The sequence below is a fragment of the Curtobacterium sp. MCBA15_001 genome (assembly GCF_001864835.1).
Taxonomy (GTDB): domain Bacteria; phylum Actinomycetota; class Actinomycetes; order Actinomycetales; family Microbacteriaceae; genus Curtobacterium.
The window spans coordinates 435,184-635,685 of the sequence record NZ_MJGI01000025.1 but is presented as its reverse complement, the minus strand read 5'-3'; the positions used below and the strand labels follow the sequence as shown (position 1 = coordinate 635,685).

The following is a 200,502-nucleotide window of genomic DNA, read 5'->3' as shown; positions in this document are numbered from 1 at the left end:
CACCGGGCCTCCAGGCGGTCCCGTCCCGCGCCCACGTCGGCCCCGCTCGCGAAGACGACAGATCCCGGCCGACGATCGGCGCCCATCTGTCGCTTTTGCGAAAGCGACAGATCCCTGCCGGAGGTCCGCGTGGAACTGTCGCTTGCGCGGTGATGACGGGGAGCACGCCGCGCGAACTGGCGCTCTGGCCCGCACGTCGGGTACGGAGAAGGGCCCCGCACCTGATGGTGCGGGGCCCTTCGTGTGCACAGCTTCGGTGTCAGACGCCGAAGTAGAGCTCGTACTCGAACGGGTGCGGACGCTGCGCCATCGGCAGGATCTCGTTCTCGCGCTTGTAGTCGATCCAGGTCTGGATCAGGTCCTCGGTGAAGACGTTGCCCTTGAGCAGGAACTCGTGGTCGGCCTCGAGTGCCTGCAGTGCGGCGTCGAGCGATGCCGGCACCTGCGGGATGTTCTTCGCTTCCTCCGGGGGGAGCTCGTACAGGTCCTTGTCGACGGGCTCGTGCGGCTCGATGCGGTTCTGGATGCCGTCGAGGCCCGCCATCAGCTGCACGGCGAACGCGAGGTACGGGTTGCCGGAGGCGTCGGGCGCGCGGAACTCGATGCGCTTGGCCTTCGGGTTCGTCCCCGTGATCGGGATGCGGATCGACGCCGAGCGGTTGCCGGCCGAGTAGACCAGGTTGACCGGAGCCTCGAAGCCCGGGATCAGGCGGTGGTACGAGTTGATCGTCGGGTTCGTGAACGCCAGGACGGCGGGGGCGTGCTTGAGCAGGCCACCGATGTACCAGCGGGCGAGGTCCGACAGACCGCCGTAGCCGTTCTCGTCGTAGAACAGCGGGGTCCCGTCGTTCCACAGCGACTGGTGCGTGTGCATGCCCGAGCCGTTGTCACCGAAGAGCGGCTTCGGCATGAAGGTCGCGACCTTGCCCCACTGCTCGGCGGTGTTCTTGACGATGTACTTGAACTTCAGGATGTCGTCCGCGGCGTGGACCATCGTGTCGAACTTGTAGTTGATCTCCTGCTGGCCGCCGGTGCCCACCTCGTGGTGCGCACGCTCGAGCTCGAGGCCCGAGTCGATCAGCTTGAGGGAGATGTCGTCGCGCAGGTCGGCCGTCTTGTCGACCGGCGACACCGGGAAGTAGCCGCCCTTGTACGGGGTCTTGTTGGCGAGGTTGCCGCCCTCTTCGGTGCGGCCGGTGTTCCAGGCGCCCTCTTCGGAGTCCACCGCGAAGAACGACTCGTTCTGCGTGACCGAGTAGCGGACGTCGTCGAAGATGTAGAACTCGGCCTCGGGGGCGAAGAACGCGGTGTCCGCGATGCCGGTCGAGGCGAGGTACTTCTCGGCCTTCTTGGCGACCTGGCGCGGGTCACGGCTGTAGATCTCGCCGTTGCGCGGGTTGTAGATGTCGAACACCATGATCAGCGTGCGCTCTGCCCGGAACGGGTCGACGTACGCCGTCGTCACGTCCGGGATGAGCTGCATGTCGGACTCGTGGATCGACGCGAACCCGCGGATCGATGAGCCGTCGAAGAGCTGCCCGACCGAGAAGAAGTCCTCGTCGACCGTGGACGCAGGGATGTTGAAGTGCTGCTGGACCCCGGGGAGGTCCGTGAACCGGATGTCGAGGAACTTGACGTCCGTGTCCTTGATGAAGGCGAGCACCTCGGAGGAATCACTGAACATGTGAGTCGTACTCCAATGGTTGGGTGATGTTCGAGGGAACCAGGAGGCACCCTCCGACGAGGGTATTGACACGGGGTTTCCCGGACGTGACTGGGTTGTTTCCGGCGTGTTACGCAGCGGTGCTCCGCATAAACTGTGGGCATGGCCCGCTCCACTCCGCCCTCCGCCGCTGCCGCCCCTGGTACGGGTGGTCCCGCGGACTCGTGGCCCGGCAAGGTCCTCGGGCTGCCCGAGTCCGGACCGCGGTCGATGAGCGGGATCGTCCGACGCATCGTGGCGTTGGTGATCGACTGGGCGTTGGCGTCGCTGATCTCGCTCGTGATCGGGACCTACGGCGCCGCGGGCAACTTCGCGACCCTCGGGATCTTCGCCGTGCTGCAGGTCGTGTTCATCGCGCTGTTGTCGGGGTCGTTCGGGCACGTGTGCGTGGGGCTGCGCGTCGTGCCGATCCGTGGGGGCTACGTCGGGGTCTGGCGCCCGGTGGTCCGGACGGTGCTGCTGTGCCTGGCGGTGCCGGCGCTCATCCACGCCAAGGACGGGCGGCCGCTCCACGATGCGGCCGTCGGCACGGTGCTCGTGCGGCGCTGACGCGCGCTGCGCCCGGCTGCGCGGCTGCGCGCGCCCGCGCCCGCGCCCGCACCCGCACCCGCACCCGCGCCGTGCGAGGTCGCCCCGCATGGTGCGAGGTTCCAGACATGGTGCAGCGCGAAAGACTCGCACGGTGTCCACAACCTCGTACGGCGTCGCCGCTGCGAACGCACCCGGCGCCCGCGCCCGGCGCCCGCGGGACCCGCACCGCCCACACGCACGAACACCCCCGACCGGCTGCGGTCGGGGGTGTTCGTCAGGTCAGCGGCGACTCAGCGCGGACGACCAGCACGCACACGCGTGGGGTCGATGCCCTTCGGGATCGCCGAGGCCGGGCTCTGCGTGAGGGAGTCCAGCCGGTTCGCCACCGCCAGGACTTCGTTCCGGTTGAGCGCCTTCTTGTACCTGTTCATCGCACGGGGCAGCTTGTGCAGCGTCACCGCATCTGAGCCGTCGCCGACGTGGACGACGTGCACCGGCACGTTCGGCACGATGCGCTGGACCTTGCGCCGCTCTTCGTCGACCTGCCGCGTGAGGTTGCTCAGCGAACCTTCGGTGATCAGGACGACACCGGGTGTGCCGACCGCGCGGTAGACCGCGGCCTGCGAGCGACCGTGCACAGCGACCGGCATCTCACTGGAACGCCACTGGCGCCGGAGCGAGTTCGTCAGCACGGCACCGACAGCGCCGGGCTGGCCTTCGATCTGTGAGTAGGCGGCGCGCTCGGCGAGACGACCGAGCACGATGAGGAAGAGCAGCACACCGAGCAGCACACCGGCGACGATCCACAGGACCACACCGAGCCAGTTCTGCCCGGGGAGCAGCAGGGCCAGCAACACACCGAGGACCACCGGGACGAGGAACGCGGCGGCGAACCACCAGATCGACGTCGGGTCGGCCCGACGGGTCATCTGGAAGACCTGGAACATCTGCTTGAGACGCCCCGGCTCCTTCGCCTTCGTGTCGGTAGTGCTCTTGCGTGCCATGTCGACAAGGATACGGCCTGGCTGCCTCCCCGTGGACCGTCGGTGAACAGGCTGTGGGCGAACGGCGTTCTCCACAGGTCACCCCGCACAGCCAGGAGGCACGGTCCGGCCCCGCCACGCTGGTCCCCATGGAGACGGTGACGGTGGAGCAGTGGTGGACCGGGCCGGACGACGGCCCGTTCGCCGCGTGGGTCGCGGACCGCGCGGCGGCGGACCCCACGCACTGCGTGCGTGTCGAGCGGGTCGGCCGTGACCCCACGGGGCGTCTCGTCGTCCGCGTCGAACCACTCCGCGGTGTCCCGCTGCCGACGGCACTCGACCGGATCGGCACGTTGACCGTGGGCGTCGCCGTGACGCTCACCGTGCCGCTCCTCGAGCTCGCCGCACAGGGACGCGCCGGATCGATGGTGCTCGGCTCGGCGCGCCCCGATGACGTCCTGGTCGACGACGCCGGGGTGACGGTGCTGGTCGACCATCCGCCGGGCACGGTCGACCCGGTCGCGCAGGACGCACCGTCCGCGGGCCCGGCCGTCGGTGCCCGGGCTGCGAGGCCGACGTCAGTGCGGTCGACGCGGGTGCCGGGCCCCACAGCGCTCCTGCTCGCGGCGCGCACGGTCTGGGAGCGCGTCGATGCCCGCGAAGCGTGCAGGCCAGCCCTCGACCACGCCCTCGCCACAGCCCTCGACGGCACGGCGCACGACGTCGTACTCGTGCTCGAGGCCGTCCGGGCGACCGGCCCACCACGACCGGTGCGGTGGGAGCTCCCGCCCGACGACTTCGCCTTCGCGCCGCCCACCCCACCGGCTCCCGCAGGCATCACCGCGGTGCTCCGACGGTGGATCGAGGACGGCGTCCCGCTCCCCGGCGGATCCCGCCTGCCCGCACGCCGTCTGCTGGTCGGGATCGTCGTCCTGACCGGTGTGGCCGCCGCAGGCGCGTTCGCCCTCGGCGGCACGTGACCCGACGGAGACGTCACCGCGGACCGCGACGCTGACGCACATCCAGAAGCAGCCGCCAACGCCGACGGCCCCGGCCCCCTCGAAGGGGACCGGGGCCGTCGGGCCGAACGGGACGCGCGGGTCAGTACCCCAGGTTCGGCGCGAAGTTGCCCTCTTCGAGGCGGTTCTTCACGGCGACCAGGTAGCGCGACGCATCCGCACCGTCGATGATCCGGTGGTCGTACGACAGCGCCAGATACACGAAGGAACGGATGGCGATCGCTTCCTGCCCGTCGACCTTCACGACCGCCGGACGCTTCGTGACGATGCCGGTGCCCAGGATCGCCGACTGCGGCAGGAACACCACGGGGGTGTCGAACAGCGCGCCACGCGACCCGGTGTTCGTCAGCGTGAAGGTGCCGCCGGCGAGCTCGTCGGGCTTCAGCTGGTTGTTGCGCGTGCGCTCGGCCAGGTCGGCGATCGACTTCGAGAACTGCGCCAGGTCGAGCGACGCTGCGTCCTTGATGACCGGCGTCAGCAGGCCACGCTCCGTGTCGACGGCGATCGAGACGTTCTCGGTCTCCGGGTACACGATCTCCTCGCCCTCGACGGTCGAGTTGATCTTCGGGTGCGCCTTGAGTGCCTCGGAGGCAGCCAGCGCGAAGAACGGCATGAAGGACAGCTTCGAGCCGGTCTTCTCGAGGAACTCGGCCTTGTGCGCGTCACGGAACTGCGCGACCTTCGTCACGTCGACCTCGACCACGCTGGTGAGCTGCGCGGTCGACGTCATCGACTGCACGGCACGCTCGGCGACGACCTTGCGCAGGCGCGTCATCTTCTCGCGGGTGCCACGCAGCGGCGAGACCTCGGCGACGAACGGACCGGACGCTGCCGGAGCCGCGCCACCCTTGTCCGAAGCGCCAGCGGCGGTGACCGCGGCCATGACGTCTTCCTTGCGGATGCGTCCACCGACACCGGTGCCCGTGACCTTCGACAGGTCCACACCCTGCTCGTTCGCGAGCTTGCGCACGAGCGGCGTGACGTAGCCGGACGCTGCGCCGGTCTGGGTCGGGTTGGGGACCTCGGCCGAAGCGGTCGGGGCGCTCGACACGGCGGCGGCCGGAGCGGGCACCGCTGCCGGGGGAGCCGGTGCTGCTGCGGGCGGCGGGACCGGAGCGGCCTGCGGCACGGGCGACGCCGCGGGCGGTGCCGACGGAGCCGCCGGTGCTGCGGGCTGCGTCTGGCCGGCCGGAGCGGGCTCCGGCTCGGTCGGCTGCGGGGCGCGGGTCTCGCTGTCCTGCTCGGTGCTCGGCACGGGCTCGGGGGCCTCGGCCTCGGCAGCGGCCTCGTTCGACGAGTCGGCCGACTCCGAACCGGTGTCCGACGCGCCGGAGTCCGAGTCCGACGAACCCGAGCCGGAGCCGTCCCCGATCTTCACCAGAGGCGTCCCGACCTCGACGGTCTCGTCCTCGCCGACGAGGATCTCCTCGACGACGCCGGCGACCGGCGACGGGATCTCGGTGTCGACCTTGTCGGTCGAGACCTCGAGCAGCGGCTCGTCGACCTCGACCCGGTCACCGACGTTCTTCAGCCATCGGGTCACCGTGCCCTCGGTGACGCTCTCGCCGAGCGCCGGGAGGTTGACGGATTCGCTCATCGGGTGGACTCCTCTTCGCAGGGGTGGTTCGTGGTGGTGGTCATGGTGCTGGTCGTGCTCACAGTGCGTGGAGCGGCTTGCCCGCGAGGTGCAGGAACGCCTCGCCGAGGGCCTCGTTCTGCGTCGGGTGTGCGTGCACCAGCGGCGCGACGTCCTCGGGGTGGGCTTCCCAGTTCACGGCGAGCTGTGCTTCACCGATGAGCTCGCCGACGCGGGCGCCGATCATGCTGACACCGACGACGGGGCCGTCGATCACGCGCACGACCTTGACGGCACCGGAGGTCCCGATGATGTGGCTCTTGCCGTTGCCGGCGAGGTTGTACTCGTACATGTCGATCTTGTCGGCGCCGTACTGCTCTTCGGCCTTGGCCTGCGAGAGACCGACCGAGGCGACCTCGGGGTCGGAGTACGTGACCTTCGGGATGTTCTTGTCCTCGATGATCACCGGGTTGAGGCCGGCGATCTCCTCGGCGACGAAGATGCCCTGCTGGAAGCCGCGGTGGGCGAGCTGCAGGCCGGGGACGATGTCGCCGACGGCGTACACGTTCGGCAGGTTCGTGGCGAGGCGCTCGTTGGTCGTGACGAAGCCACGGTCCATCGCGACGCCGACCTCGTCGTAGCCGACGTTCTGCGTGACGGGGCCGCGGCCGACCGCCACGAGCAGGACGTCACCGTCGAAGGTCTTGCCGTCCTCGAGCGTCACGACGACGCCGTTCTCGTGTTGCTCGACACCCTGGAAGCGCACGCCCAGCGAGAACTCGATCCCGCGCTTGCGGAACGCGCGCTCGAGCTGCTTGGACATGGACTCGTCCTCGGCCGGGATCAGGTGCGGGAGGGCCTCGACGATGGTCACCTCTGCGCCGAAGGACTTCCAGACGCTGGCGAACTCGACGCCGATGACGCCGCCGCCCAGGATGACGACCTTGTTCGGGACGTAGTCCATCTTCAGTGCGGTCTCGGAGCTGATCACGCGGCCGCCGAGGTCGAGCCCGGGCAGCGACTTCGAGTAGGACCCGGTGGCCAGCACGATGTTCTTGCCGGTCACGGTCTGGTCGCCGACCTGCACGGTGTTCTGCGAGGTCAGGCGGCCCCAGCCTTCGACGACGGTGATGCCGCGGGCCTTGATGAGCCCCTGCAGGCCCTTGTACTTGGAGGTGATGACGCCCTGCTGGTACTCGATGACCTTCGGGACCTCGACGCCGGCGAACTCCGCGATGACGCCGTACTTCTCGGCGTCACGGGTGGCGTCGGCGACCTCGGCCGCGTGCAGGAGTGCCTTGGTCGGGATGCAACCGCGGTGCAGGCAGGTCCCGCCGAGCTTGTCGCCCTCGATGAGCGCGACGCTCATCCCGAGCTCGGCCGCCCGCAGGGCTGCGGCGTACCCGCCGCTCCCGCCCCCGAGGACCACGACGTCGTAAGTCTGTTCCGTCACCTGGTGCAACTCCCTCGTGCATGTCGGGCCGGTTGGTTCTGGTGGACACCGGCCTCACATGGACACCGCGGCGGCGGTGCCCGACGGTCGGACCGCATGGTTCCGGTCCCGTCCCGTCCGTTCCGACGGGGGACGCGCAGAACACGCCCGCCCCGCCGGAACCCAACCTACTACTTGGACTGGAGCTCTTCTGCGAGCGAGATGAGTGTCCGGACCATGGCGCCCGTCGCGCCCTTGCCCAGCCAGCCGTAGCCGGCGCCCTTGTTCTCCGAAGGACCCGCGATGTCCAGGTGCGCCCACGGGACGTCACCCTCGACGAAGCGCTCGAGGAACTTGCCCGCGAGCAGCATGCCACCGGCCGGGTTGCCGACGGTCGCGTTGACCATGTCGGCGACCTCGCTGGCGAGTCGGGCGTCGAGTTCCTCGGGGAGCGGCATCGGCCAGATCGGCTCGGCGACCGAGGCGGCGATCGCCCGGACCTGCGCGACGAGGTCGTCGGAGCCCATCAGCCCGGTCGTGCGGTCGCCGAGGGCGACGACCTGCGCACCCGTCAGTGTGGCGACGTCGACGACGGCGTCGGGCTGCTCGAGCGTGGCGGCGACCAGGCCGTCGCCCAGGACCAGCCGGCCCTCGGCGTCGGTGTTGGTGACCTCGACGGTCTTGCCGTTCTTCAGCGTCAGGACGTCGCCGGGACGCGTGGCCGAGCCCGACGGCATGTTCTCGGCCAGGCACAGCCACGCGGTGACCTTGACGTCGAGCCCGAGTCGAGCGGCGGCGACGGTCGCAGCGAGCACCGTGGCGGCGCCGGTCATGTCCGTCTTCATGCCGAGCATCGACGCGGCCGGCTTGAGCGAGAGCCCGCCGGAGTCGAAGGTGATGCCCTTGCCCACGAGCGCGAGGTGCTTGGTCGCGGTGGACGGCGCGTACCGGACGACGACCAGGCGCGGCGGCCGGACCGACCCCGCGCCGACGCCGAGGATGCCGCCGAAGCCCTGTTCGGCCAGTGCGGTCTCGTCGAGGACCTCGACGGTCACGGGGAGGTCGTCCGCGAACGCCGAGGCGACGGCCGCGACGTCGGACGGACCGAGGTCGCCGGCTGCGGTGTTCACGAGGTCGCGGACCAGCGCCGCAGCATCGGCGACGATCGCCGGGCGGACGGTGGCGTCGGCCACGGCGGACGGTGCGAGCACGGTGACGGCCTGCGAACCGCGAGCGGGCGACGTGGTGCCCGCGCCCTTGTGCCGCGTGAAGGCGTACGCACCGAGCGCGGCGCCCTCGAGGGCGGCGTCGACGAGGGCGTCGGAATCGGTCGGCAGCGCAAGGGCGATCGAGCTGACCTGGGGGAGCTGGCGCACTGCGCTGCCCGCGGCCGAGCGCACGGCGGCGACGTCCGGAGCAGCAGCACCGGTCGAGCCAGCGCCACCGCCGGAACCGAGTCCGATGAGCGCGATGCTGGCAGCGGCGACCCCGGCTGCCGGGATGCGCACGAGCTGGTCCTTCGCGCCCGTGGCCCCGATCGCGGCGAGGTCGAGGCCGTCCAGCGCGTCGACGGGACCGGTCGCGGGCGTCGCGATGGTCGCGGCACCACCGTCGGTGCCGGGCCGGACGCCGACGACGAGCACGTCGGCCGAGATCGATGAGGGGGAGGAGCTGTCGGTGGAGAGCGTGGGTCGGACCATGCCTCCGACCCTACCCACGTCCTGTTCGCTGTCGGCATGGGTTGCGCAGCAGGTGTGGACGAACGCCCCGCCTAGCATGGGGACGGTGAACCACCCCGAGGAGCTCTACACCTTCGACGCGTCCGCCCCGTCGGTGCCGGCCGGCCTCCACCTCGTCGCCGGCCTGACCGGGTTCGCGGACGCCGGTTCCGCCGTCGCGCAGGTCACCACCGCCATCACCGAGCGCCTCGAGACGCGACTGATCGCCGAGTTCGACCCCGACGTGCTGCTCGACTGGCGCGCCCGCCGGCCCGTCATCACGTTCGACCACGACCACATCAGCGACGTCGAGCCGCCCCGCCTGGCGCTGCACCTGGTGCGCGACGAACTCGGACAGCCGTTCCTGTTCCTGTCCGGGTACGAACCCGACTTCCAGTGGAACCGCTTCGTCCGCGCGGTCACCGACCTGGCCGCACAGCTGCAGGTCGCCGACACCACCTGGGTGCAGTCGATCCCGATGCCCGTGCCGCACACCCGCGCGATCAACATGACGGTGTCCGGCACCCGAGCCGACCTGATCGAGTCGATGAGCGTGTGGAAGCCGCAGACCCAGGCACCGGCGAACGTGCTGCACCTCGTCGAGCACCGGCTGACCGAGCTCGAGCAGCAGGTCACCGGCCTCGTGCTCCTCGTGCCGCACTACCTCTCCGACACCGAGTACCCGGACGCCGCCGTCGCCGCGCTCTCGGGCATCTCCGCCTCGACCGGCCTGATCTTCCCGACGGACGCCCTGCGCGAAGAGGGCCGTGAGTTCCTGGCGCGGGTCGACGAGCAGGTGGCCGGCAACGGCGAACTGCAGCGCCTGGTCGCGGCACTCGAGGAACGGCACGACACCTACATGGAGGGCAACGCCGTGTCCTCGCCGCTGACGAACGTCGACGGCGAGGTCCCGACCGCCGACGCCATCGCGGCCGAGCTCGAACGGTTCCTGGCGGACCGCCGCGTGGACGGCGACGCCGGCGACGACTGAGACGGTCACCACCCACTGACGGGAGGCCCGGTGCCAGCTGGCACCGGGCCTCCCGTCCGGTTCTCCACAGGCTGCGCCGGGGGCGCCCCGGCATCCACAGGCCGGCGCAGCGGCGCCGACCGCGCCGCTAGCCTGGTCGGGTGAACTCCCGCCGAGCCTTCGTCGTCTGGGGCGTCGCGGTCCTCGCGTACGTCCTCGCGGTCGTGCAGCGGTCCTCGCTCGGCGTCTCCGGCGTCGACGCCCAGGACCGCTTCGCCGTCTCGGCCGCGGTGCTGTCCACGCTCGCCGTCGTGCAGATCGCCGTCTACGCGGGGCTGCAGATCCCCGTGGGGATCGCCCTCGACCGGATCGGCCCGCGTCGGCTCGTCCTGCTCGGCGCCCTGCTGCTGACGGTGGGTCAGGTGGTCGTGGCCGTGTCCCCGACGATCGGGCCGGCCATCGCGGGGCGTGTGCTCGTCGGAGCCGGCGACGCGATGACCTTCATCTCGGTGATCCGCCTGTTGCCGATGTGGTTCAGCGGGCGCATCCTGCCGCAGATCTCGCAGTGGACGGGCAACCTCGGGCAGCTCGGCCAGGTCGCCTCGGCGTTCCCCTTCGCCCTGCTGCTGCACACCGCGGGGTGGACCGTGGCGTTCTCCGTCGCGGCCGCCGCCAGCGCCGTCGGCCTGGTGCTCGCCGTCGTCTTCGTCCGGAACGGCCCGGTCCCCGTGCGCACCGACACGATCCCGCTGCCCTTGCCGCACACCTGGTCGGGTGCCTTCCGCACCTTCGGGCACGCGCTCCGCCGGCCCGGCACCCAGCTGGGGTTCTGGTCGCACTACGTCACACAGTCCTCGGGCACGGTGTTCAGCCTGCTCTGGGGTGTCCCGATGCTCCGTGGGCTCGGGTACTCCTCGACCGAGGCGGCCGGGTTCCTGACCGTCATCGTCGTCGTCGGGTTCGTGGCCGGACCACTGCTCGGCATCCTCTGCGCCCGGTTCCCGCTCCGCCGGTCGAACCTGGTGCTCGGCGTCGTCGGGCTGCTCGGCCTGGTGTGGACCGCCGTGTTGCTCTGGCCGGACCACCCGCCGACCTGGTTGCTCGTCCTGTTGGTCGTGGCGATGGGCATCGGCGGTCCGGGGTCGCTCATCGGGTTCGACTTCGCGCGCTCCTTCAACCCGATGGGCTCGCTCGGGTCCGCCAACGGCGTGGTGAACGTCGGCGGCTTCCTGGCGGCCTTCGTGATGATGTTCTGCATCGGCACGCTGCTCGACGCCGTGTCGCACGCGACCGGACAGACCGTGTTCGCGTGGGCGAACTTCCGGATCGCCCTCACCGTGCAGTACGTCGTGGTCGGGATCGGCGTCGTGATGCTGCTGCATGCGCGTCGTCGCACGCGCGCCCTCATGCACGCGCAGGACGGAATACGGGTGGCCCCGCTCTGGGTTGCACTCGTTGCACGCCTGCGGAAGCAGAGCGTGCAATAATGAGACACGGACCCGTTCGGGTTCCCCATGGCCGGCGGTCTTCCAGAGCGCCGGATCCACAGGGGGACTTGACATGGGTCCTAGTGCTGCCCTCGACGGCGCTGCCCGAACCGGCGGCGTCCAGCGGGCGGCAGAGCTGCCCGGAAGATGAGGACCAGTGACGCGGGGGAGACTGCGGCGCTGGCCCTGGGCAGCGAGGGAAGGCCACGACCCCGTCAACGTGGCACGACGAGAGAGGTGATCGCATGGCTGCCCGGAGCACGACGATCGATCCCACGAAGGACACCACGGACCAGGTGACCGAGGCTGCGGCCGAGGACACCGAGGGGACGGCCGCGCCGAAGAAGCGCGCCACCAAGACACCCGCTGCCAAGGCCCCGGCCAAGAAGGCAGCACCGAAGAAGGCCGCCGCCAAGAAGCCGGCGACCAAGAAGGCCTCGGACGAGGACGCCGAGGAAGAAGCGGTCGAGCCCGTCGACGTCGACGCGACCGACGACGCCGACGACGACACCGAGGACAAGCCCCGCACCGCCGCGGTCGAGGCAGCCAACGCCGTCGCTGCCGGCGCGCTGGTCATCTCGCAGTCCGACGACGACGAGGCACCGGTCTACTCGACGACCATCACCGGCGCCACCGCCGACCCGGTCAAGGACTACCTCAAGCAGATCGGCAAGGTCGCGCTGCTCAACGCCGAGCAAGAGGTCGAGCTCGCGATGCGCATCGAGGCCGGCCTGTTCGCCGAGGACAAGCTGCAGCACTCGACGGGCCTGTCGAAGCCCGAAGAGCGCGAACTCCGCTGGGTCGCACGTGACGGCCAGCGCGCCAAGTCGCACCTGCTCGGCGCGAACCTCCGTCTGGTCGTGTCGCTCGCCAAGCGCTACACCGGCCGCGGCATGCAGTTCCTCGACCTGATCCAGGAAGGCAACCTGGGCCTGATCCGTGCCGTCGAGAAGTTCGACTACACCAAGGGCTTCAAGTTCTCGACCTACGCCACCTGGTGGATCCGTCAGGCGATCACCCGCGCCATGGCGGACCAGGCCCGCACCATCCGCATCCCGGTGCACATGGTCGAGGTCATCAACAAGCTCGCCCGTGTCCAGCGGCAGATGCTGCAGGACCTGGGCCGCGAACCCACGCCGGAAGAGCTCGCCCGCGAGCTCGACATGACCCCGGAGAAGGTCGTCGAGGTACAGAAGTACGGTCGCGAGCCGATCTCGCTCCACACCCCGCTGGGTGAGGACGGCGACTCGGAGTTCGGCGACCTGATCGAGGACACCGAAGCCGTGGTGCCGGCCGACGCGGTGGGCTTCACGATGCTGCAGAAGCAGCTCGAGAGCCTGCTCGACTCCCTCTCCGAGCGCGAGGCCGGCGTGATCCGGATGCGCTTCGGCCTGGGCGACGGCCAGCCGAAGACCCTCGACCAGATCGGTGACACGTTCGGCGTGACGCGTGAGCGCATCCGTCAGATCGAGTCCAAGACGATGGCGAAGCTCCGCCACCCGTCGCGGTCGCAGTCGCTGCGCGACTACCTCGAGTAGGCCGCACGTGCGTTTCTTCATCCCGATCCTGATCGGGCGGATCCTCCGCGCCCTCGCTCGCGCGCGGGGCGGGGGATCCGCGTACCCGGGCTTCATCGTGCTGAAGCTCGTGCCGGACTTCCTGCAGCACGTCACGCGGCAGTTCCCCAACGGGGTCGTCTTCGTGCTCGGCTCGAACGGCAAGTCCACGACGACGCACATGATCTCCGAGATCGTCCGCGCGCACGGGCTCCGGGTCTTCACGAACCCGTCCGGCGCCAACCTGCCGCAGGGCATCGCATCGGCGCTGCTGTCCGAGGTCTCGTTGAGCGGCAAGCTCAAGGCGGACATCGGCATCCTCGAGGTCGACGAAGCGTTCGCGGTGGAGCTCGCCGGCATCCTGTCGCCGTCCACGGTGACGATGCTCAACGTGCAGGTCGACCAGCTGTACCGCTTCTTCGAGACCGAACGCGTCGCCACGATGATGCTCGACACGGCGGCCCTGTCGTCCGCGAACGTCATCACCAACCACGACGACCAGTTCCTCGACGCCTACGTCGGCACGACCGGCCAGCGGGTGCTCCGGTTCGGCGCGAGCTCGGAGATCGTCGCGGCCAGCCCGAACGGGCTGCAGAACGCGGACGACTTCGACCGCGCGGACGCCACCACGACCACGATCGACGCCGAGGTCACCGCGCACACCGGCGACGCCGCGACGATCGCGTTCGACGGCACCGAGATCCCGGTCCGGCTGCCGGCGCGCGGCCTCCACTACGCGGTCGACGCCGCCGCCGCGACCGCAACCGCCAGCGCAGCACTCGGGACCCAGTTCCGTGCCGCTGCCGTGACCACGGCGTTCTCCACGATGAAGCCGGCGTACGGCCGTGGCGAGCGACTGCCGATCGCGGGTGAGTCGGCCGAGTTCACGATGTTCAAGAACGCCGCGAGCCTGCAGCTGAACCTCGACGCCCTGCCGGCGCACCCGGAACAGGTGCTCATGGCGATCGACGAGGGCACGCCGGACATCTCCTGGATCTACGACATCGACTTCTCCAGGCTCGACCACGTCGACGTGGTCTCCGGCGACAAGGCCTGGCAGATCGCGATCGCCCTCGAGCACGCCGGTGTCCGGATCGGCACGGTGGAGCCCGACGTCGAAGCAGCGATCAAACTCATGCAGGGGCTCGGCCCGACCACCTCGGGCACGAAGAACTTCATCGTCAACTACGAGATCATGATGATCGCCCGCAAGGCCCTGGGCCACCCGGACCTGGAGAAGACCGCATGACGGCCGATCGCCTGACCATCCTGCACGTGTACCCGCGCCAGATGGGGGTCTCCGGCGACCGCGGCAACGTCGTCGCCCTGACCCGCCGGGCGGCAGCGGCCGACCTGGACACCCAGGTGCTCGAGTACGCGCCGGGCGACGCCCTGCCCACCGAGGCCGACGTCGTCGTCATCGGCAACGGCCCGCTCAGCGCGATGCGGTCCCTCGGTGCGGACGTGACCCGGGTGGCCGCCCCGCTGCGCGACCTCGCCGCCGCCGGCGTGCCGATCGTGGCCGTCGGTGGTGGCTTCGACCTCGCCACCCGTCAGGTCGTCCCCACGGACGGCGCACCCGTCGATGGCTTCGGCGTGTTCGATGCCCGGGCCGTCCGCGGCGCCGAGCGTCGGGTGAACTACTTCGTGCTCGAGACCCGCTACCCGCTGCTTGCTGGTGCGTCGAAGCGTCTCGCCGCGTTCGAGGACCACGCCACCAGGATCGAACTCGGCGCGGGGGTCACCCCCTTCGCAGACGTCGTGTCGGGCGGCGGCAACCAGGCCGGGCAGCCGGTGGAGGGAGCCGTCGTCGGCACCTCCTTCGGCACGCACGCGCAGGGTCCGCTCCTGCCGCTGAACCCGGCGCTCACCGATGCCGTGCTCGCCGCCGCGACCGCACGGCTCGGCCGCGCGTACGCCCCGGACCCCGCACGGACCGCGGACATCGACCGCTACGCACACGAGGCGCGTGCCACGGTCGACCGCTACGTCGACAAGGCCTTCAAGCGCATCGCCTGACAGCGGTGCGTCATCGAAGATGACGACGGAAGGCCGGGCCCGATCGGGCCCGGCCTTCCGTCGTTCCCGATGGCAACGGACGGCAACTCCTGTGCTGATGCGCCGGATGTGACATGTTGGAGGCCAACAAGGAGGTCTCATGCACCACACCAAGCACGTCATCGTCCTGTTCAGCGCACTCGTCATGTCGCTGACCACCGCGGGGGCAGTCATCCAGCCGGCACCTGCCGAAGCCTCGACGCCACGGATCGCCGGCGCTTGCAGCTCGGTCCCGACGACCACGACTGAGTTCGACGGCGTCCCGGGCACGATCTTCTACAAGCGCCTGCAGTGCCTCGGCAGCATGGCCGGCTACTACGGCTACAAGGGACCGATCGACGGCGTGATGGGGCCGAACTCGTGGACCGGCGTCTCGGAGCAGCTCGCGAAGGGCGGGTACTTCCGAGCCGGTGACCTCCACAACTGGGAGAGCGAGGAGGTCATCCGAGCGTTGCAGCGCTGGGCGGCTGCGCACGGCCAGTACAGCGGCCCGATCGACGGCGAATGGGGCCCGAACAGCTACCGTGGCGCTGCCTGGGCGCTGAACCGGGAATTCTGACCGGCCACGGAACGACGGGAGGCCCGGTACCAACTGGTACCGGGCCTCCCGTGTGCTGTGCGGTCGCGTCGGACGCGACTACTTCGACTCGTGGAGTCGGCTGCTCTCGTCGTGCCACTCGATGGCGGTCGCCGCGAGCTTGTCCTTGAACTCGGCGCCGTGGTGGGCGCAGAAGAACAGTTCGCCGCTGGCCATGGTGGCGCGGATGTAGGCCTGCGCTCCGCAGCTGTCGCAGCGGTCGGCAGCGGTGAGCTGGTGGTTGCCGAGTTCGTCGATGGAGAGGTCCTGCACGGTCTGGGTCATTGCTGTGCTCCTCACGGATCGCAGGGGTGCGGGTCGGGCAACTCGCACTGGTGCGGGCTGGTTGACCCATTTCAACACGTGATGGCTGGGAGCAGGGCATTGCGGCTCCCCGTTTCGCTGAGCGCGGATCGATCATCCCCAGAGCGGGTGTCATCGCGGGGGTGTCCGCCCGCTCGGTAGGCTCGATGGGTGAGCTCCGACTATTCCGCGCGCCATCTCTCCGTCCTCGAAGGACTCGAGGCTGTCCGGAAGCGTCCCGGCATGTACATCGGGTCGACCGACTCGCGCGGCCTGATGCACTGCCTGTGGGAGATCATCGACAACTCCGTCGACGAAGCCCTCGCCGGACACGGTGACGAGATCGGGGTGCGGTTGTTCCCGGACGGCTCCGTCGAGGTCACCGACACCGCGCGGGGCATCCCGGTCGACGTCGAACCCAAGACCGGCCTGACCGGCGTCGAGGTCGTCTTCACGAAGCTGCACGCGGGCGGCAAGTTCGGCTCAGGGTCGTACGCGGCCTCGGGCGGCCTGCACGGTGTCGGCGCGTCGGTCGTGAACGCGCTGTCCGAGCGCCTCGATGTCGAGGTCGACCGCGGCGGCAAGACCTACGCGATGTCGTTCCACCGCGGCGAGCCGGGCGTCTTCGACGACGCCGACGGCATCGGCCCGGATGCGCCCTTCGCGCCGTTCACCTCGGGCAGCGAGCTCCGCGTCGTCGGCAAGGTGCGCAAGGGCGTCACCGGGTCGCGCATCCGGTACTGGGCGGACCGGCAGATCTTCACGAAGGACGCCGCCTTCAGCATGTCCGACCTGGTCACCCGCGCCCGGCAGACGGCGTTCCTGGTGCCGGGGCTCGGCCTGACCATCACCGACGAGCGCCCGGCAGCGATCCAGGCAGCGGCGGAGCGCGCAGCGGCGACCGGCGTCCCGATCGAGAGCGGCCCCGTGGTGGAGCGCTTCCGGTACGAGGGCGGCATCAGCGAGTTCGTCGAGCACCTGGCGCCGGACTCCGCGATCACCGACGTGTGGCGTGTGCAGGGGACCGGGACCTTCACCGAGACCGTGCCGATGCTCGACGACAAGGGCCACATGGTCTCCACCGACGTCGAGCGCTCGTGCGAGGTCGACCTGGCGCTCCGGTGGGGCGGCGGCTACGAGACGGTGTTCCGCAGCTTCGTCAACATCATCGCCACGCCCAAGGGCGGCACGCACCAGACCGGCTTCGAGAGCGGCGTGATGAAGGCCGTGCGGACCCAGGTCGAGGCGAACGCCCGCAAGCTCAAGGTCGGGCAGGACAAGCTCGACAAGGACGACGTGCTCGCGGGCATGACCGCGGTGCTCACCGTCCGGCTGCCCGAGCCGCAGTTCGAGGGCCAGACGAAAGAGGTCCTCGGCACCCCGGCGGTCCGCAAGATCGTCGACCAGGTGGTCGCTACGCGGATGACCGAGATCCTCACCTCGACGCAGCGCACCGAGAAGGCGCAGGCCGCGATGCTGCTCGAGAAGGTCGTCTCCGAGATGAAGTCCCGCATCTCGGCCCGCGCACACAAGGAGACGCAGCGTCGGAAGAACGCGCTGGAGAACTCCTCGCTGCCGACGAAGCTCGCCGACTGCCGGTCGAACGACGTCGAGGGCACCGAGCTCTTCATCGTCGAGGGCGACTCCGCGCTCGGCACCGCCAAGCTCGCGCGGAACAGCGAGTACCAGGCGCTGCTGCCGATCCGCGGGAAGATCCTCAACGTGCAGAAGGCGTCCGTCTCGGACATGCTCTCCAACACCGAGTGCGCCTCGATCATCCAGGTCATCGGGGCCGGGTCGGGCCGCACGTTCGAGCTGGACCAGGCGCGCTACGGCAAGGTCATCATCATGTCGGACGCCGACGTCGACGGGGCGCACATCCGGACGCTGCTGCTGACGCTGTTCTTCCGGTACATGCGGCCGATGATCGAGCAGGGCCGGGTGTTCGCCGCGGTGCCGCCGCTGCACCGGGTCGTCGTGGTGAACCGCGGCAAGCCGAACGACACGATCTACACCTACTCCGAGCAGGAGCTCCAGACGCTGCTGAAGAAGCTCGCCAAGCAGGGCAAGAAGTACCAGGAGCCGATCCAGCGCTACAAGGGCCTGGGGGAGATGGACGCGGACCAGTTGGCGGAGACCACGATGGACCGGGCGCACCGCACCCTGCGTCGGGTGAACGTCAGCGACGCCGAGGGGGCCGCGAAGGTCTTCGAGCTGCTGATGGGCAACGACGTGGCCCCGCGCAAGGAGTTCATCCTGGCGGGCGAGGGCCTGGACCGCGACCGCATCGACGTGTAGCCGCGGCACGCGACGGACGGGAGGCCCGGTGCCAGCTGGCACCGGGCCTCCCGTCCGGTGGGTGGTCGCGCCCGTCACCCCCGCGAAAGCGACAGATCAGTGCCGACTGTCGGCGGAGACGTGTCGCTTGAGGCGCGCGCACGCCGAGATCGGGAGCCGCTGCCTCCGACGACGGCAGAGTTCAGTCCGCGTCAGTCGTGCTCGCCGAGGAGTGTGACTGGGCGCTGCCGCCGATCGACGCGACTTCGGCGTCGAGCGGACTGCCCGACCCGTCGCGCTTGGACATCCAGTCCGGCAGCGTTCGGGCGGCCCCGTCGGCACCGACCGCGTGCGGCGGCGCGATGCCGGCCCACGCCACGGTGAGGCCGTCCTCGCCCTTCAGGAACGCGTGGGCACGGACCCCCTGCGTCGCCCGGCCCTTCGCGGGGAACTCGGACAGCGCGGACACCTTGGCGCGCCCGGTCTCGGTGCCCGGCAGCGCGGACGACGAGGTCGACACGGTGGCGACGACGGCGTCCTCGGACGGGGTGACGGACCCGAACCAGATCACTGACGCTCCCGATGCCAGGGCGACACCGGCGACACCGCCCGCGGGCAGCCCCTGCGGCCGGACGGCCCCGGCGCCGAAGCGCAGCAGCTGGGCGTTCGAGGTGACGAACACCAGGTCGTCGGTCTCCGGGGCCTGGGCGGCACCGACCACCGCGTCGCCGGACTTCAGACCGATCGCGGGGAACTCGGGCTTGTCCGGCCAGGCGCCGGGGACCACACGCTTGACGACGCCCTGCGCGGTGCCGATCGCCAGCGAGTCGGCCGTGGCGGTGGTCAGGTCCACGATCGCGACGACCCGTTCGTTCCGGGGGATGCCGACGTAGTCGTTGATGCGAACCCCGGCGTCGAGCCGGACGGCTGCCGGCGGGACCGCGGGGACGTCCACGGGGGAGAACCGCACGACACGACCGGTGGCCGTGAGTGCTCCGACCTGGCCGCGCACGGTGCTGAGCACCGACGACAGGACGGCGTCGTGCTTGGAGCGCTTGGGGACCCGGACGACGTCGAGCTCGGACGGCGCCACGTCGACGCGGATGACCCGACCCGTCGTGGAGAGCAGCACCCGGCACGGGGCATCGGCGACCTGCAGGTCCTCGGGGTCGACGACGGCCTTGCGACCACCGCGGACGGGGGCGTCGGCCTCGGTCAGCAGGGTGCGACGCGGGGTGGCGAACTGGTCGGACACCTCCGTGAGCTCGAGGGCCACCTGGGCGCGGAGTCGGTCGTCCGACGCGAGCAGTTCTTCGAGGGCGGCGATCTCGGCGAGCAACTGGTCGCGCTCGCCCTCGAGCTCGAGCCGCGAGAACTTGGTGAGGCGCCGGAGCCGCAGTTCGAGGATGTACTCGGCCTGCACCTCGGACAGGTCGAACACGTCCTGCAGCCGGGTGCGCGCTGCCTCGGAGTCGTCCGACGAACGGATGACCTCGATGACCTCGTCGATGTCGAGGATCGCGACGAGCAACCCCTCGACCAGGTGCAGCCGCTCCCGGCGACGCGCGAGACGGTACTCGGAGCGCCGGGTGACGACCGCGATGCGGTGCTGGACGTACACGTCGAGCAGTTCGCGCAGCCCGAGCGTCCGGGGCGATCCGCCGACCAGCGCGACGTTGTTGATGCCGAAGCCCTCTTCGAGCGGCGTGTGCTTGTACAGCTGCTCGAGCACTGCGGACGCGTTGAAGCCGGACTTGATGCCGATGACGAGCCGCAGGCCGTGGTTGCGGTCGGTGAGGTCGTTGACGTCCGAGATGCCGACGAGCTTCTTGGACTGGACGCCGTCCTTGATCTTCTCGATCACCCGCTCCGGTCCGACCAGGTAGGGCAGCTCGGTGACGACCAGGCCGGTCTTGCGCGGGGTGAGTGACTCGACCGCGACCTTCGCCCGGGTGCGGAACGTGCCGCGACCGGTGGCGTAGGCGTCCCGCACGCCGGACAGCCCCACGATCGTGCCGCCGGATGGCAGATCGGGACCGGGGACGAACTCCATCAGCTCTTCGAGCGTGGCCTGCGGGTTCATCAGGAGGTGCTTGGCGGCCTCGACCACCTCGCCCAGGTTGTGCGGCGCCATGTTCGTCGCCATGCCGACCGCGATGCCCGACGCCCCGTTGACGAGCAGGTTCGGGAACGCGGCGGGCAGCACGCCGGGCTGCATGATCTGGTTGTCGTAGTTCGGGACGAAGTCGACGACGTCCTCGCCGAGGCCCGCGGTCATCGCCATGGACGGCTCGGCCAGGCGCGCCTCGGTGTACCGCGCGGCGGCGGGGCCGTCGTCGAGCGAGCCGAAGTTGCCGTGCCCGTCGACGAGCGGCACGCGCATCGTGAACGGCTGCGCCATGCGGACCAGGGCGTCGTAGATCGCGCCGTCACCGTGCGGGTGCAGCTTGCCCATCACCTCGCCGGTGACGCGGGCGCTCTTGACGTGGCCGCGGTCCGGCCGCAGCCCCATCTCGGACATCTGGTACAGGATGCGTCGCTGCACGGGCTTGAGGCCGTCGCGGGCGTCGGGGAGCGCGCGCGAGTAGATGACGGAGTACGCGTACTCGAGGAACGAGCCCTGCATCTCCTCGGAGACGTCGACGTCCTCGATGCGCTCACCGTCGGGCAGGCCGACTGCGTCCGTGCGTGCCATGACACCTCTCTGCGGTCCCACGAGGACCAGGCCCAGTGGGATCTGGGAGACTCGTGGGGATGGCAACCAGCGTACCGACGACACCCGACGACACCGCGAACCTCGCCGACGTGCTCCCGAGTTGTCTCGTCGCGCTCGGCGCTGCGGACGACGCATGGTTGCGCAGCACCGGCCTGGAGGCACGGATCGCCCTCCGTCCCGCCCGTTCCGCGGTCGTCGTGCTGGTCGACGGCCTGGGGGCCAACGCGCTGAGCGCGCGTGCCGGCCACGCCCGGTTCCTCGCCGCGACGAAGAAGCGGCTGCGCAGCGGCTTCCCCACGACGACCGCGGCGGCGCTCTCCACGCTGACGACCGGGCGCTCGCCCGGCACCCACGGCGTGGTCGGCTACAGCGGGTGGAACCCGGACACCGGCACGGTGATGAACCTGCTGAGCGGGTGGGACGACGAGGTCCCGGCCGGCTGGCTGCAGTCGCCGACGCTGTTCACAGCGGCCGCCGGACTCGGGGTCGACCCGGTCGTCGTCGGTCCCACGCGCTACCGCTCGTCCGGGATGACGGCGAACGTGCTCGGCGGCGCCCGGTACGTCGCGGCGGACTCGATCCCCGACCGGGTGGACGCCGCGATCGCCGCCACCGCGACGGGGCGGGCGCTGGTCTACCTCTACGTTCCGGAGCTCGACTCGATCGGCCACAAGCACGGGTGGCAGTCCGACCGGTGGACGGCGTCGCTCGAGCTGCTCGACGGCGAGCTCGCCCGGCTGGACGCCCGCGTCGCGCCGGACGTCGGCGTGCTCGTCACCGCCGACCACGGGGTGCTCGACGTACCGGCCGAGGCGAACATCGCTATGGACCCGGACCTGCTCGTCGACGTCGTCGGCGTGGCGGGGGACCCGCGGTGCCGGCAGCTCACGGTCGCACCGGGGACCGACGTGCCCGCGCTCGTCGACGCCTGGCGCGTGTCGGTGGGCAAGCGGGCGTACGTCGCCAGTCGTGACGAGGCGGTGGCGGCCGGGTGGTTCGGTGCCGTGGCAGAGGACGTCCTGCCGCGCATCGGCGACGTGCTCGTCGTGGCGCGAGGCTCGTGGGCGTTCAACGACGACCGGGAGCTCGACCCGCGCAAGGACCCGAAGCGGATGATCGGGCAGCACGGGGCGCTGACCGACGACGAGGTCGGCGTGCCTCTGCGCCTGGCAGGGGCCTTCGCGAACCAGACGTAGCGGTCGGGGTCGGACCGACCCGGACCAGGCCAGGTCGTCGCCTCCGGATCACGCGTCCGGGTGCCGAAGCGACGCTCAGGCCAGGTCGTCGTCCGGCCGCGTGCCGAAGACGATCTCGTCCCAGCTCGGCATCGAGCGACGGCTGCGCTTCTTGCGCTCCTGACGCCCCTCGGCCTCGGGCGCCGACGCCGGTCGGGCCTCCGGCTGCGGGCCGGTGTCGCTCGTGTCCTCGAAGCCCTGCAGCGGGATGTCGACGACGCTCACCGAGCCGCGCGACTCGTCCTGCGGCTGTTCGGCGAAGGCGACGGACTCGCGCTCGCCCCGACGGCGGCGGAGGGCCTCGAGCAGGTCGGCGGTCTCGTTGCCGGGAGCGCGCTCCTCGATCTGGGCCGTGCCGATGCGGGGGAGCGGCGGGCGCAGCGGGGCACGCTCGGCGACGTCGGGGTTCGTGACGTCCTCGTCCGGCTCGTCGACGCGGAAGGCGCCGGAGTCGAAGCGGGTGCCGTCGGTGTCCTGCTGGGTCGACTCCACGGCGCGCAGGCGCGGGGTGAGCCCGACGTCCTCGGTGTGGGACAGCCGGTGCGCGTCGCCGTTCTCGGGCGTGAGCGTCGACGTCTTCGGGTCGAAGCGCCACTGCGCGTCGTGCTCGACCTCGGTCGCGGTGTAGCGGACCTGCACGGTCCAGCCGTTCTCGACGTGCTTCCAGCTCGACCAGGTCACGGCCGAGGCCTCGCCGGCGTCGAGCCGGGCGGTGATCGCCTCGCCGAAGGTGTCCGGCGCGGCGTCCTCGGTCGGCGTGACCGGGACCCGTCGCGCGGCGTCGAGGACGAAGGCGCGCTCGGCCAGGACGGGACCCTCGAAGCGACGGACGTACTCGACGTCGACGTCGAGTGCCGAGGCGACGTCGGCTGCGTCAGCGCCACCGCGGATCCGCGCCTGGACGTCCTTCGGGGACACGCGCTTGTGCGGCGTCCCGTCGGGGTTCGCCTGCCGGACCTGCCCCGGCAGCGCCGAGGTGACGGGCAAGCGGAACTCGCTGCCGCCGTCGGTCGCGAGCAGGAGTGCCCCGGACTCCACTCCGATGACTCTCACGTCTTGCATGGTTCCGCCTTCCGAGCGTCACGAGGGTCGTGCGTCGTACCCGGGCAGTATGCAGCGCGAGCGGGCCGATCCGAGGGAGGCGCACGGGCGTGCCGCGGGGTCCGTGTCCCAGGTGGGTCGGCGCGGTTCCCGGACTGCGGGAATGGACCGCACCATCGCCGGGTTGCACGGCCAGACGAGCCACTCGGCGTTCAGTTTGCATCGGGGCGGCGCGTGTTGGATACTGTCGCCGCCGATCTCCGGCGACGACCTCTCGATACGAGAAATGGATGGGCATGGCCACCGATTACGACGCCCCCCGGAAGACCGACGACAACTCCGACTCGGAGTCGATCGAGGCCCTCAAGGAGCGCGTGCCCGACAAGATGTCGGGGGTCGTCGACGACGACTCCGACAACCCCGGCAGCTTCGAGCTCGCCGGGCAGGACCTCAGCGACGTCGACCTCGACGTCGTCGTGCTCCCCCCGCAGGTCGACGAGTTCACGTGCGTCGAGTGCTTCCTCGTGAAGCACCGTTCGCAGCTCGACCACGAGTCGAAGCTCGGACCGGTCTGCGCGGAGTGCGCCGCGCTCTAGGCACGCAACGAACGAACGGGAGGCCCGGTGCCAGCTGGCACCGGGCCTCCCGTCTGTCTGCGGAACGGCTTCAGGACTGCAGCGCCTGGACGACCTTGTCGGGTCGGCGCACGCTCACCAGCCAGTAGGGCGTCGGGTCGGCCGCGTCGCGGACCTCCACGCGGACGACGTCCCGGACGTAGCCGCGGAAGAGCGTCCACGCCCGGGCGTCGAGCTTCGGGCCGCGCTGGGTCGTCGCCTCGGCACCGCCGAACGCCGCGACGTCGCCGACCAGGTCGCGCGGCAGGTGCGCCCGGCCGGCGCGGAACTCGGTGTCGGTCACCTCGACCACGGGCGCGAGCACCCAGAGGAGCACCAGGACCGCCAGCTCCATCAGGACGGCCACGATGACGCCGGTCAGGATGTTGATCGGCAGGAACACGAGCAGGCTCGCGGGGATGACGAGCGCCGTCGCCAGGTACAGGCTCGGCGGCGCCCAGAGGCGTTCGCGGTACAGGGTCACGAGACCATTCGACCACGAGTCGGCTGAGGTCACGGAACGGTCACGGTCTGCACTACCCTCGACACGTGACCGAACCAGTCGACGTGCTCTGGACCGGGGAGAACCCTCCCGGCTACGCCCACCCCGGAGACGCCGGTGCCGACCTGGTGTCGGCCGAGGCCTTCGAGCTCGCTCCGGGCGAGCGCCGACTCGTCGGGACGGGCCTGTCGATCGCGCTGCCCGAGGGGCACGCGGCGTTCGTGGTCCCGCGCAGCGGCCTCGCGGCCAAGCACGGCATCACCATCGTGAACGCACCCGGCACCGTCGACGCCGGCTACCGGGGCGAGATCAAGGTGGCGCTGCTGAACACCGACGCCACCACGCCGTACGCGGTGCAGGTCGGCGACCGCATCGCGCAGATGATCGTGATGCCGGTGGCCCAGGCGGTCTTCACCCGCGTCGACGCCCTGCCGGAGAGCGTGCGGGGCCAGGGCGGCTTCGGCTCGTCGGGCTACGGTGTCACGAACGAGCAGGAAGGGACGCAGCGATGAGGATCGGGCGACGCAAGCGTGACGAGGTCGAGGTGGCCGGACAGGTCGCCGACGACGTCGAGGTGGCGGGGACCTCTCCGGAGGTCGACATCGCCGTCGAGGCCGACGCCGGCCTCGACGAGGTGGTGGCCGTCGCACCGACCGGCAAGTCCGCCCCCGAGGACCGTGAGGACCTCGGCCCGCTGGACGAGACCGAGGCGAACCCGGTCCGGCCCTACGTGGACCTGGGCGGCGTGAAGATCCTGCCGCGCGAGGGTCTGCACCTGCGGCTCGAGGTCGAGGAGGGCTCGCAGCGTGTCGTCGCGGTCGGGCTCGACTACGACGAGTCCACGCTGCAGGTCCAGCCCTTCGCCGCGCCCCGCTCGACCGGGCTGTGGCACGAGATCCGCGCGCAGATCGCCGAGCAGATCGAGCGCCAGGGTGGCTCCGTGACCGAGGTCGACGGCCCCTTCGGCCCTGAGCTCCGCGCCTCGGTCCCCGTCATGGTCGACGGTGACGGTGGCGTCGCGGGCGAACGACCGGCCCGGTTCATCGGCGTCGACGGCCCGCGCTGGTTCCTGCGCGGCGTGATCGCCGGCAAGGCCGCCGAGTCGCCGGACGATGCCGAGGAGATCGAGGACCTGTTCCGCAGCGTCGTGGTCGTCCGTGGTGGTACGCCGATGCCGCCGCGTGACCTCATCCCGCTGCACATGCCGAAGTCGACGCAGTCGGCGATCTGACGTCTGGAGGCCCGGTGTCCGACCGTCCCGACCCCGCTGACCACGACGGGGTCACGTCTGACCCCGCCGCGTCCGACCCGTTCGCGGACGAGCGCGAGGCGCCCGTGTCGTTGCAGGCGCAGCTACGCGACGCGGCCCGGAACGCCGGCATCGGGCAGGTCGCGCCGGGCGAGGCCCCCACGGGCCGTGCCCTGGTGACCGCGATCGGTGGCGTCCGTGGCGTCGCCGAGTCGGTGCTGCCCGGGTTCGCGTTCCTGGTCGTGTACGCGATCACGAAGGAACTCGTCCCCAGCGTGCTCATCCCCGTCGCGGTCGGACTGGTGTTCGTCGTGGCTCGTCTGGTGCAGCGCCAGTCGGTGGCGATGTCGTTCGCGGGCATCCTCGGCGTGGCGGTCTCGGCGGCGCTCGCCCTGTTCACGGGCAAGGCCGAGAGCAACTTCATCCCCGGCATCGTCATCAACGTCGTCTGCCTGGTCGTGCTCCTCGTGACGCTCGCGATCCGCCGGCCGCTCATCGGCGTCATCGTCGGGTTCCTGCTCCCGCCGAACGCCGACGGCACGGCCCACGACTGGCGCGCCGACCGGGCTCAGCGCCGCGTGCTCACCGTCGCGACGTGGATGTGGGTGGGGCTCTTCGCACTCCGCCTGGTCATCGAGGTCCCGCTTTACCTGACCGCGCAGGTCGAACTCCTCGCGGGCATCAAGCTCATCACCGGCGTCCCGCTCTACGCCGCGCTGCTCTGGGTCACGTGGCTGCTCGTGCGCACCGTGTTCCACCGCGACGAGGCCGACGACACCGCCCGCGCGGTGTAGAGTTCTCTCGACATCAAGACACTTTCCCCGGGCGGCTCACCGCACGCGGGATTAGGTTTGCCTTGCTGGTGGGACGCGCTGCGGCCCGCTTGGATGGGGGCACACCGACGAACTCAGGAGGCGGCACAGTGGCTGCAGTCAACAGCTTCGGCTCGAAGGACACGCTGACGGTCGGGGGTGTCGACTACGCGATCCACCGGATCGACGCCGTGCCCGGCCACGAGAAGCTCCCGTACAGCCTCAAGGTGCTGCTGGAGAACCTCCTGCGCACCGAGGACGGCAAGAACGTCACCGCGGACCAGATCCGCTCGCTCGGGTCCTGGCGTCCCGACGCCGAACCGGACACCGAGATCCAGTTCTCGCCGGCGCGCGTCGTCATGCAGGACTTCACCGGCGTGCCGTGCATCGTCGACCTCGCCACCATGCGCGAGGCCATGGCCGAGATCGGTGGCGACCCGAACAAGATCAACCCGCTGTCGCCGGCCGAGATGGTCATCGACCACTCCGTCATCGCCGACCTGTTCGGTCGCGAGGACGCACTGCAGCGCAACACGGACCTGGAGTACGAGCGGAACGGGGAGCGCTACCAGTTCCTCCGCTGGGGCCAGACCGCGTTCGAGGACTTCAAGGTCGTCCCGCCGGGGACCGGCATCGTGCACCAGGTCAACATCGAGTACCTGGCCAAGGTCACCTACACGCGCGACCTCGACGGCGAGACCTACGCCTACCCCGACACGCTCGTCGGCACCGACTCGCACACCACGATGGTGAACGGCCTCGGTGTGCTCGGCTGGGGCGTCGGTGGCATCGAGGCCGAAGCCGCCATGCTCGGCCAGCCGGTGTCGATGCTCATCCCCAAGGTCGTCGGCTTCAAGCTCTCGGGGGAGATCCCCGCCGGCGTGACCGCGACCGACGTGGTCCTCACGATCACGCAGGAGCTCCGCAAGCACGGCGTCGTCGGCAAGTTCGTCGAGTTCTACGGCGAGGGCGTCAGCGCCGTCCCGCTGGCGAACCGCGCGACGATCGGCAACATGAGCCCCGAGTTCGGTTCCACGGCGGCGATCTTCCCGGTCGACGGCGTCACGCTCGACTACCTGCGCCTGACCGGCCGCGACGAGGCCCAGATCGCCCTGGTCGAGGCCTACGCCAAGGCCCAGGGGCTGTGGCACGACGCCTCGGTCGAGCCGGCCTACTCCGAGTACATGGAGCTGGACCTGTCGACGGTCGTCCCGTCGATCTCCGGCCCGAAGCGCCCGCAGGACCGCATCGAGCTGTCGAAGGCGAAGGACCAGTTCGAGGTCGACCTGGCCAACTACGCCAGCATCGACCACTCGGAAGAGGACAAGGCCGTCGCGGACACCTTCCCGGCGTCCGACCCGGTCGCCGCCGCCCCGGGCGACGAGCACGCCGTCGACGACCTGCAGGACGCCCCGGCATCCGAGGTCCCCGCGCACGCCTCGAGCGCGCCGAGCTCCATGTCCAAGCCGACGTCGGTCGCGATCGCGGACGGCGACCCGTTCACGATCGACCACGGTGCCGTCGCGATCGCCGCGATCACGTCCTGCACCAACACGTCGAACCCGTCGGTCATGATGGCCGCCGGCATCCTGGCCCGGAACGCGGCCAAGAAGGGCCTCAAGGCCAAGCCGTGGGTCAAGACGACCCTGGCGCCCGGGTCGAAGGTCGTCACCGACTACTACGAGAAGGCCGGCCTGACCAGCTACCTCGAGGACCTCGGCTTCTACACGGTCGGCTACGGCTGCACGACCTGCATCGGCAACTCGGGCCCGCTGCCCGAGGAGATCTCCCAGGCCGTGCAGGACAACGACCTGGCCGTCACCGCGGTGCTCTCGGGCAACCGCAACTTCGAGGGCCGGATCAACCCCGACGTCAAGATGAACTACCTGGCGTCGCCGCCGCTGGTCATCGCGTACGCCCTCGCCGGGTCGATGCACTTCGACTTCGACAAGGACGCGCTCGGCACCGACACGGACGGCAACGACGTCTACCTGGCGGACATCTGGCCCGACGCGGCCGAGGTCCAGCAGGTCATCGACACCTCGATCGACACCGAGATGTTCACCCACGAGTACGGCTCCGTGTTCGAGGGCGACGACCGCTGGAAGAACCTGCCGACCCCGACCGGTGACACGTTCGAGTGGGACACCGAGTCGACCTACGTGCGGAAGCCCCCGTACTTCGAGGGCATGACGATGACGCCCGACGCGGTGTCGGACATCTCCGGTGCCCGCGTGCTGGCGAAGCTCGGCGACTCGGTCACGACCGACCACATCTCGCCGGCCGGCTCGATCAAGGCCGACAGCCCGGCGGGCCAGTACCTCGCCGAGCACGGCGTCGACCGCAAGGACTTCAACTCCTACGGCTCGCGTCGTGGCAACCACGAGGTCATGATCCGCGGCACGTTCGCCAACATCCGCCTGCGCAACCAGCTGCTCGACGGGGTCGAGGGCGGGTACACCCGTGACTTCACCACGCCCGACGGCGACCAGTCGTTCATCTACGACGCATCGCAGCACTACCAGGAGCAGGGCATCCCACTCGTCGTCTTCGGTGGCAAGGAGTACGGCTCCGGCTCGTCCCGTGACTGGGCGGCGAAGGGCACCAACCTGCTCGGCGTCAAGGCGGTCATCACCGAGAGCTTCGAGCGCATCCACCGCTCGAACCTCATCGGCATGGGCGTCGTCCCGCTGCAGTTCCCGGCCGGCGAGTCGGTCGAGTCGCTCGGGCTCGACGGCACCGAGACCGTCTCGATCTCGGGGCTGACCGCGCTCAACGAGGGCACCACGCCGAAGACGGTGCACGTCACCGCCGAGCCGAGTGCGCACTCGCCCGAGGGCAAGCAGACCGTGGAGTTCGACGCCGTGGTCCGCATCGACACCCCCGGTGAGGCCGACTACTACCGCAACGGCGGCATCCTGCAGTACGTGCTCCGTTCGCTCGTCTGAGCGCGGTGACCACGGACTGCTGACGCGGTCCGGACCGGACGGGAGGCCCGTGGCGAACCCGCCACGGGCCTCCTGTCCGTTGTCGGGTCCCGCGGATAGTGTGGGCCGACAGCACGACGAAAGGAGCGCCCGTGAGTCTGCTCACCAGCATCACGTCCCCGCGCGACCTGAAGCGTCTCAGCGACGCGCAGATGACCGAACTCGCCGCCGAGATCCGTCGCTTCCTGGTGGCCGAGGTCGCCAAGACCGGTGGGCACCTCGGGCCGAACCTGGGGGTCGTCGAGCTCACACTCGCGATGCACCGGGTGTTCGACTCGCCGCGGGACCCCTTCGTGTTCGACACCGGGCACCAGTCGTACGTGCACAAGCTCGTCACCGGCCGGCAGGACTTCTCGCACCTGCGTGAGCGGGGCGGCATCGCCGGCTACCCGCAGCGCAGCGAGTCCGAGCACGACATCGTCGAGTCCTCGCACGCGTCGTCGTCGTTGTCGTGGGCCGACGGCATCTCACGGGCGTTCACGCAGACCGGGCAGTCGGAGCGCACCGTCGTGGCCGTCGTCGGCGACGGCGCCCTCACCGGCGGGATGACGTGGGAGGCGCTCAACAACATCTCCGACGACAACGGCCGGCGGCTCGTGATCGTCGTCAACGACAACGGACGGTCCTACGCGCCGACCATCGGCGGCATGGCCCGGTACCTCAACTCCGTGCGGACGCGGCGGGAGTACCGCGCGTTGTACGAGAAGACCCGCGCGGCGGCCCACCGCTTCGGCGCACCGGGCCGTGCGGTCTACCGGGGGATGCGCGGTGGTCTGCACGGCTTCCTGTCGCGGCTGACGAACAACGAGGCCCTCTACTCGAACCTCGACATCAAGTACATCGGGCCGGTCAACGGCCACGACCAGCAGGCGATGGAGAGCGCGCTCCGGCAGGCCAAGGAGTACGGCGCGCCGGTCATCGTGCACGCCATCACCGAGAAGGGGCACGGCTTCGAACCGGCCCTGCGCGACCAGGCCGACCAGTTCCACGCCGTCGGGCACATCGACCCGGAGACGGGGGAGTCGCTCGAGACCGCCTCGGGCCCGTCGTGGACCTCGGTGTTCGCGTCCTCGCTGGCCGACGTCGGCGACGAGGACCCGCGGATCGTCGCGATCACGGCTGCGATGCTCCGCCCGACCGGGCTCCACCTGTTCCAGCAGCGGCACCCCGACCGGGTGATCGACGTCGGCATCGCCGAGCAGCATGCGGTCGCCTCGGCAGCCGGACTGGCGTTCGGCGGACTGCACCCCGTCGTGGCGCTGTACGCCACGTTCCTGAACCGTGCATTCGACCAGGTCCTGATGGACGTGGCGCTGCACCGCGCCGGCGTGACGTTCGTGCTCGACCGCGCGGGCGTCACCGGTCCTGACGGGCCGTCGCACCACGGCATGTGGGACCTGGCGCTGCTGCAGGTCGTCCCCGGCATCCGCATCGCGGCCCCGCGGGACGCTGCGACCCTGCGCGAGGAGTTCCGCGAGGCCGTCGCGATCGACGACGCCCCGACGGTGCTCCGGTGGTCGAAGGGTCCGGTGGGCCCGGACATCCCGGCGACGTCCCGGTTGTCCGACGGGGTCGACGTGCTGCACGCGTCCGACACCGCGGACGAGGACGTCCTCATCGTGGCCGTCGGCTCCATGGTGCCGATCGCGCTCGACGCCGCGGCGCTGCTCGAGGCGCAGGGCATCGGCGTGACCGTGGTGGACCCGCGATGGGTGGTGCCGATCCCGTCCTCGCTCATCGAGCTCTCCCGCACCCACCGGCTCGTCATCACGATCGAGGACGGTGTCCGCGTCGGCGGCGTCGGCACGCGGCTGCGGCAGGACCTGCGCGCGGCGGGGGTCGACACCGGGGTGAACGAGCTCGGGCTGCCGGACGCGTTCATCGACCACGCGACCCGCTCCCAGATCCTGGCCGACGTCGGGCTCACCGCCGAGGCCATCGCGCGGGACGTCTTCGACCAGGTCGTCGGCACGAAGCTGCCCCAGGCGAAGCCCGCCCGCTCGCGGGAGTCCGCCGAGCGGTAGGCGCGCCGGGCTGGTTCGCACGCACCGCCGCGCCGGTGCGCTCCGCGTTCGCACAACGAGAAGCACCCCGCGCCACGGCGATCCGTGGTGCGGGGTGCTTCTCGTTGTGCGGGAGCGATCCGCGCTGGACGATGCCTCGGCCTAGCGCGACTCGGGGCCGACGATCGCCGGGTCGTGGAACGCCCCGCCGAAGACCCGCTCGGACGCGCCACTGCGGTCGAGGTAGGGGCTGATGCCGCCCGCCTGGAACGGGTAGCCCGCACCGAGGATGAGCCCGAGGTCGATCTCCTCGACGTGCTGCACGACCTGGTCGTCGAGCATGCGGTGCACCTCGTCGGCCAGGGCGTCCTCGAACCGGCGCTGCATCTCGGCGGCGTCGACCGGCTTCGCGTCCTTCTTGGCCGGCGCGACGAGCTTGACCGCGGCCGGGTCGTACCCGGTGACCGAGCCCTTCTTGTCGCGGGTCAGGATCGTGCCGTGCTCCGCGATGCGCTTCAGCCCGTCGCCGGGGTAGAAGCGGTCGGGCCAAGCGGCGTGGTGCGAGTCGAGCACGTGGGCACCGACGGGCAGTCCGACGAGCTCGAGCAGTTCGAACGGCGACATCGGCAGCCCGAGCGGCTGGGCGCCCGCGGCGACGACGTCGAAGCCGGTGCCCTCCTCGACGCCGCGCATGGCCTCGCCCAGCACGCGGGCGAGCACCCGGTTGACCACGAAGCCCGGCTGGTCGGCCGTGACGATCGCGGTCTTCTTCAGGGTCTTCGCGACGGCCAGCGCGGTGGCGACGGCCTCGTCCGAGGTCTGCGACGCGCGGACGACCTCGACCAGGGGCATGACGGCCACCGGATTGAAGAAGTGGAACCCGACCAGGCGTTCCGGGTGCTGCAGGACGGACGCCATTTCGGCGACGGAGAGCGACGACGTGTTCGTGGCGAGGATCGCGTCCGGGGCGATCACCTGCTCGATCTTCCGGAACACCTCCTGCTTGACGCTCATCTCCTCGAACACGGCCTCGATCACCCAGTCGGCGTCGGCGAAGGCGTCGTACGACACCGAGCCGGTGACGAGCGCCGTGATGCGGTTGGCGTCGTCCTGCGACAGGCGGCCCTTGCCGAGCATCTCCTCGATCGACGCCCGGATCCGCGCGACACCGGCGTCGACGCGGGTCTGGTCGACGTCGGTGATGACGACGGGGACCCCGAGGCGGCGGGCGAACAGCAGCGCGAACTGCGAGGCCATGAGCCCGGCGCCGAGGACGCCGACCTTCGTGATCTTCTTCGGCTCGACGTCCGTGGGGGCTCCGACCGGGCGCTTGGCGCGCTTCTGCACCAGGTCGAACGCGTACATCGACGCGGCGAACTGGTCGCCGGAGAGCAGGTCGGCCAGGGCGTCGTCCTCGCCGGCGAAGCGCTCGTCGAGCGACCCGGACTTGGCGGCAGCGACCAGGTCGAGGGCACGGAACGGCGACTTCGGCACCGTGCCGATCTTCGACGCGACCTGCGAGCGGGCGACCTTGACGACGGTGCCCCACGCGGCCTTCTCGAGCATGCCGGGTTCGTTCTTCCGGACGACCTTCGTGGCGCCGGACACGACGCCGTCGGCCCACGCGACCGCGGACGGCAGGAAGGTCACCGACGGGATCAGTGCGTCACCGATGCCGAGGTCGACCGCGGCCTTCCCGTCCATCAGGCGGTTGTTCTTGAGCGGGTTCTCGACGATGACGCGGAGCGCCTTCTCCGGCCCGATCAGGCGGGGGAGCAGCGTCGCGCCGCCCCAGCCCGGGATGATGCCGAGGAATACCTCGGGCAGCCCGATGCCCTGGGCCGCGGACGAGAACACCCGGTAGGTGCAGTGCAGCCCGACCTCGAGGCCGCCGCCGAGCGCGATGCCGTTGATGAACGCGAACGACGGCACACCGAGGTCGCTGAGCTTGCGGAGCGTCGCGTGTCCGAGGGCCGCCAGGTCGTGCGCCACCGCCCGCGAGGGCACGGACGCCGCCTGGGACAGGTCAGCCCCGGCCGCGAAGCAGTACTCCTTGCCGGTGATCGCCACGGCCTGCACGGTGCCGTTCGCCGCCTCGGTCTGCAGCGTGTCGAGGACGCCGGAGAGCTCGATCAGGGTGCGCGGACCGAGCGTCGAGGGGCGCTTGAAGTCCTTGCCGTTGTCGAGCGTGATGAGCCCGAGCGTGCCGCCCGAGGGGAGCGCGACGTGCTTGAGGTACGAGTGCGTGACGACCTCGTCCTCGGAGAGCGCGAGCAGCTGGTCGTTGTCGACGAGGGTCATGGTCAGGCCGCCTTCCGAGCCGAGCGTTCCGCGGACTTGCTGTGGTGCGGGTTCTCCCAGATCACGGTGCCGCCCTGGCCGAGCCCGATGCACATCGTGGTGATGCCGTACTTGACGTCGGGGCGTTCGGCGAACTGTGCGGCGAGCTGGTTCATCAGACGAACGCCGCTCGATGCCAGCGGGTGGCCGACGGCGATCGCGCCGCCCCACGCGTTGACGTTCGGGGAGTCCTGCGCGATGCCGTAGTTGTCGAGGAACGCGAGCACCTGGACGGCGAACGCCTCGTTGATCTCGAACAGGCCGATGTCGTCGATCGACAGACCGGCCTTCGCCAGGGCCTTGTCGGTGGCGGGGACCGGGCCGACGCCCATCACCTCGGGCTCGACGCCGGCGAAGGCGAACGAGACCATCCGCATCTTCGGCGCGAGACCGAAGCGCTCCGCGCCGGCGTCCGAGGCGAGCAGGCTCATGGTCGCGCCGTCGTTGAGACCGGCCGCGTTGCCGGCGGTGACCCGTCCGTGGGGCCGGAACGGCGTCTTCAGGGCGGCCAGGGCCTCCAGGGTGGTGCCGGGACGCGGCGGCTCGTCGGTCGAGACGACGTCCCAGCCCTGCCCGGTGTTGACCTCGACCGGGACGACGTCGGGCTGCAGCTTGCCGGCGCCCCAGGCGGCGGCGTAGCGCTGCTGCGACTGCACCGCGTAGGCGTCCGCGCGGTCCTTCGTGATGGCGGGGAAGCGGTCGTGCAGACGCTCGGCCGTGCTGCCCATGACGAGCGCGTCGCTCGCGACCATGCGCTCCGCGACGAAGCGCGGGTTGACGTCGGCGCCGAAGCCCATCGGGTGGCGACCCATGTGCTCGACACCACCGGCGAGCGCGATGTCGGCTGCGCCGAACGCGATGGCGCCGGCGAGCGTCGTGACGCTCGTCATGGCTCCGGCGCACATGCGGTCGATGGCGTACCCGGGCACCGACTTCGGGAGGCCCGCCAACATCCCGACGGTCCGGCCGAGCGTCAACCCCTGGTCACCCTGCTGCGTGGTGGCCGCGACCGCGACGTCGTCCACGGCGGCGGGGTCGAGCGACGCGTTCCGGTCGAGCAGGCCGCGCATCGCGTGCACTGCCAGGTCATCGGCGCGGGTCCGCCAGAACACCCCCTTCTCCCCGGCGCGTCCGAACGGTGTCCGCACGCCGTCGACGAAGACGACGTCTGATGCCTTTGGCAAAGCTGGCCTCCACAGATCCACATCGATCGGGCCGCGGCGGATGGTCCGTCCCGGCCCTGTCACACGTCGTCCGGGCGCACCCCGACGACGTCCCCGACGCTATGCCCCACGGCTGAGGGCACGCATGTCGGTTGGTCGGTTCCTACGACCGAGCGGGACCGTGTGCCGCGTCGTCCTGTTCTCCTGCCACAACGTCCGGTGTGCTCGGAGAACGGTCGTTGTCCGTCGCGGCGGCCACCGGCGCAGCGGCAGCGGACGGGTCAGCGGTGGCGGCGGACGGTTCGGCAGCGGCGGCGGACGGGTCGGCAGCCGCTCCGAACGCGTCGGCGATGACCGCGGCGGTGGCCTCGACCTGCCACGGCCGCGCGTCGAGGGCCGCGAGGGCGGCACCGACCGAGGACACGTCGACGGTCGCGGGGGGCTCCCACGACACCATGCGGAGCGTGTCCGGCGTCAGGAGGTTCTCGAGCGGGACGTCGAGCTGCTCGGCCACGGCGGTGACGGCGGCCCGTGCGGCCTTGTAGCGGCGGTCGGCCGGCGGGTTGCGGTCGGCCCAGGCCCGGGGCGGCGGCAGCGTCGGCTCACCCGAGCCCCGGAGGCGCGGCAGGTCGTCGGTGGTGCGACCCTCGTCGACGGCTGCCCACCAGCGGTCGAGCTCGGACCGGCTGGCGCGCCCGGTGAAGGCCTTCACGGCAGCCAGGTCCTTGCGGGTCTCGGGTGCTGCGGCCGCCGCGGCGACGATCGCGGCGTCCGGGATGATCCGGCCGGGGGCGATGTCGGTCTCCTGCGCGAACGCGTCACGAGCGCTCCAGAGCGACCGGGCGATGGCGAGGGCGCGCGTGCCGCGGAGGGCGTGCATGCCGGAGAGTCGACGCCAGGGTTCGGCACGGGGCGGCTTCGGTGCACGGTGCAGGACGGCGTCGAACTCCTGCGTGGCGATCGTCGTCTTGCCGGCCTCGTCGAGCACCGCGGCCAGGGCATCGCGGAGGTCGGGCAGGAGCTCGACGTCGAGGGCGGCGTACACGAGCCACGACTGGGGGAGCGGGCGGGTGGACCAGTCCGCGGCGGAGTGTGCCTTCGCCAGCGTGATGCCGAGCAGCTGCTCCACGACGGCGCCGAGGCCCACGCGGGGGAAGCCGGCGATGCGCGCGCCGAGTTCGGTGTCGAAGATCCGGGTCGGCACGAGCCCGACCTCGCGCAGGCACGGCAGGTCCTGCGAGGCGGCGTGGAAGAGCCACTCCTCGTCGACGATCGCGTCCTGCAGCTCGGCGAACGACCCGATCGCGATGGGGTCGAACAGGAAGGCACCGGCACCGCGGCGGAACACCTGGATGAGGTACGCGCGCTGCGAGTAGCGGTAGCCGCTGGCACGTTCGGCGTCGACCGCGACCGGGCCGTGTCCGGCGGCGATGGCCTGGACCGCCGCCAGGTAGTCCGATCGGTCCTCGATCACCTTGACGGCGTCGTGGCCCTCCTCGAAGGTCGGCTCCGACGACGAGGTCGAGGTCGGCTCCGCCGACGAAGTCGACGTCGCGGTCGGCTCCGCCGATGGTGCCGAAGGAGCGGGGTCAGTCACGGGCGAGCCTCCTGGGGGCGAGCAGGCTCACACCGTCCGACGACGGCGGCAGTCCTGCGAGCATGGTGACGATCTCCTCCCAGGCCTCGACGTGCGCGACGAGACCCCCGGCGTCGAGGTCGCCGCGCGGGGTCCACGAGGCGCGCAGCTCGAGCTGCGCGCCGTCGCCCTGTGCCGCGAGCTCGCCGTAGCCGCGGGAGATGATCTTGGTGGCGGTGCCCGACGCCCGGTCGTACTCGGCCCCGTGCGCCGCCAGTGCGTCGACGAGCCAGCTCCACGTCACGTCCGCCACGAACTCGTCGACGCCGATCTCGGGTTCGAGGGGTGCCTGGGCGAAGGTGACGATGCGGAACGCGCCTGCCCAGCCCTCGGGCTCGGACGGATCGTGCAGCGCGATGAACCGGCCGGTGCCGAGGTCGGAGTCGACGCCGTGCTCGACGCCGGAGACGTCCGCGGCCAGGGCGATCGAGAACGGTGCCAGCCGCGAGGGCGACGGGATCTCGGTGACCGTCGTCTCGGAGCGGGTCCCGCCAGCGGCCACGTACGCGCGGAGCTGCGCGAAGGCGGCGGGCTCTGGGGTTTCGGACACGGATGCAGACTAGGCTCCGCAGCATGTCCCGTTCTGCGCGACCCGCCGAGGACGTGGTGCAGGACACCGCACGCTCCGCCGGCCTGGTCGCCCTCGGCGCCGGTCTCGCCGCGGTCGTGATCGGCACCGCCGTGGTCGGTGGCTTCGTCGCCGCGATCGCCCGCATGGTCGTCACCCCGGACCGGAAGCGCACCGAGCGGGTGCCGATCCTGGCCGTCGACCTGCAGCACGGGGCCGTCACGCTCGAGCGCACGCCGGACACCGAGCTGCAGGGGCGCTACAGCCTCTGGTTCGGTGGCGGCACCGGTCACATGCGCGTCGGCGAGGTCCTCGGGTCCACGACCGCGACCGTCACCCGGCGGATCATCGCCGTCGACGCCGGGGACCCCACGACGGCCCGCCGCGGTCGGTGGGGCGGCTGGTTCTACCTGACGCCCGGCGAACTCGACGTGCCGGTCGAGGACATCGACGTCCCCACCCCGAACGGCCCGGCGCCTGCCTGGGTGGTCCGTGCCGACGACCCGGGTGCGCCCTGGGCGGTCCTGGTGCACGGCCGCGGAGTCACCCGTGCCGAGACGATCCGTGCGCTGCCGGTGTTCCGTGCGGCCGGGTACTCGGTGTTGCTGGCCTCGTGGCGGAACGACGGGGTCGCCCCGAAGAGCGTCGACGGCCGCTACGGGCTGGGGTCCACCGAGTGGGAGGACGTCGACGCCGCCCTCCGCTGGGTCGAGGGGCAGGGCGCGACGAGCGTCGTGCTGATGGGCTGGTCGATGGGCGGTGCCGTGGTGCTGCAGACGCTGGTCCGGTCGCCGTTCGCCCAGCTGGTCGACGGCGTCGTGCTCGAGTCCGCCGTGGTCGACTGGCACGCGGTGCTGAAGTCGCAGAGCCGGGCGCTCCGACTGCCACGCGTGGTGCGCAAGGTCGCCCAGCGTGTGCTCCGCACCCCGGTCCTGCACCGACTGGCGGGCCTGGCGCAGCCCGTCGACCTGCGTGAGCTCGACATGGTCGCGCGGGCCGCCGAGCTCACCGTGCCGATCCTGTTGCTGCACAGCGACGACGACGGCTTCGTGCCCTCGTCGGCATCGCACGCGTTGGCCGAGGCCCGGCCGGACCTGGTCCGGCTCGAGGTCGCCCACGCGGCGCGGCACACCAAGCTCTGGAACCACGACGCGGACTGGTTCGACGCGCGCATCCTGGCGTGGCTGACCGAGGTGGTCCGGCCGCACGACGCGACGCGCGCCCCGTAGCCGGGACGTGACGGACGGGAGTCCCGGTGCCAGCTGGCACCGGGCCTCCAGACCGTCGTCGGTGTGGGTCTACTGCACCGCCACGAGCGCGCGGACCTGTCGCTGCACCCGGCCGAGCATGCCGACCATGCCGCGGATGCGCAGGGGGCTGACCGCCTCGTTCAGGCCGAGTGTCAGCGGGTAGTCAGACGGCACCGCGAGGACCTGGTCCGCGGTGAGGCCGGAGAGCCCCTGCGCCAGGATCGACGCGAAGCCGCGCGTCGTCGGTGCCTCACGCGGGGCGGTCGCGTGCATCCGGACCACGTCAGCGGCGTCGCCGTCCTGCCCGAGCGTCACCGTGATGAACACCGGTGACTGACACTCCTCGACGCGTTCGAGCTCGTCTTCGTGCCCCTGCAACCGCTCGGGCAGTGCCGGCAGCTCGTTCGAGAACTCGAGCAGCAGCTGCAGGCGGTCCGGCTGGGTCAGGGCGAGGAAGTCGTCGCGGAAGTCGGCGAGGGCCGCGGGGAGTGCGTCGGTCATCGGGCCGGCGCGGTGCCGGGCTCGGAGCCCTGCACGATCGGGACCCGGACCGCGCTGCCCCACTCGGTCCACGAGCCGTCGTAGTTGCGGACGTTCTGGTAGCCGAGCAGGTGCTGCAGGACGAACCAGGTGTGGCTCGACCGCTCGCCGATGCGGCAGTAGGCGATGACCTCATCGGCGTCCCCGATGCCGGCGCCGTCGCGGTAGACCGCCTCGAGCTCGCTGCGGGACTTGAAGGTGCCGTCCGGCGCGGCGGCGGTGGCCCAGGGGATGTTCACCGCAGTGGGGATGTGGCCGCCGCGCAGGGCGCCCTCTTCCGGGTAGTCGGGTGCCGTGGTGCGGTCGCCGCTGTACTCGGGAGCGCTGCGCACGTCGATGAGCGGCTTGCCGAGGTGGTCGAGGACGTCCTCCTTGAAGGCGCGCACGGGGGCGTCCTCACGCTCGACGACGGGGTACTCGACGGCGGTGACGTCCGAGCGGTCCGTCGTGACGGGGCGGTCTTCGGCGATCCACTTGGCGCGGCCGCCGTCGAGCAGGCGGACGTCCTGGTGGCCGAACAGTGTGAACACCCAGAGCGCGTAGGCCGCCCACCAGTTGTTCTTGTCGCCGTAGATGACGACCGTGGTGTCGCGGCCGATGCCCTTGCCGCCGACGAGCCGCGCGAAGGCGTCGCCGTCGATGTAGTCGCGCTGCACCGGGTCGTTGAGGTCGGTGTGCCAGTCGATCTTGACGGCGCCGGGGACGTGGCCGGTCTCGTAGAGCAGGACGTCCTCGTCCGACTCGACCACCACCAGGTCGGCCGGGCCCGCAGGACCGGGCTTGCCGACAGCGCCGGCGTCCAGCTGTTCCTGCAGCCACGCGGTCGAGACGAGCCGCTCGGGGTGGGCGAAGTCGCGGAAGGTGTCGGACGGGTCGACCGGTGCGGTCATCTCAGGGAGCCTCTCTGTGGGTCGTGGCGCCGGACTAGGATCAGTGGTCGGCGTCGGGAACAACGGTACGCGGACCCACTGTCTGCCCGGTGCACCATGACGCCGCACGACTCGTCCCACGTCGTCGCACGACTCGTCCCACGTCGTCCCCGGAAGGCCCTGCATGCCCCAGCACCTCGTCGACCGCGACCCGCAGGTGACCCCGCAGCAGATGGCAGCGGCACTCGTGCCGCCGCCGCAGTTCGCCACCGCGTCGTTCGAGTCGTACCGGCCGGACCCAGACCACCCCTCGCAGGCCGAGGTCCGCGACGCCGTCGCCGCGTTCGTGACTGCACGTCCCGAGCCGGCGAAGCGCGGGCTGTTCGGACGTCGTCGGGCGTCCGCACCCGATCAGATCGAGCGGTCGGGCGTGTACCTGGACGGCGGGTTCGGTGTCGGTAAGACGCACCTGCTCGCAGCCGCCTACCACGCGGCGTCCGGGCGCAAGACCTTCGGCACCTTCATCGAGTACACCGCGCTCGTCGGCGCGCTCGGGTTCCAGGGCACGATCGACCTGCTGCGCGGGACGGCGCTGGTCTGCATCGACGAGTTCGAGCTCGACGACCCGGGCGACACCATGATGATGACCCGGCTCATCAAGGAGCTCAGCGAGACCGGGACGCGGTTCGCGGCCACGTCGAACACCCCGCCGGGTGCCCTCGGCGAGGGACGTTTCGCGGCGCAGGACTTCCTGCGCGAGATCCAGACGATGTCGGACCGGTTCGAGACCATGCGCATCGACGGCCTCGACTACCGTCGCCGCGCCGTGGACGAGTCCGCGCGGGTCGTGCCGGACGTGGCCGCCGCGATGCCGGAGGGGGCGGTCACGATCGACGACTTCCGGTCCGTCGTCGCGCACCTGGCCTCGGTGCACCCGTCGAAGTACGTCGCGCTCGTCGAGGGCCTCGACGCCGTGGGGCTGACCGACGTGCAGCCCTTCACCGACCAGACCGACGCACTGCGGTGGGTGGCCCTGGTCGACCGGTTGTACGACGCCCAGGTGCAGATCGTCGCCTCGGGGTCGCCGCTCGACCGGGTCTACCCCGACGTGATGCTCGAGGGCGGGTACCGGAAGAAGTACCTGCGTGCCGCCAGCCGTGTCGTGGCGCTGAGCCGGGCCTCCTGAAACACACTGTTCACACGGCGAGCCTCCGTGTTACACCCGCGAAACACGTCGTGCTCCGTCGTGAAACACCACCTCGCCAGACTCTGATGCACCCGACGCGGCCCGAGCCGCTTCTGCAATCGAGAGGTGAACAATGCTTGATCAGGGCCAGACCGGCTTCATCTTGATCATGGCGGCACTCGTGCTGTTCATGACGCCAGGCCTCGCGTTCTTCTACGGCGGGCTCGTCAAGGCGAAGTCCGTCATCAGCATGATGATGATGTCCTTCGGGGCGATCGCCCTGGTGAGTGTCCTCTGGGTGCTCTACGGCTACGCGATCTCCTTCGCCAACACCGGCGACCACACCGCCGTGTCCGGCGTCGTCGGGTTCTTCAGCATCGACTGGAACCAGATCGGTCTCGGCCAGGCGTTCGAGCAGTCCCAGTCGACGAAGCTCGCCGCGACCTACCCGGACCTGGCCTTCGTCGGGTTCCAGGCGACGTTCGCGATCATCACGGTCGCGCTGATCTCCGGCGCGATCGCCGACCGCGCCAAGTTCGGCGCGTGGATGGTCTTCGCCGGCGTCTGGGTCACGGTCGTCTACTTCCCGGTCGCCTCGTGGGTGTTCAACCTCACCTCGGGCTGGGCCGCCACGTGGGGCGTCATCGACTTCGCCGGTGGCACCGCGGTCCACATCAACGCCGGTGCCGCCGGCCTGGCACTCGCGCTGGTCCTCGGCAAGCGCGTCGGCTTCGCCAAGGGTGCACACAAGCCGCACAACCCGCCCTTCGTCCTGCTCGGCGCCGCGATCCTGTGGTTCGGGTGGTTCGGCTTCAACGCCGGCTCGGCCGGCGCCGCGAACAGCACGGCTGCGCTCGCCTGGGTCAACACGCTGGCCGCCCCCGCCGCCGCGGTCCTGGGCTGGCTGCTCATCGAGAAGATCAAGGACGGCAAGGCGACGTCCATCGGTGCCGCGTCGGGTGCCGTCGCCGGTCTCGTCGCGATCACCCCGGCCTGCGCCAACCTCACGCCCGGATGGGGCATCCTGCTCGGGTTCCTCGCCGGTGTCATCTGCTGCTTCGCGATCGACCTGAAGTACAAGCTCGGCTTCGACGACTCGCTCGACGTGGTCGGCGTGCACCTGGTCGGCGGCATCTTCGGCACGCTGTACCTCGGCATCTTCGCCAACACGACCGGCCTGATCTACTCGGGCTCGTTCGTCCAGCTCGGCAAGCAGGCCGCTGCGGCCGGCGCCGTGGGTGCGTACTCGTTCGTCCTCGCCTTCGTCATCGGCTGGATCATCGAGAAGACGATGGGCTTCCGCATCAAGACCGAGGACGAGGTCGCCGGCATCGACACCGCCGTCCACGGTGAAGAGGGCTACGTCCTCTACGAGGAGGCCGACAAGACCCCGGTCGGCGTCCGCTGACACCTCCTGCTCGTCCCCGAAGGTCCCCGCGTCCGCGCGGGGGCCTTCGTCGTGCGGGGCCCCACGTGCACGGACACTGGCCGTGGCCGTGGCCGTGGCCGTGGCCGTGGCCGTGCACGCGTGGGCGTCGTGGCAAGGTGGACGCATGACGCCGTCGTCGACACTGACCAACCTGCGCGAGGTCGGAGGGCCCGGGTTCCAGGCCGACCACCGCCGCACCGTGTACCGGAGCAACACCGAGCCGGGCACGTCCGCGAGCGACTACCCGGCCGGTGTGGCGGTGGTGGACCTGCGGCGGGACGACGAGGTCCAGCGGGTGCCGCACCCCCTCGCGCACACCCCCGGGTACCGCGGCGTCCCGATGTTCGATCCCTCGTCGGGGCTCGAGTCGGCTGCGGAGGCGGTCGTGCTCGAGGACCAGTACATCGACTGGCTTGAACGGCACCGTGTCGGCATCGCCGATGCACTGCGTACCGTGGCCGCCGCACCCGGGGACGTGCTCGTGTGCTGTTCCGCGGGCAAGGACCGGACCGGCATCGTCAGCGCGTTGCTCGCCCGGCACTGGGGCGCGGACCTCGGTCGTGTCGGCGAGGACTACGCCGCGAGTGCCACCGGTCTCGCCGAGCGGTTCGCCGCCGAGCGGGCGGTGAGCACCGACCCCGTCGGGACGGCGCGGGCACAACGGTGCGTGCCCGAGATCATGACGACGGTGATCGCGCACGTCGAGCAGCGGTGGGGGAGCGTCGAGGCGTACCTGCGCTGGACCGGGCTGACGGACGACGAGGTCGACGCGCTCTGATCGTGACGGGAGGCCGAGTGCGCGTCCGACGCGCACCGGGCCTCCCGTCTGTGGCCAGGTCAGTGACCGGCGGTCACCAGGCGAAGTCCTCCGGCGAGGTCTTGTGCCCCGGGAAGAGTTCGTCCAGGCGCGCCAGCGCCTGCTCGTCGAGGTGGATGTCCGTCGCGCGGACGGCCGACTCCCACTGCTCCATCGTGCGCGGACCCGTGATCGGTGCCGTGACGCCCGGCTGGTGCAGCAGCCACGCCAGCGCCAGCTCGCCGGGAGTGTGGCCGAGTTCCTTGGCGAATGCCTCGTAGCCGCTGAGCTGGTCACGGTGCCCGTCGACGTACTCGGCGCTGCGGCCGGACAAGCGGCGCGAGCCCTGTTCGGTCTTCTCGATGATGCCGCCGAGCAGCCCGCCCTGCAGCGGCGACCAGGGGATCAGGCCGAGGCCGTAGTGCCGGGCCGCGGGCAGGACCTCACGCTCGACGTCACGGACGACGAGGTTGTAGATCGACTGCTCGCTGACGAGTCCGAGGAAGTTGCGACGCTTCGCCGCTTCCTGTGCCTGGGCGATGTGCCAGCCGGCGAAGTTCGACGAACCGACGTAGAGCACCTTGCCCTGCTGGACGGCGAGGTCCATCGCCTGCCAGATCTCGTCCCACGGGGTGTCCCGGTCGACGTGGTGCATCTGGTACAGGTCGATGTGGTCCGTCTGCAGGCGGCGCAGTGACGCGTCGAGCGACTGGCGGATGTTGAGCGCGGACAGCTTGCCGCCGTTCGGCCACTCGATCATCTCGCCGTAGACCTTGGTGGCCAGGACGGTCTTCTCGCGCCGTCCGCCGCCCCTGGCGAACCAGCGGCCGATGATCTCCTCGGTGGCACCCTTGCCCACCGAGCCGCCGTACCCGTTGGCGGTGTCGAAGAAGTTGACGCCGAGCTCGTGCGCCCGGTCCATGATGGCGTGCGAGTCGTCCTCGCTGGTCTCCGGTCCGAAGTTCATCGTGCCGAGCACTGCTCGTGACACCGACAACCCTGTCCGTCCGAGGTGTGTGTAGTCCATGTACCCGGTCTACCCCGTGCCCTCTGCGTCCTGCCAGGCCCTGCGAGTACCGGTGACGGGGACGGACGGGACGCAGCGACCGGCGCTCGGCCCCGCCTTCCCGTGGAAGGAGCGCATCATCATGCCCGCTGACGAGGACCTGCCCAGCACGCTCGAACGCTCGCCGCAGCACGCCCAGGAGGTCTTCTCCGAAGCGCGGAAGTCGGCCGAGGCGGAGTACGGCACGGGCGAACGCGCGTCGCGGACCGCGTGGGCAGCCGTGAAGCACGAGTACGAGAAGGTCGGCGACCACTGGGAGGCGAAGGAGTCCTCCGGGCCGTCGGACTCGGGCGCCGCCGGGACCCGCGGTTCGGGCCCGACCCAGGAGGGCGTCGACGCGAACGCCTCGAAGGCGCACCTGCTGGAGGTCGCCAAGCGTCTCGACGTCCGTGGTCGGTCGTCGATGACGAAGGACGAACTGGTCGAAGCGATCAAGCGGGCGAACCGCCGCGCGACCGCTGCGGCCCGCGACTGACGCCATCGATGTCGTTGTCGTTGTCGCTCTTGCAGCGGACCGGGTCCATTCCGCGTCACGCATACGGTGCCCGAGAGCGGGAGTAGCGTTCGTCGGATGAACATCCCTTCCCTCCGCGGCAGTCGGATCCTCGGGTTCGGACACCACCAGCCCGCACGAGTCCTGGACAACGCCGAGCTGTCGACGATGGTCGACACGAACGACGAGTGGATCGTCACGAGGACCGGCATCAAGACCCGGCACATCGCGGGCGAGGGCGACACGGTGACGTCCATGGCAACGGAGGCCGGGCGCAACGCCCTCGCCGACGCCGGGGTCGACCCGACGACCGTGGACCTGGTCGTCGTCGCGTCGACCACGCACCACGACCGGGCCCCGTACACCGCCGGTCGCGTCGCCGCGGCGCTGGGCATGGCGAACGGACCCGCACCCATCGACATCAACACGGCGTGCAGCGGGTTCGAGTACGCCATGGGCATCGCGGACCAGGCAATCCGGACCGGCTCTGCCGACACGGCGCTCGTGATCGGTTCGGAGAGACTGTCCGGCATCGTCGACTGGTCGGACCGGTCGACGTGCGTCCTGGTGGGCGACGGTGCGGGCGCGGCGCTGCTCGGCGTCGCGGAGACGCCGGAGATCGGGCCGGTCTCGTGGGGCAGCGTGCCGCACCTGGAGCGCGCCGTCGTGGTCGAGGGGGAACCGGAGCGGTTCTCGCAGGAGGGCCGGTCCATCTACCGCTGGGCGATCACCGAAGCCGCTGGGCATGCCCGGAAGGTGGTCGAGCAGGCCGGACTCACGATGGACGACATCGGCGTCTTCGCCTTCCACCAGGCCAACCTGCGGATCATCGAGCCACTCGTCGCCGCGCTCGGGGGTGAGGCGAAGTACGTCGTCCGCGACGTGGTCGACTCCGGCAACACGTCGGCTGCGAGCGTCCCGCTCGGCCTGTCGAAGGCCTGGTCGCGCGGCGAACTGCCCGAGGGCGTCCCCGCGCTGCTGTTCGGCTTCGGCGGCGGGTTCGCGCACGCCGGGCAGGTCGTCACCACCCCGGTGCGCGCGCGGTGACCGCACGCCACTGACGGACTGGAGGCTCGTGGCGGCGCCGCCACGGGCCTCCTGTCCGGTGGTCGCCTCGTCCGAGCGCGCGGACGATCCGACCGTCAGAGCGCGCGGTCGCTGCGCCCGCCGGACTGCTTCCGCTGCGCTGCCCGCAGCTGCTTGTCCGCCTTCTGCTGGAGCTTCCGGTCGCGGCGCGAGGGCTTCGTCGCCTGAGGGTCGTCCTGCAGCACGAACGGGAAGTGCGCCGGCGGCTGGCCGAACCCGGTCCGGGAAGCCTGGATGACCTTGCGCCCGAGGGCATGGTTGCCCAGACCGCCGACTGCGGCACCGATCCCGAAGGGCAGCGCACGCCCGAGGACCGAGGTGCCCTGTCGCGCGATGAACCGCTTGACGAAGGAGTCCCTGACCTGTTTGGCGATACCGGTCACGGCCTGCTGGGGGAGCGAGGACGCCACCATCTCGCCCCAGAACGCGGTGCGCGCCTGACCACCAGCCGCCTGACCGGCGAGCTGCTTGATGAGCTGCGTGCCCGGCGTGCCGAGGATCATCGCCATGACGAGCGTCCGAGCCCGCTCCGGGTCGTCGATCGTGATGCCGTGGACCTCGGTCACGGACTGTGCGAAGAGTGCCGTCGCCTCGAGGAAGCCGATGGTCTCCACACCACTCAGGCTGAAGCTGGCAGCGATGCCGATGCCCGGCACCACGGCGCTCGCGCCCACCGCAGCACCGCCGGTCGTGACCGCCGTCAGGTAGTGCCGCTCGAGGAACTCGATGACCTGCGCCGGCGTGGCGTCCGGCTTGCGGCGCCGGATGCCGTTCACGTGCGCGACCACGGCAGGGCGCTGCACGTCGAGGACCCGGTCGAGCATCTTCGCCCAGCCCTTCGACGTGGTCGGGATCTGGGGCGCGTGTGTGGACTGGTCGACCGGCGCGTGGGGCAGGGGGATGACCGCCTGGTCCCGCTGGTCCGACCGGTCGTTCTGCTTCGGGGCCATTCCGCCACGCTACGCCGAGCATGTGGGAGGCTCGCTGGATGCCTCCAGAAGACGCGTCCGACGCGATCCGCCGCGCTGCGGGGTTCCTGACCGTCGGCGAGGTCGCCGCGCTGGCCCCGGGGGTGTCGGTGCTGGACTCCGGGTCCACGCTGGTCGGTGCCGACGTGCTGATCGGCAGCGGCACCGTCGTGTACCCGGGAGTCGTCCTCGAGACGCGGGACGGCGGACGGATCACTGTCGGGCCCGGCGTGCGGCTCGGCCCTGGTGCGGTGACGGTGCTGGCCGTCGGGAGCGACGTGACGATCGGCGACGCGGCGGAGCTCGGCCCCGGATCGGTGACGGTGACCTCCGCGGTCGGAGCGCCGGTGCGGATCGGCGCTGCGGTGCGACTGCGTGGCGGTGCCGTCGTGGAGGGGCCGGCGTCGCTCGGCCGGGGCTCCCAGGTCCTGGGCAGTGTCGCAGTCCGCGACGTGGTGCTGGACGGCGGCGGGGGCCACACCGAGCCGGACCCGGACCTTCGTGGCGCTGTCGTGAAGGGCGCCGGACGCGTCCGCGGTGTGCGGCTGGCGGTCGGCGAGGTCGTCGCGGTCGGGGATCTCGCTGACATCGGGGACAGCACGCGCACGAGCCAGATCAGGATCGAACGGCAGCGGGCCCACCACCCGGATGCGCCGCGGCGACGGGCACTCGACTGAGCCTCAGCCACAGGGAACCCCTGCCGCGAGGAGCTTGACCCGGACCACCTCGGGGTCCATCAGGTCGGCCCAGGTCAACCGGACGAAGCCGCGCACCGTGGTGAAGGACCGGATGTGGTCCTCGCGTTGCTTCTCTCGCCAGTGGGCATCGGCGGTGGAACGACCGGCGAGCATCTCGGGGTCCTCGTACTTCGCGCGCCCGTCGACCTCGACGACGACGCCGTGGTCCGGGAACCAGAAGTCGACGACGGCTCGGTGCTGACCGGGGCGGGAGAACTCGAACTGCTGGATCGGTTCGGGGGTCCTGAGCTGCCGGAAGCGCACGCGGGCCAGTGACTCGGCCGGTGATGCCGAGAACGCCGATCCCATCGCGATGGCTGCCTGCGCTCGAGCATGGGCCTTCGGTGCCACCCGTCCGAGTTCTTCGGTGAGCATGTCCGGGAGGACCGTGCGGGCACGGAGCGCGGCGTCGATCATCGGCACCGCGACTGACTGTTCGGCGCAGGCTGCGACGTCGACGAGGGTGCGGACGACGCTGGTGACCGGGGTGCCGGCGAACACCGTCGGCGTGGTGGCGGGGAGTCCGTCGTAGCGACCGGGCGCACGCTGCGATCCGGCAGGTGCTCGGTCATGGTGGATCTGGAGGAAGCGGCTCGCATCCGGTCTCGACCGGCGTGGATCGGTGACCTGCACCTTGTCCGGCGGCGGCGCGGTGAACGGGAGGCCGAGGACAGCTGCTGCGGAAGCGTGCGAGAGTGCCCGCGGTGCGGCGATGAGCGGTGCGCTCGCTCGGACGAGCAGCACGTGTCGGTCCTCGGGCCGGAACGCCGCGACGTCATCTGGCCGTACGAGGACGCCCGGGCGGACGGCGATCAGCTCGCCCCGGCGGACCCTTCGTTGCAGGGCGCGTCGTTCGGCGCTGTCGTGGTGAGCAGTCCGGATGAGCGGGACGCTCGTGGCTGGTGCGTGCATGCCGCCACGATCGCTGAGTACGGGCGACCAGGCCGGGACTTGGGCCGATCTGTGGATGGCGAGCCGGGCCTCCCGGCTGTGGAGGAGGGACGGGCACCGCTGGCGCGACAGAACCGATGTCGTACGACAGCGGACTCGTCGCGACGGTGGCGGCGGACCACCCACCGGCAGCCGGCGCGACAGAACCGATGTCTTACGACAGCGGGAGTGTCGTCCCGAGTCGGTCATGTGTGCACCGCGGGGAGCCAGCGGCCGGCGCGACAGAACCGATGTCGTACGACAGCGGGAGTGTCGTTCCGAGTCAGTGATGCCCGCCAGCCCCGCCCCACAGCCCCGCACCCCCCCCCCTTACGCGCGCACGAGCTCCGCGCGCAGCGGCAGGTCCTGGTCCTCGAGGATGAACTGGGCGCCGACACCGGTCCGCGCGTTGACGACGACGGGCGCCAGCAGGTTCACCGTCGTGCCCGACGTCCCCGGGGTCGCGACGACGAGCAGCATCGCCTCCTCCGGCGCAGTCAGTCCGATCGATGCGGCCTGCGCGTCCGACAACGACGGCGCGTACGCGGGCAGGTGCACGGCGGCGTCGAGCAGGTACAGCCGGGGCGACACCACGCCGGACGCGGTGGTGCCGGTGCCGACCAGCGTGAAGAGCCCGTCGCTGTCGGGGAGCGGGGTCAGCGTGAAGTCGTCGAGCGGTTCGAGGCCGAACGGGGCGACGGAGAAGGCCAGGGAGATGCTCATCGGAGGTAGTCCATCAGGGTCGGCTGCAGGACCTTCGCGGTGACGGCGAGGGCTGCCTGGTAGGTGGTCTGCTGCACCTGCAGGTCGAGGACGGCCTTGGCCAGGTCCTTGTCCTCGACCGAGGAGCGTCGGGCCTCGAGGTCGACCGACGCCGACTTCAGGGACGACTGCGCGGTGATCGCGGCGGCGTGTCGGACACCGACGTCGGCCTGGGCACCGCGCACCGCGTCGATGCGGGCGTCGAGGTCGTTGAGCCTCGGGTTCACGTTCACCCCGTTCTGCAGGTCGGTGACGATCGAGGAGATCGTCGCGAAGACGGAGTCGGCGCCGGTCCCGAAGACGGACGCTCCGGCGGTGTCGACGCGGACGGTGGTGCCGTCCCCGATGCGTCGGTCGACCGGTGCGGTGGACGAGGCCCATCCGCTGGTCGGGTCGAACACGGTGGCAGCGGTCGACGCGCCGGCGAAGACCGAGCGGGTGCCGTACTTCGTGTTCGCACTCGACGCCAGGTCGGTGGCCAGGCCCTGGAACTCGGTGACCAGGGCGTCGCGGTCAGCGTCGCCCATCGTGGCGGAGTTCGCCGCCTGCACGGTCAGGTCCCGCACCTTCGACAGCACGGAGTACACGTCGCCGAGGGCGCTGTCCGTCGTCGCGAGCCAGCCGGCGGCGTCGTCGGCGTTCCGCGACCACTGCGCGTTCGCCGCCTGGTCCTTGCGCACCTGCATCGCGGTGGCGGTGCCGACGGGGTCGTCCGAGGGGCGACCGATCGCCTTGAGGGTGGTGGCCTGGTCGGTGAGCTGCGCGAGCTTCGCGGCACCGGCCTGCAGCCGCGACGTCGCCGCGGCCATGGACATCTGTGTGGTGACCCGGGTGATCACGGTCATCCCCTCCCGACGAGGCCGACGCGGTTGATGAGCGTGTCGAGCATCTCGTCGACGGCCGTCAGGACGCGCGCCGCGCCCTGGTAGGCGTGCTGGTAGCTCAACAGGTTGACGTTCTCCTCGTCGAGGTCGACACCGGCGCCGGACTGCTGCTGCGTCCGCGCGTTGGTCAGGGCGAGTCCGGAGAGCGTCGCCTCGGAGGTGGCCGACCGGGAGGCCGTGCCCACCCCCGACACGAACGTCGCCCAGGACGCATCGGGTGCGTCCACGGCCGCACCCAGCTGCCCGATGGCGTCGGCGACGCGTCCGTCGTGATCACCGGCCGCGTTCCGCGTCGCGAGGCCGCTGGCGTCGGTCGGGACCACGGTGAGGCCCTGGGCCGCGGGGACCCCGGCGGTGAACGTGAAGAAGTCGGCGCCGGTGGTGCCCGCGGGGGTGGTCCCGGTGCGGTGCACGGCGTTCACCTGCGCAGCGAGGGCGGTCGCGACGCGGTCGTACGCGGCACTCGCTTCTGCGAGCGCACCGCCGGTACCGGTCGGGGTCGCGGGGGCGAGCAGGGAGACGGCGCCCGCGATCGAGCCGCCGGAGAGGGCGACCGCCGAACCCGACCCGGAGGTCCAGGTGAGGGACACCCCGGTGCCGTCGCCGAGCCGGGTCCCGCCGCCGAGGGCGACTGCGCGGGCGTCGTTGCCCTGGACGAGCGGGTTGCCGCCGATGAGCACGTCGACGGTGCCGTCGGCGTTCGTCCGGATGGTGCCGCCGGCGAGCGAGGCGATCTGCTCGGTGAGCTGGTCGCGTTGGTCCATCAGCTCGTCGGCGTTGCCACCACCGGCGACGGCGGTCCGGATCCGGCCGTTCAGGTCGGCGACCTGCTTCGCGGCGTCGTTCAGCTGCGCGACCTGGCCCGTCAGGGTGGCGCGGACGCTGGTCCACTGCGCGTCGACGGCCTTCGAGCCGCTCGACAGGGTCGCGGCGACCGTGCCGGCAGCGCCGAGCAGTGCCGTGGCGGCGCCCGGGTCCTCGGTGTGCGAGGACAGGTCGCTCCAGGCGGACCACATCGCGTCGAGCTTGGTGGCGAGGCCGTCCTTGCCCGGTTCGTTCAGCCCGGACTCGAGCTGGTCGAGAGCGCCGGCGCGGGTCGTGGCGTACGACGAGGACCCGGCGGCCGAGCGGACCCCGGCGTCGAGGGTCATCGAACCGAGGCGGGCGATGCCGTCGATGGACACGCCCTGGCCCGCGAGTGCCGCGGTGCCGCGCATGAACCCGGTCTGCGCGGCGGGCACCGAGGACTGGGTGACGCGCTGGCGGGTGTAGCCGGTCGTACCGGCGTTGGCGATGTTCTGGCCCGTGACCTCGATGCCGGCGCGGGCGGCGCTGAGGCCGGAGTACGCGGTGGCGAGGGAGCCGAAGGTGCTGACCACGGGTCACAGGCTCCCGTCGAACAGTCGGGCTTCGCCCGAGGACCGGCCGGAGGTGCCCGTCGCGTCGTACGTCGCAGCGTCGCCGAGGGAACCGGCGAGGGTCTCCTCCGTCGCCTGGGCGGCGGTGCGGAGGAAGCGGTCGTTCTCGTCACGCAGGGTGCCGATGTGCGTCGTCAGTTCGAGCATCGCCTGCAGGTGCGACGCGAGGATCTCACCCCACGGCCCGGACGGTGCCGCGGCGACGACCTCGCGCAGGGGTGCTGCCGGGTCGACGCCCCACTCCTCGGCGACGGCGGCGCTCTGTGCGCTGCGTTCGAGGCCGGTGGTGCGGAGGCGTTCGAGCACCTGCTCGACCTCGCGGCTGGCGTGCGACACCCAGCGGGAGCGGCCGGCTGCCAACAGCAGCTGCTCCTCCTCGAGCTTGAAGGTGAGCAGTTCGAGCAGTTCTCGTTCGCGCCAGAGCACGGCGGACAGGTCGTTCACGCTCATCATCTCCTCCCGGTGTCGGTCATCCTGCGGACAAGGAGGACTATCGGCCGACGTCGACGACCCGTAAGGACCCCCGGGTGCCCGAGATCCGCCCCCGCACTGGGGACGTCCACCGGGGCGTCGCCCCCGCACTGGGGACGTTCACAGGGGTGTTCAGTGTTCCCCCAGCCGGTACGTTCGAGATGCACACCGGGGGAGACCCCGGGACGCGCCTTCGGGGGCGCGGCGTGCTCCACCCGGAGGGACCCGGGTGGCTTCGGCGTACACACCGGTCACCACGCGACCGGTGTCTGCCGCGCCCACGACCCGGGCGAGGAGCACGGACGGGTCGACCCCCAGGGACGGGGTCGGACCGATCGAGACGACCAGGGGAAGACCGCATGGACCGCACCGAACGCAACGCGATGATCACCGAGCACCTGCCGCTCGTGGGCTACATCGTGTCCGACGTCCGCGCACGCGCCACCCACCTCGACCGGGACGACCTGGCCGCCGTCGGGTCCCTCGCCCTGGTCGCCGCAGCGCAGGCCTTCGACCCCACCCTCGGCGTGCCGTTCGGTGCCTACGCCCGCACCCGCATCACCGGCGCGATCGCCGATGACATGCGCTCCGCCGACTGGGCGAGCCGTGGCACCCGCAAGCGCATCCGCGAGGCCCTCGCGACGCAGGAAGCACTGTCCTCCCGCCTCGGCCGCAGCGTCTCCGTGCAGGAGATCGCCGACGCGATGGGCGTCGACCGCCAGACCGCCGCCGACGCGATGAGCGACGCCGGCCGCACCGTGACGCCGATCGACGAGACCGTGCACGACACGGTGGCCGCCGAGCTGCCGCTCCCCGGCGACGACCTGGTCGAGGCCGAGCGCCGTCGGTACCTCCGCGCCGCCGTGCAGGCCCTCCCGGAGCGGATGCGGCACGTCGTCGAGGCCGTCTACTTCGACGACCGGTCGGTCACCGAGGTCGCCGCCGAGCTCGGGATCACGCACTCCGCGGTGTCGCAGCAGCGCTCCGAGGCGATGCGGCTGCTGCGGGACGGACTGGCCACCCACTACGGCGACGGGGGAGCCGCACCCGAGCCGGTCTCGCGCACGACGACCGCCCGCCGCAGCGCGTACCTGGCCCGCGTGGCGACGAACGCCGCAGTGGGTGTGGCCCGCGCGGTGCAGGACGCAGCGACCGGCCACCAGGTCGTCGCCAGTTAGTCGTGAGGACCGCCGACGGACGAATTCGTCGCGGTTCTCCTAACGCCTCCGGCCGCCCGGCCGACAGGCATGGATGTCAGCCCACGGACGGGCAGACGAAGACCCACTTTTCACGGAGGAAACCACCATGGGTATGTCCATCAACACCAACCTCTCGGCACTCAACACGTACCGGAACCTGAACTCGACGCAGGGTGACCTGTCGAAGTCCCTCGAGAAGCTCTCGAGCGGCCTCCGCATCAACCGTGCCGCCGACGACGCAGCCGGTCTGTCGATCTCCGAGGGGCTGAAGTCCCAGGTCGGTGGCCTCACGGTCGCCGCCCGCAACGCACAGGACGGCATCTCCGTCGTGCAGACCGCTGAAGGTGGCCTCACCGAGACCCACTCGATCCTCCAGCGCATGCGCGACCTGGCCGTCCAGGCCGGCAACGACTCGAACAACGACGCGTCGCGTGCGGCGATCAAGACCGAGTCGGACCAGCTGCAGCAGGAGCTCGGCCGCATCGCCTCGTCCACGAACTTCAACGGCACGTCGCTGCTCAACAGCAACGCGACGCTGAAGTTCCAGGTCGGCGCGAACGGCGACGCCAACAGCCAGATCTCGGTCGACCTCTCCGGCGCGAACGTGTCGAAGATCGTCGACAACCTGTCTGGCGGCGCGAGCACCACCGGTTCGAAGTTCGACATCGCTGACGTGTCCAAGCTCGCCGGTGCGGCGACCTTCCAGGTCACCAAGGGCGGCGAGACCACCAGCGTCACCACGGGCAACCTCGGTGCAGCTGGCTCGTTCACGAGCGTGCAGGGCTACGCCGACGCACTGAAGGCCGACGCGAACTTCGCGGCGAACTTCTCCGTGACGGTGAACAAGGACGCCAACGGTGCCGGCACCGGCATCACGGTGACCGCGAACAACGGCGGCGCTGTCGCTGTCGCAGCGCCGGGCACCGGCGTCGCAGCGGGCACGGCCGGCGTGGCCTCGACCGGTGGGGTCGCCTTCGACACCGCCGACAAGGCGCAGGCCTCGATCAAGCTGATCGACGAGCAGATCGCCCAGGTCTCCTCGGCCCGCTCGAACCTCGGTGCGATCCAGAACCGCTTCGACCACGCCATCAACGTGACGAACGTGGCCAAGGAGAACCTCACCGCGGCGCAGTCCCGCATCACGGACGTCGACATGGCGGAGGAGATGGTCAAGTACACGCGCGACAACATCCTCAGCCAGGCCGGCACCTCGATGCTCGCGCAGGCGAACCAGAGCACGCAGGGCGTCCTCTCGCTCCTGCGCTAGCCGGTCACGCGCTGCCTTCCGGGGTCGTTCAGGTCCTCCGGGAGGCAGCGCGCCCACCCTCGTCCCGATCCAGTCCGTAGTGCCCAGGGAGCCCCACGATGTCGACGACGTCAGCGACGGCGAGCAGCCTCGCGATCGACGGCCTGGTCAGCGGGCTGAAGACCACCGACCTCATCAACTCGCTGATGGGCGTCGAGCAGGTGCCGCAGACGCTGCTGAAGAACAAGGTCACCGCCACCACCTCGTTCGTGTCGTCGCTGCAGACGATCAACGGCCTGGTGCAGTCACTGGCGACCAAGGCAGCAGCGGCGGCGAAGCCCGCGTCGCTCGACGTGTTCTCGGCGACCTCGAGCTCGACGGCCGTCACCGTCAGCGCCGGCACGACCGCGTCCGCCGGATCGGTGTCGTTCACGGTCGGACAGACCGCGTCCGCGCAGGTCGGTGTCACCGCGGCGATGTCCACGTGGGGATCGCAGGCCGAGCCGCTGACCTTCGTCCGGCCGGACGGCACGACGACGACGGTCACGCCCGCGTCCGGGTCGCTCGACGACACCGTCGCGGCCATCAACGCCTCCACCGCCGGGGTCAGCGCCACGAAGGTCGCCGCGGGGACCGACGCCTCCGGCACGAAGACCTACCGACTGCAGCTGACGAGCACGGCCTCCGGCGCCGCGAACGGCTTCTCGGTGTACCGCGGGACCGCGGACCAGGTCACGGCGGGCACGGCCACGAACGTGCTGACCGAGTCGGGTGCCGCCACCGTCACGGCAGCGTCGGACGCGTCCGTCACGCTGTGGGCGGGGACCGCTGCCGCGCAGACGATCACCAGCACGACGAACACGTTCAGCGACCTGCTGCCCGGGCTCGCCGTCACCGTGACCAAGCCATCGACCGATCCCGTCACCGTGACCGTCGCCCGCGACACGAGCAAGGCGCAGGCCGTGGCGTCCGGACTCGTCGACGCCTTCAACGCCGTCGCCGGGTACTACACGTCGAACACCGGCGTCACGAGCACCACCAGCCCGACGACCGGTGCGACCAGCACCACCGCCGGCGTGCTGCTCGGCGACGCGACCACCCGCTCGGCGGTGCAGCGCCTGACGAGTGCGATGTCGACCCCGGTGAACGGCAAGTCGCCCTCGTCGGTCGGCATCACGATCGGCAAGGACGGCACCTTCTCGTTCGACGCCGACGCCTTCCAGAAGGCGCTCGCGGCGGACCCGGCCGGCACGCAGGCGATCGTCGCCGGTGTCGCCCAGAACGTGTCCGACGCCGCCACCGCAGCCAGTGACAAGTACACCGGCTCCATCACCACCGCGATCACCGGACAGCAGTCCGTGGTCAAGGACCTCAACGACCAGATCGATGCCTGGACCGACCGCCTGACCGCGCGACGCGCGACGCTGCAGGCGCAGTACTCGGCACTCGAGACCAGTCTCAGCAAGCTGCAGTCGCAGTCCAGCTGGCTCTCCGGCCAGCTGTCGTCACTGTCGTCACAGAGCTGAGCGAGGAGACACGATGTACGACCGGAACACCCTGCGCCGCCGCGCGCAGTACACGAACGAGTCCGTGCTGTCGGCCACCCCGGCGCAGCTCGTCACGATGCTCTACGACCGCCTGCTGCTCGACCTGCACCGCGCCGAGGCCGCACAGTCGACGAGCGACTGGGAGGCGGCGCGCGAGCAGCTCCTGCACGCGCAGGCCATCGTGAGCGAGCTGTCCTCGACGCTGCGCATCGACGTCTGGGACGGCGGTGAGGGACTGATGGCGATCTACACCTACGCGTCGTCGTCACTGATCACCGCGAACGTGCACCGGGACGTGCAGGCCACACGCGACTGCATCCGCATCCTCGAGCCGCTGCGCCAGGCCTGGCACGACGCCGCCGGCGCGATGCCGGCGTCGGCCCCGGTCGCGTCGAGCGGAGCGCTCGGTGTCGCCTGACCAGCGTCAGCACGACGAGCAGCGCACCGCCTGGGAGGCCGTGCTCACCACCCTGGAACAGGCGGCGGTCGCTGACGACCCGGCCTCCTGGCAGGAGCCGACCGGGCTGGGACCGGTCCCGCGGGACCTGGTGGGGCGTGCCTCCCGGCTGCTCGCCGCGCAGCGGGACCGCCTGCAGACCCTGGAAGCGCTGCGCCGCGACACGCTCGGGCACCTCGGTGCGCTGCGTCGGGTCGACGCGACCCGCGAGCCGCAACGCTCGGTGTACCTCGACGCCTCGGCCTGACACCCCTGCTGGACGAACGCTGAGGCCCCCGTTCGGGGCGAGCGCTAACGACCCGTCCGCGGAGTCCGACAGCGCTCCACGAGCACGGATCGCTCGACCAACCGGCCACGGATCGGCCACCACCGCACGACGACAGCACCGCATCGCGGCGTCGTCCTGACGAGGGGTACCTCCGTGTTCGATTCCGTGACGTCGGCAGCGCTGCAGAGTGCGCTCGACGGCCTGTCGATGCGCCAGCGCGTGATCGCGAACAACATCGCGAACGTCAACACCACGAACTACCACGCCGAGAAGGTGCAGTTCGAGGACGCCCTGGCCCAGTCGGTCGTCGACGGGAACGGCCGCACCACGCCGACCGTCGCGCGGAGCCTCGAGCCCACGAACACGAACGGCAACAACGTCAACCTCGACGAGGAGACGCTCTCCAACGTCGACACCGTGCTCCGCTACCAGTTCGCCACGCAGGCGATGAACTCGGAGCTGACGAGCGTCCGCGCGGCGATGCGGACGAACTCGTGACGACCTTCGACGCGATCGGCATCGCGAGCACCGGCCTCACCGTGCACCGCAAGTGGCTCGACGCGATCTCCGACAACATCGCCAACGTCAACACCGTCCGCTCGATGGACGACTCCGCCTTCCAGGCCCGGTACGTCGAGGTCCAGGAGGGTGCCGGCGTCTCCGGCGCCTACGTCAAGGGCGCCGCGTTCGGCAGCGCCGCCGGCCGCGTCACGTACGACCCGGACAACCCGCTCGCGAACCCGGAGGGCTACGTCCGCATGCCGGACATCGACCTCGGCACGCAGATGGCGGACCTCATCATGGCCCAGCGCGGCTACCAGGCGAACGCCGCCGTGGTCGACCGTGCCAAGACCGCCTACGAGGCGGCACTGCAGATCGGGAAGAACTGATGCCCATCGACGCCGTCAACGGTGTGACCACGAACGCGCTCTCCGGCGTGTCCGGCATGTCCGTCATCTCGCCGAACACGAGCACCCAGTCAGCCACCGGCGTCGACGGCTCCTTCGCCACCAGCCTCGGCAACGCCGTCGACGGCCTGCAGGAGCTGCAGAGCACGTCGAAGACCCTGGCGCTCAAGGCCGTCACGGGCAACCTCGACGACATCCACGACGCCACCATCGCGTCCACCCGCGCGCAGGTCACGCTCGAGCTCGTCGCCGCCGTCCGCAACAAGGGCGTCGACGCCTTCAACGAGATCATGAGGATGCAGGCCTGATGCCCGCTGCACTGCAGAACCTGTTCGGACGCCTCGGCGCCTACGTCAAGGGCTTCTCCGCCGCCCAGCGCACCATCGCGATCATCGGGGTCGCGGCCCTGGTGCTCGGTGGCGTGGCGCTCGCGTCGTGGCTCGGCAAGCCGTCCTACGCGCCGCTGTTCACCGGCCTGGCCGCGGCGGACGCCAGCAGCGTCACCGACCAGCTCACCACCGACGGCGTGCCGTTCCAGCTCACCGACGGCGGCGCGACGATCCTGGTCCCGCAGGCGTCCGTGTACACCGAGCGACTCAAGGCGGCGTCGAACGGCCTGCCGTCGTCGAACGAGGGCGGCTACTCGCTGCTCGACAAGATGGGCGTCACGAGCTCCGAGTTCCAGCAGGACGTCACGTACAAGCGCGCCATCGAGGGCGAGCTGGCGAAGACCATCTCGGCGATGGACGGCGTGCAGACCGCCACCGTGCAGCTCGCGATCCCGGCGAAGTCGGTGTTCGTGTCCGAGGAGAAGGACCCGACCGCGTCGGTGTTCATCGCGACGAAGAACGGCGTCGAGCTGACGACCGACCAGGTGCAGTCGATCGTGCACCTGACCAGCGCCGCGGTGGAGGGCATGCAACCCACCGACGTGTCCGTGGTCGACGCGAAGGGCCAGACCCTGTCCGCCGTCGGCACCGGCGCGACCGGCTCCGGCGCAGACCAGGCCGCCGACTACGACGCCACCACGTCGAAGAAGATCCAGGACCTGCTCGACACCACCCTCGGCGTCGGGAACGCCAGCGTCGTCGTGTCGGCCACGATGAACCAGAACACCGGCACGCGCACGTCGGAGGCCTTCACGACGCCGACGACCGGGCCCGTGGCCCTCAACGAGTCCTCGACCACCGAGCAGTACGGCGCGGGCGCGGCCGGGGGAGCCGGTGCCACCGGGGTCCTCGGTCCGGACAACATCGCGGTCCCGAACGGCACCGCGACCGGGGCGGCGAACGGCGACGGCGGGTACAAGAACGAGTCGGCGACCAAGAACAACGCCGTCGACAAGACGACCGAGACCACGCAGATCCCCGCCGGCGGGGTCGACCGGCAGACGGTGTCCGTCGCGCTGAACAGCAAGGCCGCGTCGGTGCAGAACGCGAACCTGCAGAGCATCAACGACCTGGTGTCCGCCGCAGCCGGTGCCGACACGACCCGGGGCGACCAGGTCAAGGTCGCGATGATGGACTTCGACACGAGTGCCGCCGACGACGCCGCGAAGGCCCTGAAGGCCCAGCAGACGGCCGACCAGCAGGAAGCCCTCTGGTCCTCGATCCGCACCGCCGGGATCGTCATCGGCATCGCGCTCGCGCTGATCGCACTGATGGTCGTCCTGGTCCGCCGTGGCCGTCGCCAGGAGCGCGAGAGCGTCGACGTCGGCGAGCTCGACGCCTTCGGCAGCGCCTTCGAGATGCCGCTCGCGGTGGACCCGGGAGCCGACCGCGCCGGGCTCGCCGCCGGGGACGCCCCGACCGTGGCGCTGTCGGCCCTGCCGCTCGACGACGCCCCGACCGAGGTGCTCACCACCGACGAGGTCTCCGCCGAGCGTCGGCGCCAGGACATCTCGAACCTGGCCGAGCGCGACCCGAAGCGCACGGCCGAGCTCCTCCGCGGGCTGCTCGACGACCGGACCTCGGTGTGAGCGGCCCCGTGGCCACCCCCGGCGAGCGGTCGCTGAGCGGTGCGCAGAAGGTGGCGCTCATCCTCATGCAGATGGAGACCGACCGCGCCGCCGAGGTGATGAAGCAGTTCTCCGAGCTCGAGGCCGAGGAGATCTCCGCCGAGATCGTCCGGATGCGCCGCGTCGAGGACACCGTCGTCGACGCGACCATGACCGAGTTCCACCGCATGACGCGGAGCGGTCGCACCCAGCGCCGTGGGGGCAAGGACACCGCGCTCGGCCTGCTCGACGCCGCGTTCGGCTCCGAGCGGGCCGCGGGCGTGATGGACCGCCTCGCCTCGAACCTGGCCGGGCAGTCGTTCGACTTCCTGGACGACGCCGAACCGGGCCAGATCGTCACGCTGCTCGAGGGCGAACTGCCGCAGACGATCGCCCTCGTGCTCGCGCACCTGCAGCCGGCCCAGGCCAGCGCGGTGCTCGCCGGGGTGGACGACCGCGCCCGCACCGACGTCGCGCAGGCCTTCGCGACGATGGGCAGCGCGACGCCCGAGGCCGTCGGCATCGTCGCCGGGGTGCTCCGCCAGCGTGCCGGCGCCGTGGTGTCCCCGCGCGAGAGCGTCGAGGTCGTCGGCGGCATCGCGCCCCTGGTCGACATCATCAACCGGTCCGACGTGGCCACCGAGAAGGCCGTGCTCGACGGGCTCGAGGCGCGCGACCCGGAGCTCGCCGAGGACATCCGCTCGCGGATGCTCACGTTCGAGGACATCGTCAAGCTCGAGTCGCGCGACATCCAGCAGGTCCTGCGCGGCATCGACTCGAAGGTCCTGGCGACCGCCATGAAGGGCGCCGCCGGGCCCGTCGTCGAGACCATCCGCGCCAACGTGTCCGAGCGCAACCGCTCACTGCTCGACGACGAGATCCAGGCCATGGGCCCGGTCCGCGTGTCGCAGGTCGAGGAGGCCCGCGCCGAGGTCGTCCGCTCCGTGCGGGAACTCGAGGCGCAGGGCACGATCACCGTGCACCGCGCCGAGGAGGACGAGCTCGTTGACTGACACCGCCTTCGCCCCGCTCGCGTTCCCCGTCGTCGCCGACGCCGGGTTGCAGGGCCGCATCGCCAGTGCCGAGGTCCGGGGACACGCCGCCGGGTACGCCGCCGGTCTGCGTGCGGCGCAGGCCGAGACCGAGGCGCTGCGGGCCGAGCTGTCGGCCGTGCACGCGCACCGCGTCGCGCAGCTCGAGGCCGAGGCGGCACGCCGACTCGCCGTCCTCGGCGCGATGACGGACGCGCTCGTCGCGCGGACCGTCCCGGTCCTCGAGTCCGCGGAACGCTCCGTCGTGGAAGCCGCCATGGAGCTGGCCGAGGCCGCCGTCGGGTACGCGATCCGGTCCTCCCGTCCGGCCCCGTCCGGTTCCGCAGGTCCCGTCGGTGCTGTCGTCCTGGAGGACCGGGTCGACTCCGGCGCGGAAGCGACGGTCCGCCGTGCGCTCGCGCTGGTGGACCACCGGCTCGCCGTCGCGGTCCGGCTCAGCCCGGCGGACGCCGCCGCGGTGGCCGACCTCGACCTGCCGGTCGCGGTGCAGGCCGACCCGGCGCTGTCCGACGGGGACGCCGTCGTCGACCTGCCGGACGGCATGCTCGACGCGCGCATCAGCACCGCCCTGGCCCGCGCGGCCGACGCGCTGGGGGTCACGGCATGACCGCGACGCTCCTGCGACCGCGCGCGCTCGACGCCGCCGTCGCCCTCGCCGCACCGCAGCGGGTCGGGGTCGTGACGAGCGCCGTCGGCCTCGGGCTGACCGTCGCCGGTCTCGACGTGAGCGTCGGCGAGGTCGTGCTCGTCGGCCGTGAGGACGGACCACAGACGGCCGTCGAGGTCGTCGCCACGGACGCGGACGGTGTGCGCTGCATGCCGCTCGGCCGCCTGACCGGTGTGACCGCCGGCATGCCCGCCCGTCCCACCGGACGCCCCGTGCTCGTGCCGACCGGCGCCGGCCTGTTCGGGCGGGTGCTCGATGGGCTCGGTCGGCCGATCGACGACCGCGGACCGCTGGACGCCGATGCCTGGGTGGACCTCGACCACGTCACACCGAACGCGATGGCCCGTACCCGCATCGACACGCCGATGCAGCTCGGTGTCCGCGTGCTCGACACGCTGACGACCGTCGGGCGCGGGCAGCGCATGGGCCTGTTCGCGGGGTCCGGCGTGGGCAAGTCGTCGTTGCTGTCGATGATCGCGCGGGGGAGCGACGCGGCCGTGAACGTCATCGCCCTGGTCGGCGAGCGTGGCCGCGAGGTGCGGGAGTTCCTGGAGGACGACCTCGGTGCGGAGGGCCTCGCCCGGTCGATCGTCGTCGTGTCGACCTCCGACGAGCCCGCCCTGATGCGCCTGCGTGCCGCGTTCGTCGCCACCCGCATCGCTGAGTCGTTCCGCGACGCCGGGCAGGACGTCGTCCTCATGATGGACTCGCTGACCCGCGTCGCGATGGCGCAGCGCGAGATCGGGCTGTCCGTGGGGGAGCCGCCAGCCACCCGGGGGTACCCGCCGTCGACCTTCTCCGTCCTCGCCGGGCTGCTCGAACGGGCCGGGACCGACCGCGTCGGCAGCATCACCGGGATCTACACCGTGCTGGTGGACGGCGACGATCACAACGAACCGATCGCCGACGCCGCGCGCAGCATCCTGGACGGCCACGTCGTCCTCGACCGCAAGCTCGCCGTGACCGGACACTTCCCCTCCGTCGACGCCCTCGGGTCGATCTCCCGCGTGGCCTCGAAGGTGACCTCGCCCGAGCAGCGTGCGGCGGCGACCGGGCTGCGCTCGGTGATGGCCGCACGCAAGGCCGCGCAGGACCTGCTCGACGTCGGGGCGTACCAGCGCGGGTCGAACCCGCTGGTGGACGCCGCGGTCGAGCACCAGGGCGCGATCGACGCGTTCCTGCGCCAGGGCATGGACGAGCGCGCCACGGCGGACGACTCGTGGCAGCGCCTGGGCGACCTGGTCCGCACCCTCGGAGGTGCATGATGCCGAAGCGCTTCCCGCTCGCCGGGCTCCTGCGTCTGCGCCACACCGAACAGGACCGCGCCGCCGCGACCCTGGCGTCCGCGAACGACCGCGTCCGCGAGGCCGCCGACGCCCGGATCGCCGCCCGTCGCACCCTCGAGGAGACCGGCACCGCGATGCCGATCGAGGACGCGGCGACCCTCAGTGCCGTCGCCGCCGCACGGGCCGCGACGCGGGGGATGCTGCGCGAGCTCGACGTCGTGGTCGAGCAGCGCCGCACCGACGCTGCACGCGCGCAGGACGAGTACACCGCGGCACGTCGGTCGGCCCTCGGGCTCGAGAAGCTCGAGGAGCAGCACACCGAGCGCACCACGGCCGAGGAACTCCGCACCGAACAGAACGCACTCGACGAGATCGCGGCACGCAGCTGCACCGAAGGGGGGACCCGATGAGCCTGGATGCCGTCCTGAGCCGGATCTCCGAGATCCGCTCCCAGATCGACACGCTGCAGGGCGGATCGGCGCATGCCGCATCGTCGTCCGCCGCATCGTCTGCCGCGTCTGCGTCCTCGGCGTTCGACGCGACGATGGCCGCCACGACGACCGCCGGCGGGACCGCCGCCGCGGGCGCTGCACCAGCAACGTCCGTCGATGCCGGCAAGGGCACCGTCGCGACGGGCAGCGGCGCCACGGGCGACGACGTCGTGGCGGACGCGAAGAAGTACCTCGGTGTGCCCTACGTGTTCGGCGGGACCACCACCGCGGGCATGGACTGCTCGGGCCTGGTGCAGACCGTGTTCAAGGACCTCGGGGTGACCATGCCGCGCGTCGTGCCGGACCAGGCGAAGATGGGCGTCGCCGTGCCCTCGTTGGCGCAGGCGCAGCCCGGAGACCTGATCATCCCGAAGGGCGAGGGGCACGTCGTGATCTACGTCGGCGACGGCAAGGTGCTGCACGCTCCTCGTCCGGGCAAGGACGTCCGCATCGTGGACAACTGGTACAAGGACTCGGACATCGCCACGATCCGGCGCATCGTCCCGTCCGCGCAGGACGCCGCCGCGACGAAGGCCGCATCGGCTGCTGCGTCGGCGGCGTCCTCCCCGGGTGGCGCCGGGTCCGGGACCGACCTGCAGACCGCTGCGCTGATGTCACTGATGCAGTCGGGGCGTGCCGCATGAGCCCGACGATGACGATCGCACCCGGAGCCTCGGCTGTCGCGGGGCGGGCCCGGGCGACGGGGACCGAGGGTGCTCCCGGCGCGGCGACCGCGGGCTTCGACGCCGCGATGACCGCCGCCGGTGCCGCCGGTGCCGCTGGTGCCGAGTCCGGCGCGCGGCACGGATCGGCGCGGAAGACGGCGTCCGGTGCCGCTGCCGACGCCAGTTCGGGTGCTGGCTCGGTTGCGGGCTCGGGCTCGGCTTCGGCGTCGGGATCGACCTCGGGGTCAGGCCCGGTCGACGCTCCGACGACGACGACCGACGGCGCTGTCGGCGCCGCCGGCACTGCCGGCGCCGCCGCTGGTCAGGCCGCCGGACTCGCCGCCCTGCTCGGGTTGGCGGTGCCGGCGACGGCCACCGCCCCGGCCGCGACCGGCGCGCCCGCCAAGCCCGCCACGCCGACTGCGCCCGCCACGCCGAGTCTCGGCCAGGCGGACGGAACGAGGGGTGCATCCGGTGCAGACAGTCCGCGCGGCCGAGTCTCGGCGACGGGCACCGGCGTCGCGACCCCGGCGGCCGCTGCCGAGACGACCACTGCCGCCGCCGCTGCGGTCGGCGCCACACCCGCTGCTGCCGCTGCCGCGATCGCCGCGCCGAGTCTCGGCAAGGCGGATGGAACTGGCGGTGCATCCGGCGCAGACAGTCCGCGCGGCCGAGTCTCGGCGGACGCTGGCGCGTCCGCGGCGCCGACCGCACCGACGGCCACGGCCACGGCCACGGCCACAGCCGCAGCCGCAGCGCCGAGTCTCGGCCAGGCGGACGGAACTGGCGGTGCATCCGGCGCAGACAGTCCGCGCGGCCGAGTCTCGGCGACGTCCGTGGTCACGAACGGGATCTCGCCAGCGGTGACCATCGCCGACTCGCAGACCGGCGCCGCCGCGGCGGTTCCGGCTCTCGCGGCGCCGACCGCGACCACATCGCAGACCGGAGCCACCGCGACCTCGCCCACCGCCGCTGCAGTGACCATCGCCACCACGGCGGTGCAGCCGCACCGCGGGACGGACGCGGGGTCGTCCGTGGTGGGTGATCCGAGCCTCCCGACCGGGACGGCGACGCCGGACGCACCGTTCGCCCTGCCCACCGCAGCCGCGCCGACCGTCACCACCACGGCGTCCGCGGCGCAGCCCGCGGCGACCCCCGCCCCGCTCACCCAGCAGCTCGCCCGACCCGTGTTCTCGCTCGCGCAGGCCGGCCCCGGCGAGCACGTGGTGACGGTGCAGGTCGTGCCCGACTCGCTCGGTCCGGTCACCGTCCGCGCCCACGTCACCGCGCACGGCATGCACGTCGAGCTGTTCGCTGCGTCGGACGCCGGCCGCGAGGCCGTGCGCCAGGTCCTGCCGGACCTCCGCCGCGAGGGCAGCGCGGTCGCGACCACCCTCGACCTGTCCTCGCAGAACCACCCCGGCCAGTCGGCGGACCAGTCCGCGGCGCGCGACGGCCGTCCGACCGGCGGTCCGGCAGCACGTCCGGCCGACCGGGAGGCCCGACCCGCCACCACCGAGCCCGCCCGGCCCGCCACCACCACCGTCCGCACCGCGGGACTCGACGTCCTCGCCTGATCCCGACCACGACAAGGAACCCACCATGCCCCTCGACGGGATCACCGGCAGCGTCGACCAGGCCACCCAGGCCGCCGCCCTCGCCGCGAACAGCACGAAGAAGTCCCAGACGATGGACTCCCAGGTCTTCATGAAGCTGCTCGTCACGCAGCTGCAGAACCAGGACCCGTCCTCGCCGATGGACACCAACCAGATGATCAGCCAGCAGACGCAGCTCGCGATGATGGAGCAGATCACCAACCAGACCACGACGGGGAACGAGAACTTCTCGCTGCAGATGCGCATCGCTGCCGCGAACCTCGTCGGCAAGCAGGTCAGCTACACGGACGCGACCTCCGGTGCAGCCGTCACCGGGACCGCGACCGCCGTGTCCTACGCGCAGAGCGTGCCGACCGTCACCGTGAACGGGAAGGAGGTCGATCTCGACGTGATCTCCGGTATCAAGACCGCCTGACCTGCCTCCGCCCACACCTTCCTCGTTCTTCCTCGTTCTTCCGTTCTGAAAGGGACTCCTCATGCTCCGCTCGCTCTACTCCGGGATCTCCGGCCTCCGCTCCCACCAGGAGATGCTCGACGTCACGGGCAACAACATCGCCAACGTCAACACGGTCGGCTTCAAGGCCTCGACCACCGTGTTCCAGGACACCCTGTCGCAGATGACCCAGGGTGCCGGCGGACCGCAGACCGGCATCGGCGGGACCAACCCCGCGCAGATCGGCCTCGGCGTGCAGGTCGCCGGCGTCTCGACCAACTTCGCACAGGGCTCCGCGCAGGCGACCGGCAAGGCCACCGACCTGATGATCTCCGGCGACGGCTTCTTCGTCACCCGCCTGGGCAACGACACCGTGTACAGCCGCGCCGGCGCGTTCGACTTCGACGCGAACGGCCGTCTGGTCAGCGCCGACGGCAAGATCGTGCAGGGCTACTCCGCCACGAACGGCGTGGTCAACGACGGCGGAGCGCTCTCCGACATCACGCTGCCGTTGCAGGCTGCCGCACCCGCCACCGCCACCACCTCGGCCACCGTCTCCGGCAACCTGCCCTCCGACACCGCCGTCGGCGAGACCCTGAACCGCGACGCCACCGTGTACGACCAGTACGGCACCAAGCACACGCTGTCGTTGGCCTACACCCGCACCACCGACGGCTGGAGCGTGTCCGCCTCGAACGGGCAGGGCACCGCCGCGACCGGCACCATCGCGTTCGGCGCCGACGGCAAGATCACCGCCGGGTCGACCCTGGCGGTCGGCGGCATCACGGTCGACATGACGCAGCTGTCCGGGTTCGCGGCGCTCAACACCGCGTCGATCTCGTCCCAGAACGGACACGAGGCCGGCTCGCTGCAGAACTACACCATCTCGAAGGACGGCACCGTGATGGGGACGTTCTCCAACGGGTCCTCGCTCGCCCTCGGCCGCATCGCCCTGGCGACCTTCGCCAACCCGGCCGGCCTCGAGAAGACCGGTGCCTCGGGCTACCGCGCCACCGCCAACTCCGGCCAGGCCCAGGTCGGCGTCCCCGGATCCGCCGGCATCGGTTCGCTGGCAGCCGGCACGCTCGAGATGTCGAACGTGGACCTGTCGCAGGAGTTCACGAACCTGATCGTCGCGCAGCGCGGGTTCCAGGCGAACGCACGCATCATCACGACCTCGGACGAGGTGCTGCAGGAGCTGACGAACCTGAAGCGGTAGGCGGCGGGCCGTCCTGCGGGCTGCGGCCCGCGGGCTGCGGCCTGCTGCTCGCCGGTCGGCCGGTGCCGGGCGCGCTCGCCCGTGTGCAGGGGCGTCCACCACCGGTACGGTGCGGTCATGGACTCCTCCTTCTCCGCGCCGACCGCGATGGAGTTCAAGGCCCTGTACGACGAGACCGGGTGGGCCGACTGGACGTTGGACCGGTTCGAGCGGGCCCTCGCTGGGACCTGGGTCGTCTGCACCGTGCGTGACGACACCGGTCGTCTGATCGGCATGGGTCGGATCGTCAGCGACGGGGCGCTCCGTGCGTTCGTGACGGAGATGCTCGTCGCGGAGGACGCCAGAGGTGCGGGCGTCGGAGGTGAGGTTCTCGCTCGGCTGGTCGACGAGGCCCGCCGACGCGGCGTCCACGACGTCCAGCCGTTCGCGGCCCGGGGCCGTGCCGCGTTCTACGAACGGCATGGCTTCGCGCCCCGAGCGGACAGCGCGCCCGGCATGGACCTCGTGGAAGGGCGATGACGATCGACGCCGTGACCGCGCGCGACGTGGACGGGCTCCGTGCGTTCCTCCGAGCCGCCGACCTCACCCTCGCTGGTCTCGACGAGCCGACGGTCCGGCTCTGGATCGAACGGGACGAGTCGGGAACCGTGGTCGGCAGCACCGGCTTCGAGCTGAGTCACGACGGTGGACACGCGCTGATCCGAAGCGTCGCAGTCGCGGCAGACCGTCGCTCGGCCGGAGCCGGGTCGCGCCTCGCCGGGTTCGCACTCGACCGGGCGGCGCAGGCAGGCGCGTCGCGCGCCTGGCTGTTCTCGCGGAGGTCGGGGCCGTTCTGGCAACGTCTCGGCTTCGTCGATGCCGACCGGCACGACCTGGCTACAGTGCTCCCCGACACCCACCAGGTGCGACTCTTCGTCCGGACCGGCCAGATCGAGACCGAAGTGGCGTGGTCTCGTGCGCTGGACGACCGCTTGCAGGGCGCATGACTGCCGCTGTTCCGGTGTGAGGCCCGTCGGGTAGGTTCGCATCGTGGACTGGCGCAGGGACCGGATCGCCGCTGCGCACCGCGGCGAGAACCCCACTGTGCTCGCGGAACTCGCAGGGGGCTTCGCGGTGATCGGCGACGTGCAGTTCCTGCCGGGCTACTGCGTGCTGCTCGGGAAGGACCCGCGAGCCAGTTCCTTGGCCGACATGCCCCGTGCCGCCCGCGTGCAGTTCCTCGCCGACGCCGACCTGCTCGCCACCGCCGTCGAGCGGGCCTGCCGCAGCTCTGACCCGGCGTTCCGACGCGTGAACCTCGAGGTGCTCGGCAACACGGACCCGCTCGTGCACGCGCACGTCTGGCCGCGGTACGCGTGGGAGCCCCCGTCGCTCGTGACGCGTCCGGTGTGGCTCTACGACGCCGACCGTTGGCACGACCCCGCGAACGCCCTCGGTGCGAGGCACGACGTCCTCCGCGAACGCATCACCAGCGAACTCCTGGTGTTGGCCGACGGCGATGCGGTGGTCATCACGTCGGCGCCGTGACCGAGCGGCGAGACAGCTGGCACGTCACTCGACCCCGTGTTCCCGTCGTGTTCGGACCCTCCGACCGCGCGCACGGTCGACGGAACGGCCGAGCGTGAACACGAGCACGAGGCCTCCGACGACCCCGGCGGCGATGGGAGTGACTGCGAGCTCGAGGTCGGCTCCGGGCGCCTGCCACCAGTCGATCGACCAGGCGCTGACGCCGCCGAAGACCATCAGCGCCACGCCGGCCCACCACCCACGCCCCGGCAGGTGCACGACGCCGAGCACGGTCAGGACCATGAGTGCCCACGATGCGATCGGTGCCAGCGAACGGACGTCGTCGGTCCCGCACGTCGAGACCGCACACTCCCACTCGACGTGGTCAGCGACCCCGGCGTACCAGGACACGAGCAGACACGCGCAGACGAGCGCGACCGCGGACACGACCGGGCCGGCCCGACGCCAGACCCGCAGCAGGCGTCGTCCGAGGGGCTCCGTCGGTGCGTCTTCGGGGAGCCAGCTGAGATCGGACACAGCAGCACAGTAATGCGCACCGGGTCCCGAGCAGTGACTACGCGCTTGTGGAGCCGCCGGGCTGCATGTCGTAGGTCACCCACGGTGTCGCGCGAGCGACCTCGTCGTAGACCCGACGGGCTCGCTCGTTCTCGCTCGCGGTGATCCACCGCACGATGCTCGCGCCATCCTGCGCTGCGATCGCCGCTGCCTCACGGAGCAGCGCTGTGGCGACCCCTCGGCCCCGGGCATCGGGCGCTGTGAACAGGTCGTCGAGGTAGATGCCGATCGTCGCCGTCGAGGGTCGCGCGAAGCGCCGGAGGTTCGCGAGACCGATCAGGACGCCGTCACCGTCGGTCGCGACGAGGCCGACGATCCCGTGCGCCCCGGTCGAGACCCACTCCCATGTCCGCTCGACCGCGTCTCGGTCCTCGGGCAGCTCGTAGAACGCGCGGTACCCGGCGTAGAGCGCGGACCACTCGGCTTCGTCGTGTAGGGCAACGGTGCGGACGTGAACTGACATCTGGCGAGCCTAGGGCCACGGTCGACCCGCCACGTGCGCGAGGATCGTCGACGTGCACACTGATCCGCTGATGACCACGGCGCGGTTGTCGCTCCGCCTCCACCGCGACGATGACCTGGATCGTCTGGTGACCATCCACTCCCAGCCGGTGGTCGCACGCTTCCTCCTCGAGGAACCCTGGACACTCGAGTCCGGTGCAGCGCAGCTCGAGCGTCGTCTCCGCCGCACTGGGCTGGACGAGGCATCGGGATCACTCGCGCTGGCAGTCGAACGGGGAAGGCGACTGATCGGGACCGTGGCGATCTGGCGGACCGAACAGGAGCGCCGCTCGGTGGAGGTCGGGTGGACGATCGATCCCGCGTACGGAGGACAGGGGTACGCGACCGAGGCAGTCGCCGCAGTCGTGCAGTTCGCGTTCGAGCGGCACGACGTCCATCGTGCATCGGCCCAGATGGACGCTCGGAACACGTCCTCGGCGCGGCTCGCCCGACGACTGGGCATGCGTCAGGAGGCACACTTCCGTCAGGACTTCTGGAGCAAGGGGGAGTGGACCGACACGCTGGTCTTCGCGGTGCTCCGCGACGAGTGGACGGCCGTCCAGGCGCGTCGCCGCTAGCATCGGGCCATGGCACAGGTCGTCGTCTTCGGCCACCGCGCGTCGCTCGACGCACATCGCGGGGCGCTCTCGGACGCGATCCACGGCGCCGTGGTCGCAGCGCTCGACTACCCACCCGAGAAGCGGTTCCACCGGTTCATCGGTCTCGACGACGCCGACTTCGTCCACCCGGCGGACCGGGGCCCCGACTACACGATCATCGAGATCGCGATGTTCGAGGGCAGGAGCGACGCAGCCAAGCGCCTGCTCATCGATGAGCTCTTCACGCGGATCGAGTCGGCGACCGGGATCCTGCCGCACAGCGTCGAGATCACGATCACCGAGACGCCGAAGGTGCACTGGGGGATCCGCGGTCAGAATGCGGCGGACCTGACACTCGACTACTCGGTCGACGTCTGAGGAAGCGTCAGAGCCCGCGGCGAGCCTGCCATCGGTTGATCAGGAAGACGACCACCCCGAGCACCGCCAGGCCGACACCGATGAGGAGCTGCTCCGGCCCGCCGTGCCGGCCGAGGTCGACCACCCCGCGGAGCACCAAGACCAGTCCCAGTCCGACGACGACCCACGGGAGGACGTCGCGGAACGGGTTCGGCCGCAGTGTCCTGAACCGGCGGGGCGTGGGGTCGTCATCGTGCTCCATCGGACCAGCATCCTCCCGCGAGCGAGGCGCGGTCCTCTCGGCGGTTGTGGTGTCCACCGCAACGGTGAGAGCCCGTCCGTGGTGTGCTGGAGCCGTGCGCATCCGATCCGCTGCCGTTGTCGTCCGCGACCACGAGGTCCTCGTGATCCGACGGGAGCAGGACGGGCGGCGGTACTGCGTGCTCCCCGGCGGCGGGGTGGAACGGTCCGAGACGCTCCGGCAGGCCTGTCGACGCGAACTCCTCGAGGAGACCGGCCTCGACGGCACCGTCGGGGAGCTGCTCGACACACCGGTCGACAGCGAGGTCCCCGTCGCGTACTTCGCCGTGCGGGTCGACTCGGCGACGGTCGGGTTGGCGCTCGGCGGTCCCGAACTCGGGCGAGCGTCGGAGCACAACCGGTACACCCCACATTGGGTCCCGGTCGACGCACTCGAAGCGATGACCCTGGTGCCGGACGAAGCGCGCATCGCGGTCCAGCTCGTCCTCGGGCGGCACGGAGCCTGACTCACCGCTACCGGCTCAGGCGACGGGGCGCCAGAGCCAGCGGAGCGCGTCCGGCAGGAGCACTCCACCGTGGTTCGGGGAGTGGCCGCCGTCGCCGACGACCAGCCGGAAGTCGTACCCGGCACGAGCGAGTGCCGCTGCGGTCTCCAGGTTCTCCGCGAGCCAGTTCGCGTCGGGTTCGTTCCACTGCAGGTCCCGGTGGGCGGCCTGGAGGAACACCCGCGTCGGTCTCCGAGGCTCGCTGGCGAGCATGGCCGGGTACGGGTTGCCTCCCGGCATCTGCGCAAAGCTCGCGTTGAACGCGATCGCGCGGCCCAGGCCGTCCGGACGCGTCCAGACGGCCGTCACGGCGGCGTTCCCGCCGCTGCTGCCGCCGCAGATGCCGCGCATCATCGGGTCGTCCGAGACGGAGTACCGCGTTCCGACGAGCGGCAGCACCTCGTCGAGCAGGAAGCTGGCGTACGTGTCGTCGAAGGCGTCGTACTCGGCGTTCCGGTGCTTCGTGGGGACACCGTCGACGTCGAGGACGCCAGGATCGACGAACACGCCGATCATCTGGGGGATCGCCTCGTCGGCGGCGAGGTTGTCGAGGACGATCCCGCCGCGCACGTCGCCGTCGGGGTCGAGGTACCACCAGCCGTCGTTGAAGAACATGACGGCACTCGGCTCGTCAGCCCGGTGACCGGCAGGACGATGGACCCACACCGTCCGGGTGGTGCCCGGGAACCGCTGCGACGACCGGATCTGGAACGTGTCGGTCGTGCCGGGCGCGACTCCCGGTCGCCGCTGCGAGTCGGGCCCGTACGCGTAGGTGACGTGCTCCTGCGAGATCGGGAGCGGGGCGTACGACAGCGGCGACGACACCCTGGGAGCCTAGCCGGGCATGCTCCGGTCTGACTCGTCGATGCCAGATCACCGACGCTCGGACACCGCCGTGCCGATCTTCGCTCCGAGCCCAGCCGCGAGGACGTGTGCGTCCGCCAGCGGCAACCACCAGCAGGTCCAGGCCTGCGCACGCTCGCCAGAAGCGGGGTCGGACTCGCCCGCGTGCCATCGCTCGGTGACGTCGGCGTCCTCCATCGACATCCGGAAGAAGTGGCGTACGGCGACCTCGTCGCGAGCCGGACGCACGTCGTACCGCTCGACGCCGAGGGACCGCACGACCTGGCCGCTGCGGCCGGTCTCCTCGTGGAGTTCCCGGAGCGCTGCCTCCTCGGGGGTCTCGCCGGACTCGATCGTGCCGGCCGGCACCTGCACCCCGGCCACGGTCAGCGCGACCGTGTCGTGCGTGAACACGAGCAGGTGCACGTCGTGGATCACGTAGCAGACGGCCTTGTCGACATCACGTGGCATGGCCCCACGCTACGACGATCGGCGATACTGCTCGCATGGACCGTCCGCGGGGGCAGCAGGAGGACCGCTTCTCCGAGCGACTCCGACTCCGCCCGTGGGTCGTGTCCGACGCCGCCTTCCACCGTCGCCTCTGGGCCGAACGCGACCCTCGTGTCCCAGCTCGGCGCCGTCTCACTGCCGACGGGCACCCGACCCTGGCCGAGATGGAGGACTGGCTGCGCGCCTACCGGCAGGAACCGGCGCCCGGACTGCTCGTCGTGGAGCGTGCCGACGACCGGACCGCGATCGGGTACTGCGGTCTGGTCGCGAACAGCGTCGGGCGCCCTGAGGAACCCGAGCTGGCCTACGAGTTCCTCCGGGCGTCGTGGGGTCGTGGGTACGCCACCGAGGCGTCCCGCGTGGTCATCAGTCTGGCAGCGGCGGTCGGCTACGAGCACCTCTCGTCGACGGTCCGGGCGTGGAACACCGCCTCGTTTGCCGTGCTTCGGAAGCTGGGCTTCGTCGACACCGGCGAACGCGAGCGCGACGCCGTGCACGGCGACTCGGTGCTGCTCCGGTTGCGCCTCTGGCCCGACGCCGATCAGTCCGCCGGCCCCCAGATGATCCGGTCCGACAGTCCTGCAGCGATCTCCTCGTCCAGTGGCAGTTCGAACCGCTCGAACCCGTCCGGCATGTCGGCGTAGCTCGCGACCCGCGCGACCAACGCTGCGGCGGCCTCGTCCGCCGCTGCCGCCGACGTGAAGAACCCGAGCAACTTCGCTTCGGTGACTTCGTCGGCTGCGACGGTCGATCGGTGGACGAGGACCCAGATCGTCATGCGTCGACCTGGAAGAACCCGGATGCCCACGCGGTCTCGCCCACCGTGTAGCGGTCGACGTACACGGTCCGCGACTCGTGGACCTGGCGGCGTCGGTCGTCCGCGGACGCTGCGGCGGCCGCCCAGGTCGAGAAGGCGCCGAGGAACCGCGGGTCCTCGTCGGCACCGTCCTCGGAGACCCACCACACCGAGCGCTCCGAACCGTCATCGAACACTGCGCACCGGCGGAGCAGTTCGTCCACCACGAGCTCGAGCGGCTGCGTGGCATCCAGGCGCACGCCGTCCGGCGTGCCCGCTCCGGATGCGTGCAACCGGCGCACGAGTGCCCGCTCGTCCGTCCGCCCCGCACCGGCCCATTCGTCGTCGCCGCGGGCATCGAGTCGACGCTCGAGCGTGGCGGCGTCGACGACCAGGACGAACACGGCATCGAACACCTCGAGGAAGCCCTCGGCGTTGCGTGACCCGCCGCAGAAGAAGGTCGCCGGTTGGGAGGCGTCACCCGCGATGGCACGGACCCGCTCCACGTCCCACAGATGGTGATCATGGACCGCGGTGCCGGCCACGGCCGAGACCGCGCGCCCGGTGACCGGGTCGCCCTGGTACGCCAGCTCCCGGTCGCCGTTCACCGCGTGGAGACCACGTCGACGCAACTCGTGGCACACGGCGGTCTTCCCGGTGCCCGAGACGCCTTCCACCAGGTAGTTGCGTCGGCCCACGAGCACACCGTAGCCTCTGGCGACCCGGCCGAGAGGCTGAGCGGCCAACCGACCGAGCGGCTGACGACGAGGACAGGAGCGCGCGGTGCTGCGACCACTCATCCTGACCGGGGGACCGGCGGTCGGCAAGACCACCAGCGGCCGTGCCCTCGCCGCAGCCCGACCACGTGCTGCGTACATCGACGGTGACGACGTCCGACAGCTGGTCGTCGCCGGCGATGCGACCCTGTGGTCCGGACCGGAGGGCCGCGCCCAGCACGCCCTCGGCGCCCGGAACGTCGCCGCGATGGCCACGAACATGCTCGCAGCCGGGTTCACGGTGACGGCCTCCGACGTCGTCACCGCCGAGACGCTCGAGGTGTACCGTGCGGCGCTCCCGGACGCGTTCGTCGTGCACCTGGCGATCCGTCCGGAAGCGGCACGAGCCCGAGCAGCGACGCGACCCGCGTACCTCACCCCGGAGGAGTTCGACCTGCTCCACCGGATGACCGCGACACCACCGGCGGTCGACCTCGTGCTCGACGTCAGCGACCTGAGCGAGCAGGAACAGCTCGCGCAGATCGACGCGGCGTGGACAGCGGCCGGCCACGCCTCCGCCGCGACGAGGCTGCCGCCGATGCCCGAACGCCTGCAGGGAGCCACGGTGGTGCTCCGCCCGTTCCGCGACGACGACGCCGGCATGGCGCAACGACTCGCCCGTGACCCGTACGTCCCGCTCACGGGCACCCTGCCCGCGGGTGCGACCGAGGACGAAGCGCTGCGCTGGATCGAGCGTCAGCACGGGCGGCTCGGGGAGGGCGTCGGCTGGTCCTTCGCGATCGCCGACGCGGTCGACGGCCGCGCCCTCGGGCAGATCGGTCTGTGGGCACGCTCCTTGCGAGACGGCCGACTGACCGCTGGCTACGCCGTCGACCCGAGCGCGCGGGGTTCCGGTGCGGCGTCAGTGGCCCTCCGGCTCGTGAGCGACTTCGCGTGGACCCTGCCGGGTGCCCACCGGATCGAGCTGTTCATCGAACCCTGGAACACCGCGTCGATCCGGACCGCCGAGCACGCGGGCTTCCACCGCGAGGGGCTCCTGCGCAGTCACCAGGTGATCGGCGGTGAGCGGCGGGACATGCTGCTCTACGCACTGCTGCGCCCCGACGACTGCGAAGCACCACGCCCCGACGCCTGACCCGACGTCACCGCTCCCGCACGAGCGCCGGGATGCGTTCCCGGAACGGGAAGAACCCGCGCGACGCGAACGGCCACGCGCGGCTGTCCCACCGCCGCCGCACGGTCACGAGTTCGATGCCGGCCTCGTCGAGCACGCCGCGCAGGAGGGCGAGCCGCACCCACACCGGGCCGACGGGCGCGACCGGCACCACGACGGCGTCGAGTCGCTCGGTCCGAGCCCAGTCGAGCACAGCCGCGGCATCGGCACCGGCGAGCACCTGCGCGGTCCGACCCTGCGCATCCGTCGTCCGGTCAGCGGCATCGGCCACCGCGCCGGCGGTGAAGGCACGGACCAGCTCCGAGGCGCCCGCTGGCGACCGGTCATCGGGAGCTGCTGCCACCGCGGTCGCGCGGAGGGCCGGCACGAGACCGGGGTGGTCTGCGAGCACACCGGCCGCGTCGAGGTCCTCCTCGTGCAGCAGCAACCCGACGCGCTCGCCCACCGTCCCGACGACGTCCTCCGGCGGGACGGGGATGCCCGGCGGGAACGGCTCCTCGTCGAGCGCGCGTGCCGTGGTGGCGAGGCCGTTCGGTGAGAACCGCCCATCGGTGTACCGCGCGATGTTCGACGCGGTCGCCAGGTACGTCTTGCCGCGGGTCTGCAGTCCGGCGACCCAGCGCCACGACAGCGTGTTCGAGGCGGCGTCCCCGTCGAGCAGGTGCCGCAGGAAGAAGTCGGCGCCGAGCTGCCACGGCAACCCGAGCGTGAACACCCAGATGCTCGCGAACCACATGCGGGTGTGGTTGTGCAGGTACCCGGTGTCGACGAGCTCGCGGACCCAGGCGTCCATCGCGTCGATGCCGCTCCGCCCGCTGACCGCGTCCTGGTACTGCGCTGGTGGGTCAGCCGTCAGCAGGGACTCGACATCGGTCCGGTACCGGCGCCAGACCTCGGGGTGCTGCTCGAGCCAGCCCTTCCAGTAGGTCCGCCAGTACACCTCCTGCACGAACTTCTCCGCGGCGCTCAGCGTGTGCTGGTCGAGGACGGCGTCGACCACCTCACGCTCGGTCACCAGCCGGTGGCGGATGTACGGCGACAGCCCGGAGACGTTGCTCCTGGCGGCACCGAGGTCGTGGTTGCGGTCGCGGCGGTAGTCGGCACCGGCGTGGGGGACGAACTCGTCGAGCGCGTCGAGGCCAGCGGCCCGGGTCGGGATGAACACCGCTCCATCGTGCGCCTGCCCGGCACGGCCGGCGCTGAGCGTCGCGGCCACCACGCTGCGGACGGGAGGCCCGGTGCCAGCTGGCACCGGGCCTCCCGTCCGGACCACGCAGCGGACGCGCGGTCAGATCGTCCTGGCGTAGTCGACCGTCGGCAAGGGGATGAAGCCCAGCGATTCGTAGAGCGCGCGCGCCGGCGCGTGGAAGTCGTCCCCACCGGTGCCGATGTGCACGACTCGGACACCACGTCGCTGGAGACCGGTGACGGCCGCCGTGCAGAGCGCCCGAGCGACTCCGGTCCGGCGGGCTCCGGCGCGGACGGCGACCAACTCGAGTCGGCCGGAGGTCCCGTCGACGTGCCAGCCGACGTGACCGAGGACTCGTCCGTCCTGCTCGGCGAGCGTGACGAACCGCTCGTGTTCCGGAGCGAAGAGGCCGGGGACCTCGACGCGGTAGTCGTCCTCCCACCGGCCGTGGTCGTGACGGGTGACTTCGGGCCGGAGCGCCATGAGCGAGCCGGTGAAGAGCGGTCTGAAGACGTCGATGGTCAGATCGACGAGGGCTGGGACGTCAGCGGGCGTGCAGTCGCGGATGAGCATGGTGTGGCCTTTCGAGCATGCTGAGGGGAGTCCCTCGCCAGGGGCGGCGAGAGATCGTGCGGCCATGTCGGCCGTGCCCTCAGTGGCGCAGGCGCCAGCTCGCGAAGCAGTCCATGTTCCCCAGGCTACCGACGGTCAGGAGGCGCGGGGCTGGAACCACTGGATCAGCGCGCGGAGTGCAGGCACCGAGGACACGGCGTCGCCCTCGTGGGCCTCGAGGTCCTCGAACGTCGCGCGGTAGCCGGGCACGTCCTCGAGCTCCTGGTCGCTCGGGAAGCCCATCGTCCACTCCGGGAACTGTCGTTCCTCGATCACGTCCTCCAGCAGCACGGCGACCTTCGTGTGGCGGTCGTCGTCGCGGATCGTGTGCATCTTCGCGCGCACCTCGGTGTCCGGCCCCTCGAGCACCTGCAGGAAGTAGCCGTTGCGGTACAGCAGCATCCCGGTGATGCCGGTCTGCTCGTTCGACGCACGACTCTGCGTCAGCAGGGCCGTGAGGTCGGACGGTTCGAGGACGCGCGTCGCGACGCTGGAGTAGATCAGGGACAGCATGCGGCCCATCGAACACGGGCGCTGCCGGGCGACACCCAGCGCGGGCCGCTTCACGCAGCGGCTCGCTCGGGCTGGCACCGCGGGCACCACCACGAGCGGCGCGGGGGAGACCCGGCGACGTCGAGGTGGTCCTCGGCCCGCACGGTCGTGCCGCAGCGCAGACACGGTCGGCCGGCCCGACCGACGACCCAGTGTCGCTGCCCCTTCCCGCGGCGGCCCGTCGTGACCTGGTACGCCTCCGGCGTCGTCGCCGAGTGCAGCAGCATCCGACGCGCGAGTGCCAGCAGCGCATCCGCGTCGACCGCGGCTGCCGGCGTGCTGGGGTACCGACCGCGCAGGAAGCACAGCTCGTTCACCCAGAGGTTGCCGAGTCCGGCGACCACCCGCTGGTCGAGCAGGGCGGTGCGGATGGTGGTGTCGGCGGCGGCCTGCAGGCGCCTCGAAGCCTCGGCCACGTCGAACGGGTCGTGGAGCAGGTCCGGGCCGAGGTGCCCGAGCACCCGTGGTTCATCGCGCGTGGCCAGGTGCTCGACGACCGGCAGCGAGAGTCCCCACACGGTGCGGCCGTCGTCCAGCCGCAGTCGCACCCGGGCGTCGGCTGCGGCTCGCGTCGGCAGGCGGCGCCCGGCGCTGGTGATCGTCCACGAGCCCTGCATGCGGAGGTGCGTGTGCAGGGTGGTGTCGTCGTCGAACCGGGTGAGCAGGTGCTTGCCGTGGGTCGCGTGCCCGACGACGCGTCGCCCGCCGAGTCGGAGGCCAGCAGCGGGTCCGCCCCGCAGCTCACCGTCCTGCACCAGGGCGCCGTCGACCTGCCGCAGGCGGGCGGCGAGTCGGTAGACGGAGTCCCCCTCGGGCATGGCGGCACCGTACCGGCCGCCACCGACGGCGCGGCCCGGGCCGACGTGTCATGATCAGCCATGCCCCGCCACACCGTCCACGCTCCCGAAGCCCCCGCCGCGATCGGTCCGTACGCGCACGCTGCCGGTCCGGTCGGCACCGAACTGCTGTACCTCTCCGGCCAGACCCCGATCGACACGGCCACAGGTGCGCTCGTGACCGGCGACGTCGCGGTCCAGACGGCCACTGCGTTCGCGAACCTCGCCGCGGTCCTGCGTGCGGCCGGCGGATCGCTCGACGACGTGGTGAAGGTGAACGTCTACCTGGTCGACATGGCGGACTTCGCCGAGGTCAACAGCGCCTACGCAGAACAGTTCACCGCGCCCTACCCGGCCAGGACGACCGTCGCCGTCGCAGGCCTGCCGCTCGGCGCGCGCGTGGAGATCGAGGCGGTCGCCGCGATCCCGGTCACCGACCGCTAGGGACGTCGACGGCGGGCCGGGAGGCCCGGCACCGGTCCGACGCGTCGGCCCACGCCGACGGTCGACACGCGGTCAGTGCTCGTCGACCTCCGCCAGCGCGCGGGCCCGGTCCGGCGCGACCCCGAGGACCAGCAGCGTCGACCGGACCGCGGCAGCGACCTCGACGGGTCGGTCGGCGCGGTCGCCGTCGGCGATCGTGAACACCGCCGACCACGCCAGCTGTGCGAGGACGTCCGCGGGCAGGTGGTCGCCGAAGGTCCCCGTCTGCTGACCGCGGCGGACGAGCTCACCGAGGCGGTCCTCGACCGGTCGCAGCAGCGCGTGGATGTCCGCGCCGTACTCGCCGCGGCGCAGGACGAGGAGCACCCGGTAGCGATGGGCGACCGGCCAGAGCTCCGTCACGAATTGCGCCCACGCCGCGTCCGCCGGCACGGCATCCCCGGTCGCGGCCGTGTCGGCGGGCGCAGTGGCGTCCGAGGTCGCGGTGGTCAGGACCGCGCCGATCTCGTCGACGGCGCGGCGGGCCAGCGCGGCCACCAGGTCGGCCCGGGTGGGGAAGTACCCGTACACCGTGCGCCGGACCACGCCAGCTGCTGCTGCGACGTCAGCCATCCCTGCATCGGGACGTGCGCCGAGGACCTCGACCGCGATGTCGATGATGCGCTGCTCGGTGGCGGTCGATCCGGGGCCGGGAGGTCTGCTGGGCACGACGTCATCATTGCACATCCGTGTGCAACGGCCTACGCTGCACACGCGTGTGCAACCGTCGCGCGCCCATCGACCACCGACCACTGACAGGAGCAGGTCCCATGACCGCGAACGACCTCCACGAGACCGACGCCGTCCTCCCGTTCCGCATCACCGTCCCGGAGGACGGGGTACAGGACCTCCGGGACCGACTCGCCCGCACGCGCTGGCCCGCCCCGGAGACCGTCGACGACTGGTCGCAGGGCGTCCGCACCGATGCCGCCCGCGCCCTGGTCGATCGGTGGCGCCACGAGTACGACTGGCGCCGGTTCGAGGCCGAGCTGAACGCGGTCCCGCAGTTCCGCACGACGATCGACGGTCTCGACCTGCACTTCCTGCACGTGCGGTCGTCCGAGCCCGGCGCGGTACCGCTCCTCCTGACGCACGGCTGGCCCGGCTCGAACGCCGACTTCCTGCGGATGATCGGTCCACTGACCGACCCGGTCGCCTTCGGCGGGGATGCGGCCGACGCCTTCGACGTCGTGCTGCCCTCGCTGCCCGGAGCCGGGTTCTCGGCGGCGCCGACCGAGCCGGGGTGGGACCTCGCCCGCATCGCCCGTGCCTGGGCAGCGCTGATGGAGCGTCTGGGGTACGACGAGTGGCTCGCGCACGGGGGTGACTGGGGAGCCGCGGTCACGACCGAACTCGGAGCGCAGCGGCCGACCGGGCTGCTCGGCATCCACCTCAGCACGCCCTACGCCTTCCCGGCGGCCATCCCCGACGTGCTGTCCGCAGAGGAACAGCGCGCCGTCGACGGCCTGGCGTACTACGCGGGGGAGCTCGGCGGGTCGAACCACGTGCAGGGCACCAAGCCGCAGACGGTCGGTTTCGCACTCGCGGACTCGCCGGTGGGTCAGGCGACCTGGATCTACGAGAAGTACCAGTCGAAGACCGACAACGCCGGACGTGCCGAGGACGCGATCCCGGTCGACCGCATCCTCGACCAGCTGTCCCTGGCGTGGTTCACGAACAGTGCCGCGTCGTCGGCACGGATCTACTGGGACAACCGCTCCGCGTCGATGGCCGGCCCGCACCTGGACCTGCCCGTCGCTGTCACCGTGTTCCCCCGGGACGTCCCGCGGTTGCCACGCAGCTGGGTGGAGCAGGCGTACGGCGACCTGGTGCACTTCGCCGAGGCCGACCACGGCGGGCACTTCGCCGCGCTGGAACAGCCCGAGGTGCTCGTCGACCAGCTCCGGACCGGGCTCCGCAGCCACCGACCCGCAGCACGGTGACACGCCCGTTGGCTGCTCGAGCGCTTCGGTCAGCACCGTCGCGATGCACTCCACGGCGGGGCGCGATCTCGTCGATGAGGATCTTGGTCAGGTCTGGTCGGCGAGTCCAGCGGCAGCGATGCGCAGGACGACGCGACCCGATCGCCCCGCGTCCACGGCGTCGTGGGCATCCGCGATCTGCTCGAGTGGCCGGACCTCGCCGACCCGCAGGCGCAGGTCTCCGCTCGCCACCGCAGCGACCAGGTCGTCCATGGCCGCGCGCTTCGCCACAGCAGGGAAGTCGTCGCTCCCGAGGAACCGGACCGTCACGTTCGCGAACAACAGCGGGGGGAAGGGCAGCGACAGCCGCTCTCCGCGGGCGAAGTAGGTGGCGATGACCGCGTCGTTCGCGACGACGGTCGCGTCGAGGTCCGCGTTGGCATCGAGCGCGACCTCGATGACCCGGTCCACGCCCGCCGGGGCGATCCTCCGGATGGCGGTTCCGGGGTCGTCGTCCAGAGCGACGAGGTGGTCGACCTCGGGCAGGCCGGGTCGGTTCAGGTCGGACGTCCGACGCACCGTTCCGATGACCGTCGCTCCGTCGCGCCTGGCGAGTTGTGCCGCGATGCTGCTGACGGCACCCGCGACGCCCTGCACGAGGACGACTCCTCCGCTGACGGGGCCGTCGCCGAAGACCGCTCGGTGTGCAGTGACGCCGGGGATGCCGAGCAACGCCGCGATGTCGTCCGGGACCGCGTCGGGCAGCGGTGTCACGAGCTCGACCGGGACCACGACGTACTCCGCTGCGGTCCCCGACGGCCGGTAGGACTGTGCACCGTGCACGGCGACACGCTTCCCCACGAGCGCGTGATCGGTCTCACTGCCGACCCGGTCGACGACACCGGCGCCGTCGCTGTGCGGGATGACCTCTGCGTACGGCATCGCCGACCCGAGCCAGCCCTCCCGCTTCTTGGTGTCGCCGGGGTTCACGCCCGAGTACGTGACCCGCACGCGGACCTCGCCGGTTCCGGGCTCGGGGTCGGGACGGTCCCCGACGTGCAGCACCTCGCCTGCCAGGCCTTGCTGGTCGTACCACGCTGCACGCATCATCCGCTCCCTCGTCCACTCAGGAGCGTAGCGACCCGACGGCCCGCGACGGCTGCCGGGGCGGCCGGTGTCTGCGCCGTAGGCTTCCGGGGTGGATGCAACACTGCCCTCGGGGACGACGCGACGCCGCGTCGAGCTCCGACTCGTCCGACCGCTCTTCCCGTGGTTCGCCCGCCCGACCGTGACCATCGACGGTGTCGGGCACCCGGCGCAGTGGGGCGACGGCACGTGGGCGGTGCCGGACGGCGGCGGGACGGTGATCGGCGTGTACCTGTACAACCGAGCGTGGCGCTTCGGTGCGGCCGAGGTCGAGGTCCCCGCTGCCGACACCCACGACGCGTTCGAGTACCGCGCCGGCGTGCTGCCGTTCGGCTCCGGGTCGATCGAGCCGCGCGACCACTGAGCCCCGCGGCCACTGCGCCGCGCGCCCGTCGCCGTCACTCCGCTGGACGGAGCACCCGGCACAGCCCTACTGTGGCGCCATGTCGACCGTCAGGGTGCACAACTTCGCGATCTCGCTCGACGGCTTCGGCGCCGGAGCGGAGCAGTCCCTCGAGCAGCCCTTCGGCCATGCCGGCGGTCGGCTGATGCAGTGGTTCATGGCCACCGAGACGTTCCGCAGCATGCAGGGCGCGGAGGGCGGAGACACCGGGCTCGACGACGAGTACGCCCGACGATGGAGCCCGGAGATCGGCGTCGAGATCATGGGCCGGAACAAGTTCGGTCCGCAGCGCGGTCCCTGGCCGGATGACGGCTGGACCGGCTGGTGGGGTGACGAGCCGCCGTTCCACACGCCCGTCGTCGTCCTCACGCACCACCCCCGCGAGCCACTCGTGATGGACGGTGGCACGACGTTCCACTTCGTCGACCAGTCCCCGGCCGAGGCACTCGCGTTCGCTCGGGACCTCGCCCCGGGCACCGACGTCCGGATCGGTGGGGGTGTCCAGACGGTCCGGGAGTTCCTGGCCGCCGACCTGGTGGACGAGGTGCACCTGGTGGTCGTGCCGATCGTGCTCGGACGCGGCGAGCGGTTGTGGGACGGGCTCGAGGGCATCGAGGACCGCTTCACCGTCACGACCGAGGCGTCCCCGTCCGGCGTCGTCCACGTGACGATGACCCGACGTCGCTGAGGAACCGGTGCTCGCCGCCGACGACCCGCACGAGGAGACAGGAGCACCCCTGTCCCCTCGGGCCATCGCACCCGGTGCCGAACTCCGACCGCTCGAGACCCGGCACGACCGGGAGTTCGCCGACCACCTCGACCGCGCCCGAGAGCACATCAGACCCTGGGTGGGTCCGGCCTTCGTCACCGACACCCTCGACGGCGCCCGGGCGACACTGCTCCGGTACGCGCGGGCCGCAGCGGAGGACGGTGCTCGCCTGTTCGGCATCTGGCTGCGCGGGCGACTGGTCGGCGGCGTCATGTTCGTGCGGTTCAGTGCGCCGACCGGGCAGTGCGAGATCGGCTGCTGGCTCGAACCAGCTGCCGAGGGACAGGGCCTCGTGACGGCGGCCACGCGTCTGCTCGTCGACCACGCACTGGGCGATCGGCAGCTGCACCGCGTGGAGTGGCGCTGCCGGGCCGACAACGTCCGGAGCGCTGCCGTCGCGCGACGTCTCGGCATGACCCTCGAGGGAACGCTCCGCGGCGCGTGGCGCGTCGGCACGACCTTCCACGACGAGCAGGTCTGGGGTCTGGTCCGACCCGACTGGGTGGCCGGCGCATCACGACCCTGAACCCGCGCGGTGCGGGTGGTGCGTCGTGGCCAGGTGCAGGCGGTGTGCCGTGATCACCGTGGCGGCCCACCCGAGTCCGGTGGTCCAGCCCGTCACGACGTCCGTGAGCCAGTGGGCGCCGAGGACGACCCGCGACACCCCGACCGCGACGACCGTCACACCCGCTCCGACCACGACGGCGACCTCGGCACCACGATCCGCTTGCCGAGCAGGGTCATCAGGAGTGGACCGCCCCCTGCGGCTGCGACGAAGCCCAGCGGCAGTCCCGTCCCGCGCCGCAGGGTCAGCGCGGCCCCGCTCGCCAGGGTGAGCACCGGCATCCCGACCGGCCCGAACGCGTCGGCGATGGCTCCCGCGGTGCGGTCGACCGCCGGGGATCGGAGCCGCTTGCCGAGCCGGAGCGCGGGACGGTCGAGCCGTTGCACGCCGGAACGGCCGGTGACGCCGTCGTAGACCGTGACCGCTCCCGCCGTGCTCGCCGCGACCAGGGCACCACCGACGACCAGGCTCAGGGCCGAAGCAGTCCCCGCACCGTACCTGTGCGCGAGTCGACGGTGCGCTCGAGCGAGCAACCGGCCGGGACGACTGGACCATGTGGGACGTCATGCCCACAGTGGGGCAACCGCGTCGGTACGGTGATCCGATGGACCTGACCCCGACGCAGCCCGTCCGTTCGCTCGTGCGGCTCGACGACTGGAGCGCGTCCGACGTCGAGGCGGTCTTCGCACTTGCCGACGCCTACCGAGCCGGCCACGGTCCGAGGACGCAGGGGAGTGCGGTGATGTTCTTCCCGCCGAGCAGCCTCCGCACCCGGGTGACCTTCGAGCGCGGCGCATCGCTGATGGGCCTGCAGCCGATCGTGTTCCCGGACACCACGCTCGACAAGCCCGAAGCCCTCGCGGACGTCGCCCACTACCTGGACAACTGGGCTGACGTGGTCGTGGTCCGCCACCCCGATCTCGGTGTCGTCGAGGCGTTGGACGCCGCGCGCGCCCTGCCCGTCGTGAACGCGATGACCGACCAGAACCACCCGTGCGAGGTGCTCGCGGACCTGTACGCCTTCCGGCAGCTCGGTGCGCTCCCGTCGACGCGACTGCTGTTCGTCGGCGCCGACGGCAACATCGCGCGGGCCTGGCAGGAGGCGTCGCGGGTGCTCGACCTCGACCTGCTGCAGTGCTGTCCAGCCGACCTGGCGACCCCGGGTGCGCGGTGGACCGACGACCTGGACACGGCGATCCGTTCTGCGGACGTGGTCCTGACCGACGGCCCGGGTGCGCATGCGACAGCGCTCGAGCCGTTCCGCATCACGGCAGCGCTGCTCGACCGTGCACCGGCGGGTGTCCGTCTCGCGCCGTGTCCGCCCTTCGTCCGCGGACGCGAGCTGAGCGCCGACGCCCTGGAGCACCCCGCCTTCGTCGGTCATGCGTTCAAGTCGGCACTGCTCCCGGTGCAGCAGGCCGTCATGGCGTTCTGCACCGGCCTCGGGTGACGGTCACCCGTTCGCCGCGGCCGCCTCGGGTCCCTGCTCGGCTGCCGTCGGGTCCATCCACCCGAACTCCAGCACGTTGCCGTCGGGGTCCGTGAGCTGCCGCTGGTACATGAAGCCGTAGTCCGACGCGGGCCGGGCCTCGGACCCACCCGCGGCGAGTCCGGCCTGCACCGTCTGGTCGACGGCGTCGCGCGAGTCGAGCATCACCGCGGTCGTGACCGACACGCTGGTGGCCGGGTCGCCGACGGGCCGGTCGGTGAAGGTCTGGAAGAACTCGCGCGTCAGGATCATGAACGCGCTGTGGTCCGGCTCGACGATGACGCACGCGGCGTTCTCGTCCGTGAAGAGCGGGTTGATCGTGAACCCGAGTGCCTCGTGGAACGCCTTGGCGCGGTCCAGGTCGGTGACGGGCAGGTTCACGAAGACCATGGGCATGAGCGGCTCCTCCGGTGCGGTTGAGCACACCTTGACAGCGTGCGTGCGGCGGTGCAAGGGACGACCACGGGACGGGAGGCGCAGTGCGGGCCCGCACTGCGCCTCCCGTCCGTCGCGGATCGCGACCAGGTCGTCAACGGCGCGTCGCGCCGATGGCCCAGACCCGCGGCGGCTCGACGCCGTTGACGGCGTGGTCGCCGACGATGCGCGCCTTGAAGACCCACGGGTTGTGGCTGCCCGCGGTCCGGGCGTTCCGCCAGTGCCGGTCCAGGTTCTTCGTCGTGCTGACGCCGGAGGCGGCGAGGGCATCGAACAGGTGGGAGGTCGCCTGGGTGGCGAGCGAGGTCAGCGCGACCTGGGCCTGCGCGGTCGCGAGCTCCGCACGGTCGTTGCGGCGTTCGTCCTCGGCGTCGTCGAGGGAGGCGCCCTCGTACGCGCCCTGGAGCGCCTCGGCCGCGCGGGCGACGATCGCCTCAGCGGCGAAGCCCGCGGCGGACACCTCGCCGACGACTTGCAGGATCTGCGGGTCCGCGGCGAACGTGTCGGCGTTGCCGTGCGAGAACACGCGGGTGCGGCCTCGGACCTCGAGGGCGATCTCCCGCTCTGCGGCCAGGACCGACCCGGCGAGGACGCTCAGCAGCACCGCCTGGTAGAACGCGGTCTGGTACTTGAAGCGCTCGTCGAACAGCACGACGTCGTCGGCGCCGACGTGGGCGTCGCGGAACGTGCTCGTGCCGGAGCCCGTCGTCTGCTGGCCGAAGCCGTTCCAGTCGTCGGTGTGCGTGACGCCGTCCTGGTGGGCGTCGACGATCGCGATGACCCGCTCGCCGGTGTCGGTGCGCTCGGCGTACGTGTCGATCCAGTCCGCGAAGATGCTGCCCGTGGAGTAGTACTTCTGCCCGGTGATGCGGAAGCCACCGGCGGGGTCGGGCGTGACCTTCGTGATGACGTCGCCGACCTGGACCGAGCCGACCTCGGTCCAGGAGTTGCCGGCGATCTCTCCGCGCCCGAACCGCTCGAGCCAGACGTCGCGCGGGCCGGAGCGGGCGACGAGCCGGTCCTCCACCAGGGCGAAGTGGCCGCGGAGGGCCTGCGGGATGTTGCTGTCCGCGGCAGCGAGCTCGGTGAGCAGGCGGAACAGCTGGGGGAGCGTGGCCCCGGCGCCGCCGAAGGCGACGGGGACGCGCAGGGCGCCGAACCCGGCGGCCGCGAGCTCGCGGATCTCCGCGGTGGGCAGGCGGTGGTCGCGTTCCCGTTCCGAGGCACCGGCGGCGATGCGGTCGAACAGAGGGCGGAACCGGGCGGACAGCGCCTCGTCGGTCGGCGGGGCCGTGGTGGTGGCCGGGGTCGTGGTGGTGGACATGGGGTTCCGTTCTCGTGGCGGGGGTGTCGGTGTCGGTGTCGGTGTCGGTGTCGCGGTCAGGCGGTGACGGTCGCGGGTGTGCGGTGCTCCTCGGGGTGCGCGGCCGTCTTCCGGGCGAGGAGCGCCGCACCGCCGAAGACCCCGACCAGCACCACCAGCGCCACGCTGGTGGCGACCGGCCCGGTCGGCCAGTGCCCGGTCAGGCCGAGGACCGCGGGGACGGTGGTCGTGACCTGGCTCGCGAGCACCAGTGCCCAGCCGGTGTAGGTGCCGACGGCGCTCCGGCCGAGGGCGAGCAGGACGAAGAAGAGCGTCCAGAGGACCGCCCACCCGGCCCACAGCACGGCGAGCACCGGGTCGTCGACGACGTGCAGGACCGCGAACACCGCGGCGAGCGCGGCGACGAGCCCGCAGAACCAGCCGAGGCCGACGGACCCGAGCCCGAACAGGGCGTCGAGGCCGACGTACAGGTAGGTGAGACCGAACAGGAAGGTGCCCGCGATCGCGAAGAGCGCGGGGAGGGAGCCGTCGGCCGTCACGGCGACGGCGACACAGAGGACGAGTTGCAGACCGCCGATCAGGACGTTGAACACGCCGCTGTCCCGGCCCGGCACACGCCCGAGCAGGGTGAGGCCGTTGACCAGGAGGGCGGCCCCGGAGAGGACCAAGCAGATGAGCGCCATGGCGGTATCGAAGCGCCCCGGCGTGCCCGAGCGGAAGCATCATGACGCCGCTGGTCGTCGCGTGACGCTGTGTGTCGTCGGCGGAGCCGTGCCGTGTCGTCGGATGTCGTCGCGTGTCCTCGCGTGTCGTCGTGTGTTGCGTCGTGGGGCCGCGCGACCGGGTGCTCAGGCCTCGACGGTGCGCTGGCGTCCCGCGGCCTGGGCGACGACGACCGTGACCGCGAGCAGCACGGCGGGCACCAGCATCGCGATCCGCAGGCCCAGGTGCTCGCCGAGGAACCCGAGCGCCGGCGGCCCGACCAGGAACGCGACGTACCCGGCGGTCGCCACGACGGACACGCGTCGGTCGCCGTCCGTGGCGTGGTCGCCCGCGGCGGACACGGCGAGCGGGAAGCCGAGCGCGATGCCGAGGCCCCAGACCCCGGCGGCAGCAGCGGTGACCGCGGGGGTCGGTGACACCACGACCGCCAGGACCCCGACGAGCCCGACGATCCCGCACGCGCGGACGACCGCGCCCCGGCCGAACCGGCTGACCAGGGGCGTGCCGGCAGAACGACCGATGAGCATCGCGAGGGCGAAGCCGGTGAAGACGAGGGAGCCGAGGACCTCCGGGGCGTCGTGGTCGGTGGTCATGAGGAGCGGGAGCCAGTCACTCGCGGCGCCCTCGGCGAAGGCCATGGCGAGGGTGATCACCGCGATCAGCAGCAGCTGCCCCGTGATGACGGACCGCTTCGACGCTGCCGTGGTCGTGGTCGTGGTCGTGGTCGCTGTGTCGGACGGTGCGGCGTCGCGGGACGGTGCGGCGTCGCGTGGCATCGGACGGATCGTCAGCGCTGCCGTCACCGCGAGCGCGGCCATCACGCCCGCGGCGATCGGCAGGTGCACCACGACGGGCATCCGCGCCGCGGTCATGGCGATGCCGACGACCCCGCCCGCGACGGTGCCCAGGCTGAAGCACGCGTGCAGGATCGGCACGACCGGGCGTTCGATGACCCGCTCGACCGCCGCGGCTTCGACGTTCAGACCGATCTCGGCGATGCCGGCGCCGAAGCCGATGAGGAACAGGCCCGCCCACACCCCGGGAGCGAGCTGCGCCGGGGCGAGCAGGCCGACGAGCAGGGTCCCGACCACGGGCAGGGCGCCCCCGGCCAGGATGAGCGGGCGTGGACCGATGCGCCGCAGCAGCACGCCGGCACTGAGGATGCCGAGCATCGAACCGATCGACAGGCCGAACAGGACGAAGCCCATCGCCTCGATCGATGCGCCGAGGTCGTCGCGGACGGACGGCGTCCTGGTGATCCAGGACGCGATCCCGAACCCGGTCATGGTCGACGTCGCGAACAGTGCGACCCGGTGCAGTCGGGTCGAGGGCAGCGTCGCCGGGAGGTCCACACCTCGATCCTGCTCCACGCGCACAGGTGCAGGCTGCCAGGCTCACGGGTGACATGGAACTCATCGCACCCGAACTCGTCGTCGTGCTCGCCACGGCGATCGCGGTCACCACCGCCGTCGCCGGGCGTCTCCGGATCGCCCCGCCGGTGATGCTGCTGGCGTTCGGGGCCGCGATCGCGTTCATCCCGGGGTTCGGCACCCTGGAACTGCCGGCCGACGCCGTCCTGCTGCTGTTCCTGCCCGCGCTGCTCTACTGGGAGAGCCTGACGATCTCGCTCCGGGAGATCCGCGAGAACTTCCGGGGCATCCTCCTCATGGGCACGCTCCTGGTGGTCCTGACCGCCGGCGGCGTCGCGACGCTGCTCCACCTGCTCGGGATGCCGTGGGGTCCGGCGTGGGTCCTCGGCGCCGCGGTCGCGCCGACGGACGCCACCGCGGTCGGCGCCCTGACCCGGTCGCTCCCGCGGCGGAACACGACCGTGCTGCGTGCCGAGAGCCTGGTGAACGACGGGACGACCCTCGTCATCTACGGCATCGCGGTCGCGGTCACGGCGGGGGAGCAGACCCTGTCGGTGTGGAACGTCTCGGGGATGCTGCTGCTGTCGTACGCCGGCGGGATCGCGGCCGGGCTGCTGGTGGCGTGGCTCGGGATGCTCGTCCTGCGGCGGATCTCCGCGGTGCTGCTCGAGAACCTGCTGACCCTGCTGGTGCCCTTCGTCGCGTTCCTGGCGGCGGAGGCCATCGGTGCCTCGGGCGTGCTTGCGGTGGTCGTCGCGGGGCTGGTCGTCAGCCAGGTCGCCCCGAAGCTCGACCGTGCCGAGACCCGGCAGCAGACCCGGCAGTTCTGGTCCTTCGCGACGTTCCTGCTCAACGGCGCCCTGTTCGTGCTCGTCGGCATCGAGGCCACGATCTCGGTCCGCGAGCTCGACACACGGGAGCTGCTGGTCGGGCTCGGCATGATCGGACTGGTGTCGATCGCCGTGGTCGTGCTGCGCTTCGCGTTCCTCAACCTGTCGTGGGGTGCGGTGCGACTCGTGACGCTGCGTACGGGCGGGTCGCCGCGCGAGGGGCACCGCGACCGGGTGGTGAGCGGCTTCACCGGCTTCCGCGGGGCGGTCTCGCTCGCGGCCGCCGTGGCCGTGCCGCGGATGGTCGAGAGTGGCGGGGCGTTCCCCGAGCGCGACCTCATCGTGTTCGTCGTCGCGGGGGTCGTGGTGGTCACGATCGTCGGACAGTCGCTCGTGCTGCCGGCGGTCGTCCGGTGGGCGGACTTCGGCGGCAGCCACGAGGTCGTCGAGGAGCGCCGCACCGCCGAGCGTCGCGCGCTCGAGGAGGCCCTGGAGGCCCTGCCCCGGTTGGCGAAGCGGTCCGGCGCAGACGCCGAGGTGGTGCAGCGGATCCGCGACGACTACGAGGGACACCTGGCGCTCGTGCGTGCCGAGCAGAGCGACGACGACGACCACCCGCTCCTGCAGCAGCGCGGTGCGGCGGTCGGCCTCGAGCTCGAACTGGTCCGGCTCAAGGCAGCCGCGGTGATCCGGATGCGGGACGACGGCGACATCGACGACCTGGTGCTGCGCCAGGTCCGCGCCGAGTACGACGCCGAGGAGACCCGGCTGCTCCGCCAGGGCGACCGCGACTGACCCGGCACGGCGCACGAACGCTGCACCGTTCGCGCGCTACGCGGAGCGCGTCCGGCGCACCCCGGCACGTCGTGCCCAGGCCCGCCAGGGCAGCGACGAGGCCAGCGCCGCCCCGATGACGACCGTGCCGAACCACCCGACGAGCGCGCCCGGGACCGGTACGAGCAGGCTGGTCCAGAGCAGGACCGCCAGCACACCGAGCACGTACGCCGCGCCGGCCTTCAGGTAGCGGAGCCGCTTCAGCCCCGCCGCCTGGTCCAACCGCGACGTCAGCCGCGCGAGGAACAGCGCCCCGACACCGATCGCGGCGGCACCGACCGCGGCCTGCTCCAGTGATCCGAGGCCGTCTGCGCCGAGCACGCCCGACCCGGACAACGAGTACACGCCGTCGAGGATCTCGAACAGCATGAAGACCACCAGTCCACGTTCGAAGACGACCGTCGACGCGTACGCGTGGATCCGCCAGGACCGCGGCGCCGCTTCGCCGCCGAGCGACCACGCCGCGATGCGCTTCGACGTCAGGTACGCGGTGATCCCGGCGACGCCGCCGAGCGCCACCGGCAGCAGCGTCGGAGCCGCCCAGGCCGCCTCGGACCCGACCAGCACGCTCGTCAGCACGACCCCGGCACCGGCGGTGACCAGTGACCAGACGCGCGGTCGGGCGACGGCGGCGAGTCGAGCCTCCAGACGGCCGAGCCAGGACCTGCGTGACGCGCGGTCCGTGTTGAACAGGTACTCGGAGAACACCAGCCAGATGAACGCCGCACCGAACGCCGCCAGCGCCGGGCGGACCTCCTGCAGGTGTGCGCTGAACGCTCCGGGGGCGACGACGGCCTCGGTGACCGCCTGTGCCGGATCGGTGGCGTCGCCGACCGCGACGGCGGCCGGCGGCAGCATGAGCCGCATCGCGAGCACGCCGGCGACGATCCCGACCGACAGGAACAACCGTCGCGCGGGGGAGTGCAGCCGGCCGGCGATGCCGGCCATCGGCACCGAGGAGTCCGCCGCCATCGCGATCTCGAGGAGCGCGAGTGCGACGAAGGCGAGCGCGGCGGCTGGACCGAGGACGGTCCAGGCCGCCGCGGCGAGGCCGACGGTGATGAGCAAGGGGACGGTCAGCAGGGATCTGGCCATGGGTCCATGGAGCGCTCCCGAGCTGGGCTGGACGTGCGGTCCGGCTGGGCATCGTCCGGGAGGACCGGGCCGGTTCCGACGATCGGGTGACGGCCCGTCCCCCCTTGCGTGGACCCGCTGGCCGGTCTGCGCGCTCGGCCGCCGCCGGGCCGGTCAGCGCGCGGCGCGCAGGGTGCCGCGCACGACGGAGTCGCCGGAGTGCTGCGGGTCGCCGTCGTCGGCCTCGGCGGACACGTCGACGACCGGGTAGCGCGACGGGTCGACACCCGACGGCACCACGAAGCGGCCGGTGTCGCCGTCCAGGAACCCGACACTCACCAGGCCGCGCAGGTCGGAGCGCATCATCCACACCTCGCGGAGGGGTGCCCGCCCCTCGGTGGCCCGGTGGTCGAGGTCCACGACGAGGGTGAGCTGCCCGTCGCCGTCGCGTTCGAGTTCGGCGGTGCCGGCGGCGCCGTTCCAGCCGGGCAGCGCGTCGAGGGCCGTCCGTGAGAGCACGGTGCCCGACGGCCCACCATCGGCGATCACGACACCCAGTCCGGTGCCGGCGACGAGCGCGAGCACCCCGACCCCGGCGGTCAGGAGCGCGACGGTGCGGTGACGGACGCGACCACGCCACCGCCGGGCGACGTTGGACGATGCCGGCGTCGGCGTCGGGGGCGCCGCTGCGGGAACGGGTTCCACCGCCTGCTCCGACGTCACGCGCGTGTCGAACCCCAGGTCGGTGGCGATCCGGTCCCAGACCGCCGGCGCCGGCCGTTCCAGCGCGACGCCCTCGGCGCTGCGGGCCACCGACACCACCCGGCGGAGGTCCTCGAGTTCGTCCCGGCACGCCGGGCAGGCAGCGAGGTGATCGGCCTGCGCACCGGAGGGGCCCGTGTCGCCGATGGCGAGCAGGGCGAGTGTCTCCTCGTCGATGTGGGTCATTCGATCACCTCCATCCGTGTTCGGAGCCGAGCCAGACTTCGACGGATGTGGCTCTTCACCGTGCCGAGCGGCAGGTCCAGCCGTTCCGCGATCTCACGGTGGCTGAGTTCCTCGTAGAACGCCAGCCGCATCACCGACCGGGGCACGGCGTCGAGGCGGTCCAGCTCGGCCGCGACCAGCACGCGTTCGGCGAGTTCGTCGGTGTCGTCGACCGTGCTCGTCGCAGCCTCCTCGCCGGCGACGGCCAGCGTGAGCCGTGCCCGCCGGGCGTGGTCGGCGTGGGCGTCGGCGATGCAGTTCCGGGTGATGCCCACCAGCCACGCGCCGAGCGGTGCGCGGACGGGGTCGTAGGTCGAACGGCTGCGCCAGGCCCGGACGAACACCTGCTGGGTGACGTCCTCGGCCGCGGCGACGTCGGTGAGGGAGCGCAGGGCGAGGGTGTGCACGAGCGGCGACCACCGCGCGTAGACGCTCCGGAGCACGTGCTCGTCGCCGTCGCGGAAGGCACGGGACAGCGTGGCGTCGCCATCGGGCACGCTGTCCTCGGGGGTGGGGGTCACGTCGTCGTGGGGCCTTCCGGTGGCCGCGGTGGGCACCTGCCTCGATGCTAGGGGTCCGAGCGGGTCCGCGGTCGGGAGTCGGGGGTCGGTCACAGCGGGGTCGCAGTGACGACGAGGTTGCTGCCGTAGTGGTGGGTGGCCTGGTCGAAGGTGCCGCCGCAGGTGACGAGCACGAGCCGGCGCGGTCCGTCCTGGTCGAACACGCTCGCCCACGGCACGCCGGTCTTCTGCACGAGGTCGACACTGGTGACGGCGTAGTGCGTCGCGGTGCCGTCCGCGTCGGTGACGGTGACCACGGTGCCCGCGGGGACGTCGACCAGGTGGGCGAACGGGCCGATCCCGTAGCCGACGGCGTCGACGTGGGCGGCGATGACCGTCGAACCGGCGGTGGAGGTGGGACCGGGGCCGAACCGCCACCATCCGGCGGTGGCGGGGTCCGCGGGCAGGGACATCGCGCCGGTGCCGTCCACGCCCTCAGGTCGGACCGGCTGGTCGATCGGCAGACCGGCGACGGTGATCCGCACGGGCGGGGTCGTCGGGGAGACGTCCGTGGGCAGGGCGGCGCTGCGCTCGGGGACCGCGCTGGAGAACGCCGACGGAACCGGGGTCGGCGTACCGGTCACGGCGGTCGGGAGCGGGTGCTCGCCGGGGACCCGAGCCGCCGACGAGCACCCCGCCAGGGAGCCCAGGCAGGCCAGGGCGACGGTGGCGGCAAGGGGGATCACCACCGTCGCCCGGGCCCGGAGCCGCACGGTCAGCGCCGCGCGGCCCGGTCGTCCGCGCCGCGTCGACGCAGGACGACGACCGTCAGCCCGGCGAGCAGCACCACGGCGCCGCCGACGAGCAGCGGGGTGGTCGCGTCCGGACGGTTCGTGGCGACCAGCCCGGCGTTGCCGGCGGGCACACCGTTCGGGTTGCCGAGCCCCGTGATCGTCTGTGTGGCGAGCGCGAGGGTCTTCTCGTCCAGGCTGCCCCACGCGTAGACGATCGTGTCGACGCCGGACTGCACCGCCACGTCGGCCGGGCCGATGACCGGAGCGGTCGTCCCGGTGGCCGCGACCGAGGCCGACACCGTGCCGGCGGGGAGCACGAGTGCCTGCTCGTCCGGGTTCGCCAGGTCCGACACGACCGCCTTGCCGCCGGCGAGCACGTCGACCGCGGGCGCCGCCGCGACGTGCCGCACGACGAGACGTCCCTGTCCGGCGGGGACGGCCGAGGTGTCGTTCGTGAAGAGCGTCGCGGTCGGGGTACCGCCCGTCCCGAGGTGCGCGACGGCTGTGGAGTTGCTGCCGGCGGCGAGGGAGACGTCCACGGGCCCGATGATCGGCTTGGAGGCGTCGGTCGCGTCGCTCGCGGTGATCGCCAGGGTGTGCGCTCCGGCCGGGACCGTCATCGGACCGGCGAGCGTGCCTGGCGCGAAGTCGTCGATGGCGCGCTTGCCGTCGAGGTACACGTCGACGGTGGTCTTCGGGACGGCGTGCAGGACGGAGAGCGTGGCGTCGGACGTCGCCGCTGACGCCGTGGTCGCCGGGACCGTGAGCGCGAGGGCTGCGAGCAGGGCACCGACGCCGATGCCGGTGACGAGGTTCTTCCGCATGGTGTTCCTCCTGGTGGGTTCGTCGGGGCGTCGTCGTCGATGCCCGTACTGCCACTACCGCCGGAGCACCCCGATCGGATGCACCCGCGGACAGGACGGCCGAGCGGCCCGGCTAACGCGCGCGACGGCGCTGCCGATAGAGGGCACTGACCACCCACGGACGGGCGGCCAGCAGGACCTGCCCCACGGACGGCGGCGGGAGGACACACCAGGGACGGACCAGATGATCGTCGTCACACGACTCAACGGCAGCGGCTTCGCTGTCAACCCCGACCTCGTGGAGCGCATCCAGGAGACGCCCGACACGACGCTCATCATGGTCGACGGGGCGAAGTACATCGTCCGCGAGTCCATGGTCGAGGTCATCGACCGGATCGCCGCGTACCGCGCCCGGATCGTGACGATGGCGTACGGTACCGACAGCGGCAACGCCACCGGCCCCCAGCCGACACTGGCCGCCGTGGCCCCGCTGCACGCCGCGCCCGCACCGCGCTCGATCGACGGGGGGCGCTGACGTGGACATCGCGACGATCGTCGGCATCCTGCTCGCCTTCGGTGCCCTGTTCGGCATGATCGAGATGGAGCACGTCGAGCTCGGCGGGCTCTTCCTGCCGGCACCGATCCTGCTGGTCTTCGGCGCGACCATCGGCGCCGGTGTCGCGAGCACCACCCTGAAGGACGCGATCGCGAGCTTCAAGGCCGCCCCGAAGGCCTTCACGGGCAAGGTGACCCCGCCCGCGTCGGTGATCGACGACGTCGTGGGCCTCGCCGAGGTCGCCCGAGCGAACGGGCTGCTGGCGCTGGAACAGGAGGCCGACAAGCACGACGACCCGTTCATGAAGAAGGCCCTGCAGAACATCGCGGACGGCACCGACGGTGACGAGCTGCGGATCCTGCTCGAGGACGAGATCGAGTCGAACGCGGCACCGATGCGGAGCGCGAGCTCGTTCTTCATGGGCCTCGGCGGCTTCGCCCCGACGGTCGGCATCATCGGCACCGTCGTGTCGCTGACCCACGTGCTGGCGAACCTCGGCAAGCCGGACGAACTCGGGCCGCTCATCGCCAGCGCCTTCGTCGCGACGCTGTGGGGCCTGCTGACCGCGAACTTCATGTGGCTGCCGATCGGGGGCAAGCTGCGGAAGCTGGCGCAGCTCGAGTCCGACCGGCAGACCCTGCTGATGGAGGGCCTGCTCGCGGTGCAGGCCGGCAGCCAGCCGCGGCTGCTCGGGGAGCGCCTCAAGGCCATGGTGCCGCCCGCCGCCCGGAACGACGGCGCGGGCAAGGGCAAGGGCGGCAAGGCGGGCAAGGGCGGCTCATCCGCCGACGTCGACGACCAGCAGCTGGCGGCCTGACGATGAGCGCGAACCCCCGCGGGCACGGTCGCGGTCGTGGCGGCCGGAAGCAGGGCGGCCACGACGAGGCGGAGCACCCGGACGAGCGGTGGATGGCGTCCTACATGGACATGATCACCGTCCTGATGTGCATGTTCCTCGTGCTCTTCGCGATGTCGACGGTGGACCAGCAGAAGTACATCGCGCTGAAGAACTCGCTGGCGACCGGGTTCGGCGAGGTGAAGACCGCCAAGATCGACACCGCCAGCGGGACGGTCGTCGCGAAGGACCAGGTCAAGGACGGCAAGGGCTACTCGATCGACGACGCGAAGGCGGACCACTCCACGGCGGCGTCGGGCGCGAAGGACACGAACACGGACCCTGCCGCCGCGACCGTCCCGACGGTGCCGGCGTCGGCGAGCGGCCAGGACGTCGCCGCCGCGACGAAGGAGCTCGACGACCTCAAGGCCATCCAGAAGGCGATCACGGACAACCTGGCGAAGGTGGGCCAGACCGCCAACGTCGACTTCACCGTCGACGCCCGTGGCCTGACCGTGCGGCTCATCGGCAGCGAGACGTACTTCGGCACGAACAGCGCGGACCTGTCCGGGCAGGCGCGGACGATCATGGACGCCATCGCCCCGGTGCTGAAGGGGGCCGGCCACGACGTCAGCGTCGAGGGGCACGCCGACCAGCGCAACTCCACCGCGCCGTACGCCACGAACTGGGAGCTCAGCGCCGCTCGGGCGACCGGCGTGCTGCGGGACCTGGTCGAACGCGGCGGGATGCCGGGCGAGCACATCCAGAGCGTCGGCTTCGGGTCGAGCCGCCCGCTGGCGAAGGGCGTCACCGACGCCGACAACGCGCTGAACCGGCGGGTCGACATCGTGGTGCTGTCGAACCAGGACCAGGACGTGAGCGCCCTGATGCCCGCCCTGGCCGCAGCACAGGACGGAGCCGCCGCCCGCTGACGGGCACCGCCCCCACTCCGGGGTACAGCACTGACGGGTGACACCCAGGGGACCGATAGCCCCTGTCGTGACCGAGACCCTGCCCGCGCCCGAGGTGTACGACTTCGCGCGCCCGTCGACGCTCGCCCGCGAGCACGCCCGGGTCCTCGAACTCGCCTTCGAGACCTTCGCCCGGCAGTGGGGCACGCAGCTGACCGCGAAGGTCCGCGTCGTGAGCCAGGTCACGAGCGAGCAGGTCCAGATGATGACGTACGACGAGTACGCCGCGTCCCTGCCCGCCCTCACCGGCATGGCCCTGCTGCCGATCGCCGACACGACCCCGAAGGGCGTGCTGCAGGTCCCGCTGGACGCCGCCCTGACCTGGGTGTCGCACGCGCTCGGCGCCGCGAAGCCGCTGCCGACGCCCGAGCGCACCTTCACGCCCATCGAGCAGGCCCTGGTCCGCAAGATCGTCGAGGACGCCCTCGACGACCTGCGCTACTCGTTCGGCGGTCTGCTCGTGCACGACGTCGGCGTCGGCGGGTTCCAGTACAACAGCCAGTTCGCCCAGGCCGCGCAGAAGGGCGACCTGATGATCGTCGCCTCGTTCAGCATCCGCGTCGGCGACCGCATCGCCCCCGGCACGCTCGCGCTCCCCGCCGAGGCCGTCCTGCCGCAGCTCGGCGAGACCCAGGCCACGGTCACCGCCGCCGATGCCCGGGCCCTGCTCGACGCGCAGCTGGCGGGCGTCCCCGTCGGCGTGTCGCTGCGCCTGGCACCCGCGGCGGTCCTGCCGTCGCAGGTCCTCAGCCTGGCCGTCGGCGACGTGCTCCCGCTGCCGCACCCGCAGCACCGTCCCCTCACCATCACGGTCGACGGCGAGCCCGTCGGCACCGCCGCCGTCGGCGCGAACGGGTCCCGCCTGGCCGGCATCGTCGTCACCACCACATCGGAGCAGCCCGCATGACCGCCACCACCTCCCTGCACACCGGCGCCGCCGAGGCACTCGCCCTCCAGCTCCCGACGGCGGCTCCGCTCCGCGCGCTCGCCCTGCCTGGAGGCGCGACCTCCGCCGTCCTCGAGGCCGCGGTCGACGGGGTGGTCGCGTCCTTCGTCGGTGGACGCTCCGCCGACCTCGCCCTGGTCCTCACCGACCTGGACGGCGTCGCCGCCGCGGGCGGCACCGAGCACGGGCTCGTCGACGTCACGGACGTCCTGCGGCCCTCGCTCGAGGCCGCCGCGTCGCTCCTCGGCGTCGGGGTGCTCGGTGCCGCTCGACGGGAGTCGGCCGCGTCGCTGTTCGCCGACCCGGAGACCGTCGTGTTCGAGCTCACCGCGGGCGGCATGCCCGGCGGCTGGTTCGGCATCCGCGTCCGCGAGAACGGCACCGTCGGGCAGGCGTCGGCGCAGACCGTCCTGAGCATCCCGACCGGCAACCTCGGCCGCATCAACAACGTCGAGATGACCCTCACCGTCGAGATCGGCCGCACCCGGATGTCCGTCCGCGACGTCCTCGGCATGGAGCCCGGCGCCGTCGTCGAGCTCGACCGCTCCGCCGGTGCCCCCGCCGACGTGCTGCTCAACGGCCGGCTGATCGCGCACGGCGAGGTCGTCGTCGTCGACCAGGACTACGCCGTGCGCATCACCAAGATCCTCGACGTCGCCGAGACGGTCTGACCCCCGGTGGACACGCTCGTCATCGCCCTCCGCGTCGCGCTCTCGCTCGGCGTCGTGCTCGCCCTGATGTGGGTGCTGCACCGACGCATGGCGAAGGGCCAGTTCGGCGCGGCGAAGAAGCCGCGCGGGCGTCGCTCCGCCGTGGTCGAGGTCGTCGCCCGACAGGGGATCGGCGGCAAGGCGAGCGTCGTCGTCGTGGACGTGGCGGGGGAGCGCCTGGTGCTCGGCGTCACCGAGTCCGGAGTTTCCCTGCTCACCAGCGGCGCCGCTCCGGCGCCGGAACTGACCATCGTGACCGGACCCGTGCAGCTGCCGGTGCGTCCAACCCCGTCGGCCGAGGCGTTCCGTCAGGAACTGGCCGCGCAGGACGACGCGGCCACGAGCCTCCCGTCCGCCGCGCCCGTCGAGTCGGTCGCCGACGCGCTGCCGATGCGTCCCCGGAACCGCGCCCGCCGCGCCACCGTCGTGCCGACGTCGACGCAGCTGCAGGGCTCGATCCTGTCCGGCGAGACCTGGCGCCAGGCCGCCGCCGCGGTCCGCTCCCGGCGGGCCGGGTGACCGCCGCGCGCGCCCGCGTCCTGCTCCTCGCGATCCTCGGGGTGGCGATGGTCGCCGGGTTCCTCATGCTCACGACGACCGGCGCCCACGCTGCCGGCGTGGTGCAGCCGACCGCACCCGCGACGCCCTCCGCGCCGGCGGCGCCGTCCACCGGCGGCTTCTCGGTGAACGTCAACGGCCCCGACGGCACGCCGTCCTCGGCGGTCGTGACGCTCATCGGGATCACGCTGCTGAGCATCGCCCCGGCGCTCATGCTCATGATGACGTCGTTCACGAAGATATTCGTCGTCCTGGCGATGACGCGGAACGCGCTCGGGCTGCAGTCGATCCCGCCGAACCAGGTCATCGCGGGGCTGGCGCTGTTCCTGTCGCTGTTCGTGATGGCCCCGGTGATCGGGCACATCAACGACGACGCGCTGCAGCCCTACCTTGCGGGCCACCTCGACTTCCAGCAGGCCGTCGACATCGGCACCAAGCCGCTCCGGACCTTCATGCTGCACCAGACGCGCGAGGAGGACGTGGCGCTCATCACCCGTGCCGCGGGCCTGGCAAACCCGAAGGACCTCGACGCGGTGCCGATGACCACCGTCATCCCGGCGTTCATCATCTCCGAGCTCCGCAGCGCGTTCATCATCGGCTTCGTCATCTTCATCCCGTTCCTGGTCATCGACCTGGTGGTGTCGGCGGCGCTGATGTCGATGGGCATGATGATGCTCCCGCCGGTGATGATCTCGCTGCCGTTCAAGATCCTGCTGTTCGTGCTCGTCGACGGGTGGGGGCTCATCATCAAGTCGCTCATCGAGAGCTACCAGGTGGTGCACTGATGGACCAGCAGGCCGTCATCGACCTCGTGCTGCAGGCGCTCATCGTCGCCGGCAAGCTCGCCGCCCCGGTGCTCGTCACCTCGCTCGTCGTGGGCTTCGCGATCTCGCTGTTCCAGTCGGTCACCCAGATCCAGGAGGTCACGCTGTCGTTCGTGCCGAAGGCCCTCGCGGTGGCCGTCGCACTGGTCGTCTGCGGCAACTGGATGATCTCCGAGATGATCGGGTTCACGCACTTCGCGTTCGACCAGATCCCGAAGCTGCTCGGGGTCGGCTGATGGACCTGACGATCGACTTCGACGCCCTCGAGGGCACGATGCTCGCGGGCGTCCGCATGATCGCGTTCTTCCTCATCGCCCCGCCGTTCTCGTACAAGGCGTTCCCGGCGACGGTGAAGCTCATCCTGGCGCTCGGGCTCGCCATCGGTGTCGCCCCCCGGGTCACCGCCGGGTACGTGTCGTTGGACACGGGCGCGTTCCTGGTCGCCCTCGTGACGCAGCTCACCGTCGGCCTGGTCCTCGGCTTCCTGGTGTACCTGGTGTTCGCGGCCGTGCAGTCGGCCGGTGCGCTCATCGACCTGTTCGGTGGCTTCACGCTCGCCCAGGCCTACGACCCGCAGTCCCAGGTGAACGGTGCGCAGTTCACCCGGCTGTTCCAGATGGCCTCGCTCGCGCTGCTGTTCGCGTCCGGCGGCTACCAGCTCATCGTCGGCGGGCTGGTCCGCTCGTTCGACGCCGTGCCGCTCGTCGGCGGCTCCGTCCCGCTCGGTGGCGTCGCGGGGATGCTCGTCACCGCGCTCTCGCAGATGTTCCTGTCGTCGCTGCAGATCGCCGGCCCGCTGGTCGTCGTGCTGTTCCTGGCCGACGTCGGGCTCGGCCTGCTCACGCGCGTCGCCCCCGCACTCAACGCCTTCCAGATGGGCTTCCCGATCAAGATCGGCCTGACGGTGATCTTCGCCGGGGCGCTGTTCATGGCGCTGCCCGCCGTCGTGTCGAGCCTGACCGGCGACGCCGTGCAGGCCATCTCAGGGCGGGGGTGAGCATGTCTGACAGCGGTGAGAAGTCCGAGAAGGCCACCGACAAGCGGATGCGCGAGGTCCACAAGAAGGGCCAGCTCGGCCGCTCCCAGGACCTCGGCGCGTGGATCGGCATCGCCGTCGCCGCGCTCATGATCCCGTCGACGATCGGTCGCGCGGCGGCGGCCGGGCAGTCCCAGCTCGACGCCGTCCGGGTCGTCATCGCCGACCCGACGATCGGCACGATGCGCGGGGTGCTCGACGACGCGCTCGGCTCGATCGGTGCGACGCTCGGTCCGATGCTGCTCGTGGTGCTGGTCGGCGTCGCGGCAGCTGCGGTCGCGCAGGGCGGGGTCCACTTCCGCTCCCTGGCCCCGACGCCGGAGCACTTCGACCCGGTGCAGGGCATCAAGCGGGTGTTCGGCACCCAGGCGCTCTGGAACGGTGTGAAGGCGCTCGTGAAGACCGCCGTCGTCGGGCTGGTGCTCTGGTTCGCGGTGCAGGGGCTGGTCCCCGTGCTCATGACGAGCGGGTCGCTGCCGCTGAGCGCCGTGCTGTCCGCCGCGGGCGAGGGCGCCGGGACGCTGCTGCGCGCGGCGATCGCGGCCGGGCTCGTGCTGGCGGCGCTCGACGTGTTCGTCGTGATCCGCCGCAACCGCAAGCGCACGATGATGACCAAGCGCGAGGTCAAGGACGAGAACAAGCAGTCCGACGGCGACCCGCACGTGAAGGGCCAGCGTCGGTCCCGGCAGCTCGCGATGAGCCGGAACCGGATGATCCAGGCGATCCCCACCGCCGACGTCGTGATGACGAACCCGACGCACTACGCCGTCGCGCTCAAGTACGAGCCGGGCAAGTCGGCACCGCGGGTCGTCGCGAAGGGCGCCGGGCCGGTCGCCGACCTGATCCGCGAGCGCGCGACCGAGGCCCGCGTGCCGATCGTGCAGGACGTCCCGCTCACCCGGGCGCTGCACGCCGCGTGCGAGCTCGGACACGAGGTCCCCGTCGACCTGTACACGCCGGTCGCCAGGGTGCTGTCCTTCGTGATGGCGCTCAGGTCCCGGGGCGCAGCGGCCGGCACCCACGCGCCGCCACGACCCACCACGCCGGACGAGGTCGCCACCGTCCTCGACCCGGCCACCCTGACCGGGGACCTCCGCCCCCGCAGGCTCCGGACACCCCGCCCCACCGCTCCGCCCGTCGCTCCGCCCGCCGCCCGTTCGACCGAAACCCAGGGAGTCCCCGCATGAACCGCAAGGACCTGCCGAAGCTCGCCGTCCCGGTCGCCATCGTCGGCATCATCCTGCTGCTGATCCTGCCGGTGCCGTCGTTCCTGCTGGACTTCCTGATCATCTGCAACATCCTGCTCGCGCTGGTGATCCTGCTGACGACGCTGTTCGTCAAGAAGCCGCTCGACTTCTCGGTGTTCCCGTCGCTGCTGCTCGTCGCGACCCTGTTCCGCCTCGGCCTCAACGTGGCGTCGACCCGGCTGGTGCTCGGACAGGGTTTCGCCGGTGACGTCATCCAGGCGTTCGGGCACGTCGCGGTGTCCGGGTCGATCATCATCGGCGCGGTCATCTTCCTGATCCTCATCGTCATCCAGTTCGTCGTCGTGACGAAGGGTGCCGAGCGCGTCGCCGAGGTCGGTGCCCGCTTCACGCTCGACGCGATGCCCGGCAAGCAGATGGCGATCGACGCCGACCTGAACGCCGGGCTCATCACCGACGCCGAGGCGAAGGAGCGCCGCGCGTCGGTGTCCGCCGAGGCCGACTTCTACGGCTCGATGGACGGTGCGTCGAAGTTCGTCAAGGGTGACGCCATCGCCGGCATCCTGATCATCGTCATCAACCTCATCGGCGGCATCGCGATCGGCATGCTGCAGAACGGGCTGTCGGTCACCGACGCGCTGTCGAAGTACGGCATCCTGACGATCGGCGACGGCCTCGTCACCCAGATCCCGGCGCTGCTCATGGCCGTGTCCACCGGCATGATCGTGACCCGCTCGGGCGCCGAGTCCGAGATGGGCGCATCGGCGGCGACGCAGCTCGGCCAGTCGAAGAACGCCCTGCTGATCGCCGGGGTCGCCGCGATCGCGATGGGCTTCATCCCCGGCATGCCGATCCTGCCGTTCCTGCTGGTCGGCGGCACGCTGCTGTTCACGGGCTGGCGGATCGGCCGGAACGCCCAGCGCGCGGAAGCGGCTGCCGAGCAGCAGCAGGCGCTCGAGGCCGCAGCCCCGTCCGGCGACACCCCCGAGGACCTCATCGAGCAGATGCGCGTGCACGCCCTGGAGATCCTGCTCGCACCAGACCTCGTCGACATGGTCTCCGGCGCCTCGGACGACCTGCTCGGCCGTGTCCGTGCCCTGCGCCGCAAGATCGCCCTGGACATGGGCGTCGTGGTGCCGCCGGTCCGCACGCGCGACAGCATCGAGCTCCCGCCGTCGACCTACGCGATCCGCATCGCCGGGGTCGAGGCCGGCCGTGGGACCGCCCCCGCCCGCAGCGTCCTGGCCCTCGGTGACCAGCTCGACGGCCTGCCCGGCGACCCGACCGTCGAGCCGGTCTTCGGCCTGGCGGGCAAGTGGGTGCCGGCCGAGCTCCGGCACGCCGCCGAGATGACCGGGGCGACCGTGATCGACCGCGTGTCCGTCCTCGTCACGCACCTGCAGGCCGTGATCGGTGACCACGCCGCACGCCTGCTCACGCGCGAGGACGTCAAGGTCCTGACCGAGGGCGTCAAGCAGGTCAACCCCGCCGCCGTCGAGGAGCTCGTGCCCGGCATGCTCTCGATGGCCGAGCTCCAGCGCGTGCTGCAGGGGCTGCTCGCCGAGCGCGTCCCGATCAACGACCTCGGCCGGATCTGCGAGGCGCTCACCCTGCGTGCGAAGGTGTCCACCGACCCCGAGGGCCTGGTCGAGGCCGCCCGCGCCGCGCTCGGTCCCGCCCTGCCGGCGCGACACCTCGACGAGGGCGTGCTGCGGGTCATCATGATCGACCCGCTGCTGGAGCAGTCGATGCTCGAGGGGCTCCGACCGTCCGAGCAGGGATCGCAGATCATGCTCGACGCGCACCGCATCGAGCAGGTGCTCGGCTCCGTCCGCGATGCCGTCCGCAGCGTCGAGGACCAGGGGCTGTCCGCCGTGCTCGTCTGCGCGCCGCAGCTCCGCCCCGCCGTGCACCGGATGGTGTCGGCTCAGTCGAACGGCCTGGCGGTGCTCTCCTACCAGGAGGCCACCGCCGCGGGCTCCACCATCGAGACCGTGGGAGTGGTCCGTGCCGCCGACCCGATTGCAGCGTAGCGCCGCCACGCTCGACGCCCTGCGCGACGCCGTCCGCACCGAGTTCGGGCCCGGCGCCCGGATCGTCAGCGCCGAACGCGTCACGAGCGGTGGCATCGGCGGACTGTTCCGCAAGGCCCACGTCGAGGCCACCGTCGAGGTGCCGGCACCGTCCGATCCTCCGATCGCGCGCGTCGCCATCGCGGACGGGCCGGTCCAGCGCATCGGGATCGCCGCGCTGCTGGCAGACGCCGAGGAGGCCGAGGCCCGCATCGCGATCCACGACGGCACGTCGTCGGCCCGGGCGGACGCGTTCGCGTCGGTGCTCGACGGCTTCGTCGCCGACGGCATCGCGCCGGCACCGCGGCCGGTCCTGGTCGCCGCTCCGGCGGCCGTCGACGCGACCCCGTCGGTCGGCGACGTGCCGGCCGGGGCCGAGCCGGGCCTCCCGTCCGTCCTGACGCCCGCCTTGACGCCCGTCCTGCCTTCGGTCCTGCCGGGAGGCGCCACCGTCGTCGCCGACGTCGTCCCGCTCGTACCGCGTCCCACCCCGGCCGCGGTGCGGGCGCCGGTGCCGGCCGTCTGCTCGGCCGACGGCGACCTGGTGCTGCTGGTCGGACGCACCGCGGACGTCGACGCCGCAGCCGGCGCGTTCGCCGCGCGCCACGGTCTGCGGGGGACCGACGCGCAGGACCGGCGCAGCGGGATCCTGGCCCGGGCGGAGGGCGTCCGCGACGGGCACGCCCTGCTCGGTTTCGCCGGGTGGGACGACGCGGCCGCGCTCGAGGGACTGGTGCCGGACCAGGTGTGGGTCGTCGTCGACGCCGGACGCAAGCACGAGGACAGCCGCGCGATGCTGCACGCCGTCGCGGCACGCGTGGCCGTCGCCGGTGTGGTCGCGATCCGGTCCGCCGAGACCGCGACGCCCGAGACCGTCGACGCGCTCGGGGTCCCGGTCGTCCGCCTCTGACGCCCGCGGCGCGGGGGCTGCTTGCGACACGCGGGACCGGGCGTTGGCTAGGCTGAGCGGGTGCTGGTACTCACGCGGAAGGTCGGCGAGCGGATCCTCATCGGTGACGACATCGTCATCACGGTGCTCGACTCCCGGGGGGACGGCGTGCGCATCGGCATCGACGCGCCCCGTGGCGTGAAGATCCAGCGCGAAGAGGTCGTCCGCGCGGTGACCGAGGCCAACGTCGAGGCGACGCAGGCAGCGTCGGCCGACGCCGAGGCGCGCCTGCGTGCCGCACTCGGCGGGACGGCGCCGATGCCGACCGACCCGCCTGCATCGGGCACGTCGTCTGCCACCTGATCCCGCTTCACACCCCCTGACGGACATCGCACCCCGTCAGGACGGGGTGCGACGTCCGTGGCGGGGTGCGATGTGGCGCCTCGGTCAGGCGCGGGGCTTCTTCTCCTGCTCCGGCAGGCGTCCGGCGGCACGCTCCGCCGCGAACCACGCGTGCGCCTCGTCCTGCCGCGCCTGTTCCTCGCCGAGGGCGATCGGTGCCCGCACGTGGCCCGGCTCGTACCCGAACGTGTCGAGCAGCTGCGGGACGATCGGTCGCAGGCGGGCGATGAGCCGGTCGACGTAGGCCGACACCGCACGAGCGCGCTGCGCCGAGAGCCGCCCGTGCACCAGGTACCACGACAGGTGTTGCTCGAGCAGGCCCAGGGCGAACAGGTCGCGCAGCCACACCAGGGCGCGCCGGGTGTCCCCGGGGGCGACCTCGTCGATCGCGGCGGTGAACGCATCCCACTGCATCAGCTCGGCGTGCGCCTTCGCGGCCTCGATCAGGTCGTGCTGCGAGCGGTTCAGGATCTTCGCCGCTCGGGCCCGGTCCTTGCCGGCGGCGGCCAGGCGCATCCCGATCTCGGTCACCATCGTGTCGACGCGGCCGGCGAGCAGCGCCCGCTGGACGGCGGGGTCGCGCAGGTCGGTGACGCTGGCGGCCAGTGAGCCGCGGTCCTTCGCCGTCTGGCCGAGCCGTCGCAGCCCCGACGCGTCCGCGAGCTTCGCACCGACCTGGGCGGCGACGAACTTCGCCGTGCTGGTGGCGTCGCGGGGTGCACGCTTGCGGAAGTCCGTCAGCAGGCGCTTGCCGACGAGCTGCAGCAACACCGTGTTGTCGCCCTCGAACGTCACGTAGACGTCGAGGTCGGCGCGCAGGCTGGTGAGCCGGTTCTCGGCGAGGAAGCCGGCACCGCCGCAGGCCTCGCGGCACTCCTGCAGCGTGTCGAGGGCGTACCACGTGGACATCGACTTGAACGCCGCGGCCTGGGTCTCGAGGTCCTCGCGCCGCTCGGGGGTGTCCTGGCGTCCGCTGAACACGTCGTCGAAGGTGCGGAGCAGCTGCTCGTGGGCGAAGGACTGCGCGAACACGGTCGCCAGACGCGGGATGAGTCGACGCTGGTGCCGGCCGTAGTCGAGCAGGACGCCCTCGTCGCCGCCGTCGGTCGGGAACTGCCGGCGCTGCATCGCGTAGGTCAGCGCGATCTGCAGCCCGATCTTCTGCGCGACGACCGCAGCGCCGTCGAGCGACACCCGACCCTGCACGAGCGTGCCGAGCATGGTGAAGAACCGGCGTCCGGGGGAGTCGATCGGCGAGGAGTACGTGCCGTCCTCGGCGACGTCGCCGTACCGGTTCAGCAGGTTGGTGCGCGGGACGCGGACGTGGTCGAAGTGCAGCCGGCCGTTGTCGATGCCGTTCAGGCCGCCCTTGACGCCGTCGTCCTCGCCGCCGACACCGGGAAGGAACTCCCCGTCGTCGTTCCGCAGCGGGACGTAGAACGCATGCACGCCGTGGTCGACGCCCTGCGTGACGAGCTTGGCGAACACGACGGCGGCCTTGCCGTGCAGCGCGGCGTTGCCGATGTAGTCCTTCCACGCCCCGCGGAACGGCGTGTGCACGACGAACTCCTGCGTTGCCGGGTCGTACGTGGCGCTCGTGGCGATGCTCTGCACGTCGGAACCGTGGCCGGTCTCGGTCATCGCGAAGCAGCCGGGGACGTCGAAGTCGATGATGCCGGGCAGGAACTCGCGGTGGTTGCGCTCCGTGCCGAGGTGGTGCACGGCCGAGCCGAACAGGCCCCACTGCACGCCGGCCTTGATCTGCAGGGACGGGTCGGCGGTCGTCAGCTCCTCGAACGCTGCGAGGTTGCCGCCGTGGTTGTCGTGGCCGCCGAACTCCAGCGGGTACGGCCGCTGGATGGCGCCGGCCTGTTGCAGGATGCGGAGCTGGTCGAACGCGCGGGCGCGGTGCTCGTGGTTGGTCAGGCCCTCCACCTTGTGCAGCGCGGGGTCGAGCACCAGGCGGCGCGAGATCCGACGGTCCTCGGCCCAGCGCCCGAGCAGGTGCTCCGCGAGCAGTTCGACGTCGATGTGCAGGTCGGTGTGCGTCCCGCCCACCGGGGTCCCCGCTGCCGGGTCGCCGGCAGCGTCGGCCTTCGGGGCGGACACCCCCGAGCTCGTCGCGGTGGCGCGGGTGGTGGGTGCGGTGTCGACCATGGGAGCCCTCCTGGACAGCGGTGTTGCTCCACTCAACCTAGGCACGCCGCACGGACGGTGCATGTGAGCGGTGCGGTGACGACAAGTCGGGCGGCAGACGTCCGGGCGATGGTCGTGGGAACCCCACAACGTGATGGTGCGCTGCTGCGCTGCTGCGCTGCTGCGCCGCTGCGCCGCTGCGCTGCTGTGCCGCTGTGCTGCTGTGCCGCTGTGCCGCTTCCCGCGTCGTGAGCCTCGCTCGGCGATTGGGCGGGATCCGCGCACGGCGGGCACACTGGAGCGCATGTCACGTACCACCCCCGCTCCGCACACGAAGCGCGAGCGGACCTTCTTCGGCCAGCCGTTCGAGCTGTCCACCCCGTTCGCCGTCGAGCTGTGGGAGCGCTTCTCGTTCTACGGCATGCAGGGCATCGTCCTGATCTACATGTACTACACGGTGTCGCGCGGCGGCCTCGGCGTGGACGAGACGGTCGCCGCCGGCATCATGGGTGCCTACGGCGGCGCGGTGTACCTCTTCACGATCCTCGGTGCGTGGATCGCCGACCGACTCGTCGGTGCGGACAAGACCCTGTTCGGCAGCGCCATCGTCGTGATGTGCGGGCACATCGCCCTCGCCGTCCTGCCAGGCGTCACCGGCGTCGGCGTCGGCCTGGTGCTCATCGCGCTCGGCTCCGGCGGGCTCAAGGCCACCGCGACCACCATCGTCGGCAGCCTGTACTCGAAGGAGGACCCGCGCCGCGACGCCGGCTTCTCGCTCTACTACCTCGGTGTCAACATCGGCGCGTTCTTCGGCCCGATCCTCACCGGACTGCTGCAGAGCTCGCTCGGCTTCCACTTCGGGTTCGGGCTGGCCGCGGTCGGCATGGCAGCGGGGCTGATCCAGTACGGCATCCGACGCCGCAACCTGCCGGACGCCGTGCAGCACGTGTCGAACCCGCTCGACCGACGTCGGTACCCGGTCGTCGCCGTCGGCGTCGTCGTCGGGCTCGCCGTCATCGTCACCGCGGTCCTGACCGGGCTGCTCAACGTCGGCAACCTGCCCACCGTCGTCGTCGCGATCGTCATCCTGGCGACCATCGGCTACTTCGTCGTCATCCTCACCAGTGGCATCACGCGCGACGAGCGCTCCCGCGTGCTGGCCTTCATCCCGCTGTTCATCGCCAGTGCCGTGTTCTGGTCGCTCTACCAACAGCAGTTCACCGTCGTGACGATCTACTCCGACCAGCGGCTGAACCGCATGGTCGGCGGGTTCGAGATGCCCGTGTCGTGGGTGCAGTCGATCAACCCGATCATGATCATCATCCTGTCCGGGGTCTTCGCCGCGCTCTGGACCCGCCTCGGCGAGCGCCAGCCCTCGACGCCGACCAAGTTCGCCCTGGGCACCGGCATCATGGGCATCGCGTTCCTGCTGTTCCTGCCGTTCGTCGGCACGGGGGAGAACGGCACGCCCGTGCTCGTGCTCGTCGGCATCCTGCTCGTCTTCACGATCGCCGAGCTGCTGCTGTCCCCGATCGGCCAGTCCGTCGCGACGAAGCTCGCGCCGCCGAAGTTCCAGACCCAGATGGTGGCCCTGTTCTTCCTGTCGGTGTCCCTCGGCACCGCCGTCACGGGTGTGTTGTCGAAGTACTACGACCCACGGAACGAGGCCCCGTACTTCACCGTCCTCGGGCTCGTCGCGGTCGTGGTCGGCGTGCTGCTGTTGATCGGCGCCAAGCCGGTGCTGCGCCTGATGCGCGGCATCCGCTGACCCGTCCGGTAGCCTGGAACCAGCCCCGCCCGGACCCTCGCGAACACAGGAGAAACACCATGCTCGAACTCGTCGGCGCGATCATCATCGGCATCGGCGTCATCGGTGGCATCGGCACCTGCATGGCCCTCGGCGCGATGGCCAAGAGCGGCTCCGAGGAGTACTAGGCCTCGTACCGGTCCGGCTCGACCGGCACCAACTGACGACTGAGGACGGTCGCGCGCTCGAAGGGGCCGCGGCCGTCCTTCGTGTACACGGGCTCGTCGAAGGCGACGGTCCACGACAGCGGCTCGCCGACGCCCGGGTAGCCCACGATCTGGTTGCCGCCCGGCGCCACGATGAGCCCGATCGGCTCCGGGCTGCCATCGCCCTCGACCCAGTGCTCACCGCCCCCGTCCGCCGCGGGCACGACGCGCACGAGTGCCCCGATCCCGAGGCCAGCACCACCGGGCTGGTCGGCGTCGGGCGTGGGGCGGCGCTTCCGGTTCCAGATCACGCCCGTACCGTACCGCGTCACCCGGTGCGGTCCGCTGCGTGCCCGCGCCGGTGCCGACCGGTGCCGCCGTCGCGCGACACGCCGCAGGCGTGGCGCTGAGGTCGCACGTCGTGCCGCTCGAGCGTCGCCGCGGCGGCCGCTTGCGCGACCTCGGCGGACGCGAGCGGCGTGTTCCGCGACCCCGAGACGCTGCCGGAGCCGCCACCGGTCGGACGGGAGGCACGGTGCCAGCCTGCACCGTGCCTCCCGTCCGGCGTCGGTAGCCGCTGCTCCGGGGCCGGCGCTGACTGGTGCCGAAGTCGCGCGACACGCCGCGGGCGTGCCGCCGAGGTCGCACGTCGTGCCGCTCAGGCGGCGCGGCGGCGGCCGCTTGCGCGACCTCAGCGGACGCGAGCGGCGTGTTCCGCGACCTCGGGGACCGGGCGGAGCCGCCACCCGAAGGACGGGAGGCTCGGTGCCAGCCCGCACCGTGCCTCCCGTCCGGGGTCGGTCGCCGCTGGACTTGACCGGTGCCAACCGGTGCCGAAGTCGCGCGACACGCCGCAGGCGTGGCGCCGAGGGCGCACGTCCTGCCGCTCACGCGGCGCCGAGGCGGCCGCTTGCGCGACCTCGGCGGACGCGAGCGGCGTGTTCCGCGACCCCGGGAAGCCGGCGGAGCCGCCACCCGTCGGACGGGAGCCGACCCCGTCCCGCAGGGACGGGCGCGGGCATCACAGGTCAGACGGCCGCGGGCTCCTCGCGCCGGATCTCGGTGATCGACGAGTGGCCCGTTTCGGGGTGCTTGCGCATCGACAGCAGCCGCTCCATCGCGGGCTCCAGTGCCGTGACCTTGTCGAGCGGCGCACTCACCACGAGCTGGAAGCCCAGCCGGAGCCACGCCGTCACCGCACGCCCGGCGAACTCCGAGTCCGCCTTGATGAAGGCCTCGTCGAGGAACACCGGTGCGAACCGGGGTCGGGGCCGGGTCTCGTCGCCGAGCTGGTAGCGCAGCGCCGCCCCGACGATGAAGGCCACGAGCTCCTGCGTCTCACCACCGGACTTGTCGCCGAGGGACGAGTAGACGCCGAGGTCCTCGCCCGCGGTGTCGTACCGGACCGCGGTGATCTCCATGTGCCGCCGGACGTCGAGCACGGCGTCGCGCTGCGAGGTCCGAGCGCCTCGGGGCACGGACGCGTCGTGCCGGATGACGGCCATGAAGCGCCGGAGTCGCCGGAAGCGGGTCTCGAGCACGTCGTCGGTCAGCTCGGCGTCGACCGAGGCGGACAGGGCACGGAGCTCGCGGCGGAACTGCGTGACGTCCTCGCGGGTGACCCGGCGGATGACGATCTTCAGCCGGTCGCGGTTCGCACCGAACGGCAGGTCGCGGAGGATCTCGTTGACGGGTTCGAGCCGCTCCTCGATCTCGACGACGGCGCGGTCGAAGGCGCCGGCGAGCGGGACGAGGTCCTCGCCGCTCCACTGCGACAGTCGTCGGCGCCACTCGCTGCGACGGGCGTGCAGGCCGGTCGCGACGATGTCGTCGAGGATCGCGCGGTAGTCGGGGTAGGACGCGACGCCGGTGCCGAGGTTCGGGTCCGGCCAGGCGTCCTGGTAGCGCTGGAACGTCATCGTCAGCGTGTTCGAGGCCGCGGCGGCACCGTCGAGGGCCTGGGACAGCCGTTCCTCGAGGCGTCGGCGGAGTCGGCGGGTCGCGTCGTCGAAGCCGTCGACCCCGTCCGGGGCGCCGACCTCGTCGAACGTCTCGGCGAGCAGTCGTGCCTGTTCCCCGTCGGGCAGGGCGTCCGGAGCGGACTCGAAGCGCGCCAGGATCTCGGCGGCCGCGTCCTGCCCGTCGACGAGCACGGCGTGCCGCTCCTCGAGTCGCTGCACCGACACCCGGGCGGCGGCGCGGCGGTCGGCTGCCTCGTCCAGGGCACCGCGGAGCCGGGCGACCGAGGCGCGCAGGGCGCGGAGGCCGTCGTCGGCGGCGAGCAGTGCGTCCCGCTCGGTGGACAGGCGGGCGAGCGACTCGTCCACGCCGGCCAGGTCGATCGACTCCCACGTCGTGTCGACCACGTGCTGGTGGGCGGCGCGCAGGGCGTCGAGCGCGGCGATGTCCTGCGCGACGTCGGTGCGCCGGGCCTCGAGCGTCGCGAGGTCCTGCGCGATCGCGGCCAGCTCGGTCTCGACCGCGCCGACCCGGGCCTCGTTCGTGAAGCCGATGACGTTCGCCTGGCGACGGTCACCGTGCGCACCACGTCGGCCGTCGCGGAGCTGCCCGGACTCGGTCACACGACGACCGACGTCGCCGGACCGCCCGCCGAGTTCCGCCGCGGACGCCACGCACCGCGCGTCGATCCGGTCGGACTCGATGCGCGAGCGCACCCACGTGCTGAAGGGGGAGTCCTTGATCGCCAGCTTGCCGGACACCATCGCCGGGTCGCCGTCGACGTCCAGGTGCGGCCCGCTCGGCACGCCCTCGAACTGCACCCGGACGGGGATGCGCAGGGCGTCGATCGCGGCGCTGAAGTCGTCGAGCCGGTCCTGGTCGACCAGCAGCGTGCGGGCGACCGGCGCGAGCACGGACTCGATCGCCGTGCGCCAGCGCTCCTCGCCGGGCAGGACGTCGAGCAGCTCGGCGACGAAGGGCAGCGATGCCGGGTCCATGCCGGCCGCCTGCGCCATCGCCACGCGGGCCTCGTGCATCGGCAGCGGCATCGCACCCTGGCGGTGCTCGAGCGACTGCCGCTCCTGCCGGAGGGACCGCTCGCGGTCGAGGAGCGGGTACTCCTCGCGGGTGAGCGCGTCACGGCGGCCGTCGAGCGCGTCGCGGGCGTCGCCGTACGTGCCGAGGAACTCGTGGGACGCCCGCTGTGCCGCGACGAAGTCCCGTTCCGTCGACGTGGGCGCTCCGAGCACGTCGGTCCGCGACGCGAAGGCCTCCCGGGCACGCGCCACCGTGGCGCGCTCGCGGGTGCGCCGGTCGATGCGGTCCTCGAGCTGGGCCAGGGCGTTGCCGCCGGAGTCGCGGAGGCGTCCCTCGGCCTCGCGCAGTTCGACCTCGACGGCGGCGTGCCGTGCCGACGCGGCCTCGACCTCGGCGCGTCCGGCGGTGCGGGCCCGGCTGTTGCGTGCCACCTCGTCGTCGAGCAGCTCCCGCTTGCGCGTGGCGGTCCAGTGCGCGAACGGGGAGACCTCGGCGTCGGTCGCGATGCCGTCGAGTGCCGCGGCGGCCGACCGGGAGCGTTCGATCTCCAGGTGCAGCTCGGTGATCGGCGCGAGGATCCGGACCTTGCGCTCCTCGGTGTCCATCGCCTCGTACGCCTCGTCGAGCGCCGCGAAGTGCGCGAGCGCGCGGTCGGCCGCCTCGTAGGTGCCGGGGGTCTCGAGCACCAGGGACTTGTACATCGAGTCGACCGTCGGCATGTGCTGCCCGGCCTGGATGCGCGCGAGCAGGCGCATCGCGCGGTTGCCGCCACCGGAGTCGCCGATGCCGAGCCGGGTCTGCAGTGTGTAGGCGAGCTCCTGGTAGGTGTCGCGGATGACGAGCCCGGGCACGCGACCGGTCAGCTCGAGGTGGTTGAAGCGGCCTGGCACGAAGTCCTCGAGCCGCCGCAGGTCGAAGTCGTCGTCGACCGTCGCCATCGTCATCTGGATGTCGCCGACCCCGCGTGCCCGCTTCGGGACGACGTACGCCCGCAGCACCGTGAAGCGCCGCTCGTCGTCGTTGCGGAAGGTCACGGCCGCCGCACCCCACGTCGCCGACTCGTCGCCACGCAGGTTCACGTCGCGCAGCGCACCGGACTCCGGGTCGCGGCGCGTGTCGACCTTGCCGCGCAGGTACGTCAGCAGGTTCCGCTGGTCGGCGCTGCGCGCCCGTCCGGTCGTCGCGTCGTTCGAGGCGCCGTTGAACGGCACGTCGGACGGCATCATCACAGCCAGGTACGCGTCCATCAGCGTCGACTTGCCGGTGCCCGAGGCGCCCGAGATCAGCGTCGCGGTCCCGGACAGCTCGACCTGACGGTGGCCGTGGAAGCCGCCCCAGTTGACGACCTGCATGGACTCGGCCCGCCACTGCGCGACGGTGTCGAAGAGCGCCGGCATGCCGGCGGTGTCGGTGCGGTGGTCGCTCACGCGGACTCCTCGTCTTCCTGCTCGTCCGGCTGGTCGTCGGGCTGGTCGTCGGACGGGAGGCCCGGCCCGGCTCCGTCAGGCGCCCCGGCTCCGTCGGTGGTCGCGTTCGCGGTCGTGCTCGCCAGCCAGGTGTCGAGCTCGCGCAGGCGCTCGAGCGGCAGCAGCACCTCGACGACGCTCGCGATCCGGAAGCGGTCCGGGTCACTCGTCTTCAGCAGCACGCGCGCAGTGACGAGACGCTCGACGGCCTTCGCCACGCGGCCCTCGTCGCGGGTGCGGTCGGTCGCCGTCGCCGGACGGAAGCCCGCCACGTGCCCGAGGATCTCGGACCGGTCGACCACGACCTGGTCGAGTCCGGGCCGGGCGTCGGCACGCAGCCGCATCCGCAGGTAGACCAGGACGATCGTCTCCTCGCGGGTGTACGGCACGTCGCGCAGCAGGGTCGGGAACCCGCGGCGCTGGCTCTCCGACCGTGCCTGCCGCTTCCAGGCGACCTCGCGGGTGCGGTCGACGTGGAGTTCGAGGAACAGGTCGTTGAGCCGCGAGCGCAGCTGGGCCTCGGCGTCGAGGACCGCGCGCCACTCGTCGGCGTGGGTGCGTGCACTGACGTACGAGTGCCGCAGCAGGGCGACGAACGCGCGACGCTGGGGCTCGTCGAGACGACCCTCGTCGCCCTCGAACAGCGCGAAGCTCGACGCGTCGCGCTCGGTCTCGTCGAGGGGCTCCCCGTCGTCGAACGGAGCTGCGTCGTCGAACCGAGCTGCGTCGTCGAACTCGGCCGTGTCGTCGGAGTGGGCCGACGTCGTGTCGCTCACCGGGCCTCCAGGCTGTCGTCGTCTGCCGGTGCCGCGCCGTTCAGGCGGGCGGTCGGCATGGTGAAGGTGACCGTCGACCCGTCCGGGCGCACCGCGTGGTGCGCGACGGTCGTGTCGCCGGTCTCGAAGTCGGGGCGTCCCGTGAGCAGGTGCGCCAGGCCGAACAGCTCGACCGGTCGACGCTGCTCGGGCGGCAGGCCGTGGAAGGCAGCGGCACTCGTGGTGGCGTCGGAGCGCAGCGCGTTCCGGAGTTCCTGCAACAGCGGCCCGCCGTGGCTCCGCAACGAGGCGACGTCGAGGTCGTCGAAGACGTCGTCGTCGGGTTCCTCGATGGGAGGGGGGACGGCTTCGGCGTCCGGGTCGTAGAAGCGCTCGCGCAGCGTGCCGACCTCGGCGACCGGGGGGAGCAGGCCGAGCGGGATGCGCTCCCGGGTCGCGCCGGAGCCCATCAGCGTCGCCAGGCCGCGGTTCACACTGCGCAGGACCGCGTCGAGCTCGCGGTCACGGACCACGTCGTGCGCGACGATCTGGTCGCGCAGGGTGCCGGTCAGCAGGCGTCGCTGGGCCAGCACGTCCTCGATGCCCTGCCGCAGGATGCCGACGGTGTTGCGGAAGGTGCGCCGCTCGGTGCTGCTGAGCGACTCGGCGAACGGGTGTTCCAGGATGGTGGCGATGTCCTCGCGCAGGCGCAGGAGCAGGGCGTCGTCGCGCAGGAGCTCGAACGCCCCCTCGAACGCGCGGCCCTCGGGCGTCGCCTGCATCAGCGTGTCGGTGCGGGCGAGGTAGTCGTCGAGGACCTCGCCGATCGGACGGACCTCGTTCCGGAAGTCCTCGACGATCTCGCGGTGCATGGAGGCGACGGCCTCTTCGACGCGCTTGAAGTCGCTCGGCAGCTGACGGATCAGGTCGGTGATGTTCGCGTAGCCGTCGCGCATCCGGTCGTCGTCGACCGCCGCGGGCTCCTCGCCGCTCGCGACACGGTCTCGCTCCGCCTGCAGCTGGGCAATCTGCGCGTCGAGCCGGCGGATCTGCACGTCCGGGTCCGGCTCGGCGCGGGCGGCCCACCGGTGCACCGCGTCGACGATCATCGCCAGGCGGCTCTCGCTGATGAGCGCCCGGTCGGAGGACAGTGCGTCCACCAGGCTCAGGGCCTCGAGGGCGTGGCTGGTCAGGGAGTACTGCTCGTCGCCGTCGGGGGAGTTCGAGCGGACCAGCCACTGTGCGGCGACCCACTCACGGCAGAGGGCGCGGCCGTTGGGCTTCGGCTCCGGCCCTGGGTCCGTGTCGGTTGCCGGGTCCGTTGCCGCGGTGGTGGCTGATCGCTGGGTCTCGGTCGATCGCTGGGTCTCGGTCGTCTGCAGGCGGGCGACGTGCTCCTCGACCTGCAGGTGCATCCGCTCTGCGGGGACGTACTGCACGTCGCGGTCGAACACCGTGCGGAACACGGCGAGGACGACACTGCTCGTCGGGCGGGACATCAGCCGGAGTGTCGGACGGTCGAGCACCGCGCGCACGCGGGCGTACTCGAGGTCGACGTCGGTCATGCTGCCCCTGCTGATCGGTTCCGGGATGCAAAGAGCCCGACGCGTCTGCGTCGGGCTCTTGGTGGTACGTGGGCGATACCAGACTCGAACTGATGACCTCTTCGGTGTGAACGAAGCGCGCTACCAACTGCGCCAATCGCCCCTTGCACTTGCGTGCGGATCGATAGTAGCGGATGCGGGCGGTGGTGCCGAACCGCGTGTCGCACTCGCGCGCGTCGCGGTTCGTGGGCGCAGGCTTCGGGGTCGCGCTCTGCGCGGGTTGAGCCGGGGGGTCCGCTTGGTGCTGGGTTGTGGACACGGTGCGAGGGACCAAGCCCGCACGGTGTCCACAACTGCGCACGGTGCGTGGGTTCGACCGTGCCCTGACCCGCCACGGAGCGCATGAACTCGGGGGACACGCCCGGTGAACGGCGATGGTTTTGGCGGAAGCGTCGGGATTCGTATAGAGTTCACGACGTCGCCGCGAGAGCGGGCCGGCAAACGAACAGGACTCCGGTCGTGTTCTGCGGATGTGGCGCAGTGGTAGCGCATCACCTTGCCAAGGTGAGGGTCGCGAGTTCGAATCTCGTCATCCGCTCGAGTTCCAGTCCCCTCGGGGGCCGGATTCTCACCAGAGGGTATCCCACCGTTCGGGTACTCACGGAGACGTGATCCTCGATGGTGGGGTGGCCGAGAGGCTAGGCAGCGGCCTGCAAAGCCGTCCACGCGGGTTCGAATCCCGTCCCCACCTCCACGGATGTCTCTCTCTGGGCGATTGGCGCAGCGGTAGCGCGCTTCCCTGACACGGAAGAGGTCACTGGTTCGATCCCAGTATCGCCCACCACGAATCATCAGCACGACGAAGCCCCCGGCAGGACCACCAGGTCCGGTCGGGGGCTTTCGTCGTCGCCCCCGTCACGGACCCACGACGTCGACCAGGCGCCGCGCGCACCGTAGGGTTCCGGTCATGACCGCTGGCGCAGACCTGGTAGGGACGCTCGGGCACACCCTCCTCGGCGTCGGCCTGCTCGTCGCCGTCGTCACGGTGCTCCTGGTCGTCACCAGGGCCGACGCGCCGTGGTCGCCTGCGCTGGCGATCGTGCGCGGTGCCGCGCAGCTCGCCGCGATCAGCCTGGTGCTGACCGGGATCATCCAGTCGCCGCTGTTGATCGCGGCAGCGCTCGCGGTGATGTTCTCGGTGGCGGTCTGGACCGCCGCGCGGCGGCTCGGACCGCTGCGGCAGACTGCATGGCCGGTGGGTGCTTCGATGGCTGCCGGGATCCTCCTGGCCGGTGCCGTCGTGTTCGTGACCGGCGCGATCGAACTCAGCCCGCGGTACGCGTTGGCGGTCGGCGGCATCGTGATCGGCAACGCGATGACCATCGCGACGATCAGCGGTCGGCGGTTCCGCGAACTCGTCGACGACCAATGGGACGAGGTGGAGGGATGGCTCGCGCTCGGCGCGCCGCCACGGCAGTCGACGGCGCGGCTGGTGCGGCGTGCGGTGAGCGCGGCACTCGTGCCCACGGTCGACCAGACGCGGACGACCGGGCTGGTGACGCTGCCCGGCGCGTTCGTCGGCGCCGTGTTCGGCGGCGTCTCGCCGTTGGAGGCCGGACGGTTCCAGATCGTCGTGCTCGCGGCGATCATGGCCGCGGGCGCGACCACCGCGGTCGCACTGACACGGTGGCTCGCGCCGGTCCGCACCCGCCCGGTGATGCACGGATGACCTGGACACCCCGCCTGCCGGATCACGCACGCGCACGTCGGTCCGTCCTGCCGTCGTCGGCGGTTCCTGGTTCGCTGGGCGCATGAGCACACCCGACTCCACGACGGCGAGGCGCACGTCGGTGGTCGGCGGTGCCCTGGCGCTCGCGGTGACGTTCGTGATCGGGTCGCTCCTCGGCACGAGCGGGGTGGTGTGACGTGGCGAACATCCTGGTGGTCGAGGACGATCCGGAGATGGGGACGCTCGTCGAGCGCGGCCTCGTCGACGAAGGCCACACCGTGACCGTCGTGACGGACGGCGTCTCGGCGCTGGTCCAGGTGCGTGCGCACCGGTTCGACGCCGCCGCCATCGACGTCATGCTGCCGGAGATGACCGGCTTCGAGGTGTGCCGTCGACTGCGCGAGATGGGCGAGGACCTCCCGGTCGTGCTGGTCACCGCCCGCGACGCCCTGGACGACCGCGTGTTCGGGCTCGACTCCGGCGCCGACGACTACCTGACCAAGCCGTTCGCGATCGCCGAGTTGAACGCGCGGCTCCGGGCCCACCTGCGGCGTCGGGCGGCCGGCTCGGCGACGGTGGTCGAGGCCGGGTCGGTCCGACTGGACACGATCGCCGTGCGGGCGTCGGTCCGGGGCGGTGACCTCCCGCTCAGCGTCAAGGAGTTCTCGCTGCTGCGGTTCCTGATCCAGGGCTCGCCCGCGCCGCGCACCCGCGCCGAGGTGCTCGCCGAAGTGTGGGGGAGCGCGGACCACTTCGACCCGACCATCGTCGACCAGTACGTCAGCTACGTGCGGAAGAAGCTCGGTGCTGCCGGGGCCGACGTGGTGATCCGCACGGTCCGCGGCGTCGGCTACGCGCTCGAAGTGGTCACATGAGGGTCGTGCGGCGCCTCTCGATCCGGGCACGTATCACCCTCGGCAGCCTGTTGGTCGGTGCGGTCGTGCTCAGCGGCGTCGCGGTGGTCCTGCACGTGCAGATCGAGCGCGCGACGATCGCGACGGACGCCTCGCTCGCTGCTGGTGACGCTGCCCCGTTCGTGTCCGACCTCCGGCACAACCCCGACGAGGCGCCCGACCGGCCGTCCGAGGACGTGATGGTCGGCATCCGCGACGCGTCCGGGGGCTGGCGGGTCGACTCGCTCCCGCGTGACGTGCGGGCAGCGCTGCCCGCCGAGCAGCCGCAGCGCGACGTCACCCTGCGACTGCACACCGGCCAGCGAGCCGTGACCGTGGTCGGCATCCCCGTCGCCCACGAGGACGGGACCGTCGTGGTGTGGGCCGCGCACGACGGCCGCGCCGGGGCGGAGACCCTCGCCCGCGTCGACCGGTCGCTGGTGCTCGGGACCGTGCTGGCGTTGCTCGCCTTCGGCGGGACCGCCTGGCTCCTGACCACCCTGGCGCTCCGACCCGTCGGGCGGATGCGGCGCCGGGCCGAGGAACTCAGCGACGGCGCGGTCGACGGCAGCCTGCCGGTCGGCACGACGGACGACGAGCTCGCGGCGCTGGCGCGGACGCTCAACGCCTTCATCGAGCGGCAGCGGGAGAACACGCGGCGCGAGCGCCAGATGGTCTCCGACGCCAGCCACGAACTCCGGACCCCGCTCGCCGCGCTCACCGCCCGGCTCGAGCTGGCCCACCGGTCTACTGGCGACGCGGCCGCGCTCGAACGCGCCCTCAGCGCCGCCGAAGGCGACGCCGCGCGTCTGGTAGCACTGGCGACCACCCTGCTCGAGCTGAGCCGCCTCGACGAGTCCGCCGCGCCTCCGGCCACGACCAGCGCGGCCCTGGTGTCCGAGCTGATGGACGCGATCGACCGCGCCCGCGCGTTCGGTGGCGCCAGGACCCGGGACATCGACTTCACCGCGACGACCCCGGACCCGGACGCGCGGTACGCGGTGGAACCGGCTTCGTTCGCCCGGGTGGTGGACAACCTCGTCGCGAACGCGATCGCCGCGGGCGAGGTCGGCGGCGTCGTGCGGGTGACCCTCGAGCAGGACGCGTCATCGGTCCTGCACCTGCGGGTGGTCGACGACGGGCACGGCGTGCCGGAACACTTCCTCCCGCAGGCCTTCGAACGCTTCGCCCGCGCAGACACCGCGCGACGCGCGGTGCTCGGCGGCAGCGGACTGGGCCTGGCACTGGTGCGGGGCGTCGCCGAACGTGCGGGCGGGTCCGCGTCGCTGCGCAACGGCGAGCGGGGCGGCGCGGTCGCCGCCGTCGCGTTGCCGCCGGTCTGACCGGGGCCGGACAGGAGGCCCGGCTCGACTCCGGCACAGGTCGCGCGGCCCAGGCACACGAGGATCCCGCGCGTTCACTCGAGATCTCGAACGAAGGGCAGGCCCCGTTCCGGGTCCACACATAGGACGGGTGTCGATGCTGTGCGTCACCCGATCACCCGCTGGAGAGGAACGAGTCGATGATCGACACCGCTCGCCCCACCCCCACCGCATCCGAGCGTGCCGCCAGACGGCCGCCCACTGCCGCCACCGAACCCCTCGACGTCGCCGCCCGGCGTCGACGTCGCGACGGCCGCCGTCGTGCCGCGACGACCGACCTGCTCGGCGTCCTCGCCTGGGTGTCGGCGGCCTTCGCCGTGGCGCTCTGGCTGATGTCGCCCGGCTCGCACACCGTCGTCGGCATCGGCGGCTGGCTCACCGATGCCGGGATCGTCGCCGGGCTCATCGCGACCGACCTCGTGCTCGTGATGCTCGTGCTCGCCGCGCGGGTGCCGCTGATCGACCGGACGTTCGGCCAGGACAACGCCATCGCAGTGCACCGCTCGCTCGGCAAGCCCGTGCTGTACCTGCTGCTCGCGCACGGTGCGCTCCTCACCCTGGGGTACGGCGCCTCGGCGGGGACCGGTCCGATCGCGCAGACGATCGCGCTGTTCTCGTCGCCGGACATGCCGCTGGCGTACCTCGGGCTCGGGCTGTTCGTGGCCGTCGTGGTGTCGTCGCTGGTCGCGGTGCGCAGTCGCCTGCCGTACGAGGCCTGGCACGGCATCCACCTGCTGAGCTACGCCGCCGTGCTCGTGGCCCTGCCGCACATGCTCAGCGCCGGCAGCGTCCTGGCGCAGGGCACGTGGCAGCGGGTCTACTGGATCGCGCTCTACGTCGTCGCGCTCGGGCTGATCGCCGTGTACCGCTTCGCGATGCCGCTCGTCGTGACCTTCCGGCACCGCATCCGGGTCGTCGGCGTCGAGCCCGTCGCACCGGGCGTCGTGTCGATCCACCTCGCCGGCCGCGACCTCGACCGGCTCGGGACCCGGGGCGGGCAGTACGGCGTGTGGCGGTTCTGGACCGCCCGCACGTGGTGGCACGCGCACCCGGTCTCCTTCTCCGCCGTCCCCGGCCGCGACCGTGCCCGGATCACCGTCCGCGACCTCGGTGCCGGGTCCGCGCGGCTCGGCCGGATCACCCCGGGAGCGTTCGTCTCGCTCGAGGGCCCGTACGGCCTGTTCACCAGTCGCGCCCGGACGGCACCGTACCTGGCGCTCGTCGCCTCGGGCATCGGCATCACGCCGGTGCGCGCCCTGCTCGAGGACACCGACCTGCGCCCGGGCGAGGCGACCGTGCTGCTGCGCGGATCCGACGCGGACCAGCAGTACCTGTGGCACGAGACGGCCGACCTGGCCGCGGCGACCGGCAGCCGCTTCTTCACGATGGTCGGTCGCCGGGCCACGTCCCGAGCGAGCTGGATGACCGAGGACGACCTCCGTCGCGGGGTCTCCCTGACGTCGGTGTTCCCGCGACTGCTCGACTCCGACCTGTACGTGTGCGGCCCGCAGGCGTGGTCCGACCAGGTCGTCCTCGAGGCGCGGCTCGCCGGCGTCCCGGAACACCAGATCCACCAGGAACGGTTCGGGTCATGAGGGCCCGCGTCGTCGCCGGCGGTGTCGTCTCGTCGATCGCCGTCCTCGTCATCGGCTGGCAGCTCGGCGCCCAGCCCGCCGTCACCGCTCCCGCCCAGCAGAGCACCACGTCCGGCAGCGGCACGACCGGCAGTGACGCGACCGGCAGCAGCGCCAGCGGGAGCACCGGGACCGGGAGCAGCGGCAGCACCGGGACCGGCTCGGCGGCCTCCGGCACCTTCACCGGCACGACCGCCCAGACCCGGTACGGGCCGGTGCAGGTCCAGATCACCGTCGCGAACGGCACGATCACCGACGTCACGGCGCTGCAGCTGACGAACGACGGCGGTCGGTCCGTCCAGATCAGTCAACAGGCGGCACCGATCCTCCGCCAGGAGGCCCTCCATGCGCAGTCCGCGAAGATCCAGTCGGTCAGTGGTGCGACCTACACCAGTGACGGCTACACGACGTCGCTGCAGTCCGCCATCGACCAGGCCGGGCTGTGAACCGCGTCCTGACCTTCGCGACGATGGGCACCGTCGTCAGCCTGCGGGGCGCGAGCCCCGCGGCTGCCGCGGCGGTGCGCGCCGTCTTCGCGGGCTACGACCACCGGTACAGCCTGTACGACCCGTCGTCGGTGCTGAGTCGGGTCGCAGACGGGTCCCTGCGACTCACGGAGGCCCCCACCGAGGTGCGCGACGTCTACGCCCTGGCCCTCGACTGGCGGGAGCGGACCGGGGGCGCGTTCACCCCGCACCGGCCCGACGGCGTGGTCGACCTGTCCGGGGTCGTCAAGGCCCTCGCGATCCAGGACGCCGGCGCGGTGCTCGACGCCGCACCCCCTGAGGACGACCCGGACGGCGCCGACGACGACCTGCCCGACGGCTGGATGATCAGTGCCGGCGGCGACGTGCTCGCCCGCGGGCACCACCGACCGGACGAGTCGTGGAGCGTGGGCGTCGTCGACCCCGGCCGACGTGACACCGTGGTCGGGATCGTGCGGCTCGACGCACCACGCCGCGCCGTCGCGACGTCCGGGACCGCCGAACGGGGCGAGCACATCTGGCGGCGTGCCGTGCCGACCTTCGTCCAGGCGACCGTCATCGCCGACGACGTCGTCACGGCCGACGTGCTCGCAACGGCGGTGGTCGCGGGGGACGAGGACGACCTCCGTCGCCTGACGAACGACGCGGACGTCGACGTGCTGGCGTTCGCCGCGGACGGCACGGTGTGGGCGACGCCGGGCGCGGCCGGGACGGTCACGGCCGGCGACGACGCGGCGTCCGCTCGGGTCCTCGGTCGGCGCTGACGGCTCAGGAAGCCGGCTGCGCCCTGCCGATGACCACGAGTCGCCAGGTGCTCGGCCGGTCGCTGTCGAAGCCGCTGCAGGCGACGCTGTCGATGCCGGCGGAGGTCCCGCGGGGGACGTCGATCCGGTGCGGGCTGTCGCGACACGCCATCGTACCGACCGTGGTGTCTCGGGTCGCGTCGCCGGCGACCGTGCGGATCACGGCTCGCATCGCTCCGTTGCCGTAACAGGAGAACTCGAGGTGGTCCACGGGCTGCGACGCGGGGAACTGCAGCCGGACGCCGGGTCGGATCTCCTGCGGTGCCTGCTCGCCGGCGTCGACGTCCGCGACGAGCACGCCGAGCACGGCGGGATCCGCTTCGGTCGCCAGGTCCTGTTGCCGTTGCCAGGCGCTGAGCGCACCGGCATCGGACGACGGACTGGAGCACCCGCCGAGCAGCGCCACCCCGAGGACGGCCACGAGGACAGCCGGGACCCGGAGCACGGCGCGCGCCTCAGCCGCGCTGGCGGCGCAGGGTCTCGCTCGGGCGTTCCCCGAACCGCTCGCCGTAGGCACTCGCGAACCGCCCGAGGTGGTGGAACTGCCAGTCCCGTGCCACGTCGGCGACCGAGGCGGCCTCACCGGCCTCGATCTCGCGGTGGGCACCGTCGAGGCGCAGGTCGCGCAGGTACCGGGTCGGGGTCGTGCCGAGGTCACGGGCGAAGGCGTTCTGCAGGCCGCGGACGCTGAGCCCCGACGCGGCGGCGAGGTCCTCGAGCGACAGGGCCGTCCGCGCATCGTGGTGCATCAGGTCGAGGACGCGTGACACCGCGGTCGAGGCGGCAACCGGCACGGCGCGGACGGGGAACGCGCACACGACGGCGTCCGCCACCCGGGCGTTGAGCGCGGCGCGGGCGGCACCGGTGACCGTCGGGTCGACCAGGCCGGGTGTCGACCGCCGGAGTTCGCCCTGCAGACGACGGAGTGCGTCGGTGCCGTCCGGCTGCTCGTCGAAGGCGAGCGGCCCGGCGAGGTGCACCCCCCGTGCTGCGAGGCACCGCCGGAGCAGTTCCTCGGAGAGGTGCAGCATCGTCACCTTGCGGGTGTCGGCGGTGAAGTCGTAGACGACCCCAGCGGAGAGCAGCATCGGGCGTCCGGGGGTGGCGGTGAGCGTCTCGGCTTCGTCGGGGGTCACGGTCGCCGTACCGTCGCCGATCCAGAAGACGATGTGGTCGGGCCGTTGCTGCATCCGACCGACGCGCGTGCCCTCCACCGTCGCGCCGCGCATCGACAGGTCGGCGTCACCGGCCCCGCTGTACTGGAACTGATCGAGGGACCCGTCCACGCCCTCGGACAAGCCGTACGTGGCCTCGAGCTCGGGTCCACGGTGCTCGCTCACTGCCACGACCCGGTAGGTCCGGAAGGTGGGCGGCCGTTCCGGGAGCGGCATCGCCGTCACGGGGTCATCCTGACACGAGCGCCGAGGGCTCCGCGACCCGCGACCGTGGGGTGTCGGGGCAGGATGGAGTCGTGGACACACCCGTACGGCACGGCCGACCCGACGTCACGACGACCGAGATCGTCGGCGGTCCAGAACCCCTGGTCGTCGGCCTGCACGAGACCGACGACACCTGGCCCCGGGTGTACCGGCAGCACGAGCAGCGCATCCGCGAGGCCCTCGGCGACGGGTTCGACGTCGCGGTCGAACACATCGGGTCCACGGCGGTCCCGGGGCTCGCGGCGAAGCCCATCGTCGACCTGGTCGTCGTGGTGCCGGACGTCGCCGACGAGGCCGCGTACCTCGACGCACTGCTCGGCGCGGGGTACGAACTGCGCGTGCGCGAACCGGGACACCGCCTCGTCCGCACCCCCGAGCGCGACGTGCACGTCCACGTGTACCAGCAGGGCGCCCCGGCCGTGGACGCGTACCTGCTCCTCCGCGACCACCTGCGCACCGTCGCCGCGGACCGGGCGCTGTACGAGCAGACCAAGCGGGACCTGCTCACGCGGCGGTGGGACGACATGAACGCCTACGCCGACGCGAAGACCGCCGTGATCGAGGCGATCAAGGAGCGCGCCCGCGCCCGGAGGCGGTCCGAGGGCGCCTGACGGGGCGTCGAGCAGCATGTGGAAGGATCGTCTGGTGGACGGACGGGCAGCACCGGTCGCCGTGGTCATCGCGGCGATGAGCGAAGAGGTCGACGCCTTCGCCGACCTGGTCGGGGGTGTCCCCGCCGCGTACGGTCCCGTGGGTGGCCACGACGGCCACCAGTTGTTGGCGTTCGACGGCGCCACCGTCGCCGTGCAGCGGAGCGGGATCGGCTTCACGAACGCGACCGCGGCCGTCGCCCACGCGTTCCACGACTTCGGCGCGATCCCGGTGATCAGCGTCGGGACGGCCGGCGGACTGATGCACGGCGTGGCGATCGGCGACGTCGTGGTGGGGGACCGGTACGTCAACCTCAACGCCGACGCCACCGCGTTCGGGTACGCGCTCGGCCAGGTGCCCGGCATGCCGACCGGGTACGCGCCCGACGACCGCATGGTCGCACTCGCCCTGGCCTCCGGCACGCAGCACCCCCTGCGCTCGGCGACGATCGGCTCGAGCGAGGTCTTCGTGACCGAGGAACGTGCCCGCGTGCTCCGTGCAGCGTTCCCGACGGTGGCCGCGGTGGACATGGAGTCCGCCGCGATCGCCCAGTTCGCCCACGTGCACGCGATGCCGTTCGTGTCGGTCCGCGGCATCAGCGACCTCTGCGCTCCCGACGGCGACGAGTTCCGCCTGCACCTCGACGACGCCGCTGCCCGCGCGGCCGAGGTCGTGCACGACGTCGTGCGGGGCCTCGCCGCCTGACGCGTCGGACACGGCGGTCCCGGGCGCCTGGTTGACTCGACCCGAGGACTCCGAGCGGCCCACGCCGGTCCGAGCGAGAGGCTGGTGGTGTCCGTGCGGTCGATGACCCTGCGTGTGCGGGAGTCGTTCTGGTTCCTGCCCGCGGTGTTCGGCGTCGCGGCGATCGTGGCGGCCGAGGTCCTGGTCGCCGTCGACCACGCGGTGGTCGACGGCGGCGTCCGGATCGCGGTGCTCGATGCCCTCAGCGCCAGCGGTGGACGCTCGATCCTGACGACGATCGGCACCGCGATGCTCACCGTGGCCGGGACGTCGTTCTCGATCACGATCTCGGTCCTGGCCACGACGTCCTCGACGTACGGGCCGCGCCTGGTCCGGAACTTCATGGCCGACCGCGCGAACCAGTTCGTGCTGGCGGCATTCACCTCGACGTTCCTCTACACGATCGTGGTCGTCCGCTCCGTGCACACCGCCGTCGACGACGGGTCGGCCTTCGTCCCGGTCGTGGCCGTGCACGTCGCGGTGCTGCTCGGGATCGTCGACGTGGCCGTCCTCGTCTTCTTCATCCACCACATCGCGACGAGCGTGCAGATCACCTCGCTGCAGAAGCAGGTGCAGGTGGACCTGGTGGCGGCCCTCGACCACGCCTTCGTCGACCGCGACGAGTCGCACGCCACGGTCACCGTCGCGCCGCAGCATCGCCGGCCGGACGGCGGCAGGATGATCCGTGCCGCTTCGGACGGATCCGTGCAGTCCGTGGACTGGCAGCGGCTGGTGGCCTGGGCGACGCGGCACGACCGCGTGGTCGACATGCTGGTGATGCCCGGCGACCACGTGATCGTCGGTGATCCGGTGGTCGTCGTGACCCGGCCGTCCGACGGCACGACGGCACCCGGAGCGGACCTCGAGACCCCTGACGACGGTGCTGCCCGCGCGCTCCGTGGGTGCATCACGATCGGGACCGCGCGCACACCGGTGCAGGACGTCGGGTTCGCGCTCCAGCAGCTCGTCGAGATCGCCGTGCGTGGGCTGGCCAGCGGCACGAACGACCCCTACACGGCGGTGACCGCGCTCGAGATGGCGGCCGGAGCGCTGGTCCCGGCCTGGCGTGACCGTGACGCCGTCACCGGTCACCTGGACGACGCGGGAGTGGTGCGGGTGCTGCCGCACTGGCCGCGGTTGGAGGACCTGGTGGCGTCCGTCTTCGAGGGCGTCCGCACCTACGGCTCAGAGCACCCCATCGTCCTCCGTGCGGCGCTGCGGCTCGCGGAGCGCCTGGCCGAGGTCGGTCAGGACGAGCGCGCGCGTCTCGCGGAGCAGTCCGTCCAGGAGCTCCGGCGGGCGTTGGCCGCCTGACGCGTCCCGATCCCGGATCGCACCGTGCGAGGTTCCGGACACCGTGCGAGGCCCTGTCCTCGCACCGTGTGCAGAACCCCGCACGGCGCGCGCCGACCTCGCACGGTGCGAGGTCGGCGGTTGCGGATCAGGAGCCCGACGTCGGGGCGTCGGTCGGGGCGGCCGGCGCGTCCGAGGGGTTCGGCGCGTCGGACGGCTTCGGCGCGTCCTTGCCGTCCTTGCCCGCGCTGCCGGACGGCGCGGCCGGCGGCTTCGGAGCGTCCTTCGGCGGCTTCGGGGCAGTACCGTCGGCCTTCGGCGCAGCACCCGCAGCCGGGCCGCACGTCGCTCCAGCACCACCAGCACCCGGGCCACCAGCACCCGGGCCTCCGGCACCAGGACCAGCGGCAGGGCCACCAGCAGCCGGAGCCCCGGACGGAGCACCGGACGGAGCGCCCGACGGCGCACCCGAAGGAGCCCCGGACGGCGCCCCCGTCGGCGCACCCGACGGGGCCCCCGTCGGCGCCGCGACCGGGCTGCCCCCGCCGTTGCCGGCCGCGACCGCGGCCGTGACCCCGACGCCGCCGATCAGCACGGCGACGATCGCCGCGCCGATCCCGAGCCGGCGTCCCAGGCCCGGACGGCGACCCGTCCCGGTGGCAGCGGCCGACGTGGCGACCGGTGTCGGGCCTCCCGTCAGCTGGTGGGGGAACTGCTCGGTGGGCTGGTGGTCGGGCTCGTGTCGGGGGAACTCGCGAGTCGGTTCGTCGTTGTCGGTCATGGTGTCTCCAGTTCGTCTCCGGCACTCGCCGGCCCGGCGGTCCTGCCGGTGAGGACCACGCTCGAAGCCAGAACTGAAGCATCACTGAAGCCCAGGTTCTCCCCAGGTCGTTCCATGCTCCGTGACTGCAGCGCCGACGTACGGTGTCCGCCGTGTCCACTCCTGCCCGCGTCCTGCTCGTCGACGACGACGAGACCATCCGCCTCGCCGTCGCCCGCTCCCTGCGGGACGAGGGCCTCGTCGTGCTCGACGTCCCCGACGGCTCCGCGCTGCAGCAGGACCTGACCCGGTTCGTGCCGGACCTGGTCCTGCTCGACTGGATGCTGCCCGGCGCGAGCGGCATCCAGCTCGCCGCCCGGGTCCGGACCGGCTCCGACGCGGCGATCGTCATGCTGACCGCACGGGACGAGGTCGACGACCGGCTGCGGGGCTTCGCCGAGGGTGCGGACGACTACGTCGTGAAGCCGTTCGCGATGGCCGAGCTCGTCGCCCGGGTGACGGCAGTGCTCCGGCGTCGTGGTCGGATCCCGGCCGTCGTCGAGGTCGGCGACCTGGTGCTCGACCCCGACGCAGCGGTCGCCCGCCGCGGTGGGGTCGCGCTCGACCTCACCGCCACCGAGTACCGGCTGCTCGCCTTCCTCGCCGAGAGCCGCGGCCGCACGATGTCGAAGGGGCAGATCCTGACGCAGGTGTGGGGGTACGACAGCGTCGACCCGAACCTGGTCGAGGTGCACCTCAGCGCGCTCCGCCGCAAGATGGAGGCGCACGGCCCCCGCCTGGTCCACACGGTCCGCGGGCTCGGGTACCGCCTCAGCGCGGTGGCCGCATGAGTCGGCGTCCCCAGACGACCGGGACCCTCCGCACGGGCTCGCTCCGCGCCCGGACGGTGGTCGCGGTCCTGGTGCTCCTAGCCCTGCTCCTCGCCGGCCTGTCCGTCGCGGTCGAGGCGACGCTCGGCGGCCGACTCCGCGCGCAGATCGAGGACCGCCTGCGCGACCGGGCATCCGCGGCCGCGGCGCTGGTCGGCACCGTCGACGCGGACGACCTGGCCGACCGGCTCTCGATGCAGGGGCTCTCCGTGACGATCACGACGCGGGACGGCGGATCGGTCGAGGCCGGCCCGACTCCGGAACAGCTCAAGAAGGGCCCGCCGGACCCGGGTGGGTTGCCGGGACCCGCCGGTGCACGCCCGGGAGGCTCGGCCTCGTCCGACACGTCGGCCGCCGGCAGCGGGACGGCCGGCTCCACCGTCGCACGCGGCTCGGCGGCGCAGGTCACCATCACCGGGTCCCGCGTCACCGAACAGGACCGGCTCGTCACGCTCGTGTCGCAGCTCAGCGATGGGTCGACGATCCGGTTGACCGCGGGGACGGGGTCGGTCGACGAGGTGCTCGGCGAGCTCCGGTGGGTGATGCTCGGCGCCTCGGCTGGCTTCATGCTGCTGGCGGCGGGCGGACTGGTCCTCGTGGTGCGACGGACGATGCGGCCGCTCGACGAGATGACCCGGGCTGCCCGGTCGATCGCGCACGGGGACCGCGGACGGCGACTCCGGCCGGGTCGGTCGGACACCGAGATCGGACGGGTCGCCGTGGCGTTCGACGAGATGCTCGACGCGGTGGAGGGCGCCGAGCGCCAGGCCCTCGCGGCCGAGGCCCGGATGCGCGACTTCCTGTCCGACGCCGCACACGAACTCCGCACCCCTGTCGCCGGCATCCGCGCTGCCGCCGACACCCTCGTCCGCGCGCCGCTGGACGGGGTCGGCGGGCTCGACCCGCTCGAGCGCGAGGACCTCGCCGTGCACGTCGTGCGGCAGGCCGGACGTGCGTCGCGTCTGGTCGACGACATGCTCTTGATGGCACGGGTCGACCGCGGACTCCAGCTCGAGGTCGCGCCCGTCGACCTCGCCGCCCTGGTCCGGGTCGAGGCCGACCGCGCGCAGCTCCGAGCACCCGGGCTCCACCTCGACGTCGTCGCGTCCGGCGCTCCCGTCACGGTGCTGGCCGATGCCGACCGCGTGGGCCAGGTCGTCGGCAACCTGGTCGAGAACGCCGCGCGGGCGACCCGGGGGACCGGCACCGTGACGATGGCGGTCGATGCCTCCGGTGACGTCGGCGTCGTGCGGGTCACGGACGACGGCTCCGGCATCCCCGAGGCCGACCGCGAGCGGGTGTTCGACCGACTCGTCCGACTCGACGCGGGGCGCGACGACCAGAACGGCGGAGCAGGGCTCGGGCTCCCGATCGCTCGGGGCATCGCCCGCGCCCACGGCGGCGACCTGACGTGTCCGGCGGGTCCGGCGACCGTGTTCGTGCTCACCGTGCCGGTTGCCCAGTCCGACCACGACGTCGCTGACGCGGATGACGAATCCGGTCCGCGCACTGCGGGGATCGGGGACCGGATTCGTCATCCACAGAACGGGGCTCCGCTCCGCACGGCGCCGGTCCGGGCGTAGGCTCCGGCGCAGCACCACCGCAGCATGCCGACGACGACGTCGGGGACGTGCGGTGACGCCTCAACGACGAGAGCGAGATGCCGTGCGCCGAGCACTGACCGTCCTGACCACCGTGGCGACGCTGGTCCTGGGACTGACACCGGGCCTCCCGGCGGTCGCCGCCCCCACAGTGACCGCGCCGGCGGCCGCGACCACGGGCCGGGGCGGGGCCCTCGCGCCGACGCACCAGAACCCGATGGCGCTGGCCCTGCCGGACGGGCAGACGGCGGCGAGCTGCGCCGACCCGAGCGCGGTCCACGGTGTCGGCCGCGACCGCAACTGGTACCTGTACTGCACGTCGGACGCGCTGACCGCGACGGAGCTGGCCCCCGACGGCACGCTGGTGCAGCACGTCGTCCCGACCTACCGCTCGACCGACCTGACGCACTGGACGTACGTGGGCGATGCCTTCACGACCAAGCCGGCGTGGGTCGGTGCCGCGAACGGCATCTGGGCGCCCGACGTGGTCTCTCGGAACGGCCGCTGGTTCCTGTACTACGCCGCGTCGGACACCCCGGGTGCGGGTGCGCCGATCGGCGGTGGGTCGGCGGTCGGCGTCGCGACGAGCAGCAGCCCGACCGGGCCGTGGACGGACTCGGGCGGGCCGGTGGTGGCTCCGCAGGCAGCGCCGAACGGCACCGGGCAGCGGTGGGAGTTCGACCCCGAGGTCATCACCGACCGCGGGACCACGTACGTGTACTTCGGCAGCTACTTCGGCGGCGTGCACGTCCGGACCCTCAGCCGTGACGGCCTGCGCTCCGACCCGGCGAGTGAGCGCCTCATCGCGATCGACAACCGCTACGAGGGCGCGTACCTGATGCAGCACGACGGCTGGTGGTGGTTCATGGGCTCGGCCACGAACTGCTGCAACGGCGCGCTGACCGGGTACGGCGTGTTCGTGGCGCGGTCACGCAGCCCCCTCGGACCGTTCCTGGACCAGGACGGGGTGTCGATCACGAGCACTCGGGTCGGCGGGACGCCCCTGCTCGCGCAGAACGGCAACCGCTGGGTCGGGACCGGGCACGACACGGTCGTCACGGACTTCGCCGGGCAGGACTGGATCATCTACCACGCGGTGGACCGCACCGACCCGTACTACGCGGGCCAGCCCGGGTACACGAAGCGTCCGGTGCTCATCGACCCGCTGGACTGGCAGGGCGGTTGGCCCTCGGTCCGTGGTGGTGCCGGCCCGTCCGACAGCGTGCAGCCCGGACCCGTCGCGCAGCCGGGGGAGCGGGCGATGTACCGGCCGACGACGGCACCGGTGGACGTGCCCGGACGCCTGCTCCGCTCCGCGTCGACCTCCTTCGACGGCGACGCCCTGCCGCCTCAGCTCACCTGGACCCGGCAGCCGGACCCCTCGACGTGGTCGGTCAGTGGCGGGGCGTTCCGCTGGCAGACACAGGCAGCGGACCTGCATCCGCCGGCGACCCCGCTGGCGTCCGTGCTCTCCGAACCGGCGCCCCGTGGTGACTGGGTCGTCCAGACCACGGTCGCGGTCGACACCCCGGCGAGTGGGGACGGTGTGTACAACTACGTGCAGGGCGGCCTCATCGTGTACGGCTCCGACGGCGACTACGTCCGGCTCGTGTCGAACTCGATCTTCGACACGCGGCAGACGGAGTTCGGCACGCAGGACTCCACGCAGCCAGCCGGCGCTCCGACCTACGGCAACATGGTCGTCGGCCCGGTCGGGGACACCACGACGCTCCGGATCGTGCACCGGGTCGTCGGGGGCCAGGACCAGTACACGGCGTACACCAGCGCTGACGGTCGGCACTTCGTCCGCGGCGGCACCTGGACGGCCGACCTCGGTGACTCCCCGCGCATCGGGCTCATCTCGCTCGGTGGCGTCGGGTTCACGAGCACGTTCGACGAGCTGCGTGTGAGCACGGTGGTGTCAGTGCGCGGCTGAGGCGTCGAGCGCGGCATCGGGCGGCGTGAGAGGACACGCAGGCTCGACCGGGTGTCGACGCCGCAGCCCTAGGGTTGGCCGGATGGGGAACGAGAACGGATCCGGTCGGCGGCGCGGCGGACTCATCGGGATGGCGGTGGTCGGGGCCTACCTGGTGCTGCGGTTCGGGTACCTGGCGTGGCGCGAGCACGAGGACGGCATGTCGACGCCCGCGGTCATCGGCTCGGTCGCGCTCTACGCGGTCGGCATCTTCGCGGTCATCGAGATCGTGTTGGCGGTGCAGAACGCCACGACCCGCCGCCGTGAGGCCGCCCTGGCGCAGCAGCACCCGGGCGCGGTCCTCGTCCCCGTCCTGCTGCAGAACGACGTCGCCACCGACCTGCGCCGCACGGCGGCGATGCTCAACGTCGCCCTGACGGACGCCGTGCCGCGTCGTGGACACGCCACGGCGGTCGCGGACCGGAACGGCATCGGGATCTACGTCGGGGGCAGCACGCCCCGCCTCGTGCTCGGGCTGCCGCGCGACGTGGTCCAGAGCGTCGGGAGCGGCGAGACGTCCGCCGCGGGACGGTACCGGTTCGGCAAGGTCGACGCGCTCCGGGTGACCGTCGACAACGGGCAGTGGACCACCGTCGACCTGCCCGTGTACCGCACGGTGATCGGCTTCGCGAAGCACCTGCAGGGCGCCGAGCTGCAGGACCGGGCGCAGGCCGTGGCGGTCGCGGCCGGGGTGCGGCACGACGTCGTGGCCAAGCCGGTCGGCTGACGAGGGGACAGCCCGATCGGCTGCGCGTCAGTCGACGGGTCGGAACACCCGGATCGCCGGAGCGTCTCCGGCGTCGTGCGTCTCGTCCGTCATCCGCCAGGTCCGCCCGTCGTGGTCGAGGGTGTCCGGCAGTTCGCCGCGGACCAGGATGCGCACGGCGGGCTCGTCGCCGTCCACCAGGTCGACGCCGTGGGCATCGGGTTCGTCGGGGTGGTCGTCGGGGACTTCCTTCACGAACTCGCTCATGACCTCCAGTGAACTCGTTCGCGCTGCGGACGGCCGCGGACACGCCCGGAACCGGCCGTCGGTCAGCGGAGCCCCGGGGAGCCGGGTACACTGGACCGCAGCACGGTCGTCAGGTCGTGCGATGCGGATGTGGCGCAGTGGTAGCGCATCACCTTGCCAAGGTGAGGGTCGCGAGTTCGAATCTCGTCATCCGCTCGGGAACAACCGGCTCCACCCGGCCCTCACGACAGCCTCGACCTCGGTCGAGGCTGTCGTGGTCTCCGGGGCCGTCGAGCTTCCCGGGGCCGTCGAGCTTCCCGGGGCCGTCGAGCTTCCCGGGGCCGTCGTGGTTCCCGGGGCTCAGGCCGGGGACGTCACGCGGACCCCGGGCAGGCCGACCCATCGATGCGGCCCGTTGATGACCACCGTGACGAGGACGGTGTCGCACCCGCGACACCGGGCGACCGAGCCCATCGCCGTGCGGTGGACCCGCGCCGCGCCGAGCACGCCCATCGAGCCGCACCCCCGGCACCGCAGCCGCGCACTCGTGGCATCCGGGCCCAGGACGTCGGTCAGGTCACCGGCCAGGGCGTTGCCGTCGAGGACCGTCGTCATCAGCTGCCTCCGAACCGTTCCGCGCGGACGTCCCGCGTGTCGTGCCCCAGCTCCCCGAGCCAGGTCAGCACCTGCTCGACGAAGGGCGTCGACCCGCAGACGTAGACCAGGGCACCGGCCTCCGGCGGCAGCACCGCGTCCGCCAGCGTCGCGCGGGTCAGACGTCCCGCCGGGATCCCGGTACCGACCGGCGCCCGTCGGCTGTACACCGTGGTCAGGTCGAACGGCGCCGTCGCCCGCTGCGCCGCGTCGAGCTCGGTCCGGAAGAAGACGTCCTCGGGGGCCCGGACCGCGTACAGCAGGCGGAAGGGCTGCAGGTCCTCGGCCGCCGCGTGCGCGTCCACCATCGCCACCAGGGGGACGATCCCGGACCCGCCTGCGATCAGCTGCACCGGACGCTCTGACCCGGTCGGGCGCCAGACGAACCAGCCGCCGAGCGGCCCGTGCACCTCGAGGTCGTCGCCGACCTCGACCGCGTCGACCAGGAACGGGGAGACCTCGCCGTCGTCGACCCGGTCGACCGCCAACGTCACGCGGGTGCCGTCCCCCGACGACGCGATCGAGTACGAGCGGGTGGCCTGGTAGCCGTCCTCCGCGGTCAGGCGGAGGTCGAGGTGCTGCCCGGCGTCGTTGCCGGGCCAGGTCGGGACGTCGAGGACGATCCGGCGGGCGTTCGGGGTCTCCGGCGCGAGGGCGGCGACCGTGGCGTCGTGCCAGGCAGGACGCCGCCGTGGTGGCGCCGGCGGGGCGGGGGCGACCCGGGCCTCCAGGCCGGCGTCGTCGGTCGTGAGCTGCCCGCTCACCAGTACCGTTCCTCCTTCCACGGGTCCCCGTGCAGGTGGTAGCCGGCGTTCTCCCAGAACCCAGGCTCGTCGTCCGCCTGCATGACGATGCCGCGCACCCACTTCGCGCTCTTCCAGAAGTACAGGTGGGGGACCAGGAGCCGAGCGGGGCCGCCGTGCTCGGGCTCCAGGGGCTCGCCGTCGGCCTCGAACGCGATCCACGCCTTGCCGTCGAGCAGGTCCTCGAGCGGCACGTTCGTCGTGTAGCCGCCGGTGCTGTGCACCATGCAGAAGTCGAGGGCGGTCTCGACCTCGGCGAACAGCGCGTCGAGGGGGACCCCGCGCCAGGGCATGTCGAGCTTGCTCCAGTGCGTGACGCAGTGGATGTCGACGGTCACGTCCTGCACGCCGAGCGCCTGCACCTCGTCCCAGGTCCACGTCGTCAGGCCGGTCTCGGTGCGGATCGAGAACGTCCAGTCGGTCGGGGCGATGTCCGGCGTGGCACCGGCCGACAGCACCGGCCAGTCGTGCACGAGGGTCTGTCCCGGGGGGATTCGCGCGTCGTCCTGGTCGCGGCGGCGTCCGCCGAACCCGCGGGTGAAGGTCGCCATGGGTGTCTCCTGCTCGTCGGGTGGTGCGACGTGGCTCTCGCTCCTGCCCCGATCATGGCCCCGTCGACGCTCGCCCGTGTGTAACGAGTTCGTGAAGAGTGCCGTCCGGGACGTCCCGGAGTTCGCCACCGGCCGAGAATCCCTCTATCGTTCACCGGAACGATTACCAGGAGGGGTCACCCCGAATGCAGCACGTCGTCCACCACCCTGAAGACCCGGCCCGCGGTCCGCACCGCGCAGGTCCCGGCCGCGCAGGTCCCAGCCGCCGCGCACTCCTGACCGGGGCCGCCGGGCTCGCCGGCCTGGGGCTCCTCACCCTGACCGGGTGCAGCTCCGGTGCCAGCGCCGGCGCCACCGACCTGCCCGACCAGGCCGCGACCGGGCCCGCCCGACGCGGCGGTCGGCTCCGCATCGCCCGGCCGGCCGCCTCCGCCGCCGAGACGCTCGACTCAGCCAGCTCCCTGTCGGCGTACGAGTACCTCGGCGCGCTGTACAACCGGCTCGTCCGGCTGGACGAGTCCGGCACGACGGTGCCCGACCTGGCCGAGGAGTGGTCCGCGAACGCCGACGGCACCGTCTGGACCTTCCGCCTGCGCACGGGCGTCCGGTTCCACGACGGTTCCCGCTTCGGGGCCGACGACGCGATCGCCAGCATCCGGCACATCCTCGACGAGGCGACGGGGTCACCCCAGGCCGGGGTGCTCGGCGAGGTGATGACGGCGGACTCGATGCGCGCACTCGACCAGCACACCCTGCGCTTCGACCTGATGAAGCCGAACGCCGAGTTCCCCTCGCTGCTGACCGCGTACCAGTGCTACATCGTGCCCGCGTCGGCGATCGGGTCGATCGGTCGGACCGGGATCGGCACGGGACCGTTCCGGCTGTCGTCGTTCACCCCGGCCGGCGCCGGCAGCGTCGAGGCCTTCGAGGACCACTTCGCCGGTCGCCCCGCGCTCGACGGGATCGACTTCTTCTCCATCCAGGACACCACCGCCCGCGTCAACGCCCTGCTCGCCGGGCAGATCGACCTGATCTCGCAGACGAACCTCGACTTCGCCACGGCCCGGGTCGTCGCCGCGTCCGACCGGGCCACGGTCGCCCGCTCGGTGAACGCCCAGTGGTACACGATCCCGATGCTCGCGACGAGCGCCGAGTTCTCGGACAACCGCGTCCGACAGGCCATGAAGCTGGCGTACGACCCGAAGGCGATCGTGCAGACGGCGCTGCAGGGGACCGGGTCGCCCGGCTGGGACAACCCGGTGCCGCCGCAGCTCGCGGCGTTCCTCGACGTCCCGCGCGAGCACGACCCGGACAAGGCCAGGAGCCTGCTCAAGCAGGCCGGACGGGACGGACTCGCCACCTCGATCTACACGTCGAGCTACGAGTCGGTCTTCACGCCCCTGGCGGTCGCCTACCGCGACCAGGTCGCCGAGGCCGGCATCGACCTGCGGATCGAGAACGCGTCGTCGGACTCCTACTACACGCAGATCTGGATGCAGAAGCCGCTCATGGTGAGCTACTGGTTCACCGGCCGGCCGATCGACCAGCTGCTCAACCAGATCTTCCGCACCGGCTCGTCGTACAACGAGAGCGCCTGGTCGAACCCCGCGTTCGACACGCTGCTCGACCAGGCCCGTGCCGAGATGGACGACGCCAAGCGGCTGACGCTCTACCAGGACGCCCAGCGGCTCGTGGTGCAGGACGGCGCCGACATGACCCCGATGTTCGGCGACCGCCTGGTCGGGCTGTCGCGCGACGTGGTCAACTACGCCGAGTTCGGGTTCGAGTTCGACTACCTGCAGATCGGACTGCGCCGATGACCGTCCTGCTGCCCGTCCTGCGCCGCGTGGGGATCGCCCTGCTCACGGTGGTGCTCGCCTCGTTGTTCGTCTTCCTGGCCGTGCAGGCGCTCCCCGGAGACGTCGCCCAGCAGCTGCTCGGGCAGAACGCCACGCCGGACGCCGTCGCGCAGCTCCGGAAGACGCTCGGCCTCGACCAGAACGTGTGGGTCCGCTACGGCCAGTGGCTGGTCGGCGCTGCCCACGGTGACTTCGGCACCTCGCTCGTCAGCGGGGAACCGGTCGCTCCGACGCTCTTCACGGCCTTCCGGAACAGCATGCTGATCGCCGTGCCCGCGATGCTCGTCGGGGTCACGACGTCACTGACGCTCGGCGTCGTCGCCGGGGTGCGGCGCGGCCGACCGGCGGACCGGGTGATCTCGATCGTCAGCCTGGTCGTGATGAGCGTGCCGGAGTTCATGGTCGCGACCGTCCTGGTGCTGCTCTTCGCGATCGGTGTCCCGCTGTTCCCCGCCGTCGTGCTGCGGGGTGCGGACGCCACGGTCGGTGAGCTCCTGCCGACGATCTGGCTGCCGATCATCGTCCTGACCCTCGCGATGGCCGCGTACATCGTGCGGACCGCGCGGTCGTCGACGATCGACGTGATGGCGTCCGAGTTCGTCACGACGGCCGAGCTCAAGGGCCTGACCCTGCGCCGCGTGGTCTGGAAGCACGCCGTGCCGAGCGCACTCCTGCCGACGCTCAACGTCGTCGCGCTCAACGTCGCGTGGCTGCTCGGCGGCGTGGTCGTCGTCGAGAACGTCTTCAACTACCCGGGCATGGGCAAGCTCATGCTCGAGTCCGTCTTCAACCGCGACCTGCCGACCATCGAGGCGATCGCGCTGCTGAGCGCCGTCGTCTACGTCGTCTGCAACCTGGCCGCCGACCTGGTGGCCCTGGCGCTCGACCCCCGGCTCCGCACCCGGCAGCGACGCACACGGGTCCGCCCGCCGGGCGGCCGCCGACCCGGCTCCCGCGCGGACCGGCGCACCCCTGAGAGGACTGCCGCATGACGGCCATCGCCCTGCGTGTGCGCACCGTCGCCGCGCCCCTCCGCACCTCGACGGCCCTGTCCGTCGGGCTCGGGCTCATCGCGCTGCACCTCGTGCTCGCGATCGCCGCACCGCTGATCGCCGGACACGACCCCGTGGCGACCGATGCGCGGAACGTCCTCGCCGGACCCGAGTGGAGCCACTGGCTCGGCACCGACCAGTACGGCCGGGACATCCTCTCCCGCACCCTGAACGGCGGTCGCTACGCGCTGCTGGTCACGTTCCTGGCGACCACGATCGCCGTCGCGGTCGGCACCGTCCTCGGCGCCGTCACCGCGTACGCGGACAACTGGTTCGACGAAGTCGTCATGCGCGTCGTCGACGCCCTGCTCAGCGTGCCGTCGATCCTGGCGCTGCTGGTCGTCGTGACGGTCTTCGACGCGGGGCTGTGGGTCATCGTGCTCGCGGTGACGATCGTCTACGCCCCGGCCGTGACCCGCGTCGTGCGGGGTGCCGCCCGGACCGTCATCACGCAGGACTACGTCACCGCGGCACGTGCCCGGGGTGAGAAGCCGCTGTCGATCGTGTTCCGCGAGATCCTGCCGAACGTGCTCGACGTGGTCCTGGTCGAGTACGCCATGCGCGCGTCCTGGATCGTGCTCCTGGTCGCCTCGCTGTCGTTCCTCGGCTTCGGTGCGAACCCGCCGACACCCGACTGGGGCCTCATGGTGCAGGAGAACCGCACCGCCCTCACCGTCGTGCCGCTCGGCACGCTGGCGCCCATCGTGGCACTGGCGACGCTCGTGGTCGGCCTCAACCTGGCCGCGGACGGGCTGAGCAAGTCGCTCGGCGTCGACCGTGCCACGCAGGGAGCAACCCCGTGACGACGTCCACCAGCACGAACACCGCCACCGCGACCCCCGTGGACGACGCTCCGGTCCGGGTCGAGGACCTGTCGATCTCGTACGCAGCCGGTCGCTCCGAGGTGTCGGTCGTCCGCGGGGTCTCGTTCGCGATCCCGGCCGGTCGCACCCTCGGACTCGTCGGCGAGTCCGGCAGCGGGAAGTCGACCGTCGCCCGCACCCTGCTCGCGCACCTGCGCACCGGCTCGCGCGTCGTCGGCGGGACCGTCACCGTCGGCGGACAGGACGTGTTCCGCCTGTCGCCGGCGGCCACCCGTGCCCTGCGCGGCGGCACCGCGTCGGTCGTCGCCCAGAACGCCGGGCAGGCGCTGACGCCCTCGATGCGGGTCGGCGAACAGATCCGCGAGGCCCTCCGTGCGCACGGGGAGCCCGACGGACCGGAGCACGTCGCCGAGCTCGTCCGCCTGGTCCGGCTGCCCGACCCGGACACCATCGTCCGGCGCTGGCCGCACCAGCTCTCCGGCGGGCAGCAGCAGCGCGTCGCCATCGCGATGGCGGTCGCCGCCCGACCCCGCGTCCTGGTGCTCGACGAGCCGACGACCGCCCTCGACGTCGTCACCCAGGCGGCGGTCCTCGACCTCGTCGCTGCACTCGGGCGCGAGCTCGGCATGGCCGTCCTGCTGGTCAGCCACGACCTCGGCGTCGTGTCGGCGATGGCGGACGAGATCGCGGTGATGCGGAACGGCGAGGTCGTCGAGCACCGGCCGACGGCGGCGCTGTTCGCGGACCCGCAGCACCCGTACACGCGAGGGCTGCTGGCCGCCGTGCCGGACGGGACGCGGACGGGAGGAGCGGCTCGTCCCCGTCCCGACGCGACCGTCCGCGGGACGGTCACCGCTGTACCCGCCACAGCCGGGCCTCCCGTCGGTCACGGCCGCCCCGTCGTCGACGCGCGCGACCTGGTCGTCCGGTACGCCCACGGACTGCCGGCCGCCGTCGACGGGGTCTCCTTCACGATCGGTGCCCGCGAGACCCTCGCCGTGGTCGGCGAGTCCGGCAGCGGCAAGTCGACCCTGGCCACCGCACTGGCCGGCCTGGTCCCCGCGGAGTCGGGCACCTTCACCTACGACGACGGCAGGACCAGCGGCGACCTGCGCGACGCCGTCGCCGGCCGGCGCCCCGAGCTGCGCCGGGCCGTGCAACTGGTGTTCCAGAACGCCGACACCTCACTGAACCCGCGTCGCACGGTGGGTGCCGCCGTGGCGCGGCCGCTCCGCCTGTTCACCGGCTCGTCCTCGACGGCCCGGGTCGGGGAGCTGCTGACGAAGGTGGGCCTCGGACCGGAGTTCGCGGACCGGCTGCCGGCGCAGCTCTCCGGCGGACAGCGGCAGCGCGTCGGGATCGCTCGCGCGCTGGCTGCCGGACCGCGCCTGGTGATCGCGGACGAGATCACCACGGCGCTCGACGTGCAGGTGCAGGCCGGGATCCTCGCGCTCCTGGCCGACCTGCAGCGCGACGAGGGCCTCAGCTGCCTGTTCATCAGCCACGACCTCGCCGTGGTGCGCGGGGTCGCCGACCGGGTGGCGGTGATGACCGGCGGCCGCATGGTCGAGGTCGGACCGACCGAGCGCGTGTTCCGCGGCCCGAACCACCCCTACACGCGGACGCTGCTGGCGGCGACGCTCGAGCCCGGGGCGACCGAGCTGCCCGACGTCGACGACGGGGTGCAGCACTGGCGTCACACGACCGGCTGGACCGACCACGGCGACGGCCACCACATCAGGAACTGGGAGGACGCGTGAACGAGGGGTTGACCGCGATCGGGCTGCCGGACGGCCTGCCGGACGGGGTGACCGTCCGCGACACCTGGATCCCGATGCCGGACGGCGTGCGCCTGCACACCCGGATCTGGGCACCGACGTCGGACGACCCGGTCCCCGTGCTGCTGGAGTACCTGCCGTACCGGCTCGACGACTGGACCGCGCCGCGCGACTCCGAGCGCCACCCCTGGTACGCCGCACACGGCTACGCCTCGGTCCGCGTCGACATCCGCGGCACCGGTTCGTCCGACGGGGTGTTCGACGACGAGTACAGCGAGCAGGAGCTCCGCGACGGCGAGGCCGTGATCGCCTGGCTGGCTGCGCAGCCGTGGTCGACGGGCGCGGTCGGGATGTTCGGCATCTCGTGGGGCGGGTTCAACGCGCTGCAGCTCGCCGCCCGAGCGCCCGAGGCCCTCCGCGCGATCGTGACCGTGTGTTCGACGGACGACCGCTACGACAACGACGTGCACTACGTCGGTGGCGCGGTGCTCGGCATCGACATGGCCGCATGGGGCGCGACGATGTTCGCGTTCAACTCCCGCCCGCCACGGCCCGAGGTGGTCGGCGACGGCTGGGTGGCTGCCTGGCGGGGACGGCTCGCCGCGACCCGGCCGATGACGCCGGTGTGGTTGGCGCACCAGACCCGCGACGACTACTGGCGCCACGGCAGCGCGACCGAGGACATCGGCCGTGTGCGTGCCGCGGTGCTCGCCGTCGGCGGCTGGGCGGACCCCTACCGCGACGCGGTGCTGCGCCTGGTCCGTGACGTGGACGCGCCCGTCCGGGGCATCATCGGCCCCTGGTCGCACCAGTACCCGGACCGCGGGCTCGCCCCGGGCCCGTCCATCGGCTTCCTGCAGGAGTCGCTGCGCTGGTGGGACCGGTGGCTGCGGGGGACCGACACCGGCGTCGAACAGGACCCGGCCCTCCGCGCCTGGATCAACGACCCGGAGCCACCCGCGACGTACTACGCCGAGCGGACCGGACGATGGGTGGGTGCGACGACCTGGCCCGCGGCGGAGACCGCGCCCCGGACGATCGGGCTGGACGTGCTGCGCGGCGGTGGCGACGGTCCCGTGGTCGTCGACTCGCCCCAGGAGACCGGCGCCGACGCCGGACGCTTCTTCCCCTTCGGCAACGCGACCGACCTGCCCCCGGACCAGCGTGCCGAGGACGGTCGGTCGGTGTGCTTCGACCTGCCCGTCGACTCGGCGTTCGACCTGCTGGGGAACGTGCTGGTCGACCTGACGGTCACCGCCGACGCACCCCGCGCGACGGTCACGGTCCGGCTCTGCGACGTGGCACCGGACGGGAGCTCCACGCTCGTCACCCGGGGCGTGCTGAACGCCGCGCGACGGAACGGCATGGACCACGACGACCCGCTCGAGCCCGGGGTGTCGACCGTGCTGCCGGTGCGACTCGTCGCGACCGGGCACCGGTTCGTGGCCGGGCACCGGCTGCGGCTCGCGGTGTCGACGGCGTACTGGCCGTGGGTGTGGCCGCACGGCACGGCCACCGCGATCGTGCTGGACCCCGTCGCGAGCACCCTCACCCTGCCGGTGTGGACGGGCGGCCCCGACGACGGGATCACGTTCGACGCTCCGGAACGGTCGACCCCGCTCGCGATCTCCCGCGTCGAGCCTGCCGAGCCGCTGCCGCAACGCACGGTCACGCACGACGTGGAGACGGGGGAGTGGACCCTCGACGTCGACCCGGGGTACGGCGGCGGCCGGGTCTACCCGGACGGCCTGGTCTTCGACGAGGACGCCCGCGAGACCTACCGGATCCGGTCCGGTGACCCGACCTCGGCGCGGGCGGACTCCCGCTGGGCGATCGGGTTGACGCACGACTCGTGGGCCGCACGGCTGGAGACCGTCTCGACGGTCACGGCCACCGCGGAGACGTTCCACGTCGAGAACACCGTGCGTGCCTGGGCGCGCGACGGGGTCGACGCCGCCGAGGAGCTGGTCGCCGAACACACCTTCCGCGACGACGTGCCGAGGACGTCGGCGTGAGCGGGCCCGACGCGAGGCGCGGCGACGGTGACGAGCGCGGCCCGGCGGACGATGCTCCTGCGCGACCGACGCGCACCCGCCAGCGCCCCGAGGTCCGTCGCGCCATGATCGTCCGCGCCGCCCGTGTGGTGATCGTCCGGAACGGGCTCGGTGCGACCGGTCTGCGCGACATCGCCGCCGAGGCCGGGGTGTCCGTGGGGACGGTGACCTACCACTTCGGCAGCGTCGCGGAGATCCTCAACGAGGTCGTCGTGCTCGAGACCGAGCGCTTCTACGGGGCGATCGTGGTCGCCGTCGACGCCGAACCCGACCCGGTGCAGGCGCTCCGGATGCTCGTCGAGCCGCTCTTCGACGACAGCGAACAGGTCCGGCAGCACTGGCGGATCTGGTCGGACTACTGGACCGCCGTCGCCCGTCGGCCGGAGGTCGCCGAGGAGTACGCGGAACGGATCCGGGTGTGGGAGGCGTGCCTGGTGCGCGTGGTCCGGCGCGGGGTCGAGGACGGCACGTTCGACCGCGGGTCGGACGGCATCGACCCGTCCGCCGTGGCGCTCAAGACCGCCGCGTACAGCGACGGCATCGCGACGCAGCTCGCCCAGAACGCCCCCGGGCTGACGAACACGGTCGCGCTCACGTGGATGTGGGAGTTCTTGGCGCACCAACTCGGACTTGTCCCCGCGTCGGTGCAGGCCTAGCGTTGGAGCGGGGTCAACCGTGGAGGATCGCGATGTCGGACGCACGACCTGGTGAGCGCGTGATGCTCGCCGGTGCCGTCGAGGACCTCGCCGAGATCCACCGCCGACTCGTCGGTCTGTCGGACGCCGCGTACGGGCAGGTGTTCGTCGAGGTCGCCCTCGCCGAGCAGGTCCGCATCCTGCCGGCACCCCCGCGGGTGACCGTGACGTGGCTGGTCCGCACCGAGCGCCCGTCGGCCGTCCCGCCGCTCTGCTTCGCCGACCACGGAGAAGCCCTCGCCGCTGCGGTCATCGGCTGGGCGACCGAGTGGTGCCGTCCCGACAGCGAACCGCACACGACCATCTGGATCGGCTGCTCGGACAGCGTCTGGATCGACCAGGCCCGCGCCGCGGTGCAGCTCGAGCTGTCGGACGCTGGGCAGCAGGTCCAGGTCGAGTCCGGCGAGTAGTCGCCCGAGGAGTCGTTCACCCAGCCGACGACCGCGGTTCACCTGCCTGTACCCCCACACAGCCATCCTCGGATGGCACCCGAACGGGGGCACCTGACGAGGGGAACCGACATGGACCAGCACCACCCGAAGCGGCGGCGCACAGCGATGACGCTGGGCGCCCTGCTCATCGCCGGCGCGATCGCGCTGCCCGGCACCGCCGAGGCCGTCGGCCAGCTGGCGCTCAACCAGCACGGTGGCGCACAGCGCGCGGTCGGTGACCAGACGCAGGCCGTCCGGCAGGCGATCAAGAACGCGAACGCCGAGAACGTCATCCTGCTCATCGGCGACGGGATGGGTGACTCCGAGATCACCGTGGCGCGCAACTACGAGTACGGCGCCGCCGGTCGGCTGCCGGGCCTGGACGCCCTGCCGCTCACCGGGTCGTACACGACGTACTCGCTCGTCAAGGACGGCGCGGACAAGGGCAAGCCGGACTACGTCACGGACTCGGCAGCGTCGGGCAGCGCGTGGGCGACCGGCACGAAGACGTACGACGGGGCCATCTCGGTCGACATCGACGGCACCCCGCAGAAGACCCTCGTCGAGCTGGCGAAGGCGAACGGCCTGCGCACCGGCAACGTGTCGACCGCCGAGATCCAGGACGCCACCCCGGCCGTCCAGGTCGCCCACGTCGGCGCCCGCGGCTGCTACGGCCCCGACACCGCGGCGTGCGGCACCGACGCGCTGCAGGCCGGTGGCCTCGGCTCGATCAGCGAGCAGCTGCTGAACGCCCGCCCCGACCTGACCCTGGGCGGCGGCTCGACCAGCTTCACCCAGACCGCCAAGGCCGGCCAGTACGCCGGCGAGACGCTCTTCGACCAGGCGGCCGCCCGCGGCTACCAGCTCGTCGACGACGCCGCCGAGCTCGCGGCGGTCCGCCGCGCCGACCAGCGGCAGCCGCTCCTGGGGCTGTTCACGCCGGGCAACTTCCCGACCCGCTACGCGCCCACCACCGCGACGGTCGGCGGGGCGGACAAGGCAGCCGTGCGCTGCACGGCGAACCCCGCGCGGCTGGACACCGGCCTCTCGCTGGCGTCCCTGACGAACAAGTCGATCTCGCTGCTGAACCGTCCGCAGACGAACGGCAAGGGCTTCTTCCTGCAGGTCGAGGGCGCGAGCATCGACAAGCAGGACCACGCGGCCGACGCCTGCGGACAGATCGGCGAGACGATCGACTTCGACGAGGCCGTGCAGGCAGCGCTGGCCTTCGCCCAGAAGGACGGCAACACGCTCGTCATCGCGACGGCGGACCACGCCCACTCGAGCCAGATCGTCGACAACACCCCGCCGACCTCGCTCTCGACGGCGCTCGTGACCGCTGACGGCACCACGATGAAGGTCTCGTACGGCACTTCCGGCGCCGGCGCATCGCAGCAGCACACGGGTACCCAGGTCCGGATCGCCGCGTACGGCCCCGGCGCGGCGAACGTCGTCGGGCTGACCGACCAGACCGACACGTTCTTCACCGTGTCGGACTCCCTCCGGCTCACCGACGACCTCGCAGCCCTCAGCCGCGGTGCCCGCATCGACCTGTCGGTCGGCGCGCCCCGGCCCGGGCAGCGGGTGACGCTGACCGGCAGCCGCTTCGCCGGCGACCGCCAGGTGCGGGTGCAGGTCGGGTCGACCGACCTCGGCACGGTCGACGTCATCGACGGCACCGCCTCGGTGCAGTGGAAGGCCGAGACCGGTTCCGCGACGGTCACGTTCACCGGCGTGCAGTCCGGCAAGCAGGCGGCCACGCAGGTCCGCGTGCGCTGAGCGCAACCGTCTCCACACGGGAGGACCGGTGCCAGCTGGCACCGGGCCTCCCGTCCGTCCTGTGGTCGCGCGCCGTCAGCCGGTGTCGCCGCCCGACGTCTCGCGGATCCGCCGGACGACCGCGCTGGTCGAGTGCTCGGCGACGTAGTCGACCATGACGACCTCGCCGCCGTAGGCCCTGACGACCGCGGTCTCGCTGAGCATCTCGGGGGAGTAGTCGCCGCCCTTGACGTAGACGTCCGGGCGGATCCGCTCGAGCAGCGGGATCGGGGTGTCCGTCGCGAAGACCGTCACCAGGTCGACGCATGCCAGGGCAGCCAGGACCCCGGCGCGGTCCTCGGCGGTGTTGATCGGCCGCTCCGGGCCCTTGAGCCGGGTGACCGAGTCGTCGTCGTTCAGCGCGACGACCAGCAGGTCGCCGAGCTCCTTCGCCTGGCGCAGGTAGGACGTGTGCCCGCGGTGGACCACGTCGAAGCACCCGTTCGTGAAGACGATGCGTCGGCCCTGGTGGCGCGCGGCCTCGACGGCGGCGGCCAGGTCGTCGTGGTCGACCACAGTCTCGGCGGGGGCCTCGACCGAGCGCAGCAGGCTGGCCGTGTCGCACGTCGACGTGCCGGCCTCGCGGACGACGACGTCGGCGGCGGCCTGGGCGAACTGCACGGCCGCGCGGGCACTCGTCCCGACCGCCAGGGCGACGCTCGCCGCGGCGCAGAACGTGTCGCCGGCGCCGGAGGCCTGCTGCTCGGAGGCCGGGGTCGCGCGGGTGCGGAAGGCCTGGTCGTCACCCGGTTCGAGCAGGACGGTGCCGTTCCGGTCGAGCGTGACGACGGCGGCTCGGGCCCCGGTCTCCCGCAGGACCGCCTCCCGCTGGGCGACGACGGCGGCAGCCCGGTCGGCTCCGGTGCCGAGGTCGACGCCGAGCAGCGCCGTGGCTTCGCCGGCGTTCGGCGTGACGAGGTCCGGGTGCAGCTCGCGCCAGCCACGCAGGTCGTGCGCGTCGACGACCACCACGTCGGGCCGCTCCCGGTCGAGCACGGGCAGCACCGAGGCCGGCGTCACGCCGAGGCCGTAGTCGCAGACGACCGCGGCATCGGCACCGTGCAGGGCCCGTGCGACGGCCGCTGCGAGCTGGTCGGTGTGGTCCTCGGTCGGGGTCCCGGCGAGGTCGTCCACGCGGACCACGACCCGGTCGCCGCCGACGATGCGCGACTTGGTGGTCGTCGTCGCACCGGGGACGGCCACCAGGAAGGTCGTGTCGACCCCCGCTGCCGCCAGACGGTCGCGCAGGACCGCGCCGGCCTCGTCGTCGCCGACCAGGCCGACCATCCGGACCCGGGCGCCGAGCGCGCGAGCGTTCACCGCGGTGTTGGCGGCTCCGCCGGGGACGGCGATGGTCTCGGTGACGCGGACGACCGGCGCGGGGGCCTCCCGCGAGACCCGTTCGGCCTCGCCGATGGTCCAGCGGTCCAGGATCGGGTCGCCGATGACGACGAGCAGGGGCTCGCGGTCGTCGATGCGGGCGACCACGTCACGGACCAGGCGCACGTCGGCGGTCATCGGTCGAAGCCCTCGGCGGCGGCGGTTCCGGTCGCGGCGGTGGTGCCGGCGGCCGTGCCTGCGTCGGCAACGGCGGTGCCGGTGCCGGTGCCGGTGTCCGGTGTCACCCGCGGTGTCGGTGCCGCTTCGAGGTGGACGACCGTCGTCGTGGTCATCTCGTCCAGCAGGTGCGGACCGTAGCCGAAGCCCGAGCCCGAGGCGCCGCGCGGCTCGGCGCTGCCACCGGGAGCCCCGCCGAACACGGCGTTCACCTTCACCGTCCCGACCGGCAGCTCCGCAGCGGCCCGGAGCGCGGCACCGGTGTCGTTGGTCAGCACGGTCGCGGCGAGTCCGTAGCGGTCCCCGGCGGCGAGCCGGAGCCCCTCGTCGAAGGAGTCGACCACGCGGACCGGTGCGATCGGGCCGAAGGTCTCCTCGACCATCGTCAGGGCGTCGTCCGGCACGTCGGTGAGCACGGTGGCCGGGTACGCGGTGCCGGGGCCCTGGGGCACCGAGCCGCCGGTCCGGACGCGGGCACCGCGGGCGACGGCGTCGTCGACGTGGTCCTGCACGAGGGACCGGAGCCGCTCGTCGACCAGGGGTCCGTACTCGGCCGCGGGCAGCGCGGTCCGACGGTCGGCCTCGGCGACGAGTGCCTCGACGAAGGCGTCGGCGACCGCGCGGTGCACGTACACCCGCTCGACGCTCGTGCAGATCTGCCCGGTGTTGGCGAAGGCCCCCAGGGCGGCCTGACCGGCGGCCCACACCGGATCGACGTCGGCGTCGACGACGATCGCGTCGTTCCCGCCGTTCTCGCGGACCACGTGCGCACGGGTCGTCGCAGCGACGGTCGACAGCCGGTCGCCGGTGGCCGTGGACCCGACGTGGGCGTAGACCGCGATGCCGTCCTGGGCGAGCAGCGCCTCGCCCGTGCTGGCGTCGCCGTCGACCCCGACGAGCACGCCGTCGGGCAGGACCTCGGCGAGCAGCGCGTTGAGCCGGGCGATCGTGGCCGGGCACCGCTCGCTGCCCTTGTGCACGACGGTGTTGCCCGTGACGATCGCGGCGCCGAGGATGCCGAGTGCGACCGCCACCGGGTCGTTCCACGGCGTCAGGGCGAGCACCACGCCGCGCGGGTGCGGGATCGTCCAGTCGGCGGCGCCGTGCTGTCCGCGCAGGGCCTCGCCGCGGTGGAGCGGACCGAGTTCGGCGTACTGCAGCAGCGTCCCGATGCCGGCCTCGACCCCACCGAGTGCGTCGCCCGGGACCTTGCCGGTCTCGCGCGTGTTGAGCTCCGCGAGTTCGTCGGCGTGGGCGCGCAGGTGCTCGGCGGCCGTGCGGAGCAGGGCGCCACGGTCCGCGGGTGCCGTGCGTGACCAGGTGCCGAAGGCCGTGCGGGCGCGGGTCACGGCGTCGTGGACCTGCTCGGGTGTCGCGACCGTCGTGGTCGATGCGACCGACCCGGTGACCGGGTCCAGGACGACGATCTCGGTGGTCGTGGTGGGGGCTTCGAGCGTCATGCGCGTCCTTCCGGGACATCGGTCCGAGGGGTGGGTGCCGACGCTGCTCCTCGACGCCTGGGCGCGGTCACGAGGTCCGCGCTCCGCGGCTGACGAGTGCGTTCACGGGTGGTCGCCGGTACACAGGGGGAACTCGAGACGACAGGAGACAGGCACCGTGCATCTCATCGGCAAGGGCGGCGACCGGTTCGAGGGGGTCCGCGAGATCGCGGTGCTCCGGGGCGGCGGGCTGGGGGACCTGATGTTCGCCGTGCCCGCGATCGAGGCGCTGGCAGCCGCCTACCCCGACGCCCGGATCACGCTGCTCGGGACTCCCGCCGCCGAGGCCCTGCTCGCCGGCCGGACCGACGCCGTGCACGCCTTCGAGGAGTTGCCCGTGCACCCCGGGGTCCGCGACTCCGGATCCGACGCGCCGACCCTGGACGACTTCGTACGACGGCTCGACGGACGGTTCGACCTCGCGGTGCAACTGCACGGCGGCGGCCGGAACTCGAACCCGTTCCTGCTCCGGCTGGGCGCACGGCACACGATCGGCACCGCGACCGAGGACGCCGAGGTGCTGGAACGGTGGGTCCGCTACGTCTACTACCAGCACGAGGTGCTGCGCGGGCTCGAGGTCGCAGCGCTGGCCGGTGCCGCACCGGTCACGCTCGACCCCCGCGTCACGGTGTCCCACGAGGAGCGCACCGCCGTCCGCACCCGCCTCGGCGTCGCCCGCACGCTCGTCGCGATGCACCCCGGCGCCACCGATCCCCGGCGCCGGTGGAGCCCGGAGCGGTTCGCCGCCGTAGCACTGGCACGGTTGGCTGCTGGCGACGACGTGGTGCTCGTCGGGGACGACTCCGACCGACCGGCCGCCGACGCCATCGTGAGCGAGGTCCGCGACCAGCTCGACGCCGACCAGGTGGCTCGTCTCCACGACGTGGTCGGGACCCTGCCGCTGCGCGAGCTGCCCGCAGTCCTCGGGGCAGCGGACGTCATGGTCGGCGACGACTCCGGTCCGCGACACCTGGCCGTGGCGGTCGGCACGATGACGGTCGGGGTGTTCTGGTTCGGCAACGTCGTCAACGCCGGGCCGCTCGACCGCGGCCGGCACCGGGTGCACATGTCCTTCGTGACGCGGTGCCCGGTGTGCGGCGTCGACGTCACCCAGGTCGGGTGGACCGCCGAGCGGTGCGAGCACGACCCGTCCTACGTCGACGAGGTCGCGCCCGAGGCCGTGCTCGCCGACGTCGAGGACCTGCTCCGTACCCGCTGAGCGGCGGTGCGGGTCGGGCGCGCCCGTCGTGAGGTTCCACGACGCGCCGCGGGAGCATCGCTGCGGTGTCACAGACGGCCGGTGCGCCGCCCGCGGGTTCCAGAATTCTGGAACCTCGAGAGGGCGCGCGGGCGGGCGGGCGCGTGACGGACGGGAGGCTCGGTGCCAGCTGGCACCGAGCCTCCCGTCCGTCACGGGCCTGCGTTCAGGGCCAGCTGGGCTCCGTGGCGGGCATGATCGACATCTCGCGGATCTCGCAGCCGGCCGGCTGCGCCAGCGCGAACAGGATCGCGTTCGCGACGTACGACGGCTCGATCAGCAGCGCGTCCGGACCGGGCTTGTACTGCTCGGTGCGGTCGGCGAAGAAGTTCGTCCGCATCCCGGCCGGGATCACGTTCGTGACGCCGACGGACCCGGCGGTCTCGGCGGCGAGCGCCTGCGAGAACCCGCGGACGCCGAACTTCGACGCCGAGTACGCGGTGCCGTCGCCGACACCGCGGAGCGCCAGCGAGGACGCGATCGTGACGACGCGGCCACGGTTCTCCGTGAGCGTCGGCAGCGCCGCGCGCACGACGGCTGCAGTCCCGAGCAGGTTGACGCCGACGATCTGCTCCCAGTCGGTGGCGGAGAGGCCGCCGATCGGGGCGGGCTTGTCGATGCCGGCGGCGGTGACGACCGCGTCGAGGCCGCCGTGCCGCTCGGCGGCGTCGCGGACGGCCTGTTCCGTCGCTGCGGTGTCCGTCACGTCGACCGCGACCGCGTCGACCCCGTCGGCGACGCCCTCGACCCGGAGGTCGAGGACGATGGGGGTGCCGCCGGCCTCGAGCACGGCGTCGACGACGGCCGCTCCGAGTCCGCTGGCGCCGCCGGTGACGAGGACGCGGCCGATGGGGGTGGTGGGGACGGGCATGGAGTTCCTTTCGAGGTGGATCAGGTGTGTGGGGCGCGTGCTCAGCCGACGGCGGCGAGGGCGGACGCCAGTCGGGTGGTCGAGCGTCCGGGGTGGAACGGCACCGTGACGACACGGCCGCCCCACTCGGCGATCGTGCGCGACTCGGGCAGTTCGTCGGCGGTGTAGTCGCCGCCCTTCGCCCAGACGTCGGGACGGAAGCGGCGCAGGGCCTCGTCCGGCGTGGTCTCGTCGAACACCACGACGGCGTCGACGCAGTCCAGCGCCAACAGCAGCTCGACGCGGTCGTCCTGGGTCATGATCGGCCGCTCGGGGCCCTTGAGGGTCCGGACCGAGTCGTCCGAGTTCAGGCACACGACCAGGCAGTCGCCGAGGGCCCGCGCTGCCGACAGGGTGCGGGCGTGTCCGGCGTGCAGCAGGTCGAAGCACCCGCCGGTCGCGACGACGGTGCCGCCGTCCGCCCGGACCCGGTGCACGACCCGCAGGGCGTCGCGGTCGGCTCCCGGTACGGCGACCACGGCAGGCGCTGCGTCGGCGAGCAGGGAGGCGACGCCGCCGGCTGCCAGGTACGCCGAGGCGTCCGCGACACCGGCGGCGACGGCGTCGGGCACGTCGGCGCCCCGGGCCAGTGCGACGGCGACACCGGCAGCCAGACGGTCGCCGGCACCGCAGGGGTCACCTGCGGTGACGGAGGGTGCCGGCAGGAACCGCGCGTCCATCCCGCGTGCGGTGCGTCGGCCGACCAGTGCACCACGGTCACCGAGCGTGACGGCGACCGCGCCGACGTCCCAGGTGTCGACCAGTGCGGCGGCGGCGTCGGTGGCGAACGGGACGCCGGTGCCGGGCAGGCCGGTGAAGCGTCGGGCCTCGGCGGCGTTCGGCGTCGCGACGGTGGTGCCGGGCACGGGGGAGGCGCCCTTCGGGTGCGGGTCCCAGACGACCGGGGTGTGCTCGCTGACGGCACCCAGGGCCGCGCGCAGGTCGGGGGCGGCGGCGACCCCGCGACCGTAGTCGGCCACCACGACGGCGTCGACCTGGGACAGGACCGCGGTCATCTCGGCCGTGACGTCGGGCACCGGCGGGGTGTCGCAGCCTTCGTCGATCCGGACGAGGGCGTGCTCGCCGACGCGGACCCGGGTCTTGACGGGCGTCGCGACGCCGGACGGACCCGCGACGATGTGGACGTCGGGCAGGAGGGCGCGGAGCTCGGCGGCGTGGACGTCCTCGCTCAGCACGGTGACGAGGGTGACGTCGTGGCCGTCCTTCGCGAGCATCGTCGCGACGAGTCCGGCCCCGCCCGCTCGACGCTCGTCGGTGCGGACGTCGACCACCGGCACCGGGGCGTCCGGGCTGAGGCGTTCGCTGGTGCCGCTGACGTCGACGTCGAGCAGGGTGTCGCCGACGACGGCGATCCGGAGTCGCGAGCCCGACTCGGGTGCAGCCGCCCCGGCGCTCATCGGCGGCCCCCGCGTCGGAGTGCTGGTTCCATCGCCCGGCAGAGCGCGTGCACCAGGACGAGCTGCGCCTCCTGCACGTTCGCGGACGGTCCGTCGATGCAGATCGCGTCGTCCACGGCGTCGGCGAGCGGGTTCGGCCGCGCCCCCGTCATCGCGATGGTGCGGGCCCCGGCCGTGCGGGCAGCCTCCGCGGCGCGCAGCAGGTTCGGGCTCCGGCCGCTCGTGCTCAGGAGCACGACGACGTCCCCGGCACGGGCGTGTGCGCGGACCTGGCGGGCGAACACCTCGTCGAAGCCGTAGTCGTTGCCGATCGCGGTGACGGCGGAGGTCTCGGCGTGCAACGAGATCGCCGAGTACGCCGGACGGTCACCGTCGAAGCGGCCGGTCAGCTCGGAGGTGAGGTGCTGCGCCTCGGCCGCCGAGCCGCCGTTGCCCGCCGCGAGCAGGCGGCGTCCGGCGACGAGCCGCGCGGCGATGTCGTCCGCCCATGCTGCGATGTGCTCACCGTGGTCGACGAGCGAGGCCACGACCGGCACCGATGCGGCGACGTGGTCGAGCACGGCCCGGGTGCTGTCGCGCCGCTGCTCGGTGGAGCGCCGCTGCTCGGTGGTGCCGAGCGTGTCCCCGGTGGTGCCGAGTGTGCTCTGGTCGATGGTCATCGTGCGGTCCTCTCGGTGGCGCGGGCGGGGCGTGCGGCACCGCTCGACGTCGTGGTCATCGTGGGGAACGTGCTGGAGGCGGCGACCAGGCGCTCGTAGACGCGCTCGGTGTCGGCGGCGACGCGGGTCCACGCGTAGCGGGCCTCGACCCGCTCGCGGCCGGCGGTACCGTAGGCGCGGGCCCGCGCCGGGTCGTCGAGCAGGCCGGCGACGGCAGCGGCGACCGCGTCCTCGTCGCGCGGCGGGACGTGCAGCCCGGTGGCGTCCTCGACGACCGTGTCGATCAGACCGCCGACCTGCGAGGCGACGACCGGCCGTCCGCAGGCCATCGCCTCGAGTGGCACGATCCCGAACGGCTCGTACCACGGCGCGCAGACGACGACGTCGGCACTCCGGTACACGGCGGGCATCGCGTCCTGGCCGAGCTGGCCGCGGAAGGACACGTGGTCGCGGACGCCGAGCGAGCGCGCCAGGGCGTCGAGCCGCTGGTACTCGGGGTCGTCGGCCAGGTCGGCACCGGCGGTCCCGGCACCGCCGACCACGACGAGTTCGACGTCGCGTCCGGCCTCGACGAGTCGGGCGAGGGCGGCGATCGTCGTGCCGACCCCCTTGCGGCGCACCAGGCGCGACGCGGTGAGCACCCGGTGCGTCCGGGTGCGCTCCTCGACGGGGCCGGTCGGCAGGAACCGGTCGACGTCGACGCCGCACGGCACGACGGAGATGGCGTGGAGCGGGACGCCGAGCGCCTTGAGCTCGAACGCCTCGTCGGAGCACGTCGCGACGACCTGGTCCACGCCGCGACCGACCGCGGGTTCCACCCAGGTGCGCTCCTCGGGGCTGGTGTCGGCGGATCCCTGGTGGCGGCGCTTCACCACGCCGAGCGCGTGGAAGGTCTGCACGACCGGGATCCGGACGCCACCGGTCCGGGCCTGGACGTGCCCGACGGCTTCGAGCGCGGCGTGCCCGGACATCCAGAAGTGCCCGTGCACGACGTCCGGCCGGTCGACGAACCACTCGGCCGCCAGGACCTGCGCGAACGTGGCCATGTACGGGAAGAGCTCGTCCTTCGACACCGTGCGTGCCGGTCCGGCGTCGACGTGCACGACCTCGACACCCGGTCGGAGCGACACCCGGGTGGGCAGGTCGGCGTCGTCTCGGCGGGTGTACACCGTCACCCGGTGCCCGCGGTCGGCGAGCGCGGCGGACAGCGCGGCGACGTGTACGTTCTGACCGCCGGCGTCGACGCCGCCGAGCGCGGCGAGCGGACTGGCGTGTTCGGAGACCATCGCGATCTTCATCGGGTGCTCCCTTCGAGAGCGGGACTCGGGTTGTGCCGTCCGCGCCGGTGGCGCGTCACGACGTCGTCGAGCAGCGCGTCCCAGTCGCCGAGGAACCGGGCGAGCGAGTGCCGTGCGAGCGCGGCCTCCCGGGCGACGGCACCACGACGGCGCGCTTCGTCCGGGTCGTCGAGCAGCAGCCGGGAGGTTCGGGTCAGCTCCGCCACGTCGGTCGCGATCGCGCCGGCCTCGGCGGGCACGGTGCGCGCCGCGTCGGTCGTCGCCAGGACCAGGACGGGCATCGCCAGGTGCATCGCCTCGATGAGCGAGAGCCCGAGCGAGGTCCACCGGTTCGGGTGCAGGTAGGCGCGGCGTTCGGCGAGCGCGGCGTGCATGGGGTCCGGCGCGACGTCGCCGAGCCCGACCAGGCGGTCGCCGTGCCCGAGGTCGGCGAGCCGCTCGGTGCCCATGCCGAACACGTCGACCGGGGCGACCTCGGCGAAGCGGGGGAGCAGGTCGGTGCCGACGACGCGGTTGCGGCGGACCGGTTCGTTGATGACGGCGGCGAAGCGCTCGAGCCGGCCGGTGTAGAGCGGGCCGGGGTCCACGACGCCGTGTTCGACGACCGTGGTCCGCGCGGTGCCGCAGTCCCACATCAGCGCGTTCCAGTGCGTCACGTGCGCGATCACCATGTCCGGGTGGTCGCGGAACGGGTGCTGGCTGTCCGGGACGTCGATGCGGGGGGCGTTGTGCTCGACGAACACGGTGGGCACCTGTCGTCCGCCGAGCAGGGTGGCGGCGGCCTCGGCCTCGTCGGTGCGCTGCAGGACGACCAGGTCGACCCCGGCGTCGGCGACGTCCTCGGGGGCGATCTCGACGACGTTCGGCCAGTCGCGGCCGCCGGTGCCGAGGCCCCATCCGTCGCGAGCCGCGGTGGTGGGGACGAGGTACTCGTGCTGGCCGCGGACGAAGGCGTCCATCCAGCCGCCGTGGACGTGCCAGACGAGGATCCGCATGCGGTCCCTTTCGGTCGGGTTCCCCGCGGACCGGGCGGTCAGCAGCGGGAGCAGGAGAAGCAGTGCCGCACGCTACCGAGGAGCTTCTGGAGCAGTTCGCAGACTGCTCGGCTTCATCCACTGTGCGCGACGGACGAGCCGCGCGTGCGCGGCGAGCACGTCGTCGGGGGTCACCGAGGACAGGCACGGGTGGCCGGCGACCGGGCACTCGCGGGCGCGACTGAGCCGGCACGCGGCACCCTGGTCGCCGAGCAGTTCCACCCGGTCGGTGTACGGCGCCCACTTCACGGCGGGCACCACCGGGGAGAACAGGCTGACGATCGGCGCCCCGACGGCGGCGGCCAGGTGCGCGGGACCGGTGTTGCCGACGACGACGACCTCGGCGCCGGCGAGCACCGCGGCGAGTTCGGCCGGACTGGTGCGTCCGCCGAGGTCGAGCACCGGCGTGCCGCCCTCCGTGTCGGCTCCCGTGCCGGACGCGGTCCCAGCGACGTGCGCCGTCAGCGCGCGTTCGCCGGGGGAGCCGGTGACGACCACCGGGATGCCGAGCTCGCGGTACCGGGCGACGAGTGCGCGGTGGTGCTCGGGCGGCCACGAGCGCGCCGGGACGCTCGCGCCCGGGTGGACGACCACGTACCGTTCCAGCGCACGCACCTCGGGTGGCGCGACGGCGTTGTGACGCACGACGAGCCTCCCGTCGTCGCCCGCCGGCAGCGCGAATCCCGCGGCCTGCGCGATCCGCAGTGCCCGCTCGGGTTCGGGCAGGTCCTCGGGCAGGTCCTCGCCGGGCCGGAGCCGGACGTCGAGCAGCGATCCGGGGTGGTCGACGGACGCTCCGCTGACCCGGGCGACCCCGGCCAGCCGCAACAGCACCGCCAGGGGGAGCGGCGACTGGTGGAACGAGGTGAGCACGACGGCCTCGTCCACCTGCTCCTCGGCGACCAGCGCCCGGAACGCCTGCAGCGCGTCGTCGTCGAGCGGCCGCGCGGACTCCGTGACCCAGGGCGCTCCCCACACCCGCACCCGGTCGACCCCGGGCAGCAGGTCGGCCGCCGGGGCGCCCTGCGGTCCACAGAGCAGCGTCACGTGTGCCGCTCCCGCTGCCACCGCGCGGATCGCCGGGCCGCACACCAGGACGTCGCCGAACGAGTCGAGGCGGGCGACGAGCACCCGGGTCACGGCGTGGCCGCGGGGACGTGCTGCAGCGCCAGGGCCACGGCCTCCTCGATCGTCGCCGCCACCGTCTGGGCTGCATCGACCTCCTCCGGCCTGGTCCGTGGGGTCGGCACCAGGATCGCCTGCGCGCCGGCCGCGAGCGCAGCGCCGACGTCCGCCCCGATGTCGCCGATCACGACGAGGTCGCTCGCCGGCACGCCGAGCCGCTCGGCCGCCTGCAGCACCAGTCCCGGGCGGGGCTTCCGGCAGGGGCAGTCGTCCTCGGGTCCGTGCGGGCAGACGCACCACACCGCGAAGGGTCCGACGAGTTCGTCGACCCGCGCGTTCGTCGCGTCGACCTGCTCGCGCGTCGCGCCGCCCCGGGCGATCACGGACTGGTTCGTCACGACCCCGACCGGCAGCCCGGCCTCCCGGGCTGCCTGCACCGCCCGACGTGCGCCGGGCACGGGGACGACCCGGTGCGGGTCGGCGTTGTACGGGACGTCGATCACGAGGGTGTCGTCGCGGTCGAAGAGGAGACCGCCGACGGGGCGGTCCGCGGAGAGGGCCATGTGCTCGGCATACCGGTGCCCGACCGTGGACCGGTCCAGGAAGGTCGGCGAACGCGGTGCTGGTCGCGCGCCGGGGCGACGCGGCTACCGTCGGGTCCGTGACCGCCCTCGACTCCCTGCCCCCGTCCGACGGCCGCCCCGAGCTCGTGGTGCTCCGTGCCATCAAGCTCGGCGACCTGCTGGTGGCCGTCCCGGCGCTGCGTGCCCTGCGCCGGGCCTTCCCGGACCACCGCATCAGCCTCGCGACCACCGCGTGGCTCGCCCCCGTGGTCGAGCTGCTGCCCGCCGTGGACGTGCACCTGGCGCAACAGGGTTTCGACCACCCGATCCCGGTGCCGGCCGGGGTGACCGACGTCGCGGTCAACCTGCACGGCGCCGGGCCGGAGTCCGAGGGGCTCGTCGCGGCACTCGGTGCCCGCCGGGTGATCGGGCACGGCGGCGCCGACGGCCCGACCTGGATCGAGGGACCGGTGAACGAACGCGAGCGCTGGGTCCGGTTGCTCGCGGCCCACGGCATCCCGGGCGACGCTGACGACGTCGCGATCGACCGCCCGGTCGAGCCGCCGGTCGTCGCCGACGCGGCCGTCGTGCACGTGGGGGCCTTCCACGGTGCGCGGCACTGGCCCGTCGACCGCTTCGCCGCCGTGGTGCGCGGGCTCCAGGAGCGCGGCCACCAGGTGGTCCTGACGGGAGGCTCGGAGGACGTCGAGCGCGCCGCCGCAGTCGCCGAGACGGCCGGGCTGGCGCCGTCGGCGGTCCTGGCCGGGGTGCTCGACCTGCAGCCGTTCGCCGCGGTCGTCGCCGCTGCGCGGCTCGTGGTCACGGTCGACACCGGCGCTGCGCACCTGGCGTCCGCGTACGGCATCCCCTCGGTCGTGCTCTTCGGCCCGGCACCGCCGGAGTCGTGGGGCCCGCCGGCGTCGGGACCGCACGTCGTCCTCACCGACGCCTCGGTCCGCCGTGGCGACGTGTTCTCCGAGGAACCCGACCCCGCGATCCTCGCCGTGCACCCCGCAGACGTCCTCGCCGCGGTGGACGGCCTCGACGTCCACGCCCGATGAGCACTGCGCTGTCCTGGGCGTCGGCGCCGGTCCACCAGTAGCGTCGGGCAGGCGGACCGGATCGCCCGGGGCCGTGGAGGGAGCAGACGTGTTCGAAGCGGCCAACATCCGGGACTGGATCGGCCTGCCGGTCGTCGACGAGACCGACGACAAGGTCGGCACCCTGGAGAGCATCTACTACGACACCGCTACCTCGGAGCCGGCCTTCGGTTCCGTCCAGACCGGCATGGTCGGGTTCCAGAAGCTCGTGTTCGTCCCGCTCGTCGGGGCCACCGTCACGCCGAAGCACCTGCGCGTGACCTTCCCGAAGAAGACCATCAAGGACGCGCCGTCGATCCCGACCGACGGCGAGCTCGAGGCCGACTCCGAGCCGGTGCTGTACCAGCACTTCGGTCTGGAGTACCGCACGGGCAGCGGCGGCGAGCGGCGACTCGGCCGACGCTGAGCACGGGGGCGGTAGCCTGATCGCTTCCGTCTGCCGCCCCCGCCCGAAGGTGTCGTCCTGCTCCGGTCCGTCCGCTCGACCCTGCTCACCGCAGTGGTGGTGCTCGGCGTGCTCGCCGCCGGGGTCGTGCCGGCGTCGTCGGCGTCGGCAGCGCCGCTCTGGCCGGTCCCGCAGCCCTACCGCGTGACGGCGGACCCGCCCGAGGTGCTCCCGGGGCTGCCGCCTGGCAGCGAGTACGTGGCCCTGGGCGACTCGTACTCGGCCGGGTACGGGCTCGGCGACCCGACCGGGCTGCCCGTCGCCGCCTGCGGACAGTCGGCCGCGGACTACCCGCACCGCATCGCCGCCCGGTTCGGGCTGGACCTGCACGACGTCACGTGTGGCGGGGCGACGAGTGCCGACGTCCTCGGTGGACACCAGTTCCACGGTGTCGAGCCGCAGATCGACGCCCTGTCCGAGCGCACCCGGCTGGTCACCCTGACGATCGGCGGCAACGACGCCGACCTGTTCGGGACGGCCGCGTCCTGCCTGGCGCTCTCGCCCGCTGGCCCCGTGTTCTCCGGCCGTGACGCCCCGTCCTGCCGCAGCACCCTGGTGCAGGACGGTGTCGACCAGCTCGGTGCGGCGATCCGGTCGCGGGTCGCTCTCGGGGTCGCCACCACCCTGGCGGCGATCAAGACCGCGGCGCCGAACGCCGAGGTGGTCTTCCTCGGCTACCCGGCGATCTTCCCCGACCTCGAACGCACGCCGAAGCAGGGCTGCTTCCGGTCGGCACTCGACCTCGGGACCCTGACGGGCGCGTTCCCGGCGAACGCGTTCCCCTTCACCGACACCGACGTCCGCTACCTGCACGGGGTGCAGCAGGACCTGGACGCCGTGCAGGCAGCGGCCGCTGCGGCCGCCGGGGTCCGCTTCGTCGACGTCTTCGACCGGACACAGACCCGCTCTGCCTGCGCCCGGTCCGGGGCCCTGGTGTCCGGGGTCACCCTCGACTCGACCAACGGCCTGCGCCGGATCGACCTGGAGCCCGGAGCGCTGCACCCGAACACGAAGGGCGTCGCGTACCTGGCGCGGCAGGTCGAGGCAGCGGTCCGGACCGTCGCCGGCTGAGGCCCGGTCAGGCCCGGACCCGGGCCCGGTCAGGCCCGGGCCCGGTCAGGCCTCGACGGGGTCCGGTTCGCTCGGCGCCGGTTCGGTCCGACGCTCCGCGGTCGTCCGGGCCGTCCGGCGCCCGGCTGCTCGTGGTGCACGACCAGTGCCGGGGATGACGCACACCGGCGCGACGCTCTCGCGCAGCACGTCGTGCAGCACCGACCCCGACAGCACGTGGACGTGCCCCTGTCCGAGCACCACGAGCGACGCCGTCCTGGTGTGCGCCGCGATCGCGCGTCCGGGGTGCCCCTCGACCAGCAGCGGTCGGAGCCGGAGGTCGGGGAACCGGTCCACCAGGCGGTCGGTCACGCGCTGCAGCAGGGCGGCGTTCTCCTGCCGCCACCGCAGCGGGTCCTCGGCGAAGTCGGTCAGCCCGGTCCGGGTGAGGACCGGCATCTCCCACGCCCGCAGCAGGGTCAGTCGACGGTGTCGTCGCCGCGCCTCGGCCACCGCGATGGCGACCGCCCGCTCGTCGAGGGGTTCGTCCACGGCCAGGACGACGTCGCCGTCGATCGGGTGCGGGCCGTCCGGCACGATGACGGTGGGCACGGCAGCACGTTCGGCGGCCCGGGCGGGTGCGGAGCCGATGGTCGACCCGCGACGGTTCCGGAAGGCGCCGACGACCAGCAGGTCACCCACCTCGGACTCGGTGACGAGTGCAGCGGCCAGGGGGCCGGCGTGTCGCACGATGCGCACCTCGACGTCCGGCATCGCCGCTCGGGCAGCATCGGCGACGTGCTCGGCGACCCGCTTGCCGTCCGCTCCGACGCGGCCCTCGAGCGCGGGATCGACACCGACCACTCGCAGACGTTCGACGCCGCGGTCGGCATGGGCGACGACCCACTGCAGGGCTGCGTCGTGGGGCCGTGCGGCGTCCGCTGCGATCGTGACCGTGGTCCAGGGCCCATCGGGCCGGTGCTCGTCGGTCCAGTGCTCGTCCATCCCGATCGACCTCCTCGTGAGATCCGACGGGGCGTCTGCTGGCGCTCCTGCACGCGAAGCTACCCCCGCGGCGGGCGGGCCCGGCCATGGATCCGCTGTGGGACGCCTGCGAGGACTGCGAGCGAGACCGTGCCGCGGAGCAGAGTGCAGGCATGGTGCAGAGCGCTGGGGTCCTGCTGTGGCGGACCGGTCCCGACGAGGGGGTCGAGGTCTTCGTCGCGCACATGGGCGGGCCGTTCTGGCAGCACCGTCCCCGTGCGTGGTCGGTCCCCAAGGGCGAACACGCCGCCGACGAGTCCCCGCTCGACGCGGCGGTACGGGAGTTCGCCGAGGAGATCGGCGTCCCGGTGCCCGACGTGCCGCTGGTGCTGCTCGGGACCTTCCGACAGGCCTCGGGCAAGCGCGTCACGGTGTTCGCAGGGCATGCGCAGGACTTCGACGTCGCCGAGGTCCGGAGCAACACCGTCCGGCTCGAGCTCCCACGCGGTTCGGGCCGGTTCGTCGACGTGCCGGAGGTCGACCAGGCCCAGTGGGTGCCCGTCGACCAGGCGCGCGAGCTACTCGTCGCCGGACAGGTCCCCGCGCTGGACGCCCTGCTGTCCGTCGTGCGCGCTCCGTCGATCGACCTCACGTGAACGACGCGGCGCGACGCGAACCGGACAGCCGTCGTCGCCGGTCGCTAACCTGAGCGTGTGTCGAGGCAGGTCGGCGCAGGGACAGGGGAGACGACATGCGCCGTTGGCGGACGATCACAGCCGGGTTGACCGGTGTGGCACTCGGAGTCGGGCTCGCCCTGGCCGGAGCGACGGGCGCTTCGGCGATCCCCACCGGCCACTGGGGTGACTTCACCGTCAGTGGGACGGGCAAGGCCTACACCGGCACGATGTCCATGCCCGGGTTCCCCGTGACCACCTTCAGGTCGAACGCCTCGCAGGCGACCGTGATCAGCGGCGCCTCGACGTGGCAGTCAGCAGCGACCGGGCCGGGCCAGCGGTACGGCACCAGCAAGGGCAACACGTACATCAACCAGCGCCCGAACGCGAACAACGCCGGCAGCCCCTCGGTGACGACGTACACCTTCGACGGGCCGACGCCCGCGGGCAGCTGGTCGTTCGTCCTGGGTGACATCGACGCCGACCAGGCGACGATCTCCGCCACGGTGCAGGGCGGCGCACCGGCGACCGCCGATCAGCTCGGCTTCCAGTCGTCCTACAACTCGTGCTCGGCCGCCGTCGCCGGCGGCTGGTCCTGCACGCCGGACCCCGACGGCATGACCGGGCGGGACGTACCGACGTGGAGTCCCGGGGACCTTCAGGGCACCCTCACCGGCAACGCCGCCGCCGCGGACACCGCCGGAGCGACCGCGTGGTTCACCCCGACGGTCGCGCTCGAGTCGCTGACCATCAGCTACCAGTGGCGCAGCGGGTTCCCCGTGTACCAGACGTGGTTCGCGTCGCGGACCGCCGCCATCGCCGGGACCGCCACCCTGGACGGCACGCCGATCCCGGGCTCGACGGTCACGGTCACCGCCCCACGAGGCACCGTCTACACGACGACGACGGCTGCCGACGGCACCTACGCGTTCCCGGACCTGCCGGTGATCGGCGGCTACCAGGTCGCGATCACCCCGCCGTCGGGAGCGAACGGGGACGCGACGAGGACCGGCGTGCCCCTCCTGGTGAACGGCGCTCCGAGCGACCAGACCGTCGACTTCGCCTTCACCGCCCCGCAGGGCTCGACCTCCGTGATCGGCACCGTCACCGACGAGACCGGCGCTCCGGTCGCCGACGTCCCCGTGGTGATCACCGACCCGGCGTCGCCCGGGGCCCCGCCGCTCGAGACCTCGACGAACAGCGTCGGCGTCTACATCGCCTCGGGCCTGCCGCCCGAGACGGATCTGCAGGTCGCCGTCGACGGTGGCACCCCGACTCCGATCACGACCGGCGCCGCCGGTCAGGAGCCTGTCCAGGTCGCGCCGATCCAGGCTCCGGCGGACTCCGTGTCCACCGTCTCGGGCTCCGTGACGCTCGACGGTGCTCCTGCCGCCGACGTCGTGGTGGAGCTCGTCGACAGGTCGGGCACGGTCGTCGCCACGGCCACGACCACCGCCGCGGGCGCCTATGCGTTCTCGGCCCTCCCCGGTGCCTACACCGTGCGGTCGGCGCTCCCGGCCGACGGTGCGCAGGGAACGGCCACACAAGCGGTCGACACCACTGCCGGTGACGCGTCGGCCGACTTCCGCTTCACGACGCCCTCGCCTGCCGTGCCGGAGGTCGTCGCCCAGCCGGGCACCGTGACCGACGCGGACGGAGCCCCTGCCGCGGGGGTCACGGTCGTGGCGACCCCGACCGGACCCGACTCCGGGGACGCGGTCACCACCACGACCGACGCCGACGGCGCCTTCACCCTCGATGGACTGCAGCCGACGACGGAGTACTCGATCGTCGCCGGGACGGGTGACACGGCCAGCGAGCCGGTGGTCCTCACGACCGTCGACGTGGGAGAGGCCCCGACGCCCCTCGCGGTGACCCTGCAGGCGGCGCCGACCGTCGAACAGCCCGGCACCGTGATCGATGCCGCTGGTGCACCTGCCGCGGACGTCGAGGTGGTCGCGACCCCGACGGACCCGACGACCGGTACGGCCGTGACCACGTCGACCGATGCTGACGGCGCGTTCGACCTGGTCGGACTGGCTCCGTCGACGCAGTACTCGATCGTCGCCGGGTCCGGCGCGACGGCCAGCGCGCCACAGGTCGTCACGACAGCGGCCGTCGGAGCGACTCCGGCTCCGCTGACGTTCGCCCTGACCGCAGCGGTGGTGTCGCCGAGCCCGACGCCCGGTCCGACCACGGGGCCGACGCCCGGGCCGGTGCCCGTGGCCGGTGGCGACGGCGACTCGCCCTCGGGTCCGCTCGCCTTCACGGGCGCTGAGCTCACCCCCGCGGCGATCGCGGCCGGCATCCTCGTGCTGCTCGGCGGCGGGCTGCTCACCTTCCGGGCCGCTCGCAACCGCCGCCGCACCGAGCACCTGCAGGACTAGGCCGAGGCCGGGCGGGCCGGGCCGTCGCCCGGCTCACTCGTTCGGACAACAGAAAGCACCCGACACCACGGATTCCCGTGGTGTCGGGTGCTTCTCGTTGTGCGAACGCGAACCGAACCACCCGATCGGACCGCGGACCCCCGGACCGCGGACCCCCCGGCCCGCGCCTCAGCGGGAGCGGTGGGTGGCGACCGAGCCCGTGACCGTCTGGATCGCGCGGCTGATCGTGGGGATGGACGTGGTGACGACCCCGAGCGAGGCCGTGATCGCCTCGACGGACGACGTCGACAGGTGCTCCTGGTGCGTCGAGTGCACGGGGAAGCCCCGACGTGCGGCGACGACGACCCCGAGCGACCCGAGCAGTACGACGGCGCCCGCGATCGGCAGCGTCTGCATGCCGGTCAGCCCGAGCACCTGCCCGCCGATCGCCGCACCGCCCGCGATGCCGATGTTCGACGCGCCGTTGACGAGTGCTCCGGCGATGTCGGGGGAGACACCCCCGGTGCGGATCGCCGCGGCCATGAAGAGCGTGCCCGTCGTGCCGTTCGCGGCCATCCACACGCCCGCGACGACCATGGTGCCGATGAGCGACCCGTGGACGAACGGCAGCGCGATGAACGCCGCCGCCATCGTGGCCACGGCGATGATGAGCGTCTGGCGGGGGGCCTTGTCGACGAACATGCCAGCGAGCCACAGCCCGATCACCCCGGTCGCACCGAGCACGAGCAGCGCACCGCTGACCAGCCCCGAGTCGAGCCCGGCGTCGATCGCGTACGGCCCGATGTAGGTGTAGACGACGTAGTGTCCGGCGAACAGCAGCAGGTCCGCCACGACCACGGCCAGCAGTCCGGTGCGCGCCCAGGCCGTGGGCGACCCGATGTGCGGCGAGGACGTGCCGTTCACGGCCGGCAGGAACGCGGCGGCGACCACGGCGAGCACGGCGGCGCAGACGGCCACGGCGCCGACAGCCGGTCGCCAGCCGATCGACTGCCCGACGCCGGTCGCGATCGGCACCCCGAGGACGAACCCGAGCGAGCTGCCGGAGTAGACGAAGGCGATGGCACGACCGGCGAGTCGCGGCGGGACGATGCGCGTGGCGTACGCCGACGCGACCGAGAAGAACAGCGCGTGGGCGACACCGCCGACGACCCGACCGGCGCAGACGACGGCGAACGAGGGCGCCAGCGCGACCATGAGGTTCGACATGGTGTACCCGACGAGCGTCGCGACGAGGACGCCCTTGCGCGGCAACCGGGCCGTCAGTGACGTCAGCGGCAGTGCCAGCAGCGCGACCGCCGCGGCGTACACGGTGATGACGACGCCCATCGTGGACTCGGTCACCCCGAGGTCGGTGCTCATCGTCCCGAGCAGGCCGACCGGCATGAGCTCGGTCGTGATGGCGAAGAACGTGGCGAGTCCGAGGACCGCGATGCCGACGATCGACTTCGAGGTCAGGACCGACGGGGCGCGGACCGACATCGTGACGGGTGATGCTGTGGGAGCGGACGCGGTGGTGCGCGGCATGGGCTGACCTCCTCGGGACGTGGCGGAGCGCGCGACGGATCGTCACGTCGACGGCACCACGACGGATCAGGTCGGGCAGCGCGCGCTCGGGCGGGATGTGTGGTTGGTCACTCCACGGCGAGTGCGATCCATCCAGTGTTGCACGATGCCGCCGCGATGTGAAGGAGCGCTCCAACACCCACAGCGGGCGTGTCAGAACGCCTTCGCCACGCGCCCGTCGACCCCGCCGCCGTTGAGCTCGACGACGAGCGTCCCACTGAGCGACTGCGCCGTCAGCGACACCTTCCCGTGCAGCGCGTCCGCACGCGGGTAGCAGGCCGAGGTGGCCTCGATCCGGTTCGCCGTCGCCACGAGGCAGATCGTCGACGGCTCGTTCCCCACCCCGGCCCAGACGTTCCAGGGCGTCGCGGCGTCGTCGCCGCTCAGCGACCGGTTCGTGAACACCAGCCGGGTGCTGTGCAGCTTCACCGGCGCCTCGACCGACCCGGGGATCTGGTCAGCGTAGGTCTGCGGCGCGTCGAGCAACTGCTCGAGCGTGATGGTCCCGGGCGTCGGCGTGACCGAGGGCGACGCCGGCACCGCCGGGTACACGGTCCGGACCGCCACCCCGGCGCCGAACGCGATCACGATCGCGGCCGCCGCACCGCCGGCGAGCCACGGGCGCGCCCGAGCGCTCCGCATGATCCGCAGCACACGGTCGCGGATCCGCGCGCCGGTCGACACGGGTGGGGCACCGGACGGGAGGCCCTGGTCACCACCGACGGTCGGCTGTCCGCCGGACGCGGGGCGCGCCTCCTGGCCGTGGTCCGGACCCACGGACCGGTCTGGCACTGCGGTCCGGTCCGGCACTGCGGGCTGCGCCGCCGCGAGCGACGGCTGCTCGGTCGAGGACGCCACGGTCGCTGGTCCCGAAGCAGCCGACTGCGGGGCCGCGGGTGCGGCCGTCTTCCGGGACTGCGTCGACGCGCGCCGACCGAGGTCGGCCAGTGCGATCCGGGCCCGTGCCGCCTCGGCGGGGGACGATCCCGCACCCCACGCGATGCCTTCGAGGCGCGCGCGTTCGCGGTCCGTGTCGCGGTCGCCGTCGGCCATGCGCACTCCCGGGTCGGGTCGATGCTGTCTCGCCTTCATCGTGGCACTCCGCGGACAGCGGTGCGCACCCAGTCCGGGGGCCCTGTCCGGATCCGGTGGGTGTAGGCCTGGTGCATGACAGACGCACGCGAACCCGATCCCGAGGTCATCGAGCCGGTCAGCCACGACGTCACCTCGGGGGAGGCCGACTACGTCGCGACGAACCCCGGCGGCAGCGGTGTCGAGCGCCGCAACCCGCTGCCGGACGAGGAACAGGGTCGGGGCACCGAGTACGACCCCGTCGACCAGGGCCCGGAACACGAGGGCTGACCGCAGCGGAGCGCGCCCGCCGCTCAGCGCAGCGCGCGACGCAGCACGGCCCGCTCGCCGGCGGTCCAACCAGCACTCGTGAGCACGTACAGTGCCGCGGCCAGCGGAGCGATCGCCGCGAAGACGACGGTCACGAACGGCACCCACCGGGTCACGGCCGTCGTCACCGCAGCCCCGGGCACCGCCGTGTCGACCGGCGTCGGCGGGTTCCACCGCAGGTTCGCCCGCCGCGTGAGCTCCACCACGACCGCCAGGGCGACGAGCACGAGCAGGACGACCCACCCGTGCACCCACAGCGGCGACGTCACGACGGCGACGAACGAGTGCCCGAGCGGGATGCCGACCAGCGTGGCGTCGAGCAGCGTGTTCGCCGCACCCGCGATGCTCGCGTGCGTGAACAGGGCGTAGACGAGCGACACCACGGGCGCCTGCGCCAGCACGGGCAGGCACCCGGCGAGCGGTGACACGTGCTCCGAGGTGTACAGCTCCTGGACCGCCTGCTGCAGGCGCGCCGTGTCGCGACCGTGGCGCTTCCGGAGCGCGGCGAGCTGCGGCGCGAGCCGACGTCGGTCGCGTTCGGCGCGGACCTGCAGGACGGCGAGGGGGACGAGCAGGGCGCGGACGGCGAGGGTCGCGACGACGACGGCGAGGGCCGCGGCGAGCGGGCCGGCGACGGGGGTCAGGCCCGCGGTCAGTGCGGCGAGCAGGTCGGCGCCGGCGTGCAGCGCGGCGGCGACGAAGGGCCCGACGAGTGGCAGGGTGGAGAGGTCCATGACGGTTCCGATCGGTGGTGGTGGGCGGGGTCGACGAACGACCTGCGCACCGGATCGGTGTCAGGCCGTGGGCGTCGCCCCCGGAGCCCGCGGTCGGGCGTGCCCGTCGGCGTCGGGGTGGCTCCACGCGATCCGCACGACCAGGTCCTGACCGGTCTCGCGACTGCGGAGCCCGGGTGTCGACGGGGCGCCGAGCACGAGCGCGAGCACCTGCGCGACGAGCACCGCCGCGGCGACGGCGGCGATCCCGAACCCGGCAAGGGCCAGCAGCGGCAGCGCCCCCGAGGCCGGGTCGACGAGGAGCAGCGCGGCGACTGCGCGCAGGAACACCTCGATGACGGCCATGGTCTGATCAGCGTAACGCCCGCGTGCCGCTGCCGACCGGCGGCCCGGGCGGGAGATGATCGCCGCATGACCGCTGGTTCCCCGAGCACCCCCGCGACCCTCGCGTTGGAGCGCGCCGGAGTGCCGTTCACGCCGCACGTCTACGAGCACCACGAGACCGCGACGAACTTCGGCGAGGAAGCCGCGGCCGCGCTGGGCCTCCGCGAGGAGCAGGTCTTCAAGACGCTGGTGGTGTCCGTCGACGGCACCCTGGCGGTGGCGATCGTCCCGGTCGCGAACCGGCTCGACCTCAAGGCCATCGCCGCTGCGGTCGGCGGCAAGAAGGCCACGCTCGCCGACCCGGCCCTCGCCGAGCGACGGACCGGGTACGTCGTGGGGGGCATCAGCCCCGTCGGACAGCGCTCGCACATCCCCACGGTGCTCGACGAGTCGGCGACGACCTACGCGACGATCTTCGTGTCCGGCGGACGACGGGGCTTCGACATCGAGATCGCCCCGGCCGACCTGCTCGCCGTGACCGAGGGCACCACCGCCGCGATCGCACGGACCTGAGTCGCGTCGCCGCAAGTTCTTCGTCGGACCGGGAATGACCCGGCTCCTCCTGCGTTGCATTGAGTCGAAGGCACTCAAGTTCCCAGGAGGTCCCGTTGCCAGCAACGTCCGGTCCGACCAACGGCAGTGACGCGTTCGACGCGTTCCTCGCCCGACTCCTCGCGGCCCAGAACACCGGCGCCCAGCGATCCGCACCGCTGGGACGCCCCGTCGACATCACGCGGATGCTCAGCCGCCGCACCCACGACCTGCTCCAGCGCACCGCCGCCTACGCGGTGTCCCAGGGACAGCGTGAGGTCGACGCCCTGCACGTCCTGCACGAGCTCGTCGCCACCGAACCGTTCGACGCGGTCGTCCGGTCCGCGGGCGTCGACCCCGAGCACCTGGCCGACGAGGTCGAGCAGCGGCTGCCGGCACCGTCCGACGAGCCCGTCGACGACCGCCCCGCGCTCACCCCGAGCGCGCAGCGCATCCTCGTCGAGGCCACCCAGGCGGCACGGGCGTTCGGCAGCACCTACACCGACCCCGAGCACGTCTTCTTCGCGCTCGTCATGGACCAGGAGACCGTCACCGGTCAGCTCCTCGCGAGCGCCGGCGTCACGCCCCAGGTCATGCAGTCGTACGCACAGCAGGCCGCCGAGGCGGCTCGAGAGGGGCGCCCGATGCCCGGCACCACCCAAGCGGACCAGCAGCAGTCCGACACGCCGACGCTCGACCAGTTCGGCACCGACCTCACCGAGCGCGCCCGCCAGGGCGGCATCGACCCGGTGATCGGTCGCACGGACGAGATCGAGCAGACCGTCGAGATCCTGCTGCGCCGCTCCAAGAACAACCCCGTGCTGATCGGTGAGCCCGGCGTCGGCAAGACCGCGATCGTCGAGGGCCTCGCGCAGCGCATCGCCGACGGCGACGTGCCCAGCCTGTTGCAGGGCAAGCGCGTCGTCGCCCTCGACCTGCCCGGGATGCTCTCCGGCACCCGCTACCGCGGCGACTTCGAGGAACGCCTCACGAACGCGATGGACGAGATCGCCGCACACGCCGACGAGCTCATCGTCTTCGTCGACGAACTGCACACGGTCGTCGGCGCCGGTGGTGGTGGCGAGAGCGGCTCGATGGACGCCGGCAACATCCTCAAGCCGCGTCTGGCCCGAGGCGACCTGCACATGGTCGGCGCGACGACGCTCAAGGAGTACCGCCGGATCGAGAAGGACGCCGCGCTCGAGCGTCGGTTCCAGCCCGTCACGGTGGGGGAGCCGAGCGTCGAGGACGCCGTCGCGATCCTCACCGGCCTCGCTCCCCGCTACGCCGAGCACCACGGCGTGGCGTACACCGACGACGCCCTGCGCGCCGCCGTCGAGCTCTCGCACCGCTACGTCACCGACCGGCACCTGCCCGACAAGGCCATCGACCTGATCGACCAGGCCGGCGCACGTCGGCGCCTGGCCCGGTCGGGCGAGGTCGACCTCGAGGCGCTCCGCGACCAGGTCGCGGAGCTGCACGCCGACAAGGACCGCGCCGTGGCTGCGGAGCTGTACGAAGAAGCGTCGCGCCTGCGCGACCAGGCGGCCGACCTGGAGGCCCGGATCACCGCCGCCTCGCTGGCGGACACTGGCGGGGCCTCCCGTCCGACAGCTGCTGATCCGGACGGCTCGACCAGCGAGATCACCGAAGCCGACATCGCCGCGGTGGTGGCGCGTGCCACCGGCATCCCCGCGACCCGCCTGAGCCAGGGCGACCGCACGCGGCTCGCCGCGCTCGAGGACGAGCTCCACGAGCGTGTCGTCGGCCAGGACGACGCGGTGCGGGCGATCGCCACGGCGGTGCGGCGCAGCCGGACCGGCATGGGCGACCCGGACCGTCCGGTGGGCAGCTTCCTGTTCCTCGGCCCGACCGGTGTCGGCAAGACCGAACTGGCGAAGTCGCTCGCGGCGTCGCTGTTCGGTGACGAGTCGGCGATGCTCCGCTTCGACATGAGCGAGTTCGGCGAGCGCCACACCGTGTCGCGGCTGGTCGGTGCCCCTCCCGGGTACGTCGGCTACGACGAGGCCGGACAGCTCACCGAGCGCGTCCGTCGCAACCCGTACTCGGTCGTGCTGCTCGACGAGGTCGAGAAGGCGCACCCGGACGTGTTCAACCTGCTGCTGCAGGTGCTCGACGACGGACGACTGACCGACGGGCAGGGCCGGACGGTCGACTTCCGGAACACGGTCGTCATCATGACGTCGAACATCGGCTCGGAGTTCCTGGCCTCACGGTCCGGCGCCCTCGGGTTCTCGGCGTCGGCGGACGGCGGGTTCTCGGAGGACGACCTGCGGCAGCGCGTGATGGGCAAGCTCCGCGAGGCGATGCGGCCGGAGTTCATCAACCGCATCGACGACATCGTGCTGTTCCGCAAGCTCGAGGCGCCGCAGCTGCAGGCCATCGTGTCGCTGCTGCTCGCCGAGACCTCGATGCGGCTGCTCGCGCAGGACATGGTCCTGTCGGTGTCCGACGAGGCAGTCACCTGGCTCGGGTCGCACGGCTCCGAGCCCGAGTACGGCGCCCGTCCGCTGCGGCGCCTGATCCAGCGCGAGGTCGACGACCGCATCGCGACCCTGGTGGTCGACGGTGCCGCGCACGCCGGTGACACCGTCCGGATCACGGTCGGCGACGGCGGGCTCGTCGCCCATGTGACGGCTCCCGCGACGGTCTGATCCGCTCGACCACACGACGGCCCGGTACCCCTTCGGTACCGGGCCGTCGTCGTGTGCAGAATGCTGTCTCGGGTGATCTCCTGGAAAAGGGTTGCGCTCGCATTCCCGGTGCGGATAGTGTTCACGAGCATCACCGGCTGTACGACGACGAAAGGGGGCCGACAATGATGATCACCGCGATGAACCCGTTCCGTGGAATCCGTGGGATCGGCGGTTCCCCGTTCGGTCGCCACTGACGCGGGGACCGTCCCGCTCCAGCCTCGATCGCGTGCGCACTCCGTGCACGCAGTCGCTGCGCACGCGCCGCTGACTCGGCGCCGCGCACCGACATCCTGACGCCGCTCCACTGCGCCGGGCACGCCACTGACCAGCACCGCTGATCCGTGTCGTGCCCGTGCCAGCGGTGTCGCGCCGATCGACCTGAGCGAGCGACGTCCCCGCGACGCCTCCACGACCGCGCCCGAGCATCCACAGCCTCGGTCGCGCGGAAATGCAGTCGTGCGCATTCATCGCGCACGCTGCCGACATTCCTGCCCGTTTCCTCGGGTCATTCATCCTGCCCGCGTCCGCGGGTCGTTCGTCGTGCCCTCGAGGCACGCGGGAAAGGCACGATCGTGTCGAACCACGTCCATCTCCGTCCACCCGACACCCGCGCTGCACGTCGCCGGGTGTCCCTGACCGACCGGGTCGCACTGCGCCTCGGGCTCTGGCTCATCCTCTGGAGCCGCCGCACCCGGCGCACCCCGCGACCGCGGGTCGATCCCGCGCTGCGGGTGCAGCTCGAGCGCGAGCGGGAGCAGCGCGAGGCCGCGGCGCTCGCGCTCATGCGCGCCTGGCGCTGACCCGGGCCGTGCCGCGTGCGGCGTGCCCGCGCCGAGCCCATGGTGCGAGGTTCTGGACACCGTGCGACGTTGCAACCTCGCACGGTGTCCGCAACCTCGCACCGCGCGGCGGCGTCCGCGCGGTCGACTACCGTTGTGCGGTGACCGAAACCGCTGCTGCCCTCGTCGAACGCCTCACCGCGATCGTGCCGGACTTCCCCAAGCCCGGCATCCTGTTCCGCGACGTGACGCCGGTCTTCTCCGACCCCGTCGCCTTCGGCCGAGTGTGCGAGGCCCTCGCTGCCCCGTTCGCCGTCGGCGGTGGGTTCCAGGCCGTCGCCGGCATCGAGGCGCGCGGCTTCGCCCTGGCCGGGGGCATCGCGGCCCAGCACCAGGTCGGCGTGCTCACCGTGCGCAAGGCCGGCAAGCTCCCGGGCGAGGTGCTCAGCGAGCAGTACGCGCTCGAGTACGGCGAGGCCGAGCTGGAGCTCCGCCCGGGGCAGCTGCCCGCGGGCACCCGGGTGCTCGTCGTCGACGACGTCCTCGCCACGGGTGGGACCGCTGCCGCGACGGTGACGCTGCTCGAGCGCGCCGGGTACCAGGCGATCGGGTTCGCCTCCCTGCTCGAGCTCGACGGACTCGCCGGTCGGGAGCGCCTCGAGCCGCGCCTGCCCGTCACGACGCTCGGCCGCGTTCCGGCCTGAGCCGACCGCAAGCGACCGCAGCAGACCGCGGTCGACCGCGGTCGACCGCGACCTGCGCTGCCCGAGCCGCACTAGTCTTGACGCACCCATTCGATCGAGGAGTCCCATCATCGTGACCGAGTCAGTCGCCCCCGCGCCCGCCGAGCTTCCCCAGGCCCCCGAGCCCCGCACCGCGACGACGACCACGACGGGCACCGAGCTGTTCGACGGCGTGCGCGGCGTCGTCGCCATCCGGGTCGACGGCGTCCTCAAGGACCTGGCCGCCGACGTCGCAGCGGGGGAGACCGCCGAACCGGTGACGCTCGACGAGCAGGACGGTCTCGACATCCTCCGGCACTCGGCCGCACACGTGCTCGCCCAGGCCGTGCAGCAGATCAACCCGGATGCCAAGCTCGGCATCGGCCCGCCCGTCACCGACGGCTTCTACTACGACTTCGACGTCGCCGAGCCGTTCACGCCCGAAGACCTCAAGGCGATCGAGAAGGGCATGGACCGCATCGTCAAGCAGGCCCAGCGCTTCCGTCGCGTCGTCGTGACCGACGACCAGGCCCGTGAGCTGATGGCGGGAGAGCCCTACAAGCAGGAGCTCATCGGGCTCAAGGGCGCTGCCGCCGAGGGCGACTCGGGCGAGAGCGTCGAGGTCGGTGCCGGCGAGCTCACCGTGTACGAGAACGTCGACCCGAAGTCGGGCGAGGTCGTGTGGCAGGACCTGTGCCGCGGGCCGCACGTGCCGCACACCCGGTGGATCGGCAACGCCGCCAAGCTCATGCGCGTCGCCGCTGCCTACTGGCGCGGGTCCGAGAAGAACCCGCAGCTCCAGCGCATCTACGGCACCGCGTGGCCGGACAAGGACCAGCTCAAGGCGTACCTCGTCCGTCTCGAAGAAGCCGCCAAGCGCGACCACCGCAAGCTCGGCGCCGAGCTCGACCTGTTCTCGTTCCCCGACGAGATCGGCTCGGGGCTGGCCATCTTCCACCCCAAGGGCGGCATCATCCGCCGCGAGATGGAGGACTACTCGCGTCGCCGGCACGAGGAGAACGGCTACTCGTTCGTCTACACGCCGCACATCACCAAGGGCGACCTGTTCGAGCAGTCCGGGCACCTCGGCTGGTACAAGGACGGCATGTTCCCGGCCATGCACATGGACCAGGCGACGGACGAGGACGGCAACGTCACCCGGCAGGGGGCGGACTACTACCTCAAGCCGATGAACTGCCCGATGCACATCCTGGCGTACCGCTCGCAGGCCCGGTCCTACCGCGACCTGCCGCTGCGGATGTTCGAGTTCGGCACGGTCTACCGCAACGAGAAGTCCGGCGTCATCCACGGGCTCACCCGCGTGCGCGGCATGACCCAGGACGACGCGCACATCTTCACCACCAAGGAGAAGATGAAGGAGGAGCTGACCACGACCCTCGAGTTCGTGCTGTCGCTCCTGCGGGACTACGGCCTCGACGACTTCTACCTCGAGCTCTCCACCAAGGACCCGGAGAAGTACGTCGGCGACGACGACGTCTGGGACGAAGCGACGAACACCCTGCGCGAGGTCGCCGAGGAGTCCGGGCTCGAGCTCGTTCCCGACCCCGCCGGCGCCGCGTTCTACGGCCCGAAGATCTCCGTGCAGGCCCGTGACGCCATCGGCCGCACCTGGCAGATGTCCACCGTGCAGCTCGACTTCAACCTGCCCGAGCGCTTCGGCATCGAGTACGCCGCTGCCGACGGCACCCGTCAGCGTCCGGTGATGATCCACCGTGCGCTCTTCGGCTCCATCGAGCGGTTCTTCGGCGTGCTGACCGAGCACTACGCGGGTGCCTTCCCGGCCTGGCTCGCGCCGGTGCAGGTCGTCGGCATCCCCGTGGCAGAGGAGTACGGCGACTACCTCGACCAGGTGATCGCGAAGCTCCGCGCCCACGGCGTCCGTGCCGAGGTGGACCACTCGGACGACCGCATGCAGAAGAAGATCCGCACGCACACCAAGCAGAAGGTGCCGTTCCAGCTCATCGCCGGTGGCGACGACCGTGACGCCGGCGCGGTGAGCTTCCGGTTCCGCGACGGCCGTCAGGACAACGGCGTGCCCGTGGACGAGGCCGTGGACCGCATCCTCACGGCGATCCGCGAGCGCGCGCAGGTCTGATGACTCGTCCAGGAGGGCCGGAGCAGGTTCCGGAGACCGGCCACGTCGACGACGTGGCCGGTCTCGACCCGGCGACCACGGCCTCCCGTCCGGACCCGCTGGTGATCCGCGACGCCGCCACCGGCGCGGCGGTGCCGGACGCCTTCCAGCGCCTCTGGAACCCGCACCGGATGGCCTACATCGACGCCGGGCGACAGGGGGAGGGGCGCGGCCACAAGGACGACTGCCCGTTCTGCGAGGCGCCGCACAAGTCCGACGAGGACGCCCTCATCGTGGTCCGCGGGGACCACGCCTACGTCCTGCTCAACCTGTTCCCGTACAACAACGGCCACCTGCTCGTCTGCCCGTACCGGCACGTCCCGCTCTACGACGAGGCCACGCCGGACGAGCTCCGCGAGATGGGGGAGCTGACCCAGACCGCGATGCGGGTGCTGCGGCAGGTCGCGCACTGCGACGGCTTCAACATCGGCATGAACCAGGGCGAGGTCGCCGGCGCCGGCGTGGCCGGCCACCTGCACCAGCACGTCGTGCCGCGCTGGGAGTCGGACTCGAACTTCTTCCCGGTCATCGCGCGCACCAAGTCGATGTCGCAGCTGCTCGGTGACACGCGCCGACTCGTCGCCGAGGGCTGGCCGACCGGCGCCTGACGCCGCGGCGCCTGTCGCAGCCGAGCACTAGGATGGACGGCATCATGAGCGACAGCACCAGCACCCCCGACCCCAGCACCCACGGCACCTCGATCACCGGTTCCTCCCGGGTCAAGCGCGGCCTGGCGGAGATGCTCAAGGGCGGCGTGATCATGGACGTCGTCGACGCCGAGCAGGCCCGCATCGCGGAGGAAGCCGGCGCGACCGCGGTCATGGCCCTCGAGCGCGTCCCCGCCGACATCCGCGCCCAGGGCGGCGTCGCCCGCATGTCCGACCCCTCGATGATCGAGGAGATCATCGCGAGCGTGTCGATCCCCGTCATGGCGAAGGCCCGCATCGGCCACTTCGTCGAGGCCCAGGTCCTGCAGGAGCTCGGCGTCGACTACATCGACGAGTCAGAAGTCCTCTCGCCCGCCGACTACGTCAACCACATCGACAAGTGGAACTTCACCACGCCGTTCGTGTGTGGTGCGACCAACCTCGGCGAAGCCCTCCGCCGCATCACCGAGGGCGCGGCGATGATCCGCTCCAAGGGCGAAGCCGGCACCGGTGACGTGTCCGAGGCGACCAAGCACATCCGCACCATCTCGAAGGAGATCGCGGCGCTGCGCCACCTGAAGGAAGACGAGCTCTACGTCGCCGCCAAGGAACTGCAGGCGCCGTACGACGTGGTCAAGGAAGTCGCCGCGACCGGCAAGCTCCCCGTCGTGCTCTTCACCGCGGGCGGCGTGGCCACCCCTGCCGACGCCGCGATGATGATGCAGCTCGGCGCCGACGGTGTCTTCGTCGGCTCCGGCATCTTCAAGTCGGGCGACCCCGCCAAGCGTGCCGCTGCGATCGTCAAGGCCACGACCTTCCACGACGACCCCAAGGTCATCGCCGAGGTCTCCCGCGGACTCGGCGAGGCCATGGTCGGCATCAACGTCGCCGACGTCCCCGCACCGCACCGCCTCGCCGAGCGTGGCTGGTAGTCCGACCGGCGGCGCGGTACCCCGCATCGGGGTGCTCGCGCTGCAGGGGGACTTCCGGGAACACATCGCTTCGCTGACGGCGCTCGGGGCCGACGTCGTGCCGCTCCGCCGTCCGGAGGAGATCGACGCGCTGCACGGCGTCGTCGTCCCGGGCGGTGAGTCCAGCGTGATGGACAAGCTGTCGCGGGCGTTCGGTGTCGCCGAGCCACTGGCCGAGGCGATCCGCGGGGGACTGCCCACGTACGGCACCTGCGCCGGGATGATCATGCTGAGCCAACGCCTCACCAGCGCCATCGCCGGACAGCAGACGCTGGGGATCCTCGACACCACGGTCCGCCGGAACGCCTTCGGCAACCAGAACGACTCGTTCGAGGTGGACATCCCGATGCCCGACCTGGGCGAGGCCCCGGTGCACGCCGTGTTCATCCGGGCCCCCGTGGTCGAGCAGCACGGTCCCGGTGTGCACGTGCTCGGCGCTCTGGGTGACGGGCAGGTGGTCGCGGTGCAGCAGGGGAACGTCATCGCCAGCGCCTTCCACCCCGAGGTCGCGGGCGAGGACCGCTTCCACCGCCGGTTCCTCGAACTCGTCCACAGCGCCTGACGGACCACCGTCCGTCCACAGGCCCTGCGTGCCGAGCGCGCACCGAGCCATCCGGTCGGTAAACTGAGGCCGACTTTCCGCAAGACGCAAGGAGAACCGTGTCCGGGCATTCCAAGTGGGCGACGACCAAGCACAAGAAGGCCGTCATCGACGGCCGCCGTGCCAAGTCGTTCGCCAAGCTCATCAAGAACATCGAGGTCGCCGCCAAGATGGGCGGCGCCGACCTGTCGGGCAACCCGACCCTGGTCGACGCCATCCAGAAGGCCAAGAAGACCTCGGTGCCGAACGACAACATCGACCGTGCCGTCAAGCGCGGTGCCGGCCTGACCGGTGAGTCGATCGAGTACACGACGATCATGTACGAGGGCTACGCGGCCAACGGCGTGGCGATGCTCATCGAGTGCCTCACCGACAACAAGAACCGCGCTGCTGCCGAGGTCCGCACCCTGATGTCGCGGAACGGCGGCACGATGGCCGACCCGGGCAGCGTCGCCTACAACTTCGCGCGCAAGGGCGTCATCTCGGTGACCAAGGTCGACGGCCTGTCCGAGGACGACGTCATGACCGCGGTCCTCGACGCCGGTGTCGAAGACGTCATCGACCAGGGCGGCGGCTTCGAGATCATCACCGACGCGTCCGACCTGGTCGCAGCGCGTGTCGCCCTGCAGGAAGCCGGCATCGACTACGACTCCGCGGACGCCGAGTTCGTGCCCGGCCTCAAGGTCCCGGTCGACGCCGAGACCGCGCGCAAGGTGTTCAAGCTGATCGACGCGCTCGAAGACTCGGACGACGTGCAGAACATCTACGCGAACTTCGACATCCCCGCCGACGTCCAGGCCGAGCTCGACGAGGACGAGGACTAGGCAGGTGCTCCGTGTGCTCGGGGTCGACCCCGGGCTGACCCGGTGCGGTGTCGGCGTGGTCGAGGTCACGCCGGACCGCCGCGCCCGGCTGGTGCACGTCACGGTCGTCCGGACCCCGGCGGAGATGCCGCTCGAACAGCGTCTGGTCCTCATCGCCAGCGGCATCGGCGAGCAGATCGAGGAACACCGGCCGGACGCCGTCGCGGTCGAGCGGGTCTTCGCGCAGGCGAACGTCCGCACCGTGATGGGCACCGCGCAGGCAGCGGGACTCGCGTTGCACGCAGCAGCGTCGCGCGGGATCCCGGTCGGGCTGCACACCCCGTCCGAGGTCAAGGCCGCGGTGACCGGGTACGGCAACGCGGACAAGAAGCAGGTCCAGGCGATGATCGCTCGGGTGCTCGGCCTGGCCGAGGCCCCGAAGCCGGCCGACGCCGCCGACGCCCTCGCGCTGGCCGTGTGCCACGCCTGGAGGCTCGGTGCACCCGACGCGGTCGGCGTGAGCTCCGCGGTGCTGACGCCGGCGCAACGCGCGTGGCGGGACGCGCAGGCCGGCACCGGTGGACGCAGCGCAGCGTCGCCGCTGGCACGCGCGGCCGCGGCCGCAGCACACGCCCCCCGAGCCCAGCGCGGCGCGTCCGGCCCGTCGGCGGGTGCCCGTAGGCTCGGAGCATGATCGCGAGTCTCCGGGGCACCTGCATCGACATCGCGGGCTCGTCCGTCGTGATCGAGGTCGGTGGCGTCGGCTACCTGGTGACGGTCACACCCGCGCACGCCCTGACCATGCGCCACGGAACCGAGGTGTTCGTCCGCACGGCGATGATCGTGCGCGAAGACGAGCACCTGCTCTTCGGCTTCGAGTCCACCGACGCGCTGCGCGTGTTCGACCTGCTGCGCAGCGTCTCCGGCGTCGGCCCGAAGTCCGCGCTCGGGGTGCTCGGCGCGATGGACCCCGCGCAGATCGCGAACGCCGTCGCGCACGACGACGACGCCGCCTTCCGCAAGGTGTCCGGCATCGGGCCGAAGACCGCCAAGCTCATCATCGTCGCGCTGTCCGGCAAGCTCGCCGCGTTCGAGACGCCGACCACGGTCCCGGGCGCCCGCGCCACCACCGCGCACCCGGCCTCCGAAGACGTGGTCACCGCGCTCATCGGCCTCGGCTGGCGTGAGGAAGCGGCTCGCAGTGCCGTCGACGACACCATCGCGAACGAGCCCGGTGTCGCGGCCATGGGGACGCAGGCGTTGCTCCGTGCCGCGCTCGGCGCGCTGCGTCCGACCGGAGCCGGCCGGTGAGCGGCATCACCGCTGCCGACGCGCAGTCGTCCGAGGAACTCGCGTTCGAGGGCGCCCTCCGTCCGAAGTCCCTGGCCGAGTTCGTCGGGCAGCGCAAGGTCCGTGGCCAGCTCGACCTGCTGCTCAAGGCGGCGGCGATGCAGGACCGGACGCCCGACCACATCCTGATGGCCGGACCGCCCGGGCTCGGCAAGACCACGCTGGCGATGATCGTCGCGCACGAGTCGAGCCGACCGCTGCGCATGTCGAGCGGACCGGCGATCCAGCACGCGGGTGACCTCGCCGCCGTGCTGTCGTCGCTCATGCCGGGCGAGGTCCTGTTCATCGACGAGATCCACCGCATGGCGCGCTCGGCCGAAGAGATGCTCTACCTGGCGATGGAGGACTTCCGCATCGACGTCATGGTCGGCAAGGGCGCCGGCGCGACGAGCATCCCACTCGACCTGGCGCCGTTCACGCTCGTCGGCGCGACGACCCGCGCCGGGCTGCTGCCCAACCCGCTGCGCGACCGCTTCGGGTTCACGGCCCACCTCGAGTTCTACGAGCGCGACGAGCTCGAACAGGTCCTCATCCGCGCGGCGCACCTGCTCGACCTCGACTTCGACCGCTTCGCCCTCCGCGAGATCGCCGGACGCTCCCGCGGCACGCCCCGCATCGCCAACCGCCTGCTGCGGCGCGTCCGTGACTACGCGCTCGTGCACGGCACGCGGGACGGCATGGCCGCGGTGCAGGGCGCGCTCGAGCTGTACGACGTGGACGAGTACGGCCTCGACCGCCTGGACCGCGCGGTGCTCGAGACGATGCTGACCCGCTTCGACGGGGGACCGGTCGGGCTGAACACGCTCGCGGTCTCGGTCGGCGAAGAAGCCGAGACCATCGAGTCCGTGGTCGAACCCTTCCTGGTCCGGATCGGCCTGGTCACCCGGACGCCGCGCGGGCGCATCGCCACACCGGCTGCCTGGCGACACCTCGGCCTCACGCCGGGCGCCGGATCGGGCCCGCAACCCGGGCTCTTCGACGACGAAGCACCGGACTGACCTGACCACCTGCCCCGGCTGCAGCGTCTGCCCCAGCCACGTGCCCTAGACTGCTACGGCCCGAAACCGAAATACCAGAGAAGGCATCGCAATCATGGGTCAAGAAGTCATCCTCATCGTCATCGTCGTGGCGTTCGCGGCCTTCATGTTCTACAACAGCCGCAAGCGCAAGAAGCAGCAGGGCGAGCTCGCCACCAAGATGGTGCCGGGTGCCCGCGTCATGCTGTCGTTCGGTCTGTACGGCACGCTCCTGTCGGTCGACGACGAGAAGGTCACCGCCGACGTCGAGATCGCTCCCGGCACCGTCGTCACCGTGCACCGTCAGACGCTCTCGCGCGTCGTGGACGAGACCGCATCGGACATCGAGACCACCGCGACGCCCGAGGACGAGTCCAAGCCGCTCGACCTGCACAAGGACGCCCCGGTCACCGAACTCAACGGTGAGCCGATCTACGGCGAGCGGACCGACGACGTCGACCGCGGGAAGCGCACGACCGAAGACTGATCCACCGGGCCGCCGGGACACGACCGTGACCCGGCGGTGACACCGCTTCCGCCGGCGTGCGCGCCGACAGATCTGACAGAAAGACGAGACGACCGGTGGCACGACCGACCCCCGTCAAGAAAGCGCTGCGCTCGCTCACCTGGTTGGTGATCATCATGGCGATCCTGGCCGGCCTGAACACGGCGGCCTCGATCCTCGCCAGCACCACCAAGGACACCACGGGCAAGTGGTTCGCCGGGGCCAGCTGGGTCCCCGAACTGGCGCTGGACCTGCAGGGCGGCACGCAGCTGACGCTCGCCGCGCAGAGCACGAGTGGTGACTCCGTCACCTCGGAGCAGCTCAAGCAGGCGGTGGACATCATCCGTCAGCGCATCGACGCCACCGGCGTCTCGGAGTCCGAGATCAACACCCAGGGTGCGAACAACATCGTGGTGTCGATCCCGGGCAAGCCCGACCAGCAGACGATCTCCCGGATCGAAGCCGCGGCGAAGCTCACGTTCCGCCCCGTGCTCTACACGGAAGCCGCCACCGACACGGCCGTCGGCGGGAAGTCGGGCTCCACCGCGTCCCCGACGCCGTACTCGCCTCCCGCGTCGCTGCCGGCATCCCCGACCGCGAAGCCGACGAACGCGAGCGACCTCAACTGGGCGTCGCCCCGGTTGCAGGACCTGTACACGAACTACAACTGCAAGGCGCCGGACGACGTCACGGCCGCGCCCGACGACCAGCCCCTGGTCACCTGTGACCAGGACGGCACCTCGAAGTTCATCCTCGGTCCCGTCGAGGTCTCGGGCGCGGACATCAGCAACGCCACCTCGGGCCTCGCGACCTCGTCGCAGGGCACCACGACCGGCGAGTGGGCCGTCAACCTGACGTTCAACGGCGCGGGCACCAAGGACTTCAGCACGGTGACGAACCGTCTGGTCAAGCTGCAGCAGCCGCAGAACCAGTTCGCGATCGTGCTCGACGGCAACGTGATCACGGCGCCGACGACGAACAGTGCCATCACGAACGGCAAGGCCCAGATCAGCGGGTCGTTCACCGCCGAGTCCGCCAAGACCCTGGCCGACCAGCTGAAGTACGGCGCGCTGCCGATCAACTTCAAGGTGCAGTCGAACGAGAACATCTCCGCCACGCTCGGCACCGCGCAGCTCGTCGGCGGTCTCGTCGCTGGTCTGATCGGCCTGATCCTGGTGATCATCTACTCGATCGTCCAGTACCGCGCCCTGGCCTTCGTCACGGTGCTCTCGCTCGGCGTCGCCGCGGCGCTGACCTACCTGGTGATCGCGATCATGTCGTGGCGCGTCGACTACCGCCTGTCGTTGGCCGGTGTGGCGGGGTTGATCGTCGCGATCGGCATCACAGCGGACTCGTTCATCGTGTACTTCGAACGCATCCGCGACGAACTCCGCGACGGGCGGGCCCTCGAGGGTGCCGTCGAGTCCGGGTGGCGTCGCGCGTTCCGCACGATCATCGCGTCCGACTCGATCAACTTCCTCGCGGCGATCGTGCTGTACATCCTCGCGGTCAGCGACGTGAAGGGCTTCGCGTTCACGCTGTTGCTCACGACGCTCATCGACATCGTGGTCGTGATCCTCTTCACCCACCCGATGCTGCAGCTCATCTCGCGCCGTCGCTTCTTCAACGAGGGGCACCACTTCTCCGGGCTCGACCCGACCGCCCTCGGCGCGGTCTACCGCGGACGGGCGCAGTTCCGCGCCCCCGTGGTGGACGGCAAGCGCCAGCGCAGTGCCGGTGAGGCACAGCGTCGACAGACCATCGCCGAGCGCAAGGCCGGCAACGGCGAGACGCCGAACGGGAAGGACAGCTGATGGCGAGCTTCAGCCAGTTCGGGAACGACCTCTACACGGGCAAGCGGTCGTACGACATCGTCGGACGCCGCCGCCTGTGGTACGTCATCGCCCTCGCGGCGATCGTCATCTCGCTCGCGGTGCCGTGGCTCCGTGGCGGCTACCAGCTCGGCATCGAGTTCACGGGCGGCTCCGAGTTCACGATCTCGGACGTCAAGAACACCGACCAGAACCTCGCGACGAACACCGTCGAGAAGATCGTCCCCGACGAGATCCCGCGTGTCTCGCAGCTCGGCCAGCACGGCATCCGCGTGCAGACCGGGCAGCTCACCGACGCCCAGACCACAAAGGTGCAGGGCGCCCTCGCTGACGCCTACAACGTGAACGACTCCGAGGTCGCCTCGACGTTCATCGGTGCGACCTGGGGTGCCGACGTGCTCGCCCAGGCGGTGCGCGGGCTCGTGATCTTCCTGGCGCTGGCCGCCGTGTTCATGGCGCTCTACTTCCGCACCTGGAAGATGTCGCTGTCCGCCATGGCCGCATTGCTCCACGACCTGCTCATCACGGCCGGGGTCTACGGCATCGTCGGGCTCGAGGTCACGCCGGCCGCGGTCATCGGCTTCTTGACGATCCTCGGGTACTCGCTGTACGACACCGTCGTGGTGTTCGACAAGGTGCGCGAGAACACGGCGCAGGAGTCCCACCGGACCTTCGTGCAGTCGGTCAACCTCGCGGTGAACCAGACCCTCGTGCGGTCGATCAACACCTCGGTCGTCGCCCTGCTGCCCGTCGCGGCGATCCTCTTCATCGGGTCGTACGTGCTCGGCGCCGGCACGCTCCGCGACATCTCGCTCGCGCTGTTCATCGGCATCATCGTCGGCACCTACTCGACGATCTTCATCGCGTCGCCGATGTACGCCCACCTGCGGGAGAACGAGCCGAAGATCAAGCAGGCGGACAGCAAGAAGCAGGCCGCCGCGGCCAAGCGCGCCGCGGTCGAGACCCCGGCCGAGGTCTGATCACCGTGGAGGAGATCACGACCGACCAGGCCCTGGCCCGCATCGCTGCCGGCGCACGGCTGTACGACGTCCGCGAGCAGACGGAGTGGGACGAGGTCCACGCTCCCCAGGCCATCCTGCTACCACTGTCCGAGTTCGCGGACCGCTGGACGGAGATCGCACCCGACGACCAGCCCGCGATCGTGGTCTGCCACTCCGGGATGCGGTCGGCACGTGCCGTCCAGGCGCTCGAGCAGCAGGGCGTCCCCGCGGTCAGCCTCGCCGGCGGTATGGTCGCCTGGGAAGCCCAGGGCGGTCCCGTGGTCCGCACCGGCAGCCCCGACGCCTAAGGCGAACGCGGTCACGAGCACTGACCCGACGCGCGTAGTGTTGTCGGATCAGGTCCCTGGAGGCGCAGCATGACGGACATCCGTGAGTCAGCGAAGCAGGACGACTCGGTCCCGAGCCGCCCCGGTTCGCCGTCCCTGCCCACGAGTCCGCTCGGTCCGAACACCACGGGCAACCTCGGTTCGCTCCGTTCCCTGCTCCCGCGGCTCTTCTCCCGTGCCCAGCCGGCCGGTGCCGTCGACACCCTGATCCGCACCGTCCGCTCGCACCACCCGAAGGCCGACGTCACGCTCATCGAGCGGGCCTACTCCGTCGCCGAACGCGCGCACGACGGGCAGAAGCGCAAGTCCGGCGAGCCGTACATCACGCACCCGGTCGCGGTCGCGCAGATCCTCGCCGACCTCGGGATCGGCACGATCACGATCGCTGCGGCGTTGCTGCACGACACGGTCGAGGACACCGACTACCAGCTCGACCAGCTCCGGCAGGACTTCGGCGACGAGATCGCGATGCTCGTCGACGGTGTGACGAAGCTCGACAAGGTCAAGTACGGCGACAGTGCCCAGGCCGAGACCGTCCGCAAGATGGTCATCGCGATGTCGAAGGACATCCGGGTGCTGGTCATCAAGCTCGCCGACCGGCTGCACAACGCCCGGACGTGGGGCTTCGTCGAGTCGGCCTCCGCCACGCGCAAGGCGAAGGAGACGCTGGAGATCTACGCGCCGCTCGCGCACCGGCTCGGCATCCAGATGATCAAGCTCGAGCTCGAGGACCTGTCGTTCGCGGTCCTGCACCCGAAGCTCTACGTCGAGATCGACAGCCTCGTCAAGGAACGGCAGCCCAAGCGCGAGCAGTTCGTGCAGAACGTCATCGGCACCCTGAAGAAGGACCTCAAGGCCGCCAAGGTCCGCGGTGACGTCATGGGCCGCCCGAAGCAGTACTACTCGATCTACCAGAAGATGATCGTGCGCGGACGTGAGTTCGACGAGATCTACGACCTGGTCGGCATCCGGGTGCTCGTGCCGACGGTCCGCGACTGCTACGCGATGCTCGGTTCCGTGCACGCCCGGTGGACACCGCTACCCGGCCGGTTCAAGGACTACATCGCCACCCCGAAGTTCAACCTGTACCAGTCGCTGCACACGACGGTCCTCGGGCCGCAGGGTCGCCCGGTCGAGATCCAGATCCGCACGCACGAGATGCACCAGCGGGCCGAGTTCGGTGTCGCCGCGCACTGGAAGTACAAGCAGCGTGCCGCCGGTCGTGACGTCGACTCGTCGAGCCAGACCGACCAGGACATGGCGTGGTTGGCCCACATCACCGACTGGCAGGCGGAGACCAGCGACCCGGGGGAGTTCCTCGACTCGCTGCGCTACGAGATCGGCGCGAAGGAGACCTACGTCTTCACGCCCCAGGGCAAGGTCATCGGCCTGCCCGCGGGTGCGACGCCCGTCGACTTCGCCTACGCCGTGCACACCGAGATCGGGCACCGCACGATGGGCGCCAAGGTGAACGGTCGCCTGGTGCCCCTCGAGAGCGCGCTGTCGAGCGGTGACGTCGTCGAGATCTTCACGTCGAAGAACCCCGACTCCGGACCCAGCCAGGACTGGCTGACCTTCGTCCGCAGTCCGCGTGCGCGCAACAAGATCAAGCAGTGGTTCACCAAGGAACGTCGCGAAGAGGCGATCGAGCAGGGCCGCGACGCCATCGCCCGGGCCATGCGCAAGCAGAACCTCCCGCTGCAGCGCATCATGAGCCAGGACTCGATCTCCGAGGTCGCGTCGGCGATGCGCTACGAGGACGTCTCCGCCCTCTACGCCGCCATCGGTGAGGGGCACGTCTCGACCCAGTCCGTGATCGAGAAGGTCCTGGCGGGCGTCCAGACCGAGACCGAGACCGACGAACCCGAGCTCGCGTTCCCCCGACAGGTCACGAGTCGGCAGCTGCGGAACAGCGACAGCGGCGTGCTCGTGCGCGGCGCCCCGGACATCCTGGTCAAGCTCGCCAAGTGCTGCACGCCGGTGCCCGGCGACCAGATCGTCGGGTTCATCACCCGCGGCCAGGGCGTCTCCGTGCACCAGGCCTCGTGCACGAACGTCAAGTCCCTGATGAACGAGCCCGACCGGATGATCGAGGTCGAGTGGGCACCGTCGTCCAAGTCGGTCTTCCTCGTGCAGATCCAGATCGAGGCGCTCGACCGCTCCGGGCTCCTCAGCGACGTCACGCGGGTCCTCACCGACCACCACGTGAACATCCTGTCCGCGACCGTGTCGACCTCGTCCGACCGGCTGGCCCTGTCCCGCTTCGTGTTCGAGATGGGCGACACGACCCACCTGGACCGCGTCCTGAACGCCGTCCGCCGCATCGACGCGGTGTACGACGTGTACCGCGTCAGCGCCGGCTGACCCCGACCGCGTCAGCGCCGGCTGACCGCGTCAGCGCGGGCTGACCGCGGCCAGGCGCCGTTCCGCCTGCCGCACCATCGGGACGGTCCCCAGGCGGTCCAGGTGCGCACGCAGCGCGTCCTCGGTGACCCCGCCGACCACGAGCATCCCGGACACGGCCTCAGCACACGCCGCCCACGCGTCCGGCCCTGGCACGCGCAGCAGGTCGAGCGTCGTGCGCAGGGGCGAGGTCACGGCGACACCGTCGAGGTGGTCCACCTCGTCCGGGGTGATCGCCACCTCGCGAACGCGCACGTCTCCGTCCTGCCGGATGCGTGCTCCGGCAGGCACACAGGCCTCGTGGGGGAGCGGCGGGCGGGAACACGCGCCCCAGATCCAGGCAGCGCTGCGCACCGCGGCGATGACGCGCGGGTCGTCGGCACTCCATGCGAAGGACGCGGCACGCAGGGCGGGGTCCTGCGGCTCGGCGACGGACGCCCAGCACGCACCGACCTGCACGAGTTCGCCGGCGAGGACGGCGCTGCGCAGCTCCGGCTCGGGCCAGTCGTCCGTGGTCAGCAGCCGGGAGGAACGCACCCCGTCATCCTGCCGTACCCGACCCACGACGTCACGCGCGCTGTGGAGATCGGGCACTGTGGAGATCCGGTCCTCAGCGGAGGACGTGTGCCCGGTGCACCAGCGCCGCGGCACCGATCAGTGGTCCGTCCTGGGACAGGCCGGTGGGGACGATCCGCACCTTCGTCACGAAGCCGAACTCGGCGCGCTCGGCCACGGCCTGGCGGGCGTACTCGAACAGGTCCGGCGTGACGTGCGAGAACCCGCCGCCGATCGCCACGACCTCGAGGTCGACCAGCGAGGTCGCTGCGGCGATCGCCTGACCGAGCGCACGACCGCTCCGCTGGATCGCGGCGACCGCGATCGGGTCGCCGCCCGCGTAGGCGGCCGACAGGTCCTCGCCGGTCTCGCCGGTGAACCCCTGCCGTTTCGCCCAGGCGACGGTCTTCGGGCCACTGGCCACGGCCTCCAGGCAGCCGATGCCGCCGCACGCGCATCGGTCGTCGAACCCACCGCACTCGACGTGGCCGATGTGTCCGGCGTTGCCGGTCGGGCCGCTGACGGTCCGGCCGTGCAGGATCAGGCCACCGCCGACGCCGGTGGAGACGATCATGCCCATCACGTGGTCGGATCCCTGGGCGGCACCGAGCCAGTGCTCGGCGAGCGTGATCGCCAACCCGTCCATGCGTAGGGTCACGGGCGTGCCGGCAGGCACGTGGGCGGCCACGCGGTCCCGGAGCGGGTACCCACGCCACACCGGCATGTTCAGGGGCGAGACGAGCCCGTGCTCCTCGTCCACGGGGCCGGCCGACCCGATGCCCACACCGACGAGCGTGGCATCCTCGGGCATCGCGCCGAGCGCGCTGGTCACCGCCTGGTCCACGGCGGCCTGCAGCTCGTCCGACGTGCGCTGCGGTCCCGTGGGGCTGCGGAAGCGCGTGCCCGGCAGCACCACGCCCTGGTCCGTGACCAGCGCGGCTTCGACCTTCGTGCCGCCGAGGTCGACGGCGAGGGCCAGGGAGGATGATCCGGTGTTCGACATGCGCGCTCCGATGCGGCGGTCTGGAGGCTCGGGGCGCGTCCCGGACGCGGACGTCGCGTCAGGCGCGCACCGGCTCGGTGCGGTGGACGGCCGGGGCCGGCCGGGTCAGGTCAGTAGGACGAGGTGTCGTCGCCGGTGCCGGAGGCGGCCCCGGTCCGTGCGCGGTGTGCGACCTCGTCGAGGATCCGCGCGGAGGCACTCGTCCCGATGCGGTCGGCGCCGGCCTGCACCATCTCGAGCAGGGTGTCGAGGCCGCGGACCCCGCCGGAGGCCTTCACGCCGGTGTCGGCACCGACCGTGCGGCGCATCAGGGCGATGTGCTCGGCGGTCGCACCGCCGCCGGCGAACCCGGTCGACGTCTTGACGAACGCGGCGCCGGCGGACTGCGCGGCACGGCTGGCGGCGACGATCTCGTCGTCGGTCAGGAACGCGGTCTCGAGGATGACCTTGACGACGGTGTCACCCGCGGCGTCGACGACCGCGCGGACGTCCTGCTCGACGCGCTCCCAGTCGCCGGAGCGGGCGGCGCCGATGTTCTGGACCATGTCGAGCTCGAACGCGCCGTCGGCCAGGGCCTGCAGCGACTCCGCGACCTTGGCGGCGGTCGAGGTGGTGCCGTGCGGGAAGCCGATGACCGTCCCGACCCCGACGCCCGTGCCCTGCAGGCGCTCGACGGCGTGCGCGACGTCGCTCGGTCGGACGCACACGCTGAACACGCGGTGCGCGGCGGCTTCGTCGAGCTGGGCGTCGACGTCGGCGCGCGTGAGCTCCGGCTTCAGGATCGCGTGGTCGATGAGCCGACGGACGTCGTCGGCGGTGACGGGGAGAGCTGCGTTGTCCACCCGGCGAGCCTACCCTCAAGCCGTGCGGCGTACCGTGCCCTGCATGCGCGTCCTCGTCACCGGGGCCACCGGCTACATCGGCGGTCGCCTCGTCCCCCTGCTGCTCGACGCCGGGCACACCGTCCGGGTGCTCGTCCGCACGCCCACCAAGCTCGACGACGTCCCCTGGCGTGACCAGGTCGACGTGGTCCAGGGCGACCTCCAGGACGCCGAGGCGGTGGCCCGTGCCGTCGACGGCATCGAGGCGGTGTACTACCTGGCGCACGCGATGGGTGCCGACGGCGACTTCGAGACCGCCGAGCGGAACGCCGTCGAGACGATGTCCGCAGCGGCGACGACGGCCGGCGTGCGACGGTTCGTCTACCTGGGCGGACTGCACCCCGACGGCGAACTGTCGAAGCACCTGCGCAGCCGGAAGGAGGTGGGCGACGTCCTGCTGGCCTCCGGCGTGCCGACGATCGCCTACCAGGCCGGCGTGGTGATCGGCTCCGGCAGCACCTCGTTCGAGATGATCCGCCACGTCACCGACGTGCTGCCGTGGATGCCCACGCCGCGGTGGGTGCGGAACCACATCCAGCCGATCGCGGTGCGGGACGTCCTGTACTACCTGGTCGCTGCGCTCGACATCCCGGCGGACGTCAACCGCACCTTCGACATCGGCGGGCCCGACGTGCTGCGGTACGGCCAGATGCTCAACGGCTACGCGGTGGAGGCCAAGCTCCCGCAGCGGGCCATCTCACCACTGCCCGTGATGACCCCGGGGCTCGCCGCGCACTGGTTCAACATGGTCACCCCGATCCCGCGCAAGCTGGCGACGCCGATCATCGAGTCGCTGCAGTTCGAGTGCGTCCAGCGCGAGCACGACATCGACGACGTCGTGCCGCGGCCAGAGGGCGGGCTGACCGGGTACCGCCGTGCGGTCCGCCTCGCGCTGACGAAGATGCGCAAGGGCGAGGTCACCACGAGCTGGCGGAGCGCGACGCTCGCGACGACCCCGGCCGACCCGCTGCCGAGCGACCCGGACTGGGCCGGTCACACCGTCTACGTCGACGACCGGCTCCGGCACAGTGCCGCGCCGCCCGAGGCCGTGTGGAGCGTCGTCGAGTCCATCGGCGGCGAGAACGGGTGGTACTCGTTCCCGCTCGCCTGGGTCGCTCGCGGGTGGATGGACAAGGTGCTCGGCGGTGTCGGGCTGAACCGCGGACGCCGCGACCCGAAGCGCCTGGAGCAGGGGGACGCCCTCGACTGGTGGCGCGTCGAGCGACTCGACCGCGGCCACTACCTGCGCCTCCGTGCTGAGTTCAAGTCACCCGGACGCGCCTGGCTCGAGATGACCGTGACCCCGTCCGACGACGGCGGCTGCGACTACCACCAGCGGGCGATCTACTTCCCGCAAGGGCTCGCCGGACGCCTGTACTGGTACGGGATCCTGCCCTTCCACGGGGTGATCTTCCCCGGCATGGTCGAACGGATCACGGCCCGTGCCGAGCGCGAGGCACACCGGACCGGCTCGACGCAGGCCAACAGCACGCAGCAGAATGGGTCCCGCGCACCGGCGCACGAGGAGGCAGCATGAGCGACGACGGACGCGGACTGGTCCTGTTCCTGGGGGACAGCATCACCGCAGGCGGAGCCTGGGACGAGCGGCTCCCCGAGGAGCGCACCGTGAACCAGGGGATCGGCGGCGACACGACCGACGGCGTCCTCGAGCGGCTCGACGCCGTCGTGGCGCAGTCGCCCGACGTCATCGTGCTGCTCGTCGGCACGAACGACTTCGGCAACCACCGCAAGAGCGCCGAGCACGTCGTGCGGAACGTCGAGACCATCCTCGTCACGCTCCGACGCGAACTGCCGGGCGTGCGCCTGCTGCTCGTGTCGATCCTCCCGCGGCAGGCCGAGTACACCCCGCGCATCGAGGAGGCGAACCGCCACCTGCGGCAGTTCGTGGCCACGTGCCACGCCCAGTACCTCGACGTCTGGCCGGCACTGGCCGACGGCGACCACCTCGCCGAGCAGTACACCGAGGACGGGTTGCACCTCACCGACGCGGGCTACCGCGCGTACACCGACGAGCTCGTCCCGGCGCTCGAACGCCTGCGCGGCCTGCCGCCGATGTCCCGACCCATCACCGCGATCGAGCTGGACGAGGCCTCGGCCTGATGGCCGGCCGGAAGGGACGGCCCCAGGTCGGGTCGTCCCTGCGGTCCGGTGCGGGCTCGGGCCGGACCGGCGCGGCGGAACCGCGCCGGGCCTCCCGTCCGGCCGGGGGAGCCGAGCAGCCGCCGGCGTTCACCCGTCCGGCGCTCGCGCCGGGGCTCCTGGCTGCCGTCGTCCTGCTGGCCTGCGTCGCGCTGCTCGACGACCCTGCGTTCGTCGCGGTCCGCTGGGGTGTCACCGTCCTCGCGCTCATCGTGCTCGTCTTCGCGCTGCGCGGCCGGACGTGGTGGGCGCTGATCGTGACGGCCGCCATCGCCGTCTGCTGGAACCCGCTGGTGACCGTGCCGATCCCCGGACAGGTCTGGGCGGCGCTGCAGATCATCGCGGCCGCGGTCTTCGTGGTCATCGGGATCGCGGTCAAGGTGCCCCGATCGGCAGAGGGCGACCCTTCCCGGTAGGATCGCAGGGTCGGACGCAGGGTCCGACCACACGATCAGACGGGCATGGATGAGCAACGAGACCGAGCCGGAGACCGAGAGTCCTCTGCTGAACCCTCGACCGTCCTCCGGCGGTCTCGAACGTTCCGACGTCGTGCTCCGCAAGGGGCGTCTCACGCTGCTGAACGGCCACCTCACGCCGCAGCAGTCGATGATCGAGGACCTGCTGTTCCTCGACGACGCGCTCACCGCCGGTGACGTCGACCACCTGCTGATCCGCGGCAACGACCAGCGTCCGGTCATCGCGCTCGACGAGCGTGACCGACAGCGTGCCGAGGCGGCCGTGATGGACGCCGCCGTGGGTGAGCCCTTCTACGCCAAGCCGCCGGGGGAGCCCGCCGTGCTCGTCGTCGACGACGGTCTCGGTTCCGTGGACCAGCCCGTGCTCCGCGTCTTCCGCCCGCGCCTCGAGCCCCTCGGGCGGCTGCGGTACGGCGCTGAGACCAGCGTGCAGCTCGAGTTCTGGCGCGTCACCGAGACCGAGGTCCTGGCGCCCGTCGAGAACGCCCTGATGCGGCGCAGCCTGCCCATCGAGGAGTTCGAGCTCGTCGACATCGAGCGCTACGGCCGCACCTGGCAGACCGTCGAGCACATGTTCGACGACCACGTCTCCGACATCCGGTTCCCGATCGACATCGTGTTCTCGTGGGTCGACGGCAACGCGGTCGAGTACCAGCGCGCCCGTCAGGCAGCGCAGTCCTCGGCCGTGCTCGGTGAGGGTGACGACGCCCCGGCCCGCTTCCGGCAGATCAACGAGCTCAAGTACGCGCTGCGCTCCGTCCACATGTACGCACCGTGGATCCGCACGATCTACATCGCCACCGACTCGCCCGCACCGGAGTGGCTCGCCGAGCACCCGCGCGTGCGCATCGTCCGGAGCGAGGAGTTCTTCGCCGACCCGTCGGTGCTCCCCACGCACAACTCGCAGGCCGTCGAGTCGCAGCTGCACCACATCCCCGGTATCAGCGAGCACTTCATCTACTCGAACGACGACATGTTCTTCGGGCGCCAGGTCGACCCGTCGGTGTTCTTCAGCCCGGGCTCGGTGACGAAGTTCATCGTCGCGACGACCCGGATCGGGCTCGGCTCGAACAACCCGCGCCGGAGCGGGTTCGAGAACTCGGCGCGGGTGAACCGTCGCCTGCTGCAGCAGCGCTTCGGTGCCGTCACCACGCGGCACCTGGAGCACGCGCCGACACCGCTCCGTTCGAGCATCATGACCGAGATGGAGCACGAGTTCGCCGATGAGTTCCGCGCCACCGCGGCGTCCCGCTTCCGGGCTGCCGAGAACATCTCGGTGACGAACTCGCTGTACCACTACTACGCGCTGCTCACCGGGCGGGCGATCGTGCAGGAGAACGCCCCGGTGCGGTACATCGACACGACGATGGTCCGCGGGCTGCGCGAACTCGAGGACCTGCTCAAGAAGCGGAACGCCGACTTCTTCTGCCTGAACGACGGCAGCTTCCCCGAGGTCAGCGACGACGAGCGCACGACGACGGTCACGAGCTTCCTGGACCGGTACTTCCCGTTCCCCGCGCCGTGGGAGCGCCCGGAGGCGTAGCCCGCTGACGGCTGGCCGCGGACGCGCTGCTGGCGCTCCTGTTCCTCCTGTTCGTGAAAGCGACACTTCCCCGCCGAACTTCGGCGGGGAAGTGTCGCTTTCACGACGGAGACGCCGCCCGCTGGCCGCGATCTGTCGCTCTCGCGATGACGACGCGGCAGCTCAGCGGTGGATGGGGGAGACCGGGACGGAGTCCAGCGTGAACACCGGGATGCTCGACGTGACCGGGGCTGGCTCCACCGCGGGCGGGATCACGACGCCGGCCGCGGCCAGACGGGCTTCGGTCTCCTCGGCGGAGACCGGCTCGCCCACGGTGCTGTACTGGCCGATCGGCACCACGGAGTGCACCACGTTGTGGCCGTACACGTGCACCAGGTTGAACGACTGGGCTCCGTCGCGGCCGCGGGTCCCGCGCTGGAACTCGTTGAGGTCCTGCGTGTAGCACGTGGCGCTGGCGACGGACACCGGCACGCCCGCGAACACGGCGCTGGTCGAGTAGTGCAGGTGTCCCGCGATGATCGTCAGGACGTCCGAGCCCTCGACGACCTCGGCGAGGGCTTGTTGCTCGCGGAGCTCCACGAGGACGGTGAGGTCCTGCACGCTCGGCACCGGCGGGTGGTGCATCGCGAGGACGGTACCGTGCGGCGCGGCCTCGGACAGGACCTCGGCGAGCCAGTCGAGCTGCTCGGGGGAGACCACCCCGTAGTGCTCGCCGGGGACGCTCGTGTCGAGGGTGATGACGCGAAGGCCGTTCACGTCGTAGACGAAGTCCACCGGGCGGTCGGTGGGCTGCAGGCCGAAGAGCTCCTGGCGGAAGGCGCCGCGCTCGTCGTGGTTGCCCATCGCCCAGATCACCTGCGCGCCGATGCGCTGGGCAGCCGGCTCGATGATCTGCCGCACGCGGGCGTACGCTCCGGGCTCGCCCTTGTCCGCGACGTCGCCCGTGACGACGATGGCCTCGGGGCGGGCCCCGGATGCCTCGATGTCGGCGATGATCTGCGTCAGACGCGCAGCGGAGTCGACTGCTCCGTACAGTTCGCCGTCACCCGCGATGAGGTGGGTGTCGCTGAGGTGGAGCAGGAAGTGGTTCGGCCTGGGGTGTTCGGCCGTCCGGGCGTCCATCGGGTTCTCATTCCGTTGGTGGTTCCTCGGCAGAGGACCTCCCGCTGGGGGAGTGCACGGTGCAACACGATGCCACACCGTCCACCGACAGTCCAACACGTGTTCGTGAATCCACGGTGAACCGGAAGCGGCATTTCTGAGAATGAGGCGAACGAAACAACCCCCCGACCACGAAGTGGACGAGGGGTTGTGTCGTTCTTGCCGAGAAGTGTGACCTTCTTGCCGAGAGGGGCTACTTACCCCCGGCTCCGACCTGCGGGGCCTGGTGGCTGCCCTCGAGGTCCGGACCGTGGTGCGCGGCGTGCGCGGCCTCGAGTTCGGTCTTCGAGACCGGCGCGATGCGGTCCTCGAAGAAGAAGCGCGACATGCCGGCGCGGACCTTCTGTACCGAGGTGATCTGCCCCTTGGCGTTCGGGCGGACCATGAGCGGCTTGTACTCCTCGAACTGCAGGAGCTTCCAGCGCTCGTACTCGTCGAGCTGCTCGTGGACCTCGATGTACTCACCGTGCGGCAGGCGCACGATTCGGCCCGACTCGTAGCCGTGCAGGACGATCTCGCGGTCCTTCTTCTGCAGCGCGAGGCAGACACGCTTCGCGATCCAGAAGGCGACGAACGGGCCGAGCACGGTCGTGGCCTGGATGACGTGGATCACGTGGTCGATCGACACCATGAAGTGCGTCGCGATGATGTCCGAGCTCGCCGCTGCCCAGAGGCTGGCGTAGAGCGTGACACCGGCCGCGCCGAACGCCGTGCGGGTCGGGGCGTTGCGGGGACGGTCCGCGATGTGGTGCTCGCGCTTGTCACCGGTGACCCAGGCCTCGATGAACGGGTAGACGAACATCGCCAGGATGAGGCCCATGAGGACCGCGATCGGCACGAGGATGTTGAACGACACCGTGTAGCCGAACCAGACGACCTCCCAGTGCGGCGGCACCAGACGCAGCGCGCCGTCAGCGAAGCCGATGTACCAGTCGGGCTGCGTACCGGCGGACACCGGGGAGGGGTCGTACGGGCCGTAGTTCCAGATCGGGTTGATCGTGAACAGCGACGCGATGAGGGCCAGGATGCCCGCGACGATGAAGAAGAAGCCACCGGCCTTCGCGGCGAACGCCGGGAGGATCGGGACGCCCACGACGTTGTCGTTGGTCTTGCCGGGACCCGCGTACTGCGTGTGCTTGTTGATCACGACGAGCACGAGGTGGACACCGAGCACGGCGACGAGGATCGCCGGCAGCAGCAGGATGTGCAGCGTGTAGAGGCGGCCGACGATGGCGGTTCCGGGGAACTCGCCGCCGAACAGGATGTAACCGATCCAGACGCCGATCACCGGGACGCCCTCGATCATGCCGACGATGATGCGCAGACCGTTGCCGGAGAGCAGGTCGTCGGGGAGCGAGTAGCCCGTGAAGCCCTCGGCCATGGCCAGGACCCACAGCACGAAGCCGAAGACCCAGTTGAGCTCACGCGGCTTGCGGAACGCGCCGGTGAAGAACACGCGGGCCATGTGCAGCATCACCGAGGCCACGAACAGCAGGGCTGCCCAGTGGTGGATCTGCCGGACGAAGAGCCCGCCACGGATGTCGAACGAGATGTTCAGCGTCGACTGCAGGGCCGTCGACATCTCGACGCCCTTGAGCGGGACGTACGAGCCGTTGTAGACGACCTCGGTCATCGAGGCACCGAAGAAGAACGTCAGGAACGTGCCCGAGAGCAGGATCACGACGAAGGAGTAGAGCGCGACCTCACCGAGCATGAAGCTCCAGTGGTCGGGGAAGATCTTGCGACCGACCTCCTTCACCAGGCCGGAGATGCTCGTGCGCTCGTCGATGTAGTTGGCGACCCCGCCGATGATGCGGGATCCACGCTCCGGTGCCGGCTTGGTGCTGGTCGTCGGTGCGTTCGTGGTGGTGGTGCTGGTCATCAGCGTTCACGCTCCCAGAAGGACGGCCCGACCGGCTCGTGGAAGTCGCTCTGCGCAACCAGGTAGCCGTCGTCGTCGATCGCGATCGGAAGTTGGGGGAGGGGGCGTGCCGCCGGGCCGAAGATGACGTCACAGTTGTGCGAGACGTCGAAGGTGGACTGGTGGCAGGGGCACAGCAGGTGGTGCGTCTGCTGCTCGTAGAGCGCGACCGGGCAACCGACGTGGGTGCAGATCTTGGAGTAGGCGACGATGCCGTCGTACCCCCAGTTCTCACGACCCTTCGAGGGGTTGAGGTCCTTCGGGTCGAGGCGCATCAGCAGCACCGCGGCCTTCGCCTTCTCCTCGAGCATGTGCTCCTTGTCCAGGAGCCCGTCGGGGATGACGTGGAAGACAGACCCGATCGTGACGTCAGACGCCTTGATCGGCAGGCCCGTCGGGTCCTTGGTGAGCCGCGTGCCCTTGGCCCACATGGTGTGGCGGAGCAGCTCGTTCGGGTCGGCAGCCGGTGCCAGGTCGCGCACCAGCACGATGCCGGGCAGCGGGAAGGCGACGAGCGCGCCGATCATCGAGTTGCGGATCAGCTTGCGACGGCTGAAGCCGGACTCCTTGTCGGCGAGCTGGAAGGCCTCGACCGCCTTGGCACGGGTCGCCTCGGACCCACGGGTCGGGTGCCGCATCTCGGTGATCTCACGGTCACTGACCAGGGTCTTCGACCAGTAGACGGCACCGAGGCCGAGCGCGAGCAGCGCGAGCGAGATGGACAGGCCGAGCCAGAGGTTGGCGCTGCGGACCGTGCCGAAGTCGTCGGAGCGGATCGGGAAGGCGATGTACGCCGCGATCGACAGGACGCTGCCGACGATCGACAGGTAGAAGAACGTGGCGACCTGGCGCTCGGCCAGACGCTGCTTCTTCGGGTCGACGTCGGTGCGACGTGCGCGGTGCGGCGGCTCGCCCGGGTTCTCGAACGGTTCCGCGGGCAGGACCGCGATGCCGACCGGCACCGTCGAGTCGTGCTTCTCGACAGCCGAGGACGAGGTCACTGCCTCGTCGTCGTGCTCTGCCATGGTGTTCCCTTCAGTGTCGTGCGACACGGACGATCAGTTCTGCTTCGCGGTCAGCCACACGGTCATCGCGACGACCGCGCCCAGCCCGAAGATCCAGATGAACAGACCCTCGGCCACCGGACCGATGGCACCGAGGCCGAAGCCACCGGGCGAGGCGTTGTCCTGCACGTACTTGAGGTACGTGATGATGTCGGCCTTCTGCTGCGGCGTGATGTTCAGGTCGTTGAACACCGGCATGTTCTGCGGGCCGGTGAGCATCGCTTCGTAGATGTGCTTGCCGGAGACGCTCTTCAGGTTCGGCGCGTACTTGCCCTCGGTCAGGGCGCCACCCGCACCGGCGACGTTGTGGCACATCGCGCAGTTGATCCGGAACAGCTCGGCACCTTCGGCGGCGTCACCGTCGGACCCGTTCGTCAGGGACGAGGACGGCACGGCCGGGCCGGGGCCGAGCGAGGCGACGTACGCCGCGAGGGCGTCGACCTGGTCGTTCGTGAACTGCGAGGGCTTCTCTTCGGCCTGCGGGCCCGAGGCGGCCATCGGCATGCGGCCGGTGCCCACCTGGAAGTCGACCGAGGCAGCGCCGACGCCGATGAGCGACGGACCCTCGCCGGTGCCCTGTGCGGACAGGCCGTGGCAGGTGGCGCAGTTCGAGGCGAAGAGCTTCTGGCCTTCGTTGACCTGCGACTGGCTGGAGGCCGCGACGGTGCTGACGCTGTCGTCGGCGTTGGCCGAGGAGCTGAAGAGCGCGTAGGCACCGCCGGTCGTCATCAGTCCGACGACGATGAGCGACACGGTGGCCATCGGCGAGCGACGGCCCTTCTTGTTCTTGGTCCTGGTGAACATGCTGTGCGTGCTGCCCGATCTCTACTTGACGAGGTAAATGACGGCGAAGAGGCCGATCCACACGACGTCGACGAAGTGCCAGTAGTAGGACACGACGATGGCGGTGGTGGCTTCCTTGTGACCGAAGTTCTTGGCGGCGAAGCCACGGCCCAGGGTGAGGAGGAACGCGATCAGACCGCCGGTCACGTGCAGGCCGTGGAAGCCGGTGGTGAAGTAGAACGCGGAGCCGTAGGCACTCGACTGGAGCGTGATGCCCTCGTGCCAGAGGTTGGCGTACTCGAAGATCTGGCCGCAGACGAACAGTGCGCCCATGCAGTAGGTGACGAAGAACCACTCCGTCATGCCCCAGTCGGTCGGCTTCCAGCTGGTGCGGTGCACCTGGAACCGCTCGGCGGCGAAGACGGCGAACTGGCAGGCGAAGCTGGACAGCACCAGGACGATGGTGTTGACCGAGGCGAACGGCACTTCGAGGTGGGCGGTCTCGGTCGCCCACAGCTGGGGGGAAGTGCTCCGCAGCGTGAAGTAGATCGCGAACAGGCCGGCGAAGAACATGACTTCGCTGCCCAGCCACACGATCGTCCCCACGGCAACGGGGTTCGGCCTGTTCAGGACCGTACCGCTGGCTGGTCTGGAGAGAGGGGTGCTTGTCACAGGTTCCATTATGGCCGAAACCACCGACAGTGTTTTGCCAGTCAACTGGCGGGTCGCTCGAAAACACTACGATCGTCGGTATGTCCGACCTCCTGACCTGGCCCGCCGTCATCAGCGCCCTCATGGCGCGCGAGGACCTCTCCATCAGGCAGTCCACATGGGCCATGGAGGAGATCGTCCGCGGACAGGCGACGCCCGCGCAGATCGCGGCCTTCGCGGTGGCGCTCCGGGCGAAGGGCGAGACCGTGGACGAGGTGGTCGGCTTCCGCGATGCGATCCTCGATGCCGCCGTCCCACTGGACGTCGACCCGATGGCGCTCGACATCGTGGGCACCGGCGGCGACGTCGTGGGCACGGTCAACGTCTCGACGATGGCGGCGATCGTGATCGCCGCCGCCGGGGTGCCGGTCGTCAAGCACGGCAACCGCGCGAGCTCGTCGAAGTCCGGCTCGAGCGACGTGCTCGCCGCCCTCGGCCTCGACCTGTCGATGGACGCAATGCGTGTTGCGGACACCTTCCACCGCGTCGGCCTGACCTTCGCCTTCGCGAGCGCCTTCCACCCGGGCTTCGCGCATGCCGCTCCGGTGCGTCGTGAGATCGGCGTCCCGACCGTCTTCAACTTCCTCGGCCCGCTGGTGAACCCGGCCCGCTGCGAGGCCAACGCCGTCGGTGTCGCCCAGCTCGAGCTCGTGCCGATCATCACCGGCGTCTTCCAGACCCGCGGAGCGACGGCGCTGGTGTTCCGCGGCGACGACGGGCTGGACGAACTGACCACCACCGGCCACAGCCACATCTGGGAGGTCACCGGCGGACGGGTCACCGAGCACGACCTCGACCCCCGCGACCTCGGCATCGCCCGCGCCCGGACCGAGGACCTGCTCGGCGGCGAACCCGCCGACAACGCCGCCATCGTCCGTCGGGTGCTGGCGGGGGAGACCGGCCCGGTCCGCGACATCGTGCTGCTGAACGCCGCCGCTGGTCTGGTGTCCTTCCGGCTCGCGCAGGACCCGTCCGAGTGGGACCGACCGATCCTGCAGCGCTTCCGCGAGCAGCTCGTGGTCGCCGCGGACGCGATCGACTCCGGTGCCGCCGAGCGCAAGCTCGCCGACTGGGTCGGCGCCGCACCCGCCGTCGCGTAGCTGACCCACCTCCACGTCGCGGAGCTGACCGCACCGCACGCAGACGGACAGGAGGCCCGG

The 200,502-nt window shown here is 71.8% G+C and carries 198 protein-coding genes and 5 tRNA genes; 123 read left to right on the top strand and 80 right to left on the bottom strand.

Annotated features, from left to right (window positions below):
- Window positions 1–259: 259 nt before the first annotated feature.
- Entirely contained in the window at window positions 260–1,684 is a 1,425-nt protein-coding gene (gene glnA, locus BIU90_RS14960) for a type I glutamate--ammonia ligase (RefSeq protein ID WP_071300944.1), read from the bottom strand.
- A 141-nt stretch (window positions 1,685–1,825) separates the two neighbouring features.
- On the opposite strand from glnA, the gene BIU90_RS14955 reads away from it, so the two are divergent.
- Complete coding sequence (locus BIU90_RS14955; RefSeq protein WP_071300943.1) at window positions 1,826–2,272, top strand: RDD family protein; 447 nt, start codon at window positions 1,826–1,828, stop codon at window positions 2,270–2,272.
- Window positions 2,273–2,544: 272 nt separating this feature from the next.
- On the opposite strand, the gene BIU90_RS14950 is transcribed toward BIU90_RS14955, so the two are convergent.
- Window positions 2,545–3,258, bottom strand: a complete 714-nt coding sequence (locus BIU90_RS14950; protein WP_071300942.1) for a DUF4191 family protein — start codon at window positions 3,256–3,258, stop codon at window positions 2,545–2,547.
- Window positions 3,259–3,386: 128 nt separating this feature from the next.
- Here BIU90_RS14950 and BIU90_RS14945 point away from each other — a divergent pair, with 128 nt between their 5' ends.
- The gene (locus tag BIU90_RS14945; RefSeq protein ID WP_071300941.1) at window positions 3,387–4,217 is read left to right on the top strand and encodes a hypothetical protein; all 831 of its coding nucleotides are present in this window, start codon (window positions 3,387–3,389) and stop codon (window positions 4,215–4,217) included.
- 121 nt (window positions 4,218–4,338) lie between these two features.
- Here the strand turns inward: BIU90_RS14945 and sucB are convergent, their stop codons facing one another.
- The 3 genes from sucB to BIU90_RS14930 form a co-directional block, all read right to left on the bottom strand.
- Complete coding sequence (gene sucB / locus BIU90_RS14940) at window positions 4,339–5,853, bottom strand: 2-oxoglutarate dehydrogenase, E2 component, dihydrolipoamide succinyltransferase (RefSeq protein ID WP_071300940.1); 1,515 nt, start codon at window positions 5,851–5,853, stop codon at window positions 4,339–4,341.
- Window positions 5,854–5,911: 58 nt separating this feature from the next.
- Complete coding sequence (gene lpdA, locus BIU90_RS14935; protein WP_071300939.1) at window positions 5,912–7,285, bottom strand: dihydrolipoyl dehydrogenase; 1,374 nt, start codon at window positions 7,283–7,285, stop codon at window positions 5,912–5,914.
- 170 nt (window positions 7,286–7,455) lie between these two features.
- Window positions 7,456–8,964, bottom strand: coding sequence for a leucyl aminopeptidase (locus BIU90_RS14930; RefSeq protein WP_071300938.1), 1,509 nt, complete (start codon window positions 8,962–8,964; stop codon window positions 7,456–7,458).
- 76 nt (window positions 8,965–9,040) lie between these two features.
- Here BIU90_RS14930 and BIU90_RS14925 point away from each other — a divergent pair, with 76 nt between their 5' ends.
- The 6 genes from BIU90_RS14925 to BIU90_RS14900 all read left to right on the top strand — a co-directional run bounded on the left by BIU90_RS14925 (window position 9,041) and on the right by BIU90_RS14900 (window position 15,612).
- Window positions 9,041–9,973 carry a proteasome assembly chaperone family protein gene (locus tag BIU90_RS14925; RefSeq protein WP_071300937.1) on the top strand — a complete coding sequence of 311 codons (933 nt, stop codon included), beginning with the start codon at window positions 9,041–9,043 and terminating at the stop codon, window positions 9,971–9,973.
- A 140-nt stretch (window positions 9,974–10,113) separates the two neighbouring features.
- Window positions 10,114–11,439, top strand: a complete 1,326-nt coding sequence (locus BIU90_RS14920; RefSeq protein ID WP_071300936.1) for a nitrate/nitrite transporter — start codon at window positions 10,114–10,116, stop codon at window positions 11,437–11,439.
- 245 nt (window positions 11,440–11,684) lie between these two features.
- Window positions 11,685–12,977, top strand: a complete 1,293-nt coding sequence (locus BIU90_RS14915; RefSeq protein WP_071300935.1) for an RNA polymerase sigma factor — start codon at window positions 11,685–11,687, stop codon at window positions 12,975–12,977.
- A gap of 7 nt (window positions 12,978–12,984) precedes the next feature.
- A complete protein-coding gene (locus BIU90_RS14910; RefSeq protein ID WP_071300934.1) occupies window positions 12,985–14,244 on the top strand; it encodes a MurT ligase domain-containing protein in 1,260 nt (419 codons plus the stop codon).
- Window positions 14,241–15,014: a type 1 glutamine amidotransferase gene (locus BIU90_RS14905; RefSeq protein WP_071300933.1), complete on the top strand. Its 774-nt coding sequence runs from the start codon at window positions 14,241–14,243 to the stop codon at window positions 15,012–15,014. The genes BIU90_RS14910 and BIU90_RS14905 overlap by 4 nt, the downstream gene beginning before the upstream one ends.
- A gap of 139 nt (window positions 15,015–15,153) precedes the next feature.
- Entirely contained in the window at window positions 15,154–15,612 is a 459-nt protein-coding gene (locus BIU90_RS14900) for a hypothetical protein (protein ID WP_071300932.1), read from the top strand.
- Window positions 15,613–15,690: 78 nt separating this feature from the next.
- Here BIU90_RS14900 and BIU90_RS14895 read toward each other — a convergent pair whose 3' ends face one another.
- Window positions 15,691–15,915: a hypothetical protein gene (locus tag BIU90_RS14895; protein ID WP_071300931.1), complete on the bottom strand. Its 225-nt coding sequence runs from the start codon at window positions 15,913–15,915 to the stop codon at window positions 15,691–15,693.
- A 189-nt stretch (window positions 15,916–16,104) separates the two neighbouring features.
- On the opposite strand from BIU90_RS14895, the gene BIU90_RS14890 reads away from it, so the two are divergent.
- Window positions 16,105–18,231: a type IIA DNA topoisomerase subunit B gene (locus BIU90_RS14890; RefSeq protein WP_071300930.1), complete on the top strand. Its 2,127-nt coding sequence runs from the start codon at window positions 16,105–16,107 to the stop codon at window positions 18,229–18,231.
- 181 nt (window positions 18,232–18,412) lie between these two features.
- On the opposite strand, the gene BIU90_RS14885 is transcribed toward BIU90_RS14890, so the two are convergent.
- A complete protein-coding gene (locus tag BIU90_RS14885; protein WP_071300929.1) occupies window positions 18,413–20,905 on the bottom strand; it encodes a DNA topoisomerase (ATP-hydrolyzing) subunit A in 2,493 nt (830 codons plus the stop codon).
- Between the two features lie 59 nt (window positions 20,906–20,964).
- Between BIU90_RS14885 and BIU90_RS14880 the strand changes: the two genes are divergently transcribed.
- Window positions 20,965–22,122 carry an alkaline phosphatase family protein gene (locus BIU90_RS14880; RefSeq protein ID WP_071300928.1) on the top strand — a complete coding sequence of 386 codons (1,158 nt, stop codon included), beginning with the start codon at window positions 20,965–20,967 and terminating at the stop codon, window positions 22,120–22,122.
- A 75-nt stretch (window positions 22,123–22,197) separates the two neighbouring features.
- Here the strand turns inward: BIU90_RS14880 and sepH are convergent, their stop codons facing one another.
- Complete coding sequence (sepH, locus tag BIU90_RS14875) at window positions 22,198–23,214, bottom strand: septation protein SepH (RefSeq protein ID WP_175470226.1); 1,017 nt, start codon at window positions 23,212–23,214, stop codon at window positions 22,198–22,200.
- A 284-nt stretch (window positions 23,215–23,498) separates the two neighbouring features.
- Between sepH and BIU90_RS14870 the strand changes: the two genes are divergently transcribed.
- Window positions 23,499–23,798: a DUF4193 domain-containing protein gene (locus tag BIU90_RS14870; RefSeq protein WP_031263038.1), complete on the top strand. Its 300-nt coding sequence runs from the start codon at window positions 23,499–23,501 to the stop codon at window positions 23,796–23,798.
- A gap of 70 nt (window positions 23,799–23,868) precedes the next feature.
- Here BIU90_RS14870 and BIU90_RS14865 read toward each other — a convergent pair whose 3' ends face one another.
- Window positions 23,869–24,300 carry a DUF3093 domain-containing protein gene (locus BIU90_RS14865; RefSeq protein WP_071300926.1) on the bottom strand — a complete coding sequence of 144 codons (432 nt, stop codon included), beginning with the start codon at window positions 24,298–24,300 and terminating at the stop codon, window positions 23,869–23,871.
- A 65-nt stretch (window positions 24,301–24,365) separates the two neighbouring features.
- On the opposite strand from BIU90_RS14865, the gene dut reads away from it, so the two are divergent.
- The 5 genes from dut to dxs all read left to right on the top strand — a co-directional run bounded on the left by dut (window position 24,366) and on the right by dxs (window position 31,390).
- Entirely contained in the window at window positions 24,366–24,830 is a 465-nt protein-coding gene (gene dut, locus BIU90_RS14860) for a dUTP diphosphatase (protein WP_071300925.1), read from the top strand.
- The gene (locus BIU90_RS14855; RefSeq protein ID WP_083403983.1) at window positions 24,827–25,549 is read left to right on the top strand and encodes a DUF3710 domain-containing protein; all 723 of its coding nucleotides are present in this window, start codon (window positions 24,827–24,829) and stop codon (window positions 25,547–25,549) included. Before dut ends, BIU90_RS14855 begins: the two co-directional genes overlap by 4 nt.
- Window positions 25,550–25,563: 14 nt before the next feature.
- Window positions 25,564–26,361, top strand: coding sequence for a DUF3159 domain-containing protein (locus BIU90_RS14850; RefSeq protein WP_071300924.1), 798 nt, complete (start codon window positions 25,564–25,566; stop codon window positions 26,359–26,361).
- A 128-nt stretch (window positions 26,362–26,489) separates the two neighbouring features.
- Complete coding sequence (locus tag BIU90_RS14845) at window positions 26,490–29,327, top strand: aconitate hydratase (protein WP_071300923.1); 2,838 nt, start codon at window positions 26,490–26,492, stop codon at window positions 29,325–29,327.
- A gap of 131 nt (window positions 29,328–29,458) precedes the next feature.
- On the top strand, window positions 29,459–31,390 hold the full coding sequence (dxs, locus tag BIU90_RS14840) for a 1-deoxy-D-xylulose-5-phosphate synthase (protein WP_071300922.1): 1,932 nt from the start codon (window positions 29,459–29,461) through the stop codon (window positions 31,388–31,390).
- A gap of 141 nt (window positions 31,391–31,531) precedes the next feature.
- On the opposite strand, the gene BIU90_RS14835 is transcribed toward dxs, so the two are convergent.
- From BIU90_RS14835 to BIU90_RS14820, 4 genes are all read right to left on the bottom strand, one after another.
- Complete coding sequence (locus BIU90_RS14835; protein ID WP_071300921.1) at window positions 31,532–33,670, bottom strand: 3-hydroxyacyl-CoA dehydrogenase NAD-binding domain-containing protein; 2,139 nt, start codon at window positions 33,668–33,670, stop codon at window positions 31,532–31,534.
- 2 nt (window positions 33,671–33,672) lie between these two features.
- Window positions 33,673–34,893: a thiolase family protein gene (locus BIU90_RS14830; RefSeq protein ID WP_071300920.1), complete on the bottom strand. Its 1,221-nt coding sequence runs from the start codon at window positions 34,891–34,893 to the stop codon at window positions 33,673–33,675.
- Window positions 34,894–35,035: 142 nt separating this feature from the next.
- Window positions 35,036–36,346 (bottom strand): HRDC domain-containing protein, encoded by a 1,311-nt coding sequence (locus BIU90_RS14825; protein ID WP_139195305.1) that lies wholly within the window; start codon window positions 36,344–36,346, stop codon window positions 35,036–35,038.
- 115 nt (window positions 36,347–36,461) lie between these two features.
- A complete protein-coding gene (locus BIU90_RS14820) occupies window positions 36,462–37,010 on the bottom strand; it encodes a DUF3000 family protein (protein WP_254787079.1) in 549 nt (182 codons plus the stop codon).
- Window positions 37,011–37,081: 71 nt separating this feature from the next.
- Here BIU90_RS14820 and BIU90_RS14815 point away from each other — a divergent pair, with 71 nt between their 5' ends.
- Window positions 37,082–38,305 carry a S9 family peptidase gene (locus BIU90_RS14815; RefSeq protein ID WP_071300918.1) on the top strand — a complete coding sequence of 408 codons (1,224 nt, stop codon included), beginning with the start codon at window positions 37,082–37,084 and terminating at the stop codon, window positions 38,303–38,305.
- 69 nt (window positions 38,306–38,374) lie between these two features.
- Here the strand turns inward: BIU90_RS14815 and BIU90_RS14810 are convergent, their stop codons facing one another.
- Both BIU90_RS14810 and BIU90_RS14805 read right to left on the bottom strand, forming a co-directional pair.
- A complete protein-coding gene (locus BIU90_RS14810) occupies window positions 38,375–38,827 on the bottom strand; it encodes a SufE family protein (protein WP_071300917.1) in 453 nt (150 codons plus the stop codon).
- Window positions 38,824–39,756 (bottom strand): sulfurtransferase, encoded by a 933-nt coding sequence (locus BIU90_RS14805; RefSeq protein ID WP_071300916.1) that lies wholly within the window; start codon window positions 39,754–39,756, stop codon window positions 38,824–38,826. The genes BIU90_RS14810 and BIU90_RS14805 overlap by 4 nt, the downstream gene beginning before the upstream one ends.
- A gap of 163 nt (window positions 39,757–39,919) precedes the next feature.
- Here BIU90_RS14805 and zapE point away from each other — a divergent pair, with 163 nt between their 5' ends.
- The 3 genes from zapE (at window position 39,920) to BIU90_RS14790 (ending at window position 43,128) form a co-directional block, all read left to right on the top strand.
- A complete protein-coding gene (gene zapE / locus BIU90_RS14800; RefSeq protein ID WP_071300915.1) occupies window positions 39,920–40,921 on the top strand; it encodes a cell division protein ZapE in 1,002 nt (333 codons plus the stop codon).
- Between the two features lie 133 nt (window positions 40,922–41,054).
- Window positions 41,055–42,329 (top strand): ammonium transporter, encoded by a 1,275-nt coding sequence (locus BIU90_RS14795; protein ID WP_071300914.1) that lies wholly within the window; start codon window positions 41,055–41,057, stop codon window positions 42,327–42,329.
- Window positions 42,330–42,474: 145 nt separating this feature from the next.
- Entirely contained in the window at window positions 42,475–43,128 is a 654-nt protein-coding gene (locus BIU90_RS14790) for a tyrosine-protein phosphatase (protein WP_139195289.1), read from the top strand.
- 73 nt (window positions 43,129–43,201) lie between these two features.
- Here the strand turns inward: BIU90_RS14790 and BIU90_RS14785 are convergent, their stop codons facing one another.
- Window positions 43,202–44,173 (bottom strand): aldo/keto reductase, encoded by a 972-nt coding sequence (locus BIU90_RS14785; protein WP_071300912.1) that lies wholly within the window; start codon window positions 44,171–44,173, stop codon window positions 43,202–43,204.
- Window positions 44,174–44,294: 121 nt separating this feature from the next.
- Here BIU90_RS14785 and BIU90_RS14780 point away from each other — a divergent pair, with 121 nt between their 5' ends.
- Complete coding sequence (locus tag BIU90_RS14780) at window positions 44,295–44,687, top strand: ChaB family protein (protein ID WP_071301075.1); 393 nt, start codon at window positions 44,295–44,297, stop codon at window positions 44,685–44,687.
- A 96-nt stretch (window positions 44,688–44,783) separates the two neighbouring features.
- Window positions 44,784–45,752, top strand: a complete 969-nt coding sequence (locus tag BIU90_RS14775; RefSeq protein WP_071300911.1) for a beta-ketoacyl-ACP synthase III — start codon at window positions 44,784–44,786, stop codon at window positions 45,750–45,752.
- Between the two features lie 95 nt (window positions 45,753–45,847).
- Here BIU90_RS14775 and BIU90_RS14770 read toward each other — a convergent pair whose 3' ends face one another.
- Window positions 45,848–46,741 carry a hypothetical protein gene (locus BIU90_RS14770; protein ID WP_254787068.1) on the bottom strand — a complete coding sequence of 298 codons (894 nt, stop codon included), beginning with the start codon at window positions 46,739–46,741 and terminating at the stop codon, window positions 45,848–45,850.
- A gap of 38 nt (window positions 46,742–46,779) precedes the next feature.
- Between BIU90_RS14770 and BIU90_RS14765 the strand changes: the two genes are divergently transcribed.
- Window positions 46,780–47,436, top strand: a complete 657-nt coding sequence (locus BIU90_RS14765) for a hypothetical protein (RefSeq protein WP_139195288.1) — start codon at window positions 46,780–46,782, stop codon at window positions 47,434–47,436.
- Between the two features lie 3 nt (window positions 47,437–47,439).
- Here BIU90_RS14765 and BIU90_RS14760 read toward each other — a convergent pair whose 3' ends face one another.
- The 5 genes from BIU90_RS14760 to BIU90_RS14740 all read right to left on the bottom strand — a co-directional run bounded on the left by BIU90_RS14760 (window position 47,440) and on the right by BIU90_RS14740 (window position 51,940).
- Window positions 47,440–48,408, bottom strand: coding sequence for a hypothetical protein (locus BIU90_RS14760; RefSeq protein ID WP_139195287.1), 969 nt, complete (start codon window positions 48,406–48,408; stop codon window positions 47,440–47,442).
- A 348-nt stretch (window positions 48,409–48,756) separates the two neighbouring features.
- Window positions 48,757–49,149 (bottom strand): flagellar assembly protein FliW, encoded by a 393-nt coding sequence (gene fliW, locus BIU90_RS14755; protein WP_071300908.1) that lies wholly within the window; start codon window positions 49,147–49,149, stop codon window positions 48,757–48,759.
- Complete coding sequence (flgL, locus tag BIU90_RS14750) at window positions 49,146–50,027, bottom strand: flagellar hook-associated protein FlgL (RefSeq protein ID WP_071301074.1); 882 nt, start codon at window positions 50,025–50,027, stop codon at window positions 49,146–49,148. The genes fliW and flgL overlap by 4 nt, the downstream gene beginning before the upstream one ends.
- Before the next feature lie 2 nt (window positions 50,028–50,029).
- Entirely contained in the window at window positions 50,030–51,451 is a 1,422-nt protein-coding gene (gene flgK, locus BIU90_RS14745) for a flagellar hook-associated protein FlgK (protein ID WP_071300907.1), read from the bottom strand.
- A 3-nt stretch (window positions 51,452–51,454) separates the two neighbouring features.
- A complete protein-coding gene (locus BIU90_RS14740) occupies window positions 51,455–51,940 on the bottom strand; it encodes a flagellar protein FlgN (protein WP_071301073.1) in 486 nt (161 codons plus the stop codon).
- Between the two features lie 380 nt (window positions 51,941–52,320).
- On the opposite strand from BIU90_RS14740, the gene BIU90_RS14735 reads away from it, so the two are divergent.
- The 20 genes from BIU90_RS14735 (at window position 52,321) to BIU90_RS14640 (ending at window position 68,538) form a co-directional block, all read left to right on the top strand.
- Complete coding sequence (locus BIU90_RS14735) at window positions 52,321–53,139, top strand: sigma-70 family RNA polymerase sigma factor (RefSeq protein WP_071300906.1); 819 nt, start codon at window positions 52,321–52,323, stop codon at window positions 53,137–53,139.
- Between the two features lie 127 nt (window positions 53,140–53,266).
- Window positions 53,267–54,427: a flagellin gene (locus BIU90_RS14730; protein WP_071300905.1), complete on the top strand. Its 1,161-nt coding sequence runs from the start codon at window positions 53,267–53,269 to the stop codon at window positions 54,425–54,427.
- Between the two features lie 98 nt (window positions 54,428–54,525).
- Window positions 54,526–55,932, top strand: coding sequence for a flagellar filament capping protein FliD (gene fliD / locus BIU90_RS14725; protein WP_071300904.1), 1,407 nt, complete (start codon window positions 54,526–54,528; stop codon window positions 55,930–55,932).
- 13 nt (window positions 55,933–55,945) lie between these two features.
- Window positions 55,946–56,371 (top strand): flagellar export chaperone FliS, encoded by a 426-nt coding sequence (fliS, locus tag BIU90_RS14720; protein ID WP_071300903.1) that lies wholly within the window; start codon window positions 55,946–55,948, stop codon window positions 56,369–56,371.
- Window positions 56,361–56,657 carry a hypothetical protein gene (locus BIU90_RS14715; RefSeq protein WP_071300902.1) on the top strand — a complete coding sequence of 99 codons (297 nt, stop codon included), beginning with the start codon at window positions 56,361–56,363 and terminating at the stop codon, window positions 56,655–56,657. Before fliS ends, BIU90_RS14715 begins: the two co-directional genes overlap by 11 nt.
- A 174-nt stretch (window positions 56,658–56,831) precedes the next feature.
- On the top strand, window positions 56,832–57,176 hold the full coding sequence (locus BIU90_RS14710) for a flagellar basal body protein (protein ID WP_071300901.1): 345 nt from the start codon (window positions 56,832–56,834) through the stop codon (window positions 57,174–57,176).
- Window positions 57,173–57,568, top strand: a complete 396-nt coding sequence (locus tag BIU90_RS14705; RefSeq protein WP_071300900.1) for a flagellar basal body rod protein FlgC — start codon at window positions 57,173–57,175, stop codon at window positions 57,566–57,568. The genes BIU90_RS14710 and BIU90_RS14705 overlap by 4 nt, the downstream gene beginning before the upstream one ends.
- Window positions 57,568–57,894: a flagellar hook-basal body complex protein FliE gene (fliE, locus tag BIU90_RS14700; protein ID WP_071300899.1), complete on the top strand. Its 327-nt coding sequence runs from the start codon at window positions 57,568–57,570 to the stop codon at window positions 57,892–57,894. The genes BIU90_RS14705 and fliE overlap by 1 nt, the downstream gene beginning before the upstream one ends.
- Window positions 57,894–59,564: a flagellar basal-body MS-ring/collar protein FliF gene (gene fliF, locus BIU90_RS14695; RefSeq protein WP_071300898.1), complete on the top strand. Its 1,671-nt coding sequence runs from the start codon at window positions 57,894–57,896 to the stop codon at window positions 59,562–59,564. The genes fliE and fliF overlap by 1 nt, the downstream gene beginning before the upstream one ends.
- A gap of 8 nt (window positions 59,565–59,572) precedes the next feature.
- On the top strand, window positions 59,573–60,595 hold the full coding sequence (gene fliG / locus BIU90_RS14690; RefSeq protein ID WP_302847396.1) for a flagellar motor switch protein FliG: 1,023 nt from the start codon (window positions 59,573–59,575) through the stop codon (window positions 60,593–60,595).
- Window positions 60,588–61,241 carry a hypothetical protein gene (locus BIU90_RS14685; RefSeq protein ID WP_071300897.1) on the top strand — a complete coding sequence of 218 codons (654 nt, stop codon included), beginning with the start codon at window positions 60,588–60,590 and terminating at the stop codon, window positions 61,239–61,241. The genes fliG and BIU90_RS14685 overlap by 8 nt, the downstream gene beginning before the upstream one ends.
- Entirely contained in the window at window positions 61,238–62,566 is a 1,329-nt protein-coding gene (locus tag BIU90_RS14680; RefSeq protein WP_071300896.1) for a FliI/YscN family ATPase, read from the top strand. The genes BIU90_RS14685 and BIU90_RS14680 overlap by 4 nt, the downstream gene beginning before the upstream one ends.
- On the top strand, window positions 62,563–62,997 hold the full coding sequence (locus BIU90_RS14675; RefSeq protein ID WP_139195286.1) for a flagellar FliJ family protein: 435 nt from the start codon (window positions 62,563–62,565) through the stop codon (window positions 62,995–62,997). Before BIU90_RS14680 ends, BIU90_RS14675 begins: the two co-directional genes overlap by 4 nt.
- Window positions 62,994–63,722 carry a C40 family peptidase gene (locus BIU90_RS14670; RefSeq protein ID WP_071300894.1) on the top strand — a complete coding sequence of 243 codons (729 nt, stop codon included), beginning with the start codon at window positions 62,994–62,996 and terminating at the stop codon, window positions 63,720–63,722. Before BIU90_RS14675 ends, BIU90_RS14670 begins: the two co-directional genes overlap by 4 nt.
- An 8-nt stretch (window positions 63,723–63,730) precedes the next feature.
- Window positions 63,731–65,320, top strand: a complete 1,590-nt coding sequence (locus BIU90_RS14665) for a flagellar hook-length control protein FliK (protein ID WP_139195285.1) — start codon at window positions 63,731–63,733, stop codon at window positions 65,318–65,320.
- A gap of 25 nt (window positions 65,321–65,345) precedes the next feature.
- A complete protein-coding gene (locus BIU90_RS14660; protein ID WP_071300892.1) occupies window positions 65,346–65,774 on the top strand; it encodes a flagellar hook assembly protein FlgD in 429 nt (142 codons plus the stop codon).
- A gap of 61 nt (window positions 65,775–65,835) precedes the next feature.
- Complete coding sequence (locus BIU90_RS14655) at window positions 65,836–67,011, top strand: flagellar hook protein FlgE (RefSeq protein ID WP_071300891.1); 1,176 nt, start codon at window positions 65,836–65,838, stop codon at window positions 67,009–67,011.
- Window positions 67,012–67,128: 117 nt separating this feature from the next.
- Window positions 67,129–67,530, top strand: coding sequence for a GNAT family N-acetyltransferase (locus BIU90_RS14650; RefSeq protein ID WP_071300890.1), 402 nt, complete (start codon window positions 67,129–67,131; stop codon window positions 67,528–67,530).
- A complete protein-coding gene (locus BIU90_RS14645) occupies window positions 67,527–67,997 on the top strand; it encodes a GNAT family N-acetyltransferase (protein ID WP_071300889.1) in 471 nt (156 codons plus the stop codon). The genes BIU90_RS14650 and BIU90_RS14645 overlap by 4 nt, the downstream gene beginning before the upstream one ends.
- A gap of 43 nt (window positions 67,998–68,040) precedes the next feature.
- Window positions 68,041–68,538, top strand: a complete 498-nt coding sequence (locus BIU90_RS14640; protein ID WP_071300888.1) for an HIT family protein — start codon at window positions 68,041–68,043, stop codon at window positions 68,536–68,538.
- A gap of 24 nt (window positions 68,539–68,562) precedes the next feature.
- On the opposite strand, the gene BIU90_RS14635 is transcribed toward BIU90_RS14640, so the two are convergent.
- The gene (locus BIU90_RS14635) at window positions 68,563–69,054 is read right to left on the bottom strand and encodes a hypothetical protein (RefSeq protein ID WP_071300887.1); all 492 of its coding nucleotides are present in this window, start codon (window positions 69,052–69,054) and stop codon (window positions 68,563–68,565) included.
- 37 nt (window positions 69,055–69,091) lie between these two features.
- Window positions 69,092–69,556 (bottom strand): GNAT family N-acetyltransferase, encoded by a 465-nt coding sequence (locus BIU90_RS14630; protein ID WP_071300886.1) that lies wholly within the window; start codon window positions 69,554–69,556, stop codon window positions 69,092–69,094.
- Between the two features lie 52 nt (window positions 69,557–69,608).
- Between BIU90_RS14630 and BIU90_RS14625 the strand changes: the two genes are divergently transcribed.
- Both BIU90_RS14625 and BIU90_RS14620 read left to right on the top strand, forming a co-directional pair.
- Window positions 69,609–70,172, top strand: a complete 564-nt coding sequence (locus tag BIU90_RS14625) for a GNAT family N-acetyltransferase (RefSeq protein WP_254787067.1) — start codon at window positions 69,609–69,611, stop codon at window positions 70,170–70,172.
- Window positions 70,173–70,181: 9 nt separating this feature from the next.
- Window positions 70,182–70,571, top strand: a complete 390-nt coding sequence (locus tag BIU90_RS14620) for a tautomerase family protein (RefSeq protein ID WP_071300884.1) — start codon at window positions 70,182–70,184, stop codon at window positions 70,569–70,571.
- Window positions 70,572–70,578: 7 nt separating this feature from the next.
- On the opposite strand, the gene BIU90_RS19065 is transcribed toward BIU90_RS14620, so the two are convergent.
- On the bottom strand, window positions 70,579–70,812 hold the full coding sequence (locus BIU90_RS19065) for a hypothetical protein (protein ID WP_071300883.1): 234 nt from the start codon (window positions 70,810–70,812) through the stop codon (window positions 70,579–70,581).
- Window positions 70,813–70,906: 94 nt separating this feature from the next.
- Between BIU90_RS19065 and BIU90_RS19060 the strand changes: the two genes are divergently transcribed.
- Complete coding sequence (locus BIU90_RS19060) at window positions 70,907–71,317, top strand: NUDIX domain-containing protein (protein WP_071300882.1); 411 nt, start codon at window positions 70,907–70,909, stop codon at window positions 71,315–71,317.
- Between the two features lie 15 nt (window positions 71,318–71,332).
- Here BIU90_RS19060 and BIU90_RS14605 read toward each other — a convergent pair whose 3' ends face one another.
- Together BIU90_RS14605 and BIU90_RS14600 are read right to left on the bottom strand one after the other, a co-directional pair.
- Window positions 71,333–72,181 carry an esterase family protein gene (locus tag BIU90_RS14605; RefSeq protein ID WP_071300881.1) on the bottom strand — a complete coding sequence of 283 codons (849 nt, stop codon included), beginning with the start codon at window positions 72,179–72,181 and terminating at the stop codon, window positions 71,333–71,335.
- A 48-nt stretch (window positions 72,182–72,229) separates the two neighbouring features.
- On the bottom strand, window positions 72,230–72,670 hold the full coding sequence (locus tag BIU90_RS14600; RefSeq protein ID WP_071300880.1) for an NUDIX domain-containing protein: 441 nt from the start codon (window positions 72,668–72,670) through the stop codon (window positions 72,230–72,232).
- A gap of 35 nt (window positions 72,671–72,705) precedes the next feature.
- Between BIU90_RS14600 and BIU90_RS14595 the strand changes: the two genes are divergently transcribed.
- Window positions 72,706–73,353 carry a GNAT family N-acetyltransferase gene (locus tag BIU90_RS14595; protein WP_071300879.1) on the top strand — a complete coding sequence of 216 codons (648 nt, stop codon included), beginning with the start codon at window positions 72,706–72,708 and terminating at the stop codon, window positions 73,351–73,353.
- A gap of 130 nt (window positions 73,354–73,483) precedes the next feature.
- On the opposite strand, the gene BIU90_RS14590 is transcribed toward BIU90_RS14595, so the two are convergent.
- On the bottom strand, window positions 73,484–74,203 hold the full coding sequence (locus BIU90_RS14590) for a hypothetical protein (RefSeq protein WP_071300878.1): 720 nt from the start codon (window positions 74,201–74,203) through the stop codon (window positions 73,484–73,486).
- 85 nt (window positions 74,204–74,288) lie between these two features.
- Between BIU90_RS14590 and BIU90_RS19055 the strand changes: the two genes are divergently transcribed.
- The gene (locus BIU90_RS19055) at window positions 74,289–75,377 is read left to right on the top strand and encodes a GNAT family N-acetyltransferase (RefSeq protein ID WP_254787066.1); all 1,089 of its coding nucleotides are present in this window, start codon (window positions 74,289–74,291) and stop codon (window positions 75,375–75,377) included.
- 7 nt (window positions 75,378–75,384) lie between these two features.
- Here the strand turns inward: BIU90_RS19055 and BIU90_RS14580 are convergent, their stop codons facing one another.
- The 4 genes from BIU90_RS14580 to BIU90_RS14565 all read right to left on the bottom strand — a co-directional run bounded on the left by BIU90_RS14580 (window position 75,385) and on the right by BIU90_RS14565 (window position 78,587).
- On the bottom strand, window positions 75,385–76,668 hold the full coding sequence (locus tag BIU90_RS14580) for an FAD-binding domain-containing protein (RefSeq protein ID WP_254787065.1): 1,284 nt from the start codon (window positions 76,666–76,668) through the stop codon (window positions 75,385–75,387).
- 36 nt (window positions 76,669–76,704) lie between these two features.
- Window positions 76,705–77,178 carry a GNAT family N-acetyltransferase gene (locus BIU90_RS14575; RefSeq protein ID WP_071300877.1) on the bottom strand — a complete coding sequence of 158 codons (474 nt, stop codon included), beginning with the start codon at window positions 77,176–77,178 and terminating at the stop codon, window positions 76,705–76,707.
- A gap of 135 nt (window positions 77,179–77,313) precedes the next feature.
- Window positions 77,314–77,730: a BLUF domain-containing protein gene (locus BIU90_RS14570; protein WP_071300876.1), complete on the bottom strand. Its 417-nt coding sequence runs from the start codon at window positions 77,728–77,730 to the stop codon at window positions 77,314–77,316.
- A 50-nt stretch (window positions 77,731–77,780) separates the two neighbouring features.
- Entirely contained in the window at window positions 77,781–78,587 is an 807-nt protein-coding gene (locus BIU90_RS14565; RefSeq protein WP_071300875.1) for a DNA-formamidopyrimidine glycosylase family protein, read from the bottom strand.
- Between the two features lie 60 nt (window positions 78,588–78,647).
- Here BIU90_RS14565 and BIU90_RS14560 point away from each other — a divergent pair, with 60 nt between their 5' ends.
- Entirely contained in the window at window positions 78,648–79,049 is a 402-nt protein-coding gene (locus BIU90_RS14560; RefSeq protein WP_071300874.1) for a Rid family detoxifying hydrolase, read from the top strand.
- A gap of 72 nt (window positions 79,050–79,121) precedes the next feature.
- Here the strand turns inward: BIU90_RS14560 and BIU90_RS14555 are convergent, their stop codons facing one another.
- A complete protein-coding gene (locus BIU90_RS14555; RefSeq protein ID WP_071300873.1) occupies window positions 79,122–79,757 on the bottom strand; it encodes a TetR/AcrR family transcriptional regulator in 636 nt (211 codons plus the stop codon).
- Between the two features lie 101 nt (window positions 79,758–79,858).
- Between BIU90_RS14555 and BIU90_RS14550 the strand changes: the two genes are divergently transcribed.
- Window positions 79,859–81,031: an epoxide hydrolase family protein gene (locus tag BIU90_RS14550; protein ID WP_071300872.1), complete on the top strand. Its 1,173-nt coding sequence runs from the start codon at window positions 79,859–79,861 to the stop codon at window positions 81,029–81,031.
- Window positions 81,032–81,118: 87 nt separating this feature from the next.
- Here BIU90_RS14550 and BIU90_RS14545 read toward each other — a convergent pair whose 3' ends face one another.
- Window positions 81,119–82,120, bottom strand: coding sequence for an NADPH:quinone reductase (locus tag BIU90_RS14545; protein WP_217640928.1), 1,002 nt, complete (start codon window positions 82,118–82,120; stop codon window positions 81,119–81,121).
- A gap of 88 nt (window positions 82,121–82,208) precedes the next feature.
- Between BIU90_RS14545 and BIU90_RS14540 the strand changes: the two genes are divergently transcribed.
- From BIU90_RS14540 to BIU90_RS14530, 3 genes are all read left to right on the top strand, one after another.
- Window positions 82,209–82,520, top strand: coding sequence for a hypothetical protein (locus BIU90_RS14540; protein ID WP_254787064.1), 312 nt, complete (start codon window positions 82,209–82,211; stop codon window positions 82,518–82,520).
- Between the two features lie 79 nt (window positions 82,521–82,599).
- The gene (locus BIU90_RS14535) at window positions 82,600–83,247 is read left to right on the top strand and encodes a dihydrofolate reductase family protein (protein WP_071300871.1); all 648 of its coding nucleotides are present in this window, start codon (window positions 82,600–82,602) and stop codon (window positions 83,245–83,247) included.
- Between the two features lie 7 nt (window positions 83,248–83,254).
- Window positions 83,255–83,854, top strand: coding sequence for a GNAT family N-acetyltransferase (locus tag BIU90_RS14530; RefSeq protein WP_254787063.1), 600 nt, complete (start codon window positions 83,255–83,257; stop codon window positions 83,852–83,854).
- On the opposite strand, the gene BIU90_RS18895 is transcribed toward BIU90_RS14530, so the two are convergent.
- Window positions 83,843–84,013: a phosphatase PAP2 family protein gene (locus tag BIU90_RS18895; protein ID WP_254787062.1), complete on the bottom strand. Its 171-nt coding sequence runs from the start codon at window positions 84,011–84,013 to the stop codon at window positions 83,843–83,845. The genes BIU90_RS14530 and BIU90_RS18895 overlap by 12 nt on opposite strands.
- Window positions 84,010–84,426 (bottom strand): hypothetical protein, encoded by a 417-nt coding sequence (locus BIU90_RS14520; RefSeq protein ID WP_071300869.1) that lies wholly within the window; start codon window positions 84,424–84,426, stop codon window positions 84,010–84,012. Before BIU90_RS14520 ends, BIU90_RS18895 begins: the two co-directional genes overlap by 4 nt.
- Before the next feature lie 71 nt (window positions 84,427–84,497).
- On the opposite strand from BIU90_RS14520, the gene BIU90_RS14515 reads away from it, so the two are divergent.
- On the top strand, window positions 84,498–85,343 hold the full coding sequence (locus tag BIU90_RS14515) for an ornithine carbamoyltransferase (protein WP_071300868.1): 846 nt from the start codon (window positions 84,498–84,500) through the stop codon (window positions 85,341–85,343).
- Between the two features lie 3 nt (window positions 85,344–85,346).
- On the opposite strand, the gene BIU90_RS14510 is transcribed toward BIU90_RS14515, so the two are convergent.
- The 4 genes from BIU90_RS14510 to BIU90_RS14495 all read right to left on the bottom strand — a co-directional run bounded on the left by BIU90_RS14510 (window position 85,347) and on the right by BIU90_RS14495 (window position 89,216).
- On the bottom strand, window positions 85,347–85,778 hold the full coding sequence (locus BIU90_RS14510) for a VOC family protein (RefSeq protein WP_071300867.1): 432 nt from the start codon (window positions 85,776–85,778) through the stop codon (window positions 85,347–85,349).
- 133 nt (window positions 85,779–85,911) lie between these two features.
- Complete coding sequence (locus BIU90_RS14505; protein WP_071300866.1) at window positions 85,912–87,141, bottom strand: acyl-CoA dehydrogenase family protein; 1,230 nt, start codon at window positions 87,139–87,141, stop codon at window positions 85,912–85,914.
- A gap of 56 nt (window positions 87,142–87,197) precedes the next feature.
- Window positions 87,198–87,824: an AmiS/UreI family transporter gene (locus BIU90_RS14500; RefSeq protein ID WP_071300865.1), complete on the bottom strand. Its 627-nt coding sequence runs from the start codon at window positions 87,822–87,824 to the stop codon at window positions 87,198–87,200.
- A gap of 165 nt (window positions 87,825–87,989) precedes the next feature.
- On the bottom strand, window positions 87,990–89,216 hold the full coding sequence (locus BIU90_RS14495; protein WP_254787061.1) for an MFS transporter: 1,227 nt from the start codon (window positions 89,214–89,216) through the stop codon (window positions 87,990–87,992).
- 53 nt (window positions 89,217–89,269) lie between these two features.
- Here BIU90_RS14495 and BIU90_RS14490 point away from each other — a divergent pair, with 53 nt between their 5' ends.
- Window positions 89,270–90,859 (top strand): Na+/H+ antiporter, encoded by a 1,590-nt coding sequence (locus BIU90_RS14490; protein ID WP_071300864.1) that lies wholly within the window; start codon window positions 89,270–89,272, stop codon window positions 90,857–90,859.
- Between the two features lie 36 nt (window positions 90,860–90,895).
- Here BIU90_RS14490 and BIU90_RS14485 read toward each other — a convergent pair whose 3' ends face one another.
- The 5 genes from BIU90_RS14485 to BIU90_RS14465 form a co-directional block, all read right to left on the bottom strand.
- Window positions 90,896–91,993: a DUF475 domain-containing protein gene (locus BIU90_RS14485; RefSeq protein ID WP_071300863.1), complete on the bottom strand. Its 1,098-nt coding sequence runs from the start codon at window positions 91,991–91,993 to the stop codon at window positions 90,896–90,898.
- Window positions 91,994–92,146: 153 nt separating this feature from the next.
- The gene (locus tag BIU90_RS14480; RefSeq protein WP_071300862.1) at window positions 92,147–92,920 is read right to left on the bottom strand and encodes an anti-sigma factor; all 774 of its coding nucleotides are present in this window, start codon (window positions 92,918–92,920) and stop codon (window positions 92,147–92,149) included.
- Complete coding sequence (locus BIU90_RS14475) at window positions 92,917–93,480, bottom strand: RNA polymerase sigma factor (protein WP_071300861.1); 564 nt, start codon at window positions 93,478–93,480, stop codon at window positions 92,917–92,919. Before BIU90_RS14475 ends, BIU90_RS14480 begins: the two co-directional genes overlap by 4 nt.
- Before the next feature lie 89 nt (window positions 93,481–93,569).
- A complete protein-coding gene (locus BIU90_RS14470) occupies window positions 93,570–94,205 on the bottom strand; it encodes a class F sortase (protein ID WP_175470225.1) in 636 nt (211 codons plus the stop codon).
- 29 nt (window positions 94,206–94,234) lie between these two features.
- A complete protein-coding gene (locus tag BIU90_RS14465) occupies window positions 94,235–95,077 on the bottom strand; it encodes a DUF4397 domain-containing protein (RefSeq protein ID WP_071300860.1) in 843 nt (280 codons plus the stop codon).
- A 223-nt stretch (window positions 95,078–95,300) separates the two neighbouring features.
- Here BIU90_RS14465 and BIU90_RS14460 point away from each other — a divergent pair, with 223 nt between their 5' ends.
- The 13 genes from BIU90_RS14460 (at window position 95,301) to csrA (ending at window position 106,021) form a co-directional block, all read left to right on the top strand.
- Window positions 95,301–95,591, top strand: coding sequence for a flagellar FlbD family protein (locus BIU90_RS14460; RefSeq protein WP_071300859.1), 291 nt, complete (start codon window positions 95,301–95,303; stop codon window positions 95,589–95,591).
- A 1-nt stretch (window position 95,592) separates the two neighbouring features.
- A complete protein-coding gene (locus BIU90_RS14455; protein ID WP_071300858.1) occupies window positions 95,593–96,429 on the top strand; it encodes a motility protein A in 837 nt (278 codons plus the stop codon).
- A 2-nt stretch (window positions 96,430–96,431) separates the two neighbouring features.
- Window positions 96,432–97,379 (top strand): flagellar motor protein MotB, encoded by a 948-nt coding sequence (locus tag BIU90_RS14450; RefSeq protein WP_071300857.1) that lies wholly within the window; start codon window positions 96,432–96,434, stop codon window positions 97,377–97,379.
- A gap of 67 nt (window positions 97,380–97,446) precedes the next feature.
- Window positions 97,447–98,325 (top strand): flagellar motor switch protein FliM, encoded by an 879-nt coding sequence (locus BIU90_RS14445; RefSeq protein WP_071300856.1) that lies wholly within the window; start codon window positions 97,447–97,449, stop codon window positions 98,323–98,325.
- Entirely contained in the window at window positions 98,322–99,035 is a 714-nt protein-coding gene (gene fliN / locus BIU90_RS14440) for a flagellar motor switch protein FliN (RefSeq protein WP_071300855.1), read from the top strand. The genes BIU90_RS14445 and fliN overlap by 4 nt, the downstream gene beginning before the upstream one ends.
- Window positions 99,036–99,041: 6 nt before the next feature.
- Window positions 99,042–99,593 carry a flagellar biosynthetic protein FliO gene (locus BIU90_RS14435; RefSeq protein WP_071300854.1) on the top strand — a complete coding sequence of 184 codons (552 nt, stop codon included), beginning with the start codon at window positions 99,042–99,044 and terminating at the stop codon, window positions 99,591–99,593.
- Window positions 99,590–100,417 carry a flagellar type III secretion system pore protein FliP gene (gene fliP / locus BIU90_RS14430; protein ID WP_071300853.1) on the top strand — a complete coding sequence of 276 codons (828 nt, stop codon included), beginning with the start codon at window positions 99,590–99,592 and terminating at the stop codon, window positions 100,415–100,417. Before BIU90_RS14435 ends, fliP begins: the two co-directional genes overlap by 4 nt.
- A complete protein-coding gene (gene fliQ / locus BIU90_RS14425) occupies window positions 100,417–100,692 on the top strand; it encodes a flagellar biosynthesis protein FliQ (protein ID WP_056124776.1) in 276 nt (91 codons plus the stop codon). Before fliP ends, fliQ begins: the two co-directional genes overlap by 1 nt.
- Window positions 100,692–101,453 (top strand): flagellar biosynthetic protein FliR, encoded by a 762-nt coding sequence (locus tag BIU90_RS14420; RefSeq protein WP_071300852.1) that lies wholly within the window; start codon window positions 100,692–100,694, stop codon window positions 101,451–101,453. Before fliQ ends, BIU90_RS14420 begins: the two co-directional genes overlap by 1 nt.
- 2 nt (window positions 101,454–101,455) lie before the next feature.
- On the top strand, window positions 101,456–102,679 hold the full coding sequence (locus BIU90_RS14415; protein WP_083403973.1) for a flagellar biosynthesis protein FlhB: 1,224 nt from the start codon (window positions 101,456–101,458) through the stop codon (window positions 102,677–102,679).
- Window positions 102,676–104,730 (top strand): flagellar biosynthesis protein FlhA, encoded by a 2,055-nt coding sequence (locus tag BIU90_RS14410; RefSeq protein ID WP_071300851.1) that lies wholly within the window; start codon window positions 102,676–102,678, stop codon window positions 104,728–104,730. The genes BIU90_RS14415 and BIU90_RS14410 overlap by 4 nt, the downstream gene beginning before the upstream one ends.
- Window positions 104,705–105,679 carry a hypothetical protein gene (locus BIU90_RS14405; protein WP_071300850.1) on the top strand — a complete coding sequence of 325 codons (975 nt, stop codon included), beginning with the start codon at window positions 104,705–104,707 and terminating at the stop codon, window positions 105,677–105,679. Before BIU90_RS14410 ends, BIU90_RS14405 begins: the two co-directional genes overlap by 26 nt.
- Before the next feature lie 60 nt (window positions 105,680–105,739).
- Window positions 105,740–106,021 (top strand): carbon storage regulator CsrA, encoded by a 282-nt coding sequence (gene csrA, locus BIU90_RS14400; protein WP_071300849.1) that lies wholly within the window; start codon window positions 105,740–105,742, stop codon window positions 106,019–106,021.
- Window positions 106,022–106,105: 84 nt separating this feature from the next.
- Here the strand turns inward: csrA and BIU90_RS14395 are convergent, their stop codons facing one another.
- Window positions 106,106–108,217, bottom strand: a complete 2,112-nt coding sequence (locus tag BIU90_RS14395; RefSeq protein ID WP_071300848.1) for an acyl-CoA dehydrogenase — start codon at window positions 108,215–108,217, stop codon at window positions 106,106–106,108.
- Between the two features lie 283 nt (window positions 108,218–108,500).
- Between BIU90_RS14395 and BIU90_RS14390 the strand changes: the two genes are divergently transcribed.
- On the top strand, window positions 108,501–109,964 hold the full coding sequence (locus BIU90_RS14390; protein WP_071300847.1) for a peptide MFS transporter: 1,464 nt from the start codon (window positions 108,501–108,503) through the stop codon (window positions 109,962–109,964).
- A gap of 163 nt (window positions 109,965–110,127) precedes the next feature.
- Here BIU90_RS14390 and BIU90_RS14385 read toward each other — a convergent pair whose 3' ends face one another.
- From BIU90_RS14385 to BIU90_RS14365, 5 genes are all read right to left on the bottom strand, one after another.
- Window positions 110,128–110,460 carry a hypothetical protein gene (locus BIU90_RS14385; protein ID WP_083403972.1) on the bottom strand — a complete coding sequence of 111 codons (333 nt, stop codon included), beginning with the start codon at window positions 110,458–110,460 and terminating at the stop codon, window positions 110,128–110,130.
- 717 nt (window positions 110,461–111,177) lie between these two features.
- Window positions 111,178–114,573 (bottom strand): ATP-binding protein, encoded by a 3,396-nt coding sequence (locus BIU90_RS14380; RefSeq protein ID WP_071300846.1) that lies wholly within the window; start codon window positions 114,571–114,573, stop codon window positions 111,178–111,180.
- On the bottom strand, window positions 114,570–115,388 hold the full coding sequence (locus tag BIU90_RS14375; RefSeq protein ID WP_071300845.1) for a DUF4194 domain-containing protein: 819 nt from the start codon (window positions 115,386–115,388) through the stop codon (window positions 114,570–114,572). The genes BIU90_RS14380 and BIU90_RS14375 overlap by 4 nt, the downstream gene beginning before the upstream one ends.
- A complete protein-coding gene (locus tag BIU90_RS14370; RefSeq protein ID WP_071300844.1) occupies window positions 115,385–116,932 on the bottom strand; it encodes a DUF3375 family protein in 1,548 nt (515 codons plus the stop codon). Before BIU90_RS14370 ends, BIU90_RS14375 begins: the two co-directional genes overlap by 4 nt.
- A gap of 69 nt (window positions 116,933–117,001) precedes the next feature.
- Window positions 117,002–117,074, bottom strand: a tRNA-Val gene (locus BIU90_RS14365).
- Between the two features lie 363 nt (window positions 117,075–117,437).
- On the opposite strand from BIU90_RS14365, the gene BIU90_RS14360 reads away from it, so the two are divergent.
- The 9 genes from BIU90_RS14360 to BIU90_RS14320 all read left to right on the top strand — a co-directional run bounded on the left by BIU90_RS14360 (window position 117,438) and on the right by BIU90_RS14320 (window position 123,798).
- Window positions 117,438–117,509, top strand: a tRNA-Gly gene (locus tag BIU90_RS14360).
- Between the two features lie 82 nt (window positions 117,510–117,591).
- Window positions 117,592–117,665, top strand: a tRNA-Cys gene (locus BIU90_RS14355).
- Between the two features lie 15 nt (window positions 117,666–117,680).
- A tRNA-Val gene (locus BIU90_RS14350) sits at window positions 117,681–117,755 on the top strand.
- Window positions 117,756–117,878: 123 nt separating this feature from the next.
- Window positions 117,879–118,640 carry an ABC transporter permease gene (locus tag BIU90_RS14345; RefSeq protein ID WP_071300843.1) on the top strand — a complete coding sequence of 254 codons (762 nt, stop codon included), beginning with the start codon at window positions 117,879–117,881 and terminating at the stop codon, window positions 118,638–118,640.
- Between the two features lie 197 nt (window positions 118,641–118,837).
- Window positions 118,838–119,515 carry a response regulator transcription factor gene (locus BIU90_RS14340; RefSeq protein ID WP_083403971.1) on the top strand — a complete coding sequence of 226 codons (678 nt, stop codon included), beginning with the start codon at window positions 118,838–118,840 and terminating at the stop codon, window positions 119,513–119,515.
- Entirely contained in the window at window positions 119,512–120,876 is a 1,365-nt protein-coding gene (locus BIU90_RS14335) for an ATP-binding protein (RefSeq protein WP_071300842.1), read from the top strand. The genes BIU90_RS14340 and BIU90_RS14335 overlap by 4 nt, the downstream gene beginning before the upstream one ends.
- A gap of 179 nt (window positions 120,877–121,055) precedes the next feature.
- On the top strand, window positions 121,056–122,510 hold the full coding sequence (locus BIU90_RS14330; protein WP_071300841.1) for a ferric reductase-like transmembrane domain-containing protein: 1,455 nt from the start codon (window positions 121,056–121,058) through the stop codon (window positions 122,508–122,510).
- Entirely contained in the window at window positions 122,507–122,995 is a 489-nt protein-coding gene (locus BIU90_RS14325; RefSeq protein ID WP_071300840.1) for an FMN-binding protein, read from the top strand. The genes BIU90_RS14330 and BIU90_RS14325 overlap by 4 nt, the downstream gene beginning before the upstream one ends.
- Complete coding sequence (locus BIU90_RS14320; protein WP_254787060.1) at window positions 122,992–123,798, top strand: FAD:protein FMN transferase; 807 nt, start codon at window positions 122,992–122,994, stop codon at window positions 123,796–123,798. The genes BIU90_RS14325 and BIU90_RS14320 overlap by 4 nt, the downstream gene beginning before the upstream one ends.
- A gap of 4 nt (window positions 123,799–123,802) precedes the next feature.
- On the opposite strand, the gene BIU90_RS14315 is transcribed toward BIU90_RS14320, so the two are convergent.
- Together BIU90_RS14315 and BIU90_RS14310 are read right to left on the bottom strand one after the other, a co-directional pair.
- Entirely contained in the window at window positions 123,803–124,282 is a 480-nt protein-coding gene (locus BIU90_RS14315) for a hypothetical protein (protein ID WP_071300839.1), read from the bottom strand.
- A gap of 10 nt (window positions 124,283–124,292) precedes the next feature.
- Window positions 124,293–125,228 (bottom strand): helix-turn-helix domain-containing protein, encoded by a 936-nt coding sequence (locus BIU90_RS14310; protein WP_254787078.1) that lies wholly within the window; start codon window positions 125,226–125,228, stop codon window positions 124,293–124,295.
- Window positions 125,229–125,308: 80 nt separating this feature from the next.
- Between BIU90_RS14310 and BIU90_RS14305 the strand changes: the two genes are divergently transcribed.
- From BIU90_RS14305 to BIU90_RS14295, 3 genes are all read left to right on the top strand, one after another.
- A complete protein-coding gene (locus BIU90_RS14305) occupies window positions 125,309–125,887 on the top strand; it encodes a GrpB family protein (protein ID WP_071300837.1) in 579 nt (192 codons plus the stop codon).
- Between the two features lie 34 nt (window positions 125,888–125,921).
- Window positions 125,922–126,632, top strand: coding sequence for a 5'-methylthioadenosine/S-adenosylhomocysteine nucleosidase (gene mtnN / locus BIU90_RS14300; RefSeq protein WP_175470224.1), 711 nt, complete (start codon window positions 125,922–125,924; stop codon window positions 126,630–126,632).
- Between the two features lie 102 nt (window positions 126,633–126,734).
- A complete protein-coding gene (locus BIU90_RS14295; RefSeq protein WP_139195284.1) occupies window positions 126,735–127,985 on the top strand; it encodes a DUF2254 domain-containing protein in 1,251 nt (416 codons plus the stop codon).
- Window positions 127,986–128,112: 127 nt separating this feature from the next.
- Here BIU90_RS14295 and BIU90_RS18780 read toward each other — a convergent pair whose 3' ends face one another.
- Window positions 128,113–128,745 (bottom strand): hypothetical protein, encoded by a 633-nt coding sequence (locus tag BIU90_RS18780; protein WP_071300834.1) that lies wholly within the window; start codon window positions 128,743–128,745, stop codon window positions 128,113–128,115.
- A gap of 152 nt (window positions 128,746–128,897) precedes the next feature.
- Between BIU90_RS18780 and BIU90_RS14285 the strand changes: the two genes are divergently transcribed.
- The 4 genes from BIU90_RS14285 (at window position 128,898) to BIU90_RS14270 (ending at window position 133,917) form a co-directional block, all read left to right on the top strand.
- Window positions 128,898–129,575, top strand: coding sequence for a response regulator transcription factor (locus tag BIU90_RS14285; RefSeq protein WP_175470223.1), 678 nt, complete (start codon window positions 128,898–128,900; stop codon window positions 129,573–129,575).
- Entirely contained in the window at window positions 129,572–131,197 is a 1,626-nt protein-coding gene (locus tag BIU90_RS14280) for a cell wall metabolism sensor histidine kinase WalK (protein WP_071300832.1), read from the top strand. Before BIU90_RS14285 ends, BIU90_RS14280 begins: the two co-directional genes overlap by 4 nt.
- Window positions 131,198–131,279: 82 nt before the next feature.
- The gene (locus BIU90_RS14275; protein ID WP_217640927.1) at window positions 131,280–133,151 is read left to right on the top strand and encodes a family 43 glycosylhydrolase; all 1,872 of its coding nucleotides are present in this window, start codon (window positions 131,280–131,282) and stop codon (window positions 133,149–133,151) included.
- An 82-nt stretch (window positions 133,152–133,233) separates the two neighbouring features.
- Window positions 133,234–133,917 carry a hypothetical protein gene (locus BIU90_RS14270; protein WP_071300831.1) on the top strand — a complete coding sequence of 228 codons (684 nt, stop codon included), beginning with the start codon at window positions 133,234–133,236 and terminating at the stop codon, window positions 133,915–133,917.
- A gap of 27 nt (window positions 133,918–133,944) precedes the next feature.
- On the opposite strand, the gene BIU90_RS14265 is transcribed toward BIU90_RS14270, so the two are convergent.
- Complete coding sequence (locus BIU90_RS14265; RefSeq protein WP_071300830.1) at window positions 133,945–134,163, bottom strand: hypothetical protein; 219 nt, start codon at window positions 134,161–134,163, stop codon at window positions 133,945–133,947.
- A 123-nt stretch (window positions 134,164–134,286) separates the two neighbouring features.
- Here BIU90_RS14265 and BIU90_RS14260 point away from each other — a divergent pair.
- Window positions 134,287–134,358 (top strand) — tRNA-Gly (locus BIU90_RS14260).
- A gap of 144 nt (window positions 134,359–134,502) precedes the next feature.
- On the opposite strand, the gene BIU90_RS14255 is transcribed toward BIU90_RS14260, so the two are convergent.
- The 3 genes from BIU90_RS14255 to BIU90_RS14245 are packed head-to-tail and all read right to left on the bottom strand — an operon-like array spanning window position 134,503 to window position 136,150.
- Complete coding sequence (locus BIU90_RS14255; RefSeq protein ID WP_071300829.1) at window positions 134,503–134,757, bottom strand: DUF6510 family protein; 255 nt, start codon at window positions 134,755–134,757, stop codon at window positions 134,503–134,505.
- Complete coding sequence (locus tag BIU90_RS14250) at window positions 134,757–135,560, bottom strand: ferredoxin reductase (protein ID WP_083403968.1); 804 nt, start codon at window positions 135,558–135,560, stop codon at window positions 134,757–134,759. Before BIU90_RS14250 ends, BIU90_RS14255 begins: the two co-directional genes overlap by 1 nt.
- Window positions 135,557–136,150 (bottom strand): molybdopterin-dependent oxidoreductase, encoded by a 594-nt coding sequence (locus tag BIU90_RS14245; RefSeq protein WP_071300828.1) that lies wholly within the window; start codon window positions 136,148–136,150, stop codon window positions 135,557–135,559. The genes BIU90_RS14250 and BIU90_RS14245 overlap by 4 nt, the downstream gene beginning before the upstream one ends.
- Before the next feature lie 185 nt (window positions 136,151–136,335).
- Here BIU90_RS14245 and BIU90_RS14240 point away from each other — a divergent pair, with 185 nt between their 5' ends.
- The 8 genes from BIU90_RS14240 (at window position 136,336) to phoA (ending at window position 146,622) form a co-directional block, all read left to right on the top strand.
- On the top strand, window positions 136,336–137,970 hold the full coding sequence (locus tag BIU90_RS14240) for an ABC transporter substrate-binding protein (RefSeq protein WP_083403967.1): 1,635 nt from the start codon (window positions 136,336–136,338) through the stop codon (window positions 137,968–137,970).
- The gene (locus BIU90_RS14235; protein ID WP_254787059.1) at window positions 137,967–139,001 is read left to right on the top strand and encodes an ABC transporter permease; all 1,035 of its coding nucleotides are present in this window, start codon (window positions 137,967–137,969) and stop codon (window positions 138,999–139,001) included. Before BIU90_RS14240 ends, BIU90_RS14235 begins: the two co-directional genes overlap by 4 nt.
- Window positions 138,998–139,864, top strand: a complete 867-nt coding sequence (locus BIU90_RS14230; protein WP_071300827.1) for an ABC transporter permease — start codon at window positions 138,998–139,000, stop codon at window positions 139,862–139,864. Before BIU90_RS14235 ends, BIU90_RS14230 begins: the two co-directional genes overlap by 4 nt.
- A complete protein-coding gene (locus BIU90_RS14225) occupies window positions 139,861–141,645 on the top strand; it encodes an ABC transporter ATP-binding protein (protein WP_071300826.1) in 1,785 nt (594 codons plus the stop codon). Before BIU90_RS14230 ends, BIU90_RS14225 begins: the two co-directional genes overlap by 4 nt.
- The gene (locus BIU90_RS14220; protein WP_254787058.1) at window positions 141,642–143,678 is read left to right on the top strand and encodes a CocE/NonD family hydrolase; all 2,037 of its coding nucleotides are present in this window, start codon (window positions 141,642–141,644) and stop codon (window positions 143,676–143,678) included. Before BIU90_RS14225 ends, BIU90_RS14220 begins: the two co-directional genes overlap by 4 nt.
- Entirely contained in the window at window positions 143,675–144,373 is a 699-nt protein-coding gene (locus BIU90_RS14215; RefSeq protein WP_254787057.1) for a TetR/AcrR family transcriptional regulator, read from the top strand. The genes BIU90_RS14220 and BIU90_RS14215 overlap by 4 nt, the downstream gene beginning before the upstream one ends.
- Before the next feature lie 32 nt (window positions 144,374–144,405).
- Window positions 144,406–144,822: an SIP domain-containing protein gene (locus BIU90_RS14210; protein ID WP_071300825.1), complete on the top strand. Its 417-nt coding sequence runs from the start codon at window positions 144,406–144,408 to the stop codon at window positions 144,820–144,822.
- A gap of 111 nt (window positions 144,823–144,933) precedes the next feature.
- Window positions 144,934–146,622 (top strand): alkaline phosphatase, encoded by a 1,689-nt coding sequence (gene phoA / locus BIU90_RS14205; RefSeq protein WP_071300824.1) that lies wholly within the window; start codon window positions 144,934–144,936, stop codon window positions 146,620–146,622.
- A gap of 75 nt (window positions 146,623–146,697) precedes the next feature.
- Here the strand turns inward: phoA and rfaE2 are convergent, their stop codons facing one another.
- Both rfaE2 and BIU90_RS14195 read right to left on the bottom strand, forming a co-directional pair.
- Window positions 146,698–148,179 carry a D-glycero-beta-D-manno-heptose 1-phosphate adenylyltransferase gene (gene rfaE2 / locus BIU90_RS14200; RefSeq protein ID WP_071300823.1) on the bottom strand — a complete coding sequence of 494 codons (1,482 nt, stop codon included), beginning with the start codon at window positions 148,177–148,179 and terminating at the stop codon, window positions 146,698–146,700.
- Window positions 148,176–149,678, bottom strand: a complete 1,503-nt coding sequence (locus BIU90_RS14195) for an aldehyde dehydrogenase (protein ID WP_083403966.1) — start codon at window positions 149,676–149,678, stop codon at window positions 148,176–148,178. The genes rfaE2 and BIU90_RS14195 overlap by 4 nt, the downstream gene beginning before the upstream one ends.
- 157 nt (window positions 149,679–149,835) lie before the next feature.
- On the opposite strand from BIU90_RS14195, the gene BIU90_RS14190 reads away from it, so the two are divergent.
- The gene (locus tag BIU90_RS14190; RefSeq protein WP_139195283.1) at window positions 149,836–150,936 is read left to right on the top strand and encodes a glycosyltransferase family 9 protein; all 1,101 of its coding nucleotides are present in this window, start codon (window positions 149,836–149,838) and stop codon (window positions 150,934–150,936) included.
- 205 nt (window positions 150,937–151,141) lie between these two features.
- On the opposite strand, the gene BIU90_RS14185 is transcribed toward BIU90_RS14190, so the two are convergent.
- The 7 genes from BIU90_RS14185 to BIU90_RS18775 form a co-directional block, all read right to left on the bottom strand.
- Complete coding sequence (locus BIU90_RS14185) at window positions 151,142–151,846, bottom strand: SDR family oxidoreductase (protein WP_071300822.1); 705 nt, start codon at window positions 151,844–151,846, stop codon at window positions 151,142–151,144.
- A 41-nt stretch (window positions 151,847–151,887) separates the two neighbouring features.
- On the bottom strand, window positions 151,888–153,303 hold the full coding sequence (locus BIU90_RS14180) for a PfkB family carbohydrate kinase (RefSeq protein ID WP_071300821.1): 1,416 nt from the start codon (window positions 153,301–153,303) through the stop codon (window positions 151,888–151,890).
- Entirely contained in the window at window positions 153,300–153,962 is a 663-nt protein-coding gene (locus BIU90_RS14175; RefSeq protein ID WP_083403965.1) for an SIS domain-containing protein, read from the bottom strand. Before BIU90_RS14175 ends, BIU90_RS14180 begins: the two co-directional genes overlap by 4 nt.
- Entirely contained in the window at window positions 153,959–155,260 is a 1,302-nt protein-coding gene (locus BIU90_RS14170; protein WP_071300820.1) for a glycosyltransferase, read from the bottom strand. The genes BIU90_RS14175 and BIU90_RS14170 overlap by 4 nt, the downstream gene beginning before the upstream one ends.
- On the bottom strand, window positions 155,257–156,255 hold the full coding sequence (locus tag BIU90_RS14165) for a glycosyltransferase (protein WP_071300819.1): 999 nt from the start codon (window positions 156,253–156,255) through the stop codon (window positions 155,257–155,259). The genes BIU90_RS14170 and BIU90_RS14165 overlap by 4 nt, the downstream gene beginning before the upstream one ends.
- A 72-nt stretch (window positions 156,256–156,327) precedes the next feature.
- A complete protein-coding gene (locus tag BIU90_RS14160; RefSeq protein WP_071300818.1) occupies window positions 156,328–157,434 on the bottom strand; it encodes a glycosyltransferase family 9 protein in 1,107 nt (368 codons plus the stop codon).
- Complete coding sequence (locus tag BIU90_RS18775; protein WP_071300817.1) at window positions 157,431–157,982, bottom strand: HAD-IIIA family hydrolase; 552 nt, start codon at window positions 157,980–157,982, stop codon at window positions 157,431–157,433. The genes BIU90_RS14160 and BIU90_RS18775 overlap by 4 nt, the downstream gene beginning before the upstream one ends.
- A gap of 98 nt (window positions 157,983–158,080) precedes the next feature.
- On the opposite strand from BIU90_RS18775, the gene BIU90_RS14150 reads away from it, so the two are divergent.
- The 3 genes from BIU90_RS14150 (at window position 158,081) to BIU90_RS14140 (ending at window position 160,598) form a co-directional block, all read left to right on the top strand.
- A complete protein-coding gene (locus BIU90_RS14150) occupies window positions 158,081–159,043 on the top strand; it encodes a glycosyltransferase family 9 protein (RefSeq protein WP_071301054.1) in 963 nt (320 codons plus the stop codon).
- Between the two features lie 88 nt (window positions 159,044–159,131).
- A complete protein-coding gene (locus tag BIU90_RS14145) occupies window positions 159,132–159,488 on the top strand; it encodes a PRC-barrel domain-containing protein (RefSeq protein WP_071301053.1) in 357 nt (118 codons plus the stop codon).
- A gap of 93 nt (window positions 159,489–159,581) precedes the next feature.
- Entirely contained in the window at window positions 159,582–160,598 is a 1,017-nt protein-coding gene (locus BIU90_RS14140) for an SGNH/GDSL hydrolase family protein (RefSeq protein WP_071300816.1), read from the top strand.
- A 45-nt stretch (window positions 160,599–160,643) separates the two neighbouring features.
- On the opposite strand, the gene BIU90_RS14135 is transcribed toward BIU90_RS14140, so the two are convergent.
- The gene (locus BIU90_RS14135) at window positions 160,644–161,582 is read right to left on the bottom strand and encodes a universal stress protein (protein WP_071300815.1); all 939 of its coding nucleotides are present in this window, start codon (window positions 161,580–161,582) and stop codon (window positions 160,644–160,646) included.
- Window positions 161,583–161,734: 152 nt separating this feature from the next.
- Between BIU90_RS14135 and BIU90_RS14130 the strand changes: the two genes are divergently transcribed.
- Together BIU90_RS14130 and BIU90_RS14125 are read left to right on the top strand one after the other, a co-directional pair.
- A complete protein-coding gene (locus tag BIU90_RS14130) occupies window positions 161,735–162,217 on the top strand; it encodes an NUDIX domain-containing protein (RefSeq protein WP_071300814.1) in 483 nt (160 codons plus the stop codon).
- A 95-nt stretch (window positions 162,218–162,312) separates the two neighbouring features.
- Entirely contained in the window at window positions 162,313–164,622 is a 2,310-nt protein-coding gene (locus tag BIU90_RS14125) for a carboxypeptidase-like regulatory domain-containing protein (protein ID WP_083403963.1), read from the top strand.
- 168 nt (window positions 164,623–164,790) lie between these two features.
- On the opposite strand, the gene BIU90_RS14120 is transcribed toward BIU90_RS14125, so the two are convergent.
- Window positions 164,791–166,146, bottom strand: a complete 1,356-nt coding sequence (locus BIU90_RS14120) for an MFS transporter (protein ID WP_071300812.1) — start codon at window positions 166,144–166,146, stop codon at window positions 164,791–164,793.
- Between the two features lie 192 nt (window positions 166,147–166,338).
- Window positions 166,339–167,238 carry a hypothetical protein gene (locus tag BIU90_RS14115; protein WP_071300811.1) on the bottom strand — a complete coding sequence of 300 codons (900 nt, stop codon included), beginning with the start codon at window positions 167,236–167,238 and terminating at the stop codon, window positions 166,339–166,341.
- Between the two features lie 114 nt (window positions 167,239–167,352).
- On the opposite strand from BIU90_RS14115, the gene BIU90_RS14110 reads away from it, so the two are divergent.
- Window positions 167,353–167,547, top strand: a complete 195-nt coding sequence (locus tag BIU90_RS14110; RefSeq protein ID WP_071300810.1) for a hypothetical protein — start codon at window positions 167,353–167,355, stop codon at window positions 167,545–167,547.
- Between the two features lie 23 nt (window positions 167,548–167,570).
- Here BIU90_RS14110 and yidC read toward each other — a convergent pair whose 3' ends face one another.
- Window positions 167,571–168,320 carry a membrane protein insertase YidC gene (yidC, locus tag BIU90_RS14105; protein ID WP_071300809.1) on the bottom strand — a complete coding sequence of 250 codons (750 nt, stop codon included), beginning with the start codon at window positions 168,318–168,320 and terminating at the stop codon, window positions 167,571–167,573.
- A 60-nt stretch (window positions 168,321–168,380) separates the two neighbouring features.
- On the bottom strand, window positions 168,381–168,665 hold the full coding sequence (locus BIU90_RS14100; RefSeq protein ID WP_071300808.1) for a DUF6412 domain-containing protein: 285 nt from the start codon (window positions 168,663–168,665) through the stop codon (window positions 168,381–168,383).
- 66 nt (window positions 168,666–168,731) lie between these two features.
- Here BIU90_RS14100 and ybaK point away from each other — a divergent pair, with 66 nt between their 5' ends.
- The 17 genes from ybaK (at window position 168,732) to BIU90_RS14020 (ending at window position 187,045) form a co-directional block, all read left to right on the top strand.
- Window positions 168,732–169,217: a Cys-tRNA(Pro) deacylase gene (ybaK, locus tag BIU90_RS14095; protein ID WP_071300807.1), complete on the top strand. Its 486-nt coding sequence runs from the start codon at window positions 168,732–168,734 to the stop codon at window positions 169,215–169,217.
- A gap of 95 nt (window positions 169,218–169,312) precedes the next feature.
- A complete protein-coding gene (locus BIU90_RS14090; protein WP_071300806.1) occupies window positions 169,313–171,910 on the top strand; it encodes an ATP-dependent Clp protease ATP-binding subunit in 2,598 nt (865 codons plus the stop codon).
- A 614-nt stretch (window positions 171,911–172,524) separates the two neighbouring features.
- Window positions 172,525–172,752, top strand: coding sequence for a hypothetical protein (locus tag BIU90_RS18405; RefSeq protein ID WP_139195282.1), 228 nt, complete (start codon window positions 172,525–172,527; stop codon window positions 172,750–172,752).
- A gap of 140 nt (window positions 172,753–172,892) precedes the next feature.
- Window positions 172,893–173,435, top strand: a complete 543-nt coding sequence (locus tag BIU90_RS14085) for an adenine phosphoribosyltransferase (RefSeq protein WP_071300805.1) — start codon at window positions 172,893–172,895, stop codon at window positions 173,433–173,435.
- Window positions 173,436–173,646: 211 nt separating this feature from the next.
- Window positions 173,647–175,569: a threonine--tRNA ligase gene (gene thrS / locus BIU90_RS14080; protein WP_254787077.1), complete on the top strand. Its 1,923-nt coding sequence runs from the start codon at window positions 173,647–173,649 to the stop codon at window positions 175,567–175,569.
- Window positions 175,569–176,216, top strand: a complete 648-nt coding sequence (locus BIU90_RS14075) for an HIT domain-containing protein (RefSeq protein WP_083403962.1) — start codon at window positions 175,569–175,571, stop codon at window positions 176,214–176,216. Before thrS ends, BIU90_RS14075 begins: the two co-directional genes overlap by 1 nt.
- 44 nt (window positions 176,217–176,260) lie before the next feature.
- Complete coding sequence (gene pdxS, locus BIU90_RS14070; RefSeq protein ID WP_071301050.1) at window positions 176,261–177,187, top strand: pyridoxal 5'-phosphate synthase lyase subunit PdxS; 927 nt, start codon at window positions 176,261–176,263, stop codon at window positions 177,185–177,187.
- Window positions 177,177–177,788 carry a pyridoxal 5'-phosphate synthase glutaminase subunit PdxT gene (gene pdxT, locus BIU90_RS14065; RefSeq protein WP_071300804.1) on the top strand — a complete coding sequence of 204 codons (612 nt, stop codon included), beginning with the start codon at window positions 177,177–177,179 and terminating at the stop codon, window positions 177,786–177,788. The genes pdxS and pdxT overlap by 11 nt, the downstream gene beginning before the upstream one ends.
- Window positions 177,789–177,886: 98 nt before the next feature.
- Entirely contained in the window at window positions 177,887–178,651 is a 765-nt protein-coding gene (locus BIU90_RS14060; protein ID WP_071300803.1) for a YebC/PmpR family DNA-binding transcriptional regulator, read from the top strand.
- A 4-nt stretch (window positions 178,652–178,655) separates the two neighbouring features.
- On the top strand, window positions 178,656–179,324 hold the full coding sequence (gene ruvC, locus BIU90_RS14055) for a crossover junction endodeoxyribonuclease RuvC (protein WP_071300802.1): 669 nt from the start codon (window positions 178,656–178,658) through the stop codon (window positions 179,322–179,324).
- A complete protein-coding gene (gene ruvA, locus BIU90_RS14050) occupies window positions 179,321–179,941 on the top strand; it encodes a Holliday junction branch migration protein RuvA (RefSeq protein ID WP_071300801.1) in 621 nt (206 codons plus the stop codon). The genes ruvC and ruvA overlap by 4 nt, the downstream gene beginning before the upstream one ends.
- A complete protein-coding gene (gene ruvB, locus BIU90_RS14045) occupies window positions 179,938–180,978 on the top strand; it encodes a Holliday junction branch migration DNA helicase RuvB (RefSeq protein ID WP_071300800.1) in 1,041 nt (346 codons plus the stop codon). Before ruvA ends, ruvB begins: the two co-directional genes overlap by 4 nt.
- A 94-nt stretch (window positions 180,979–181,072) precedes the next feature.
- Entirely contained in the window at window positions 181,073–181,483 is a 411-nt protein-coding gene (gene yajC, locus BIU90_RS14040) for a preprotein translocase subunit YajC (protein WP_071300799.1), read from the top strand.
- A gap of 95 nt (window positions 181,484–181,578) precedes the next feature.
- Complete coding sequence (gene secD, locus BIU90_RS14035) at window positions 181,579–183,315, top strand: protein translocase subunit SecD (RefSeq protein WP_071300798.1); 1,737 nt, start codon at window positions 181,579–181,581, stop codon at window positions 183,313–183,315.
- Complete coding sequence (gene secF, locus BIU90_RS14030) at window positions 183,315–184,313, top strand: protein translocase subunit SecF (protein ID WP_071300797.1); 999 nt, start codon at window positions 183,315–183,317, stop codon at window positions 184,311–184,313. Before secD ends, secF begins: the two co-directional genes overlap by 1 nt.
- Window positions 184,314–184,318: 5 nt before the next feature.
- Window positions 184,319–184,642 (top strand): rhodanese-like domain-containing protein, encoded by a 324-nt coding sequence (locus BIU90_RS14025; RefSeq protein ID WP_139195281.1) that lies wholly within the window; start codon window positions 184,319–184,321, stop codon window positions 184,640–184,642.
- 69 nt (window positions 184,643–184,711) lie between these two features.
- Window positions 184,712–187,045, top strand: coding sequence for a bifunctional (p)ppGpp synthetase/guanosine-3',5'-bis(diphosphate) 3'-pyrophosphohydrolase (locus BIU90_RS14020; RefSeq protein ID WP_254787056.1), 2,334 nt, complete (start codon window positions 184,712–184,714; stop codon window positions 187,043–187,045).
- 30 nt (window positions 187,046–187,075) lie between these two features.
- Here BIU90_RS14020 and BIU90_RS14015 read toward each other — a convergent pair whose 3' ends face one another.
- From BIU90_RS14015 to deoC, 3 genes are all read right to left on the bottom strand, one after another.
- Window positions 187,076–187,621: a type IV toxin-antitoxin system AbiEi family antitoxin gene (locus BIU90_RS14015; protein WP_071300795.1), complete on the bottom strand. Its 546-nt coding sequence runs from the start codon at window positions 187,619–187,621 to the stop codon at window positions 187,076–187,078.
- Window positions 187,622–187,694: 73 nt separating this feature from the next.
- Entirely contained in the window at window positions 187,695–188,642 is a 948-nt protein-coding gene (locus BIU90_RS14010) for an ROK family protein (RefSeq protein ID WP_071300794.1), read from the bottom strand.
- Between the two features lie 110 nt (window positions 188,643–188,752).
- Entirely contained in the window at window positions 188,753–189,484 is a 732-nt protein-coding gene (gene deoC, locus BIU90_RS14005; protein WP_071300793.1) for a deoxyribose-phosphate aldolase, read from the bottom strand.
- 43 nt (window positions 189,485–189,527) lie between these two features.
- Between deoC and BIU90_RS14000 the strand changes: the two genes are divergently transcribed.
- Genes BIU90_RS14000 through BIU90_RS13985 form a run of 4 tightly spaced genes read left to right on the top strand, consistent with a single transcriptional unit; the run spans window position 189,528 to window position 193,702 of the window.
- On the top strand, window positions 189,528–191,060 hold the full coding sequence (locus tag BIU90_RS14000) for an SDR family oxidoreductase (protein ID WP_071300792.1): 1,533 nt from the start codon (window positions 189,528–189,530) through the stop codon (window positions 191,058–191,060).
- Window positions 191,057–191,644 (top strand): GDSL-type esterase/lipase family protein, encoded by a 588-nt coding sequence (locus BIU90_RS13995; protein ID WP_071300791.1) that lies wholly within the window; start codon window positions 191,057–191,059, stop codon window positions 191,642–191,644. Before BIU90_RS14000 ends, BIU90_RS13995 begins: the two co-directional genes overlap by 4 nt.
- Window positions 191,644–192,099 (top strand): DUF6804 family protein, encoded by a 456-nt coding sequence (locus BIU90_RS13990; protein WP_175470221.1) that lies wholly within the window; start codon window positions 191,644–191,646, stop codon window positions 192,097–192,099. Before BIU90_RS13995 ends, BIU90_RS13990 begins: the two co-directional genes overlap by 1 nt.
- A 49-nt stretch (window positions 192,100–192,148) precedes the next feature.
- The gene (locus BIU90_RS13985) at window positions 192,149–193,702 is read left to right on the top strand and encodes a stealth conserved region 3 domain-containing protein (protein WP_071300790.1); all 1,554 of its coding nucleotides are present in this window, start codon (window positions 192,149–192,151) and stop codon (window positions 193,700–193,702) included.
- Between the two features lie 162 nt (window positions 193,703–193,864).
- Here the strand turns inward: BIU90_RS13985 and BIU90_RS13980 are convergent, their stop codons facing one another.
- From BIU90_RS13980 to BIU90_RS13960, 5 genes are all read right to left on the bottom strand, one after another.
- Complete coding sequence (locus BIU90_RS13980) at window positions 193,865–194,824, bottom strand: phosphodiesterase (RefSeq protein ID WP_071300789.1); 960 nt, start codon at window positions 194,822–194,824, stop codon at window positions 193,865–193,867.
- A 232-nt stretch (window positions 194,825–195,056) separates the two neighbouring features.
- Window positions 195,057–196,745, bottom strand: coding sequence for a cytochrome bc complex cytochrome b subunit (locus tag BIU90_RS13975; RefSeq protein ID WP_071300788.1), 1,689 nt, complete (start codon window positions 196,743–196,745; stop codon window positions 195,057–195,059).
- Window positions 196,745–197,809, bottom strand: coding sequence for a ubiquinol-cytochrome c reductase iron-sulfur subunit (locus BIU90_RS13970; RefSeq protein WP_071300787.1), 1,065 nt, complete (start codon window positions 197,807–197,809; stop codon window positions 196,745–196,747). The genes BIU90_RS13975 and BIU90_RS13970 overlap by 1 nt, the downstream gene beginning before the upstream one ends.
- A 33-nt stretch (window positions 197,810–197,842) precedes the next feature.
- Window positions 197,843–198,652, bottom strand: coding sequence for a cytochrome c (locus BIU90_RS13965; protein ID WP_071300786.1), 810 nt, complete (start codon window positions 198,650–198,652; stop codon window positions 197,843–197,845).
- A gap of 21 nt (window positions 198,653–198,673) precedes the next feature.
- Complete coding sequence (locus BIU90_RS13960) at window positions 198,674–199,312, bottom strand: heme-copper oxidase subunit III (protein WP_071300785.1); 639 nt, start codon at window positions 199,310–199,312, stop codon at window positions 198,674–198,676.
- Window positions 199,313–199,383: 71 nt separating this feature from the next.
- On the opposite strand from BIU90_RS13960, the gene trpD reads away from it, so the two are divergent.
- Window positions 199,384–200,442 carry an anthranilate phosphoribosyltransferase gene (trpD, locus tag BIU90_RS13955; RefSeq protein WP_071300784.1) on the top strand — a complete coding sequence of 353 codons (1,059 nt, stop codon included), beginning with the start codon at window positions 199,384–199,386 and terminating at the stop codon, window positions 200,440–200,442.
- Window positions 200,443–200,502: the final 60 nt, after the last annotated feature.

Excerpts from the sequence above, each read along its gene's own strand:
- glnA (WP_071300944.1), bottom strand. The coding sequence starts at position 1,684 with ATGTTCAGTGATTCCTCCGAGGTGCTCGCCTTCATCAAGGACACGGAC.
- BIU90_RS14955 (WP_071300943.1), top strand. The coding sequence starts at position 1,826 with ATGGCCCGCTCCACTCCGCCCTCCGCCGCTGCCGCCCCTGGTACGGGT.
- BIU90_RS14950 (WP_071300942.1), bottom strand. The coding sequence starts at position 3,258 with ATGGCACGCAAGAGCACTACCGACACGAAGGCGAAGGAGCCGGGGCGT.
- BIU90_RS14945 (WP_071300941.1), top strand. The coding sequence starts at position 3,387 with ATGGAGACGGTGACGGTGGAGCAGTGGTGGACCGGGCCGGACGACGGC.
- sucB (WP_071300940.1), bottom strand. The coding sequence starts at position 5,853 with ATGAGCGAATCCGTCAACCTCCCGGCGCTCGGCGAGAGCGTCACCGAG.
- BIU90_RS14930 (WP_071300938.1), bottom strand. The coding sequence starts at position 8,964 with ATGGTCCGACCCACGCTCTCCACCGACAGCTCCTCCCCCTCATCGATC.
- BIU90_RS14925 (WP_071300937.1), top strand. The coding sequence starts at position 9,041 with ATGGGGACGGTGAACCACCCCGAGGAGCTCTACACCTTCGACGCGTCC.
- BIU90_RS14915 (WP_071300935.1), top strand. The coding sequence starts at position 11,685 with ATGGCTGCCCGGAGCACGACGATCGATCCCACGAAGGACACCACGGAC.
- BIU90_RS14905 (WP_071300933.1), top strand. The coding sequence starts at position 14,241 with ATGACGGCCGATCGCCTGACCATCCTGCACGTGTACCCGCGCCAGATG.
- BIU90_RS14900 (WP_071300932.1), top strand. The coding sequence starts at position 15,154 with ATGCACCACACCAAGCACGTCATCGTCCTGTTCAGCGCACTCGTCATG.
- BIU90_RS14895 (WP_071300931.1), bottom strand. The coding sequence starts at position 15,915 with ATGACCCAGACCGTGCAGGACCTCTCCATCGACGAACTCGGCAACCAC.
- BIU90_RS14885 (WP_071300929.1), bottom strand. The coding sequence starts at position 20,905 with ATGGCACGCACGGACGCAGTCGGCCTGCCCGACGGTGAGCGCATCGAG.
- BIU90_RS14880 (WP_071300928.1), top strand. The coding sequence starts at position 20,965 with ATGGCAACCAGCGTACCGACGACACCCGACGACACCGCGAACCTCGCC.
- BIU90_RS14870 (WP_031263038.1), top strand. The coding sequence starts at position 23,499 with ATGGCCACCGATTACGACGCCCCCCGGAAGACCGACGACAACTCCGAC.
- BIU90_RS14855 (WP_083403983.1), top strand. The coding sequence starts at position 24,827 with ATGAGGATCGGGCGACGCAAGCGTGACGAGGTCGAGGTGGCCGGACAG.
- BIU90_RS14835 (WP_071300921.1), bottom strand. The coding sequence starts at position 33,670 with ATGACCCTCGTCGACAACGACCAGCTGCTCGCGCTCTCCGAGGACGAG.
- BIU90_RS14815 (WP_071300918.1), top strand. The coding sequence starts at position 37,082 with ATGTCCCGTTCTGCGCGACCCGCCGAGGACGTGGTGCAGGACACCGCA.
- BIU90_RS14810 (WP_071300917.1), bottom strand. The coding sequence starts at position 38,827 with ATGACCGACGCACTCCCCGCGGCCCTCGCCGACTTCCGCGACGACTTC.
- BIU90_RS14805 (WP_071300916.1), bottom strand. The coding sequence starts at position 39,756 with ATGACCGCACCGGTCGACCCGTCCGACACCTTCCGCGACTTCGCCCAC.
- zapE (WP_071300915.1), top strand. The coding sequence starts at position 39,920 with ATGCCCCAGCACCTCGTCGACCGCGACCCGCAGGTGACCCCGCAGCAG.
- BIU90_RS14795 (WP_071300914.1), top strand. The coding sequence starts at position 41,055 with ATGCTTGATCAGGGCCAGACCGGCTTCATCTTGATCATGGCGGCACTC.
- BIU90_RS14790 (WP_139195289.1), top strand. The coding sequence starts at position 42,475 with ATGACGCCGTCGTCGACACTGACCAACCTGCGCGAGGTCGGAGGGCCC.
- BIU90_RS14785 (WP_071300912.1), bottom strand. The coding sequence starts at position 44,173 with ATGGACTACACACACCTCGGACGGACAGGGTTGTCGGTGTCACGAGCA.
- BIU90_RS14780 (WP_071301075.1), top strand. The coding sequence starts at position 44,295 with ATGCCCGCTGACGAGGACCTGCCCAGCACGCTCGAACGCTCGCCGCAG.
- BIU90_RS14775 (WP_071300911.1), top strand. The coding sequence starts at position 44,784 with ATGAACATCCCTTCCCTCCGCGGCAGTCGGATCCTCGGGTTCGGACAC.
- BIU90_RS14770 (WP_254787068.1), bottom strand. The coding sequence starts at position 46,741 with ATGGCCCCGAAGCAGAACGACCGGTCGGACCAGCGGGACCAGGCGGTC.
- BIU90_RS14765 (WP_139195288.1), top strand. The coding sequence starts at position 46,780 with ATGCCTCCAGAAGACGCGTCCGACGCGATCCGCCGCGCTGCGGGGTTC.
- BIU90_RS14760 (WP_139195287.1), bottom strand. The coding sequence starts at position 48,408 with ATGCACGCACCAGCCACGAGCGTCCCGCTCATCCGGACTGCTCACCAC.
- fliW (WP_071300908.1), bottom strand. The coding sequence starts at position 49,149 with ATGAGCATCTCCCTGGCCTTCTCCGTCGCCCCGTTCGGCCTCGAACCG.
- BIU90_RS14740 (WP_071301073.1), bottom strand. The coding sequence starts at position 51,940 with ATGAGCGTGAACGACCTGTCCGCCGTGCTCTGGCGCGAACGAGAACTG.
- BIU90_RS14735 (WP_071300906.1), top strand. The coding sequence starts at position 52,321 with ATGGACCGCACCGAACGCAACGCGATGATCACCGAGCACCTGCCGCTC.
- BIU90_RS14730 (WP_071300905.1), top strand. The coding sequence starts at position 53,267 with ATGGGTATGTCCATCAACACCAACCTCTCGGCACTCAACACGTACCGG.
- fliD (WP_071300904.1), top strand. The coding sequence starts at position 54,526 with ATGTCGACGACGTCAGCGACGGCGAGCAGCCTCGCGATCGACGGCCTG.
- fliS (WP_071300903.1), top strand. The coding sequence starts at position 55,946 with ATGTACGACCGGAACACCCTGCGCCGCCGCGCGCAGTACACGAACGAG.
- fliE (WP_071300899.1), top strand. The coding sequence starts at position 57,568 with ATGCCCATCGACGCCGTCAACGGTGTGACCACGAACGCGCTCTCCGGC.
- fliF (WP_071300898.1), top strand. The coding sequence starts at position 57,894 with ATGCCCGCTGCACTGCAGAACCTGTTCGGACGCCTCGGCGCCTACGTC.
- BIU90_RS14680 (WP_071300896.1), top strand. The coding sequence starts at position 61,238 with ATGACCGCGACGCTCCTGCGACCGCGCGCGCTCGACGCCGCCGTCGCC.
- BIU90_RS14675 (WP_139195286.1), top strand. The coding sequence starts at position 62,563 with ATGATGCCGAAGCGCTTCCCGCTCGCCGGGCTCCTGCGTCTGCGCCAC.
- BIU90_RS14670 (WP_071300894.1), top strand. The coding sequence starts at position 62,994 with ATGAGCCTGGATGCCGTCCTGAGCCGGATCTCCGAGATCCGCTCCCAG.
- BIU90_RS14665 (WP_139195285.1), top strand. The coding sequence starts at position 63,731 with ATGACGATCGCACCCGGAGCCTCGGCTGTCGCGGGGCGGGCCCGGGCG.
- BIU90_RS14660 (WP_071300892.1), top strand. The coding sequence starts at position 65,346 with ATGCCCCTCGACGGGATCACCGGCAGCGTCGACCAGGCCACCCAGGCC.
- BIU90_RS14655 (WP_071300891.1), top strand. The coding sequence starts at position 65,836 with ATGCTCCGCTCGCTCTACTCCGGGATCTCCGGCCTCCGCTCCCACCAG.
- BIU90_RS14650 (WP_071300890.1), top strand. The coding sequence starts at position 67,129 with ATGGACTCCTCCTTCTCCGCGCCGACCGCGATGGAGTTCAAGGCCCTG.
- BIU90_RS14645 (WP_071300889.1), top strand. The coding sequence starts at position 67,527 with ATGACGATCGACGCCGTGACCGCGCGCGACGTGGACGGGCTCCGTGCG.
- BIU90_RS14630 (WP_071300886.1), bottom strand. The coding sequence starts at position 69,556 with ATGTCAGTTCACGTCCGCACCGTTGCCCTACACGACGAAGCCGAGTGG.
- BIU90_RS14620 (WP_071300884.1), top strand. The coding sequence starts at position 70,182 with ATGGCACAGGTCGTCGTCTTCGGCCACCGCGCGTCGCTCGACGCACAT.
- BIU90_RS19065 (WP_071300883.1), bottom strand. The coding sequence starts at position 70,812 with ATGGAGCACGATGACGACCCCACGCCCCGCCGGTTCAGGACACTGCGG.
- BIU90_RS14600 (WP_071300880.1), bottom strand. The coding sequence starts at position 72,670 with ATGCCACGTGATGTCGACAAGGCCGTCTGCTACGTGATCCACGACGTG.
- BIU90_RS14595 (WP_071300879.1), top strand. The coding sequence starts at position 72,706 with ATGGACCGTCCGCGGGGGCAGCAGGAGGACCGCTTCTCCGAGCGACTC.
- BIU90_RS14575 (WP_071300877.1), bottom strand. The coding sequence starts at position 77,178 with ATGCTCATCCGCGACTGCACGCCCGCTGACGTCCCAGCCCTCGTCGAT.
- BIU90_RS14570 (WP_071300876.1), bottom strand. The coding sequence starts at position 77,730 with ATGCTGTCCCTGATCTACTCCAGCGTCGCGACGCGCGTCCTCGAACCG.
- BIU90_RS14565 (WP_071300875.1), bottom strand. The coding sequence starts at position 78,587 with ATGCCCGAGGGGGACTCCGTCTACCGACTCGCCGCCCGCCTGCGGCAG.
- BIU90_RS14560 (WP_071300874.1), top strand. The coding sequence starts at position 78,648 with ATGCCCCGCCACACCGTCCACGCTCCCGAAGCCCCCGCCGCGATCGGT.
- BIU90_RS14550 (WP_071300872.1), top strand. The coding sequence starts at position 79,859 with ATGACCGCGAACGACCTCCACGAGACCGACGCCGTCCTCCCGTTCCGC.
- BIU90_RS14545 (WP_217640928.1), bottom strand. The coding sequence starts at position 82,120 with ATGATGCGTGCAGCGTGGTACGACCAGCAAGGCCTGGCAGGCGAGGTG.
- BIU90_RS14535 (WP_071300871.1), top strand. The coding sequence starts at position 82,600 with ATGTCGACCGTCAGGGTGCACAACTTCGCGATCTCGCTCGACGGCTTC.
- BIU90_RS14515 (WP_071300868.1), top strand. The coding sequence starts at position 84,498 with ATGGACCTGACCCCGACGCAGCCCGTCCGTTCGCTCGTGCGGCTCGAC.
- BIU90_RS14510 (WP_071300867.1), bottom strand. The coding sequence starts at position 85,778 with ATGCCCATGGTCTTCGTGAACCTGCCCGTCACCGACCTGGACCGCGCC.
- BIU90_RS14505 (WP_071300866.1), bottom strand. The coding sequence starts at position 87,141 with ATGTCCACCACCACGACCCCGGCCACCACCACGGCCCCGCCGACCGAC.
- BIU90_RS14500 (WP_071300865.1), bottom strand. The coding sequence starts at position 87,824 with ATGGCGCTCATCTGCTTGGTCCTCTCCGGGGCCGCCCTCCTGGTCAAC.
- BIU90_RS14490 (WP_071300864.1), top strand. The coding sequence starts at position 89,270 with ATGGAACTCATCGCACCCGAACTCGTCGTCGTGCTCGCCACGGCGATC.
- BIU90_RS14485 (WP_071300863.1), bottom strand. The coding sequence starts at position 91,993 with ATGGCCAGATCCCTGCTGACCGTCCCCTTGCTCATCACCGTCGGCCTC.
- BIU90_RS14480 (WP_071300862.1), bottom strand. The coding sequence starts at position 92,920 with ATGACCCACATCGACGAGGAGACACTCGCCCTGCTCGCCATCGGCGAC.
- BIU90_RS14465 (WP_071300860.1), bottom strand. The coding sequence starts at position 95,077 with ATGCGGAAGAACCTCGTCACCGGCATCGGCGTCGGTGCCCTGCTCGCA.
- BIU90_RS14460 (WP_071300859.1), top strand. The coding sequence starts at position 95,301 with ATGATCGTCGTCACACGACTCAACGGCAGCGGCTTCGCTGTCAACCCC.
- BIU90_RS14450 (WP_071300857.1), top strand. The coding sequence starts at position 96,432 with ATGAGCGCGAACCCCCGCGGGCACGGTCGCGGTCGTGGCGGCCGGAAG.
- fliN (WP_071300855.1), top strand. The coding sequence starts at position 98,322 with ATGACCGCCACCACCTCCCTGCACACCGGCGCCGCCGAGGCACTCGCC.
- fliQ (WP_056124776.1), top strand. The coding sequence starts at position 100,417 with ATGGACCAGCAGGCCGTCATCGACCTCGTGCTGCAGGCGCTCATCGTC.
- BIU90_RS14420 (WP_071300852.1), top strand. The coding sequence starts at position 100,692 with ATGGACCTGACGATCGACTTCGACGCCCTCGAGGGCACGATGCTCGCG.
- BIU90_RS14415 (WP_083403973.1), top strand. The coding sequence starts at position 101,456 with ATGTCTGACAGCGGTGAGAAGTCCGAGAAGGCCACCGACAAGCGGATG.
- BIU90_RS14410 (WP_071300851.1), top strand. The coding sequence starts at position 102,676 with ATGAACCGCAAGGACCTGCCGAAGCTCGCCGTCCCGGTCGCCATCGTC.
- BIU90_RS14395 (WP_071300848.1), bottom strand. The coding sequence starts at position 108,217 with ATGGTCGACACCGCACCCACCACCCGCGCCACCGCGACGAGCTCGGGG.
- BIU90_RS14390 (WP_071300847.1), top strand. The coding sequence starts at position 108,501 with ATGTCACGTACCACCCCCGCTCCGCACACGAAGCGCGAGCGGACCTTC.
- BIU90_RS14370 (WP_071300844.1), bottom strand. The coding sequence starts at position 116,932 with ATGACCGACGTCGACCTCGAGTACGCCCGCGTGCGCGCGGTGCTCGAC.
- BIU90_RS14345 (WP_071300843.1), top strand. The coding sequence starts at position 117,879 with ATGACCGCTGGCGCAGACCTGGTAGGGACGCTCGGGCACACCCTCCTC.
- BIU90_RS14335 (WP_071300842.1), top strand. The coding sequence starts at position 119,512 with ATGAGGGTCGTGCGGCGCCTCTCGATCCGGGCACGTATCACCCTCGGC.
- BIU90_RS14330 (WP_071300841.1), top strand. The coding sequence starts at position 121,056 with ATGATCGACACCGCTCGCCCCACCCCCACCGCATCCGAGCGTGCCGCC.
- BIU90_RS14325 (WP_071300840.1), top strand. The coding sequence starts at position 122,507 with ATGAGGGCCCGCGTCGTCGCCGGCGGTGTCGTCTCGTCGATCGCCGTC.
- BIU90_RS14310 (WP_254787078.1), bottom strand. The coding sequence starts at position 125,228 with ATGCCGCTCCCGGAACGGCCGCCCACCTTCCGGACCTACCGGGTCGTG.
- BIU90_RS14295 (WP_139195284.1), top strand. The coding sequence starts at position 126,735 with ATGACCCTGCGTGTGCGGGAGTCGTTCTGGTTCCTGCCCGCGGTGTTC.
- BIU90_RS18780 (WP_071300834.1), bottom strand. The coding sequence starts at position 128,745 with ATGACCGACAACGACGAACCGACTCGCGAGTTCCCCCGACACGAGCCC.
- BIU90_RS14280 (WP_071300832.1), top strand. The coding sequence starts at position 129,572 with ATGAGTCGGCGTCCCCAGACGACCGGGACCCTCCGCACGGGCTCGCTC.
- BIU90_RS14270 (WP_071300831.1), top strand. The coding sequence starts at position 133,234 with ATGGGGAACGAGAACGGATCCGGTCGGCGGCGCGGCGGACTCATCGGG.
- BIU90_RS14265 (WP_071300830.1), bottom strand. The coding sequence starts at position 134,163 with ATGAGCGAGTTCGTGAAGGAAGTCCCCGACGACCACCCCGACGAACCC.
- BIU90_RS14255 (WP_071300829.1), bottom strand. The coding sequence starts at position 134,757 with ATGACGACGGTCCTCGACGGCAACGCCCTGGCCGGTGACCTGACCGAC.
- BIU90_RS14245 (WP_071300828.1), bottom strand. The coding sequence starts at position 136,150 with ATGGCGACCTTCACCCGCGGGTTCGGCGGACGCCGCCGCGACCAGGAC.
- BIU90_RS14240 (WP_083403967.1), top strand. The coding sequence starts at position 136,336 with ATGCAGCACGTCGTCCACCACCCTGAAGACCCGGCCCGCGGTCCGCAC.
- BIU90_RS14235 (WP_254787059.1), top strand. The coding sequence starts at position 137,967 with ATGACCGTCCTGCTGCCCGTCCTGCGCCGCGTGGGGATCGCCCTGCTC.
- BIU90_RS14230 (WP_071300827.1), top strand. The coding sequence starts at position 138,998 with ATGACGGCCATCGCCCTGCGTGTGCGCACCGTCGCCGCGCCCCTCCGC.
- BIU90_RS14210 (WP_071300825.1), top strand. The coding sequence starts at position 144,406 with ATGTCGGACGCACGACCTGGTGAGCGCGTGATGCTCGCCGGTGCCGTC.
- phoA (WP_071300824.1), top strand. The coding sequence starts at position 144,934 with ATGGACCAGCACCACCCGAAGCGGCGGCGCACAGCGATGACGCTGGGC.
- rfaE2 (WP_071300823.1), bottom strand. The coding sequence starts at position 148,179 with ATGACCGCCGACGTGCGCCTGGTCCGTGACGTGGTCGCCCGCATCGAC.
- BIU90_RS14195 (WP_083403966.1), bottom strand. The coding sequence starts at position 149,678 with ATGACGCTCGAAGCCCCCACCACGACCACCGAGATCGTCGTCCTGGAC.
- BIU90_RS14185 (WP_071300822.1), bottom strand. The coding sequence starts at position 151,846 with ATGCCCGTCCCCACCACCCCCATCGGCCGCGTCCTCGTCACCGGCGGC.
- BIU90_RS14180 (WP_071300821.1), bottom strand. The coding sequence starts at position 153,303 with ATGAGCGCCGGGGCGGCTGCACCCGAGTCGGGCTCGCGACTCCGGATC.
- BIU90_RS14175 (WP_083403965.1), bottom strand. The coding sequence starts at position 153,962 with ATGACCATCGACCAGAGCACACTCGGCACCACCGGGGACACGCTCGGC.
- BIU90_RS14170 (WP_071300820.1), bottom strand. The coding sequence starts at position 155,260 with ATGAAGATCGCGATGGTCTCCGAACACGCCAGTCCGCTCGCCGCGCTC.
- BIU90_RS14165 (WP_071300819.1), bottom strand. The coding sequence starts at position 156,255 with ATGCGGATCCTCGTCTGGCACGTCCACGGCGGCTGGATGGACGCCTTC.
- BIU90_RS18775 (WP_071300817.1), bottom strand. The coding sequence starts at position 157,982 with ATGGCCCTCTCCGCGGACCGCCCCGTCGGCGGTCTCCTCTTCGACCGC.
- BIU90_RS14135 (WP_071300815.1), bottom strand. The coding sequence starts at position 161,582 with ATGGACGAGCACTGGACCGACGAGCACCGGCCCGATGGGCCCTGGACC.
- BIU90_RS14130 (WP_071300814.1), top strand. The coding sequence starts at position 161,735 with ATGGTGCAGAGCGCTGGGGTCCTGCTGTGGCGGACCGGTCCCGACGAG.
- BIU90_RS14125 (WP_083403963.1), top strand. The coding sequence starts at position 162,313 with ATGCGCCGTTGGCGGACGATCACAGCCGGGTTGACCGGTGTGGCACTC.
- BIU90_RS14120 (WP_071300812.1), bottom strand. The coding sequence starts at position 166,146 with ATGCCGCGCACCACCGCGTCCGCTCCCACAGCATCACCCGTCACGATG.
- BIU90_RS14115 (WP_071300811.1), bottom strand. The coding sequence starts at position 167,238 with ATGGCCGACGGCGACCGCGACACGGACCGCGAACGCGCGCGCCTCGAA.
- BIU90_RS14110 (WP_071300810.1), top strand. The coding sequence starts at position 167,353 with ATGACAGACGCACGCGAACCCGATCCCGAGGTCATCGAGCCGGTCAGC.
- yidC (WP_071300809.1), bottom strand. The coding sequence starts at position 168,320 with ATGGACCTCTCCACCCTGCCACTCGTCGGGCCCTTCGTCGCCGCCGCG.
- BIU90_RS14100 (WP_071300808.1), bottom strand. The coding sequence starts at position 168,665 with ATGGCCGTCATCGAGGTGTTCCTGCGCGCAGTCGCCGCGCTGCTCCTC.
- ybaK (WP_071300807.1), top strand. The coding sequence starts at position 168,732 with ATGACCGCTGGTTCCCCGAGCACCCCCGCGACCCTCGCGTTGGAGCGC.
- BIU90_RS14075 (WP_083403962.1), top strand. The coding sequence starts at position 175,569 with ATGACTCGTCCAGGAGGGCCGGAGCAGGTTCCGGAGACCGGCCACGTC.
- pdxS (WP_071301050.1), top strand. The coding sequence starts at position 176,261 with ATGAGCGACAGCACCAGCACCCCCGACCCCAGCACCCACGGCACCTCG.
- ruvA (WP_071300801.1), top strand. The coding sequence starts at position 179,321 with ATGATCGCGAGTCTCCGGGGCACCTGCATCGACATCGCGGGCTCGTCC.
- yajC (WP_071300799.1), top strand. The coding sequence starts at position 181,073 with ATGGGTCAAGAAGTCATCCTCATCGTCATCGTCGTGGCGTTCGCGGCC.
- secF (WP_071300797.1), top strand. The coding sequence starts at position 183,315 with ATGGCGAGCTTCAGCCAGTTCGGGAACGACCTCTACACGGGCAAGCGG.
- BIU90_RS14020 (WP_254787056.1), top strand. The coding sequence starts at position 184,712 with ATGACGGACATCCGTGAGTCAGCGAAGCAGGACGACTCGGTCCCGAGC.
- BIU90_RS14010 (WP_071300794.1), bottom strand. The coding sequence starts at position 188,642 with ATGTCGAACACCGGATCATCCTCCCTGGCCCTCGCCGTCGACCTCGGC.
- BIU90_RS14000 (WP_071300792.1), top strand. The coding sequence starts at position 189,528 with ATGCGCGTCCTCGTCACCGGGGCCACCGGCTACATCGGCGGTCGCCTC.
- BIU90_RS13995 (WP_071300791.1), top strand. The coding sequence starts at position 191,057 with ATGAGCGACGACGGACGCGGACTGGTCCTGTTCCTGGGGGACAGCATC.
- BIU90_RS13990 (WP_175470221.1), top strand. The coding sequence starts at position 191,644 with ATGGCCGGCCGGAAGGGACGGCCCCAGGTCGGGTCGTCCCTGCGGTCC.
- BIU90_RS13985 (WP_071300790.1), top strand. The coding sequence starts at position 192,149 with ATGAGCAACGAGACCGAGCCGGAGACCGAGAGTCCTCTGCTGAACCCT.
- BIU90_RS13980 (WP_071300789.1), bottom strand. The coding sequence starts at position 194,824 with ATGGACGCCCGGACGGCCGAACACCCCAGGCCGAACCACTTCCTGCTC.
- BIU90_RS13975 (WP_071300788.1), bottom strand. The coding sequence starts at position 196,745 with ATGACCAGCACCACCACCACGAACGCACCGACGACCAGCACCAAGCCG.
- BIU90_RS13970 (WP_071300787.1), bottom strand. The coding sequence starts at position 197,809 with ATGGCAGAGCACGACGACGAGGCAGTGACCTCGTCCTCGGCTGTCGAG.
- BIU90_RS13965 (WP_071300786.1), bottom strand. The coding sequence starts at position 198,652 with ATGTTCACCAGGACCAAGAACAAGAAGGGCCGTCGCTCGCCGATGGCC.
- BIU90_RS13960 (WP_071300785.1), bottom strand. The coding sequence starts at position 199,312 with ATGGAACCTGTGACAAGCACCCCTCTCTCCAGACCAGCCAGCGGTACG.
- trpD (WP_071300784.1), top strand. The coding sequence starts at position 199,384 with ATGTCCGACCTCCTGACCTGGCCCGCCGTCATCAGCGCCCTCATGGCG.